Raw genomic sequence first — 215,692 nt, forward strand, 5'->3', positions numbered from 1 at the left:
ATCACCAGTTCGTAGAAGTAACTGTCCAGAGTTTGTTGTACCTCTTTCAGGTCCTCTTCTGGGACTTTGAAACGATATTTGTCCCTACTGTAGTACTTTTTGAGCTGGTTGAAGAGCTGTTCTTCGTCGAAGTACGCTGTGAACAAGTATGTGTTCCCGAAGTCGAATGCTGTTATCTCCTCCGTGTCGACGTTGAAGCTGGGCATTGGTTTTTCCCTCCTTCCAGCGTGGGGGGCTCTCCTTTCTAGTTTAAACTCTACTGTCTAATACCTCCGCCAAGGGGAGTGAAAGTGGAACCGCGGGACGGCTGCCGTCTGATCATTAGGGAGGGGTTCGGGGGGAGAACCTTCTGAGTTACTCACGGTTTTTCTTGAATTGGAAGTAGCTTCCTGAGAGGACTACGCTTAGGATGGATGCTGAGGTGATGATGTAGCTTAGAGTAGAAACTATTCTATCTATCCCGGTTGTTGGCGGGTTGAATTGGTAGTATGCCCAGAAAATGATGAAAGGTGCGCCGGTGAAGAAGAATTTGTGCGCGGATTGCTTGACAAACTTGAGGTGACTTGGGTCGATGCTTCTGTAAACCGGTATTAGTCCGATTTGTAGGGGCCAGTATGCTGCGACGGGTACCGGGTTTCTCAGGATCCAGGTGTTGGTGTAGTTGAATCCGTTGAGTAGGCCGGATATGGTGTATGTGAGAAGGAAGATGATTGTTCCTGCGCTGAATGCTCCGAGTTGGAGTTTCTGCGGTAGGGAGAGGTTCAGGAATCCATCTTCGTCGTCCGCCATAGGGTGTATTGGCTGTCCTGTGCTTTTAAAAATGACACTTCACCTATATTTCTTAGGCGGATATCTTGAGAGATGACTTTCCAGAAAGGTTCATAGACGGGTCTGAAGAGAAGTCGTTCGGTAACGAACTGGACGAGGGATTGACGCAGGCTTTCAGATCCGGAGTAGGTAACTGCGAGTACAGTCAGAAGACAATTCTCTCCGCGATTATCGAGCCGTACCTGGAGGTCGTCGACGAAGAGGAACTGATTTTCAAAATCGACACAGAGGAGTTGAACCTGGAGAAGTGGAGTGATCGCTATTCGTAAAGGACTGATACCGGTTTTAGCAGTAATTCTGTTTTCGTCTATCTCACTGGCACAGGTTCCAGAGTTCAACGTCGTTCCAGATGGAGTCGACCGTGATCTCTCGGCTTACAACGATCATGAGATCGAGTTCTCCTTCACGAATCTGGACTCGTCGCGAGAGATCCACAACGTGACCCTGGAGAATACGTCGTACCTGTCCTGGAACGAGAACCGGTTCAATTTGAATGCGTCTCAGACACGGACGGTGAACGCTTCGTTCTACACGGAGAACATTACCTCGATCAACGACTCGCTGAGTTCGAGTTACAAGTACAGCGGTTCTGACAACGATTTCTCCGGGCCGAACATTTCGATAGACGTCTCCACGTTCTACCGGAATACCTCGGTAGATCTCTCTACGTTTGGAAGTAATTTCGAGTTACAGTTCGGGGAGAGTGATACCTCGGTGTTCAGGGTCCGGAATACAGGGAATGAGACGGCTTTCAACGTGTCTTTGGAAGCGGAGGATATCACGTTTGACCGGAGTTCCGGGTTCGATGTTCCTGCAGGTGAGGATACTCTTGTTCAGTATGAAGTGAGTATTCCGAAGCCGGAGGAGAATGCGACAGCTGCCACGAACCAGACTTACCAGCGGACGGTCAGTGTTTCCGGTGAGAATTTCAACGAGACTGAGTTCTCTGCCAGTGTTTTTGTCCCGTTCAAGCAGTATGATACTGATGAGGCGGAGCGTGAGGCTGTAGAGACGTTGGTTCAGTTCTGTAGTGATAACCCTGAGTCGAATATCTGCAGTGGGGAGCAGATCGTGAGGTACAAGAATAATACGGAGACTGTCTACCGGACTCCTGAGGCGAATGTCAGTTTGACTGAGGAGGAGCTTACGTCGCTCAAGGTTTTGGCGAATACTCGTTCGGAGGATTACCGGGATATACTGCAGCGGGTTCGTCTTCAGCAGAATACGTTCCGCAGTGAGTTGAACAAGACTCGCAGCAATTTCTCTGAGAATTTGAATCAGGTTGAGGCTGAGTCTGAGGAGAATACCGAGATGATCCGGAGCTTGAACCAGACGATTGTAGAGAATAATGAAAGAGAGCTTCAGGAGGCTCGTAACAGGACGTTTTGGATGCAGCTTGGAGTCCTGATCTTGGTTTTAGCGGTTATCGTGAAGCTGGGCTGGTTTGTCTACGAAAATCTTGATGACTGGACTGATGATTCGAGGTGGACTTGAGTCGTGGAATCGAGTTGGAATACAGCTCAGAAGTATGCCGGGTTATTCCTGTTCGAGATCGTGTTCTGGGCCTTGGTTCTGGCTCTCGGTTTCTGGCTAGGGTTCCCTGGGAACGGTTTGTTCGTCGGCGTGATCGCTGTCCTGAACATCATCATCGGGATGGCTGGATACTTCGTCACCCGTGACAGCAGCGAGTTCAGCAGCTTTCAGACCGCTACTAAGCGGCAGTTATCCGAGGAGGAGGCCTATAATCTGGCTCGGTATATGCTGCCGTACAGGAGAGGATATCGTGTTGAGAGGGTAGTGGATAGAGGTATTGATCCGGCAGTCTCTGCTTCGGATGACAAGGAAGACGCTGTCCGCCTGTTTAAACTGGAGTTTGAGCCGTTGAATGTCTCTGGGAGGGCCACTCTCTATATGGATTTGGAGCAGGAGCTGTCGGTTGATCTTGATGATTTAGACTCTTTTGAGAATGCTATTGACAACGTTCAGAATGTCCGTATAGTGAAATCGTGGACGTCGACGAATTATGAGGAGAAGGTTCAGGAGGTGAAGGAGTCACTGGATTTTGACGTAGAGCTACCGTTTAGTTCGACGGTGGAGATCCTAGATTCTCGAGGAGCTTCTGACAGTATCTCGGTGAATGTCTCTGAGTCTGATTCAGGTCTTCGAGAGCATAGTTACAGACATTCCTTGGACTTGCAGAGGGTGAACCGGACAGTTTCAGTGTTCAACGACGGTTCCTCAAGGATTGATTCTGGGCTTTCTCTGGATCTTCCAGGGAGTATTGTTGGGGTACAGTCTTGGGAAGACGCTGTCTCCCCGGATAGTTCGGTTACCAAGACGGGTATCTCAGAAGGGGACTGGATCCGTAATGAGAGTGAGAGAACGTTCAGTAAATACGAAGATGAAGAGTTCAGACATGGAGAGGATGCTCAAAGGCTCGTGAACCGCACTGAACTTGTTGTCAATAACATACTGGGTATCCGATTCGACACCGTCAATATCTCCACGGAATGTAGTAGAGGGTCGACATCGTCAGTTCCGGCCGGAGAGGATACCATAGTTACGACAGACTGTAATCAGCCAACATTTGTGGTCGACACGATTAACGAGAAGATCACTGAAACCGGGGCTGATACAGGGTTTAGCCATAATTTGACTACTCAAGGAGTATACCAAGAGAAGAGGTTGAATGAGACCGGAGGAATTTCCTGGACTAGCGTGAATGTTTCCAGCCCATCAGTATCGTGGAGCTGTGAGAACTGTGCTCAGCGTAGTGTAGATCTTCCTGCATCGGAGACCCGCTCCTTGCTGTTCAATAGTTCCAGTGACTGGGTTGTTAATGAGTCGGAACCAAGTACGAAAATCGGGGAGGTGAATCCGTCAGAAGCAGATATCAACCAGCAGTTCCTGTACAATCAGAGCGGGTTACGGGTGGATAATACGCAGAGTTTCGGATTTGACGATGTCGATATTTCCAGCAAATGTTCCTTGACAAGTTCCGCGGATATACCTTCTGGAGAGTCTATTGTAACGGAAGCGTGTAACAACAACAGTTTCTCCGGGGATTGGATCAAGAACGAGGAAAGTGGGTCAACAAAGTATGCTTCTGGACCAATTTTCATCGGGAAAGGATTCAACAGGTCCTTCACTGCTACGCAAGGAGTAGAGGCCACGAACGTCCGAACCAGTACAGATCTTCAGGTCAACGTCGATTCCCTAGTTTCGGAAACCCCTGGTTGCTCCGTCGTAAACTCGTCTCAGCAGACGTTCTCCGCGGATAGTGTCTCCAGCTTCACCTTCCACAAATCCTGCAGTTCAGGAAGTCATTTGAACCGGACTCCGGTTGTGAAGACGGAGGCTGATAGCTTCTACAAGTACGGTATTGAGTTCGGGTTCAGGGTAAATTCGAACTTGACTGAGGAGCAGGACGTGGAGTATGTTGTGAAGAAGTCCTGGTTGGATAACTGGAATCGCCGTGATCCGACTGAGACCGAGGCTTTCGTTGACGGTAGCAGTAAGGACATCTCAATCCAGGAGCGAGTGATCAGCGGTACCGAGTACGTCATTTTCGTTATCGGCGACGAGCATGGGAACTCCTCTTTGCACCAGGGGATACACAGTGCTTCTCTAAGCTACTTCGAGTCGAAAAGCCCTGGATCTACCAGTGGAGGATCTGAAAGTGGTTCTGGAGGAAACAGTGGTGGAGGGCTGATCAGCGGTGGAAGTGGCAGTGAGACTCCGGTTGAAGAGGTGACGAGTGACAAGTACAATTGGAGTGTTTCAGCGATTACTTCGGAGGATTCCAGGAGTTTCCAGATCTCCGGTTATCCTGGAGCCACGTTCGAGAAGTACATCGTGGTCCGGAACACGGGAGACAACAACGTCACCTTGGATGTTGACTGTGTCAGCCTTGAGGATCAGTGTAGCTGGGTGGACGTCGAGGTTGACCGAGTGGTTTTGAATCGGAACTCGTTCAGTGAGAAAACGATTGCAGTCAGTGGGACAGTACCTGAGTCGTTCCGTGAGAGGGATTCACCGGTACAGTTCAGTATCCAGGTTTCTGATCCAGAGTTTAACGGTAGTCAGTCGGGGCCTCACGTTGGCTACGTTGATTTCACGGTGACGGATGATCCGTTCCTCGGTAGGGCGTTGGATGTGGCATTGAAGATACTTGAGGGCCGGGAGCTTGAGTCGCCGGTGTCCTGGGGCAATTCGATCACTATTCCTTTCTTCCTGATCCCGGTTTTCTGGGCTTCGCTGGTAATGGTTCTGTGGAGCATGGTTGAATGGTTGAATCCGCTTAGAAAGGATATCGCAGGCAGTGACTGGTCGACGAACTTGAAGTGGGTTTCGACGGTAGGAGTATTCCTCTTTACCTACATCGTCCTCTGAAACTCGAGGTCACCAGTACTGTTTACCTATTAGAGACAAGGAACGTGGATAATGCGTTTTAGATACGATCCTGTCAAGATCGGTGCCGGGATTTTCCTTTTAATTCTGGTATCGGTTATCGCAGTGCTGGCCGGGTTCTGGGAAGTATTGACGATGAGGGAAAGAGCGACTGTAACTATCGGGAGTGTTGGTGCACTTGGTACGGCGGCTTTGGCGTTGGCTACGTTCTGGACGATTAAGCAGAACGAGGAGACACTTGAGGACTTGGAGAAAGAGAGAAGGAAGCCTGTAGTCCTTGATTTCTTGGCTGAGGTTGTTGACCCGATCATCGAGAGAGCCGAGGATAGCAAGGAACCGTTGAGGAGTGGTCAACGGGTTTGGGGAGGTAACAGCAGGAACTCCAGTGTTGATGATGTCCGTCTTTCCAGGCCCCCAAGCTACCGTGATATCGAGGTCTCGATTTGGCATAAGTTCGAGGAAGAGTATCCGGATCTGTATGAGAAGTGTATCACCTGGTGGGAACTGGTGGATGAGGTCAAAGATGCTGCTGGGGAGCTTGCTGAGGCCTTGCTTGATGCAGATGAGTACGATGGCGAGATATCGGATCGGGACAAGGCAGTGAGGACGATTATGAACACGGTACGGTACTCTGAAGGAACTGATCGGCCGGTTGATGATGTCGAGGAGTACCGACGAACGATGTACCGGAATTATCCGGAGCTGCATCATCAGTATTGGCGGTCTCAGTGGGAGTTGCTTCAGTTGGTGGAGGATCTGCGTTCTGAAACTATTGAAATGAAGCGGGATCTGCAGGCTGAGTATGGGATATCGAATCGGGAGATCACGGAGTATCAGAATGTGTCTTGAGGCCAGCTTTTCCACCCCTTCGTTTTAAAAAGGATTTTAGGTAATTCTGGAGTATGGTTTTTCCGGATTTCGTAAAGGAACATCCAGTTGCATCCTTCGTTTCAGTTCTCGCCTTTCTCGGTGGTCTCGGCTTGTTAGCTGTTGTATTCAGTCAGGGTTCAGTGGTCGGCCAGGGTGGCTGCGGATCCTGGAGTGCCGAAGTCAACCCGAATACTGGTGAACTGTTTCAGTCTAAGGAAGAGGTTCGGCAGTTCTACGATTCACAGAATGAGGAGATTCCGGAAGGGTTTGAGATGAGGCAGCGGTTCTTCGGGGAGCTGCAGATTAAGACGCCCTGCGGAAGTGTTGGAGGTGGTTCGAACTGAGACGTGCAATTATCCTGTTTTTGTCCCTGTTCTTGTTCGCAGGTCTTGGTTCTGCTACTGTGACCAGTGCCGACTCGATCACGTACAACTCGAATAATGAGTTCTTCGACGGCACAGTCTTCGCCATTTCTGTCGCTGCAGATCAGTCGACGGATAAGATCGATATCTTCCTCGGTAAAGAGGAGTTGAGTGAGAAGACGAGTGGCGAGGTTCAGCAGGATCTACAGATTGATTTCACAGATCAGTCAACCAGCCTGCAGTACAGTACGTCGCCGTCCTCCGAATTGGTGAATATCTATACTTTTACGCCGTACAATCAGGAAGGGTTCTCTTCTGCGGATGATGCGATTGCGGCGATCAAGTCGAACTGTTTCGATTTGAATGGGAACGGTGAGGGAAGCGGTGTCTACAATTACGAGACCTCTTCCACGAGTTACGAGATCTACTGTTACACTCAGGACAAGTACCTGGGTACCCCAGCTTTCCTCGATAACCCTGAAGAGATCTTCTCGACGAAAGCCGAATTGAAGGCGTCAGGCAAGGTGAAGCAGACAGCTACGTTGTCGAACGGCGATGCAGGAAGCGGTGTAATCACTGACCTCGGTAGTCACGCGAAGATCCGGTGGAACGGGAATCTAGATACCGGCGCTTCAACACCGGATAATTCTCGTGTCTATGCTTTACACGGGAATCGGTACAGCGGTTCCTGGAGGATTATCGGTGAGACCGCGTACGACGACTACAGTACATACTTGGAAGGAGGTCAGGCTTTCCAGGCTTTACAGGACTGGGCGGATGGATACAATACTCGCTGGCAGATTGTGGAGCGGTTGAATAACCGTGCCTGGGATGCTGCGGAAGTCGATACGACCAGTGACCTGGCGTACACGACGGTAACTGATTCTTCGTACAGTAGCGGCCAGTTCAGCTACGATACAGAGGATCTCCTGGTCTATCCGATGTTCACGGTGTACGTTGATTCCGGGGAGAACGGTTACATCGAGACTTCGAAGCCGACCGGTGAACCGGATATAGTGTCGACGTCGTCGACGACGATCCCGGAGAGCGGTACTGGGACGATTTCTGCCACCGTTGAGAATGCCGGTGAGGCTCAGGGAAGTTTCTCTGGCCGATTAACCGGTTGTGATGATGGTTTTGTGTTCAGTGATACGCAGACGACGAAGACGGTGTATCCGGGTCAGAGTATTTCGTTTGACTTTGACGTGAGTTTCCAGTCTACGAGCCGTGAGCAGGGAGAAATAACCGGTAGCTGTGAGGTAGAGGTTCAGGATACTGGTAGTGCTGTCTCTGATTCGACGAGCATCTCCGTAACTGGGGAGCAGGTTTCAGAGTGTACTGCTGGTCACGAGAAACGGTTCTTGAATACTAATGACCGGTGGGAGATCCACGTCTGTAAGGATAATGAGCAGGGCTGGGAGAAGAGAAAGACCTGTGCTGAGGGTAAGAAGGCTGTTGCCCGGAGTGGCAACACGTTTGCCTGTGAAGAGGAGAACGAGGGATCTGGTGGAAATGACGGCGGGGGATCTGGAGACGGAGGCGGTGGAGAGTTACCGTCTTGGATCAGCGATTTCCTGGATCAGCTTCATCTCGGGTTCTCTGTCCTGGCCGGGATTTCACTCGGTGTAGTAGGGTACAGAGGGACTAGATGGGTTGATGGAGAGTACCAGGTCAACGGCAGTTTCGAACCGTTCAAGAGTAGAAGCCTGGACCGTGTAAGCCGCGGTAGATTCATCATCGGTTCTGCAGGGGCAGTTCTTGGATTGGCCCTCGGTACGTTGCTGGCGTTGCAGGTTCCACTCGGTATCCAGGTGGTTGTCGTGCTTGGTGCTGGAGTCCTGATCTGGAAGAAACCTTGGTGATGAAGAGTTGAAGAAGCTGATCTCAATTCTATCTCTGCTCGCTTTCCAGGTATCTTCTGTCGCTGGGCAAGGGTATCGGGAAGCGGTTAACCGTACTTTGAATCCGGAGAGTGTGGAGCAGGTCCGGGTGTTGTATGAGACGCTTGGGTGGCGTGTCGCTGCTGTTCTGGCGGTGCCTTTACTGGGTATGTTCGTTTACGGAGGACTGCTCAGTGAATGGGAGCGGGAGAATTACTGGCTTGTCCTGGTCCTCGGATTTGTTCTTGCAGTAGTCATCGTGATTGCGTTCCCGTTCGGCTTGAAAATGCTATAGAGAAATCTTCCTAGTAGAAGTACCGTGAAGTGCGGTAGTTTGAATAATCAAATCTGCTTACAACCTGTTAATGCCGCGAGTAGAATCGGAGTCTCTGGATTCCATCGACCCCGATCAAACGATTTTCCGGTATATGAGCTTCTCAAAGTTTGTTAATCTCCTCAAGACGAGGGATCTTCATTTTCATCAGGCCGCAGATTTCGGTGACCGGTTTGAGGGGTCAGTCCCGGAGATCATAGAGGAGGCTCGTGAACTCGAGTACCAGCGGGCTGCAGAGAGAGGTGATTTACGACCGGAAGGACACGAGATCCACGCTGAGATCAATAAGTGTCTTCGCCGGTTCACATACCTCAGCTGTTGGCATATGACAGACGAGGAGTCTGTGGCGATGTGGGAGCATTACGGAGGCTCTGAAGGAGCTGTTGCGATCAAAACTACGGTAGGGGAATTTAGCTCTGCGCTGAATACACGGGACAGCCCCGATATCTACTTCGGGGAAGTGGATTATCAGCCGTACAGTAGTGAACATGAGTCAACACCAGATGTCGATGACATCGATATTGAGGAGGAGCTGGATGACCGGTTCTTCCTCACTCGGGAGGCTCACTCGTTAGTTCCATTCGTCCACAAACGGCAAGGGTACGAGTACGAGCAGGAGATGCGGGGGATTATCCAGAATCCTCCAATCGATGAGGACCTGGACCAGACGAAGGTTGAGATCGACGGTGAGGTCATCGACGTGGACTTCAAGATCCACACTGAGCATGGGCCACGGTACCTGGATGCCACGAAAGAAAACGATCAGAAGGGTATCGATGTCCCGGTGTATCTGGACGGGTTAATTCAGAAGGTTCACACCGCGCCCGACGCCTCCAGCTGGTTCAAGGAAACTGTCGAGAAGGTTGTGGAAGATTGTGATCGGTTGATGCGGGATCACGATCCAGAGGAAATCTTAGAAGATTCGATTCTGGACGACGATCCCTCGTTCTAATCTCCAGTCTGTATACGGCCGTCGTCTTCGCGGGTAGGGATCTGAGTGAGATCATCAGAGATATCTTCTATTTTTTCCTGCCAGAAGTCCTCCATCTGGTCGAAATACCTCTCCAAGTCTAACTGGGTCTGGCTATCCCACTGCTCTTTGATGATCTCCACTCCTTCGTCAGCATGTGCGACAACGAGGTTCCAGACATTCTCAGGAATCTCCTCGTTTTCGTTATCGGAGTGTGAGGCGAGTTCGATTGCGATAATCCGGTCTATCAGTTCGATAGTGTAGGCGTGGTCTTCGTTATTATCCAAGACTTGGTTGATGTCGGTGAAGCGGTGATAGGGGTCATCTTCTCCTGCTGGTACAGAATCATCCGGCGATCCTGATGTCTCAGACTCTTCATCGCTATTGTACCTTCTGTCAGCCTCTTCTTCTATGAGTTCTCCATCGTCCTCGATGTACCCGATGACTAAGGAAGCAGAGAAGAGTCCGAAACCGGTGCTGAATGGGTATGTTTCGCCTTCTTCTGCCCCACCGATTTGCGGGCTCAGTTCTGCGTAGACGTCTTTCTTCCTGGTTTTCAAGTCTCGGGTGAGGTTTCGTACATTAGTCATCTGCAGTCACCTCTTCTTCGCTTCCTGCGGTCACTCCCCTATCGAAGTGATCCGGGTCGTGGTCAACTATCTCGGATGTTTCGTCTCCTGTCTGAATGATATCGTGGTGGTCAGCGATTGCATCCTGTTCTCTGAGAAGTTCGATATCTTCTTCTCTCAGTTCGTTGGGCTGGTAGAACACAACCACTTGATCGACGAACTCCGGGAGGTTTTCTATCAGGTTCTCTTTGTGGTCCCCATCTAACCGGGCGATCGGAGTGTCGATCAGGATAGGTGCATCACGGGAGGAGAACTGGGCCAGTCCAGCGATGAAGGCGTATGCAATGATCTGTCGTGCGCCCCTACTCGGATCTTGATCGGGGATGGTGAATGTCCCGTCGTCAGTTTTGATCCTGAGTTGGTAGTTCTCATGGATGCTAAGGCCCTCATAGACCTCATTGTTCGTCATTTTCATGAACAGCGTGGAGGTCTTATCTTGGACGGAATCACGTCTCTCGTCTACGTACTCATCCTTTGCATCCACGAACGCCGATTTGGCTTGTTTAGCGACTTCGATTAATTCTTGGTACCGTTCTTCTTCCTCGCTCGCACCTTCCATCTCCTCCAGTTGGCTTTCCAGATCGCTAACCTTCTCTTCCTGATCGGAGATGTCGTCCTTCAAGGACTCAAGTTCAACTTTCAGGCGCTCTATCTCCCGGTTGACTTCTTCGAGCTCCTCTCTGATTTCGTCGACTTCGTCGGTTTCGAGTTCGGCGTTTTCTATAGTCTCTTCCAGACGCTCTATGCGCCGCATCCGTTTTGTCCGGTCCTGTTCAAGCCCGTCAATTTGAGAGGTGAGGAACTCGAATTGAGCTTTCTCGTGGCCCAGGTCGTACTCTTCCTCATCAGTTTGTGCTTGCAGACCGTCGACTAGCTGGTCGATGTATTCGGCTTCGTCAGTGGATTCATTTCTTGCTTCGTCCAGTCTGTCTCGGAAGTCAGCAAGGGGTATATCTTCGATATTTTGACCGCAGACGTAACAGTCCTCAGGCACCTCATCTATCGTGTCTTGGAGGACTTCGATTATTCCACCAGGAGAGTCTAATGCGACAGTAGATCCGACTTGTTCTGCGGCGACTGCACCTGCTATCGGCCCGAATCGGTCGTAAATTGCCTGCCGTTTCTTTCTGTTCTCCTCTAACTGGGATTCGATGCAGGGAGTTAGGTCGTCTATCTTGTCTTGTGAGAGATATTCGCGGGCTTTGTCGACGTTGTGAGCGCCGTATAGCTCAACTCGGGTTTCAATCAGCTGGTGATACTTTTCCCGGATGTCTCCTGCTTCAGCAAGCCGTTCTTCTACGTCGCTTTTCTCGTCGCGTTTGTCCTCCAGCTTGGACTGCTTCTCCTCTTGTTCTTTTTTGTACTCTTCGAGGAGGGTACGTTCTTCTTCAAGCTCATCTTTGGTCTCCCGGTATTCTTCGGCTTCTGAGTGGGCTTCCTGGAACTTTTCCTGATAGTGTTTGATTCCACGTTTTTCCAGGTCCGTCTCGGCTTTACGGAGTTCTTCGATGCCGAGGACCAGTTCGATTGCTTCTCGGACATCGGCGTCTTGCTGGCCGAATCTTTCGGCGTATTCGTCGATTTGTTCTCCGTCGAAAATGAAGAAGTGAGATGCGTCTTCTGGAAGAATACCGTCTCGGAACTCTCGGTAGTCGGTGATATCGTCGTCGCCTCTGGTATCGATGATTATGCCGTCTTCTTCGTCCTCATCATCTACCTCTTTCTCTACGACGACATAGTGTTCGTCGACCTCCCTCTCTGATTTGGTATCGGCCTGGGAAAATTCGAGGACTCGTTTGATCTCGTAGTCCCGGCCGTTATGTGCGAAGGAGATGGTGACTGCGGTTTCTCCGTCACCTTCTATAGCTGCTCTCCGGTTAATACAGTAGTCTTGTTTCTTCTCTCTGTTTGGTCCGCCATTACTGTCGAAGTCGTAGAGGCAGAAGCGAATAGATTCGAGTAATGCGGTTTTCCCTCGGTCGTTTTTTGCTCCGAAGAGGGTGACGCCACTTTCGTCGCTGAAATGAATGGTGTCCTCTCCGTAGAACGGCTTGAAATTCTGGAGGGTTACTGATTCAAGCTCCATTTTCCTCGTCTACGTGGTTTTCTAGAGCTGATTGAATCCCATCAGTGATTCCGTGACGTAGTTCCATAGTAGAAAGATCGTCCTCGAGATCGTAGATTTCGAGCAGAAGCTCCTCTGTGATGGCTTCTCGGTTCTCTGCTTCCTGCCGAAGAAGCCGCTTGATTTGATCTTCCTCTTCTTCTGCTGCTCCCATGTGATCGTGGTGCCACCAGCAGTAGAAAATGATTGTGGTGACAGGGATCGCACGGTTAATTGCGTGCCTGCTTGGGGTAACAAAGGATAGAGGTGCTGTATGAATGTTTTATAGGTGGTTGTCCAAGTTCTATTCACTGAGATGTGTGAGGTGATGCCCGTATCGACGAAGGATTTGATGATTATTCGGTGGACAAGTTCCTGGAGAAAGTCGAGGAAAGAGAGAAGGAGCATTTGGAGGAGCAGTTAGAAACTGTAGAGGATATTCTTGAGGAGAGGGATTCGGTTCACCAGAGTCTGATCGATGAGTTGGATGATGAGATTGAAGTCCAGTCTGATTTGTTGAGTAGTTCTGCTAAGAGCGATAAGCCGCGTATCAGGGACCGTCTTGAGGAGCTGTATCGTGAGAGACGTGAGGAAAGACGTGGGAACTGGCGTGACCGTGAGTCTTTGCGGGAGAGAAAGCTTGATTTGGAGGATGAGTTGGCTTCGCTGGGTGGGTTGGAGAACCTCGGTTCTTGAGACTCCAGTCCCAGGGTTACTGGTTTAAGATTAGGCGTCGAAACCCTTACTAAGCGGACGTGCGTGTTGCTTTCCGCCTATGCTTGGCACCAAAGGTGTGGCCTCGGCACTCATAGGGCTCGTCGTTCCGCGGGTGCCAGCCCGGGTCGGAGCGGTGGTATCGTCATCGGCCGGTCGAAGGTAGCGCGTTCTCGGTTTTAGGGGTTTCCTAGATGCCCGTCGGTGCGTCCAGGACGGTCGTTTCGACGCCCCAGTCGTCGGCGAGGTCGGCGAGCGCGTTCACGCCGAACGTCTCGGTCGCGTAGTGGCCGGCGAGGTAGACGTGGACGCCGGCTTCCTTCGCCTGATGGTAGAGTTTCTGCTTGCCTTCACCGGTGACGAACGCGTCCGCGCCGCGCTCGACGGCGGCGTCGAACCAGTCCGCGCCGCTCCCAGTCACCACCGCTACGTCCTTGATGGCGTCCGGGCCGAAGTCGAGGTGGCGGACGCCGCCCGCGCCGTGGTCGAGGTCGGTTTCGAGCGTCTCCCGCACGCCCGCCGGGTCGAGGGCGTCGGCGGTGCCGGCGAGGCCGATGTACTCCGACCCCATCGCGCCGAAGCGCTCGCGGCCCGCGAGCCCGAGGCGGTCGGCGAGGCCAGCGGCGTTCCCGAGGCTGGTGTGGCCGTCGAGCGGGAGGTGGGAGACGTAGAGCGCCACGTCCTCCCGAATCAGGGGCGCGACCCGGTCGAAGTCGCGGCCGGTCACGCGCTCGATACCGCCCCAGGAGAGGCCGTGATGGGTGACGAGCGCGTCCGCCCCCGCGGAAACCGCGGCCTCGATGGTTTCGACGGCGGCGTCCACCGCGAACGCGACGTGCTCGACCGTCCAGTCCCCGCTCCCTACCTGGAGGCCGTTCGCGCTCGCGTCTACGTCCGCGTAGTCGCTCGTCCGCAACTCCTCGTCGTACCGCGCCGCGAGTTCGGAAACGTCCATACCCGATAACGAACCGCCCCCGGCATAGGTGCGGCGAACCTTCAAATACGAAGCCGAACCCAGACGGGGCGTGCGATAACAGTCAGTCCGGGGCGTTCAGCGGGTGCGCGTCACGCCGCCCCGGAATCGCGAGTGACGCCTGCCAGCCCCTACGCCGAATCCGCGTGCGCGAACACGAACTCTCGGAGGAGCTTCGCACCCAACACCGCGGCCTGGCCGTCGTCGCGGTCGTTCACCTCCACAATATCGAACGCCGACGCCGCGGGCGCGATGTCGCGGACGAGCCGCCGCATCGCTCGACTGGAGAGCCCGCCCGGTTCCGGCGTCCCCGTCCCCGGCGCGAACGCCGGGTCGGCCGCGTCCACGTCCACCGAGAGGTAGACCTCGCCGTCGAACGACGGCGACCACGACCCGACCTCGTCCGGTTCCACCACGGTCACGTCGGCCTCGCGGGCGCGCTCCCACTCCGCTTCGCTCCCCGAGCGCGCGCCGACGACGTACGCCTCCTCGGCGGTGTCGAGCGCGTGCCGCGTCACGGTCGAGTGACTCAACGGGTTGCCGTCGTACTCCTCGCGGAGGTCGAGGTGGGCGTCCAGCGCCACGAACACGTCCGGCTCCACCGCCCGCACGCCCGCCACCGAGACCGTGTGCTCGCCCCCCACCAGGAGCGGTACCGCGTCGTCCCACACCACGTCCGTGACCGTCCCCCGGAGGTAGTCGAGGTACTCCGCGGTGTCGTCCCACGCGTGCACGTCGCCCGCGTCGTGCACGCCGAGCGCCGAGAACGACTCATCCGTTCGGTGGTCGTAGTCCTCGAACGTCCGCGCGAACTGACGGACGCGATCCGGGCCGAACCGCGTCCCCGGCTGAAAAGACGTCGACACGTCGAGCGGTGCGCCGACGACCACGTACGCCGCGTCCTCGCGGTCGGCGGTCGCACCGGGAAGCATCTATTCGAGAACCTTCCGCTTGCCCTCCCACTCCAGGTACTCGATCTCGTCGTCGGGACTGACAGACACGTCGTCGGGGAGTTCGATGGTGATGGTCTCGTACGTGTCGAGGTCCATCACTTGCACGACGTTGTCGGACTCCTTCGCGACGACCTGACCGCCCTTTCGGTTGACGATGGGCACCCAGACCTTCGCGTCGACAGGCTGACTGAAACTACGCTTCTTCTCGTCGAAGACGCCGCGAGCCTCGACGCGCGCCTTCGCGCTCCCGTGTTTCCCGGGCTTTGCGGTGGAGTACGCGTCGATCTTGCACGCCGCGTCGTCGATGATGACGTAGTTTCCTTCCTGGAGTTCGCGAACCTGCTTCTGCTCTTTCGCCATGCACGCGGATTCTCGACGTGCGAGTATAAACCGTTTGGAACGCGACGACCGCCCTACGCGCGGAGGGCGGCGCTCACGCGCTCCAGCCCGTCTTCCAGTTCGTCGGTCGGCAGGCCGAACCCGATTCGGAAGTAGTCGTCGTACCCGAAGCAGTCCCCGGGCGCGAGCACGACCCCGGCGTCCTCCACGACCGTCCGGCAGAACTCACGCGACCCCGCGTACCCGTCGGGGACGGTGACGAAGCCGTTCACGCCCGTCGGGTCGTGCCAGTCGAGGCCGTGATTGTCGAGCCAGTCCGCGACGATATCGTGGTTTCTGGCCGCTATCTCACGGTTCTCCGCGAGAATCTCGTCCTCCTGCTCGCCGAGCGCCTGCCGGGCGACGTGCTGGCCGAACGCGCCTGGGGAGATAGTGGTGTAGTCCTTCCACTCGACGGCCGCCGATACGACCTCCCTGGGGCCGCAGAGCCAGCCGAACCGCAGGCCCGCCAGCCCGTACGACTTCGAGAGGCTAGACGTGCTTATTCCGTAGTCGCCCAGGCTCGCCACGGGCGGCGTCGGACTCTCGGCCAGCAGGCGGTACACCTCGTCGCCGAGCAGGTAGGCGTCGTGGGTGGCCGCCACGTCGTAGAGTTCCTTGACGGTCTCCGCGTCGTGGTGCTTTCCGGCGGGATTGTTCGGATTCACGAACGCCACCACGTCCGTTTCCTCTCGAACCGCGTCCCGAACCGCCCCCACGTCCAGTTCCCACTCCGGCGGGTCGAGCGGGACTTCGGTGACCTCCCCGATGGCGTCGGGGACGGCCGTGAGCGCCTGGTAGGTCGGCGTGACGACGACGGCGTGTCCGCCCTCGTCCATCAGCGCGTGGTACGCGAGGAAGTTCGCCTCCTGCGCGCCGCACGTGAACGCGAGTTCGTCTCTCGTCCGATTGTGCCGGCCCGCTACTTCTTCTCGGAGCTCCGGGTCGCCGTCCGTCGGGATGACGTACCCGAGTTCGCCCGGGTCGGTGTCGAAGCGCTCGCTGTCGAGACTCCTGATACCCGACTCCGCGAGCATGATGTCCGCGTCGTGCTCGTGCTCGTCGAACCACCGTTCCAGGTCGAACGTCGCGATGTCCATACCCGATACAGGAACAGAACCGGGAAAAATAGGCGGGAGTCACCGACCCTGCGTTACCTGTCGCGTATCATCAACCCGAGTGAAGCGAGGAACGTGATGACGCTGGCGAGTAGGACGACCGGAACGACAGTCCACCGCTCGTTTACGGTGTAGAGAAGTCCCGCGAGCAGCACGAGATAAATCGAGACGAGAAGCCAATTCGTCGGCGACCTGTCTTTTTCCATCGGTCTCTCAAGTGGTTGTTCAAGTGGTATTTTATTTGTTTCTGCGCTCGCGGAGGTTCTGCCGCGTGAACTGCGGGGTCGCCTGCAGGCGCTTGCGCTTCCGGAACGACCGGTAGAGGTAGAACGCGCTGACGGCCGCGAGGCCGGCGGTCACGGCGGCCGCGCGGAGGTGGGCGTCCGCGTACAGGTAGGACGTTGAGAGCACGGACACCGCGAGCAGGAGGCCGAGCACGATGCGTTTGCCGAGGCGGTCGATGACGTCGTTCGAGTCCTCGATGTCGGCGCGGACGTAGAGGTCGTCGCGGTCGATGCGGTCGAGCGCGCGTTCGAGTTTCGGGGGGACGCGGACGGCGGACTGCGCGGCGCGCGCGAACTCCTCGCCCGTCTCCTCGACGAACTGGCGCGCGCCCTCCTCGCGGTAGCCGGTCTCCCCGAGGTAGTCGGTCGCGACCGAGACGAAGTCGAAGTCGGGGTCGAGCGTCACGCACACGCCCTCGACGACGGTGGCGACGCGGAGGACGAGCGCGAGGTTCGCGGGCAGGCGGAGCGGGAAGTCGTAGATGGTGTCCTCGACCTTCCCCACGATCTGCTGGACGCGATAGGTCTCGATGGACTCGCCGCGGGCGTCCCGTATCGCGAGTTCCATCACCTCGGCCATCGTCGCGCGGTCGGCGTCCGGGCTGAGCGTCCCCAGTTCGATGAGGGTGTCGAGGATGGCTTCGATGTCCTGGTTCGCGACCGCGATGTAGAAGTCCACTATCTTCCGCTGGACGAACTCGTCCGCGCGCCCGCTCATCCCGAAGTCGTAGAACACGATGGTGCCGTCGTCCTGCACCGCGAGGTTCCCGGGGTGGGGGTCGGCGTGGAACACGCCGTCCTCGATTATCATCTGGAGGTACGCGCGCTCTAAGGTCTCCGCGACGGCGTGCCGGTCTACGCCCCGGCGGTCGAGTTCCTCGACGTTCGAAATCTTCGTCCCCGGGACGTACGCCATCGTGAGCACGCGCTCCGTCGAGTAGTCGTCGTACACGCGGGGGATGGCGATGCGGTCGTTCTCCGCGAAGTTCCCGCGTATCTCCGCGAGCATCTCCGCCTCCCGCCCGTAGTCCATCTCCTCCCGGATGGTCTTCGCGAACTCGTCCGCGAGGTTGTCGAGGCTGAACGCGCGCGCCTGCCCGACGAACCGCTCGACGAGCGGGAGCGCCCACCGAATCACGCGCAGGTCGGCCTCCACGAGGGCTTCGATGCCGGGCCGCCGCACCTTCACCGCGACCGGGTCGCCGTCGATTTCGGCCGTGTACACCTGGCCGAGGCTCGCGCCGCTGATGGCGTCCGCGTCGAACTCGTCGAACGCCTCGTTCACGTCCCCGACGTCCGCTTCCAGCACCTCGCGCGCCGCCTCCCAGTCCGCCGGCGGCACCTGGTCTTGGAGGCCTTCCAGCACGTCCACGTACTCCGGCGGGAGGATGTCGGGTCGGGTGGAGAGCAGTTGGCCGAGTTTGATGAACGTCGGGCCGAGCGTGAGCAGGCTGTCGAGCAACCGCTGGGCGCGCCGCACCCGCATCTCGCTCGACACCCGCCGCCGCCCCCCGAACAGGAGGTACTTCCGGCGGTCGCGGAGGTACGCGACGATGAGCGGGAGGAACTGCCAGAGCACGACGGCGAACCGACGGTACGCGCGCAGCACCGCCACCGTCAGCCCTCTATCTCTATCTCGCGGCCCCGCCCGGCCTTCGGGAGCGTCACGGTCAACACGCCGCCGTCCAGCGCCGCGGTCGCGTCCGCGTCGGTCGCGTCCGGCGGGAGCGGGAGTTCCGCGTCGAGGAAGAGCGCGCGGTCTTCGCGCTGGTAGGAGAAGCCCTCGGGAACGTCCTTCTCGCGGCGCGCCTCCACGCGGAGCACGCCGTCCTCGACGCGCACGTCGGTCGTGTCGCCGGTCGCGCCCGGCACGTCGATGACGACCCGGTAGGCGTCCTCGGATTCGAGGAGGTCCACGGAGACGGCGTCGGGCAGGTCGCGGAGCGCGTCGCGGAAACCAGTCATACGCACGTGTTCGCGCGCCGGGTCGAAAAAACCGACGGGCATTCCCGGGTTCCGCGACCCGCTGGCTTTAGACGGCCGACGACCCAATCCGGGGGTATGAACGCAGACCGCCACGAGGCCGGGTTCAAGAACCGAACCCGGCTCTCGGACGCCCTCGACGCCCTCCGCGAGGTTGTCGGGCCGCACGGCCGCACGGAGTCCGTTCCGCTCGCGGCCGCGGACGGTCGCGCGCTCGCCGAGTCCGTGACTGCGGCGCGCGATGTGCCCCACTACGACCGTGCCGCGATGGACGGGTACGCCGTTCGGGCGCGCGACACGTTCGGCGCGGGCGACCGCTCGCCCGCCGTCCTCCGACAGACCGAGGGCGACGTGGGGACGGGGGAGGCCGCGCGCGTCCACACCGGGAGCGCGATGCCCGACGGCGCTGACGCCGTCGTGATGATAGAACACCTCACCGCCGTCGGCGACGAAATCGAGGTGTTCGACCCGGTCGCGACGGGGGAGAACGTCGGACCCGCCGGCGAGGACGTCGAGGCCGGAACCCGGTTGTTCGACGCGGGCCACCGCCTCCGCCCGAGCGACCTGGGCCTCCTCCGCGGCACGGGCGTCGAGTCGGTGTCCGTGTTCGAGCGGCCGTCCGTCGCGGTGATTCCGACGGGCGAGGAGCTCGTGGACGCCGACCCGGGGCCGGGCGAGATGGTGGAGACGAACGGCCTCACCGTCTCCCGGCTCGTCGAGCGCTGGGGCGGAGCGAGTCGATACCGGGACGTGGTGACGGACGACGCGGACGAGCTCCGGGACGCCATCGAGCGCGACCGCGACGCCGACGTGGTGGTGACCACGGGCGGGTCGTCGGTGGGCGAACGCGACCTCGTCCCCGACGTGGTCGCCGACCTCGGCGAGGTGCTTGTGCACGGCGTCGCGCTCAAACCCGGCCACCCGGTCGCGTTCGGCCGCGTCGCGGGGACGCTCGTCGTGATGCTCCCGGGGTATCCGGTCGCGTGCATCGTCAACGCCGTCCAGTTCCTCCGCCCCGCAATCGCCCGCCTCGGCGGGTTCGACCCCGCGCCCCACCCCAGTCGGGAGGTGACGCTCGACGGGAAACTCGCGAGCGAACCCGGCACGCGGACGTTCGCGCGCGTCACGGTCGAGGACGGGGTCGCGACGCCCGTCCGCACCTCCGGGTCGGGAATCCTCTCGTCGGTCGCGCTCTCCGACGGCTGGGTCGCCGTCCCCGAGGACGTGGAGGGCTACCCCGCGGGCGAGACGGTCACCGTCGAATTCTGGGAGGGCGAGCGATGACCCGCAAAGAGTTCCGCGACCTCTCCTCGCTCGCCGAGGCCCAGGAGGTCGTTTCCGGCCTCGACGTCTCGCCCGGCACCGAACTCGTCGCGCTGGAGGACGCCCGCGGCCGCGTGCTCACGGAGCGCGTGGACGCCGACCTCGACGTGCCCGGGTTCGACCGCGCGTCGATGGACGGGTACGCCGTTCGGGCGCGCGACACGTTCGGCGCGACCGAAGCCGACCCCGTCGTCCTCGACCGCGCGGGCACCGTTCACGCCGGCGAAACCCCCGACGTATCCGTCTCGCCCGGCGAGTGCGTCGAGGTGTCCACGGGCGCGGTCGTCCCGGACGGCGCGGACGCCGTCGTGATGGTCGAACGCACCGTCGAACGCGAGTCCGGCGACCGCATCGAGGTTCGCACGGCGGTCGCGCCCGGCGAGGACGTGATGGTCGCGGGCGCGGACGTGGCGGCGGGCGAGCGCGCGCTCGGCCCCGGAACCCGCCTCACGTCACGCGAAATCGGCCTCCTGTCCGCGCTCGGCGTCGCGGACGTTCCCGTCCGGGCGAAACCCCGCGTCGGCATCGTCTCCACGGGCGACGAACTCGTCCGGCCCGGCGAACCCCTCGACTCCTCGCGCGGCGAAATCCACGACGTGAACACGTACACCATCGCCGCCGGCGTCGAGGAGGCGGGCGGCGACCCCGTGCTCTACCCGCACGCCGGCGACAGCGAGGCCGAGATGGAGCGCCAGCTCCGCACCGCGGCCGACGAGTGCGACCTCGTCCTCTCCTCGGGTTCCACGAGCGCGAGCGCCGTCGACGTGGTCTATCGAGTCGTCGAGGACCGCGGCGAACTCCTCCTGCACGGCGTCGCCGTCAAACCCGGGAAGCCGATGCTCGTCGGGGAACTCGGCGGGAGCGCGTACGTCGGCCTCCCCGGCTACCCCGTGAGCGCGCTCACCATCTTCCGGACGTTCGTCGCCCCCAAAATCCGGGACGCCGCCGGCCAACCCACCCCGCCCTCCGCGACCGTCACCGGCCGGATGAGCGCGCGCGAGCGCTACGGCGAGGGCCGCACCCGCCTCATGCCGGTCGGCCTCGTCGCGGACGGCGACGGCGACACGCTCGTCTACCCCGTGGACAAGGGGAGCGGCGCGACCACCAGCCTCGTCGAGGCAGACGGCGTCGTCACCGTGGACGCGGACACCGACTACCTCGATGCGGGCGAGCGCGTCGAGGTGCAGTTGTTCTCGCCGGACGTGCGCCCGCCCGCCCTGCTCGGCGTCGGCGAGGACGACCCCGCGCTCTCCCGCGTCCTCGACGGCGTTCGGGGGCCGCGCTACCTCTCCTTCGGCACCCGCGAGGGACTGCGACGGCTCCGCGACGGCCTCCCCGACGTCGCCGTCGCCAGCGGCCCGCTCGACCGCGACGTGCCTGGCGACGAACTCGCGTCCTGGACGCGCGAGTGGGGGCTCGTCACCGCACCGGACGGCCCGGACAGCCTCGCCGCCCTCGTGGACGGCGACTACCGGTTCGTCAATCGAACGACGGCCTCCGGCCTCCGCACCTCCCTCGACGCCGCGCTCTCCGACCTCGCCGCCGACCGCGACACCGACTCCCTCACGGAGCGAATCGACGGCTACGACTTCACCGTGAAGGCCCACGCCAGCCCCCCGCGAAAAGTCCTGGCGGGCCGCGCGGACGCCGGCCTCGGCCTGCGCGCGACCGCCGACGACCTCGGCCTCGACTTCGTCCCCCTCGGCCACGAACCCGTGCGCGTCTTCGTGAACCCCGAGCGCCGCGAGAAACCCGGCGTCGCCGCGCTCACGTCCGCGCTCGCCGACCTCGACGCCGTGCTCGCCGACCTCCCGGGGTACGACCGATGACGATAGACGGCCACACCGACGTGCTCCTGCAGTGCGTGGACGCCGACGACCCCGTCGCCGCGCTCCGCGCCCGCGAGAGCGGCCACCTCGACCTCGAACGCGCCCGCCACGCCGGCCTCGACGCCGCGTTCTTCGCGGCGTTCCCGCCGAGCCCCGAGATGCCCGACCCCGTCGTGGACGACGACTCGTATCGGTACCCGTTCGCGCCGACCCCCGACTTCGAGACCGCGCGCGACAGCGTCCACCGGATGCTCTCCCTCCTCCACCGCGCCGCCCACGAACTCGACGGCCTCCACCTCGTCACCGCCCCGGGCGACCTCGACCGGAACGGACTCGGCGCGATTCCTCATCTGGAGGGCGCGGAAGCGGTTCGGCCCGACCGCTCGAACCTCGACTTCCTCTACGCCGCCGGCCTCCGGTCGCTCGGCCCCGTCTGGAGCCGCCCGAACGAGTTCGGGCACGGCGTCCCCTTCCAGTACCCGAGCACCACCGACACCGGCGACGGTCTCACCGACGCGGGCCGCCGCCTCGTCCGCGCGTGCGACGACCGCGGCATCCTCGTGGACGGCGCGCACATGAACGCCGCGACCCTCGCGGACACCCTCGCCGAACTCGACGCGCCGATGGCGGTCACGCACACCGCCGCGCACGCCGTCAGCCCCCACTCGCGGAACCTCACGGACGACCAGCTCCGCGCCGTCGCCGACGAGGGCGGCGTTATCGGCTTGACGTTCGGCGCGAGCAGCTACGCCGACCAGCCCGACCCCGACGCGGGCGCGAGCGTCCACGACATCGCCGCGCACGCCGCCCACATCGCGGACGCCGTCGGCGTCGAACACGTCGCGCTCGGCTCCGACTTCGACGGCGCGCGCCTCGTGGACGAACTCGACGACGTGACAGACCTCCCGGTGCTCGCCGACGCGCTCCGCGACGCCGGCTTCAGCGAGACGGATCTGGAGAAGATACTGGGCGGGAACTGGGAGCGGTTACTCCGCCGCGTCCTGTAGGAGGGCGTCCACGCGCTCGATGCGCCGGTCGCCGAGCACGCACCGCCCCCGAACGCCGGGGTCGTGGCGCTCGACGTGCACGCCGTCCAGGCCAGCGTTCGCCGCGGCCTCGACGTCGCTCTGCCCGTCCCCGACGTAGACGCCGCGCGCGTCCGACTCCACGCCCAGCTCCGCCATCGCGAGTTCGAGCGGCCGCGCGCTGGGCTTGTACCCCGTCTCCGGCGAACAGCAGAGCCGGGTGTCGAACCAGTCCGCGATGTCGAGATGGTCCAGCACCGGCTCCGCGAGGAACTCCGCGCAGTGCGTCACCAGCCCGGTCGGTCGGTTGAGGTCGGCGAGCGCCGCCGCGTCCTCGTGCAAGTACGTCGCCTCCGCGCGCGCCACCGGGTCTTCCACGGCGTCGAGCGCCGTCCAGAACGCGTCCGCGTCGTACCCCCACGCCGCCAACTGGGCGTCCCGACTCCCGCCGAGGCCGTGCCAGAGGACTTCCATCTCGCGCTCCGAGAACTCGACGCCGAGCCGACTCCCCACGTCGTCGAAGACCTCTCGCGCGTACGACCACTCCACGTCCACCAGCGTCCCGTCGAGGTCGAACAACCAGAACTCGTACCCGTCCGCCATCACCTCCGGCTAGGGCGCGAACGCGTAAGTACTCGACTACTGCTTTTCCACGCTGCTCCCGAAGTACTTGTTCACGACCTCCGACACCGACGCCGCGTTGAACGCGTCGAGGTCGGCCTCGATTTCGTCCGTGAACGCCTCGTAGTACTCGTCGTCCGTCTCGAACCCCCGGTACTCGACGGCGAGCACGGGCACGTCAAGCGCGTCCTCCGTGAGCTCCCGGAAGTGCTTCCTATCGCTGAGCTCGCCCCGCCAGAGGTTGTCCCGGAAGAACAGCCATCCCGACTCGCCGGGATCGTCCGCGGGCCGGTACAGCCGCGTCTCGAACTCGTCCGGCTCCACGGACACGTCTTTCGCCGGGTCAAGGCGGAATCGCACGTGGAAGACGTAGCGGGCGTCCATCTATCGGAGCGCGTTCACGGCCTCCGCCAGTTCGATGTCCTTGCCCGTGATACCGCCCTCCTCGTGGCTCGTAAAGCGCACTTCGACCTCCTTGTACCGAATCACGAGTTCGGGGTGGTGGAACTCCTCCTCCGCGAGCTCCCCGACCTCAGAGGCGAACGCGACGCCCGCGAGGTAGTCGTCGAACTCGAACACGCGCACGATTTCGCTCTCGTCGCGCGTCCAGCCCGCCGGCAGACGGTTCTCCACCTCGTCGTCGTCCAGTAGCTCGGCCATACGTCGAGCGTTCTCCGCCAGCCCCAAAACAGTACTCGCTAGTCGTCCTCGGTCTCCGCGGCCGCCCACGCGCTCGGGTCTGCGTCCGCGAGCGGACTGCTGCCGTCGAGGTCGGGGTCGAACAGTTCGAGCGCGGTCGCGATGGTCTGCCAGTCGTCGTCCTCCGCCGCGTCCCGCAGACTCCGCGTGGGTGCGGCGAGAATCTGGGAGACGAGGGAGTCCGCGAGCGCCTCCACAGTCTCGCGCTGGGCGTCGTTCAGCTCGCCCTCCGCGTCGAGCTTCGAGAACGCGGTGTCGAGTTCGCGCGCCTTCAGGCGCTCCGCGCTCTCGTACATCGTCGCGATGACCTCGTCCGCGCGCTTTCGCTTGTACTGCGCGAGCAACCGCTCGAACTCCTCGGTGACGATGCGTTCGACCTCGCGCGCCGCGTCAGCGCGCTTGTCGCGCGTCGCCTCCGTCATCGCCTCGATGTCGTCGAGGTCGCGCACCGACACGTCCGCGACCTCCGAGACGGCGGGCGCGACGTCCCGCGGCTGTCCGAGGTCGACGAGGAACGTCTCGCCCGCGCCCTGCACGGTTCGCTTCGTCACCACGGGGTCGTCGCTCCCCGTCGCGGTGACGACCACGTCCGCGGACGCGACGTGCTCCGAGAGCGCGTCCAGGCTCACCGCCGCGCTCGCCGTCTCCAGCTCTTCGAGCACCCACTCCGCGTGCGTGACGGTGCGGTTCGCGACGACGAGGTTCGCCGCGGCGCTCGCGTCGAACGCCTTCGCGGCGAGCGCGCCCATCTCGCCAGCGCCGACGACGAGCGCGCTCGCGCCCGCCAGCCCGGCCTCGCGGTCGGCGAGCCGTGTCGCCGCGCTCCCGAGGCTCACGACGCCCTCGTTGATGGTGGTCTCGTTTCGCGCGCGCTCCCCGACGTGCAACGCCTTCGTCACGGCCTCCCGGAGGACGGGGCCGACGCCGCCCGCGTCCCGCGCCGCCTCGAACGCGTCCCGGAGCTGGCCCATGATTTGGTCTTCGCCGAGCACCACGGATTCGAGGCCCGCCGCGACCCGGAGGAGGTGGCGGAGGCTCGCCTCGTGGTTCATCCCGACGACGGGCGCGTCACCGAACACCGCGTCGAGCGCGCGGTCGCCCGTGGACTCGTCGTCCGCCACCACGTACGCCTCCACGCGGTGACAGGTCTGCACGGCGAACGCCTCCCGGACGCCCGGCTCGTCGAGCAACGACGCGACCACGTCCGCGTCGCTCCCCAGCCGTGCGGCCTCGATGTCGTCCAGCGTCGCGTGGTCGTGCGAGACGCGAACGCCCGCGATGACGCCCAAGTTCTCGTTCACGGTGAGTACTGCTCCCCGAGTTCGTCCGCGAGGACGACCTCGGCTTGTTGGCGAGGATTCGCCCCACGCGTACGTAAAGCCTTCCAAACCGACGGCGCTCGCACCAGCCGACGCACCGCCCTCCGTCGGTCAGCCGGCGGGACGCCAGCGGCCTTCAGCTCCGCTCGCACCTCGCCCGAGAGGTCGGCCATCCCGCCCGCGCCCGCGAGCTCGTCCCCGATGCGCTCCCGGAGGTGTTTCGCGAGCGCGGGACTCGCCCCGCCCGTCGAAACCGCCACCGTCACCGGGTCGTCCTCGACGGTCGCGGGCACGGTCACGCTCCCCGCGCGCCGCCCCCCCGACTCGTCCGCGCGGTTCACGAGCGCGCCGTGGTCGCGCGCCGCCGCCGCGGCCGCGTCGTTCACGGTCTCGGAATCGGTCGCCGCCACGACGAGCACGGGGTCGGCGCGCGCCACCCACTCCCGAACGTCGTCCGGGCCGGGGGCCGCGCGAACGAGGGCCGCGTCGCCGAACGCGGCGTCCGCGAACTCGGGACTCACCACGACCACCGCGGCCTCCTCGGCGAACCCGCGGGCCTTCCGCGCGCCCACCCGCCCGCCGCCGAACACCAGCACGGTCTCGCCCGTGAAGTCGTGCGCCAGTAGCGCCATCTACGCCTCCGATTCCGACTCCGTGTTCGCGTCCGCGCGCTCCGCCATCCGAAGCCCCGTCTTCTTCAGAATCCGCGTCGAAAAGAGCGTGTCCCAGTCGTCCTCGCTCACGTCCCAGTACTCGCTCATCACCTCTCGCACCTGCTCGATGCGCTCCTCGCTCTCCGCCTCGCTGCGGCCGTGCGTCATCGCGAAGAAGTTGTACGGCCACACGCCCTCGTGGCGCGGGCGCTCGTAACAGTGCGTCACGAAATCGAGGCCCGCGACCGCCGGCCCGACCTCGTCGACCACGTCGTCCGGCACGTCCCAGACCGTCATCCCGTTCTCCGTGTACCCGAGCGCGTAGTGGTTCGGAATCACGCCCACGCGCCTGACCTTCCCCTCCTCGTTGAACCGCCGGAGCGTCTCCACCACCCACTCCGCGTCCTGCCCGATATCTTCGGCGACGTCCGCGTACGGCGTCTCGGTGACGGGCAGGCCGTCCTGAATCGCGAGCACGAGGTCGCGCTCCGCCGGCGTCAACGCGTCCCGGTCGGTTCGCGCCGGACTCGGCCCGAGGTGCGAGAGGTCGATGTCGCCCTCCGGAATCGGGCCGTCCACGAGGAACTTCGCCTCCACCCGGAACTCCCGCTGTTTCGGCAGATTGTACGTCTCCTGGCCGGTCTCCGCCTCGATGTCCGCAAGTACTTCCGCGACGCGGTCTTCGTCCGCGACGGACAGCACGAACCACATGTTCAGGTAGGGGTGTTCGCGCTCGTAGTTGTGCGCGACCTCCCGGTGGTCGTTCACCAACTCCGCGACGGCCTCGTACTCGTCCTCGGGCGCGTGCATCGCGACCAGCGTCGCCTGCCCGCCGATCTCCTCCGCGTTGATGAGCGCGCCGAACCGCGTCAGAACGCCCTCGTCGTCCAACTCTCGAACTACCTCCACGAGCTCCGCGGCGTCCACGTCGATACCCCGCCCGCGGAGCGCTTCCGCGGCCGGTTCGAACGGATGCCGGACGACCGGGAACCCACCCTGGAACGCGTTGATGACCGCGCGCTCCCGGTCGCCGAGGTCCGTCTCAGTCATACACTCGTGTGGGGGCCGGGCACAGATAAGACCACCCGTTACGGCTCCGCGAAGTACTCCTCCTCCGTCACGCCCACGACCTCGTCCGCGTTCGCAACCCCGCGCAGGTCGTCGAGGATGGCGTCGTGGTCGTCCGTCGCCTCCCAGTACAACACCACGTCGTACGTTCCCTCCCGCATCAACTGCTGGCACTCCCAGACGAACTCGTCGCCGTCGATGGTGCGGCCGTGATGCTGGTTCACGCCGAACTCGTCGCTGTCGTTCCCCGAGTACACGTACGTGTCCTCGTCCGTGACGTGCGCGGAGATGACGTCGCCCGCGTCGAGCGTGAGCTGGTGCATCATGCTCTCCTCCTCGCCGTCCAGGCTCGTGTGCACGACCGCGCCGTGCAACTCGATGTCGCCGGGCTTGAGGAGTTCGACCGCGCGCCGGTAGAGATCCGCGTTCAGCGTCTCCGTCATACCCCGTACTCGGGCGGAGCGCGCCATACGTCTCACGATCCCGTCCGCGACTCCAGAAGGCTGATACCCCTCCGCGACCCACCCTCGGGTGATGCGAGACTGGCTTCGCCGCCGACTCCGCGCGGGCTACGAGCGACTGCTCTCCCGCGAGGTGGACGGCGCGCCCGAACACGTCGCCGTCATCCAGGACGGCAACCGCCGGTACGCCCGCGAACGCGGCGGCGAAGCCACCGACGGCTACCAGGCCGGCGCGCGCACCACCGAGGAGATGCTGGACTGGTGCGCCGACCTCGGCGTCGAAGAACTCACCCTCTACGCGTTCTCCACGGAGAACTTCGAACGCCCCGAAGAACAACAGGAACACCTCTTCGACCTCCTCACCGAGAAACTCCACGAGTTCGCGGACGCCGACCGCGTCCACGACCGCCGCGTCCGCGTGCGCGCCATCGGCGAAACCGACCGCCTCCCCCCGCGCGTCCAGCACGCCATCGCGTACGCCGACCGCCGCACCCGCGGATACGACGGCTTCACGCTCAACGTCGCGCTCGCGTACGGCGGCCGCGCGGAACTCCTCGGTGCCGCCCGCGACATCGCCCACGCCGTCCAGTCCGACGACCTCACCCCCGACGACGTGACCGTGGACGAAATCCAGGCACGCCTCCACCCCGCCCGCGTCCGCGACGTCGACCTCATCATCCGCACCGGCGGCGACGAACGCACCTCCAACTTCCTCCCCTGGCACGCCAACGGCAGTGAAGCCGCCGTCTACTTCTGCGCGCCCTACTGGCCCGAATTCTCCAAAATCGACTTCCTCCGCGGCATCCGCACCTACCAGGCCCGCGAGAAATCCTGGCAACGCGCCCGCCTCGAACGCGCCCTCGCCCTCGTCCGCGCGTTCGGCAGCGCCGAACTCGACGACGCCCGCGCCATCATCGACCGCCTCCGCACCCACACCACCATCGACCTCCCCGACGAAGAACCCGCGGACTAACCCCCCTTCCTTCGCCCGACTTTGCCCAAGCCCTCCGGCCTTGCTGAGTTTGGACGGGTCGCTGACGCTCACCGTCCAAACTACTGTGAATCGGAGATTCACTGAATTCGGTCTAGCGACCGAATCTCCGCTGGCGGTTCTGGTAATCCCTGATGGCGCGGAGGTAGTCGCGCTTCCGGAAGTCCCGCCAGTTCACGTCGGTGAAGTAGAGTTCGGCGTAGACGGACTGCCATATCATGAAGTCGCTGAGGCGTTCCGCGCCGGTTTTGACGACGAGGTCGGGTTCGTCGGGGAAGACGAGGCGGGATTCGATTTCGGATTCGTCCACGTCGTCCGGGCTGAGGTCGCCGGATTCGACGGATTCGGCGATGGACTGGACGGCGTCCGCGAACTCGTGCTTCCCGCCGAGGCCGACGGAAATCTGGATGGGTGTGTCGGCGCGTTCGGTGTCGCCGGGGCCGCGGACGGCGACCTCGCGGGGTGCGTCGATGGCGGCGAGTTCGCGTTCGAGCGTCGGGACGGCGGCCTCGTCGAGCACGCTCACGTACACGGTGACGCGCTGTGCGCCGTAGTCGAACGCCCAGTCGAAGGCGTCGCTGAGCGTGTCGTACGCGCCCTGTTCGAGGAGGTCGCGTTCGGTGATGACGAGCGCGACGTGGTCGGGAGTCGGCGCGTCGTCGCGGCGCACGCGGAGCGCGAGGTAGTGGTCGTAGACGCCCACACCGGGTTTCTGCGGCGTGCGGCCTAAACCCCTCCGCTGTTCGGGAGCCTTAAGTGCGGCGCAGGTGAAGCAACGGCGATACCGTGACTCTCCCGCTCCGGCGGGCGGCGGCGTACGCGCTCTGTAGTCTCCTCGCGCTCACCGCCCCCTTCCTCGGCCGGTTCGCCGCCGCGCCGTTCGTCGTGGTGGCGGCCGCGGCCTACGTCGTCCGGGACGGCCCCGTCTTCCGACTGTTCGCGTTCCCGTGGGACGAACACGCGGAACGCTTGCGGACGCTCGTCGGGTTCGCGAGCGCGAGCGCCGGCCTCGCCGTCCTCCTGCCCGCCGTCGACCTGCCGGTCGTCGTGTACGTCGCGACCGTGCTCGCGCTGGCGTTCGGCGACCTCGGCTACCGCGCCGTCCTCGACTACCGGGAGTCCCGCGTGTACGCGACCGCGGGGTTCGCGGTGCTCGGCACGCTCGCCGCCTTCCTCGGCCAGCTCGCCGTCGTCGAGGCGGGCGCGACCGCCGCCGCACCGCCGACGTATGCCTTCTTCGCCACCACCGCCGCGTTGCTCGCCGCGCTCCTCCGCGCCGTCTTCACCGAACGCGACTCCCCGCTCCTCCTCGCCGTCATCGCCCTCCTCCTCTGGCTGTTCTGGGCGGTCGCCGACCCCGTCTCGTGGACGCGCATCGCCGTCGCGCTCGCGCTCACCGTCGGGTTCGGCGCGCTCTCCTACGTCGTCGGCTCCACGTCCATCCCCGGCCTCCTCACCGGCGTCTTCCTCGGATTGCTCGCCGTCGTCCTCGGCGGCTACGGCTGGTTCGCCGTCCTCATCACGTTCTTCGGCGTCGGCAGTCTCGCCACCAAGTACCGCTACGACGAGAAGAAGAACCGGGGGGTCGCCGAGGAGAACGAGGGCGCGCGCGGGAGCGGGAACGTCCTCGGGAACTCCGCCGCCGCGCTCGTCGCGCTCCTCCTGTTCGCGTCCGCCGACCACCTCCCCTGGGGCGCGCACGTCTTCCTCTACGCCTACCTCGGTAGCGTCGCCACCGCGCTCGCCGACACGCTGTCGAGCGAAATCGGCGGTCTCTACGGGCCGCCCCGCCTCCTCACCACGCTCGAACCCGTCGAACCCGGAACCGACGGCGGCGTCACCTGGCAGGGCGAACTCGCCGGCGTCGCGGGCGCACTCCTCATCGCGCTCATCGCGCTCGCCGCCTTCTCCCTTCCCGCGCTCGGCGTCGCGCTCGTCGTCGCCGGCGGCCTCGTCGGCATGACCGTGGACAGCCTCGTCGGCGCGACCCTCGAAGGCGGCCTGTTCGGAAACCAGTCCGTGAACTTCACCGCCACGGCGTCCGGCGGCGTCGCCGCCGCCCTCCTCGCCGTCGCACTCCTCTAACTCACTCCAGTTCAGAAATCGTGTGCACGCGCACGGCCGCCGGCTGTTTCACGTAGTCGCCGTGGTCCGTCCCGACGACCCGGCCGACGCCGCGTTGGGCCGCCACGTCCAGCACGCGCTGGGTCACCGCGCCGTCCAACACGACCAATGCCGGCACCGGGTCGGCGTCCACGAGCGCGTCGAACGCCTCGTCCGCCGCGACCGCCGCGAGTTCCGCGCGCTCGCCGTCGAAGAAGTACGCCTCCCCCGACCCCGCGACCTCGCTCGCGAGCTCCGCGAGCGACGCCGGCTCGACCGACCCCGACTCCGCCGAGTCGTCGTCCGCATCGTCGCCCGCCACCGATTCGCCGTCTCTCTCTGTGGGTTCCTCGACGACGCTGGCCGCGTCCGCGACGTTCGCGTCCGCTTCCGCCGCGTCGCGCGCGCCCGCGACGGCGTCTATCGCGGGTTCGGCGGGCGCGTCGGTCTGCGGTTCGTCTGGCGCGGGGACGGTTTCGGTGCTGCCGTCGGTCACCGCGGTGGGGGCGTCGGCGCTCGCGTACGGCGTCTTGTTCCGGAGCGCGGCGTCCACCTGCTCGCGCGCGAGGTCCTCGACGGACTCGCCGTCGGGCGCGCGGGCGACGTAGTCGATGTCCCCGACTTGTTCGAGTTCGCGGCGGATGAGGTCGCCGCCGCGGTCGCCGTCCAGGAAGACGGTCGTCGTGCGCTCCCGGGTGAGGTCGGCCACCGCGTCCGGGACGTTCGTGCCCTCGACCGCGATAGCGTTCTTCACGCCGTACCGGAGGAGGCGCTTCACGTCCGCGCGCCCCTCCACGACGACGACCGCGTCCGAGGACGCGACGTGCGGGCCCGCCGGCAAGCCCTCGTACTCCGTGATGTCGGCTTCCTTTGCGGACTCCCGAACCTCGTTCAGGAGTTCGTCGCTGTCGAGCACGCCGTCGTCGAACGCGGTCGCGAGCAGTTCCTTCGCGCGTTCTTTCACCTCTCGGCGTTTCGCCGCGCGCACGTCCTCGATGTCGCTCACGCGCACGCTCGCCCGGCAGGGCCCAATGCGTTCGACCGCCTCCAGCGCGGCGGCGAGCACGGCGGTCTCGACGCGATCCATGCTGGACGCGATGGTGATTGTGCCGGTGGAGCGACCCTCGGTGTGCTCGACGTTCACGTCGATGCGGCCGAGTTTCGACGAATTTTGGAGGTCGGGGATGTCGAGGCCGTCCCCCAGCAGGCCCTCGGTCTGTCCGAAGGCCGCGCCGACCACGTCGCTACGTTCGATGACGCCGTCGGCGGTGAACTCGGCGTGGATGAGGTATTTCGAGGTGTCTTCCATCGGCGGTGTCGGGGAAAAATTCGTGTCGGCGATGGAAATACCTGTCGTCGCCGCTAGGTCAGGGGTTCGCCCTTCGTCTCACGGCCGAACGCGAGGACGACGAGGCCGCCGAGCGCGAACGCGACGGCGAGCGGCGTGAGCGCGACGAGATACCCGATGTCCACGAGCGCGCCCGCGAGAATCGGGCCGATGACGGCCGCTATCTTCCCGACGCCGCCCGCGAATCCGTTCCCGGTCGCCCGGGCTTCCGTGGGGAAGAGTTCGGGCGTGTACGCGTAAATCGCGCCCCACGCGCCGAGCGTGAAGAAGGAGGACGCGAGGAGCGCGAGGAAAAAGGGCCAGAACCCGCTGATTCCGAGGCCGAATCCCGCGCCCGGCATCGCGCTCGCGAACACGAACGTGAACGCGCCGGACGCGAGCAGGTAGGTGCCGAGCGTGAGCTTCCGGCCGATTTTCTCGACGAGGTAGGCGGCGCTCGCGTACCCGGGGAACTGGACGAGCGCGATGAGGAGGAAGTAGACGTAGACGCCGCCGAACGTCAGGCCCGCGACTTCGAGCGCGGGGACGGTGCCGCTCGCGCCGAACGTCTGCGGGAGCCAGATGAACACGCCGTAGTACCCGAAGTTGATGGCGAACCAGGCCGCGGAAATCATCACGGTCTGCAGGCGGATGTCGGCCTCGAACAGCCGGCCGAACCCGGGGGAGTCCATCGGCGTCACGTCGTCCGCGTCGATGAGCTGGACGTCCTCGCCGTTCTCCTCGGCGATGGCGCGCAGGCGGTCGTTCGCGGCTTCCACGTCGCCCGTGCGTGCGAGGTAGTACGGCGTCTCCGCGAGCTGGGTGCGGATGACGAACACGAGGAGGCCGGGCACCGCGGACGCGACGAACAGGAGCCGCCAGCCCTCCACCGCGCCGAACACGGGGACGGAGACGGTGCCGCCCGAGGGGAGGAAGGCGAGGAAGAACCACGCGAGGCCGACGGCGAGGCCGTAGCCGAGCGGCCAGAACGCGTCGAGGTACACCAGGTACCTGCCGCGGCGGTTCGTGGGGAGGTGTTCGGAGAGGTAGGAGGTGTCCACGGCGAGCGCGCCGCCCAGGCCGACGCCGGTCAGGAAGCGGAGGGCGAACCCGCTGTAGAAGCCGACGGCGAGCGCGGTGAGACCGGCGAACACCGCGTAGGTGAGGACGGTCCACTGGAACGCCGGCTTCCGGCCGTACTGGTCGGCGAAGTACCCCCAGCCCCAGTTCCCGACGACCATACCCATGAGGCTCGCGGAGCCGAGGAAGCCCGCGGTGAGGCCGCTGAGGCTCCACGCGTCGAGGAGGACGGGGAGGGTGAAGCTGATGAGGATGACTTCCATGCCGTCGAACGCCCACGCCGTCCCGCAGATGGCGAGGAGCCGACGATGGAACGTGCCGACGGGAATCCTGTCTAACACCGTCGATACCGGAACGCTTCGTTGTTCGGACATTCGTGTACTCGGCACCGACGATTCAATACACCAAAAAGATTGCGCCTATTCGTTCGATTCCGAGTGTCGGAGACTATTTTTCTTCAATCGGCGAGCGTGTCGGTCATCCACTCGAACTGTTCGCGGAGCGCCGACTTCCCCGTCTCCGTGAGCGACACGCGCTCGTGCGCGCCGTCCGCCGACCGTTCCACCAACCCCTGCGATTCCAGGCCGTCGATAGCGCCGTGGAACGTCTTCGGCCGCACCCGGCTCTCGTACTGTTTCTCCAGCGCGCGCTTCACGCCGCTCACGGTCGGGTCGTCAAGACCGGCGATAGTGATGCAGACGTCCCGCCGCAACCCGGACTGCAACCATCGAGACATACCCGGGCGGTCGAGCGCCGACGAGTAGTCTTTTGCCGTTCACGACCCCACGACCGGGTATGCAGACGCACGTCATCCCGGTCGGGTTCGACTACGACCGGCTCATCGCGCCGCTCGTCCGCGACCGACTCGACGTCGATAGGGTGGTGCTCCTGGAGGGCGCGGTGGGGAGCGAGGCGAACGTCGAGTACTCCCAGCACCTCGCGGAGAAACTCGAACAGGACTTCGAGAACCTCCTCGGCGCGGAGACCGACCGAGTGTCGGTGAGCGACGTGTACGACTACGACGCCGCGTTCGCGCAGGCGTTCGACCTCATCGCCGAAGAACTCGACGCCGGCGGCGAGGTCTGGGTGAACATCGCCTCGATGCCGCGCACCGTCTCGTTCGCGTTCGCGACCGCCGCGCACTCGCTCGCCGTCGAACGCGAGGAAGACCGCTCGCGCATCCACACCTACTACACCGCACCCGAGAAGTACCTCGAAACCGAACTCGCGGAGGAACTCCGCAAGGAAATCGAGTTGCTCTCCGACCTCGCGGACGACGCCGACGACGACCGCATCACCGAGCGCGTGGAGAGCGCTCGCGCCCTCCTCGACGAGTTCGACGAACGCGGCACCACCATCGGCGCGAAGGAAATCGACGGCCGGCACGTCGTCGAAATCCCCGTCGCCTCGTTCTCGAACGTCAAGCCCTTCGAGGAACTCGTGCTGTTCACGCTCGGCGAGCACGGCGAGTTCGCGAGCGTCAGCGACCTCGCCGAAACCCTCGCGAGCGACTTGGGTGAGGAGTACACGGACTCCTTCCGCTCGAAAGTCATCTACAACGTCGATAGGCTCGGGCCGGGCGGGAAGGGCTACATCGAACAGGAACGCGAGGGGAAATCCCACCGCACCCGCTTATCGCGCATCGGCGAACTCTGGGTGCGCGCCCACGAGAACGACTAAGCCTTCAGTTTCTCCACTCGCGTCGCGAGCGCGAGGAACGTCGCGAGCAGGGTGAGGGTGACGGCGGCGACGGCGGCGAGGTCGTGCGCGCGGAGCGCGTGGTCGATACCGCCGGACACGTACTCCGCGCGGAGGGTCGTGTGGTGGAAGTCGCCGACGAGGGGGGCGAAGTAGTCCACCACGTCGTTGAACCAGTACCAGCCCGCGGCGACTGCGATTGCGGGCACCGAGAAGGACGCGTAGCGGTGGATGACGAAGGCTTCGACGGCCATCGCGGCGTGGCTGAGGACGAGGAACCAGTACATCGCCCACCAGAGGCCGCCCTGGCCGTTCACGACGAGCTGGACGAACGGCGTCCACAGCCCGAGTTTGATGCAGCCGAAGAAGGCGAGCGCGTGCAGCCACTCCGCGCCCCAGTCGAGGCGGTAGGCGGCGAGCGAGAGACCGATGAAGAGCGTCGCCACGGGGCTGTCGGGGACGACCGCCCACGCGACCACTGGCGTGGTTTCGAGCTGGAAGCGGTAGTACCAGAACCCGAACAGGGTGCCGACGAGGTTCACGAGCACGATGACCGGGAGCAGGCGGAACGCCAGGTCTTCGAGCCGGGCGGGGAGGGGCGCGACGTACCGGGGGAGGTCGTCGCGCGCCGGAATCGTCATACCGGGAAATTGACGGACTGCGTCAAAGCGTCTGCGGTCCCGGCGGCTCGACGCCGGCCGACCCCTCGTGGTCGCGGTAGTTCGTTCGGGCAACCAGACGCGTTAAGGTACTCCCGGCGGAACCCTCATACATGAGCGAGGAGACCGACATCGAGGAGTTGAAGCGCGGAACCGACCTGGTGAAGCGCGGGTTCGCGCGGATGCAGAAGGGCGGCGTCATCATGGACGTGGTGAACCGCGAGCAGGCGCGCATCGCGGAGGACGCCGGCGCGGTCGCGGTGATGCACCTCGAAGCCGTCCCCGCCGACATCCGAAAGCGCGGCGGCGTCGCGCGGATGGCCGACCCGAGCGGGATTCAGGAGGTCATCGACGAGGTCTCCATCCCCGTGATGGGGAAGGTACGCATCGGCCACCGGAAGGAAGCCGAAATCATGGAGGTCGCGGGCGCGGACATGATTGACGAGTCCGAGGTCTTGACGCCCGCGGACGACACGTACCACATCGACAAACGCGACTTCACCGCGCCGTTCGTCTGCGGCGCGCGAAACCTCGGCGAAGCCCTGCGACGCATCCACGAGGGCGCGGCGATGATTCGGACGAAGGGCGAAGCCGGTACCGGAGACGTGAACCAGGCCGTCCACCACCAGCGCACCATCAAGAGCGCGATTCGGAAGCTGGAGGGCATGAACTACGAGGAGCGCGAGATGTGGGCGCGCGAGCACGAAGCCCCGAACGACCTCGTGCACGAGACCGCCGAGATGGGGCGGCTCCCCGTCGTGAACTTCGCCGCGGGCGGCATCGCCACGCCCGCGGACGCCGCCTTGATGATGCACCACGAGTGCGACGGCATCTTCGTCGGCTCGGGTATCTTCGGCGCGGAAGACCCCGAGAAGATGGGGCGCGCCATCGTCGACGCCGTCAACAACTACGACGACCCCGAACGCCTCATGGAAATCGCCTCCGACATCGGGAGCGGCATGAAGGGCGAGGCGAACGTCGACCTCCCCGAGGAGGAGAAGCTGCAGGGCCGCGGGAACTAACTACAGTATTTCTGCGCCGGTGCCGACGCCGGACTGGTAGGCGCGGGCGTCCACGCCTTCCTCGTTGAAGCCGTCGATGAGCGCGGACGCGACCTCGCGCTGGCGGCCGGGGTAGCAGACGGCGAGGACGCTCGGGCCGGATCCGGAGATGGTCGCGCCGGTCGCGCCGGCTTTCTTGGCGTAATCGACGGCGCGCGCGTAGCCGTCGATGAGCGCGGCGCGCGCGGGGGTGACGACGTGTTCGCGCATCCCGCGGCCGACGAGCACGGGGTCGTCCTGCTGGAAGCCCGCGGTGAGCGTCGCGGCGCTCCCCACCGTATCGACGAGGTCTTCGATGGCGACGGAGTCGGGGACGACGCGGCGGGCGTCCCGGGTGGACACGACGATTTCGGGGAGGCAGGCGACGAGCGACACGTCCGTGGGGATGGACGTGACGCCGTCGTCGCGGACGATGGTGAACCCGCCGAGGATGGCGGGCGCGACGTTGTCCGCGTGCGCTTCTCCCGACACCGCGGCTTCGCCTTTCGCGGCGACGCGGACGAGTTCTTCCTTCGTGAGTCCGCAGTCGTGGAGTTCGTTCAGCGCGACGGCGGCGGCGGCGGCGCTCGCGGCGGACGACCCGAGCCCCGACGACGGCCGGACGCCCTTCTCGATGGTGATGTGGGCGGGGGCGTCGAGTTCGCGCGCGACCACGCCCGCCGTGTTCTTCGCGGGGTCGGTCGGAATGTACTCGCTCCCGTACCCCTCGATTTCGAGGGTCGTCGTCTCCGCGCGCTCGACGGTGACGTAGTCCGCGGGTCGGTCGAGCGCCACCCCGAACACGTCGAAGCCGCTCCCCAGATTCGCGCTCGTCGCGGGCGCCCGTACCGTAATCATGGCACGGAGTAGCGAGGGCGGGGGGAAAAGACTAGCGGGTATCGCGGCTCCGTCCGGCGTAACCGTAACCGTAAACCGCGGCGCTCGCGGAGCATGGGACATGATTGGCATCGTCGGCGGTGGTATCGCGGGGCTCGCGGCCGCCCGACGGCTCCAGGCGCACGGCGAGGACGTGCGCGTGTTCGAAGCCTCTGACGCGCTCGGCGGGCTCGCGGCGACCTACGACACCGCCGGCGACCCCATCGAGAAGTACTACCACCATCTCTCCGCGAGCGAGGAGACCATCGTCGACCTCATCGACGACCTCGGACTGAGCGAGAACCTCAACTGGCCCATCGGGAAGAACGCCTACTACATGGATGGCACCGTCCACCCGCTCGATAAGCCCTGGGAGATTCTCGCCTACCCCCACCTCAGCGTCTACGACACGTTCCGCCTCGCGATGCTCACGCTCGAAATCGACGTGCGCGGCGGCGTTCCCTCGTTCGACACCTACGAGAACCTGGAGGACTTCGAGGACGTCCCAATCAAGGAGTTCCTGCTCGAACACACGACGCGCGGCGTGTACGAGAACTTCTTCGAACCGCTCCTGAACGCGAAGTTCGGGAGTCGGAAGGAGGACGTGTCCGCGGCGTGGCTGCTCGGCCGAATCAAGTTCCGGGGCGAGCGCGACCTCCTGCGCGGGGAGCCGCTCGGCTACCTCGACGGCGGGTTCGGACAGTTGCTCGACCGCCTCGTCGCCGATGTCGGCCGGGAGAACATCGCGACGAACGCGCGCGTCACCGAGGTCTCGTTCGCGGACGGCGCGGTCGAATCCCTCTCCGTCGAGACCGACGGCGGGACGGAGACGCACGACGTGGACGACGTGGTGGTCGCGGCGATGCCGAACGTGCTCGAAGCCCTCACCGGCTACGAGTGCGACATCGAGTTCCAGGGTACCGTCTGCTCCGTGATTTCGATGGACGAGTCCCTGACGGACACGTACTGGCTGAACATCGGGGACGACGCGCCGTTCGGCGCGCTCATCGAGCACACGAACTTCATCCCGCAGTCGAACTACGGCGGCGAACACCTCCTCTACGTCCCGAAGTACATCCAGAGCCCCGAGGAGGCGGTCTGGCAGATGGACGACGACGAGGTCGAAGAGTTGTGGCTCTCCGGCATCGAAGACCTGTTCCCGTCCTTCGACCGCGAGTCCGTGAACTGGATTCGCACGAGCCGGAACCCGCGCACTGCGCCGGTGTACGAGCGCGGCTACCTCGACATGGTCGTCCCCTACGACCTCGCGGACGAGGTGGCCGACGGCGTCTACTACGCGGGCATGGCGAGTCGCGCCCAGTACCCGGAGCGAAGCCTCAACGGCGGTATCGTCGCCGGCTACGAGTGCGCGGAGCGAATCGCGGAGTCGCGGTAGCCGGATAATCGGTGGACTTTTCCCGCTCGCTGACTAACTGGTCAGTCAATGAGCGAGACGAAGGAGGAGATACTGCGGGCAACCTACCACGCGCTCTGCGAGCACGGCTTCGCCGACCTCACGATGCAGGCAATCGCCGACGAGGCCGGCGTCAGCAAGTCCCTCCTCCACTACCACTACGACACCAAACAAGACCTCATCACGTCCTTCCTCGGCGCGTTCACCGAGCGATTCGAGGACGAACTCGACTCCCTCGACGCCGACGACCCCGCCGAGCGCCTCGACATCATCCTCGACCGCCTCCTCTTCGGTCAGGACGACAGCGACCAGACCGACTTCGGGCGCGCGTTCCTCGAACTCCGCGCGCAAGCCCCCCACGAACCCGCGTACCGCGACCAGCTCGCGGCGAACGAGGAGTTCCTCCGCGGCGTCCTCGCCGACACCATCGCAGAGGGCATCGACCAGGGCGTCTTCCACGACGTCGACCCCGAACGCACCGCCCGCCTCATCCGCGCCACCGTGGACGGCGCGCGCTCCCAGCACGTCACGCTCGGCGACGACACCCGCGAAGTCGTCCGAGACGCCCTCGACGACCACGTCATCAGCGACCTCCGCGTCGAGTAGCGGCGCGAACACTCTTTTCGCTCGCGCCCCCACCACCGGTATGGTGCGCGAACTCGCGGACGGCGTCTGGCACATCGACCTCTCCGGCACGAACGCCTACCTCGTCGCCGACGACGCGCTCACGCTCGTCGATACGGGGATGCCGTGGCACGCCGACACTATCGCGACCGCCGTCGCGGACGCCGGATACGCCGTGAGCGATATCGACCGCGTCCTCCTCACGCACTACGACCTCGACCACGTCGGCGGCCTCCCACGACTCAAGGGCCTCGACGCCACCGTCTACGCGGGCGAACGCGACGCAGACCTCGTCACGGGCCGCGAGAAACCGAGCGTGTTCGACCAGAAGGGCGCGTTCCAGCGGCTCACCGGCCTCCTCACCGCGCCGCCGTCCGCGCGCGTCGAACCCGTCCGGGACGGCGACACTGTCGGGAGTTTCACCGCCTACCACACGCCCGGCCACACACCCGGACACGTCGCGTACGTCAGCGAACAACTGGGCGTCGCGTTCCTCGGCGACCTCGTCCGCGAATCCGGCGGCGACCTCGAACCCAGCCCGTGGTACCTCAGTCACGACACCGACGACGTGCGCGCGTCCATCCGCGACCTCGCAGACCGCGCCCCCGACTTCGACATCGCCTGCATCGGCCACGGCACGCCCCTCCTGGAGGGCGGCCGGGACGCGCTCCGCAGGCTCGCCTAAGCGTCGATTTCGTCCGTCCGGTCGCCCTTCTTCACGTCCCCGTCCGCCGTCTTCACGTACACGTCGTCGGCGTACCCCGCCTCCGCGTTCGCGAACTCGCCGTCGTCCAGTTTCTCCGGGGTCGCGGGCGCGTCCGGCAGGCCGTCCGCGGGCGCGAACTCTCCGAGCGGGTTCTCGACCGAGATGTCGTGCGCGTCGAAGAACTCGCGGTAGCGCTCGTAGTGCGCTTCGACCTCGTCCGCGGGGAACTCCATCATCTCCGTCCAGCCATGGGTGTAGAAGTCGAACGACCCGACGACGTGCGTGATTTCGCGGGCCTCGGCCTCCGCGTACCCCTCCTGGAGCGCGACCAGGTACATGTCGATGGTCGCGTCGAAGAACGCCTCCAGGCGCGCGCGGCGCTCTTCCGTGTGGTCGTCGTCCGCCTTCTCCAGGAACACGTCCACGTGGAGGTCGACGAGCCAGTCGTGCATCCGCTCCGAGACGACGGGGAGCGTGAGCGCTTGCTTCGTCGCGAAGTGCCGGACGTTCTGCGCAATCTTCATGTTCTCATAGTGGGGTCACGCCCACCTAAATCGCGGGGTTCCGGGCCGCGCACGCTCGTCTCCGGCAACCCGTGCCGGCACCGTAGGCGGATAGCAACCCACTTTAACCCCGAATACGACACTCTCGGTATGACCGAGTCGTACGTGATAATCGGGGACGGGATTTCGGGGAGTTCCGCCGCCGAGACACTCCGCGAGGAGGCTCCGGACGCCGACATCACCGTCGTCACGGACGAGGGAGAACCCCTCTACAATCGCATTCTCATCAAGGAGTTCGCGAAAGGGAAACTCCCGGAAGCACCGATTTCCATCCACGACGAGGACTGGTACGACGAGCGCGACATCGACCTGAAGCTGAACACGCTCGTCACGGGTCTCGACACGGACGCCCACGAGGTGTACACGCACGAGAGAGAGACCCTGGAGTACGACAAGCTCCTCGTCGCGACCGGCGGCACGCCCGCGCAGCTCCCCGTACCGGGGAGTGACGCGGATGGCGTCCACCACTTCTGGACGTTCCAGGACGCCCGCCGCATCCGCGAGGACGCCGAGGACGCCGACACCGGCGTGCTCGTCGGTGCAGGCCTCCTCGGTATCGACTTCGCCGCGATTTGCGCCGCGCAGGGCGTGGACGCCCACTACCTGATGCGCGGCGACCGCTGGTGGCGGTACGCGCTCAGCGAGGACGGCGCGGATATCATCCACGAGGCGCTCGACGAGAAGGGCGTGACGCCCGTCTTCGACTCCGGCGCGAGCGAGTTCATCACGGACGACGACGGGAACGTCGTCGAGACCGTGGACTCGAACGGCGAGCACTACGACTCCGAGTTCGCGGGCGTCGCCATCGGCCTCGATTTCAACGTGGAGTTCATCCAGGACGCCGGGTTCGACATCGAGACCGGCATCATCGTGGACGAGTACATGCGCACCGGCGTCGAGGACGTGTTCGCCGCGGGCGACATCACGGAGTTCTACGACGTGGTGCTCGAAGACCACGCGCAGAACGGCTCGTGGGGCTCCGCGAAACAGCAGGGGTCGGTCGCCGCGCAGGCGATGGTGGCCGACGACGTGGAGGACGACGTCGAGGAGTTCCGCTGGGTGTCCTCGTACTCCATCACGCACTTCGACTTCCCGTTCCTCTCCTTCGGCTTCCCCACGAGGGGTGACGACGAGTGCGAGCGCACGTACGACGACCAGGAGTGGCGGCGGCTCACGTTCAAGGACGGGAAGCTCATCGGCGGCGTCCTCATCGGCAACCTCGCGCCCCAGTCGAAGTACAAACAGCTCATCCGGGAGGAAGCCCAGGTCGCAGACCAGAAAGAGGTGCTCCTGGAGGAGAACTTCGACCTCGACGACCTCGACTTCTAGCGTACTTCCGTTTTCGCGGTCGCTCCGCCGGATTCCTTCGACTCTCTAGCCGTATCTTGCGACTACAGTAATCCTTATACGCTTGTGTGGTATACACTAGCACAGCCCGTGGTGGCTGGTGTATCAACATGAACCCGACAGTGCGACTCGAACGCGCGGACGCCGTCCCGCAGGACGCCCGCGTCCGCGACTTCGACGAACTCGACTCCGACGCACAGCACGCCCTCCCCGGTGCGGTCGACGGCGACCCCGTAACACTCGACGCCCCGACCGCGCTGGAGGACGGCGAAATCGTGAAGTACACCGGCTACTACCGCATCTCCGTCGCGGAGTGAAACGAAGGCGTTTTCCCCGCTCTCCCCCCACTTCTTCCCCATGAGCATGAGCGGCGGCAGCGGGGACATGACGCTCGCGTTCGAACTGTCCGCGCTCCAGGCACTCGCGAAGCCCGGAACGGCGTTCGCGGACGCCCGGCAGTGGACGGAGTACGTCGGCGTCGTGAGCGACGAACCGACGTACGTCGTCACGAACTTCACGCGCAAGCGCCGCATCCGCCAGGACTTCTTCAGCGGCCCGAAGGGCAAGGAGGAGAGCCTCGACTCCGTGAAAGACCAGTTCGACACCGAACGCCACGTGTTCGTCGGGACGAGCGACGAGGACGAGGCGCTCGCGTCCGAGGTCGGCTGGGAGTTCCTGCACGTCGAGGACGCCGCTGAGGCCGCGGGCTGGGAGCTCGCGGATGAGGACGACGAGGACGACGTGTTCGAGAGCGACGAACAGCGCGACGACTGGCCCTAGACGTCGCGCCGACGGAAGTACAGGACGCTCGCCGCCACGAGGACGAGAGTGGCGGCGAGCAGGATGGCGGCGGCGGGGAGGTCGTACGTGTTCTCGACGAGTATCGCGGTCGGGTCGAAGTACCGCATCGGCGCGAGCGCGCCGAGCCACGCGTAGTCGGTCGTCGTGACGACGGTTTCGAACAGGAACAACCCGAACACGGTCGCCATCGCGCCGCGCTGGGCGACGCTCGCCCGGCTCGCGGCGGCGCTGAACGCGAGGCCGACGGCGGCACAGCAGAGCAGGTAGGGGAGGGAGAGCAGGTGGACGGCGAGCAGGTCGGTGGCGGCGACCGGGTAGCCGATGGCGTGCGTCGCGAGCCACGTGACGGCGGCGACGACGGCGTTCACGAGCAGGATGCCCGGCACGAGCGCGAGGTAGTTCTCGGCGACGACGCGACCCCGGGAGACGGGGAGGGAGAGCAGGATGTCCATGCGTTCCGACTCCACGTCGCCCGCGAGGAGGCCGGCGGCGGCGTACGCGAGGTAGACGCCGAGCAGTATCACCCACGCGAAGTGGTAGAGTTCGGTCGCGAGGAAGCCCTCGATGGTGCCGAACGCGCGCAGGCCGAACGCCTCCACGAACACGGGCGGGAGCGCGTCCACGTACTCCGACACGTCGAACCCGCTCGCGATGGAGGGGTAGAACGCCGCGTACAGCACGCTGAACGCGGACATCCCGACGGAGAGCGCGAGCGCGCCCCGGACGCGCTTTCGCGCGCCGTACCGCGCGAGTTCAAGCATCGGTATCACCGTAGAACGTCAGGAACACGTCCTCCAGTGGCGCTTCCTCCACGTCGAGTTCGCGCAGGTCGTAGGCGTCGAACGCGTCCACGAGGGCGTTCACGTCGCCCGCGAACGTGAACGAGAACGCGGTCTCGTCGCCGTCCCGCCACCGCGACACGTCCGAGACGCCCGCCACGTCGAACGCGCCCGCGGGCGGGTCGCCCGCCACCCGCACCCGGACGTGCTTCCCGCTCCGGTCGAGCAGGTCGCGCACGTCCTCCACGGTGACGAGTTCGCCCTCGCGGAGCACGCCCACGCGGTCGCACACCCGCCTGACCTCGCTGAGGACGTGACTCGAAAACAGCATCGTCGTCCCGCGCTCGCGCTCGTCCCTGACGAACTCGTTGAACCGCTCCTGGAGCAGGGGGTCGAGACCCGCGGTGGGTTCGTCCATCACGACCACGTCCGGGTCGTGCATGAACGCCTGCACGAGCCCGAGCTTCTGGACGTTCCCCGTCGAGTACTCCCTGACTTCGCGCTCTACGGGCGGCGTGAACAGGTCGAGCAGTTCCGCCCTGCGCTCTCCGCCCTTGACGGACTCGTGGAGGTCGAGCACCTCCCGGCCCGTCGCCTGTTCGTCGAACCGCGGGTTCGACGGCAGGTAGCCGATTCGCTCCAGGGCGTCGAGGCGCTGGGACTCGACGGCCATGTCCCGGCCGAGCACGGACACCGTGCCCGCCGTCGGGGACTGCAGACCGAGGAGGGTGCGAATCGTCGTCGTCTTCCCCGCGCCGTTCGGCCCGAGGTACCCGAACACCTCCCCGGACTCGATGGCGAGAGAGAGGTCGGAGACGGCGGCGAGGTCGCCGTACCGCTTCGTCAGTCCGTCTATCTCGATGGCGGCCATACCCGGAACGACTCCGCACGCCCGGATGAAGGTTGTTCCGCGACGCCATGCGGAGGGCTTACCCGCGTTCGCGCGTCACACTCCTGTATGGCTGAACCCCGCGTACCGGACGACGACGGCGGCGATGGGGGCGGTGGCGGTGCGAGCGACGGCGTGGTCGAACTCCCCTGCGGGGAGCGCGTGGAGACGACGGCGTTCGACCTCGGGATGCGCGAGTACGACTGCCCGTGCGGCGAGTCGCACGCGGTCGTGATGGACATGCACCCGCCCGGGCGCTTCCTCCCGGAGTCCATCGTGGACATCCTCGAATCCGCGGTCGAACCCGCCGAGGACGACGCGTTCGAGGAGTTCGGCACCCCCCACCTGATGGGCGCGGTGATGGAGGACGTGCCCGAGGAGGTGGCGACGTACGACGCGAGCGGCGAGGGCGAGGTCGGGTACGCGCTCCTCTGGGTGTTCGACTTCGACTCCCGCACGCTCCACGAGTACGTCGTCGAACTCGTCGTCGAACTGATGGACCACGCCGTGAGCCACGCCGAGAACCCGGGCGCGCAGGGCGAGTTCGAGGACGCGATGACCGAGTTCGACGTGGGCGCGTTCGTCGAGGAGTACCGGGACGAACGGAACTGGGAGGCCTGACACGCGGACTTTTTTGGCGTCGGTAGCGGTCGCGTAGCGGTGCGTTCGCGACGCTCCCGGCGGCCTGGCCGCGCCCACCACGATTTTCGATTTTCGTAATTCAGTTTCGAGCCGCGTAGTTTTTCGTCGGACTTATTACGATGACCGAACTGGATTCGGGTAGTATGAGTGACGACCGGACCGTGCTCCTCATCGGGAGCGGCCCGATTCAGATCGGACAGGCGGCTGAGTTCGACTACTCCGGCGCGCAGGCGTGCCGCGCCCTCCAGGAGGAGGGAGCCCGAGTCGTCCTCGTGAACTCGAACCCCGCGACCATCATGACCGACCCCGAGATGGCGGACGCCGTCTACATCGAACCCATCACGACGGACGCCATCGCAGAGGTCATCGCGAAGGAGAACCCCGACGGCGTCATCGCCGGACTGGGCGGACAGACCGGCCTGAACGTCACGGCGGAACTCGCGGAGGAGGGCGTGCTCGACGAACACGACGTCGAAATCATGGGCACGCCGCTCGACACCATCTACGCGACGGAAGACCGCGACCTCTTCCGCCAGCGCATGCACGACCTCGGCCAGCCCGTGCCGAAGTCCACGACCATCAGCCTCGACGAGGGCGAATCCCTCCAGGCGCTGAGCGAGGACGACATCGCCGACCGCGTCGAGGACGCCGTCGAGCAGGTCGGCGGCCTCCCCGTCATCTCCCGCACCACGTACACGCTCGGCGGGAGCGGGTCCGGCGTCGTCCACGAGATGGAGGAACTCAAGCAGCGCGTGCGCAGCGGCCTCCGGCTCTCCCGGAACTCCGAGGTGCTCATCACGGAGTCCATCTCGGGCTGGGTGGAACTGGAGTACGAGGTGATGCGGGACGCCGGCGACTCCTGCATCATCATCTGCAACATGGAGAACATCGACCCGATGGGCATCCACACGGGCGAGAGCACCGTGGTGACGCCCAGTCAGGTCATCCCGGACGAGGGCCACCAGGAGATGCGGGACGCCGCCCTGGAGGTCATCCGCGACCTCGGCATCGAGGGCGGGTGTAACATCCAGTTCGCGTGGCACGACGACGGCACGCCCGGCGGCGAGTACAGGGTCGTCGAGGTGAACCCGCGCGTCTCCCGCTCCAGCGCGCTCGCGTCGAAGGCGACCGGGTATCCGATTGCGCGCGTCACCGCGAAGGTCGCGCTCGGCAAGCGCCTCCACGAGATTTCGAACGAAATCACGGGCCAGACCACGGCCGCGTTCGAACCCGCAATCGACTACGTGGTCACGAAGGTGCCGCGGTGGCCCAAGGACAAGTTCCCCGAGGTGGACTTCGAACTCGGCACCGCGATGAAGAGTACGGGCGAGGCGATGTCCATCGGTCGGACGTTCGAGGAGAGCCTCCTGAAGGCGTTGCGGAGTTCGGAGTACGACCCCGCCGTGGACTGGCCGGAGGTCTCGGACGACGAACTCGAAGTGGACTACCTGGAGCGCCCGACGCCCGACCGCCCGTACGCGATGTTCGAGGCGTTCGACCGCGGGTACACCGTCTCCGAGGTCGTGGAACTGACTGACATCGCGGAGTGGTACGTGGAGCGGTACGCGAACGTCGCGGACGCCGCCGCGGACGCGCAGAACGGCGACTTCACGAGCGCCGCGACCGCGGGCTTCACGAACCACGAAATCGAGGCGCTCGCGGGCGGCGAGTTCGCGGACGCGAACGAGTCCTGGCTCCCCGCCGAGGACGAGGACGCCGTGACGGACGGCGCGGGCGCGAGCATCGACAGCATCGAGGCGGACGTGCCCGGACGCACCTACAAGCAGGTGGATACGTGCGCGGGCGAGTTCGCCGCGCAGACGCCCTACTACTACTCCTCGCGCAAGCCCGAGTGGTTCAGCGGGCCGTTCGAGGGTGACGCGGCCGCGGGCGAACTCGTCGTGGACGACGACGAACGCAGCGTCGTCGTCGTGGGCGGCGGCCCCATCCGCATCGGCCAGGGCGTCGAGTTCGACTACTGCTCGGTGCACGCGGTGCGCGCGCTCCGCGAGGAGGGCATCGACGCGCACGTCGTGAACAACAACCCCGAAACCGTCTCCACCGACTACGACACCTCCGACGGATTGTTCTTCGAACCCATCACCGCCGAGGAGGTCGCGGACGTGGTGGAGGCGACGAACGCCGACGGCGTGATGGTGCAGTTCGGCGGCCAGACCTCCGTCAACATCGCCGACCCGCTCCAGGACGAAATCGACCGCCGCGGCCTGGACGCCGAAATCGTCGGAACGAGCGTGGACGCGATGGACCTCGCGGAGGACAGAGACCGGTTCAACGCGCTGATGGACGAGTACGGAATCAGCCAGCCGACCGGCGGGAGCGCCACCTCGAAAGCGGAGGCGCTCGATTTGGCGCACGACATCGGCTACCCGGTGCTCGTCCGGCCGTCCTACGTGCTCGGCGGGCGCGCGATGGACGTGGTGTACGACGACGACGACCTCATCGAGTACATCGAGGAAGCCGTCCGCGTCAGCCCCGAGAAACCGATTCTCGTGGACGAGTTCCTCGCGGACGCCGTCGAACTCGACGTGGACGCGGTCTCCGACGGCGACGACGTGCTCATCGGCGGCGTGATGGAGCACGTCGAGGAAGCCGGCGTGCACTCCGGCGACTCCTCCTGCGTGATTCCGCCCCGCAGTCTCGACGACGACACGCTCGCTCGCGTCCGCGAAGTCACCGAGGACATCGCGGACGCCCTCGACACCGTTGGCCTGCTGAACGTCCAGCTCGCCGTTCAGCACGGCGAAGTGTACGTCCTGGAGGCGAACCCGCGCTCCTCGCGCACCGTCCCGTTCGTCTCGAAGGCGACGGGCGTCCCCATCGCGAAACTCGCGGCGAAGGTGATGGCCGGCCAGACCCTCGACGACCTCGGCGTCGCGGAGGGCGTGCCCGAGCAGTACAGCGTGAAGGAGGTCGTCCTCCCCTTCGACCGCCTCGAAGGAAGCGACCCCCGCCTCGGCCCCGAGATGAAGAGTACGGGCGAAGTGATGGGCACCGCGCGCTCCTTCGGGAAGGCCTACGAGAAAGCGCAGTCCGCGGCCGGGAACACGCTCCCCGCCCCCGGCGCGACCGCCGTCGTTGACCTCGACCTCGACGGGTTCGAGGAGTACTACGAGGTCGCCGCGTTCGAGGACGTGACGGACGCGCTCCGCACGGGCGAAATCGACCTGCTCGTCACGGACGACCCCGACCACCTCCGCACCGCCGTCCGCGAGGACGTCCCCTACTTCTCCACCGTCGCGTCCGCCGCGGCCGCGCTGGAGGCGCTCGCGCACCGCGACGACGACCTCGACGTCCTCCCCGTCAGCGACCGCCCCATCACCCACACCGACTGGGGCGCGAACTGACACACCGGCTTCCGTCCACGTCGCCGGTTAGACTACCGCGAGCGTGAGCGCTCCGGCGAACACGAACCCGCCGAGTCCGTACCATGGTTCGCGGCGGAGCGTGCGCGCGCCCGCGGCCGTTCGGCCGCCGATATCGACGCCGAGCGCCAGCCCCACGAACAGGGCGGCGAGCGCGACGCCGACGCCCGGGAAGCCGTGTTGTTCGACGTACGCGGCGATAGCGCCGACGGCGACGCCGACGATTGCGGCGTGGACTTCCGTGTACGTGAGTCGGTTCCCCGACCCGACGGGTGTCGAACCCATACGTCCGATACGGGGACGCGTGAAAAGAAACCTCGGTCAGTCGGCGCTGACGGGCGTGCGGGACTCCGCGAGGTCGAGCACGTCGTCGAAGAAGCCGAGGGAGTCGTGGGGGCCGGGGTGGGCTTCGGGATGGTACTGGCGCGTGATGACGTCGAGTTCGTCGGATTCGAGGCCCTCGGGCGTGTCGTCGTTGACGTTCACCTGGGTCACGTCGAGGTCGCCGGGTTCCGCGACGGTGTAGCCGTGGTTCTGCGTGGTCATCACGACCTTGTCCGTCCGCAGGTCGCGCACGGGCTGGTTCACGCCCCGGTGGCCGAACGCCATCTTCTCAGTGCTCCCGCCGAGCGCGTTCGCGACGACCTGCTGGCCGAGACAGATACCCGCGAACGGGTACTCGCCGACGAGTTCCGCGACGAGGTGTTCGGCGGCCTCGAAGTTCTCCGGGTCGCCGGGGCCGTTCGAGACGAACACGATGTCCGGGTCGAGGTCGCGAACCTCCGCGGGCGTCGTGTCGTAGGGGAGGACGTGCACCTCGGCGTTCCGCGCGGTGAGCGAGTCCACGATAGAGCCCTTCGCGCCGCAGTCCACGAGCGCGACGGACGGCCCGCTTCCGGGGTGGTGTTCGGGGTCGGTGACGCTGACCTGCGCGCCGATGTCCGTGATGTCGGACATCCCCGGGCAGTCGGCGAGTTCCTCCTTCGCGGCCTCGGGTGTGGCGTCGGGGCCGGCGGCGATACCGACCTTCATCGCGCCGCCCTCGCGGATGTCGAGCACGAGGTCGCGGGTGTCCACGTGGTCGACGGCTGGCACGCCCTCGGCGGCGAGCCAGTCGGCCACGTCGTCGGTGAGTTCGCGCGCGACGACGGAACTCGGGTGGACGCGGTCGGACTCGAATCGCTCGGTTCGGACGCCGTAGTTCCCGATGAGCGGGTAGGCGAACGTGAGCACCTGTTCCTCGTAGGAGGGGTCGGTCAGGGACTCCTCGTAGCCCGTGTACGCGGTGGTGAACACGAGTTCACCCTGCGCGCGGCCCGGTGAGCGGGCGCGAGCTTCGACGACGTCCCCCGTTTCGAGCGCGAGGTATGCGTCCGGCATTACGAGATTCAAACGAACTAACCGCACTTAGTCCTTACCTTCGTAACTGAGTTACGAAATTCGTAACGCTATTGGGTTCGGGGGTGGTTCCACGCGTATGGACGACCTCGACCGGAAGATACTCGACATCCTCCGACGGGACGCCCGCACGCCCTACACGGAGATAGCGAGCACGCTCGACGTGAGCGAGGGAACGGTCAGGAACCGCGTCGACCGCCTCCGCGACGACGGCGTCATCGAACGCTTCACGGTCGCCACCCGAACCGGGAACGTCAAGGCGATGATAGAGGTGTCGGTCGCGATGGACGTGGACACGCACTCCGTCGGCGACCGCATGACCGACTGGGACGAGGTGGACTTCGTCTGGCAGGTCTCCGGCGAACTCGACATCGTGCTCGTCGTGGACGCCGCCGACACCACGCGCGTGAACGAACTCATCACGAAAGCCCGCGAACAGGAGGAGGTCGTGGAGACGAAGACGCGCCTGATACTGGACGAGAAACTCGGCTGAACATCCGAAGTTCTATTCCCGTTCCTCTCTCTCCTATGGGTATGAGCGACACGGAGACGGGAGCGGACGTACGCACGCCCGAGGAAGTCGAGAACGCAGAACAGGACGTCGTCACCGTCACGCCCGACGACGAACGAACCGGCCTCGCGAACCGCCTCGACGCCCACACCGGCGACGGCATCCGCCACCGCGCCTTCACCTGCCTCCTCTTCGACGAACAGGGACGAATCCTCCTCGCGCAGCGCGCCGCCCGCAAACGCCTCTGGGACACGTGCTGGGACGGCACCGTCGCCTCCCATCCCGTCGAGGGACAGTCCCAGAAGGAAGCCACGCGCGAACGCCTCGAAGAGGAACTCGGGATTTCGCCCGACCAGTACGACGACCTCGAAGTCACGGACAGGTTCGAGTACAAGCGCTACTACATGAACGACGGCGTCGAGTGGGAGGTCTGCGCCGTCCTCCAGGCGACGCTCACCGACACCAGCATCGACCCCGACCCCGACGAGGTCGGCGGCGTCCTCTGGGCTGACTACGAAGACCTCCACGAGAACCCCCGGCACTACCGCCAGCTCGACCTCTGCCCCTGGTTCGAAATCGCGATGCGCCGCGACTTCGAGTAGGCTTTTCCCGATAGCGACCCTATCGAACCCATGCTCGCCCTCGCCGGCGGCGTCTACGACGACGTGCTCGCGCACGCCCGCGAGGACGCCCCACGCGAGGCCTGCGGTATTCTCGTCGGCACGACCGAGGCGGAGACGGCGACCGCGACGGTCGCGCACCGCGTGCGGAACGTCGCCGACGCCCCCCGGGTCGCGTACGAGATGGACGCCACCGAACAGCTCCGGGTGTTCGAGACGGCGGCCGACCACGGCCGCGAAGTCGTCGGGTTCTACCACTCGCATCCCGCGGGCCCCGCCGCGATGAGCGACCGCGACCGCGAGACGGCCGCGTGGCCCGGGTATCGCTACCTCCTCGTGTCGCTCGCCGGCCGCCCGCCGTTCGTCGGCGCGTGGACGTGGACGGGCGACGACTTCGAGCGCGAGACCGTCACAGTCCAAAACTGAGTAGTGTCCGCCCCTCCCTCCTCCCGTATGGTCGATACGTACGACGACCTCTCGGGACAGGTCGCGCTCGTCACCGGCGCGAACCGCGGACTCGGCGCGGAAATCGCACGCCGGCTCGCGGAGAACGGCGCGACCGTCTACGCCGGCTCCCGGAGCTCGCAGAACGAGACGCCGGAAAACACCGAACGCGTCCTCCTCGACGTGACCCAGGAGGGCGACATCGAGGCCGCCGTGGACGGCATCTTCTCCGAGGTCGGTCGCCTCGACATCCTCGTGAACAACGCGGGCGTCGGCGAGTTCGGGAACGACATCGTCGCGGAACCGACGACCGAAATCGACCGCACGCTCGCGGTGAACCTCCGCGGGCCGATGGTGCTCTGCAAGCACGCCGTCCCGCTCCTCATCCAGAACGACGGCGGGCGCGTCGTCAACATCTCCTCCGGCATGGCCGGCCTGCACAACATGGACGGCTCCAGTCCCGCCTACCGAATCTCCAAAACTGGCCTGAACGGCCTCACCACGTACCTGCACGGCGAGTACAACGAGAACGGCCTGCTCGCGAACTCCGTCTGTCCCGGCTACGTCAAGACGGACATGGGCGGCGAGGACGCCGACCGCTCCGTCGAGAAGGGCGCGGAGACGCCGGTGTGGCTCGCGTCGCTCGAACCCGACGGCCCCTCGGGCGCGTTCTGGCGGGACAAGGAACGCATCGACTGGTAGGCCGCGCTAGCGCCGCACCGCCGTCCAGACGCCCACGAGGGCGAACAGCACCGCGGGAATCATCGGGAGCGCGACGAGCGTGTCCATCCAAGTCAGTCCGAGCGGGCTGAGCGTCCCGCCGAGCAGTATCAGCGCCGGTATGACGAGCAGGGAGACGACGAGCACCGCGATTATCGCCCACGACTGCCGATCCGTGAGCGGTTGTTCGGCCTGCGCCTCCTGTGGTTCGTGCGCCATCAGTATTCGCTATCGGGTTTTACCACCACCTTCCCAAAGCCTTCGCGGTTCTCCAGCAGTTCGTGCGCGCGCGCCGTCTCGCTCATCGGCAGTACCTCGCGGATGCGCGGCTCGAACGTCCCGTCCCAGACGTGCTGGAGCGCGTCGTCCGCCTCGCCGAGCGTCGCCATCGTCGAGCCGATGACCTTCAGTTGGTTCCAGAAGATGCGGTTGATGTCCGTCTCCGGCCGTCCGCCGGTCGTCGCGCCGCAGGTGACGACGCGGCCGCCCTTCGCGAGCGACTTCAGGCTGTCCTGCCACGTCGCCGCCCCGATGTGGTCTACGACGACGTCCACGCCGCGCTTGCCCGTCAGCTCTCGAATCCGGCTCGCGAAGTCGTTCGCCTCGTAGTCGATGGTGTAGTCCGCGCCGAGTTCCTCCGCGTAGTCGAGTTTCTCCTCGGACGAAGCGGTGGCGTACACCTCCGCACCCGCGTGCTTCGCCACCTGCACGGCCGCGTGCCCGACGCCGCCGCTCGCGCCGAGCACGAGCACTTTCTCGCCCGGACTGACCTCGCCGCGCGTGAGCAGCATCCGCCACGCCGTCTGGAACACGAGCGGCGCGGCCGCCGCCGTCTCCCAGTCCACGTGCTCCGGCACGGGAACGAGGTTCTCCTCGGGAACGACGGTCTGCTCGGAGTGGACGCCGCGGACGTGCTCGCCGATGATGTGGAACGACGAACACAGCGAGTGCTCGCCGTTCCGACAGAACTCGCACTCCCCGCAACTCACGCCCGAGAGCAGGGCGACCCGGTCGCCCTCCGAAAACCGGGACACGTCCTCGCCGACTTCGGCGACGACGCCCGCGCAGTCGCTTCCCGGGATGTGGGGCATCTCCAGGTCGAGCCCCGGCATCCCCTTTCGCGTCCAGATGTCGAGATGGTTCAGCGCGCCCGCCTTCACGTCCACCACGACCTCGCCCCGGCCGGCCTCCGGGTCGGGGAACTCGCCGTACTCGATGACGTCCCTGCCGCCGTGCTCCGCGAACTGAACTGCCTTCATGCGTCGGGATTTCACGTCCTCGCATCAAAACTCTATGGCACGTATTATGCCGCGCCCGCCCTCACGGCCCGTATGGTCGACTTCCAGTCCCGCGACACCCGCCGCGACACCGACGACGACGCCGACCCGGCGGACGCGGCGGACGACGACGGCGAACAGGCCGACCACGGACACACGCCCGACGACCACCACACTCACGAGAACGAGCACGACGACCACGACGACCACAGCCACCACGACGCCGACGTCGCCTCGCTCGGCGTCGGCGTGGTGACGGTGTCCTCCTCTCGGAGTCTGGACGACGACCCGAGCGGGGACGCCATCGCGGCGGCGTTCGAGCGCGAAGGCCACGCGGTCGCCACCCGCGAACTGGTGCGGGACGACTACGACCGCGTGCAGGCGGTCGTGAACCGGCTCGTCGGCCGGGACGACGTGAACACGGTCGTCACGACGGGCGGGACGGGCGTCACGCCGGACGACCAGACCGTCGAGGCGGTGCGGCCGCTCCTCGAAAAACGCCTCCCCGGGTTCGGCGAACTGTTCCGCCGGCTCTCCTACGACGACATCGGCACGCGCGTCGTCGGGACGCGCGCGCTCGCCGGCATCGCGGACGGCGTCCCCGTCTTCTGTCTCCCTGGGAGCGAGAACGCCGCGACGCTCGGCGCGGAGGACATCATCGTCCCCGAAGCTCCCCACCTCGCCGGGCTCTCCCAGTACGCGGAGGACGAGGCGTGACGGACAAGGAGACGATTCGGGAGCGCGTCTGGGACGCGCTCGACGAGTCGGGCGTGGCGCGCTTCCCGTTCCCGCCGCACGGCCGCATCCCGAACTTCGCGGGCGCGGCGACCGCCGCCGACCGCCTCGCCGACACGGACGCCTGGCAGTCGGCGGACGTGGTGAAGGCGAACCCGGACGCGCCCCAGCTTCCGGTTCGGCGGCGCGCGCTCCGCGACGGCAAAACCGTCTACATGGCCGTTCCCCGGCTCAGGGACGAGGAGTGCTTCCTCGAACTCGACCCCGACGCCATCGACCCCGAGAACTACGACAGCGCGCCCGCGCTCTCGAATGTGGACGAGTACGCTACTCAGGTCGGGCCGGACGCCGTCCCGCGAATCGACCTCGTCGTGTCCGGGAGCGTCGCGGTCACCGAGGACGGCGCGCGCATCGGGAAGGGCGAGGGGTACAGCGACCTCGAATACGCGATACTCCGCGACCTCGGACTGGTGGCGGCCCGCGGGAGCGACCGAACGGCGAACGGTGAGACCGCGGGCACGACGGTCGCGACGACGGTGCACGAACGCCAGATAGTCGAGGACGCGACGCCGGACGACCACGACGTGCCGATGGATCTGGTGGTCACACCCGAACGAACCATCGAGACGGAGACGCCGTACGAGCGTCCCGAGGGCGTGGACTGGAGCGCGCTGAGCGAGGAGCGAATCGCGGAAATACCGGTGTTGGAGCGCCTGCGGCCGGACGAGACTTTATAGGTCGAGGCGGCGAACGTCCGGGTATGCCGCGGGAGGCCGAGTCCGTGCTCGCCGGAATCCTGGAGGAGCGCGAGACGACGCCGACCTGCGCGGTGTGTTCGAGCGACGCCGACTTCTTCCTCTACGAACCCGGCCGCGTCCGGAAGTTCGTCTGCTGGGAGCACGTCAGCCCGTACGCCGCCGCGGTGGACGAACCCGGGGACGACCGGCCGACGGCGCTCAGAATCTAGTCCATCGGCGTCAGCGTCGCCGTGAACACCGCGGGGTCGTCGCTCTCGTTTCGCGCGCCGTGCGGGACGCCGGGGTCGTGGACGACGACGCCCGGCGCGTCCACCTCCCGCTCGCTGTCGCCCTGCACGACGACGACCGTTCCCTCGACGACGTGGAACGCGTTCGTCTGGCCGGGATGCTCGTGCGGGCTGAGTTCGCCGCCCGGCCCGAGCGCGAACGCCTTCACGAGCACGTCCTCGGAGTAGTACAGTTCGCGGGTCTCCACGTCGCCCGCGTCGGGCGCGAAGTCGAGGTCGTGGACGTCCATACCGGCGCGTGGGCGCGGAGGTACTTAGGCTTCGACGCCCGTGAGTTCCTCCGCGACGAGGTCGGCGTCGAGGAGTTCGGTGTCGAGCGCGAGGTCGAGTTGGCCGCGGACGAACTCGGGAATCGTGTCCGGCGAGTAGACGACGGTCTTCAGGCGGTCGTTCAACTCCAGGGCGACCGACACCGCGGTGGATTCGCCCACGTCGGTCAGCACGAGGAGGTCGGTGTCCGCGACGCCCGCGTCCTCCAGTTCGGTGGCGCTCCCGAGGTCGATGCGTTCGACCGACACGCCGTGTTCGGCGAGCGCGTCACCGAGTCCGCGGTCGGGGCCGACGAGGATTGCGTTCATGCCGGAGACTCGGCGCTCGGCGGATAAGAAGGTGACGTAGACTACGCGACCGCCCAGAACCGCACGCTCCGCGGAACCTTCCAGAGGGCGTCGGGGAGGTCGCGCGCGCCCGGGTCGTTCTCCGCGACGTGCGGGTGCTGGTGTTCGACGAGTCGGTGCACGTCGAACCCGGCCTCCGCGAGCGCGTTGTACCGGGCGTCTATCGGGCGGTCGAAGACGGTGAGCGTCTCCCCGTACTCCTCGCTGATGGTGATGTCGCGCGGCCCGGGGTCGAGGTAGTCGCGCGTGAGTTCGCTGGTTTCGGCGTCGAACGCCTCGTAGAGGGGGTGTGGGACGCTGAGCACGAACACGCCGCCGGGGCGGAGGACGCGGTGGGCTTCCGCGAGCGCGCGGTCGAGGTCGGCGACCATCTGGAACGCCGCCTCGGAGGACGCGAGGTCGAAGCGGTCGTCGGGGAACGGGAGGCTGGTCACGTCGCCCTGCGCGAACCGGGCGTCCGCGCCGTAGAAGTCGCGGAGGCGGCGCGCGTGCGCGAGTTGCTCCTCGGAGAAGTCGAGGCCGACGGCGTCCGCGCCGAGTTCGGCGGTGCCGACGGTTCCCTGGCCGCCGCCGCAGCCGAGTTCGACGTAGTCCGCGCCCTCGACGTCACTCGCGTCGAGGAGCGATTGTTCCGCGAACCCGGGGGCGTCCGCGTCGAACGGCGACGGGGCGGGCGGCAGGTCGTCGTCCGTGTCCGCGTTCCACGCGGCCTGGAAGGCGTCGCTCCACTCGTTCCACAGTCGCCGGTTCGACTGCGCGTGGTCGTCCATACGCGCCCTCGAACGCCCCGCGAGAAGAAGGTTCGGCCGCTATTCGTACTCGATGGTCGCGGGCGGCTTGTGCGTCACGTCGTACACGACGCGACTCACGTCCTCGACCGTGCCCGTGATTCGGCTCTGGAGGCGCTGGAGCGTCTCCCAGTCGAGTTCCTGGGCGCGCGCGGTCATCCCGTCACGGCTCTCGACGGAGCGCACGGCGACGACGTGGCCGTGCACGCGGTTGTCGCCCTTCACGCCCGTCGCGCGGCCGAGCACGGCCGCGAACGCCTGCCAGGGCTCGTACTCCTCCAGTTCGTCCTCCACGATGTGCGTCGCCTCGCGGGCGACCCGCACCTTCTCCGCGGTGACCTCGCCGACGACGCGCACGGCGAGCCCGGGGCCGGGGAACGGCATCCGCTCCGAGATGACCTCTTCGAGGCCGAGTTCGCGCGCGACCGACCGCACCTCGTCCTTGTAGAGGTCGCGCAGCGGTTCGACGATACCCTCGAAGTCCACGGCGTCGGGGAGGCCGCCGACGTTGTGGTGGCTCTTGATGTTCCCCTCGCTCTCGATGCGGTCGGGGTAGATGGTGCCCTGCACGAGGTAGTCCGCGTCCGTCTCGCCCGCGACGGTCTCGAACTCCCGGATGAACTGCTCGCCGATGACCTTCCGCTTCTCCTCGGGGTCGGTCACACCCTCCAGCGCGCCGAGGAAGCGGTCTGCGGCGTCCACGACGCGCAGGCTGTCCATGTACCCGAACACCTCCTCGATCTCCTCCGTCTCGCCCTTCCGCATCAATCCGGTGTCCACGTACACGGGGACGAGCTGTTCGCCGACGGCCTCGTACGCGAGCGCCGCCGCCGTCGAGGAGTCCACGCCGCCGGAGAGCGCGATGATGGCCGTGCTGTCCCCGAGCTCCTCGCTGATTTCGGCTTTCGCCTCGCCGATGAACTCGTCCACGTCCACCATCAGGCGGTCACCTCCGTCTCCGCGAGCACCGCCTGCAGTAGCCCGACGAACGGCGGGCTCGCGCGCCCGGGGCGACTGCGGAACTCGGGGTGGAACTGCGTCCCGAGGAAGTACGGGTGGTCGTCGAGTTCGACTATCTCCATGCGGTTACCCGCGTGCCCGCTGAACGTCAAGCCGTCGCTCGTGAGGTCGTCGATGTACTCCGGGTTCACCTCGTAGCGGTGGCGGTGGCGTTCCGTGCACGTGTCCGCGTCGTACACGTCGTGGGCGAGCGTCCCCGGTTCGATTTCGGTCTCGTGCGCGCCGAGCCGCATCGTCCCGCCGAGGTCTTCCATGTCGTACTGCTCGGGGAGCAAGTCGATGACCGGGTACGGCGTGTCCTCGTCGATTTCCGCGGAGTGCGCGCCCGCCAGTCCGAGGACGTTCCGCGCGTACTCCACGACCGCGAGCTGGAAGCCCAGGCAGAGGCCGAGGAAGGGCACGCCGTGTTCGCGGGCGTACCGCACGGCTTCGAGTTTTCCTTCGATTCCGCGGCTCCCGAACCCGCCGGGGACGACGATGCCGTCCGCGGATTCGAGGCGGTCGCGGTGCTCGTCGTTCATCTTCTCCGAGTCCACCCAGGTGACGTTCACGCTCACGCGCTCGTGCAGGCCGGCGTGCTTGAGGGACTCGTGAATCGAGATGTAGGCGTCCTCCAATGCGTACTTCCCGACGAGCGCGATGTCCACGTCGCCCTCGGTGTCCCGGGTGACGAGGTCGCGCCACTCGGTCGAGCGCTCGCCCGCGGGGAGCGCGTCGTCGGCGATGGCGAGTTCGCTCATCACGTACTCGTCCAGGCCTTCCTCTTCGAGCATCAGGGGGACGTGATAGATGTCCTCCACGTCCGGGTTCGAGAACACGGCGTCGGTCGGCACGTCGCAGAACAGCGCTATCTTCTCCTTCACGCTCTCCTCCAGTTTCTCGGGGTTCCGTCCGACCAGAATGTCGGGCTGGAGGCCGATGGAGCGCAGTTCCTTCACGGAGTGCTGGGTCGGTTTCGTCTTCTGCTCGCCGTTCTTCGAATCGGGGACGAGCGTGACGTGCGCGAACAGGAGGTCGTCGTCGTCCTGCTCGTGGCTGAACTGCCGGAGCGCTTCGAGGTACGGCATCCCCTCGATGTCCCCGACGGTACCGCCGATTTCGACGATGCACACGTCGCTCCCCTCAGCGGCCTCCCGAATGCGGCGCTTGATGTCGTCGGTGACGTGCGGAATCACCTGCACGGTCTTCCCGAGGTAGTCGCCGGCGCGCTCGCGCTCGATGACCTCCTGGTAGACCTTCCCCGTGGTGACGTTGTGGTCGGAGGTCATGTCGGCGTCGAGGAAGCGCTCGTAGTTCCCCAAGTCGAGGTCGACCTCGCCGCCGTCCTTGAGCACGTACACCTCGCCGTGCTGGTAGGGGTTCATGGTTCCGGCGTCCACGTTCAGGTAGGGGTCTACCTTCACGGCGGTCACGTCGAACCCCGCGTTCGAGAGAAGTCGTCCGAGGCTCGCGGCCGTGATACCCTTCCCCAGGCCGGACATCACGCCCCCGGTAACGAACACGAATTTGTCGCCCAGTGATGGGTCGTATCCGGTCTCCGTCGGCATACTGTCTGTCCGCAATCCCAGTTCTAAACCGTTTCGGAGACCGCTCGCGTGCGGTTTGCTGACAGCCTACTCGGCGTCCCGCGGAATCCCCTGGAGGGTGTCGGAGCGGTCGTAGATGACGAACTGGCCCGCGGACTCGGTGCGCTTCGCGATGGCGACCACGCGCAGGATGTACGTGCCGAGCAGGACGATGGGCGCGAGCGACACGACGTGCACGCCGACGACCAGCCAGTGCGACTGCGGGAGCTGGTCGATGTGCAGGAGCACGAACGACATCGCGACGATGGCGGGGAACGCGACCAGGAAGAGGTCGCGAGAGAGGTTCGCGAACTCCCGCCGGAAGTAGAGCGTCTTGAAGTACTCGCGGGTGGTCGCGAGGTACTGGAGGAGGTCGAGCATGTCGTCGATGGTCTCGTCCACGGACTCCGGGAGGTCGCCGTCGCCCTCCGCGCGAAGCCGCTGGAGGTCGTTCACCTGGCGCTCGTAGTCGTACGCGAGCGTCGCCAACACCACGTCGAGCGGGCCCGCGGCCTCGTCGAGTTTCGCGTTCAGGTCGGCGGTCGCCGCCCCGAGGTCGTCGAGGTAGGCGTCGAAGTCCTCCCGGAATTCGAGGTCGGTCGCGGGGATGCGTTCTTCGAGGTACTGCGCGCGCTCCACGATGTCGCCCGTGAGCACGCGCAGGAACGCGGACGGCCTCCCGGGCACGTGGTCGAACTCCGTCACCTCCTCCAGGCGGTGGCGGAACTGGGAGACGGAGTGGATGCGGCCGAACTGCTCGCCGAGCGGGTTCTGCTCGCCGGAGACGAACAGGCTGTTCACGGAGACGACGATGGAGACGAGGAGGAAGTTCCCGCTCAACAGCGTCGTCACCAGCGGTACGACCGTCTGGTGCCGGGAGAGTGTCTGTCCGAGGCCGCCCGTGAGGAGGTGGCCGACGGGACCGAACAGCACGAACAGCAGGACGACCGCGATGGTCGTGACTGTCAGGCGGTTCGCCCGATACACCAGCCACTCCGTCGCGCGCGATACCGGCGATGCCATCACTCGGGGGTTGGGAGCGCCCCCGGATTAGTGGTTCGGGCCGACGCGCCCCCAGCGGGTCACGCCCTGAGCGCGTCCGCGAGGAAGCCGCCCGCGGCGTCCGCGACCTGGTCGGTCTTCCCGACGAAGAAGTGGTCGGCGGAGAGTTCCACCACCGTCATCCCGTGTTCGCGGGCGCGCTCGACGACGGGCCGCCAGTCCGCGGTCATGTCGCGCGCGCCGTACACGACCTGCGTCGGGCTCGCGATGTCGTCGAGGGCGTCCGCCGCGTTCAACCCGGCTTCGACTTCTGCGGTGGGCGCGAGCAGGCTCACGCCCGCGAGGTCGATTTCCGTACTGGCGGCGGCGAGCGCGGCTATCGCGCCGCCGAAACTGAACCCGAACACGCCGACGGCGTCGTACGCGTCGGCGGCCCAGCGGAGGGCGTTCCGGGCGTCCTCGCGCTCGCCGCGTCCCTCGTCCCAGGAACCGTAGTCGAACCGAAGACACGCGATTTCGGGCGTGAGGTGGTCGCTGACGGCGGTGAGGCGGGCGTCGCCGCGGTGCCCTCGGTGCTGTGGGTGGGGCGGGCACGCGACCACGCAGGCGTCCGCGTCGCGGGGGCCGTCGAGCGTCGCTTCGACGCGGCGCGCGCCCGGCACGAACACGGTTTCTCCCATACGCACGCTCCACGACTCCGGGAGGTTTAGCGGTGGTGTTCGCCGGCGAGAATTTTAAGCATGGAGGACGAACCGACTGGTATGGGACTGCTCTCGCGACTCTCGTACGCCATCCGGTCGAAACTGAACGCGCTCGTCGGGCGGACGGAGAACCCCCAGGAGGCGCTCGACTACTCCTACGAGCGGATGCAGGACGAACGACAGAACGTCCGCGAGAGCCTCGCGGACCTCACGGCGCAGAAGAAACGACTCGAAGCCCAGCGCTCGCGGCTGAACGAGAACGTGGAGAAGCACGCCCGGCAGGCGGAGGAGGCGATGCGTCAAGACCGCGAGGACTTGGCGCGCCGCGCGCTGGAGAAGAAGCAGGCGAAGGTACAGCAGATGAAGGAGTTGGACGAGCAGATAGCGGAACTGGAGCGCACGCAGGCGGACGTGGAGGAGAAGAAGGAGCAACTCGACCAGCGCATCGAGGAGTTCCGGACGAAGAAGGAGACGATGAAGGCGCGCCACGAGGCCGCGGAAGCCCAGAGCCGCGTGAACGAGGCGTTGACGGGCGTCGGCGGCGAGATGGGTGAGGTGAACCGGGCGGTCGAGCGCGCGACCGAACGCACGGAGGAGATGGAGGCGCGCGCCGCCGCGCTCGACGAACTCGAAGACAGAGGCGCGCTCGAATCCACGACGGGCGAGGACGAGATAACGACCGAACTCCGCGCGGAGCGAAACGAGAGCGAGGTGGACGCGGAACTGGAGACGCTCCGCGAGGAGGTTCAGGGCGACCGGGACGTGAGCGAGGCAGAGAAGTCCGCGGAGGCGGAGGTCTCGGAGGCGTCCGTCGAGGAGGAACTCGAATCGCTGCGCGAGGAGGAGTCCTGAGCGAGCGCCCGAACCGCCGACTCGTTCGTCCCCGACACCACCGTCACCCGGTCGCCCGCCCTGTCGATGGCGGCGTAGAACCGGGGCGTCGTGTCCGTCGCGGGCACGGCGAGCAGTCCGTCGGTCGTGGTGGCGTTCCGCGAATCGAGCATCCCGCGCCACGCGGCCGCGAACGCCGCCGCCTCCGTCTCGTTCTGCCACGCCGTCCGCCAGTGCACGGCGTTCGCGCCGTAGTACGTCATGCGGTCGTTCCGCCAGCCGAACGCCGCGCCCGCCGCCGCGTCCTTCGAGTAGTCGTTCGCGCGTAACGCGAGCCGAATCCCGAGTTCGCCCACGGTGTCGTACCGAACCGGCGTCAGACTGTCCGTGCGCGGCGGGTCGGCGAGCGCGGGTTTCGTGTCGTTCACGCCGGGGTGGAGGAGCGCGCGCGTCGTGTTCGGCGGCGACCGCAGGACGGCGTTCCGCTCGTCCGGCGTCTCCGCTCGTTCGCGCACGTACTCGTAGCCGTAGTGGTAGTAGGCGGACGAGAACGCGGCCTGCCAGCGCTCGCGCTCGACCGACGACAGCGACACCACGGGCCGGGACGCGTTCGGCAGGTAGCGGTTCCGGTACGCGAGCGCGGTCGATTGCGCGTCGCCCTCGACGACGCCGCGCACGGCGAGCGCGCGGTCGGTGTCGAGCAACCCGGACGTCCCCATCCGCACCGCCGCGAAGTCGTGCTGGTACTGGAGGGCGTGCACGAGTTCGTGCGCGAACACCAGTTCCTGCGGGTACGCGTCCACGTCCTCCCGGAGGACGATGCGCGGCCCCGCGTACGTCACGCCGAGCGTGGTGCCGGCGGGCGCGCTCGCGTTCGTCTTGAGGCCGAGCGCCACCGCGCCGGCGGGCCGGATGCCGAGCGCGCGGTCGGGGAGGTCGCGCGCGCCGAGCGCGGTCATCGCCGCCTCGCTCACGCGAATCACGCCCGTGGCGTTCAAGCCGCGGAGGCGTTCGACGCGGTCGAGCACGCGCTGTCCGTCGTAGTCGAGCGCGGCGTCCTCGTACGCGAGCGGGCCGTCCGGCGACGCGTCGGTCGTCGTCGGGCCGTCGGTCGTCGTCGGCGCGCTCGTGGTCGGTGCCGTGTCCGCGGTCGGAGCCGAACAGCCGGCGAGGACGAGCAGGAGGACGGCGAGGAGGGCGCGTGCCTGCATGGGGGAAGCGTCCGCGCGCCGTCACATAAGGCCGTCGTCCCTTTCACGGTGGCCGCCGAACCCCCGGTATGAGCGACTCGGGCGACGACGGCGCGGGCGAGGAGCGGCCGAGCGACACGATGCGCGAGCGCGTCCCCGAGAGCAGTCGGAAGTTCTGGGTGCTCCTCGACGCCCCGCGGTGGGCGCTCGCCGCCGGCATCGCGGGCGTCGTCTTCCTCGCGCTCGTCGTCCTCGGCCACCTCCACCCGCTCGGCACCCCGAAACTGTTCGCGACCGCCGACCCCGTGGAGACGCTGTTTCAGGGTCTCCTTGGCTCCATCATCACGGGCGTCACGCTCGTGCTCACGCTCAGCCAGCTCGTGCTCAGCCAGGAACTCGGCGCGGTCGGCGACCAGCGCGACCGCATGGAGGGCGCGACCGCCTTCCGCGAGGACGTGGCCGACCTGCTCGACGAACCCGTCAGCCCCGCGATGCCCTCCGCGTTCCTCCGCGCGCTCGTCTCCCTCACCGAAGACCGCGTGAACGCCCTCGAAACCGCCGTCGAGGACATCGAGAACGACGACCTCCGGGACGCGGTCGCCGAGTACGCGGAGAACCTCCGCGGGAACGCCGACGCCGTCGAAGACCAGCTCGACGGCGCGCAGTTCGGCGAGTTCGACGTGGTGTGGGCGGCGCTGAACTACAACTACTCGTGGAAGATTTACGCCGCGAAGAAACTCCGCGCCGAGCACCGAGAGAGCCTCACCGAGGACGCCGAAACCGCGTTCGACGACCTCGTGGAGTCACTCGAACTGTTCGGCCCCGCCCGCGAGCACTTCAAGACGCTCTACTTCCAGTGGGAACTCGTCAACCTCTCCCGAACCCTCATCTACGCCGCCGTCCCCGCGCTCACCACCGCCATCGCCACCCTCGTCTACCTCGAACCCAGGCTGTTCCCCGGGGCGGTCTGGGGCGTCGAACCGCTCGTCGTGGTCGTCGCCGCGGCCGCCACCGTCTCAGTCGTGCCGTTCGCCATCCTCCTCGCGTACATCCTCCGCATCATCACCGTCACGAAGCGCACGCTCTCCATCGGGTCGTTCATCCTCCGAGAAACGGAGCGCTCCCGCGACCTCGACTAGCTCGCCGCCAGTCGCGCGCCGAGCACCGTCGCGACGACGGCGAACGCGGCGAGCGCGAGAAACAGCGCGAACGGCGTGGCGTACGCGAGGAGACCACCCGCGACGGTCGCGCCGAGCGCGCCGACGCCGAACACGCCCAGATAGGTGAAGCCGTACGAGATACCTCTGGTCTCGGGCGGCGAGTACTCCGCGACGAGCGCCTGGTACATCGGCTGGACGACGAACAGGAAGAACCCGAGCACCGCGCTCACCGCGAGCAGGGGTACCGCGCCGATGCCGGCGAGCGGCATGAACGCGACGGCGAGCACCGCGAGCACGCCGAACGCGATGGCGATACCGCGCTCGGGCGGCATCATGTCGGTGAGCCGGCCGCCCGCGTACTGGCCGAGCACGCCGACGGCGAGCAGGCCGGAGTAGACGTAGCGCGCGGGGTCGCTGATGCCCGAATCGGTTGCGAACGCCTGCACGAAGTCGAGGTCGGAGAGCAGTTCGGGGAGGAACGTGAGGACGCCCCGGTAGTAGAGACCGCTCATCATCACGATGCCGAACACGAGGACGAACGCGCCCGCGAACAGCGTCTTCGAGGTGTCGAGGAACGCGCTCCACGACGCGGGCGGGCCGCTCGCCTTCCCGCCGGCCTCGTGCGCGGACTCGTCCACGGACACGAGGAGCACGAGGCCCGCGGCGACGATGGCGGGGACGCCGAGCACGACGACGACGGTGCGCCAGTCGAACGCGAGGAGGAGGAGGCTGGTCGCGAGCGGGCCGGCGGCGATGCCGACGTTCCCGGCGATGCCGTGGAAGGCGAGGCCGCGGCCGCGCTCGGTGACGCCCGTGCTGATGAGGGAGAGGCCGGCGGGGTGGTAGACGCTCGCCGCGACGCCCCAGCAGACGAGCGCGAGCGCGATGACGAGCACGGACGGTGCGACGCTCAACAGGAGGAAGGACGCGCCCATCCCCGCGACGCACGCGGCGATGAGCGGCTTCGACCCGACGTGGTCGGCGAGCACGCCCGCGGGGAGCGCGCCCAACCCGAACAACCCCATCCCGACCGTCACCACGAGGCCGAGTTCCGCCGTCGTCGTGGAGAACTCGGTGAGCCAGATGGTGACGAGGATGGGGATGGAGAGTTCGTACGTGTGGACCAGGGCGTGCGCGAGCATCGCGACGCCGACGATGGCCCGGTCGTTCCGGTTCACGCACGGGAGAACACGGAGAACCGGGTTAAGTCTCGGGTTTCCGGTAGACGCTCGCGAGTTCGTGCGCGCCCAGGAGGACGGCGACGCTCGCGACGATGATGGCGACCTCCAGCGGGGTGGCGAGGAGGCCGAGGGAGACGATGAGCGTCGTCGCACAGGCGGGCGGGTGGACGGCGTCCAGCGCGAGCATCCCCCACGCCGTGAGCGCGACCGACAGCGTCCCGCTCGCCGCGAGGCGCGCGCCCTCGATGGTCGCGGGCGCGAACCCCGCGGTGAGCATCGCATCCCCGGCGAGCAGCGTGTACGCGAGGAAGCCCGCGACCGCGCCGACTGCGTGTCCGCCGACGACGCGCCGGCGCGCCCGCTCGACGCCGCCGAACGCCAGCACGAACGCCGTCGGCCCGAGACTCGGGAACACGAACGGCTCCCCGGACAGCCACGCCAGCGCGCCGAGCACGCAGAACAAGCCCGCGGCGCGCACACCCGTCACGAACGCCCTGTTCACGCTCCCAGTCCGCCCGCCGCCCCCAAAAGCCCTCCCCACTCGCGGCCACCACGAACTACTTCCCCCCGTCCGATTCCGGTCGTATGCGGCTCTACCAGACGCCGAAGAACTATGTCGCGCAGGTCGTGCTTGAACGCGACATCCCGCTCCTCACGGACGCGATGCGGTCGTGGCTCGTCTCGCTCCACGCGGACTTCTTCGTCGAAGCCTCCGAGACCGACGGCGAGGCGCGGCGCGCGCACCTCGACGCGCTGTTCGACGCGACCATCGACGCCTACCTCCGCGCGCTCGACGAGGGCTACCCGGAGGCCGAGGCCCGGGAAATCACGCACGTGATGGCCGCCTGGGACTTCCAGAACCAGGGCTGGGGCGAACTCCTCGAATTCCCGCCCGACGAACGCCGAGAATACTACGAGAAGTACAGCGAGTTCTTCGACGCGCACGACGCGAACCCCGAAAACCCGCTCGGCGAGTTCGCGCCGCCCACTGGATTACCGTACGCGCCGACGACGCCCGAGCGACTCGACGGCGAGTTCCCGTTCGCCGAACCCGGACTGGTGGACGACATCTACGTCCACGCGCCCGACGACGAAGTCCACCTCGGCTGCGGCCGCTAGACGAGGAACGTGACCGCGCGGCGCTTCTGCTCCTCTTCGAGTTCGAGGTGTTCGCGGAACGAATCGAGCGCCACGTCGCCCTCCTGGCGCTCCTGGCGGTCGCGGACGGAGACGGTTCCGGTCTCCTCCTCGTCGCCGCCGACGATGAGCATGTAGGGGACGTTGTCGTCGTGCGCCTGCTGAATCTTCCGCCCGACCGTCCACGAGCGGTCTTCGACCTCGACGCGGAAGTCGTCGAGTTCGCTCGCGACCTCGCGGGCGTACGGGATGTTGTCGTCCGTGACGGGGAGGACGCGCACCTGCTCGGGCGCGAGCCAGAGCGGGAACTGGCCCTTGAAGTGCTCGATGAGCACGCCCATGAACCGCTCGAAGCTCCCGAGGAGCGCGCGGTGAATCATCACGGGGTGGTGTTCCTCGTTGTCCTCGCCGATGTACGTGAGGTCGAGGTTCCGCGGGATGTTGAAGTCCACCTGCACCGTCCCGATGGTCCACTCGCGCCCCAGGGCGTCACGGGCGTTGATGCCGATCTTCGGTCCGTAGAACGCCGCCTCACCCTCTTCGACGTCGTAGTCGAGGTCTTCTTCCTGGAGCGCGTCAATGAGCGCGTCCGTCGCCTGCTCCCAGATGTCCGCCGACCCCATCGCGTCCTCGCCCCGGGTTTCGAGCTTGTAGAGGACTTCGAGGCCGAAGTGGCCGTAAATCTCCTCGATGGCCTGGAGGATGTCGAGGATTTCTCCCTGAATCTGGTCTGGGCGGACGAACGCGTGTCCGTCGTCCTGCGTGAACCCGCGCACCCGCAGGAGCCCGGAGAGTTCGCCCGACTGCTCGTTCCGGTAGTCGTTCCCGAACTCCGAAAACCGCACGGGGAGGTCGCGGTAGGAGTGCGTGGACTCCGAGTAAATGTGGGCGTGGTTCGCGCAGTTCATCGGCTTCAGGCCGTACTCGGTGTCGTCCTGCTCCCACGCGAACATCTCGCCGTTCTCCGTGAACGTCTCGTAGTGCCCGGTCGGCTTCCAGAGCTCCGCCTTGTTCAACTCCGGCGTCCGAACCTCGTCGAACCCGAGGTCGTCGTTCTTCTCCCGCACGTAGTCCTCCAGCTGGCGGCGAATCGCCATCCCGTTCGGGTGGTAGTGCGGACAGCCCGGACTGTGCTCGGGCACCGAAAAGAGGTCCATCTCCTGGCCGATCTTCCGGTGGTCGCGCTCCTTCGCCTCCTCGCGCATCTCCAGGAAGTCCTCCAGTTCGGACTCGGTGGGGAACGCGGTGCCGTGGACGCGCGTCAGCGTCTCCTTCTCCTCGTCGCCCCGCCAGTACGCGGCGGAGACGGAGAGGAGTTTGAAGCCGCCGACTTCCCCCGTCGAATCGACGTGCGGGCCTTGGCAGAGGTCGCGCCAGTCGCCCTGCTCGTAGAACGACACGGGGTCTTCGTCCGCGGCCTCCGTCTCCAGAATCTCGCGCTTGAACTCGTTGTCCTCGAAGAACTCGAACGCGTCCTCCCGCGGGACTTCGACGCGCTCGATGGGGTAGTCGGCCTCGACGATGTCCGCCATCTCCGCTTCGATGTCGTCGAGGTCGGCCTCCTCCAACTCGACGTTCGCCACGTCGTAGTAGAACCCCTCGTCGGTGGAGGGGCCGATGGTGAGTTTCGCCTCCGGGTACACCCGCTGGAGCGCCTGTGCGAACACGTGCGCGGCGGAGTGGCGGAGCACGTCGAGGTACTCCTCGCTGCTGTCCGTGACGATTTCGATGCGGCAGTCCTCGTAGAGTGGTTCTTCCTTCGCGACGAGGTCGCCGTCCACGACGCCGGCGACGGTGTCCCGGCCGAGGCCTTCGCCGATTCGGTACGCGATGTCCTCGACCGTCTCCCCGGCGTCCGCGGAGAGCGTGGAGCCGTCGGGGAGCGTGACCGTGAGTTCGCTCATGGGGCGAATACGGCCAACAGCCCACATAAGCGTGACGTGATACCGCTTACTCGACGGGGCGCGCGCACGTCCCCGACCGCTCGACGGCGTCGAGGTCTATGTAGCCGCCGGGGAGCGGCACGCCCTCGTAGGGGTCGTCCGCGAGGAGGAGGGAGCCGTCGAGGTCGGCGTAGTCGAGCAGGGGCGCGAGGTGGCAGGCCGCGGCGATGGCGGCGTTCGTCTCCACCATACAGCCGAGCATGACTTCGAGGCCCTGGGCGCGGGCGGCGTGAATCATCCGCGTCGCCTCCCGCAGACCGCCGCACTTCATGAGTTTGATGTTCGCGATGTCCGCGCGGCCCGCGAGGGCGGGCACGTCCGCGAGCGTGACGCAGGACTCGTCCGCCGCAATCGGGAGCGCGCTTCGCTCGTAGACGAACTCCAACCCGTCGGCGTTCTCCGCGGGCACCGGCTGTTCGACGAACTCCACGCCGTACTCCGCCAGCCACTCGGTGTTCGCGACGGCCTCGCGGGGCGTCCACGCCTCGTTCGCGTCCACGCGGATTGTCGCGTCCGGCGCGGCCTCCCGCACGGTTCGGACGATCTCTTCGTCCCGCGGCGTCCCGAGTTTCACCTTCAGCGTCCCGTACCCCGCCGCCACGGCCTCCCGGGTCTTCTCCCGCATCGTCTCGGTGTCGTCCAATCCGATGGTGAACGACGAGGTCACCGATTGCTCGGGGTCGAGTCCCCAGTACCGATACAGGGGGAGGCCCGCGCGCTTCGCCGCGAGGTCGTGGAGCGCGATACTCACCGCGCACCGCGCCGCCGGATTCCCCGACACCGCCTCCCGCATCCCCGTCTCGATTCGGTCGAGGGCGTGCGGGTCACCGACTTCCTCGACCACGGACAGGAGGTCGGGGAGGACGGCTTCCACGGTACTCGCGGTCTCGCCGTAGTGCGTCGAGGGCGCGGCCGCTCCCACGCCCGTGTTCCCCTCGTCGTCTTCGATGCGAACGACGACGTTCTCCGCGGTCGCCGTGGTGCCGCGCGCGATGGTGAACGCGTGTTCGAGCGGGAGGCTCACCCGGTCGAACTCGGCTTCCAGGGTCATAGGATGTCGTCGAGCACCTCGTCCATGCCGAAGCGCACCGGGTCGGTCGCGGGCACGTCGATGGTGTCGGCGTACGACTCGACGGCCTCGCGCGCCGCGTCGTCGCCGTCCACGCCACGCGTGTTCAGCGCGCCGGCGACGACCTCCGTCTCGTGGACGGGCGCGGCGAGCGACTCGTAGAGCGACACGTACTCGGGGAGCGGCGGCAACTCCTGGTCGTAGCCGTGCACGGAGTCGCGGTCGTGCTCGTGGCAGAGCACGAGTTTGTCCGCCATCGACCCGTGGAGGATGCCGCAGGTCACCGCGGAGTACGCGGGGTGGACGATGCTCCCCTGGCCCTCGACGAACACCACGTCGTGGTCGTCGCCGACCTCCAGAATCATCTCCTCCACCGCGCCCGCCGTGAAGTCGGACACCACGCGGTCGATCGGGTTCCCCCAGCCGGCGATCATGATGCCGGTCTGGCCGGTCGGGACGAACGCCGCGTCGTACCCCGCGTCCTCCGCGGCCGCGACGAGTTCGAGCGTCGTCGTCATCTTCCCCACCGAGCAGTCCGTGCCGACGGTGAGCACGACCTCCGCGCTCACCTCGTCCGCGACGCCGTCCGCGACGGTGAGGTCGGGCGACGGCTTCCGCACGTCCCAGAGTTCGCCGCCGTGCTCGGCCGCGAGGCGCGCGAACTCGTCGTCCTCGGCGAGGAAGTAGTGGAGGCCCGAAACCACTTCGAGGCCGCGTTCGAGCGCGTTCCGCACGTCCGGCCGCCAGGACTCGTCGAACCCGCCGCCGATGGGTGCGATGCCGATGAGCAACCCATCGACCTCGTCCTCGACCTCGCTCATCGACGCGACGACCGGGGCGTCCGGAACGTCGTCGATGAGGTCGTTCACGCGCTTGCCGGCGTTGTCGCGGTCGACCACGGCGACGACCTCGTGGTCGCCGTACCGCATGACGCCGACCGCGGTCTTCGCGCGGTCGGGGAACTTCTCGTGTGCGAGCAGTGCGATACGCATACCCGCCACATGGACACCGCCCGTCCTAAATCAACCGGAGGCGAACGGTCCAGAAGTCCCGGAACGCCTCCGCGAGCGCGTCCTCGGGGTCGCCGGTCGCGTCCGACGGCGCGGTCTCGGCCGCTCGCTCCGCGAACTCCGGGAGGAGCGTGCGCTCCCCGACGACGTACACGGTCTCGGTGTCCAGCGCGTCCAGCGCGTCCTCGCACCGTTCGATGTGTTCCGCGACCTGCTCGTCGCGCCGGCGCTCGAACCGGCCCTGACTGAACCCGCCCTTCGAGTGCTTCGACTTCACGTCGCTCTCGAACCCTTCGAACCCGGTGCGCTCGCGGCCGTCGTACGTGCCGAGCGCGAACAGGTCGGCGCGCACGACCGCCAGCGCGAACTCGCCCGTCGGCTCGAACCACTCCCGTTCGACCTCGAAGCCGTCGCTCCACGCGTCGAACGGCTCCGGCGCAATCGGCGGGCGGAGCGTCGCGCTCACGACGCCGTCGGCGTCCCGAACCGCGAGACAGGGGCTCGCGCGCTCCACGAGCGCCGCGCGCTCACCGAACGCGTCGCGCACGCTCCCCGGAATCCGGTCGTCCACCATCGCGGTCAGCGCGCCGTCGCCGGGCGCGTCCACGGTTTCGAGCCGCGCGAGCAATCGGTCGAGGCGCTCACCGAACACGTCGGCGGTTCCGCGGAAGTCGAGTTCCTCCTCGACGGTCTCCGCGCGCTCCACGCGGTCGCGGAGCTCCTCGACGCGGTCTTCCAGCCGATTGACCTCCTCTTCGGCCTCCTGTTTCGCCGCGACCGCGTCCCGGCGGCGCTCGCCCTCGGCGTCGAGTTGCGCCCGCAGGCTCTCGACCTCGTCTTCGAGTTCCTCGACGCGGTCTTTCAGGTGCGCGCGCCCGAGGAGTCTGTCCAGCATCGACCGGACGACCGCCCGCTGGCCGGAAAAACGTAGCGAATGGGCTGACGGACAGTCCTCGCTGGCGGGCGCGCGGCGGACTGCCGTGTTCGCGGGACGCGCGCCCCCTGGGTCACGTCACGCCGCCCGCTGGCGTCGGCTTCCTATTTAAACTGCGCCCGTGCGGACGAGGCGTTCGGCGTGGTCAGCCTTCGCGAGCAGGACTTCGCGGAGCGCGGGCGGGTTGTCCACGGAGACGCGTTCGAGGAGGTCGCGGGGGACGGCGAGCGTGTCCGCGGGCACGTCGGCGCTCCCGTGGACGCGGAGGTGGGCGGTGTCGAGTTTCATCACGAGCGGGTAGTCGGTTCGCTCCACGCCCTCGCCGGACGCGTAGAGCTGTTCGTTCACGCGCTCGTGCTGGCGGCGCTGCATCGCCGCGCGGTCGCCGTCGTGCGGCTCCACCACGAGCCGACCGAGGTAGTAGCCGTTCGAAAACACCTCGAACATACATGTTACCGTTTACCACGGTAGTAGTTAAGCGCGTCGGCGAAGGCTTTTATCGAACGGCTGCGCGACCGTTCACGCCCCGAAAACGGTTCGAACGAACGACCGGGTTTTTACCCTGCAGGTCGTACGGTCGGGTGATGAATCGCGCCGCCCTCGTCGCCGCGGTCGCGCTCGCCGCCGCGACCCTCACCGCCGTCGTCGCCGCTGGAGCGACGGCCGGAGTCGCGCCCGCCGTGGCGGACGCCGCTGCGAACAACACCACCGCGAACGACACGGCCGAGAACGCGAGCTTCGGCGCGAGCCTCTCCTCGTTCATGGCGTCGAACGCCGCGGACGCGAACGGCACCGTCGACCAGGGACTCTGGGAGGCGTCCGTGAACCGCTCCGAGAACGCGACCGACGACGTGACGCGGCGCGTCGCCACCCTCCAGGAACGCCTCAGCGAACTCCAGGAGCGCCGGCAGGCGCTCGTTGACGCCCGCCAGAACGGCTCGCTCTCCCCGCTCGCGTTCCGCGCGCAGATGGCGGAACTGTCCGCGCGCTACCAGCAACTCGCGGCGTCCGCGAACGACACCGCGTCCGTCGCCCGCGCGCACAACGCCACGCCGCCCGGCCTCCAGACGCTCGTGGAGAACGCGTCCGCCGCCGCGGCCGCCACGCGCGGCCCGCCCGGCGACATCCCGGGACGCGGCACCGACGCGCCCCGCGGGCCGCCCGAGAACACCACCCGGGGCCCGTCCGAGAACCGCACCACTGGCCCGCCGGAGAACACCACCCCGGGCCCTCCTGAGAACACGACGCGCGGGCCGCCTGAGAACACGACCCAGGGGCCGCCTGACGGCACGACGACACGCGGTGGCGAGAACGCCGGGAACGCCGGCGGGGCGGACACGACGACGCGCGACGCCGGGAACGCGAGCGACGGCGCGACGACCACGCGGCGCGGAACCCGCGGCGGGAACGCCGGCGGGAGCGGCGACGGGAACGGCCGGCCCGCCGCGTTCGACCCCGCGGTTCGCGGGGAGTCACCCTTTTGAACGCGAGTCCCTAACCGTCGCGCGGTAATGGATTCCGGGGCGCTCCTCGACCTGCTCGGTAACGCCAATCGGCGTCGCATCCTGCGACTGCTCGCGCAGAAGCCGTGCTACGTCACCGAGATAAGCGAGTACATCGGCGTCAGCCCGAAGGCCGTCATCGACCACTTGCGCCGCCTCGAAGACGCCGGGCTCGTGGAGAGCCACACGGACGACCGCCGCCGGAAGTACTTCCACATCGCGCGCAACCTCCGCCTTGAAGTGAGCGTCAGCCCCTACGAGTTCGGCGCGAAGAGCGCGTACCCCGCGAGCACCACGCTCGATTTGGGCCGGTGTACGCACCTCAGCATCGACCTCGAAATCGCCGACGAACCGGAAGTCAGCGGGCTGGCCGCGGAGCTCCGCGACCTCCGCGAACTGGAGCGCGAACTCTCGATGGCCCAGCGCTGGGTGCAGGGCCGGCTCGCGGATGTGCAGTCCGACATCGCGGACGCCGCCACGGAGGACGACGACCACCTCGTCCCGGACGTGCTCGCGGAAATCGTCGACCGCCCGCTGGACACGCGGGCGCTCGCCGACCGCGTGAACGCGCCGCCGTCCGTCGTGGAGAGCACGCTCGTCCGCCTCCGCGAGCGCGGTATCGTGGAGGAGGACGGCGACGGCTGGCGCATCGCGGAGTAGAATCCTTTTAGTCCGCGCCACCGCTGGGTTCGGGTATGAACACTGGGGATCGCGTTCGCGTCAGCCGCGCGGGCGAGGAGACGGAGGGCGTCGTCCTCCCGTCCTCGTCGCCGGAGACGCTCGTCCTGAAACTCGACAGCGGCTACAACGTCGGTATCAGCCGCGAGGACGCCGACGTGACCGTCGTCGAGTCCGACGTGTACGAACTGGAGCGCGAGGAGAGCGACACCGGCAGCGTCTCCGAGGTCGATTTCGACGACGACCTACCCACCATCTCGCTCATCAGCACGGGCGGCACCATCGCCTCCACGGTGGACTATCGGACGGGCGCGGTGACCGCGCAGTTCGACGCCGAGGACGTGCTCCGCGCCGTCCCCGACCTCGCGGGTCGCGCGAACTACCGCGGGCGCGTCGTGGCGAACATCCTCTCCGAGAACATGGAGCCGTCCATCTGGCAGGACCTCGCCCGCGCGGTCCACGACGAAATCGAGGCCGGCGCGGACGGCGTCGTCGTGATGCACGGCACGGACACGATGCAGTACTCGGCGTCCGCGCTCGCGTTCATGCTCGACACGCCGGTTCCCGTGGTGTTCACGGGAAGCCAGCGCTCCGCCGACCGCCCCTCCTCGGACAACGTGATGAACGCCGTCTGTTCGGTGGAGGCCGCGAAGTCGGACGCCGCCGAGGTGATGGTGTGCATGCACGCCTCGGAGAGCGACGACCGGTGCGCGCTCCACCGCGGCACGCGCGTGCGGAAGAACCACACGAGCCGCCGGGACGCGTTCGAGACGGTCGGCGCGGACCCGCTCGGGTACGTCGAGTACGAGACCGAGACCGTCGAGTTCACCCGGGAGACCGCGGAGCGCGGCGGCGTCGAACTCGACATCGCGCCCGCCATCGAGGAGGACGTGGCGCTCGTGAAGTTCACGCCGAACATGGATCCGGGCTTTCTCGACCTCTGCGAGGGGAAGGCGGGCGTCGTCATCGAGGGCACGGGCCTCGGACACGTCCACTCCGACCTCGTCGGCCGCATCGACGACCTGACGAGCGACGGGACGGCGGTCGTGATGACGAGTCAGTGCCTCGAAGGCCGCGTCTGTGACCGCGTGTACGATACGGGCCGCGACCTCCTGGACGCCGGTATCATCGAGGGCGAGGACACGCTCCCCGGCACGGCGAAAGTCAAACTGATGTGGGTGCTGGCGAACGCGAGCGAGGAGAGCGTGGACGAGGCGTTCCGCACGCCCGTCGCCGGCGAACTCACCGACCGCTCGACGCCATGGCAGTAACGATTCGGCAGGCCCGCCTGGACGATTCCGAGGCGGTCGCGGCGTTCACGCAGGACACGTGGAGCGACCGGCGGGAGAACGGCGACTACATCCCGCGCGTCTTCGAGGACTGGGTCGAGTCCGACGACGACACCCAGCGCACGTTCGTCGCGGACGTGGACGGCACCGCGGCCGGCGTCTTCCAAATCGTCCGCCTGAGCGACCACGAGGCGTGGGCGCAGGGGATGCGGGTCGACCCCGACCACCGCGGGAAGTCGCTCGGCACCCGGATGACGCACGCGGGCTTCGACTGGGCGCGCGAGACGGGCGCGACCGTCGCCCGGAACATGGTGTTCTCGTGGAACGTCATGGGCTTGGGGCTCTCCCGCGCCGCCGGCTTCGAACCCGAGACCGAGTTCCGCTGGGTGCACCCCGACCCCGACCCCGACGCCGCCCACGACTATACCGAGACCGAGGACGTGCACGCGGCGTGGCGCGCCATCCAGTCCAGCCGCGCGTTCGACGAACTCGCCGGTCTCGGCCTCGACCTGAACGAGGCCTGGGCGCTCAGCGAAATCACGAAGGAGACGCTCCGGGACGCGCCGCGAACCATCGCGCTCACGAACGACCGGGGCGCGCGAGCGGCGGCCTACCGCGTCCGCGACTACGACCGCGAGAACGAGGACGGCGAGTCGGTGACGTGGGCGGATTACGGCGTCGGCGTCTGGCACGACACCCGGGCCTGCGAGGCGCTCCTCGCCGCCGTCAGCCGGGACGCCGCAGAACGCGACATCGATCGGGTGCGCGTCCTCATTCCCGAGGACGCCGAGTTCGTCAGCGACGTGGCCGCCGCCCGCGTCGATATCGGCGACGAACCCGACTTCGTCACCGCCGCCGACCTCACCGCCGACTACTGACTTCTACCCGCCGCTCACGGGCGGGAACAGCGCGAGTTCGTCGCCGTCCTCGACGGTCGCGTCGAGGTCGTCCACGGGCGCGCCGTTCCGGAGGACGTTGATGTGGTCGTGGAGTCTGCCGTCGTCGTCCAGCACTCTGTCTTCGAGCGCGGGACGGTCGGCGAGAAGGGCGTCGAGGGCGGCCCCGACGGTCGGGGTTTCCACTGTCACGGCGACGTGGCCGTCGCCCGCGACTTCCGCGAGGTCCGCGAATAACTTCCACTCGGCGTTCATGTCGAGTGGGTCGGACTGCGAGCCCTAAGAGCCTCCCGACTCCCCGGGCGCGCCGCCGGCGTCCGCTTCGATGCGGCGGAGGGTTTCGGGGCGCGCGACGACGTACAGCCAGTCGTTCCCCGCGAGCCGGCGGTCGCGGGACGGAATCGGCTCCACGGGGCCGTCCTGGGGGCGGACGGCGACGACGGTCGCTTCGACGTCCCGGAGGCGGGTGCCGGCGAGCGGGCCGTCGGGCGCGACGCGGATGGCGGCCATCGTCTCGTCCGCGGCGCGGAGGAGCGCGGCGAACTCGCGGTCGGCGCTCGGCGTCGAGGGAAGGGTGAGGAGGCGGTACCGGCCGCCCGCGACCCGCTCGGCGTCGGCTTCGTCGAGCGCGAGCGTGACGGTGTCCCCGGCGGTCGCGCGGAGTTCCGCGGTCGCGACGCGCTCGGGGGTTTCGCCGGTCGTCCACACCTGCACCACGTCGCCCGCGCTCGCGGAGTTCGGGGGGTCTGCGGTGACGGCGACCGCGGCGGTACCGGGGCCGAGCGTCGGGCCGATACCGGCGAGGCGGCGGCCGACCGCGAGGTAGGTGACGGTGCCGTCGGGTTCCATCTCCACGTCCACGTACCCCACGTCGTGGTCGTCCTTCAGCCGGTTCACGACGCGCTCGCGGAGTTCCTCGACGGTGAGCCGGCGCGGGAAGATGAGGGTCTTCCCCGCGATGTCGTCCTTCACGGACGCCTCGGCGGGTTCGTACTCCTCGATGTCGCCCACGTCCTCGGGGAGCGTGACGGCGACGACCCGCCCGACGGCCTGCACGAGCTGGCTCACCTCGCCCGTCACCTCTCGCGCGCCCGCGGCGGCGAACGCGGAGACGGCGATTCGGTCGCCGGTTCGCTGGCCGACCGGCCCGACCGCGGTGGCGAGCGCGAACGCGGCGCTGTTGAAGAGGACGACGTTCATTTCGAACAGCTCGGACTGGCCGGCGAGCACTTGCGTCACGGCGGATTTCGTGTTCAGGTAGAGCGCGACCGACGCGACGGCGGCGAGCACCGCGAGACCGGTCGGGACGCGGTCGCGGAAGTACCACCGGTAGCCGAGCGCGACGACGCCCGCGGTGACGCCCGCGAGCACCGTGAGGCCGAACAGGCGGGCGGCGGCGAGCGCCGACACCCCGAACAGCGTCTGGGCTATCACGCGACCACCCCGTCGAAGGCGTCGAGGGCGTCCCGCGACCCGACGACGAACGCGTCGTCGCCCGCCTCCAGGCGCGTGCTCCCCCGGGGAGCCATCGTCCACGCGCCGTCGTGCCGAACCGCGAGCACGACGACGCCGTGCTCGTCGCGGGGGTCGCTCTCCGCGAGCGTGCGGCCGGCGAGCGCGCTGTCCGCGCCGACGGTGACGCGGCGGAGGCGGTGGCCGGCGCGCCGCAGGAGGCTCACGAGTTCGAACTCGCGCCGGGTGCCCCGCGACCGCACCACCACCGTCCCGCCATCGGCCGCGAGCACCGCCGTCGCGTCCGCGCGGTCGAGCGCGACCGTCACCCGGCCGTTCCCGCCGGTCGTCGTCCCCACGGCCGCCGCGCCGCCCGCGTCCGTCCCGCCGTCGGTCGACGCGTCCGCGTCCGCCGGGTTCGACTCCGCCTTCTTCTCGCCCGACTTCGCGCTCACGACCGTGCCGGTGGCGGTCGTCCCGCCCGCGAACACCGTCACCGCGTCCCCGCGCGCGACCCCGGTCGGCACGAGCGCCTCCACGGACACCGCGCGCTTCCCCGACGGCACGCGCTTCGACACGCCCGACACCGGCGGCGCGGCGACGACGGTGGCGCGCGCCTGTTCGTCGAGCGTCGCGTCCGCGGCCGCGAGGTCGAACTCGCTCTGCAACCGGTCTTCGAACCGCGTCTCTATCTCGCCCACCGGGAGGTCGGCGGGGAACGTCCACTCGGTCTCCCGAATCTCCGCGCGGAGCGGCTCGGGGAGCGGCGGGTAGCCCTCCATGTCCGCGACGTCCCCCACGACCTCCACTCGCACCTGGCCGCGCGTGCCGACGAGTTCCACCACGTCGCGGTTGAACGTGCGCTCCCGGATGCGCGCGAGGCTGATTCGCTTCGGGAGCGTGCCGCCGAGGCGGTCGCCCTGGGCGTGCGCGTAGAAACTCATCATCAGGATGACCATGAGCGCGGTGAGAACGGTCGTGCTGTTCGCGGACTGGAGGATGGTCTGGTCGTTGAACGCGAGGAGCCCGCCGTTGATGCCGGCGACCGCGACCGCGAGCACGACGACACCGAGCGCGGGAATCGTGAGTCCGGTGACGTACTTGAACACGAACCCGAACCCGAACGACACCAGCACCGGCACCACGCCGGCCAGCAGGCCGAGGTAGATGCCGCGGAGCACCTGCACCGCCAATCCTGACTCCACTGCCATACGTCGTGTGGAGGCGGGGACGCCTTACCAGTACCGCCCGCCAGAACCGCCTCGCTTATACTCGCGCGGCCATCCTATGCGGGTATGGTCGTCTCGCGCGAGTCCCTGGCGACCGGCCGCATCGCGGTCGGTCTGACGATGCTCGTCGCCGTGCTTTCCGTCGTCACGGGCGTCGTCGAAATCAGCCAGCCCGGACACTTCGGTCCGGTCGCGCCCTACCTCCCGGAGAGCGTGAAGCAAGCCGCGGGGTTCACGGGCGCGCTCACCGGGTTCCTGATGGTGTTCAGCGCGCTCGGGATGCGCCGCGGCCTCCGCGCCGCCTGGTACTCCACCGCCGTCCTCCTCCCCTTCACGGCCGTGCAGGGCGTCGTCCAGACGAGCATCTACTCCACGCCCCTCATCGCGCTCTCACTCGTCTCCCTCCCGGTCGTCCTCCTCACCAAGGATCGCTTCGACCGCTCGGTCTCCCTCTCCACCACCCAGCTCTCCGCGGCTATCGCGCTCACCGGCATCCAGATTTACGGCACCGTCGGCGCGTACGCGCTCCGCGAGCACTTCCCCGCCATCGACACCGTCCTCGACGCGTTCTGGTTCACGCTCGTCACCTCCTCCACCGTCGGGTACGGCGACATCACGCCCACCACCCAGACCGGCCGCCTGTTCGGGCTGAGCGTGCTGGTTCTCGGGACCGCGAGTTTCGCCATCGCGCTCGGCGCGCTCCTCGGTCCCGCCATCGAAGCCCGGTTCGCGAACGCACTCGGACGCATGACTCAATCACAACTCGAAGCCCTCGACAATCACGTCATCGTCGCGGGCTACGGCGACCTCACAGAACCGCTCATCGTCGAACTCCGCGAGAACGACACGCCGTTCGTCGTCGTCACGCCGGACGCGTCGGTGCCGGACAAACTCCCCGAGGAGACCGTGCTCGTCGCGGACCCGAGCGACGAAGCCGTCCTCGACCGCGCGGGCATCGACCACGCGCGCGCCGTCGTCGCCGCCACAAACAACGACGGCGAGGACGCGCTCGTCGTCCTCACCGCCCGCCAGATGAACGCGGACGTCCGCATCGTCGCCGCCGCCACCGACAAGGAGAACGAACCGAAGCTCCGCCGCGCGGGCGCGGACGCCGTCATCAGTCCCGCGGTCATCGGCGGCCACCTCCTCATGCGGTCTGCGTTCGGCGACGAGAACTCGGAGCGCGTCGCCGAGGAACTCCTCGAAGACGACTAGCCGCCGCGAAACAGTTATCTGAACAGCTGTTCAGGTAGTTGCATGGGTTCGATTGACGACCGCCGCGAGCGCCCGGACTCGCTGGACGCAGACCGCCAACGCCGCGCAGTCCGCGAGCGCTACGCCGCCATCGCGGACGACACCGACGCTTGCTGTGGAACCGACGAGGCCGCGGTCGAACGCGCCCGACAGGCGGGCTACGACGACGCGGACGCGACGGGCGACGCGAGCGACGCCAACCTCGGCCTCGGCTGTGGGAACCCCGACGCCATCGCCGCGCTCTCCTCCGGCGAGACCGTTCTCGACCTCGGGTCGGGCGCGGGGTTCGACTGCTTCCTCGCCGCCGACCGCGTCGGCCCCGCCGGCCGCGTCGTCGGCGTGGACATGACGCCCGAAATGGTCGAACGCGCCCGCGAGAAAGCCGCCAGCGACGACTACGAGAACGTCGAGTTCCGCCTCGGCGAAATCGAACACCTCCCCGTCGCCGACGCCACCATCGACGCCGTCATCTCGAACTGCGTCATCAACCTCTCGCCCGACAAACCCCGCGTGTTCGCGGAGGCGTACCGCGCGCTCCGTCCCGGCGGCCGCCTCGCCGTCTCCGACGTGGTGCTCACCGCCGACGTGCCGCCGGAACTCCGCGCCGACCCGGACGCCGTCGCCGCGTGCGTCGCCGGCGCGTCCACCATCGACCGCCTTCGCGCGCTCCTCGCGGACGCCGGGTTCGCTGACGTCGAAATAACGCCCGTGGACGACGGCGCGGAGATGCTCTCCGAGTGGGCGGCCGACCACGACCCGAGCGACTTCCTCGTCTCCGCGAGCATCGCCGCGCGCAAGCCCGCCTGAGTCAGGTTCGGTGGACGACCGCCACGTCCGTCTCCACGTCGTCGATGCGGCTGAACGTCGGCGGCGACACCACCCGGGAGGCCGCGGAGCGGTTCGAACTCGCGCCGAGCACGACGAGGTCGTAGTGGGCGTCGTTGCGCTCGATGAACGACTCGATGCTGGAGCGCGACACCCGCGTCTCGGAGCGGCACTCGATTGTCTCCACGAGGTTCGCGAGCATCGACTCCGCGCTCCGGCGCTCGCGCTCGTGGTCGATGCAGGTGCAGACGCTCACCGTGCCCGCGTGCCCGGCGAGGCGGGCGGCGTAGTCTATCATCGCGTGCGCGAGGTCGCTCGCGGTTCGCACCGGCACCATCACGCGCTTCCACGTCGTGCTCCCCGTTGCGGAGCGGAACGCGATGGCGTCCACCGGCCCCCGTAGGATCGTGCGGACGAACGGCGACGTGGCGTCGTCCTCCTCCTCGTACGGCGTGACGACGAGGTCGCAGTTCGTGCGCTCCGCGGTATCGAAGACGGTCTCCGCGGGGGCCTGGCGGTCGACCGCGACCACGACCTCGACGGGGACGCCGACCCGGGTCTCGATGTGGGCGGCGTGGCGTTCGAGTTCGCGCGCCGCCTCCGCCGCCACCTCCTCCTGCGCGCACTCCTCCGGGTTCTCCACGCCCTCGTCCAACCGGGCGCGGGTCGCCTGCGCCACCGTGCGCTCGTCCATCACGTCCAACAGGACGACTTTCGCGGCGTCGTGCGCGGCGGCGACGCGCGCGCCGAACATCGCCGTCTCCGTGACGTGCTCGCCGCGCATCGGCACGAGCACGTGGTCGTCGCCCTGCGTCGTCTGGTAGAGGTAGCGCGCGCGCTGTTCGTAGAACTGGCGTCGCCACGCGACGAACACGCCCGCGACGACGAGCGAGGACACGAGCACGCCCGCCAGGTAGGCGAGCTGGGCGTTCCCCGTCAGGAGAACGAGGAGCGCGGTCGAGAACGCGGTGGGGAGTTCGAGGTCGAGGAGCCACGTGGAGACGCCCGTGAAGAGGATGGCGAGCGCCGCGCCGCTCGCGTGCACGTCCATCGTCGTCGGGGACACGCCGTACGCGATGGCGGTCGCTTCGAGCGCGAGCCAGCCACAAAATGCGCCGAGCGTCAGCCCGCCGACGAACCGCCGGGGGTCGGCGTACCGGCCCTCGGGGTCGGCGAACAGCGTGTACGTGCTGGACGCGAGCGGCGGGAAGAGCAGGAAGGAGATGTTCGGCACGAGCTGGGAGAGCAGGGTGACGAACCCCATGAGGAGGGGGACGAACAGGAGGACGGAGACCCGGGTGAGGTTGCTCGTCGTTTCGAGCCACCGCCGGAACTCGTTCACCTCGCGGCGTTCGATACGGCCGGCTCGGCGGCGCGCGGCACGGATGCGCTCACGGAGCCGGTCGAGCATACCCCTCACATTCCGTTCGGGGTTTTTGCGTCTTTCGCGTTACGCGAGGTTCGTGACCGCGTTCAGGCTGAGCGTGATGGCGCGCTCGACGTTGTTCTTCGCCTTCTCGGGGAGTTCCTCGTCCTCGGTCGCGCCCTTCTGCGTGCCCTCAACGAGGTTGCCGTCCACGGTGCAGATCGCGCCGGCGCGCATGCCCTTCCGGCGCGCGAGCGAGAACACGGCCGCGGCCTCCATCTCGACGGAGAGGATGTTCGCGTCCTCCCACGCCGACACGTACTCGTCGGTCTCCGCGTAGAACGCGTCGTCGGACGCGATGGGGCCGACGTGCACGTCCTCGTCGTTCGCCTCCGCGGAATCCACGAGCGCGGACAGCACCGTGTAGTCCGGAACCGCGGGCAGGGTCTCGGACTCGTAGCGCTTCGACGTGCCCTCGTCCTTCGCCGCGCCCGTCGCCACGATCATGTCGCCGATTTCGATGCCCTCCTGGAGCGCGCCCGTCGTCCCGACGCGAATCACGGTGTCGACGCCGACCGCGTGCAGTTCCTCGACCGCGATAGCGGCGGACGGACAGCCGATGCCGGTCGAACAGATAGTGAGGGGCGTCCCCTCGTAGGTCGCGTTCACGACCTTGTACTCGCGGTTCTCCGAGACGACCTCCACGTCCTCGCACTGCTTCGCGATACGGTCGACGCGGCCGGGGTCGCCCGGAATCAGCGCGATGTCGTTCACGTCGCCCGGTGCCACGAGCAAGTGGGGCTGCTTCGCCATACTCGGAGTTCAGGAGGGGGAGAGAAAAGTACCGCGTTCTCACCGGACGAGGCCGTTCGGGCGCTGTCGGGGCGCGTCCCACTCCCGAACCGCCCGCCAGCGCTCCCCGCGCGACGCGGCGGCGTAGAGCGCGCCGTCGGTGAGCGCGTACCACTCGTCCGGGGTCGCGAGGAGCGACGGCGCGAGCAGGCGGTCGGGGAGGCCCGCCGTCCACTCGTGCCAGCCGTCGTCCCAGAACGAGACGGTCGCGTCCGCGGTCTCCGGGGTGTGCGCGCGCCGCGGACCGGTCGCGGACGAGACGGCGAGCGCGTCTTGGTCGTCGTCGCGGACGGCGACGCTCCAGCAGTACGTCTCCGAGAGCCCGGACTCCCGCCGCATCCAGGACTCGCCGCCGTCCGCGGTCACGTAGAACCCGTCGCCGGCGGCGGCGTACGCCCGCTCGGGATTGCTCGCGGGCACGGCCATCGTGTGCGTGTCGAACGCCTCCCGCGCGACGCGGTCAGTCCACGTCTCGCCCGCGTCCGGACTGCGGACGAGCGCGCCCGCCTCGATGGCGACGTACAGTCGCTCCGCGCCGGGGACGGACTGAATCCAGCGGACGTGGTGGGTGTCGGGCCGCGGCGGGAACGACCACTCGCCGCTCGATTCGAGTGCGTCGAGTCCCTCGCACTCCGTCCACGTCTCGCCGTCGCGCGACCGATAGACCCGGCTCGGTTCGGTGCCCGCGAACACGAACCGGGGCGTCACGCAGAGCGCCGTCACGAACTCGACGTCCGGCTCGAAGACGCGTTCCGCGCCGCCGTCCCGGAGCCGGTAGACGGCGTCGTCGGTTCCGGCGAACGTCCCGCGGTCGCCGGCGGCGACGCACCGCACGTCCTCGCCGACGAGGAACTCCGTCACGCCGTCCGAGAGCGACAGCACGCGGTCCGAGAGCGCGGCGAACATACGGGGGAGACGGACTCGTGCACCAAAACGGTTCGCCGCCCGTCAGTACTGGTCGTCGAGAAAGGCCTCGACCTCGGGCCGGTCGGGGGCGGTGCGCGCGCCCTCGCTGGTGGCGGCGAGCGCGCCGCAGGCGTTCGCGTACTCCAGCGCGCGCTCGATGCGGTCGGCGTCGATGCCGTCCGCGCCGAGGACGACGGCGAGGAACCCGGCGGCGAACGCGTCGCCCGCGCCCGTCGTGTCCACCGCGTCCACGTCGAATCCGGGGTGGTCGTAGCTCCCGGTCGCGGTGTGGACGGTCGCGCCGCGCGCGCCGTGCTTCACCACCACGAGACCGCCGCGGGTCGGCGGCGCGTTCGCGTACTCGGAACCGAGCACGGACGCGGCTTCCCGGCCGTTCAGGAACAGCACGTCCGCGCGCTCGATGGTCGCGGAGAAGTCTCGGGCGTCGAGCCGACGCCCGGGGTCGAAACTCACCGTCGCACCCGCGTCGGCGGCCAGTCGCGCGAGCCGGGTCGCGGTTTCGGGGCGCTGGCTCGTCAGGTGGACGTGGTCGGCGTCAGCCACCGTCTCCGCGTCCACGTCGTCCGGGCCGACGGCCTCGTTCGCGCCGTCGTTCCCGAGCACCATCACCTGGCCGCTCGCCGCGACGACGAGGTACTTCACGCTCGTCTCGCCGTCGTCCACGACGCGCAGGCGGTCGGTGTCCACGCCCGCCTCCGCGAGTTCGCGCTCGACGAGCAGGCCGTTCTCGTCGTCCCCGACGCTCCCGAGGATGCTCGCGTCCACGCCGTGCCCGGCGAGCGACACGGCGGCGTTCGCCGCGCTCCCGCCGCCCGCGGCGTGCTGGCTCTCGATGCGCGCCTCGCCGTCCGGGTCGGGGAGCGCGTCCACGCGCAACGTCACGTCCCAGTTCACGTGACCGGCCGCGAGCACGCGCCGGGTCACGGCGCGGTCACCACGAACAACAGGAAGTTGTGCATTCCCGGCCCCAGTCCCACGGCGGCGACGAGCCCGAGGAGGAGCGACCCCTCCGCTTCCTCCTCGCGCACGTACTCCGCGAGCAGGACGGTGATGGCGGCGGCGAGCGCGAGCTTCACGAGCACGAACAGCCACCCGCTCCCGAGCGCGTCCGCCGTCGGCAGGCTCGCCGCGAACTCCATGATGAGGCGGGAGAGCGGCGTGCGCTCCCCGAACCCGAGCACGTCCACGCCCACCGCGGTCGTCGCGCCGTCGAGCGCGTGCCCGAGCACCACGAGCGCGCCCGCCGGCCACGTCACCCGCGCCGCGTTCGGCCGCACCCGCCGCAGCACCGTCCACACGACCGCCGCCGCGACCACGCCGACCGTCAACCCCGCCAGCGGCCACGTGAGCGTGAGACCGCCGTGGTTCGACCCGTACTGGAGCGCCACGCCCACCGGGGCCGCGAGCGCGAGAAACCCCGTGCCTGCGAGCACGCGGAGCGGCGCGTCCGTCCGACTCGCCCCGAGCCAGCACAGGCCCGCGAGCACGAACGTGGACGCGTACACTATCGGCGAACTCGCAAAGGGCGCGACCGGCTCTGGCAGTACGTCCAACTGGTAGGTGACGTACAGCGTCGACCCGACAGCCATCCACGGCGCGAGCGCCACGATGCTCCGCGGCGTCACGCGAACGCGGGCCGCCCGAAGCCCGTACGCCACCACCGCCACGCCCACCAGCACCGCGAGCAAGTGGGGGAGCGGCGGAACCTCGACTCCTGCGGGCAACACCATACCGGACGCCCGCGGCCCGACCGGAAAACGTTGCCGCTCCGCGCCCGCCCCGGACGCATACTACATAACCACGCTACAGGAGGCTGGAACTCACCAGACGGCAGCCCGCGTTCGCTGTGTATGGGATTCCGCGCGTCGTCACTGGAAAACAAATTTCTCCCGACAATACCGTTACTGAAAACTGGCGCTATCCATAACCACCCGGACGTACCTACGATGGCTCCCTCCGAACAAAACGACGCAATTCCCTGGTGTTCGCGTCGTCGGTTCCTCGCAACGGTCGGTGTCGGCCTGACCGGGAGCGTCGCCGGCTGTACGTCCGGCGACGACGACTATCCCGCCGGGACGCTCCGGTTCGCGAACAACCACGACCTCCCCCACTCGCTTTCGCTCCGCGTTACCGACGTTGGCGCTCGACCGACCGACATGAACCGTTCTGTCGATGGCTATGCGTCCGTGCCGCCCTCTCAACGGAACATAACGACGGCCACCACGCTCCAGCCCGGTGACGAACAGACGTATCGAAGCGTCTTCACCGAACCGGCCTGGTACGCCATCGAGTTCTCCCTCGACGGGCGCGTGCTGGACGGGTCTCGCGGCCATCTCGCGTTCAATCCGATTCCGAACGAGGCGAGCGAGGAAACCCGCTACCTGACTGCGAGCGTCACCAACGCCGGGGAGTTCTCGTGGGGGATTCCCCACCTCTGACAGCTACTCGGAGAACACGTCGTCAGGGCGGTCCCCGTACCGGTCGCGCATCAGCGTGACGAGGCTCTCGGGGGCGTACTGGCCGCGTTCGGTGACGACGGCGTCGATGTACCGCGCCGGGGTCACGTCGAACGCGGGGTTCGCGACGGCCACGTCGAGGCCGTCGTCGGGGTCGAGAACCTCGCCGGGGTCGCGTTCCTCGATTTCGATGGGGTGGCCGGCGAGCGTCCGCGGCGCGAGCTTGAGGGTCTGGGCGGCGACGGTGACGGGAACGTCGCGCTCGCTCGCGCTCGCGGCGAGGCCGGCGGTGCCGATTTTGTTCACGACCGCGCCGTCCGCGCGCACCGCGTCCGCGCCGACGAGCACGTGGTCGGTCTCCGGGAGGAAGTGGTGGGCGGCCGAATCCACGATGATAGTGGTCTCGACGCCGAGTTCCCGCAACCGCTCGGCGGTGATGTGGCCCTGCTTCCGGGGACGCGTCTCCTTCACGTACGCGGAGAGCGACTTCCCCGACTCGACTGCGTGTTCGACGCACGCGAGCGCGTCCGTCGAGTGACAGTGCGTCATCACGGTGTCGCCGTCCGCGAACCGCCGACCGCCCACCCTGCCGAGGTCGTCCTGGGCGGCGTCCAGCTCCGCGCGGAAGTCCTCGACCGCCGTAATCACGCTCTCCCGGAGTTCGGGCACGCTCTCGCCGCGCATCCCGCCGAGCACGAGCCGGAGCGCGTTCGGCAGGGAGACCGCGGTCGGCCGGGTCTCCCGGAGGCGGTCGGCCGCCGCCGTCACGTCCGCGCGGAACGCCCCGGGGGTGTCCGCGTCGCTCTCCCGGGCTTCGACGGCGAGCGCGTCCGCCGCGGCGCGCGCGATGGTCGCCGCCCCCCGCACGTCCATCGACGCGATGCGCTCCGCAGTGTCCGCGACCGCGTCGCTAACCATACCGTGCCTTCGCGGGGTGTCGGGAAAAAGAGCGGGGGCGCTCGCGTCCCGGTCGGCGCGCGTCGCCGTAAACACCCGCCGTTTATGCGGTGAGGCCGCGACGTCCACCCATGAATCGGGACGACCTCGCCGCCGCCATCGACCACACCGTCCTCGGCCCCGAGACCACCATCGACGACGTGGAGCGCGTGCTCGACGACGCCGCGGAGTACGGCATGAACGCCTGCATCCCGCCCTGTTACGTCGCGGAGGCCGCGGACTACGCGCCGGACGTGACGCTCGCGACCGTCGTCGGATTCCCGCACGGCCAGCACCACCCCGCGGTGAAGCGCGCCGAAGCCGAGCAGGCGTGGGAGGACGGCGCGGACGAACTCGATATGGTACTCAACGTCGGCCGCCTGAAGAACGGCGAACACGACGCCGTCCGCGACGACATCGAGGGCGTCGTCGCCGCAACCCCCCTCCCCGTGAAGGTCATCGTGGAGACCGCGCTCCTCACCGACGCCGAGAAACACGCCGCCGGCAAGCTCACGAACGAGGCGGGCGCGGACTACCTCAAGACCTCCACCGGGTTCGCGGGCGGCGGCGCGACCGTCGCGGACGTGGAACTCCTCGCCGAGTACCTGCCCGTGAAAGCCAGCGGCGGCGTCGGCACCGCCGACGAGGCGCTCGCGATGCTCGACGCCGGCGCGGAACGCATCGGCGCGAGCTCCGGCGTCGAAATCGTCGAGGACTACGACTGAACCACGAACGTCGTCCGACTCCCCTCGTCGTTCTGCCCGGTCGCGACGACGAGTCCGTCGGTCGCGGTGACTGACGGCCCCAGGTAGCCGCCGAGCGGGAGCGTCCACTTCTCGTCGCCCGACTCGCGGTCGAGCGCCGCGAGCACGCCGTCGTCCCGCCCGACGAACACCGTGTCCCCGGCGACCGCGGGCGCGCACCGGACGTTCGCGTCCTCCGGCCCGTACGACCACACGACCTCCCCCGTCTCGACGCTGTGCGCGTCGAGCGCGCCCGTCCCGCTGTACAGGCGGGGGCCGTCGAACGCGAGCGCCCGCCACCCCGCGCCCTCGTCGCGCTCCCAGACGACTTCGCCCGTGCGGCGGGAGAGCGCCGCGAGCGTCCCGTAGTGGCCGTTGACGTAGACGCGCTCGTCCCCGACGACCGGCGACTGGAGGTCGCGCGCGCCGAGGTTCGTCCGCCACACGGGCGTCCCGTCCGTCCGGAACACGTACACCTCGCCCGTCGCGGTCGCCACGGCGGTCACGGAGCGGTGCACCGACGGCATCGACACGATATTCCCCCAGACCGACCGCGTCCACACATCACCGTCGTACCGCCCCACGCCGGCGACTCGCCCGTCCGCGAGCGCGACGACGAACCGCTGGCTATCCACCGAGACCGCGGGCGGCGTCACCACCTGAGCCGGGAACTCGACCTGCGCGACCAGGTCGCCCGAGTCCACGTCGAACCCGCGGAGTTCGGAGCCAGCGGCCGTGTAGGCCACGCCGTCGATCACGGTCGGCGGGAACCGCGTCCTCGTCTCCGCGCGCCACACGCGCTCGCGGGACGCGGTGTCGAACGCGTGCACCCATTCGTCGTCCGAGACGAACACGCGGTCGTCGGTGCTCGTCGTCCCCGTCCACGACGGCGGCCGCTCGACGACGCTCGCCGTCTCCGGGTCGGAGAGCGGGGTGGCGTCGCGCGCGAACCGCGTGTTCGCGTGGTCGTGGCCGAACGACCGCCAGCCGTCCTCGAAGGCGACGCCCGGATAGTCGCTTCTGAGTTCGTTCCTGTCGTCTAGCAGCGAACACCCGGCCGTCGCGGCGAGCGCGCTCGCACCGGCCGCGCCGAGGAACTGTCTGCGGGAGGGCATACGCCGAACCTGTCCGCCGCCCGACTAAACGGTTCGGGTGGGTTCGGCCACCTGCTTTTTTCTCGCCGGCTCCCGACCGACTCGGTATGCACGGGTGGCTGTGGTGAGTTCGCGCGAGTGGATTCCGTCCCGGGGCGAGCGCGTGCCGCTCTGGGGTGTCGTGCTCGTGCTCGCCGCAATCGTCGGGTTCGCCGTCTACTCCTTCATCGGAACGTTCGTTCTCGGCGTCTTCATCTACTACGGCGTCCGCCCCGTCTTCCGTCGGCTCGACCGCGTCCTCCCCGAGACCGCCGCCGCCGCCCTCACCCTCCTCCTCACCGCGCTCCCGTTCTTCCTCGTCGCGGGCTACTTCGCCCTCATGGGCTTTCACGAACTCCTCCCGCGCCTCCGGAGCTACCAGGAACTCCTCCAGCCGTACGTGAACGTGGACGCCCTCCTCCAACAGCCGGTCGACCGCCTCGTCGCCTACCTCCAGAACCCCCAGCAGTACTCGGTGAGCAGCATCCTCGAACAGGCCCAGTACTACTTCGGCGTGTTCTCAAGCATCCTGATGAACCTCGTGCTCGCCACCCTGTTCGCGTTCTACCTCCTCAAGGACGGCAAACGCCTCCGCGGGTGGTTCGCGGGGTTCGCGGGCGACGACTCCGCGACGTACGCGTACGCCACCGCCGTCGACCGCGACCTCGAAACGATGTACTTCAGCACCGTCCTGATGGTGTTCGTCATCGCAGTCGCCGCCGAAGTCGTCTACCACGGCTACAACATGCTCGCGCCGCACGCACTCGGCATCCCCTTCCCGACCGTGCTCGCCGTCGCCACCGGACTCGCCGCCCTCATCCCGCTCGTCGTCGGGAAAGTCGTCTACCTCCCGCTCGTCGGCTACCTCGGGTACAGCGCCGCGACCACGCCCGAGGTCAGCCTGCTCTTCCCCGTCGGCCTGCTCGTCGTCTGCTTCCTCTTCCTCGACTTCATCCCGATGACGTTCGTCCTCCCCGAAATCGCCGGCCGCGGCATGCACGTCGGCATCGTGATGTTCGGCTACATCGTCGGCTCGATGGTGTTCGGCTGGTACGGCCTCTTCCTCGGCCCGCTCGTCCTCGTGCTCTCCGTGCAGGCCGTCCGCATCCTCCTGAAACCGCTCGTGTTCGGAGAGGAAGTGACCGGCGAGGTGAACACCGCCGAGGACATGGGCGCAGACCCGCCCTGACCCGGACTCGCTACCCGACGCGCTCGCGGCGTTGCTGAATCGTCTGCCGAGCCAACACCACAGTTACGATAGCCGAAACCGCCGCCAGAATCCAGTTCTGCTGCAGGACGGCGTACACCACGAGAACGCCAAAACTGGCCGGAATGAGTACACCGGAAAGGTTCGGATAGCGGTTCTGGAGCGGAATCAGAACCGCTCCGGCGACGAACACGACCGTGAGCCACCCGTATCCGCCCGCTCTCGTTTCCGTCCATCCCCAGAACGTGACTGCCGCGAGACCCAGAGAAATCCCGCTGAGTAACCCCGTCATCACGATTCGAGACGCTCCCCGGCGTTGTGCGACGGCCAGGACAGCACCGCCGAGAATCAACACGACGCCCACGAGCAAGACGGTGGGTCCGAGGTTGAACACGATGCCCGCGACCGAACTGGCCAGTCCGAGAGCGGAGAACGATAGCCAGTATCGCGTGGTTGGAGGGGGACTCATGACTGTATGTTTCGGTGTGCTGTTATGATTTTACGGGTGGGCGGCTCGTGTGCTCGTTCCGGTGGAGGCGTTCTTTCGGACGGAAAAAACGCATCGGACGCTACTCGGCGCGCTCGCGTCGCTGTTGGATTGTCTGTCGAGCCAGTACGACGGTCACGATAGCTGAAACCGCCGCCAGAAGCCAGGCCTGCTGGAGGACGCCGTACACCACGAGGACGCCGAAACTGGCCGAGATGAGGCTCTCGGCGAGGGTTCGATTCCGGATTCGTAGCGGGAGCAAGACCGCTATCGCGACCAACACGCCAGTGAGCAATCCGAGTGGTTCACTCCCGGTTTCGACCCATCGCCAGAATGTGACTGCCGCGACACCGAGAAAAAGCCCGCTCCGTAACGCGACTATTATGAGCGGAGACGCCCCCTGTCGCTGCGCCACGGCCAGCAGGATGCCGCCGAGAACCAACACGACGCCCATGAGGAAGACGGTGACACCGAGATTGAACACGACACTCGCGACGGAACCGACGACTCCGAGGGCGGCGAACGACCACGACCGCGTGATGGGAGGGCTCATGACTGGATATTTCGGTGTTCTGTTATGAATATATGGGTGGCTGTGTCGGGTGCTCGTCGGGGCGGACCCGCCCTGAAGCGCGGGGCTTTTGACGACTCCGACAGTACACGGTTGTGATGGCCCGGTACCACATCGAGACCTACGGGTGCACGTCGAACCGGGGTGAGAGCCGGGAGATAGAGAAGCGGCTTCGGGACGCCGGCCACCACAAAGTAGACGGGCCGAAAGCCGCGGACGTCTCCATCCTCAACACCTGTACGGTCGTCGAGAAGACGGAGCGCAACATGCTCCGCCGGGCGGAAGAACTCTCGGAGGAGACCGCGGATCTGTTCGTCACGGGCTGTATGGCGCTCGCGCAGGGCGAGCAGTTCCAGGAGGCGGACGTGGACGCCCAGGTCTTGCACTGGGACGAGGTGCCGGAGGCGGTGACGAACGGCGAGTGCCCGACGACGACGCCGGACGCCGAACCCATTCTGGACGGCGTCATCGGCATCCTCCCCATCGCTCGCGGCTGTATGAGCAACTGCTCGTACTGCATCACGAAGCAGGCGACCGGCCGCGTCGATTCCCCGCCCGTGGAGGAGAACGTGGAGAAGGCGCGCGCGCTCGTCCACGCCGGCGCGAAGGAGATTCGCATCACCGGCCAGGACACGGGCGTCTACGGCTGGGACAACGGCGAGCGCAAGCTCCCAGAACTCCTCGACCGCATCTGCACCGAAATCGAGGGCGACTTCCGGGTTCGCGTGGGGATGGCGAACCCCGGCGGCGTGCACGGCATCCGCGAGGAACTCGCGGGCGTGTTCGCCGAACACGACGAGATATATAACTTCCTCCACGCGCCCGTCCAGTCGGGGTCGGACGACGTGCTCGAAGACATGCGCCGCCAGCACCGCGTCGAGCAGTACCTCGACATCGTGGAGACGTTCGACGACTACTTGGGTGAGTGGACGCTCTCCACGGACTTCATCGTCGGCTTCCCCACGGAAGAACCGGCGGATCACGAGATGTCGATGGCTCTCCTCCGGGAGACGCGCCCCGAGAAAATCAACGTCACGCGGTTCTCGAAGCGCCCCGGGACGGACGCCGCGGACATGAAGGGTCTCGGCGGCCAGGTGAAGAAAGACCGCTCCTCGGAGATGACGGACGCGAAGATGGAGGTCGTCGGGGAGGCGTACGAGTCGATGGTCGGCACGGAACGCGACGTGCTCGTCACCGAGCACGGCACCGGCGACTCCGTGAAGTGCTACGACGGCGCGTACCGCCAGATTATCGTGCAGAACGCGTCCGAACACGACCTCGAACCCGGCGACTTCGCGACGGTCGAAGTGACGGGGCATTCGACGGTGTACGCGTTCGCCGACCCCGTGTAGGCCGGACACCACGCCTTTACTGTCGGCCGCTGTTTCTCCGCGTATGGCTCAGACGAGCGAGACCGAGGGCGAGTGGAACCGACTCTACGTCGACGGCGAGTGGCGCGCGTCCGCGAGCGGCGACACCATCCCGGTCGAGAACCCGGCGACCCGCGAGCAGTTCGCGGAAGTCCCCGCGGGCACGGTCGAGGACGTGGACGCCGCGTACGAGGCCGCGGACGCCGCCCAGGACGAGTGGGCGGCGCTGTCGCGCGCGGAACGCCTGGAGTACGTCGAGGCGATGCGGGACGAACTCCAGGAGCGCTACGAGGAGATTGCCGGATTGCTCGCGCGCGAGAGCGGGAGCGCGATGGGGAAGGCGACCGGCGAGGTCGGTATCAGCCTCGCGGACTTCGGCACCGCGCTCTCCGTCGAACCCGAGGGCGAGGACGTCCGGGACTCCCAGTTCGTCTCGGGGAAAGACCACCACATCGTCCGGGAGCCCGTGGGCGTCGTCGGCATCATCAGCCCCTGGAACTACCCCCTGCACCTGACGACGCGCGCGCTCGCGCCGGCGCTCGCGCTCGGGAACACCGTCGTCGTGAAACCCGCGAGCGACACGCCCGTCACGGGCGGCCTCCTGCTCGCGGAAGTCGCGGACGAAGTCGGCGTCCCGGACGGCGTCGTGAACGTCGTCACGGGCCACGGGAGCGACATCGGCGACCGCGTCGCCGGGCATCCGACGCCGCGCGTCCTCTCCTTCACGGGGAGCACCGCGGTCGGACGGTCGGTCGGGAAGCACGCGGGCGAGAACCTCGCGATGCCCGCGCTCGAACTCGGCGGGAACGGCCCGTTCGTCGTCACCGAATCCGCGGACGTGGAGCAGGCCGCCGCGGCGGGCGCGGTCGGTTCGTTCACCCACCAGGGCCAGGTCTGCATCAGTATCAACCGCCACGTCGTCCACGAGTCCGTCTACGACGAGTACGTCGAGCGCCTCGTCGAACACGCCGAGTCGCTCACGGTGGGCGACCCGACTGACCCCGAGACGGACTTCGGCCCCATCGTGAACGAGAGCCAGCGCGACGACCTCGCCGAGTTCGTCGCGGACTCCGTCGAGGAGGGCGCGACCCTGGAGACCGGCGGCGACTACGACGAACTGTTCTTCGAGCCGACCGTGCTCTCCGGCGCGACGAACGACATCGCCGCCGCCTGCAACGAACACTTCGGCCCCATCGCGCCCGCCATCCCCGTCGAGAGCGACGACGAAGCCGTCGCGGTCGCGAACGACACCGAGTACGGCCTCTCCGCGGGCGTGTTCGCCGACGACACCGAGTACGGCCGCGAACTCGCGGACCGCATCGACGCCGGGATGGTGCACGTGAACGACCACCCGATTCAGGACGAACCGAACGCGCCCTTCGGCGGCATGAAGGCGTCCGGCCTCGGCCGGTACAACGGCGAGTGGATAATCGACGAACTCACCGAGCCGAAGTGGATTTCGGTGCAGAACGAACCCCGCGACTACGACCTCCTAGAATGAGAGCGTGACCGCGCCCGACCCGCTCACGCCCGTCGCCGCGTCGAGGTCGCGGAAGGCGTCGTGGAGCGCGTCGTAGGTGTCGGAGATGGCTTCGACGACGACCTTCGTGTCGCTGACGACCGGCATGAAGTTCGTGTCGCCCTCCCAGCGCGGAACGACGTGCGTGTGCAGGTGGTCTTCGATGGACCCGCCCGCCGGCCCGCCGCCGAGGTTGAGGCCGGCGTTGTAGGCGTCCGGCCCCATCGCGTCCTCGATGGCGTCGAACGTCGCCTGCTTCAGTCGCGCGTGGTCGAGTAACTCGGCGTCCGAGAGCGCGCCGTAGTCGCCGCCGTGGTCGTACGGAATCACCATCGCGTGCCCCGGATTGTAGGGCGCGTTGTTCAGCAGACAGAACGCGTGCTCGGAGCGCGCGACGATGCGGTGCTCGCGGTCCGTTCCGTGCTCGGGGAGTTCGCAGAACACGCACTCCGCCACGTCCGGGTTCTTGTCCTCTCGCTCCACCCACTCGATGCGCCACGGCGCGAACACGCGATCCATACCGGGGTGTGCGACCCCGCCGGCAAGAACCGTTCGGCTTCCCGTCGCGTCACGACGGATACACGTCGCGGTTCGAAACTAAGGGTGTGTTTTTAAGTTACTCGGGAGGTTCGTAACAAGTTGAGGGTGGTTCCGATGGCGAGTAAAACACCTCATTCCGACGGCATGACGGAAGTGTGCGAGAGCTGTGGGCAGGAGACCCCTCACGAGGTCTCCATCGAACTTCGAACCGAGAGTTCGAAGTCCGAGAACTCCGAGTTCTCGCGCGAACCCTACCGGGTGACCGAATGCCGTTCGTGCGGCGAAACGAGTAGCCAGCGAATGAACAACGCCTAACGGCGTCCGAAGACTCCCAGCAGCCCCCTCATTTATTATTCATCGGTATCACCGCCGCGCAGTCCCGACTCCGCCCCGCGTTATTCGGTCGTGCGCTCGCAGCCGTCCTCGGTGACGATGACGGTGTGTTCGGCCTGACTCACGAGCTCGCCCTCCTGTTCCTTCAGGACGGGATAGCTCCGAATCACGTCGTTCATCTCCAGGCGACGCAGTCCCATCTCCGCGCGCGGCGTGTCCAGCCAGCGCGCCGCGAACGGGAGGCCGTCGAACGCCGCGGCGGCGTCCAAGACCTGGCGGGCCTGCCGGTTCCGCACCGACTTCTCCGCCGTGACCTCGTAGATTTCGGTCGCCTGGCCCTCCGAGACCTTCCCGTTCCCCGTCGTCGCGAACGGCTCGATGGCGAGCACGTCTCCCTCCTGGAGTTCCACGCCCGTATCGACCCCGCGGTTCGGGACGTTCGGCCCCGTGTGCGCGTCGTACACCTCCAGGCCGTGCCCGGTGAGGTTCACGATGGGCTTGAAGCCGTACGCCTCGATGACGTCCTCGACCTCCGCGCCGACCTCGCCCGTGTGCACGCCCGGCTCCACCGCGTCCAGCGCCGCGTCCAGCGCCTCCTCCGCGGCCTCCACGAGCTCGCGGTTGTCCCCCAAATCCACGGTCGTCGCCGCGTCCGCGATGTGGCCGTCCACGTGCACGCCCACGTCCAGACACACCACGTCACCCTCCGCGAACTCCGTTTCATCACCTGCGCCCGGACTCGCGTGACTCGCCTCCTCGTTCACGCTGATGTTCACCGGGAACGCCGGCTTCGCGCCGCGCTCTCGGATCTCCGACTCCGCGAACTCCGCCACCTCCAGATGCGTCGCCCCCGGCTCCACCAACGCCGCCGCCTCCGTCATCACGTCCGACAGAATGTCGCCCGCTTCCTGATACTTCTCGTACGCCTCCGACCCAACGTCCACAGAGTCAGTCATACCCCGCGCTTAGAGTGACACGGGAAAAGAGGTTGCGCCTCCCACCCCACCTTTTTCCGGGACTCGCTACGCTCGTCCCGCAAAAACCTGGAGGGAAAAACCGCGACCGCGCCGCTATCGCGTGCTCGTCTGCATCGCCTCCGAGTTGTACGCTCGTCCGGCGTTGCCGTCGGTGTCGAGGACGATGACGCCCGCGCTGGAGCCGGTGAGCTCTGCGAACTCGTCGATTGCGCGGTCGGCGGCCGCCTGCGCGCCCAGCCCGGATTCGAGGTGGCGGACCGCGCGCCGGGTGAGCGTGGTCTTCGCGATGTCCTCGCCCGCGCCCGTCGCGGACGCCGCGCCCGCGGGGGCGGCGTAGAACCCCGACCCGATTTGGGGGACGTCGCCCACCCGGCCCGCGAGCGCGAGCCACCGCCCCCCAGTGGAGGTCGCCGTCGCGAACCCATCGCCATCGAACGCGACCGCGCCCACCGTGTCGTGGTCGTGCTCGTCGACCGCCTCGCGGGTCACTGCGTTCCCCGCTCGCTCGTTCGGCGACCCCCCGCCTTGCTCACGTTCGCCCGCCTCGTCGGGACTCCCGCCAAATCGGTCGTCGAGCCACGCGACGTGCTCCAGGGGACTGCCCTCGGGGTGGCTGTCGAGGTCGTTCCACTGCTCGCGCGAGCGCTCCGTCCACAGGTCTTGTTCAGTACCGATTCCGATGTCCTCGGCGAAGTCCACGGCGTGCACGCCGTTCAGGAAGACGTGCGGGGTCTCCTCCATCACGCCGCGCGCGACCGACACCGCGTGCTCGACGCCCGGCATCCCCGCCGCCGCGCCCGCGTCTCTCCGGCTCACGGGTTCCCCGTTCGCTCGTTCGGCGGGACTGTCGCCCCGCCCGCTATCCATCACGCCCGCGTCGGTGCGAATGATGCCGTCCGACTGCACCGCGCCGCCGACGCCCGCGTTGAACCGCTCGTCGGATTCGAGGACGCGAACCGCCGCCTCCACCGCGTCCACGGGGTCGTCCTCGTCCGCGCCCGTGGCCGCCGCGTCGTCCAAGACCGCCTGTCGAGGCTCCGGCTCGTCGGGCGCGCCGCCCGCGCCGCCGTGCACGATGACCTTCATGCGGGGTGGTTTCCCGGCGACCCCGATAAACCGTCGGCTTCCGGAAGACCGCCGCGTCGCGCGGAAACAGCAGTCCTTTTACGCGCTCCCCGGCAGATTTCAGGCGAGATGAGCTACGACCAGATCGACGCTCCCGCGGAGGGAGAGAAGATCACGTACGACGAGGAGTCCGGTCTCGAAGTCCCCGACAACCCCATCATCCCCATCATCTACGGGGACGGCATCGGGAAGGACGTCGCGCCCGTCGCGCAGGACGTACTGAGCGCCGCCGCCGAAGCGACCGGCCGCGACATCAACTGGTTCCGACTGTACGCCGGCGAGTCCGCCCGCGAGAAGTACGACGAGAACCTCCCCGAGGACACCGTCCAGGCCCTCAAGGACTACCGCGTCTCCATCAAGGGCCCGCTCACGACGCCCGTCGGCGCGGGCTTCCGCTCGCTGAACGTCGCGCTCCGCAAGAAGCTCGACCTCTACACGAACATGCGGCCGACCTACTACCTCGACGGCGTCCCCTCCCCCGTCTCCGACCCCGAGGAGATGGACATGGTGAACTTCCGCGAGAACACGGAGGACGTCTACGCCGGCATCGAGTGGGAAGCCGGCACCGACGAGGTCGAACAGGTACGCGACTTCGTCGAGGACGAGATGGGCTTCGACTCCACCATCCACGACGGTTCTGTGGGTATCGGCGTGAAGCCCATCAGCGAGTTCGGCACCAAGCGCCTCGTCCGGCAGGCCATCGAGTACGCCATCGAGAACGACCGTGACTCCGTCACGCTCGTCCACAAGGGCAACATCATGAAGTTCACCGAGGGCGCGTTCCGCGACTGGGGCTACGAACTCGCCGAAGAAGAGTTCCCCGAGCAGACCATCGACGAGGACACCCTCTGGGAGGAGTACGACGGCGAGGCCCCCGAGGACAAGGTCGTCGTCAAAGACCGCATCGCGGACAACATGCTCCAGCAGCTCCTCACGCGCACGTCGAACTACGACGTGCTCGCGATGCCGAACCTCAACGGCGACTACCTCAGCGACGCCGCGGGCGCTCAGATCGGCGGCCTCGGCATCGCGCCCGGCGCGAACATCGGCGACGGCCGCTTCCTCGCGGAGCCCGTCCACGGCAGCGCGCCGAAGCACGCCGGCAAGGACAAGGCGAACCCGAGCGCCCTCATCCTCTCCGGCAAAATCCTCCTCGAACACATCGGCTGGCAGGACGCCGCAGACCTCGTCCACGACGCCGTCGAACAGCAGATCTCCTCGAAGCGCGTCACCTACGACCTCGAACGCCAGGTCGAGGGCGGCGAGAAGCTCGCGGCCAGCGAGTACGCCGAGGAAATCATCGACCGGATTCACGAGCTGGCGTAAGCGAGTCGTGGGTTAGCTGGAACTCGTTTCCAGCGCAATCCACGAGCTGGCGTAAGTCACTCGTGAATTAGTCAGGCCACAGGTCTGACGCAATCCACGGTCTCGCGTACGCGAGTTGTGGGGTAGCGGCGTCGAACGTACCTGCCCTGTTTTTCTTGAGTGTCGGTCGCGTAGTCGTGGGTGTGAGTGAGGACGACATCTTCGAGAACGTTCCCGGTATCGAGGAGGATTTGGCGCGCGCCGAACAGCGGTTGTCGGTGCGCGTGGAGCGCCGGACGTACGACAAGCCGGTGACGATAGTGGAGGGGTTCGAGGACGAGTCCGTGAACCTCTCCGACCTCGCCTCCGAGTTGAAGTCGAGTCTGGGCGCTGGCGGGACGGTGGACGACGGCGCTATCGAGGTACAGGGCGACCACGCGGAGCGGGTGCGGGCGTTGCTGGAAGACCGCGGGTTCGCCGTCGAGGACTAGACGAGCTGGACGCCGGTGATTTCGAAGCGCGCGCCGCCGGTGTCGCTCTCGCTGACGGTGATACCCCAGTCGTGGGCGGTGGCGATTTCGCGGACGATTTTCAGGCCGAGACCGGTGCCCTCGGAGGACGTGGTGTAGCCGGAGTCGAAGACGCGGCTGCGTTCGGATTCGGGGATGCCGGGGCCGTCGTCGGCGACGTAGAACGCGTTGTCGGAGAACACGCCGACTTCGATGTGGGCGTCGTCGCCGGCGTGCTCGCGGGCGTTCCGGAAGAGGTTCTCGAACAGCTGGAGGACGCGCTGGCGGTCGGCGAGTATCTCCACGTCCCCGTCGGTTCCGACGCTGAGGGTGGCGTCCGCGGTTTCGACGCTCTCCCAGGCGTCCCGCGCGACGCCGGCGAGGCTCACCGGCGTCGTGTCGTCCACGCCGGTCTCCCGGACGAGCGTTCGCACGCCCTCGATGAGGTCGTTCATGCGGTCGAGGGACTGGTCGATGACGTCGAGGTGTTCGTCCACGTCCGCGCCCTCGGGGAGGCGGTCTTTCACGATTGGGAGGCGGGCTGACGCGACGCTCAATGGGTTGCGGAGGTCGTGCGTGACGATGCTCGCGAAGTCCTCCAGTTGCTGGTTCTTCTTCGCGAGGTCGGTGACGTCCTGCATCACGACGATGGTGCGCGTCGCGTCGTCCACGCTCTGCTCGCGCCGCCGGAGTTCCGCGTACCGCTCGCTCCCGCCCGCGTCCTCGAACGCGAACCGCGTCTCCGCGTCCTCCCGCCCCTCGATGGCGGCGGCGAGCGCGTCCGTGTCCGTCGCGGCGAACACGGCGAGGTCGAGCGGGTTCGTCCCCACGACGTCCGCCCGGTCTTCCGGGGTGAGTCCGCAGAACTCCTCGTTCGCCTCCGCGATGACGCCGTCGTCGTCCACGACGAACGCGGGGTCGGGAATCGCCTGGAACAGGCCGCGGAACTCCGCTTCGGTCTGCCGGTAGCGTTGCGCGAGCGAGAGCGACTGCTCGCGGCGCACGAGCAGGTTCGACAGGCGCTGGAACAGCACGGCGGAGTCCACGGGCGCGGAGACGATGTCGTCCACGACGGTGGTGTCGCCGCTCGACTGCGGGTCGGGGAGTTCGATGGTGATGTGGGTGTCCTCGCGTTGCAGGAGGACGACGGGGACGAACGCAGGGTCGGCCGCGTCCTTGTACGCGACGATGTCCTCGCGGTGAGCGGGGAGCGAGCGGTCGTCCACGATGACGGCGTCCGCGTCCTCGACGACGCCGTCGGGGTCGTCCCCGCCGACGACGGTGTAGCGTTGGCTGAGCAGTGACGCCAGCGCGTTCCGATTCCCGTCGTCGTCGATGAGCGGTTGGATTCGTATCATGGACTCGTGGGTCGGCGCGCTACCTGCTCGACGCGTACTCGTCGCGGTCGACCCACGTCGGCGACCCGTTCAGGACGCCCTGCAGGCCGTGGAGCGGTTCTCCGAGTTCGATGCCGCGCTCGGAGATGCTGAACTCGCGGAGCGTGTGCTCGAAGTCGCCGACGCGCTTCTTCAGCACGCCCATCACGCGCCTGAGTTCGCCGCCCATCTCGACGTAACTCAGGAACATGATGTTGTCCGCGACGTAACTCACGTTCGCGCTCGTCGGCCGCGGAACGCCGGTCACTTCCTTGATTTCGTCCACGAGCAGGACGGTGACGCCCAGGTTCGTGAGGTAGCGCACGAGCGCGTGGAGTTTCGCGCCGAGCGCGCCCTCGTTCCCCTGGAGCGACATCTTGTAGCCCTCGACGCCGTCGATGAGGACGACGTTCGAGTCGCGCTCCTCGACGTGGCGCTGTACGTCCCGCGCGAACTCCTCGGGCGAGAGGTCGAGCGGTTCGATGGGTTCGAGGTAGAGGTCGCCGGACTCCCGGAGGTCGCTCACCGGGATGTCGAACGCCTCCGAGCGGTACGTGAACGTCTCCGGGGACTCCTCGAAGAGGTACGCGATGGGGTTGTCGCCGTTCTCCGCGGCCTCCCGGAGGAACTGCGTGCACGTCGTCGTCTTCCCGACGCCGGTCGGGCCGCTGACGAACGTCGAGGTGCCGCGCTCGATACCGCCGCCGAGCAGGGCGTCGAGTTCGTCCACGCCCGAGGAGACGAGCTCCACCTCGAACTCGCGCTGGTGGTTCTCCGGAATGATGCTCGGGTAGACCTCGATGCCGTCGTCGCGGATTTCGAGGCCGTGCGTGCCGTCCTTCTGGCCGATACCGCGGTGTTTCGGTACGCGGATGCGGCGGCCCGCGTCCCCGCGCTGGAGTTCGATGATGCCGTCGCTCAGCGACGCGATGTCGTCGTCGGTCGCGTTGTTCTCGTACTCGGTTCGGGTCGCGATGACCGTGCTCCCGCGGTCTTTCAGGAAGCGGGCGAGCGCGATGATGCGCTTGCGGAACTGATAGTCCGAGGACTCGACGTACCGCAACTGGGTGATGGGGTCGATGCAGACCCGGTCGGGGTCGAGATCCTCGATGGCGTCCCGGATGTCGTCGATGAACTGGGTCGCCTCCACGTCCTGGGGGTTCACGAGGTCGTAGGACTGGTCGCCCGTGAAGAAGTCCGACTCGGGGCCGAGGTCGAGGAACGCGGCGTCCGAGAGGTCGATGCCGAGCTCGGCGGCGTTCGCGGTGATGTCCGCCTGTGACTCCTCGCCGTGGATGAACAGCACCGTTTCGCCGTCGTTCAGGCCGGCGCTCAGAAACTCCATCCCGAGGAGGGTCTTCCCGGTGCCGGGAGACCCGCGAACGAGGTAGAGTCGGCCAGGGACGAGACCGCCGTCGAGAAGCTCGTCCAATCCGGGGACGCCGGACGGGACGAGCTGCAGGTCCGACATTAGGCCGAATAACTACTGAGTATCGGTTAAGGCTATCGGCCTCTACTCTCGCCAGTCCGGGTTCTCCCGGGGCGGACTGAACACGTCGATTCCGTCCACGGGCGTGTCTCCGACGGCCCGCGCGGCGTGCGGTTCGTCGGCCGGAATCACGTAGGACTCGCCGGTCGTCACCACGTGCTCCTCGCCCCCGACCTCGAACGCGAGCGCGCCGTCGTACACGAACCCCACCTGCTCGTGGGGGTGGCTGTGTTCGGGGACGCTCGCGCCCGGCTGGATGTGGAAGTGCTGGACGCTCATGTTCTCGCCCGCGGAGAGCTCCGCGAGGTAGACGCCATCGACGGCTTCGACGATGCGTTCCGCGGACAGGTCGTGCGTCTCCATACGTCCACCACGGCCGCCCGTCGCCCTAAACAGTTCGACTAAGTGCGTGCCGACGCGCGCTGGCGTATGGACGCAGTCCACTACGTCGTGAACGCCGAAGCGGCCGTTCACCGCGACGGCGAGTACCTGCTCGTCGAGCGCGCGGCCGACGAGGAGCACGCGGCGGGCGCGCTCGCGCTCGTCGGCGGGAAAGTCGAGGTCACCGAGGGCCGCGAGGTGCTCGAAGCCACGGTTCGCCGCGAAGTCAAGGAGGAGGTCGGCGTCACCGTCGCCGACGTGGCGTACGTGACGAGCAGCGCGTTCGAGACGCCGGATGACCGCGTCGTCAACACCGTGTTCCTCGCGGAGTACGACGCCGGAACGGCGCGCGTCCGCGACCCCGACGAGGTCGCGGCGGTGCACTGGCTCACGCCCGAAGACGTCCGCGACCACCCCGACGCACCCCAGTTCACCGCCGACTACGTGGAGGCCGTGGACGCGCACCGCGTCGAGCGACAGTCCTAACGTTCAAACTCCGTGGGGGCGGAGTTCGGTGCGTGTACGCCGTCGTCGGCTGCAGCGAGTGCAGCGCGCTCTGGATAGTCGAGGGTCGCCCCGAGACCACGGAGTGCCCGCGCTGTGGCTCCACGCGCCAGTTCTCGAAGCGCCGGAAGTTCGTCACGACGGAGGACGAAGACCACGCCCGCGAGGTGCGGTCGTCGATGCTCGCGAACCGCTCCGGGTACGGCGACGCGTTCGCGGACCTCGACTCGTTCAGCGAGATGGACGCCGCGACGGACGAGGCCGTGGTGTCCGACGACGAGTACCTCGAAGCCGCCGGCATCGACCCCGACGAGGTCGCGGCGGCCGGCGAGCGCGCCGACGCCGCCGGGGGCGGGTCGGTGAGCAAGAAAGAGCGCGTCCGCGAGGCCGTCCGCGAACTCGACCGGCCGACAGAGGACGACATCGTCGCGTATTGCGCCGAGCACGGCGTGAGCGACGAGTACGCGCGTCGGACGCTCGAAAAGCTCGCGCGCTCGGGCGAGGTCTCCGAGTCGCGGGGCGTCTATCGACTGCTCTGACTACGTGACGAACGGGAACGTCGCCGCGCCCCAGGCGACGAGGCCCGCGAAGTAGACGGCGAACACGACGCGGCTGGCGAGCGGGAGCGCGTCCGGCCGGTACTGCGCCGCGTTCCCGCCGCCGAACCCCGTTTCAGCGGCGGTGCTCGCGGTGTCGACGCCCACGTCCGTCCGGCCGAGCGAGAACGCCACGAGGACGCCGCCGCCGAGCACGAGTCCGATGGACACCCAGGGGAGCGCGACGCTCGCGACCGACGCCACCGCGAACAGGACGGCGGCGGTCGCGCCGGCCGCCAGCACGCCGTAGACGCCGACGACCTTCGCGAACAGGCTCCAGTTCATGCGGTATCGCGTCCCCGTGTGCCGATAAATCCTTGGGCAGTTGGGGTTACAGGAGCGCGCCCGTGAGCGCCTGGTAGAGCGTCACGGCGAGCAGGAGCACGGTGAGGAGGAGTTTGAGCACGCGGAGGTAGCGGACGCTCGGCGTGTCCGGGAGCGGGGTGCCGCCGCTGTCGGTGGGTGGCTTCTCGGGCATACCGTCCACTACCGGCGCCGGGGAAATAAAGTCGCGCCGGACGCGCGGTGAAAGTGAAACTTATCGCCCGAGCTCCTCGTGCGCCGAGGAGAGGTTCCGCGAGGCGAGCGCGGACACGAGGGAGAGTTCGCCGGCGAGCACGCCGGTCGCGATGAGTTCGGCGAGCGCGTCCGCGTTCGATCCGGCGGGGTCGCCGCCGCCCCGCACCCCGAGTACGTCCAGGCCCTCGGCCTGCGTCGGGAGTTTCGTCCCGCCGCCGACGGTACCGACTTCGAGGCTCGCGAGGTTGACGCTCGCGTACAGTTCGTCCTCGCGGGCTTCGACGGTCGTGATGGTATTGCTTCCCTCCACGACCTGCGCGGCGTCCTGGCCGGTCGCGAGGAACATCGCGGCGACGACGTTCGCGGCGTGCGCGTTGAACCCGAGCGCGCCCGCCTTCGCCGACCCGACGAGGTTCTTCCGCGTGTTCGCCTCCTCGATGGCCTCCGGCGTCGTGTTGAACCGCTCTTTCACGACCTCGCGCGGGATGCGCACGTCCGCGGAGACGGTGCGCCCGCGGCCCTCGACGGCGTTGATGGCCGCGGGCTTCTTGTCCGAGCAGAGGTTGCCGGAGAGCGCGACCAGTTCCGCGGGCGTCTCGGCCTCCACCACGTCCGCGGCCTCGCCGGTGGCGATGGTGGCCATGTTCATCCCCATCGCGTCCTTCGTGTCGTAGCTGAATCGGAGGAAGACGGAGTCGCCGACGACGTAGGGCGTGACGGACTGGAGTTCGCCGTGGCTCGTCGTGGACTCCGCGGCCTCGGCGAGCGCGTCCTCGTTCTCGCGCACCCACTCCGCGACCGTCTTCGCCTCCGCCACGTCCGCGACGCGGAAGACGGGCGCGCGCGTCATCCCGTTCTTCAGGACGCGAGCGGTCGCGCCGCCGCCCGCCCGAATCGCGGAACACCCGCGGTTGACGGACGCGACGAGCGCGCCCTCCGTGGTCGCGAGCGGCAGGTAGTACTCGCCGTCGGCGGCCTCGCCGTTCACCGCCACCGGTCCTGCGACGCCCAGGGGTACCTGGACGCCGCCGACGAGGTTCTCGATGTTCGACCCGTGCACGTCCCCGGCGTCGAACGAGAACCCGCCCACGGCGTCGGGGTCGCTCTCGGTCTCCCGGCGGAGGAGTTCGCGCCGGGCGGCCGCCGCGGTCGCCTCGTCCGCGTGGTCTTCGAGTTCGTACAGCCGGAGCTCGCCGGACTGCACGCGGTCCGCGAGGTCGGAAACGTCACTCATACCCCGGGATTTTCCGGGGGCGACCCTAACGGTTGTCCTTCGCCCGCTCGGACGAACAACTATATGACTCGGTAGTAGGATTGTGTGGTATGACCGTGACCGCGATGCTGTCGGTGTCGCCCGTGGACAGCCCCGACGTGGAGTTCGACGCGGAAATCGCGAAGGCCGTGGACGCCCTCGACGACTTCGACGTGCGCTACGAGACCCACCCGATGGAGACCACCATCGAGGCAGAGTCGCTCGGCGAGGTGTTCGCCGCCGCGCAGGCCGCCCACGAGGCCGTGGACGCGAGCCGCGTCGGCACCACCCTGAAAATCGACCACTACCGCGAGGAGACGCTGGACGCCGCGGAGAAGGTCGACCGCGTCGAACACCACCTCGGCCGCGACGCCCGCGGCGGCGAGTAACCCGGTTCCCGAACGTCTTTGCCCGCGGCCGCCCCACGCTCGGGTATGACAGCGGCCGCCGACCTCGTCCTCACCAACGGCGAGGTGCACACGCTCACCGACCCCGACGAGACCTACGAGGCCGTCGCCGTCCGCGACGGTCGCATCGTCCGCGTCGACTCCGACTACGAAATCGACTTCCTGAACGGCGTCGAGACCCGCGAAATCGACCTCGACGGCCGCGTCCTCCTCCCCGGCTTCGTGGACGCGCACGTCCACATGGAGACCGTCGGCCGCCACCGCCTCCGCGCCGACCTCCGCGACGCCACCTCGCCCGAGGACGCCGTCGACATCCTCCGGGACTCGGACACCGGCGACGACTGGATTCTCGGCTTCGGGTTCGACGAGTCCACCTGGGAGGCGTCGCGCTACCTCACCCGGGACGACCTCGACCGCGTGAGCACCGAGAAACCGGTGGTCGCGTTCCGCGAAGACCTCCACACCGCCGCGCTCAACGGCGTCGCGCTCGACCGCCTCCGCGACCCCCTCCCCGACGGCGATGTGCAGACCGAGGGCGGCGACCCGACCGGCGTCGTCGTCGAGGACGCGGCCGAGGCCGTCCGGGAGGCCGTCGAACCCGGCCCCGCGGAGACCGCAGACCTCCTCCTCGCCGCGCAGCGGGACGCCCACGAGACGGGCGTGACGAGCGTCCACGACATGGTGCGGCGCTCGCACGCCCCCCGCGTCTACCGCGACCTCGAAGCCGCGGGCGACCTCCGACTGCGCGTCCGCCTGAACTACTGGAGCGACCACCTCGACGCCGCCCGCGAACTCGGATTGCGCACCAACCACGGCAGCGAGTTCGTCCAGACCGGCGCAATCAAGACCTTCACGGACGGCAGTCTCGGCGGCCGCACGGCGAAGCTCTCCGCCGAGTACGCGGACGGCGACGGCTCCGGTCAGTGGGTCGTCCCGCCCGCGGAACTCCGCGAGGTCGTCCGCCTCGCGGACGACGCGGGCTTCCAACTCGCCGTGCACGCCATCGGCGACGAAGCAATCGAGGAGACCATCGACGCCCTCGCGGACACCGACGACCCGGCGGGCGCGCGCCACCGCATCGAACACCTCGAACTCGCGACCGACGACCACATCGAGCGCATGGCCGACCTCGGCCTCGTCGCCTCGATGCAGCCGAACTTCCTCAAGTGGTCGCGCGAGGGCGGCCTCTACGACTCCCGGCTCGGCCCCGAACGCAGAAGCGAGAACAACCGCTTTCCCGCCTACCTCGCGGCCGGCGTGCCGCTCGCGTTCTCCTCGGACTCGATGCCCATCGACCCCCTGTTCGGCGTCCACCAGACCGTCAACCCCCCCGAGGACACCCAGGAACTCTCCGTCACCGAGGCGCTCCGCGCGTACACGAGCGGCGCGGCCTACGCCGGATTCGACGAACACCGACTCGGAACCGTCGAGGCCGGAAAGGAAGCCGACTTCGTCGTCCTGGAGGCGTCGCCCTGGGAGCATCCCGACTCCATCGCGGACATCGACGTGGCGTACACCATCGTGGACGGCGAGGTCGTCTACGAGGCCGGCGCGTAGAAAGGAATTTCGTGGTGGGTGGGCCAGTAGCGGGTATGCGCGCCCCGCTCCTCCTCGTGGCCGCCATCGCCGCAGAAGTCGTCGGAACCACCGCTCTCAAACTCTCGAACGGGTTCACCGACCCCGCGCCGTCGCTCGTCGTCGTCGCCGGCTACGGCGCGTCCTTCTACCTGCTCTCCCTCGTCCTCACCGACCTCCCGGTCGGCGTCGTGTACGCGACGTGGGCCGCGCTCGGCATCGTCGCAACCGCGACCGTCGGCGTCCTCGTGTTCGACGAGACGCTCGACCTCGCGGGCGTCGCCGGAATGGCGCTCGTCGTCGCCGGCGTCGTCGTGCTCGCCCTGTTCTCGGACGCCTACACGCCCGCGCACTGACTACTCCAGCAACGACTCGCCCGTCATCTCCGCCGGTCGCTCGACACCGAGCAGGGAGAGCAGAGTGGGTGCGATATCTTTGAGCGCGCCGCCGTCGCGCACGTCGCGGCCGGCGTCGTCGCCGTCGGGGGAGATGTAGACGAAGGGCACGGGATTGAACGTGTGCGCGGTGTGCGGGTCGCCCGGGGTGCCCATGTCGTCGGCGTTCCCGTGGTCGGCGGTCACCAGCACGGCCGCGTCCGCGGACTCCAGTTCGGCCGCGAGCCGCCCTAACTCCGTATCGACGGCTTCCACGGCGGCGACGGCGGCGTCGAAGTCGCCCGTGTGCCCGACCATGTCCGCGTTCGCGTAGTTCACGACGAGCGCGTCCGCGTCCAGTCGGTCGAGCGCGGCGTCCGTCACGCCCGCGGCGCTCATCTCCGGCTTGTGGTCGTACGTCGGTACGTCCGGGCTCGGGACGATTTCCCGGCTCTCGCCCTCGAACGCGACCTCGCGGCCGCCGTTCAGGAAGTACGTCACGTGCGGGTACTTCTCGGACTCCGCGACCCGGTGCTGGGTCAGGCCCTCGCGGGCGACGACCTCCCCGAGCGTGTCGTGAGGCTCGCGTGCCTCGAACGCCACCGGGAAGTCGAACGTCTCGTCGTACTCGGTCATCGTCACAATCGGCACCGCGGGCGGATTCGTCTCGAACGCCCACTCGGGATTCACAGAGCCGAGCATTCGCACGAGCTGGCGCGCTCGGTCCGCGCGGAAGTTGAAGAACACCACCGCGTCCCGCTCGCTCAGCGCGTCCCCGCCCCGGACGATGGTGGGCTCGACGAACTCGTCGGTGTCGCCGCGCTCGTAGGACTCCCGAACCGCCGCGACCGCGGAGTCCGCGCGGTGCAGTCCCTCGCGCTCGACGATGGCGTCGTACGCCGCTTTCGTGCGCTCCCAGTTCTGGTCTCTGTCCATCGCGTAGTACCGCCCCGAGACCGTCGCCACGTCCCCGGTGCCGTACTCATCGACCACTTCTTCGAGCGTTCGCAGGACGGATTCGCCCGACTTCGGTTTCGTGTCCCGGCCGTCCGTGAACGCGTGCGTCGTCGCCTCGATACCGCGACTCGCGGCGGCCTCGATGAGCGCGTGGAGGTGTTCGTGGTCTGCGTGCACGCCGCCGTCCGAGACGAGTCCCATGAAGTGCACGCGACCGCCCGTCTCCGCCACATGGTCGAACGCGGCCTCGATGGCGTCGTTCTCCCCGAGTTCGCCGGCCTCGATGGCGTCGTTGATGCGGGTGTACTCCTGGAGGACGACGCGGCCCGCGCCGATGGTGAGGTGGCCGACTTCCGAGTTCCCCATCTGACCGCCGGGGAGGCCGACGTTCCGACCGTGCGTCTCCAGCGTGCCGTACGCCCCCGCGTCGGCGAGCCGGTCGAAGTTCGGCGTGTCCGCCGCTTTCACGGCGTCAAGCCGGTCGTGGTCGCCGAGCCCCCAGCCGTCCAGAATGACGAGCGCCGCCTTCATACAGGAGCGTGCGCGCCCCCCGGGCACGTGTCTTTCGCCATCGCGCTCGCACCGGCGGGGTTTTTGGCGTCGAGGGACGGAACGCGAGTATGACCCTCGACCCCGTCCACTTCGACGGGATTACCGACCTCGTCCGGCGCGTCAGCCACGACATCGACGAGGACGAACACCGCGACCAGGCCGTCCGCGCGTGGGACGCCTACTTCGACCCGCTCTACCGCGACGGCGAGGAAGTGCTCGCGCCCCTCGGGGACGTCCAGCGGTACGCGGTCGATATCGCGGACGCCGGCGGCCAGCCCGACCAGTTCGACACCGTCCACGGCCTCGACTCGGGAACCGTGAACCCCCGGACGTTCAAGAACGGCCTCGTGCTCGACATCGCGCAGGCCGCGATGGGCGTCAGCCCGAGCGACACCGACACCCACCGCGCGCGCACCGTCATCACCACCGTCCACCCGACCGACGACACCGTCACCATCAGCGCGACCGACGACTGGCAGAAACAGGACGCGGGCTACTGGCGCGGCCAGATATTCGAAGCCCCCCGCGTCGAACGCGACGAGACCGCCGTCGTCCACGGACTCGCGCTCTACCTCGCGGAATCCGAGCACGCCCTCGAACACGCCGACCGCGTGAGCGACCTCCTCGTGCTCGACGGCCCGCTCTACCCGAAGATTATCGCGAACTGGCTCGACCAGGCCCGCCCGCTCTCCGACCTCCCCCTCGAAGACCCGCTCGTCCAGTCCGTCGTCGGGAACTACGTCGACCTCGTGGAGCGGTTCGTCGAGCGCGGCGTCCCGCTCGCCGGGTTCGTGAAGAACGTCCAATCCAGGGGTATCGTCAACACGCTCGCGGAGAAGACGAACGCGCCCTGGACGGACGACGCCGCCTTCTTCACGCAGTTGCTCGAACGCCGCGACGGCCGCGACCGCGACACGGACGACCTCACGTACACGAACTGGTTCGTCTCCCGGACCGGCTACGACCGCGAGTTCTCCACGCTCGGCGACCGCCTCAGCCTCGACCTCGACCTCGACCCCGAAGCCTACGAGGTCGCGTTCTTCGTCGTCTACGACCCCCGGACGGACGTGCTGTTCAAGGTAGAGCTCCCGCGCGCGTTCGCCGAGGACGAGACGTGCCGCGACCGCCTGACGAACCACGTGCTCGCCGAAGTCGCGCACGAGGCCGGGCCGCCCGAAGCCATCGGGAAGGCCGACGAACTCGCGCGCATCGGCATCCAGGAGAAGACGGAACTCGTCGGCGCGCTCGAAGACACCCTCGACACCGAGTGCCGCTCCACGTACGACGACGAACGCTGGGGTTAGGCCTCGTACTCCCGCACGACCGAAATCTCGACCGTCTCCGGGTCGACGCCGACGCGCGCGAACTGCGTCCGGACGTGCTCGCGCGCCGCCTCCAGCGCGCGCTCTCGGGTGTCGAACCCGCGCGGCATCGGCGACTCGAACGCCACCTGCACCTCCTCGCCGCCGATTTCCTGGGTGACGCCGCCGCTCTCCACCGTGTAGAACTCGTCGCACACCCAGACGTAGGCGGCGTCCTCGTCCGGCGCGCCCTCGAACGACGGCGCGTCCTCGCCGCGCTCGTAGAGCGTTCCCGTCAGCGTCGTCCCACCCGCGGAGCCTTCGACGAGCAACATACCCGAACACAGGCGGGGGAGCGATAAAAACCGCGTGGCAGGGAAGGTTTTAGCCCGTGGCCGCCCACCGCCGAGACATGAGCGACCAAGACCTCGGGGACTTCTCGCCGTCCGGCACCGCGAGCGACCGACCCGCGGACGCGGGCGACGGTGTGGACGACGAGGCGGACGACGAGGACGGGTTCGAGCGCCCCGACCTCGACACCGCGGGCGGCGGCGACGGCATCGGGATGCTCGCCGTCTCCCAGGGCCTCCGCATCAGCGAGGAAGAGGGAGAGACCACGATTCGGGCGTACGTCACCGCCGAGAACCGCTCCGACATCCGCATCGGGAAGTACGTGCTCGCGGACTACCCCGGCCCAGAGTCGCTGTTCTGCCGCATCAAGGGCCTGGAGTACGCCCAGCGCTTCCACGGCGACGACGCGAACGAGATTCACGCCCGCCGCGCGATGCGCTCCGACGGCATCGAGGAGGACGACTATCGGTTCCTCGCAGACCTCGACCCGCTCGCCGTCCTCTACCCCGACGACGGCGACCTGAAACGCCGGATGCCCGACCGCGTTCCGAAACCCGAGACAGTCGTGGAGGAGGCGACCGAGACCGAGCAGATCAAGACCGGTCTGAAGATTCCCGAGGACGGCGTCTTCCTCGGTCACCTCTCCGTCGGCGGGGAGAAAGTGCGGACGGCCGCGAGTCCGCCGACCATCGACTACCGCGTGAAGGACGACTACCGCGACGGCGACCCGCTCGCGTTCCGGCATACGTTGATTGCCGGCGGAACCGGGTCGGGGAAGACGCACACGTCGAAGAACGTCCTCCGGCAGTACCTCCACGAGGAACGACGGTACGAGATGGCTGACGGCGCGGAGCGCCGGATGGCGGTCGTGCAGTTCGACCCCCAGGACGAGTACGCGCAGATGCACGACGACAACCCCGACGCCACCCGCGAGCACGCGCGGCGCTGGGAGGCGGAAGGCCTCGCGCACGGCGGACACGACGACACCGTCGCGTTCGTCCCGAAAGTCGGGGACGCCACGTACGCCGCGAGCCACCACCACGCCGAACAGCGCGCGTTCACCGTGCCGTTCTCGATGGTGCGCTCGCGGCCGTGGCTCGTCGCGTCCAGCGACCTGAACGACAACCAGTACAGCGCGCTCACCCTCCTCCTGAAGCGGTTCTTCCGGCAGTACGGGAACGAGGGAACGTACGAGGAGTTCACGTCCTTCCTCGACGACCCCGCGCTCAAGGAGGAACTCGACGAGTCCGGGCGCGTCCACGAAGCCACCTACGAGGCCGTGATGCGGCGCGTGCTCGGGATGCCGAGCGGCGTGTTCGACCAGGACGCACCCCCCATCACCGACCTCGTCCACGAGTTCGTTCGGCCCGGCGGCCTCTCCGTCGTCCCGACCTACCACGTGAACGACACCCGGGCGACCGAGACCGTCGTGCTCGCGCTCGCGAGCCTGCTCGTCGATCAGAAACTCTCGAACGACCCCGACTTCGACCGCATCAAGGAGACGCCGCTCCTCGTCGGGATGGACGAGGCGCACAACTTCCTCGCGGACGCGGACAGCGTGCAAGCCAGAAACGTCATCGGGAAGTTCACCGACGCCGCGAAACAGGGACGGAAGGAACGCCTCGGGTTGTTCCTCATCACCCAGGATCCGCAGGACATCGCCGACCCCGTGTTCAAGCAGGTGAACACGACCGTCGTCCTCAACCTCGGGGACGAGGACGCCATCAAGAGCGTGAACATCCCGAGCACCCTCGAAGGCAAAGTCCCCTACATGGAGAAGGGACAGATGGTCGTCTACTCGCCCGACAACTCCGAGCCCGTCGAAATCGTCGGCCTCCCGACGTGCCTCACGCGACACGGCCGCGACTGACCCCCGGCCCCTATCTTTTTCGGGGAGCGTGACGAATCGCCGGACATGTCGAAGATACTCGTCCCCATCGACAGTTCCCAGCAGTCCACCGACGCGCTCGAATACGCGCTGGAGGAGTTCCAGAGCGACGACATCACGCTCATCCACGTCATCGACCCAATCGAAGCCGGATACACGGCGCAAGCGACCGTCCCCGGCTACTCGGAGGAGTGGTACGAGCAGGCCCAGGAGGACGCCGAGACGCTCTTCGAGCAGGCCCAGGAGACCGCCGACGAGTACGGCGTCAGCCTCGACACCGTCACCGAAGTCGGCCGCCCCTCCCGAACCGTCGTTGACTACGCCGAAGAGAACGGCTTCGACCACATCGTGATGGGAAGCCACGGCCGAAGCGGCGTCAGTCGCATCCTCCTCGGGAGCGTCGCGGAGTCCGTCGTCCGCCGCTCGCCCATCCCCGTCACTATCGTCCGATAGTCCCTCGTATCGCGCTCGGCGGCCTCTCGCTATTGCACTGCTTCCAACCGTCGGGCGTTCGCGAACGAGTGAAGTCGATTAGAAGATGTTCGCCTGCCGGTACACCGAGATTCCCTGGCTGGTGATTTCGTAGGGTTTGGTTTCGCGGGAGTGGTTCGCGTCCCGAATCTTCTGGATTTCGACGGCCAGCCGGGTTTCGCGGAAGTCCTCCGGGCGGATGTAGCGGAGGAGGAAGACGGCGTCGGTGAGGTATTCGATGATGCCGTGGCGGGACGCGTAGGGGTTGTCCTCGGCGGCCTCGCTGGTGAGCATCGTGGTGACGCCGGCGTTCTTGAGGGCTTTCGTGAAGTCGTAGATTTCGGTGCGGCGGGTGGCCTGGTCGTCGTACATCATTTCGAGGAGGCTGACGGAGTCCAGGACGAGCCGGGTCGCGCCGAAGTCCTCGACGAGCCGGGGGAGTTCGTTCCGGATGCTCGTGAGCGAGTTCGCCATCTCGATGGGGTCGAGGTCGATGACGGCGAGGTCGCCGTTCGCGATGTGCTCGCCGAAGTTCCAGCCCTTCTCGTTCGCGCTGTCCACGATGCGCTCTTCGGTCTCTTCGAGCGTGATGAAGACGGCGCGCTCGTCGTTCTCGAGGGCGTGGTTGAGGAACTGGAGGCCGAACGTGGTCTTCCCGGTTCCGGCGCTCCCGATGGCGACGATGAGGCTTCGCTCGGGGACGCCGCCCTGCACCATGTTGTCGAGGCCTTCGATACCGAGTTTGACGCGGGGGATGTCGGACTCGAACTCCTCGTCGAAGTCCGTGTCCTCCCCGCCGGCGTCGAGGTCGAACCCGAACTCGCCGCCGCCGTCACCGTCGCCGCCCCCACCGCCGCCGAACGCGGCTTCGAAGTCGTCCGCGCCGCCACCCCCGGTGCCGCCGAACGCCGCCTCGAAATCGTCACTCGACCCGCCGCCTCCGCCGCCGGTGCCGCTGAATGCGGCTTCGAAGTCGTCGGCGTCGTCGCTCGCGTCCGCGTCGCCGCCGTCGCTTCCGCCGCCGGTGCCGCCGAACGCGGCTTCGAAGTCGTCCGCGCTCGTCTCCTCCGCCTGGCCGGACTCGGGGCGCGCGTCCTCGTCGCCGCCGAACGCGTCCTCGAACCCCCCGGACTCCTCGTCGTCGTCCTCGCTCGCGTCCGCGTCGGGTTCGGACGGCTCCGTCGAGTCCGCGGGTTCGGCCGACTCCTCGTCGTCGTCGTCCGCGAACGCTCGCTCGAACCAGTCGTCGTCCTCGTCAGCCACCCGTCTCACCCCCGTGATTGCGCGCGCCGTCCGTCATACCGGAAGGAGACGGCCAGAACGCAAAGTAGTTTTGCCCTCGTGGAAGAACGCTTTTGCCGACGCCACCGAGACTACCGGTGATGGGTTTCTTCGACGACCTCGCCGCCCGCATCGACGCGACCGACAGCGTCGTCTGCGTCGGCCTCGACCCCGACCCCGACCGCCTCCCCGACGACGTGCGGGAGAAGGAACTGCCGCGCTGGGCGTTCAACCGCCGCATCATCGACGCGACGCACGAACACGCGGCGTGCTACAAGCCGAACGCGGCGTTCTACGAGGATTCGGAGGGCTGGCGGAGCCTCCGCGAGACCGTCGCGTACGCGCACGGAAAGGGCGTGCCCGTCATCGTGGACGCGAAACGCGGCGACATCGGGAACACCGCCCGCCAGTACGCGGACATCCTCGACTACGCGGACGCCATCACGGTCAACCCTTACCTCGGCCGGGACAGCCTCCAGCCGTTCCTCTCCCGGACGGACGCGGGCGTGTTCGTGCTCTGCCGAACCTCGAACTCGGGTGGAAAAGACTTCCAGAACCTCGAACTCGCGGGGTTCGACGAGTACCTCTACGAGCACGTCGCGCGCCGCGCGAGCGAGTGGAACGAGAACGACAACGTCGGGTTGGTCGTCGGCGCGACCAGCACGGACGAACTCGAACGCGTCCGCGACACCGTTCCCGACCTCCCCTTCCTCGTGCCCGGGGTCGGCGCGCAGGGCGGGGACGCCGAGGCCGCGGTCGAGTTCGGTCTGAACGAGAACGGCGTCGGCCTCGTGAACTCCACGCGCGGCATCATCTTCGCCGGCGAGGACAGCGAGGAGTGGGCGGCCGCCGCCGGCCAGGCCGCGAAGCGCCTCAAAGACCGCCTGAACCAGTACCGCTAGCGGGGTTCGCCCCAGTCGTCCGGCGACTCGCCGCGCTCGTCGCGTCCGACGCGCTCGCCGCTCTCGTCGGTTTCTCGGTCACCGTACTGTCGCGCGCACTCCGTGCAGAACCCGGTGTCGCGGTCGTAGTGGTCGCGGCAGACGACGCGGCCGCACTGGTCGCAGGCGTGGCGCGCGTCCGCGCTCTCACATATCTGACAGACGCCGGTGACGCTCATACGCCGTCCTACGCGAATCCGCGGTTTCAATCCTCGGGGCGGGCGGTTCGTGTGACAAACTGTATCCACCGCATATATCGGCGGAAGGAGCTCTCTACCTCCGAAGAAAGTTTATAAGCCGTTGTCCCCAATCCGTTCTCATGGGTCTCGACCAGCCCCTCCTCGACCGTGCAATCGAGCACGGCGAGGAGGAGGGCGGCAACGTCGAGTTCAAGGAACGCCTCGCGCGCGACGTGCACCTCGCCGACGGCCGGATGGAGAGCCTCGCCGCGCAACTCCGCCATCGCGTCCTCTCCGGCGACGGGGAAGCCCTCTACGTCGTCGGCGTCACGGACGACGGCGGCATCGCCGGCATCTCCCCAGACGACTTCTCCGAGTCGCTCGACGTGCTCAGCCTCCTCGCCGAGGAGGCGAACGCCCACATCGACGACGTGGTGACGCGCGGCACCGACGACGGCGGCCTCGTCGGCGTCGCAACCGTCCGGGACGGCGGCCAGCTCGACGGCGGCGACGACCACATCATCGTCGGCACCGCCGGCCACGTCGACCACGGGAAGTCCACGCTCGTCGGCAGTCTCGTCACGGGCCGTTCCGACGACGGCGACGGCGACACCCGGAGTTTCCTCGACGTGCAACCCCACGAGATAGAGCGCGGGCTGTCCGCCGACCTCTCCTACGCGGTCTACGGGTTCGACGCCGAGGGCCCGCTTCGCGTGGACAACCCGAACCGGAAGTCCGACCGCGCGGCCGTCGTCGAATCGGCCGACCGCGTCGTCTCCTTCGTGGACACCGTCGGCCACGAGCCGTGGCTCCGCACGACGATTCGCGGACTGGTCGGGCAGAAGATAGACTACGGCCTCCTCACGGTCGCGGCGGACGACGGCCCGACGAAGACCACCCGCGAACACCTCGGCGTCCTGCTCGCCACCGACCTCCCGACCATCGTCGCCATCACGAAGACCGACCTCGTGAGCGACGACCGCGTCCTCGAAGTGGAGCGCGAGGTCGAGAAACTCCTCCGGAACGCCGGCCGCAGCCCCCTCCTCGTCTCGCGCCACGGCGTCGCCGCCGCCGTGGACGAAATCGGGGACACGGTCGTCCCGCTCGTCCGCACGAGCGCGGTGACGATGGACGGTCTCGACACCCTCGACCGCCTGTTCGAACACCTCCCGAAGACCGGGGTGGAGGGCGACGACTTCCGGATGTACGTCGACCGCACGTACAGCGTCACCGGCGTCGGCGCGGTCGCCTCCGGCACGGTGAAGTCGGGCACCGTCGAGGCCGGAGACGAACTCCTCCTCGGCCCCCTCTCCGACGGTTCCTTCACCGAGGTGGAGGTGCGGAGCATCGAGATGCACTACCACCGCGTCGACCGCGCGGAGGCCGGCCGCATCGTCGGCATCGCGCTGAAGGGCGTGCGCGAAGCCGACATCGAGCGCGGGATGGTGCTCCTGCCGCGGGACGCCGACCCCGCGCCCGTACGGGAGTTCGACGCGGACGTGATGGTGCTCAACCACCCGACCCGCATCGACGCCGGCTACGAGCCGGTCGTCCACCTCGAAACCGTCAGCGAAGCCGTCCGGGTCGAACCGACGGACGGCCAACTCCTCCCCGGCGACTCCGGGAGCGCGCGCATCCGGTTCAAGTTCCGGCCGTACCTCGTGGAGGAGGGCCAGCGGTTCGTCTTCCGCGAGGGGTCGAGTAAGGGCGTCGGCACCGTCACGAGCGTCCGCTGATGGAGTTCACGTTCGACGTCGCCGAACTCGTCGCCGGTCTCGCGCTCACCGCCGCCGTGGCCGCGGGCGTCTCCGTCGTCGCGCCCTCGTCGTTCGCGCTCGCCGGCGGTCTCGCGCTCGGCCTGCCCTTTCTCGCCGCCGGCGCGGAACTCACCGAGCCGTCCCCGCGCGACCGACTGGAAACCGCGAGCACCGCGCTCGTCGTCGGCGTCCTCGCCGCGCTCGCCGCGCCCGTCCTCCCCCAGCCGGCGCGCATCCCCGCGGTCGTCGGCGCGACCTACCTCGCGGGGTCGCTCGTCGCCGTCACCCGATAACCCCCGGTCGTCTTCTCCGCGAGGCCGAGCAGTACGGCCCACTCCAGGAGTCGGTGGACGCGTTCGCGCCACTCGGCCTCCCAGCCGTCGGTCTCGCGCTCCCACCGCGGCACCGCGTCGAACGTAGCGAACACCGCGTCCGCGCTCCGCGGCGTCTCACAGAGCAGGTCGAGGACTTCTCGCGCGCCGTACACGCGCTCGCGGAACCGCGCCGCGAGCGCGCCCGTGTCGGGGTGGTCGTCCACGCGCTCGAACCCCTCACTGGTCTCGCGTGCGAGCGCGAGCGCGCGGAGGAAGGTGAGCCAGTCGGAGGCGTCACCGCGTTCCTCCACGCCGGTTCGGGCGACGACGCGCGCGCAGCAGTCGCTCTCCGTCCGCGGGTCGTCGGGAACCGCCGCGTGGACCGCCCACAGGCCGTCGAGGGAGTCGGACGCGGGCGGAACGGGCTTGCGTCGCACTACAGGAAGCTCTCCGCGAGCACGTCCTCGCGGGTGTCGCCGAGCGCGTACGTCGGCCCGCCGACGACGTTCACCGTCACCTGAGCGGGCGCGAAGTAGCCCTCCGCGACCTCGCTCATCTCCCAGTCCGCGTCCGCGAACACCGCGGACGAGGGCGCGTCGTACTCGCTCGCCGTCGAGGGGAGGGCGTCGAAGGCGTCGCTGTCCTCGCGCACCGTGAAGTGCGCCTGGCCGCCGTGGACGACGCTGTCGGTCGTGCGCGCGATGGCGTCCTCCTCGTCGCCCGCGACGGGTGCGACCGGCGCGCTCCCCGTCGCAGACAGCACGTCCTGGGGGTCGTAGCCCGCCTCGAACAGCCGGAACAGCGCCATCTCGGCCGGGCGTGCGGCCGCGGAGACGCTCCCCGAGAGGCTCGCCGTCGCGTACACGGGCAGGTAGACGCCGTCCGTGTTCACGCCCGCCTCCTCCGCGATGCGCTCCGCCACCGCCTCCGTCGGGAGGCTGTCGGACTCGATGGCGAGGACGGTGAGGTCGAACGCGTCCGTGTACCCGAGGGCGCGGAACTCGGCCTCGTCAGCCACCAGCGCGCGCGCCGGCCCCGACCCCAGCCCCTCGAAGCCGTCGAGGGAGAGCTGCCAGCCCGCCTTCTGCGAGCACAGCAGTCCCAGTCCGGGCCGGTCGCACGTGAGTTCGACGTGCGGGAACGCCGCGCCCGCGACCTCGTCCATCCGCGTCTGTACGGTCGCCAGGCCCGCGGTCTGGAGTTCCGCGAGCAACAGGCCGGCCTCCATCCCGCCCTCGAAGTCCACGCCGAAGTCGAGGACGGTCGCGCCGTTCTCCAGGTCGAACGCTCCGATGTCGAGTTCGTCCGCGAAGTCCAGGGCCTCGTCCGCCAGTTCGATGGCCATCCGATTGACGCTCTCCATACCCGGCGCGTTCGCCCGTCTCGCGTAAAGGGTTTCTCAGTCCCGCTCCCCGCGCGCCTCCCGCCCCAGCGCGTCCTCCACGGACTCGACCTTCTCGCGTGCGCGCTGGTCGCGACCCCGCTTGTCGTCTATCTTCAGGAACGTGCTCACGCGGTCGCCCGGCACCGCCTTGTGCGCCGCCCCGACCGCGTCCAGCAGCGCGTCGATATCGTCCGCCTCGATGACCGTCCCCATCGGGTTCGTCTCGTACGACACGTCGTAGTCGTCGAGCGCCGCCACCGCCTTCGCCACGTCCTCGCCCATGCTACCCTCCCGAACCGGTGCGACGCTCAACAGCGCGATAACTGTCATACCCGAATGGTCGTCGCCGCGCTACTTAGCGTCTGGCCGCACGCCCTCGACCGAACACTCCACCAGCGGAACGACGTGAGAGCCACAGAGGTCTCTCGGGGCCGTTGGTCGCAGTAGAAATGCGCTGGCTGGGATTTGAACTTCAGTCACGCCGCTTGCGTTCGCTCGCTTCGTTCCTTAGTTCAGAATCCCCGTGAGCGATTTCACTGCTCACTTCGTTCGCAGTAGAAATGCGCTGGCTGGGATTTGAACCCAGGTTGTGACCATGGCAAGGTCACGTGATACCACTACACTACCAGCGCGCGTTCTTCGCACTCGAATCGAGGAGGGCGCTACAAATAAGACTTGCGAACCGGGGACGGCGCGGCCCTCGACCGTGTCCCGCGTTGGCTCACGAAACGGGCGCACGGGGCCGTGTGAAGCCGTCTCAGTCCGTCGGGGATAACGCCATCCTTTTAAGCATCCCGTCGGTAGTCGGGGTACAGTCTCGTGTCGAGACGAAGAAGCGATACGGCATGACAGTCAGCGTACTCGTGCCGTCGTCCCTCGTCCGGGAAGCCGAAGACAAACGCGAGGCAACTCGCAAACTCGGCTACGTGGCCCGCGCGGCCGCGGTCTTCCGGGCTGACCGCCTCGTGGTCTTCGACGACCCCGAGGGGGAGAAGAAGTGGGGCGGCGGGTTCGTCGAAACCGTCCTCCGGTACGCCGCGACCCCGCCATACCTCCGAAAGGAGGCGTTCGGGACGCGGAGCGAACTGGAGTACGCTGGCATCCTGCCGCCGCTCCTCGTGTCGGCATGGACCGGCTCCGAATCGAGCGGTTCGGGGTCGAAACGACAGGGAATCGTGACCCAGGTCGGACCTGAAGGGCGCGTCCGGGTCAATTGCGGCATGCAACACCCGATCTCCCTCCACGCTCCTCCCGGTATGGAGGTGCGGGAGGGAGAGCGCGTGACCATCAGGGTCTCTTCGCGACGACCGGTCCGAGCGAAACTCCTCGACGAAACCCCGCCAGGGTTTCAGGTGGTTCGCTCGAACCTCGGCGACGAACTCGACCGTCCCGACGCGGGCTACCGCGTGGCGACATCACGGCACGGCACGCCGCTCTCGGCGTCGTCGCTGCCGGACGTCACGCGCCGCGTCCACCAGGACGGACTGACCGTCGCGTTCGGCGCGCCAGCTCGGGGCCTCCCCCCGATGCTCGGCGTGTCCGAATCGGCGGTCGAGGAGGCGTCCGCCGACTCAGCCACCCACGCCCCCGGTGGGTTCGACACCTGGCTCAACGTCATCCCGCGTCAGGGCAGCGAGGTCGTGCGAACGGAAGAAGCTCTGTTCGCCGCCCTCAGCTGTCTCACGCTCACGGAGTGATACGATGCCACAACCAAGTCGACCACGAAAAGGCTCGATGGGCTACGGCCCCCGTAAGCGGGCAGCAAGTGAAGTGCCGCGCTTCAACAGCTGGCCGAGCGACGACGGGCAGCCGGCCCTGCAGGGCTTCGCCGGATACAAGGCAGGCATGACTCACGTCGTGACGGTTGACGACAAAGCCAACTCTCCCACGGAGGGTATGGAGCAGTCCGTCCCCGTCACGCTCGTTGAAACACCCCCGATGTACGCGGCCGCGGTGCGCCTCTACGAGGACACGCCGTACGGCCAGAAACCGCTCACAGAAGTGTGGGCGGACGACCTCCACGAGGACCTCGACCGCGTGCTCTCGACGCCGGACGAACCCGGCGACGAGGACGAACTCACGCAGGCGCTCGAAGCCAACGACGTGGCGGACGTGCGTGTCATCACGCACACCGTCCCGTCCGACGTTGCGAGCGTCCCGAAGAAAGACCCCGACGTGATGGAGACGCGCGTCGGCGGCGGCTCCATCCAGGATCGCGCCGACTTCGCGCTCTCCCTGCTCGACGACGGCAGTCACGAACTCGGCGACGTGTTCCGCGCCGGCGAGTTCATGGACGTCGCGGGCGTCACGAAGGGCAAGGGCACCCAGGGCCCCGTCAAGCGCTGGGGCGTCCAGAAGCGCAAGGGCAAGCACGCCCGCCAGGGATGGCGGCGTCGCATCGGTAATTTGGGCCCGTGGAACCCGAGCCGCGTTCGCTCGACGGTTCCCCAGCAGGGTCAGACCGGCTACCACCAGCGCACGGAACTCAACAAGCGCCTGCTCGACTTCGGCGACGACGCCGCGGCGGACGACATCAACGCCGACGGCGGATTCGTCAACTACGGCGAAGTCAGCGGGCCGTACGCCCTCGTGAAGGGGTCGCTCCCGGGCCCGGACAAGCGCGTGCTGCGCTTCCGTCCGGCCGTCCGGCCGAACGAATCACCGCGCCTCGACCCCGAGGTTCGGTACGTTTCCAATAGCTCGAACCAAGGATGACACAGGCAACAGTACGCGGCCTGGACGGCGAGGACGCCGGCACGCTCGACCTCCCCGAGGTCTTCGAGACGCCGTACCGGCCGGACCTCATCAAGCGTGCGGTGCTCGCCGCCCAAGCCAACCGAAAGCAGTCGTATGGAGCGGACGAGTTCGCTGGACTGCGAACGTCCGCGGAGTCGCCCGGTAGCGGTCGCGGGATGGCGCACGTCCCCCAGACGAACGGACGCGCCGCCCGCGTCCCGTTCGCGGTCGGTGGGCGACGCGCACACCCGCCGAAGGCGGAGAAAGACCACTCGCTCGCGGTGAACGACAAGGAGCGGAAGGCGGCCGTCCGGAGCGCCATCGCGGCGACCACGGACGCCGAGACCGTCGCCGAGCGCGGCCACGCGTTCGACGACGACCTCGAACTCCCGCTCGTCGTCTCCGACGACTTCGAGGACCTCGTGAAGACCAAGGAGGTCGTGAGCTTCCTCGAAGCGGTCGGTGCCTACGAGGACGTCGAACGCGCGGACGACGGGAAGACGGTGCGGGCCGGCCAGGGGAAACTCCGCGGCCGCAAGTACCGCGAACCCACGTCCGTCCTGTTCGTCACGTCCAGCGAGACCGGGCCGTCGAAGGCGGCGCGGAACCTCGCGGGCGTTGACGTCGCGACCGCGCGCGAAGTGAACGCGGAAGACCTCGCGCCCGGCACGGAACCCGGACGGCTGACCGTCTGGACCGAGAGCGCGGTCGAGGAGGTGGCCGACCGATGAGCGGCATCATCGACTACCCCCTCGTCACGGAGAAGGCGATGAACGACATGGACTTCGACAACAAGCTCCAGTTCGTCGTGGACGTCGATGCGACCAAGCCCGACGTTCGCGAGGAAGTCGAGGAGCAGTACGACGTGACCGTCGAGTCCGTCAACACGCAGGTGACGATGGACGGCACGAAGAAAGCCATCGTCCGGCTCTCCGAGGAGGACGACGCGCAGGACGTCGCCTCCCGCATCGGGGTGTTCTAACAATGGGACGAAGGATTCAGGGTCAGCGACGCGGGCGCGGCGGTTCGACCTTCCGCGCGCCGTCGCACCGATACAAGGCTGAACTGTCGCACAAGAAACCCGAGAGCGACGTGCTGTCCGGCGAGGTCGTCGACGTCGAGCACGACCCCGCGCGCAGCGCGCCGGTCGCCCGCGTCGAGTTCGACGACGGCGACCAGCGACTCGTCCTCGCCAGCGAGGGCGTGGGCGTCGGTGACACCCTCGAAGTCGGTGTCTCCGCGGCCGTCGAACCCGGGAACACGCTCCCGCTCGCCGAAATCCCCGAAGGGGTTCCGGTGTGCAACGTCGAGCGTCAGCCCGGCGACGGCGGGAAGTTCGCGCGTTCCAGCGGCGTGAACGCCGACCTCATCACGCACGAGCGTGACGCTGCGGTCGTCCAGCTTCCGAGCGGCGAAATCAAGCGGCTCTCCCCCGACTGCCGCGCCACCATCGGCGTGGTCGCCGGCGGCGGCCGCACCGAGAAGCCGTTCGTGAAAGCGGGGAACAAGCACCACAAGATGAAGTCGCGCGGCACGAAGTGGCCGCGCGTCCGCGGTGTCGCGATGAACGCCGTCGACCACCCGTTCGGTGGCGGTGGCCGCCAGCACCCCGGTCGTCCGAAGTCCGTCTCGCGGGACGCCCCGCCGGGCCGGAAGGTCGGGGACATCGCGTCGAAACGCACCGGCCGAGGAGGCAACTAACATGAGTACGGAATACCGCACCGGCCGCGAGGGTGAGTTCACCTACCGCGGCTACGACCTCGACGAACTCCAGGACATGAGCCTGGACGAAGTCGCGGAACTGCTGCCCGCGCGTACGCGGCGAAGTATCACCCGTGGCCTGACCGACGAGCAGGAGAAGGTCGTCGAGAAGGCGCGCGAGAAGTCGCCGGAGGAGACCGCGAACAATCCGATTCGCACGCACCTCCGCGACCTCCCCGTCCTCCCGGAGTTCGTCGGCCTGACGTTCTCCGTCTACGACGGACACGAGTTCGAGCGCGTCGAAGTGGAGCCCGAGATGATCGGGCACTACCTCGGCGAGTTCCAGCTCACGCGCTCCTCGGTCGAGCACGGGCAGGCGGGTATCGGCGCGACCCGCTCCTCGAAGTTCGTGCCGCTCAAATAACAATGGGTATCAACTACAGCGTCGACACGGACCCGGAAACCACCGCGAAAGCGATGCTCCGCGAGGAGCCGATCAGCCTGAAGCACTCGAAGGCCATCTCGAAGGCTATCAAGGGCAAGACGGCGAGCGAGGCCGAAGACTTCCTCGACGCCGTCATCGCGGAAGAACAGTCCGTGCCGTTCAAGCAGCACAACAGCGGCGTCGGTCACCGAAGCGACATCGACGGCTGGGACGCCGGTCGCTACCCGGAGAAGGCGTCGAAGGCGTTCCTCCGCCTCATCGGGAACGCGAAGAACAACGCCGACCAGCAGGGGTTCGACGCGGACACGATGGTCGTCTCCCACGTCGCCCCGCACAAGGTCGGGGAGACGCAGGGCCGCAAGCCCCGCGCGATGGGGCGTGCGACCGCGTGGAACACGCCCGAGGTCGACGTCGAACTCGTCCTCGAAGAGGTGAGTGAATAACATGGCAGACGAAGTCGAATTCATCGAACAGGGCATCCAGCGCTCCCAGATCGACGAGTTCTTCGGCGAAGAACTCGCGCGCGCTGGCTACGGTGGTATGGAACTCGCGCCCACCCCGATGGGAATCCAGATCGTCCTCAAGGCCGAGAAGCCCGGGATGGTCATCGGGAAGGGCGGGAAGAACATCCGGAAGATCACGACGGAACTCGAGGAGCGATTCGACCTCGAAGACCCGCAGATCGACGTGCAGGAGGTCGACGAACCCGACCTGAACGCGCAGATCGTCGCGGACCGTCTCGCCAACGCGCTCGAACGCGGCTGGTACTTCCGGAAGGCCGGTCACACGACCATCGACCGCATCATGGAGTCCGGCGCGCTCGGCGCCGAAATCGTCCTGAGCGGGAAGGTCACGGGTGCCCGGAGCCGCGTCGAGAAGTTCAACCGCGGCTACATCAAGCACAACGGCGAACCCGCAGAGGAAATCGTCGACCACGGCCAGGGTGTCGCGGTCATGAAGCTCGGCACCATCGGCGTGAACGTGAAGATCATTCCGCCGAACGCCGAACTCCCCGACGACTTCGAAATCGCGGAGGACGCCGACATCGAAGACCTCGTCGTGGACGAAGAAGACCTCGACGGCGAGAGCGTCGAGGAACTCCTCGAAGGCGAACCCGAGGACGACGAACTCGGCGGCCCCGAGGGCGAAGCGCCCGGCGAGGACGCCGTCACCGACGCCCTCGACGACGTCGCGGAAGAAGAGATCGTCGAGGAAGAGTTCGAGGCCGAGGAGGGCGCGAGCCCGACCTCCCCGCCGGACTCCGAGGAGTCCATCGAGGAGGAACTCGACGAACTCGCGGCTGATGTCGAAGCCGACGCCGAGGACGTCGACGAGGAAGACTTCGACGACCTCGAAGCCGGCGTCGAGGAGGAAGCGGAAGAACTCCTCGAAGAGATGGACGAAGAAGACGAGGAGGGTGAGGAATAATGGCTATCCTCCACGTCGAAGAAATCCGTGACATGACGCCCGCGGAGCGCGAGGCCGAACTCGACGAGCTCGAAACCGAGCTCCTCAACGCGAAGGCCGTGCAGGCCGCGGGTGGCGCGCCGGAGAACCCGGGGCGCATCAGCGAACTGAAGAAGACGATCGCGCGGATCAAAACGATCCAGAACGAAGACGAATAGCGGGATGCTCACGCCGGAGACCCTCCCGCGGCACGAACTCGTCGGCCTCCACGCGGAGGTCGTCGATTCGACCGACCCCTCGCGGGTCGGTATCGCGGGCCGCATCGTCGACGAGACGATGCGAACCCTCCTCATACGCGAGGGGGAACCCGAAGGTTCTTCAGGCGTGAAGCGCGTTCCAAAGGTAGGAACGACGTTAGAGGTCAGACTCACAGATGAACCCGCAGCCGCCCCGAAGGCGGCTGGGACCGCGTCGAAACCCGCCAGTGGCGATCCACATTCGGAGACCCAAACTACGGGCAACGGCGCGGCCTACGTTACGGTGGATGGAGTCGTTCTGCTCTCACGACCCGCGCTGCGAACAGAGAAAGGAGTCAATTCACAATGGCGATAGGACTGAACGTATCCGAGCCCGACGGCACCTGCGCTGACGAGAGCTGTCCGTTCCACGGAAACCTTTCCGTGCGCGGTCAGGTCATCGAAGGCGAGGTCGCTAGTACGGCCATGGACAAGACCGTCGTCGTCGAGCGCGAATACGACGTATTCGTGCCGAAGTACGACCGGTACATGAAGCGACGCTCCCGCGTCAGTGTTCACGCACCGGACTGCTTCGACCTCACGGAAGGCGACACGGTTCGTATAGCTGAAACCCGACCGCTCTCGAAGACCAAATCTCACGTGGTCGTCGAACTCGTGGAGGGTGAAGAATAATGGAAGCCATCAAGGCAGACGTCACGCAGGGTCTGGAGAAAGGCTCGCTCGTCACGTGCGCGGACAACACGGGCGCGCGAGAACTCAAGATCACGAGCGTCGCCGGCTACCAGGGGACGAAGAACCGTCACCCGAAAGCCGGCGTCGGTGACAAGGTCACCGTCTCCGTCACGAAGGGGACGCCCGAGATGCGCCGTCAGGTTCTCGAAGCCGTCATCGTGCGGCAGCGCAAGTCCATCCGTCGTCCGGACGGACAGCGCGTGAAGTTCGAGGACAACGCGGCCGTCATCATCGACGACATGGAAGAACCCCGCGGAACCGAAATCAAGGGTCCGATTACGCGCGAGGTCGCGGAGCGCTGGGGAAGCATCGCAAGCACCGCGACGATGATCGTATAGATATGTCTGAGCAACCACGCAAACAGCGAACTCGATCGGAGCGCGCGAGCCTCCACGAGCGACAGAAGCAGGTTCGCGCTCACCTCGCGGAAGACCTCCGAGAGGAGTACGGTCAGCGTCACGTTCGCGTGAACGTCGGCGACACCGTCGAGGTGCAGCGCGGCGACTTCGCCGGTACGGAAGGCGAAGTCACGAACGTCGACCTTCGCGAGGCCTCCGTCTACGTGGAGGACGTGACGGTTGACGCCGCGGACGGCGAGGACGTGCCGCGTCCCCTGGACGCGAGCAACCTCGTCGTCACCGAGCTCGACCTGGAGGACGACGTGCGCGCAGAACGCATCGAAGGTGACAACGAATGACGAAACACCAGAAACGACTCTCCGTTCCGAAGTCGTGGCCCGTCGAGCGGAAGACGGACACGTTCACGGCGAAGGCGACCGCCGGCCCCCACGGGGAATCCGGCGTGCCGCTCGTCGTCGTGCTTCGTGACGTCCTGGAGTACGTGAACACGAAGAAGGAAGCGAAGTACGCCATCAACAACGCGGGCGTGCTCGTCAACGGCGGAACCGTGAACGATGTCAACCGTCCCATCGGGATGTTCGACATCCTCGCGTTCCCCGACCGCGACGAGTACTACCGCGTGTTCCCCGACGAGGGCGGCCGCCTCGGCCTCACGGCCATCGACGAGGACGCCGCCGGTTCGAAACTCGGGAAAATCGAGGGCAAGACGCTCGTCAGCGGTGGCGACGTCCAGCTGAACCTCCACGACGGCCAGAACATCCTGGTCGAAGAAGACGAGTACAGCGGCACGGACTCGGTCGTCATCGACAACGAGACGAACGAGGTCGTCGCGCACTTCGTCTTCGAGGAGGGCGCGCTCGTCACCGCCGTCGCCGGCCAGCACGCCGGCGAAATCGGCGAAATCGACGAGATTCAGGTCGCCCCGGGTAGCGCGGACAACACCATCGTCGTCGACACCGACGACGGCATGTTCGAGACCGTGCAGAACTACGTCGTCGTCATCGACGAGAACTTCGTGGGTGGCGAGGACGCCGACGAGGCGTCCGAGGAACGTCAGACCGCGTCTGAAGGTGATGACGAATGAGTGAAGCCGAGTTCGACAACGAGATGCGCGAACCGCGCATCGAGAAGGTCGTCGTCCACATGGGCGTCGGCCAGGGTGGCCGCGACCTCCAGAACGCCGAGGAGATTCTGGAGGAGATCGCCGGCCAGGAGTCCGTTCGCACCACCGCGAAGCGCACCGAGCCCGAGTTCGGGATTCGCGAGGGCGACCCGATCGGCGCGAAGGTCACGCTCCGCGGCGAGGACGCAGAAGACTTCCTCTCTCGTGCGCTCCCCGTCGCCGACCTCACCGAGTCCAAGTTCGACAAGACTGGGAACGTGAGCTTCGGCGTCGAGGAACACACGGACTTCCCGAGCCAGGAGTACGACCCGAACGTCGGGATTTACGGGCTTGACGTCACCGTCAACCTCGTCCGCGGCGGGTATCGCGTGTCGAAGCGCGATACGCGCACGCGACAGATCCCGTCGAACCACCGACTGACGCCCGAGGACGCAATCGCGTTCCTCGAAGCGAACTTCGACGTCGAGGTGGACGCATGAGCGACGAACACGAAGAAACCGGCCAGTCCCACGAGTGCCGCCGCTGCGGCCGCAATCAGGGTCTCGTCGGGAAGTACGACATCTGGCTGTGCCGACAGTGCTTCCGCGAGATCGCTCGGACGATGGGATTCAAGAAGTACAGCTAACAATGACAGGAAAAGACCCACTCGCCGACGCCCTCTCGGGACTCGATAACTCCGAGAGCGTCGGCCACCTCACGTACACGGTATCGACCGCCTCGAACATGGTCGGCTCCGTCCTCGAGGTCCTCTACGACCGCGGGTACATCGACGGCTTCGAATACGTCGAAGACGGCAAGGGCGGCACGTTCGAGGTCGAACTGAAGGGTGCCATCAACGAGTGCGGCCCGGTCAAGCCCCGTTACTCTGCGGGCGTCGACGACTTCGAGAAGTGGGAGAAGCGGTTCCTCCCCGCCCGTGACTACGGGACGCTCGTCGTGACGACCAGCCGCGGCATCATGAGCCACTACGAGGCCCGCGAACAGGGCGTCGGTGGCCAAGTAATCGCATACGTCTACTAATGGCACGAATAGAACTCGAAATTCCGGACGACGTGACGGTCGAGGTCGACCACCTCGACGTGACGGTCGACGGCCCGGAGGGGTCCGTGACGCGACGCCTCTGGTACCCCGACGTGAGCGTGTCCGTCGATGACGAGTCGGTCGTCATCGAGAGCGACACCGAGAACCGCAAGACGACCGCGACGATGGGGACGTTCGAGAGCCACCTCTCGAACATGTTCCACGGCGTGAGCGAGGGCTGGGAGTACCGGATGGAAGTCCACTACTCTCACTTCCCGATGCAGGTGAACGTCGAGGGCGACGAAGTGGTCATCGAGAACTTCCTCGGTGAGCGCGCGCCCCGCCGCACGCCCGTTCGCGGCGACACCGACGTCCAGGTGGACGGCGAGGAACTCACCCTCTCCGGCCCCAGCAAGGAGGACGTCGGGCAGACCGCCGCCGACATCGAACAGCTCACCCGGGTGACGGACAAGGACACGCGCGTCTTCCAGGACGGCGTGTACATCGTCGAGAAACCCACGGGAGGTGCCTAACGCATGGCTGACGAACCACAAGAACTCGAAGACATCTCCGGCGTTGGACCGTCCAAGGCCGAAGCGCTCCGCGAGGCCGGCTACGAGACCATCGACGACGTGAAGGCGGCGAGCCAGAGCGAACTGGCCGACGTCGACGGCGTCGGGAACGCGCTCGCGGCCCGTATCAAGGCCGACGTCGGCGGACTCGAAGTCGAGTCCGAGACGGAGGGCGAGGTCGAGGAGGCCGAGCCCGCGGAGGAAGAAGAAGAGACTGAGGAAGAAGTCGAGACGGAACTCGTCCCGCGCGGGCACGCGGAGAAGACGCCCGACCTGGACGAGGAGACGAAGCGCCTGCTCTCGCAGCGCGACCGCATCGGCACGCCCCAGTTCAACCGACAGGATCACCACAAGAAAAAGCGCGTCTCCACGTCGTGGCGACGCCCCCGCGGCACGCTCTCGAAGCAGCGCCGCGGTATCAAGGGGAAGGGCGACACCGTGCAGGCGGGCTTCCGCTCGCCGACGGCCGTTCGGGGCAAGCACCCGAGCGGGTTCGAGGACGTTCTCGTGCACAACGCGAACGACCTCGACGACATCGACCCCGACACGGAAGCCGCCCGCATCGCCTCGAAGGTCGGCGACCGGAAGCGCGAGACCATCGAGGACAAGGCGGAAGACCTCGGGATTCGCGTTCTCAACCCCACCTACATCGAAGTCGAAGTGGAGGGAGACAATGAGTGACCTGAGCGCACAGAAGCGGCTCGCCGCCGACGTCCTCGACGTCGGTGAGAACCGCGTCTGGTTCGACCCCGAAGCACAGGGCGAAATCGTCGACGCCATCACGCGCGAGGACATCCGCGAACTCGTCGACGAGGGAATCATTCAGTCGAAGGACGCCCGCGGGAACTCCCGTGGCCGCGCACGCGAGCGCAACGAGAAGCGCGCGTACGGCCACCGGAAGGGCCCCGGTACCCGGAAGGGGAAGGCGGGCGCTCGACAGAACGAGAAAGAACAGTGGGAGGCGACGATTCGCGCGCAGCGACGGACGCTCCGCGAACTCCGCGACGACGGCGAACTCACGCCCAGCCAGTACCGCGAACTCTACAACATGGCGAACGGTGGCGAGTTCGACAGCGTCGCGCGTCTCGAAACGTACATCGACGAACACTACGGTGAAAACTAATGGCAACTGGACCACGCTATAAGGTGCCGATGCGGCGACGCCGCGAGGTCCGGACCGACTACCATCAGAGGTTGCGCCTCCTCAAGTCGGGGAAACCCCGGCTTGTCGCTCGCAAGAGCAACAACCACGTCACGGCGCAGCTGGTCGTTACCGGACCCAACGGCGACGAAACCGTCGCGAGCGCGACGTCCGAAGACCTCTCCGAGTACGGCTGGGACGCCCCGACGGGCAACCTCCCGAGCGCGTACCTCACCGGCCTCCTGGCCGGACAGCGAGCCGTCGACGCCGGTGTCGAGGAAGCCGTCCTCGACATCGGCCTGAACACGGCGACGCAGGGGTCGAAGGTCTTCGCGATTCAGGAAGGCGCTATCGACGCCGGCCTCGACATCCCGCACAACGAGGACGTCTTCGCGGACTGGCAGCGTACTCGCGGTTCGCACATCGCGGAGTACGCGGAGTCCCTGGAGGACGGCCTGTACAGCGGCGATTTCGACGCCACGGAACTGCCCGAGCACTTCGACGACGTGCTCGAAACGATTACGGAGGACTAACATGAGCTACGACAGCTGGCAACCCAAGACACGCCTCGGTCGTCTCGTCCAGGACGGCGAGATCGACACGATGTCGGACGCGCTCAACACCGGCCTCCCGCTCAAGGAGCCCGAAATCGTCGACACTCTCCTTCCGGGGATGGACGACGAAGTGCTGGACATCAACATGGTTCAGCGCATGACGGACTCCGGCCGCCGCGTGAAGTTCCGATGCTCGGTTGTCGTCGGGAACCGCGACGGCTTCGTCGGGTACGCCGAGGGGCGTGACGACCAGGTCGGCGGCGCCATCGAGAAGGCGATCGGTATCGCGAAACTGAACATCATCGACGTTTCCCGCGGCTGTGGGTCGTGGGAGTGTGGCTGTGGGCGTCCGCACACGGTCGCGCTCAAGACGACCGGCAAGGCCGGGAGCGTCGAAGTCGAACTCCGTCCCGCCCCGCGCGGCCTCGGTCTCGCGGGCGGTGAGACGGTTCGGCACGTGCTCGACCTCGCCGGTATCGAGGACATCTGGACGCGCTCGTCCGGGAAGACCCGGACGACGGTGAACTTCGCGAAGGCGACGTTCAACGCGCTCCGCAACACCGCGGAAGCCCGCGTTCCCGAGCGCACGCGCGAGAAGCGCGAGGTGATCGAGTGATGCAGGCAGTCGTTCAACTCCGCGGCGACGTGAACATGCGTGAGACCGTGGAGGACACGCTCGACATGCTGAACATTCACAGCGTGAACCACTGCGCGCTCGTCCCCGAGACGGAGACGTACCGCGGGATGGTCGCGAAGGTCAACGACTACGTCGCGTACGGCGAACCGAGCGAGGACGTGCTCGTGACGCTGCTCGAAAAGCGCGCGGAGCCCGCGGAGGGCGACGCCGACGTGGACGACGAGTGGCTCGCGGAGAACACGGAGTACGACTCGGTCGAGGACTTCGCGTCCGCCCTCCTCGCGGAGGAGACGACGCTTCGCGAACAGGGTCTCTCGCCCGTCCTCCGCCTCCACCCGCCCCGCGGCGGTCACAAGGGCATCAAGCAGCCGCAGGCCGACGGCGGCCAGCTCGGCAAGCACACGACCGAGGAGATAGACAGCCTCCTCAAGGAGATGCGATAACGATGACTGATAAGAAACGACGCCAGCGCGGCACGCGCACGCACGGCGGCGGCAGTCACAAGAACCGGCGCGGCGCCGGTCACCGTGGTGGCCGCGGCAACGCGGGCCGCGACAAACACGAGTTCCACAACTACGAACCGCTCGGCAAACACGGCTTCACGCGCCCCGAGAAGGTCAAGGAGACCGTGCTCGAAGTCTCCGTCCGCGAACTCGACGAGGACGCCGCGTTGCTCGCGGCGGACGGTCTCGCGGAGGAGACGGACTTCGGCTACCGAATCGACGCTCGCGACGTGGTCGAGGACGGCCACGAGGCCGACGCCGTGAAGGTGCTCGGCGGCGGGCAGGTTCGGAACCAGCTCGAAGTCACGGCGGACGCGTTCACGGCGTCCGCGGTCGAACTCATCGAGGAAGAGGGCGGCGACGCCGTCCTCTCCGAGCGCGCGGAAGAAGAGAACGAGGACTAACCGATGGGCTGGAAGGAGGCTGCTGAACCGGTTCTCACGCGGATGCCCGCGGTCCAGCGACCGGAAGGACACGTCCCGTTCCGTCGGAAGCTCGCGTGGACGGCCGGTATCCTCGTCCTCTACTTCTTCCTGACGAACATCCCGGTCTGGGGCGCGGGCGGTCTCGCGGGGAACGACGTCTTCGGGCGGTTCCGGAGCCTGCTCGCGGGCTCGCAGGGCTCGGTGCTCCAGCTCGGTATCGGACCGATCGTCACGGCGAGCATCGTCCTCCAACTCCTCGGCGGTGCGAACCTCCTCGGGTTGGACACGAGCGACCCCCGAGACCAGGCGCTCTATCAGGGTCTCCAGAAAGTCCTCGTGATAGCGATGATCGTCATCACCGGACTGCCGATGGTGTTCCTCGGGAACTACCTTCCGCCGCAGCAAGCCGTCTACGGCGCGCTCGGCATCGGTTCGTTCGGGATGCAGGTGTTGATATTCGCCCAGATCGCCGCCGGTGGCGTCCTCATCCTCTTCATGGACGAGGTCGTCTCCAAGTGGGGCGTCGGGTCCGGTATCGGCCTGTTCATCGTCGCGGGCGTCTCGCAGAGCCTCGTGACGGGTATCATCGACCCGTCCGCGGGCATCCTCGCGACGTGGTTCAGCATTATCACCGGGTCGCTCTCGGTGCCGCCGCTGCTCACGTCGCAGGGCCTCGGGTTCCTGCTCATCGACGCCGCGTTGCTCTCCATCTTCACGACCGCGCTCATCTACGGCGTCGTCGTGTACGCGGAGAGCGTTCGCGTCGAGATTCCGCTCAGTCACGCTCGCGTGAAGGGCGCACGGGGCCGGTTCCCGGTGAAGCTCATCTACGCGAGCGTCCTGCCGATGATTCTCGTTCGCGCGGTTCAGATGAACATCAGCTTCGTCGGCCGCCTCCTCAACAACCAACTCGGGTCGGGGATGCCGGGCTGGCTCGGCGTCTACTCGGACGGGCAGGCCGTCGGCGGTCTGTTCTACTTCTTCAGCCCGATTCAGAGTCGGGGCGAGTGGATGCCGTGGCTCGGGCAGTCCGCGGCCACCCACGAGGCGTGGGAGATAGCGCTCCGCGTCGGCGTGGACTTGACGTTCATGCTCGTCGGCGGCGCTATCTTCGCCATCTTCTGGGTGGAGACCGCCGACATGGGTCCGGAGGCGACCGCGAAACAGATCCAGAACTCGGGCATGCAGATTCCCGGGTTCCGGCAGAACGTCGGCGTCATCGAGAAAGTCATGGAGCGCTACATCCCCCAGGTGACCGTCATCGGGGGTGCGCTCGTCGGCCTGCTCGCCGTCCTGGCGAACATGCTCGGCACCATCGGCCAGGTCACCGGGACCGGCCTCCTGCTCACAATCTCCATCACGTACAAGCTGTACGAGGAGATAGCCGAAGAGCAGATGATGGACATGCACCCGATGATGCGCCAGATGTTCGGGAACGAGTAACTCCTTCTTATACCTTCTTCCTGCGTCCGTAGTCCGCGGCTCGAAACTGTCTTTTGTGCGGGATTCGAGACGACGTGTATGTACGACGCTCGGGGTGTTCGCTGAGTGCGAATCCTCGTCATCGGCGCGGGCGAAGTCGGGTCGAGTATCGCGGGAAGCCTCGCGGACGCGCACGAAATCGTCGTGTTGGACGTGGACGGCGACCGCGTCGATTCGTTGACGTTCGAGCACGACGTGCTCGCGATTCAGGGCGACGGCACGTCCCTGGACGACCTCGAAGCGGCGGAGGCCGCGTCCGCGGACGTGGTCATCGCGAGCACCGACGAGGACGAGACGAACCTCGCGGCGTGCGCGACGGTGAAGACGGTGACGGACGCGTTCACCATCGCGCGCGTCGAACAGCCGTCCTTCCTGCGGACGTGGCAGCGCTCCCGGGGCGTGTTCGGCGTGGACTTCATGGTGTGCACCGACCTCCTGACCGCGCAGGCCATCGTGCGCATCGTCGGACTGCCGACGGCGCGGGACGTAGACCCGTTCGCGAACGGACTCGTGCAGATGGCGGAGTTCGAGGTCAGCGCGGAGAGCCCGCTCGCCGGGCAGACCGTCGCGGAGGCGGACACGTTCGACGCGTTGACGTTCGCGGCCCTGGTGCGCGACGAGGAGGTCGTGTTGCCGCGCGGCGACACCGTCATCGAGCCGAACGACCAAATCATCGTCATCGGGCGACCCGACAGCGTGGAGGCGTTCGCGGGCGCGGTGTCGCCGGAGGCGGAGACGGACGTCGAGGACGTGGTCGTGGTCGGCGGGAGCACGACGGCCTATCAGGTGACGCGCCTCCTCGAAGAGCGCGGGTTGTCGCCGACGCTCATCGAGCAGGACGAGGCGCGGGCGCGCGAACTCGCGGAAGCCCTCCCGGACACGACCGTCCTCCAGCACGACGCGACCGACCGCGACTTCCTGGAGCGCGAGCACATCGGGGACGCGGATTTCGTCGTGTCGATGCTGGACTCGGACGAGAAGAACCTGCTCGTCGCGCTGCTGGCGAAGCGCGTGGGCGCGGCGCGCACGGTCGCGGTCGTGGACAACCCCCAGTACGTCCCGCTGTTCCAGACGGTCGGCGTGGACGTGGCCGTGAACCCGCGCGAGGTGACTGCAGAGGACATCACGCGGTTCACCCGAGAGCGCCAGGCCGAGAACGTCGCCATCATCGAACCGGAGAAGGCGGAGGTGCTTGAAGTCGAGGTCGGCCCGGAGAGCGTGCTCGTCGGCCGGCCGATTCGGGAGGCGGTCGCCGACCTCCCCGCGGGGTTCGTCATCGGCGCTATCACGCGGGACGGCCAGTTCGTCACCCCGCGCGGTGACACGGTCGTGGAGCCGAACGACCACGTCGTCGCGCTCGTGACGAACGAGGCGCACGACGAGGTCGCAGACCAGCTATGAGGCTGTGGGTGGCGTGGCGGGCGAGCCTGAGCCTGGTCGGCACGGTCGTGAAGTGGCTGTCCGTCCCCCTGTTGTTCCCGCTCGCGCTCGCCGCCTACTACGGTGACGGCGTCGCCGTGTTCGCCGCGACTATCGGCGTCGCGTTCGCCGCGGGCTGGCTGCTCGAACGACTCGACGACGACCCCGACCTGGGGTCGCGGGAGGCCTTCCTGATGGTCGGCGTGACGTGGCTCGCGGTGAGCGTCGTCGGCGCGCTCCCCTACCTCCTCGAAGCCCACGGCATCCCGGGCGTCGTCGCGGGGAGTCCGGATTCGACGCTCGCAGACCCCGTGAACGCGCTGTTCGAGTCGATGAGCGGGTTCACGACCACGGGCGCGACCGTGATGGGACACATCTCCTTCGACCACCACTCGCGGGCGCTGATGATGTGGCGGCAGGTGACGCAGTGGCTCGGCGGCATGGGAATCGTCGTGCTCGCGCTCGCCATCCTTCCCCAGCTGTCGGTCGGCGGCGCGCAGTTGATGGAGGCCGAAGCCCCCGGCCCGGGCCTGGAGAAACTCACGCCCCGCATCGCGCAGACCGCGCGGCGGCTCTGGGGGCTCTACCTCGGTCTCACGGCGCTCGAAGTCGTCGTGCTCGCGCTCGCCCACGAGGTCGAACTCGCCCCGAACATGGGGCTGTACAACGCTGTCGCGCACGGATTCACGACGATGCCGACCGGCGGGTTCAGCCCGGCGGCGCGGTCTATCGAGGCGTTCTCCGCGGTCGCGCAGTGGATCATCATCCCGTTCATGGTCGCGGCGGGGACGAACTTCGCGCTGTTCTGGCACGCTACGGTCGGCGACCGCCGCTTCCTCGACGACACGGAGTTCCGGTGGTACGTCGGCGTGCTCGGCGTGCTCACCGCGGTTCTCGCCGGACTCCTGTTCACGGGTCAGTTGACGGACGCGGAGAACGTCGGGCGCGTCGCGGGCGCGGTCGAACCCGCGCTCCGGCACGCCGCGTTCCAGGTCGCCGCCATCGTCACGACCACCGGGTACGCGTCGATGGACTTCACGCTCTGGGGGGAGCCCGCGAAGTACCTCCTGTTCGCCATGCTGTTCGTCGGCGGGAGCGCGGGTAGCACCGGCGGCGGTATCAAGATAATCCGCTGGATAGTCGTTGCGAAGTCCGTCAAGCGCGAGCTGTTCACGACCGTCCACCCGGACGCGGTGAAGCCCGTGCGTCTCGGGGGGCGCGCGCTCGACGAGAAGTCCGTGCGCGGCATCCACGCGTTCACCCTCCTCTACCTCGGTATCGTGCTCGTCGGCACGTTCCTCGTCGCTCTCTTCGGCACGCACGGCGGCGAACCGCTCACGGTGTTCGAGTCGCTCGCCGCCACCGCTTCGACCGTCGGGAACGTCGGGCCGGCGTTCGGGTTCGCCGGGCCGATGGGGAACTACCTCTCGTTCTCCGCGCCCGCGAAACTCCTGATGGTCGCGTTCATGTGGATCGGCCGCCTCGAAATCTTCCCCGTGCTCGTCCTCCTCACCCGCTCCTACTGGGCGAGTTAACGACAACGCAATATACGGGGATTCTGTTGGCGTTTCCCGAATCGTGCTAGTGTTTTATGGTGGATGCGGAACGAAGGGTGGTATGGCACGAATTGGCACGGAACGTGGTCGGCGGGTGCTCGCGCAGCGAATCGCGGACACCACCGAGACCTGCGGGGACTGCGGGTTCACGGGGACGCTCCTCGGGAGCGCGTGGCGGACGTCCGTCGGCCGGCACGCCCGCCGCGACACGACGGTCTACCGGCTCCGCTGTCCCGACTGCGGCGAGCGAACCGCCGTCGAACTCACGCTCTGAACGCGTCGAGCGTGTCCGTCGGCACGCTCGTCGATGAGTACACCTTCACGAGGTCGTCCGCGCGGAGCGTCGTGTCACCCTTCGGCGTGATGGTCGCGCCGCCCCGCTCGACCGCGACGACGAGCACGTCCTCCCCGACCAGCCCCGCCTCGTTCGCCTCCTGGAGCGTCTTCCCGTCCAGGGGCGCGTCCGCCTCCACCGTCACCGCGATGACCTCGTCGTCGGCCCCCCGTCCGAACGGCTCCCGGGACGCGTCGTCGGCCGCGCCCGGCCCGAACGGTCCGTACGGCCGGTAGTGTTCGTCCTGCAGGAGCGCCTCGTCCTCGATGTCGAGGCCGACGTTCGTCAGCTTCCGCGCGAGCCGCGAGAGGTCGTCCGTGTCCGTCCCCACCACCTTCACCGCGAGGTTCCCGCGGCCGCTCATCACCTCCCGCACCTGCACGACGCCCGGCACGTCGAGCGCCTGCTGGGCGAGGTGCGCGCGCTCCGACGCCGACGCCGTCGCCGTGATGACGTTCGTGAGCCGGCCCTCCACGCGCTCGTAGTCCACGTCCGCGTGGTAGCCGCGGATGACGCCCGCGTCCTCCAGTTTCGCGATGCGGTTGCGCACCGTCCCGGGGGACACGTCCATCTCCTCCGCGATGTCCGGCGCGCTCGTGTTCCGGGCGTCACGTTCGAGCGCGTGGATGACTCGCCGGTCGAGTTCGTCGAAATCGTACTCCATACTTATACCTCGTTGCGGATTGCGGAATAGTTGTCGGGGTCGTTGCGCCGCGCAGTCAGCACGCTTTTTACGGGCACGGTCGTCGTGTGGCCTATGTCTGACTCCGCGGAGGCCTCCGACGGATCGCACGACGTCGAGGCCGAACTCTCCCGAGACATGGGTCTCTGGGGGATCACGTTCATCGGTATCGGCGCGATGATCGGCGCGGGCGTGTTCGCGCTCACCGGCTTCGCGGCCGGCCTCGCCGGCCCCGCGCTCCTGCTCGCGTTCCTCCTGAACGGCGTCATCGCCTCCTTCACCGCGATGAGCTACGCCGAACTCGGCGCGGCGTTCCCGCGCTCCGGCGGCGCGTACAACTGGGTCACCGAAGCCATCCCCCGCCCCTGGGGCTTCTTCACCGGCTGGACGAACTGGTTCGCGCAGGCCGTCGCATGCGCACTCTACGCCGTCACGTTCGGCTCCTTCTTCGTCGAATTCCTCGTCATCCTCGGCCCGCTCCACCACGACTTCTCGCTGTTCGGCGTCATCACGCACTCCGTCCTGGCGAAGGCGCTCGCCGCGCTCGTCGTCGCGTTCTTCGCGTACATCAACTACCGGGGCGCGGAGGAAACCGGGAAAATCGGTATCGTCGTCACCACCGTGAAGGTCGTCATCCTCGGTCTCTTCGTCGTGTTCGGCGCGCTCGCCACCGTCAAAGACCCGAACTGGACGACGAAGTTCCTCGGCGACCGCGGGTTCTTCGCGAACGGCGTCACGGGCGTGCTCGCCGCGATGGGCTTCACGTACGTCGCGTTCGAGGGCTACGACATCATCGTGCAGTCCGGCGAGGAGGTCAAAAACCCCGGGACGAACATCCCGAAAGCCATCTTCTACTCCATCGTCGTCGTCATCCCCATCTACGTCCTCGTCGCGTTCGCCGCCATCGGCGGCATCGACATCACCGCCGACATCCTCGAAATCGCCGGCGTCTCCGGCACGCCCGCGGACTGGACGACCTGGCAGTTGCTCGGTGAGATGGGCGAACTCGGCATCATTCAGGCCGCCGGCCAGTTCGTCCCCTACGGCCTCCCCCTGCTCCTCGTCGCCGGGCTGACCGCGACGATGAGCGCGCTGAACGCGACGCTCTACGCGTCCTCCCGCATCGCGTTCTCGATGAGTCGGGATAAACTCCTCCCCGACCCCCTCTCCCGCATCCACGACACCACCCGCGCGCCCTACTACTCCATCTTCGTCTCCGGCGGCATCATCGGCCTCATGGCCATCACGCTCCCCATCGAGTCCGTCGCCGCGTCCTCGTCCGTGATGTTCCTCCTGCTGTTCTCCATGGTGAACGTCGCGGTCATCGCGATGCGGAAGAACCGCCCCGACCTCGAACGCCCCTTCGAGGTTCCGTTCATGCCCGTCCTCCCGATTCTCGGCATCTTCTTCCAGCTCCTGCTCGCGCCGTTCCTCCTCACCTCGCTCGGCCTCCAGCCCGGCCTCGGCCCCGAGTCCGAGGGGTTCGTCGCGCTCGTCACGATGCTCATCTGGTTCGCGCTCGGCGTCGGCGTCTACTACAGCTACTCCCAGGAGCGCGAACTCGAACGCATGGAAGAACAGACCCCGGCGGTCGTCACGGAACGCGCGCCGGAAGACCGCGAGTACCAGATCGTCGTCCCGGTGTCGAACCCGGAGAACGTCGAGCAGTTCATGCGGACCGCCATCGACCTCGCGCAGGAGAACGACGGCGAAATCCTCGTGATGAGCGTCGTCACCGTCCCCCAGCAGACGCCCATCGCGGAGGGCCGGGCGTTCGCGGACGAGAAACGCGAGGTCATCGACGAGGCGATGTCGTTCGCGGAGGACGAGAACGTCCCCGTCTCCGGCACCGTCCGCATCGGCCACGACGTCTCGACGGCCATCCTGAACACGCTCGAACAGCAGTCCTCGGACGCCGTCCTGCTCGGCTGGCGGGGCCGCGGCCGCCGTCGCGACGCCGTCCTCGGGAGTAACGTAGACGCCGTCGTCACCGGCGCGCCCTGCGACGTGTTCGTGGAGAAAATCGGGACGGACGCGGACGGGAGCGTGGACTCCATCCTCGTCCCCGCGGCCGGCGGCCCGCACGGCGAACTCGCGGCGGAGGCCGCGCGCGCCGTCGCGCACTCCGAGGACGCGCCCGTCACCGTGTTCCGCGTTCGCTCCGGCGGCGAGGACGCCGGCGAGAACGTGCTGGACAACGTCACGGCCGCGCTCGGCGACGTCGAAGTGTCCGTGAAGGAAGTCGAGGCCGACGACGTGGCGGACGCCATCGTCGCGGAGACGGCGAACCACGACCTCACGCTCATCGGCGCGACCCGCGAGGGCATGCTCCAGCAACTCGTGTTCGGCGCGATTCCCGAGGAGGTCGGGCGGCGCGCCGAGTCCACGGTCTTGATGGCGAAACGCAACCTCGGCATCACGTCCCGCCTCCGCCGCTGGCTGCGCTGGGAATAGTTCCGCAATCGACCGCTTTATGCCCGTGCCGCGGGCACTGAAACGTATGACTGACGCCGACCCACGCATCCTCATCCTCGGCGCGCCCGGCGCCGGGAAGGGGACGCAGAGTCGCCGACTCGCGGAAAACTACGGTATCGAGCACGTCACCACGGGCGACGCGCTCCGCGCGAACAAACACATGGAGACCGAGTACGGCACGCCCGCGGAGTTCATGGACGCCGGCGAACTCGTCCCCGACCCCGTCGTGAACGAAATCGTGAAGGCGGCCATCGAGGACGCCGAGGGCTTCGTGCTCGACGGCTACCCCCGGAACGAGTCCCAGACGGAGTACCTCGACGAAATCACCGACCTCGACGTGGTGCTCTACCTCGACGTGGCCGACGACGAACTCGTCCGCCGACTCACCGGCCGCCGCGTCTGCGAGGAGTGCGGCGCGACCTACCACGTGGACTTCAACCCGCCCGAGGAATCCGGAACCTGCGACGAGTGCGGCGGCGACCTCTACCAGCGCGACGACGACACCGAGGAGACCGCGCGCGAACGCATCACCGTCTACGAGGAGAACACCCAGCCCGTCATCGACTACTTCCGCGACGCCGGCCTGCTCGTCGAAATCGACGGCGAGCAGACGCCGGACGAGGTCTGGGCGGACGTGGAGGACGCGGTGGACGTGCACCTCGACGCGTAGCGCCCGCGACGCGACGGACGAGTAGGGACAGGTTGATGAACGCCCGCTCCCGACCCCCTAGGTAGATGGCTCGAACCGAACAGACAGTCCGGTCGCTCGTCCGCGAAGACCCCGAGCTGGCGGACGCCCTCGAACGCCTCCTCGCCCAGCAGGAAGACGGCGACGAGGACGCCCTGAAGTGGCGGAACGTGAAAGAGGACGTGACGACCGGTCAGTGGGGTCGCCTCATCGAGAAAGGCGTGCTGGAGGACGCCGACGACGGCTTCCGGCTCGCGGACACGGACGAAATCCGGGAGGCGCTCTCCGAGGACGTCGAGGTGGAGGACGACGACGACGATTCGAGTTGGTCGCAGTGGGATAAGATGGCGGCCGTCGGCGCGCTCGCGATGATGGCCGGGTACTCCATCAACAGCGTCCGGAACACCGTCGGCGGCGCGCTCGACATGCTCCTCGGGCCGCTCGACGCGATGCTCCCCTTCTACCTCGTCATCCTCGTGCTCGCGACCCTCACCGGTCTCTACTCCACCATCCTCCAGGACAACCTCATGGACATGTCCGGGATGGGCGAACACCAGGAGCGCATGCAGGAGATTCAGGACGCCCAGAAGGAAGCGCGCGCGAACGACAACGACGAGCGCCTCGAACAGCTCCGCGAGGAACAGATGGAGCTGATGGGCGACCAGCTCGGCATGTTCAAACAGCAGTTCCGGCCGATGGTGTGGATCATGCTCATCACCATCCCCGTCTTCCTCTGGATGTACTGGATGCTGCTCGCGGGCCACGTCGATTCCGGCGAGGGCAGTATCGTCCTCCCGATGTTCGGCCAGCTCGAACTCCTGGACGGCGTCGCCGGGTTCTTCCCCGCGTGGATCATCTGGTACTTCTTCTGCACGATGAGCATCGGCCAGATCCTCCGGAAAGCCCTCAACGTCCAGACCGGTCCGGACACGGCCTGACGCGGTTCACAACCTCTTTACTTCGCGCGGGCCGAGGACTGATATGTTGATTACTATCTCGGGCCCGCCGGGGTGCGGGAAGTCCACGAACGCCGCCGCGCTGGCGGACGCACTGGACTACGAGCACGTCTCCGGGGGCGACATCTTCCGGGCGCTCGCGGACGAGCGCGGGCTCTCCCTCGCGGAGTTCAACGAACTCGCGGAGACGGACGACCAGATAGACCGCGACCTCGACCAGCAATTGCGGGAGACGGCGCGCACGCACGACGACCTCGTCCTGGAGTCCCGACTGGCCGGGTGGATGGCGGGCGAGTACGCCGACCTCAAGATTTGGTTGGACGCGTCGCTCGAAGTCCGCGCGGAGCGCATCGCGGAGCGCGAGGACAAATCCGTTGCGGACGCGCTCGCGGAGACGGAGGAGCGCGAGGAGTCGGAGACGGCGCGCTACCGCGAGTACTACGGTATCGACTTCGACGACCGCTCCATCTACGACCTCGCGGTGAACACGGCGCGCTGGGGGGAGGACGCGACGCTCGACCTCCTGCTCGCGGCCGTGGAGCGCTACGACCCGAGCGCGGACGAGGGCGCGACCCCCGTCGAGGGCGTCACGTACGAGTTCTGATGCGCGCACCACCGACGGAGCGGTCTGTCGAGAGCCTCCTGGAGTTCGGGGTCGTGAACCTCGACAAGCCGCCGGGCCCGTCCGCGCACGAGGTGTCCGCGTGGGTGCGGGACTTCGCCGGCGTGGAGAAGGCCGCGCACGCGGGCACGCTCGACCCGAAGGTCACGGGCTGTCTCCCCGTGCTCACCGGGACTGCGCCCCGGCTCGCGCCCGCCCTGCTGGAGGGGTCGAAGGAGTACGTCGCCGTGCTCGAACTCCACGACGACGCTCCCGGCGATCTCCGCGACGTGGTGGCCGAGTTCGAAGGCCCGCTCTACCAGAAGCCGCCGCGGAAGTCCGCGGTCTCCCGCCGCCTCCGCGTCCGCGAAATCCACGCGCTCGACGTGCTCGAAGTCCGTGAACGCCAGGCCCTCCTCCGCATCGACTGCGAGAGCGGCACCTACGTCCGGAAGCTCTGTCACGACCTCGGACTGGCGCTCGGCACCGGCGCACACATGGGCCACCTCCGCCGCACCGCGACCGGGCCGTTCACGGACGCTGACCTCGTGTCGATGCACGACTACGTGGACGCGCTCGCCGAGTGGCGAGACCGCGGCACCGAGGACTGGATTCGCGGCGTCGTCCAGCCCGCGGAGAACGCGCTCGTCCACCTCCCGCACGTCACCATCGCGCCCTCGGCCGCCCGCGAAGTCGCGAACGGCGCGCCCGTCTACGCGCCCGGCGTCATCGACCACGACGACCCCGCCCCCGGCGCGCTCGTCGCCTGCATCACCCCCAACGAGTCCGCCGTCTGCCTCGGTCGGGCCACCGACGTCATCGACGCCGACGCGGGCGAAGCCGTCACCCTCGAACGCGTCCTCGTGTAGCCCGCGAAACGAAGCCCTTAACCCCGGGCCACTCCTCGAAACACGTGTGGGGCCGTGGGGTAGCGGTATCCTCGGCGCATGGGGTGCGTCGGACCCGAGTTCGAATCTCGGCGGGCCCACTCAAACTTCTACTGACCACCGAGCGACAGCCCCCGGTACGCGGTTCTCGCGTCTCCCGGGGTCGTTTTAGGATGTTTGGTAGAAGGCTTTTATCCGTCACCCGGGAACGTTCGGGCGATTCGTGTCCCAACATACCGTCGCCGTGGTCGAGGACGAGCAGTCAGTCCGCGACCTCTACACGGCCTGGCTCGCCGACGCGTACGACGTTCGGACGGCGGGAACGCTCGCGGACGCTCGCGGCGTGCTCGACGCGTCGGTGGACGTCGTGTTGCTCGACCGCCGGCTTCCGGACGGGTCGGGCGACGACCTGCTCGCGACCATCGACGACCGGCGTCTGGACTGTCGGGTGGCGATGGTCACCGGGGTCGAACCGGACTTCGACGTGGTGTCGCTCGGGTTCGACGACTACCTCGTGAAGCCCGTGGAGCGCGAGCGGGTGGTCGAGACGGTCGAACGCCTCCTCGACCTCCGGAACTATCCCGCGGCCGTTCGCGCGTTCTACCAGACGGCGGCCGCGAAGGCGTCGCTGGAGGCCGCGAAATCGCCGGACGCGCTCGCGAGCGACGACCGGTACGCCGCGCTCTGCGAGGAGTTCGAGAACCTTCGAGAACGCGTGCAGGCGACCGCGGCGACGACCGACCCCGTGCTGGTGCGCGCGCTGTTCCGCGACCTCGCCTAGGTGTGGCCGAAGCACTTCAGGACGAGCGCGAGGAAGCAGACCGCGCCGATAGTGGGAACGATGAGCATCAGCATCGGGTGGTTCGCGATGTGCGCGGCTTCCAGCAGGCCGACGGCGAGGTAGGCGGCGACGAACACCATCGCCGGGCCGAGCAGGAACCACGCGGTCAGCGGGGAGCGCTTGGTAGTCGCGGTTTCCCCGTCGTCGGGTTTGACGAACGCGATGTCCGTAACGCCGAGTCCGTGGGGCGTGCAGCGCCGCTTCACCATCCACCACGCGTCCCGGCAGTCGCTCGGGAGTTCGTGCACGAACACGACGAGGTAGTCGCAGTCCCGGCCGACGGTTTCGAGGTGGCGGTGGATGCCGGCGTGGCCGTACGCTGACAGGCCGTCCACGAGTTCGACGCCGACGGTGTCCTCGACGAGCAGGTCGCACTCGCGGCTCCCGTTCTGCACGTCCACGTCGACGTTCCCGAGCGCGGTTCGGAGTTCGCTCCGCACCCACTGCGCGAGGTGGCGGCCCTCGGGCGGCGACGCGAACCCGTCCTCGCAGAGCGCCTGCTGCACCTCCTCGAAGAGAACTGCGTCGTCGTCGCTCGGCCGCGGCTCGGTCGTCGTGGCGCGTGCGTTCCGCGCGGACTGGTTCAGGGACATCGTCGCTCGCGTGAACGTTCCTCACACAGGACCCAATCCTTACTGCCGAACCGTATCGAACGCCCGCGCCCGCGACCCTAATCGTTTAGGTCGGCGTGGTCGCCGAACGCCGCCGCGAACACCGTGCCGAGCGCCTTCCGGAGGTGCTGGTGGAACGTCGGCGCGCTCACGCCCATCGCCTCCGCGACCTCCTCGCCCGTGTGCTCGCGCGGCCACGAGAAGAACCCGTGCTCGTACGCCGTCCTGAGCGCCGTGCGCTGTTTCTCCGTCAACCCCTCCACGAGCACCGCCGGCTGGGACGCCCGCTGGGAGCGCCGCACCAACTCGATACCCGGCAGTCGCTCCTCGCACGCCGCGACGAACTCGCGCACGGAGCGCGTCCGCGGCACCGTCACCGACACCTCGACCTCCCGCGGCGTCGCCGTCAACGACTGCACGGACGCGCCGTGCGCCGCCAACACGTCCACCGCCGGGAACTCGGACACCACGAGCCCGACGAGCGAGCGGTCGGCGTCCGAGTCGAACACGTCCACGGACTCCACGGACACGAGCGCGTCCGCCGCCGCCGACACCGCCGCCGGGTCGGCGTCCGCGACCGCGACGTACACCAGCCACGACCCGTCGTCCTTCGACACCACCTCCTCCAGGTCGAACGTCGCGCCCGTCCGCCGCGCCATCGCCGACACCGGCCCCGTCGCGTCCGGCACCCGGAACGTCACCTCCACGTCCCCGCCCGTCACGAGAGCCTCCTTGCGTTCCGCCGCGTTCACCGCGCTCGCCACCGTCGCCGCGAGCTCGCTCAGTATCTCGCGCTCCTCCCGGCCGAACTGGTTCGCGCGCCGGCCGTACACGACGAGCACGCCGTACGACCCGCCGTCGAAGGACAATGGGAACGCCGCCGCCGACCCCGCGCCCGCCGCGAGCGCGCGCCGCCGCCACCCGCCGCCCGCCGCCGACACCAGGTCGGACACGACCACGGGTTCGTCGCGCTCTACCGCCCGCCACGCCGGCGACGCCGTCGCGTCCTCCACCGCCAGCGCGTCCAGAATCGACTCGCCAGCGCCCGCCCACGCCCGCGGCGACACCTCGCCGTCATCCAGCGTCCCCGTCCACGCGAACACGTACTCGTCGTCCGCCGCGAGCGACTCGCACACCGACCGCTCAACGTCCTCCCGGCTCGACGCCCCCAGCAGTCCCGCCTGCGTCCGCCGCACCAGCGTGTTCGTCCGATTCACCTCCTCTAAGCGCTCCGTCTTCGCCGCCAGCTCGCGCTCCTGCTCCCGCAGTGCGGCCTCCCGGTCGTGCCGGTCGAGCGCCGCCGCCGTGTTCGCCGCCAACACCTCCACCACCGTCACGTCCACGTCGTCGAACCCGCCCGACTCCGACCCCGCGACGAGCACGCCGTGCGACCCCACGGACACCACCAGCGCCGCCAGCTCCCCGAACACGGCCGCCGACTCCACCGTCCGCGTCTCCTCCGCGACGAACGCATCCCACACCGCCGACCCGTCCCCCAGCACGGGCAACTCCCCCGGCGTCCCGTTCGCCGTCGCCGCCGCGACCAGCGCGCGCTCGTCCGCGTCCCACCGGTAGAACGCCGTCCGCGCCAACCCCAGCAGGCCGTCCGCCGCACCGACCGCGTACTCGAACACGTCCTCGGGCGTCTCCGCCGTCACCAACGCCCGCGTCGTCTCGTGTAGCGTCGTCACCGCGCGCTCGCGCGCCACCCGCTCGCTCACGTCCCGCCCCACACCCGCGACGTGCGTCACCCGGCCGTCGTCGTCCGTAATCCGGGAGAACGTGAACTCGAACGGCACCGCGTCCTCGCCCACCGCCGCGTCCACGCGCGCACTCCCCTCCGCGACCGCCGCCTCGAACGCCGCCGCCACCGCCTCCCGGTCGTCCGACGCGACGACCGACTCCGGCTCCACCTCGCTCGGGTCTCTCCCCCCCATCACGTCCTCCGCCCGCGAGTTCCAGTGCGTCACCTCCCCCGACACGTCCGCCACGAAGAACACGTCCCGCACCGCCTCCACCGCGTCCTCCACGAACGCCCGACTCGCCGCCAACTCGCGCTCCGTCTCGTACGCCTCCGCCGCGTTCACCACCGTATTCACGAGGATATCGAACTGCCCCCGCCCCGGGCGCTTCTGCACGTACTCCGTCGCCCCCAGACTGATCGCCTCGCTCGCCACGTCCTCACTCCCCGCCCCCGTCAACAACACGAACGGCAACTCCGGACGCTCCGCCCGCACCGCCTTCAGGAGTTCGAGGCCGTCCATCGCTGGCATCTCGTAATCGCTCACCACGCACGAAAACCCCTCCCCCAGCCGGTCGAGCGCAGCGCTCGCGCTCGTCTCCGCCACCACGTCCACGCCGCGCCGCTCCAGGAACTCCACGGTCACCGACAGGAACGCCTCGTCGTCGTCCACGACGAGCACCCGCAAACCGTCGCTCATACCGCTCAGTACCTACCCGCCACGTAAACCATTAATCTTCTCGATGTGACACACACTCAGCGAAACCAACCCACCGGACGGCGTCGCCACTACGCCGAGTGAAAACAAAGAAGAAATGCTGCGGGTGTGACCGCTATCGGTACTCAACACGGACCTATTTCGACCTATCCATCGCTACGCGTACGGATTGTCCGCAGTCGATAGCCGTGTAATCGTGTCGAACCGGTCGAAATCGTCGTCGAAACTGTAGACGTACTCGATTCCGACTCGGTTCATGTACGCCGCCGTTACAGCGTCCGCGAGTTCGAGATTTCGCTCTCGAATGAATATCACCTGTCCGTCCGCCTGATCCGATTCGGTCGGATGAACGAGTTCGATGTTCTTGCTGTCTTCGAGGTACTGGAACGTTTCAACCGCTCTCCCCCAGGTCGTGTTCTTCTGAATCGACGCCAGTGCCTCCATCAGATTCTGTGAAAGCACGTGAACGAGCGGGAGGTCTCCCTGGTCGACTGCGTCCATACTCTCGCTCGCTCGGTCGTGGAACGCGTCACGGCGGCTTCGGTCCGCGAAAAGAACGTTCGCGTCGACGACAGCCCGAACCATTCAGTTCCGCGTGTGCGATGCTTCCGTCTCTTCGAGCGCGTTCGTCTCCCCCATGTCGATAGGGTCGGGGCGCTCGGCGTCCCCACGCGGCACCCACCAGAGCACGATACCGCTCGTCTTCCGCCGCCGCACCAGCCCACGCTCGTGAAGCGCGTTCAGGCGCGCCCGGGCGTCGTCCGTCGAGCAGCCGAGCACGTTCGAGATATCGCTCGTCGTCACCACCGGCGGCTCCATCGTCTCAACGACTTCGAGCACGTCCTCAGCGCTCACCGTCGTCGTCGGTTCCGAGTCGGTTCCACTCATACCCGAGCGTACACCGGTATCGCGTAAAAGCATTCGCCCACCGACGGCGTCGCCACTACGCCGAGTGAAAACAAAGGGAAAGAATGCTGCGAGTGTGACCGCTACCGGCGGTCAGTCGTTATTTTAGTTGTCGCGGCGGAGCGCGAGGAGCGCAGCGCCGAGGACCGCGACGAGCGCGAGACCGACGCCGAAGCCGGGCGTGCTACCGGACGAGCCTTCCTCCGTCGTCGTCGTGGAGGCAGCCGTCGTCGTGGTAGTCGTCGACGTGGTGGACGTCGTGGACGTCGTGGTAGTCGTCGACGTGGTGGACGTCGTGGACGTCGTGGACGTCGTCGACGTGCCCGTGGACTCGACGACGTTACCGTCAGCCGTCGTGTCCGTTTCGGTGTTCGAGACAGTGAACATGTCGCCGGCACCGATTCCCTCGGGCGACGTCATGTCGAACGTGCCGGACCAGCTACCGTCAGCCTGGACCGTCACCTTCGTGCTCTTCACGAATGCGGGCTGGGTGTCCTCCGTGGACTGAAGGCGCACGGTGAATTCCGTACCGGGCGCGTAGGTCGACATACCGGAGATGGTCTGCCCCGTCGCGGCGGTCACGTTGACCGGGTCGGACGAGTAGGAGACCTCACCAGCGACGGTGTCGAAGGACGCCGTCACGGACTGGTGGTCTTCGTCGCTCGTGCTGCCGAGAAGACGGTCGTCAGCGACGGTGAACGTCGCGTTGAACGAGTCGTCAGAGTCGACAGATGCGGAGTCACCGCCGAGGCCGCGCTCCCAGTCAGCCGAGCTCGGCTGGTAGGCGACGTAGTAGGTGTCGTTAGCGGCGTCGGAGATGATGCGGAAGTCCGTGCTGCTCGTGTTGAGGACCTTCGCTTCACGGTTGGACTCGGGGTTCGTCTGCTCAACGCTGAGCGTGACGTTCCCGTTGTCGAGAGCGTCGGCGAGGTTGTCGTTAGCTGCAACGAGACCCTCGAGGCCGGTCGCATCAACCTGGTGGACGACGTAGTCGCCCGTGGCGATGCTGTCATCCTGCGTGAGGGAACCTTCCTCGATGAGGCTCGCAACGTCACTGTAGTCCGCGTCTGCCGGGATGGTAGGCGCGGTCCACAGGTTCATGCCGTTCGTGGCGCGCTCCGTAATGAAGAGCGTGCCAATCGAGTCGGCGGAGTCGACAGTCGTGCTGTAGTCGTCGCTGTTGTCACCAACCGTCGCGTACAGGCTGTAGTCGCCCGTGTCGAGGAGGTTGGAGAGGTCGCTCTGCGTACCGTAATCGATGTCGTCGCCTTCACTCACGGACACCGGGGCACCGAATGCCGATTCGTTACCCGCGGTGTACGTGTTGAACTTGATCGTGACCTGATCGTCACCGTTGCCGTCAGTCACGGTCATGTTCGCCTGGTAGCCGGACTGCGCGTCGTTACCGATAACGACGGTCGCAGTGTCCTGCGCACCAGTGATGTCAACGGTGATTTCGCCGACGTTGCCCTGAATCACGTCGTAGCTACCGGAGCCAGCGAAGGCGACTTCGCCAGCTGCGGCTTCCGTGACGGTGATGGAGTCGGACGCGGTCGCGTCGGTGTCAGCCACGTCGAACGTGAAGTTGTACGTGGCGGCCGTCGCGTCAGTGAAGTTCAGTTCCGTGGTGCTGTCAGCGGGAAGACCGGAGAGGACGACGGTGTCGTTCGTATCGTCGTCGTCCATGTCTTCAACGCTGACATCCTCGTAGTTGTCGTTGAAGATCTCCTGAACCGTGCTGGCTGCGACGTCACCGTCCCACTGGACGTAGACATCGTAGCCGCCACGGTTGGAGTCGAATTCGAGGTCAGCAGTTCCAGCAGCGTTCGACACGGAGTCCGCGGAGAGGGTTGCGTCGAACGTCTGGACTGCTATCTCGAAGGACGCGTTATCGGTGCTCGATGCTGCACCGTTGGAGACGCCGTCGTCACCGATGGTGAGCTTGGTCTTCGAGTCGTCGACGATGTAGTAGTCACCGTCGTAGCCAGACGTGCTGAGAACCGCGGAGCCGTTCTCATCGAGACTGAACTCGGTGACAAGGCCGCCGTCCTCAGCGAACCGAATCTGGTACGTGTCTCCCTCACTGTCGCTACCGTCCTGGGCCTGGAAGAACAGGTCCTGGCCCTGCCAGAACGTGCCGTTCGTGCTCACGTTCGCGTCAGAGCCGGAACGGTCAGAAGCGCCAGCTCCGATAGTGAGGTCAGCCGAAACCTGGGAACCCGAGGACTGTGGGTTAATGTCGACTGTACCCGTGTATACCCCGTCCGAGGACGGATTTGTGAAGTCAGTTAGGACGACTTTGAACTGCTCGCCGTCCTGAACCTGGGTACTGTCAAATTCGACTTTAATAGTTTCTCCATTGTTTGTCGGGGACTGCGCAGTCGCATTACTGACTTGGGTACCGTTGTAATAGACGGTAGCCGAGGTGGTGCCTGCGAAGGTCCCATCAAAGTTGTTCGTGTTGGAGAAGTCGATTGTAATTGCCTGTGCGCTGCTGTTGTCAAGAGTAGAACCAACCGTAACGGTTGAGTTCAGCGTAGTTGTCGCACCGGGCGTTTCATCCTGCACACTGAAGGTCCCTCCGCTCGCTGCGGCAGCGCCACCGGCGAAGGCGACGGTGCCCGCGAAGACGGACATGACCATCAGCGCGCTGAGGAGCACGCCGCGAATCTTATTGTTTCCTGTCATAGTTTGTTACTGGGGTCGCACGTCGGCTTTCGGCTCGCTGCGTACTCGCTGACGCACATGGGTAGGGGTACACTCACTCTTTACGTAGCCTGCATTAAATGCTTTGTGTGTTTCACCATCGTTGCCGTGGCCCAGACGGGCGTCTCAGGCCGCGTAAATGCTTTGTGCAGAATCGGAGAAAATTCGTTTAAGTATGGTATTCGTTGGCGTGGGGCAGTGGGTGGGCGGGGAACACTTATTCCCGCCGTCCGAGTATCACTCTGTATGAGCGCGACGACCGATGACGCGACCGATACGGGCGTCGAATTCACCTACGAGAACGGCCTCGTGACCGCACGAGACCTGGAAACCGGCGTCGCCGCGAGCGGTGACTCCAAAGCCGCCGCGCTTGCGATGCTCGCGGACGCCCTCCTCCTCCACGAAGGCGGTGGTGAACCCATCGAAGACCCAGACGCGTTCCTCCGCGAACTCGACATCGAACCCAGCGAACTCGACGAGGACGAGACGCCACCGCCCTGGCTCTGAATGACGTACGCCGACTTCTCCGGCCGCGAAATCGTGAAAGCGCTGCGCTCGAAACGATACCGGCCTATCGGGCGAACCGGGAGTCACGTCAAACTTCGATACGAGCATCCGGAGACGGACGAAGTCCGCATCGTCACCGTTCCGCTCACCGACGCGAACCACATCTCCCAGGATACCTATCGATCCATTGCCGCGCAGTGCGGCGCGGACGACTTCGACGCGTGGTGTACGTGGATCGCGGACAACTGCTAACCTCCCGTTTCGGAACCGCCAGACGCGTGAGGTCGGTGGCTGTCCTCCTCCCTGTCGAGCTCGGTGTCCACGAGACGAATCGTGTGTTCCAGAAACGGCCTCGACAAGTACAGCGACGTGTCCCGCTCCAGCGCGCGGATACGCGACTTCGGCTATCCCTCGTTACTCAGGCCCCACGAAACGTCGTCCTCGATGGCACTCGCGGCAGTATCGACATCCCGAACGATATCCGCTCCGAGTTCGTCGACGGCCTCCTCGCGGGAAATCTCACCGGTGAGGTACTTGCTAATCACAACATCCCGCCAGAGGTCGTCGACTCCTTTTTCGACCGCTTGCTGAATCACCGCCGATTCGTTCTCCTCGTTGTATCGTGCGATTTCGCGCACACGCTCGGAGACATCCGTGGACATATTTGGGGATACGTGCGCGGCCACAATAAGCAATGGCACCGTCCAGCGACAAAAACGAGTACGTCCCGCGCAGGGATACACCTCCGCCACGCCGAACGCTCGTCACGACAACTCCCGACGACGGCCGCCGAAACACCGAAGTATACGAATATGATATGAATACGTATCAGTGAGACGCGTCGCGTCGGCCAGCGCGGACAGGTGACGATACCGAAGGAACTCCGAGAACGACTGAACATCACGGGCGGCGACGACGTGGTCGTACGCGAGGAGGACGGCCGCATCGTCATCGAACGCCCCGTCACGCGCGACGACCTCGCCGCCGGCTATCGCGAGCGCGCCGAACGCGACCGCCGACTCGCCGACGAACTCGACGGCATCTCCAGTGAGGCCGACCGCGGACTCGGCGACGCCCCCGGGTGGGAGTAGATGCGCGTCCACCGCGGCGACATCGCCATCGTCGAACTCGACCCCACGAAGGACTCCGAACAACGCGGACCACGTCCGTGTCTCGTCCTCCAGAACGACATCGGAAACGAGAACGCCCCGACGACTATCGTCGCACCGTTCACGACCTCGTTCGGCGACCGACGCTACCCCTTCGAGGTCCTCGTGCGCGCGAGCGAGTGCGCGCTCCGCGAGGACGCCGTCGTGCTCTGCAGCCAGCTCCGAACCGTCTCAATCGACCACCGAATCACCGAGGTCGTCGGTTCCGTCCCCGACGACACGATGCGCGAGGTCGACACTGCGCTCGAATACAGTCTCGGCCTCACCGCCCTCTGACCCGCCACGACCCGACTTCCTCCTGTATCGCGTCCCGCTTCAGGAGGCAGAAACCGAGGAAGATGACGGCGAACCCGGCGGCCGTGGTGGCGTCCAGCGCTTCGCCGAGCACGAGGAAGCCGGAGACGGCGGCGAACACGGGCGCGACGTAGGAGACGAGGTTGATTTCGATGGGGCCGAGGCGGTCGAGGAGGTCGAAGTAGATGAGGAAGCCGAGCGCCGACGCGACCAGGGAGAGGTAGGCGAGCGCCGCGACGGCCTCCCACGTCCACTCCACCGCCAGCGGCTCCCCGATACCCAGGCTCACGGCGTGCATGAGGAGCGCGCCGAGCAGCATCGACCAGCCCTCCATCGTCTCGATGGGGAGGTCGGCGTCGAGGTACTTCGTGAGCACGCTCCCGAGCGCGAAGCACGCCGCCGCGCCGAACACCAGCGCCTCCCCCAGCAGACCGGACTCGAACGCCGCGCTCCCGGGGTTCGCCAGAATCACCACGCCCACCAGACCGAGCAGTAATCCGAGCAGGCCCGCGGGCGCGAGGCGCTCCTCCGGCAGGAACACTCGACTGAACCCCGTGGTGAGCACGGGACTCAGGCTCACGACGACGGCGGCGGACGCGCTCGTCACGTCCGGACTCGTCTCCCCGACGAACAACAGCGCGTGGTAGCCCGCGATGAGGAACACCGCCCCCACCCAGACGAGCAGCCACTCGCGGCGACCCGTCGGACGCGGATGGTCGGTCGCGTACCACGCGTACGCGAGCATCAACACGCCCGCCACGTCGTACCGGAGCGCCGCGAACAACACCGGCGGGAAGTACGACAACCCCGCTTTGATGGCCATGAACGCCGCACCCCACGCCGCGGCGAGCACGAGGAACAGCGAGAGGTTCCGATACCGGGACACACGGAGAGTCGAACCGACAGAAGGGTTAGGGTTTCGATGCGCGCTCGTCCCGGAACGCCCGCACAACGTCCTCGCGCGTGATGATACCCACGAGGTCGCCGCCGTCCAGCACGGGCACGCGATTCACGTTCGGGTCGTCCGTCGCGAGGATGTCGAGCACGTCGTCGATGGACGCGTCCGGCGCGACGGTCTCCACGTCCCGCGTCATCACGTCCCGCACGGGCTTCCCCGCGGCCGCCGCCAGGTCGAGTTCCGCGTCGAGCTCGTCCCACGACAGGTCTATCGCGTACTCAACCGTCTCCAAGAACGGCGGGAGGCCGATGGGAATCCAGAGCGTGCGGTCGCTCGGCTCGAACAAGTCCACGAAGTCCCGCTGGGTCACCACGCCCACGAGTTCGCCGTCCTCCAGGACGGGAAACCCGTTGAACTTCCGCCGGGAGAGCTTTCCGAGGACGTCCGCGACCTCGTCGTCCGCATCGACGGTCTCTACGTCCGCCGTCATCACGTCGCGCGCGAGCAGCGTCATACCCGGAGAGACGAGACCCCGCTACGTAGTGGTTGCGGGGTCGTCCAGGTGGCAGGCCGCGGGCTGACTGCCGTCGTCGAGCTCGGGAGAAGCGGTCTCGCAGACGGACTGGAACGTGTCCCGCAACCGCCCGCGGGCCGCCTCGTCGTCGCCCGCCGCGAGCGACTCGAACGCGTCCTCCATCGCCTCGCGAGCGCGCCCCGACAACTCGGCCGACACGTGCTCCGTCCACTCGTCCGCGGACGACACGTCGCCCGAGCCGAAGTCCCCGCGCTCCAGTCGGTCGCGCACGTCCATCACCGCCCGGAACGCCGCCTGGTCGATATCCAGGTCGTTCGGGGGAATGACGTGCGGACACCGCGTGCGGAACCGACACCCGCTCGGCGGATTCCTGGGCGACGGCACGTCCCCGCTCAGCGTCCGCACCTCCCGCTCGGACTCCATCGTGTCCGCGCGCGGCACGCTCTCCAGCAGTGCCTGCGTGTACGGATGCCGGGGGTTCTCGAAGATGTCGTCTACCTCCCCTGTCTCCACGATCTCCCCGAGGTACATCACCGCCACGCGGTCGCTGATGTGCCGCACCACGGAGAGGTCGTGCGCGATGAACAGGTACGTCAGCCCGAGGTCGTCCTGGAGGTCGTCGAGGAGGTTCAATATCTGCGCCTGCACGCTCACGTCGAGCGCCGACACCGGCTCGTCCAGCACGAGGAAGTCGGGTTCGAGCGCGAGCGCGCGAGCGATACCGACGCGCTGGCGCTGTCCGCCCGAGAACTCGTGCGGATACCGGTCGAACTGGTCGGCCGACAACCCCACGCGCTCCAGCAACTCCCGCACGCGCTCGTCCGCGTTCGCGACGCCGTGCACGCTGAGCGGCTCCCGGACGATCTGCCCGATAGTCATCCGGGGGTCGAGGCTCGCGAACGGATCCTGGAAGACGATGCCGGCGCGCCGCCGGAACTCCGTCAACTCCTCGCCCGACAGGTCGCCGACGTTCGCGCCGTCGAACTCCACGGTGCCGCCCGTCGGCTCCCTGAGCCGGAGCACGGTCTCGCCCGTCGTGGACTTCCCACAGCCCGACTCGCCCACGAGGCCGAGCGTCTCGCCCTCCTTCACGTCGAACGACACGCCGTCCACGGCCTTCACCGCGTCCGGCTCCCGCCGGAACACGGTGTCGAGGAGGCTGTCCCGCTCGTAGTAGTACTTCTCCAAGCCGTCGACCGAGAGTAACGTCTCACTCATCGCTATCACCCGTGAAGTAGTCGTCCGGGAGCGCAGTCGCCTCGTCGTACTCGTGATCCGCGAGGTAGCACTTCGCCGCGTGCTCGTCGCTCCCGTCCTCGCACGCGAATTCCGGCGGTTTCTCCAGGCACTCCTCCATCGCCTTCGGACACCGGTCGGCGAAGTAACACCCGCCGCCCATCTCCGAGTCGAGGAGGCTGGGAACGTTCCCCTCGATGGGGTTCAGTCGCGGCGCGGGGTCGTCCAGGTCGGGGATGCTCCCGAGAAGCCCCTTCGTGTAGGGGTGGACGTTCTCCTCGAACACGTCCGCGAGCGTCCCGCGCTCCGCAATCTCGCCCGCGTACATCACGCCGACCCGGTCGGCCATCCGCGCGATGACGCCGAGGTTGTGCGTGATGAGCATCACGCTCATCCCGCGCTCCTCCTGCAACTCCGACAGCAAGTCGAGAATCTGCGCCTGAATCGTCACGTCGAGCGCCGTCGTCGGCTCGTCCGCGATGAGCACGTCCGGTTCGCCCGCGAGCGCCTGCGCGACCATCGCCCGCTGCAGCATTCCGCCGCTGAACTGATGGGGGTACTCGTCGTAGCGCTCCTCGGGGTCGGGAATCCCGACGAGGTCGAGGAGTTCGATGGCGCGCGAGCGCGACTCCTCGGAGACGTAGCTCTTCGTCGGCAACAACGCGTCAGTGAACAGCGACCCGAGGCCGTAGCCCTGCGTGCGAGACCGGGTGGCGCGCGGGTTCGCCTCCGCGCGCCGCTGGACCTCCACCGCCTCCGCTATCTGCTCGCCGACCGACACGGAGGGGTTGAGACTGCTCATCGGATCCTGGAATATCATCCCGAAGTCCGGGCCGCGGAGCGCGCGGCGCTCCCGCTCCGGCAACTGGAGGAGGTCGACGTACTCGCCGTCCACCGCCTCCTCGTCGTACGCCTCGCGAGCGCGCTCAGCGAGCTCCGGATGCCGATACCAGATTTCGCCGTCCGTCACCTTCCCGGGGTTCTCGACGAGGTCGACGATGGAGAGCGCGGTGACGGACTTCCCGCTCCCGGACTCCCCGACGACCCCGAACACTTCCCCGCTCTCGATGGTGAAACTCACGTCCTCGACGGCGTTCACCTGGCCCTGCTCCGTGAAAAAGCGCGTCGAGAGTCCCTCGACGCGAAGCACGTCCGTCATCTCAGACACCTCCCTCCCCCTCGATACCGGGGTCGAGGGCGTCCCGGAGCCAGTCCCCGATGAGGTTGATGCCGATGACGGAGAGGACGATGGCGAGACCCGGCACGGTCGAAATCCACCACGAGGTCGCGAGGTACTGCCGTCCCTGCGAGATGTCGAAGCCCCACGAGAGCGTGGTGCCCGAGAACCCGAGGAAGGACAGCGAGGATTCGAGGAGGATGATGGCCGCCACCTGAATCGTCGCCAGCACGAGAATGGGCGTGATGGCGTTCGGGAGGACGTGCGAGCGCAGGATGCGGAAGTTGCTCGCGCCGACGCTCCGCGCCGCCTTCACGTACTCCTGATCGACGAGCGTGAGCGCCTCGCCGCGCGCCACCCGCGCGAACCACACCCAGTTCACGAGCGCGACCACGAGGATGACGGTGCCCGGTATCTTGAACGACTCCGGCATCGACGGCGCGAACCCGACCGCGACGAACGGGTCGGGTATCGCGATCCCCTGCTTCCCGAACAGGCCGACGAGCGCGACGGCGAGCACGAGCGACGGGAACGCGAGCATCACGTCCGCGCCCCGCATCAATGCGTCGTCCACCTTCCCGCCGTAGTAGCCCGCAGACAGCCCGACGGCCACGCCGACCAACGCCGCGATACCGGAGCCGAGCAGGCCGACGAGCAGGCTCACGCGCGCCCCGTACAGCATCCGGGAGAACATGTCCTGCCCGAGCGAGTTCGTGCCGAGCGGATGCGTCGCCTTCGCGTCCACGTACACGGTCTCCTCGACGACCGTCACGGACCCGTTCACGACCTCGGAGCTCGTCTGCGTCTGCTCCGCGCTGAACCCGAGCGGCGGCAAGTGCGTCTGGTTCAAGTTCTGTGCCTGCGGGTTGTGCGGCGCGATGAACGGCGCGAATACCGCCGCGAACACGATAACGACGAGCAACGCCACGCCGAGTTTCGCGAGCAAACTCCGCGACAGCTCCGACTTGAGGTTGCGAATCGTCCGCGGGGACGCCGCCTTCCCGAGCACCGCGGCGATACCGCCGAACAGCCAGTTGAAGAAATCATCGAGAATCATCAGTCGTTCACCACCTGGGGGTTGACGTACGCGTACAGCGCGTCCACGAGGATGTTGATGAGAACGAAACCACAGCCGATGACGATGAGCGACCCCTGGATGACCGTCCAGTCACGCCGATTGATGGCGTCGATGAGGAGGGTGCCGAGGCCCGGCCAGTCGAACACGCTCTCCGTGATGACCGCGCCGCCGATGAGCGTCCCCAACTGGAGACCGAGCACCGTGATGATGGGGATGAGCGTGTTCTTGAGCACGTGCCGGTAGCGCGTCCGCGTCTCCGGCAGGCCTTTCGCCCGCAGCGCCTGCACGTACGACTGCCCGAGTTCGTCCAGCATCCCGCTCCGCGTCAACCGCGTGATGAGCGCCGTGAAGTACGTGCCCAGGGTTATCGCCGGGAGCGCCATGTGCTGGAACCACCGAACCATCGGCTGCAGGTTCCCGGACAGGAGGTATCTGAGGCCGTCGTAGAACAGGACGGGACTCCCCTGGTAGCGCGCCATCCCGCTCGTCGGCGGGCTGAGCATTCCGACCATCGAAACCGGCCACGGCAACCCGCTCGCGAACTGTTCGAGCTGGATCGCCATCACGAGCACGAGCATGATGCCGAGCCAGAAGTTCGGCGTGCTGATGCCGACGAGGGAGAACGTCGTCGCGAAGTAGTCGCTCGGCTCGTGGCGGTTCGTCGCGCTGATGACGCCGAGCGGAATCGACAGCACGATGGCGACGACGGACGCCGCGACCGCCATCTCGACGGTCGCCGGCAACCGCCCGAACACGACCTCCGAGACGGGTAGGCCCTTCGCGACGATGTAGGACTGCCCGAAGTCGCCCTGCACGACGCCCGTGAGGTAGTTCCAGTACTGGACGTAGATAGGTTGGTTCAGCCCGAGCTCCGCGGCGATGCGCGCCCGGAGTTCCGGCCCCGCGTCGAGCGGCGCGATGAACGACACCGGGTTCCCCGGCGTCAGGTACCGCAGCAGGAACACCACCGTCACCACGCCCCAGATGACGAGGATACCCTGCAGTATCCGTTTCGAGAGGAAGCGAGCGAAAGACATGACGGAGGAGTTACGTCTGGCTCATCGCGTACGCGTCGATGCGCTCGTCACGCCGCGCCCGCCAGGACACCCGCTGGGAGACGCCGTACACGCTGTACTGGCGGTTCAGGAAAATCCAGGGGGCTTGCTCGTTCGCGTGCGCGTTCGCCTGTTCGAGGTACTCGCGGCGCTGTTCCGTGTCGGACTCGCTCTGCGCCTGCTCGATAAGCGAGTCGAACTCGTCGTTCTCGTACGAGGTCAGCGCGCCGTCGCTCGTCAGGAGCGGAATCAGCGTCTGGCTCGCGTCGAACGTCGCGTTCCCCCAGCCGATGAGGTACCAGTGCGGGCTCGTCGTGATGTCGCCGTCCGTCAGTTCGCCGGCGAGCGACGCGAACTCGCGCTGGTTCAGGCTCGCGGAGACGTTCGGCAGTTCGTTGATCTGGTTCACGACCGCCTGCGCGATCTCCACGTCCTTCAGGTAGCGACCGACCGGGCTGTGCAGTTCGATCTCCGCGCCCGCGTACCCGCTGTCCTCCACGAGCTGCTCGGCCTGGTCGGGGTCGTAGGGGTACGGGCTGAGCTCCTCGTTGAACCCGACGAACCCTTCGAGCGTGGGCTGGCTCGTCGCGTCCCCGAACGTGTCGAGCACGCTCTCGATGATGGACTGCATGTCCACGGCGTAGTTCATCGCCTGCCGGAACTCCACGGAGTCGAACGGCTCCACGTCGTACCGCATTCCGTTGTAGATGACGCGCGAACTCGACACCGCGTCGACGCGCGTGTTCTCGCCGTTCTGGACGCGCGAGATGTCCTGCGGCGGCACGTTCACGATCACGTCCGTCTCGCCCGCGAGGAGCTGGTTCACGCGCGTGCTGGACTCGCTCGCCGCGTTGAACGTGAGCTCGGACACGTCCGCGGGGTCCTGCCAGTAGTCGTCGAAGCGTTCGAGGACGACCTGCACGCCCTGCTCGTAGTCACTGAACTCGAACGGCCCGGTGCCGTTCATGTGCGTGGAGACGTAGTCCGCGCTGTTCTCCTCCACCCACGCCTGCTCCATCACGTCGCCGTACGTCGCGAACAGCGAGAACACGATGGGGTTCAGGCCGTCCGAGAGCACGTCAACGGCGCGCTCGCCGTCCACGACCTCCGCGCCCGTCACGCCCGCGAGCTGGTCGGACTGCGGGCTGTTGATGCCCACGTCGGGGTCGACGATGCGGTTGATGGAGTACGCCACGTCCGCGGGCGTGAGGTCGTTCCCGCTGTGGAACGTCGGCCCGTCCCGAATCTGGAAGCGGACGCGACCGTCCTCCACGCGCTCCCAGTCCGTCGCCAACTGCGCCTGCATCTGGCCCGTCCGCGTGCGGGAGAGCAAGCCCTCGTACGTGTGCAGGACGACGTTGTCCGTCGGCGTCGACCGGTGGTCCTGGGGGTCGAGCGTCGTCGGCATCTGGCCCTGCGTGATGGTGACGGGGAACTCCTGACTCCCGCTCGTCGTCTCCTGCGTCGTCCCGGACGTGGTGCCGGAGGTCGTCGTGTCGGTCGTCGTGTCGCCGCTACTCGAACACCCGGCGAGCGCGGCGGTCACGGCCGCGCCACCGACGCCGGTCAGGAACGTCCGCCGGCTGGTCGAACTATGTTCGTCACTACCTGTCATACCCAATCCTCACACGGCCGATGCATATATACGCTGTGCTCCCGCGAAACCGGCGCACGGTTTAAGTTCCACCACGCCAATCACGAGATATGGCGCACGCCGGGCGCTCAAGCCTCAGAACACTCTTCGACGACGCGCCGACCCCCCACATCGCCCACCCCCCGCACACCCACCACCGAGACTTCTACGTCGCCACCGACGGCTCGTACGCGGAGGGCGCGGGCGGCCTCGGCGTCATCATCGAAGCGCGGAGCGGCGAGCGCGTCGCCCGCCTCGCCGTCCCCGACGCCGTCCCGGACAACAACGTCGCGGAGTACCGCGCGCTCCACCTCGGCCTCGACGTGCTCGCCGCGCGCGCACCCCGCGACGCCCGCGTCGGCGTGCTCGTCGACCACGACGAGGTCGCCGCGAACGTCAACCTCGCCGCGCTCGCCGCGAAAGGCCCCGACTACCGGCCGCTCCGCGACGTCTCCGTCCCGTCGAGCGTCCGCCACCACTGGCGCGGCATCCGCGCGCGCGTCGCCTCCTTCACCGAACTCCGCGCCGCCGCCCTCCCGAGCGGCCGGAACCCCGCGCACGTCCTCGCGAACGCCCCCGACCAGTACGCGCACGTCAACGACGAACCCCCGAAGTGCCTCCTCCCCGGCCTCGACGAACCCGAACCGCAGATTCCGCCGCCGAGCCGCGCGAACCGCTAGAACTCCGTGAACAGCGCCCGCACCCGGGACGCGATGTCGTCCCGAATCCGCGCGACCTCCTCGGGGGACTTTCCGTCCGGGTCGTCGAGGTTCCAGTCCCGGTTCTCCCCGCTCCAGTTCGCCGGACACACGTCCGCCGCGCTACACCCCATCGTAATCACCACGTCCGCGTCCTGAATCTCCGCGAACGACACCTCGCGCGGCACGCGCTCCGAGATGTCGATTCCCACCGCCCGCATCGCCTCCACTACCTCGGGATGGACGTGGTCGGCCGGCCGCGTCCCGCCCGTCACGAATGCGAGGTCGTCGCGGCCGCGCTCGCGCCGCTCGCGCTCCGCGAACGCGTACGCCATCTGACTCCGTCCGGCGTTCTGCACGCAGACGAACGCGATGGTGGTCGTCACTGGACGACCTCCGAGCGGGCGTGCAGAGTTAGCCGCGGAGTTTCCGTGGCGCAATTCTGTACGCAGACGAACGCGATGGTGGTCTCAGTCGGTGTAGGCAACGCCGGTCACCTCCGTGTCGGGGAACAGCGAGTCCTTGGTGGCGAGCGCGACGCGGACGAGCGCGAGCATCACGGGCACTTCGATGAGGGGGCCGACGACGGTGGCGAGCGCCACGTCGCTCGCGATGCCGAAAACGGCGACGGCGACGGCGATGGCGAGTTCGAAGTTGTTGGAGGACGCAGTGAACGCGACGCTGATGGATTCGGTGTAGTCGAACCCGAGGAGGGCGCTGGTTCCGTACGCGAGCGCCCAGAGGCCGACGAAGAAGATGAGGAGGGGGGCGGCGATGAGCGCGATTTCGCCGGGGTTGGAGACGATGTAGTCGCCCTTCAATGCGAACATCACCACGACGGTGAACAGGAGGCCGAGCAGTCCGAACGGACTGATTCGGGGGATGACGCGCTCGTAGTACGCGCGCCGGCCGACCGTGCGGAAGGCGGTGCGCTGGACGGCGAATCCGAGGAGGAGCGGGAGGCCGAGGAAGACGCCGACCATCGTCGCGACGAGCGAGATGGACACGTCCACGCTCGTCCCGCGGAGCACGGTGAGAAAGAGGAACGCGTACGGGACGAACAGCGCGATCTGGAGGAGGCTGTTCACGCCGACGCAGACCGCGCAGAGCTCCTGGTTCCCGGACGCGAGTTCGTTCCACACGAGCACCATCGCGATGCAGGGCGCGATACCCACCAGGACGAGCCCCGTGATGTAGCCGGGGTAGCCGCCGAGGAAGAGCGTCGCGAGGCCGTACATCACGAACGGCGCGACGAGCCAGTTGAACGCGAGCGTCAACCCGATTTCGCGACGTGCGGTGCGGGTGACGCGCGGGATGCGGTCGTACTCGATTTCGGCCATGATTGGGAAGATCATCACGAACAGCCCGACGGCGATGGGGATGCTGGTGCCGTGGAACTGCACGGCGTTCAGCACGTCCACGAACCCCGGCGCGAACCGCCCGAGGCCGACGCCGAGCAACATCGCGAGCGCAATCCAGAGCGTGAGGTATCGGTCTAAGACGCCGAGGCTGTCGCTCACGCGTCGGCCTCCGCGGCGGCGAGCAGGCGCTCCGCGCGCTCCGTCGTCTCGTAGTACCGCCAGTTCCCCTCCTTCTCCCGCGTGACGAGGCCGGCGTCCGCGAGGTCGGAGAGCGCGTGGCTCAGCGCGCTCTCGCTCACCGAGAAGAGCGGTTCGAGTTCGCAGACGCAGAGCCGGTCGTCGCTCGCCGCGAGCACGCGCGCGAGCCGGTTCCGCGTCTCGTCTCCGAGTACCGCGAACACCGACCGCGTCCCCGCGTGTTTGTCTGCGTCGTCCGCGAGCGCGCGTAGCTCGTTCAGTCGATTCTCCACGTCCGCGTCGCAGCACCCGCCGAGGTCGGCGTCGAGCTTCCGGCGGAGCCGCTCGCTTTCACTCATCACCCACTGCTTGAACTACGATTCAGATAGGTGTTACTGTCTGAACGCTAATTCAGATACGTCGGTGGTCAGTCGTCCTCACCGTCCCCTAACTGACCGATATCACCGAGTTTCGGCTGCTTCCCCTCGAAGTGGGCCTGAAGCATGACTTTCGCCGCGACGTACGCGAGCACGACGGCGAACGGCACCGCGACCGGCCCCCAGGACGAGACGAACTCCGACGGTGTCATACCGACCCTGTCGAACCACTATCCCATAACAGCTGTCCCGTGCACACCGAACGACTCCTCGAAAATCGGAGAACGCGCTATTCTTCCTGTGCGTCCACGACTGCGACGCCCGCCAGGTTCACGACCACCTTTTTCCAGTTCGGGGTCGCCTCCGGCGACGCCCTCACTGCAAAAACCTGGTGGGAAAAACCGCGGTTACTCTTCCTGTGCGTCCACGACCGCGACACCCGCCAGGTTCACGATGTCCTTGACTTCGTCGCCGCGCTGGAGGACGTGGACGGGTTCGTCCATGCCGACGAGCATCGGGCCGATGGCGTCCGCGCCGCCGAGGCGCTGGAGGAGTTTGTACCCGATGTTTCCGGCTTCGAGGTTCGGGAAGATGAGGACGTTCGCGGCCTCGTCGAGGTCGGCGAAGTCGTACGTGCCGGAGAGGATGTCCTCGACGACGGCGGTGTCCGCCTGCATCTCGCCGTCCACCGGGAAGTCGATATCGGGGTTCTGGCGGAGGGACTTCGCGGCGTCACGCACCTTCCGCGTGCCCTCGGTGTCGACGCTGCCGAAGTTCGAGTAGGAGAGCATCGCGACGCGCGGGTCGACGTTGAAGCGGCGCGCGAGGTTCGCGGTGTGCTCCGCGACCTCCGCCAGCACCTCCTTCGAGGGGTCTTGGTTCACGGTGGTGTCCGCGGCGAACACGACGCGGTTCTTGAACGTCAGCATGTAGACGCCCGCGACGTAGTCCGCGTCCGGCGCGGTGCCGATGACCTGGAGCGGCGGCTTGAGCGCGCTCGGGTAGTGGTGGGTGAGGCCGGTGAGGAGCGCGTCCGCGTCGCCCTCCTCGACCATCACGCTCCCGAGGTAGTTTGAGTCCTTCGCGACGAGTTCGCCCGCCTCGCTCCGCGTCACGCCCTTGCGCTTGCGGAGTTCGTGGAGGCGGTCGGCGTACGCGTCGTGGTCGCCCTCGTCCGGGTCGACGATGTCGGGGTCGAAGTCCAATCCGAGGCCGCCGACCGTCCCCTCGATGGTGCCGCGGTCGCCCAGGAGCACGGGCTCCGCGATGCCCTCCTCCTGGAGCTGGTAGGCCGCGCGAATCATCTTCTCGTTGTCGCCCTCCGCGAGCGCGACGCGCTTCGGGTCGCTCTTCGCCTTGTTCAATACGACGCGCATCATCTCCCGGCTCTTGCCGAGGCGGGCTTCGAGGCGTTCGCGGTACGCTTCGAGGTCGACGGACTGCCGGGCGACTCCGGTCTCCATCGCGGCGTCCGCGACCGCGGGCGCGACCTCGAACAGCACGCGGGGGTCGAGCGGCTTCGGGATGATGTACTCGGGGCCGAACTGCAGGGGCTGGTCGCCGTACGCCTTCACGACCGCGTCCGGCACGTCCTGGCGCGCGAGGTCGGCGAGCGCCTCCGCGGCCGCGACCTTCATGTCCTCGTTGATGTCCGTCGCGCGCACGTCGAGCGCGCCCCGGAAGATGAACGGGAACCCGAGGACGTTGTTCACCATGTTCGGGTAGTCCGAGCGCCCGGTCGCCATGATGACCGTGTCGTCGCGCGCGGACTTCGCGTCGTCGTACCCGATTTCGGGGTCGGGGTTCGCCATCGCGAAGATGATGGGGTCGTCCGCCATCGACTGCACCATCTCCTCGCTCACGATGCCGCCGACGCTGAGGCCGACGAACACGTCCGCGCCCGCCATCGCGTCCGCGAGGTCGTCGGCGTCGGTCTCCCGCGCGAACTCCTGCTTGTACTCGTTCACGTCGTCGCGGTCGGGCGTGATGGGGCCGGAGGAGTCGCACATCGTGATGTTCTCCTTCTTCACGCCCAGAGAGACGTAGAACCGCGCGCTCGCGATGGCCGACGCGCCCGCGCCCGAGAACACGACCTCCACGTCTTCGAGGGCTTTCCCGGAGATGTCGGCGGCGTTCAGGAGCGCCGCGCCCGAGATGATGGCCGTCCCGTGCTGGTCGTCGTGGAACACCGGGATATCCATCTCCTCGCGCAATCTGTTCTCGATGACGAAGCACTCGGGGGCCTTGATGTCCTCCAGGTTGATGCCGCCGAACGTCGGCTCCATCGCGGAGACGGACGTGACGATGTCCTCCGCGTCCTCCTGGTCGAGTTCGATGTCGAACACGTCGATGTCAGCGAACCGCTTGAACAGCACGCCCTTCCCCTCCATCACGGGCTTCGACGCCTGCGCGCCGATGTCCCCGAGGCCGAGGACGGCCGACCCGTTCGACACGACGCCGACGAGGTTCCCCTTCGCCGTGTACTGGTAGGCGTCGTCGGGATTGGTCGCGATGCGCTCGCAGGGCGCGGCGACCCCGGGCGAGTACGCGAGCGACAGGTCGCGCTGCGTGTTCGTCGGTTTCGTCGTCGATATCTCCAGTTTCCCCGGCGGGTCTTCGCGGTGGTAGTCCAAGGCGTCCTCGTCGAGTCCCATACCGACTCCCCGACACCGAACGCCAAAAAACTACCCGAACCCGTCGAACGATACTTCGACAGACGACGAAGACGCGACCTGTGTTCCTAAGTAGGACGCCGGCAAACGCAGGAATATGGCTTCCCTTCGACGGGTCGTCGCGTGGCTGGACGACCACGCCCCCGAAATCGCGCTCGCCACCACCGGCGTGACGTTCTTCCTCCTCCTGCTCGGCCTCTACACGGCCGCCGTCGGCGCGGGCGCGACCTGCAACGAAACGTACCCCGGCTGCGCCGGCCAGCTCTCCCCGGTCGGCCTCACGCTCCCCCAGTTCGTCGAGTGGTTCCACCGGTTCGTCGCGATGGCGGTCGGATTCGTCATCCTCGGGAACGCGCTCGTCCTCCAGCACCGCTTCGGCGGCACGAACGCGAGCCGCGCCGGCTGGATAGCGCTCCTCGTCCTCCCGCTCCAGGTCGTGCTCGGCGGCACCACCGTCACGTTCGCCGGCCTCGTCGAGGGCGGGTACGCGCCGCCCGTGCAGTCCCTGCACTTCTTCGCCGCGTTCGCCATCTTCACCGCGCTCGTCGCCGCGACCGCGTGGGCGTACCAGCGCGACGGCCGCATCGGCCCGAACGCGCCGCGAACCGCGCTCACCGCCGGCGCGGGCCTCTTTCTCGCACACCTCCTGCTCGCGCGCGACCTCCTCCTCACCTACACCGCGTCCGTCCAGACGCTCTACCACTTCGCCGGCCTCCTCGGGTTCGCCGCGCTGTTCGCCGCGCTCTGCTGGAACCGCGGCCTCTCGACGCGCGCCCGCACCGCCGCCGGTGCCGCAATCGGCTTCTACCTCGGCGAAACCGTCCTCACCGTCGGCATGGTGCTCGTCACGACTCCGGTCGAACTCGCCGCATACGCCGCCGCCGCGCTCGCGCTCGTCGCGGCCGCCGTCGCCGCGCGCGCCGACCCCGGCCGCGACAACGCCCGTCCGGCCGCCGAGTGAACCTTGCGTGATGGGTAAACAGTTTATACGGGATGCCGTTTAATAGGGGTCGTATGGACGGAACTAGCAGGCGTACGTACCTCAAAGGAACCGCCGCCGGAGCCGCCACGCTCGGCCTCGCCGGCTGTCTCGGATTCGGCGGGAGCGGCGAAGACACCATCCAGATCGGGAGCGACATCCCCTACCCGCCGTTCGAGTACCGGGAGACCGACGGCACGCTCGTCGGGTTCGACGTGGACATCGCGGAAGCCGTGTTCGGCGAACAGCTCGGGATGACGCCCGAGTTCAACCAGACCGCGTTCGACGGCATCATCAGCGCGCTGAACAACGGGAACTTCCGCGTCATCATGTCCGCGATGACCATCAACGACACGCGCGCGGAGAAAGTGGACTTCTCCGACCCCTACTTCACCGCGTACCAGACCATCGTCGTCCCGCAGGACAGCGACGTGACCACGAAGGAAGACCTCCGTGGGGCCACCGTCGGCGTCCAGAAGGGCACGACCGGCGCGACCGCCGCCACCGAACTCCAGGAGGAGTTCGGCGGCGACCTCGACATCAAGCAGTACGACCTCATTGCGGACGCGTTCAACGCCATCCTGAACAACCAGGTGGACGCCATCATCAACGACAACACCGTCAACGCCCAGTACATCTCGGAGAACGAGGGCGAACTCCGGTTCGTCGAGGGCGACGGTGCCGCCGCCGAACAGGGGAAGAACGCGCCGCCCTACCTGACGCTCACCGTCGAGGAGTACGGTATCGCGTTCCGGCAGGACGACGACGACCTCCGCGAGGACGTCAACGACGCGCTCGCCACCATCCGCGAGAACGGAACGTACGACGAGATATACAACGAGTACTTCGAAGGGTAGCCCTTCGATGTCCGACGCCCTCTCCGAGACCGAACCCACGACGAACACGGGCCTCCTGACCGACCGGAACGTCCGCGTCGCGGGGCAAGCAATCGCGCTGGTGTTCGCGACGGCCGTCCTCTACCTCCTCTACCGAATCGGCTCGCTCGTCGACACCGGCCTCCTCGAAACCATCTTCCCGCGGTTCGTGGACGCCTACCTCCTCGTGCTCTTCATCTTCGTGGTCGGCGGCATCCTCTCCGTGATTCTCGGCGTGTTCGTCGGACTCGGCCGCATCTCGCGCTCCACGCTCACCCGGAGCGTCACCATCGGGTACGTCGAGTTCTTCCGCGGCACCCCCCTGTTGTTCCAGCTCATCGTCATCTACTACGGCATCCCGACATTGTTCGGCGGACAGAACTTCCCCATCCAGAACTGGGAGATTCCGGCCGCCATCATCGGGCTGACGCTGAACCACGGCGCGTACATCGGGGAGGCGATTCGCGGCGGCATCAACTCCGTGCCGGACGGCCAGATGGAGGCCGCGCGCTCGCTCGGCATGTCCTACATCGGGGCGATGCGCGAGGTCGTCCTCCCGCAGGCGTGGCGGAACGCCCTCCCCGCAATGGGGAACGACCAGGTCATCCTCATCAAGGACACCTCCCTCCTCACCGTCATCGCCGTCCCCGAACTCCTCAGTCAGTTCCGGGACGTGTACTCCACGACGTTCGACCCGTGGACGCCCATCGTCCTCGTCGCCGTCGCCTACCTCTGTCTCACGCTCCCGCTGAGCTACGTCGTGACGTACTTCGAGCGTCGCGCCAGCCCCGGAGGTGAGGGCGAATGACCGACTCCCAACTCGTCTTCGACGGCGTGAACAAGTACTTCGGGGAGAACCACGTCCTCAAGGACATCGACCTCGACGTCGAGGACGGCGAAGTCGTCGTCGTCGTCGGCCCCTCGGGGAGCGGGAAGTCCACGCTCCTCCGGTGTACGAACCGCCTGGAGGAGATTCAGTCGGGCGAGATTCGACTGGAGGGCGTCTCGCTCACCGACCCCGAGACGGACATCAACCTGCTCCGTCAGCGCATCGGGATGGTGTTCCAGTCGTTCAACCTCTTCCCGCACAAGACCGCCCTGCAGAACGTCACGCTCGCCCCACGGAAGGTGAAGGGCATCCCCGAGAGCGAGGCCGAGCGGACGGCGCGCGACCTCCTGGAGCGCGTCGGTCTCGACGGGAAAGCCGACTCCTATCCCCACCAGCTAAGCGGCGGCCAGCAACAGCGCGTCGCCATCGCTCGCGCGCTCGCGATGCGGCCGCACGTGATGCTGTTCGACGAGGTGACGAGCGCGCTCGACCCCGAACTCGTCGGGGAAGTCCTCTCCGTGATGCGCGGCCTCGCGGACGAGGGGATGACGATGCTCGTCGTCACCCACGAGATGGGGTTCGCGCGCGAGGTCGGTGACCGCATCGTCCTCATGGCGGACGGCGAGAAGGTCGAGGAAGCGCCGCCGGAGGAGTTCTTCGAGAACCCGGAGACGGAGCGCGCGAAGCAGTTCCTCTCGAAGTTCCTCGAAGTCTAGAACTCCGTCACCACTTCTACGCCGCTCGTCCCGTAGTCGTCCATCGCCGCCAGTCGCTCCGGAACCTCGTCGAGCGAGAGTTCGCGCGTGACGAGCGCGCCCGGATCTACCTCGCCGGCGTCGATGAGCGCGAACAGTTCGTCGTAGCTCGTCGGCGACATCCCCCGCGACCCGAGGAAGGAGAGTTCGTGTCGGGTCATGTAGTCCGTCGGCAGACGCACCTCACCCGCTTCCGCGTCCGTGGTGAGGCCGAGTTGGACGTGCGTCCCGCCCGACCGCAGGCTCTCGACGGACGCCCGGCACGTCTCCGCGCTCCCCAGCGCGTCCAGCGACACGTGCGCGCCACCGACCCGTTTCTGAACCTCCGCGGCCGCGTCCGTCTCACTCGCGTTCACGGTTTCGGCCGCGCCCATCCGGGCCGCGGCGTCGAGCGCGTCGTCCCGGATGTCCACCGCGACGACGCGCGCGCCGAGCGCCGACGCCACCTGCACCGCGGACAGCCCGACGCCGCCGCAGCCGTGGACGGCGACCCAGTCGCCCGCGCCGAGCGGCGCGCGGTGCGCGAGCGCGTGGAACGCCGTCATGAACCGACACCCCAGCGCCGCGGCCGCGCGCGCCGACACGGATTCGGGACGGTGCGTGACGTTGTAATCGGCGTGCGGCACCGCGACGCACTCCGCGAACGCGCCCGGAACCGCGGGCTCGAACCCGAGCGCGTACCCGTTCTCACAGCGGTTCCCGTGCCCGGACAGACACCGCGGACACGACCCGTCGCCGAGACAGAACGGCACCGCCACGTCGTCCCCGACCGCGAACTCCGTCACTCGGTCGCCGACCTCGACGACGCGTCCCGCGGGTTCGTGGCCGAGTACCTGTCCCAGCGGCACGTCGTCGTCCGCCCACTCGCCGTGCCCCCTCCACGCGTGCCAGTCGCTCCGACACACGCCGCAGGCCTCCACCTCGACCACGACCCCGTGCGGGGCCGCCGTCGGCCTGTCGCGCTCCTCGATACGAAGCGGTTCGCCGTACTCCCGCAAGACTGCCGCGCGCATACACCCCGTGCGTGCTCCACCGAGTTAGGGTCCTAGAAGAAGTCCTCCAACCCCGACTGCGCGTCGTCCGCCTCCTCCTCGCTCGCCTCCGCGTCGTCGTCTTCGTCCACGAACACGTCCGTCGCGTCCTCCTCGTCGCCGGGCTCCGCGTCGGAGAGGTCGGCCTGCCCCTCGAACGCGCCCCCCGAGTGCTCGACCGCGCGCTCCTCCCGGAGCTCCTCGGCGTCAGCGACGATGGACTCGACCTTGTTCGTGGTCTTCCCGCTCCCCGTGACGAACGCGACGTGCTCCTCGCTCATCTCGTAGGCGGCGGCCATCGCCACCGTGAGTTCGCGGTTCTTGCAGTGGTGCGTCATCGCCGCGAGGAACGGAATCAGTTCGCGGCGCGCGCTCGCCATGCTCACGCCCGCGGACTCCGCGATGTGGCGCGCGACGTAATCCCGCTTCTCCCGCGTGCCGCGCGAACTCCCGAGCTTCGACCAGTACGACGGCGGGCCGTACCGCGTCCAGCCCCCGTGGTCGCCCTGCCGCGCGGCCGCGACGCCCGCCGCGACGTTGTCGGTCGCGTACCGCCAGTACGAGTAGTTCTGGGTCGCGCGCACCCGCCCCAGCCACTTGTCCGCGTTCGACAGGAAGCCGTACGCGTCCGCCAACTCGGCTCCGGAATAGTCCTTCGGGACGTTGTCCTCCACCCAGTTCAGGAGGTCGTCCGGCGTCTCGTCCACGTCGTACGCCGCCTGCAGTGACTCCTGCGCGCCCTTGTTCTTGATGACGTCGTCGAGGAAGTCGAAGATGCCCTCCGTCGTGTCCCGGTCGCCCGTCACCACGTCCTCCGCTTCGAGCACCTCGTCCGTCTCCGCGAGCGCCTGCAGGTCGTTCACCGCAGACCGCAGGTCGCCCGCGTTCTTCCGCGCGAGCGCGTCCAGCGCGGCGTCCTTGTACTCCACGCCCTCCCGCCGACAGATGTCGCGCAGGACGGGAACGATGCTCCGCCGGGAGACGTCCCGGAACTCGATTTCGCGACAGGCGTTCCGGAGGCCGTTCGACATGTCGTAGTACTCGTTCGCGATGAGCACCATCGGCTGGCTCGCGTCCTTCACCAGCCGCGTCACCGCGCGCGCGCCGCCGCGGTCGGCGTTCCCGTGGATGTTGTCCGCCTCGTCCATGATGACGAGCTTCCGCCCGCCGGAGCCGCCGGTGAGCGTCCCCGACTTCGCCGCCTCGCCCGCGACGCGCTCGATGACGTCCTTCGTCCGGCTGTCGCTCGCGTTCAACTCGATGGTGTCCCAGCCCATGTCGCTCGCGAGCGCGTGCGCCGCCGACGTCTTCCCCACGCCCGGCGACCCGTGGACGATGACCGCCTCCCGGTGTTCCTCCCACGTCTCCGCCCACTGCTTCAGGGCGTCCCGGGCCTTGTCGTTGCCCCGAACCTCCGAGAGCGACGACGGGCGGTACTTCTCCATCCAATCAGACATTACCCGACGTAGGGGCGAACGGCGTTTAGTGGTTGCGAACACACCACCGACACCGATTTCATATCGCGAAATAGGATGTATCGGTCGTAACGGCTACGGTCGTTCCCCGCCAGTCCAGACTGTGACTCGAACCCCTCTCCGCGGAGCAGTCGCTGGCGCGCTGACGTACGCCCTCGGGTACGCGCTGGCGTACGCGACATCGAGCGGCGACATCGAGGACGAACTCGCCGCCCTGAACTTCCTCCTCGGCGTGTTCGGCCAGGACGCGGTGCCGACGTGGACGGCGGTCGGCTGGCTCGCCTACAACGCGATGTACGTCCCGCTCACCTACTGGAACACCACGCAGAACCTCCTCGCCAACGCCAGCCCCCTCGTCCACCTCGTTCCGGGCGTCCTGCTCGCGCTCGCGGGCGCCGGCGTCGCACTCTCCGGGACGGCACGAACGCCGACCGCGGGTGCGCGCGCCGGCGTCACGGTCACGCTCGGCTTCCTCCCCCTCGTCGCGCTCGGCGTCTTCGCGTTCACCGTCACGCGCGGCGACCTCACCGTCCGCCCCGACCCCGCGCTCGCCGTCGTCGCGGGCGCGCTCTACCCGCTCGCGTCCGGCGCGCTCGGCGGCGCGCTCGCCGGCTGGCTCAGAGGTCGCGCGCCACCAACTCGCCCCACGAACTGAACCCGTACCGGTCGTAGAACGCCCGCGCCCGCTCGTTCGCCGGATCCACGTCCAGCACAATCCGGTCGAGCGGGAGGCTCATGTCGCGCGCGGCGTCCAGCGCGGCCTCCAGCAGGTCGTCCGCGACGCCCGTTCCCCGATACGACTCCTTGACGAACACCTCGTTCAACACGGCCGAATCCCAGATGTACGCGAGCGACTCGGGGAGCACGAACACGTATCCGACGAGGCGACCGTCCTCGACGGCGACCTGCACGCTCCGCGGGTTCTCGGCGACGCAGTCCGCGACCCAGGACAGGTACTCCTCGCGGTACTCGTCGGTGAGTTTCGCCTCGTACGCCGCCTCCTTCGCGTCGTCGCCCGTTCCCTCTCCCAGTCCCGTCTCGAACGCGCGCTTCAAGCGCCAGAGTCCCTCGGTGTCGCCGTCGTACTCGCGTACCGTGCTCATACGTCTCGTCCGACTGGCCCCGAGTTAGCGCTGGCGCTCCCGGAACCGCGCCGCGAGCAGGAACCCGCTCAGGACGACCACGAGCAACCGGAACCCCGACGTGACCACGGGGAACACGCGCTCCACGTCCGCCGATTCCGCGCCCGCGCTCGGATCGACGCCCGTGTAGTAGTGCGTGTTCGCGGTCGTCCCGCCGACTGTGTCGCCCGCCGGGGAGAGGTCGACGAACGTCTGCACGAGGCCGCGCTGGTTCGAGAGGAGGAGTTCGCCGTTCACGGTGTAAAACCGGTCGTGCACGGGATAGAATGCGTTCACGCCGTTCACGACGAGGTCGGGAAGGACGCCGCCGAACACGAACGCCGCGAGCGCGACGAACGCCACCCGCACCCCGCGGTCGCCGTACCGCCGGCGGAGCCGCGAGATCGGCCGCCGGGTATCGACCGCGAGCGCGCCGAGCGCGACCGCCGGGAGCACGAGGTTGTGGAGGACGGCGCGGTGGCCGCCCGCTATCCAGAACCCGAGGAAGGTGTCGAAGTCGGGGAGCGCCGCCGCGGCGAGCACGACGAGTACGCTCCGCCGGTCGAACGCCGCCCCGAGCAGGGCGACGGCGACGATACCGCCGATGGCGACGTGAACGAGGGTCGAGGGCATACCGCGTGGTTCGCGCTCACCCGACATGGTTTCGTCGCCCGTCGATACGCTTTTTCACCGTCAAACGAAGAAGGGGTATGGACAGGGACGCGCGCGCGCACCTCGCGGAACGCATCGCCGGTGAAGTCACGTTGAGCGACGACCCCGGCGCGACCCTCCGGAAGTGGCGGACGGACTTCGGCGTCTCCCAGACCTCGCTGGCGGACGAACTCGACATCTCCTCGTCCGTCATTTCGGACTACGAGAGCGGACGGCGTGACTCGCCCGGAATCGGCCTCGTCAGCCGCCTCGTCACCGGACTTCTCGACATCGACGAATCGCGGGGCGGCGACCGCATCCGCCAGTACGGCCGCGTGCTCTCCGCGGGCTTCGAGAGCGACGTGGTGCTCGACCTCCGCGAGTACTCGACGACCGTTCCGCTCGCCGACCTCTACGACGCCGTCGGCGCGACCGAAGTCGCCGCCGGCGACCGCGACCGCGTGAGCGGCCACACGGTCATCAACAGCATCGAGGCCATCACGCGGCTCTCCGCCGAGGACTTCTACCGGCTCTACGGACAGAGCACGAACCGCGTGCTCGTGTTCACACAGGTCTCCCGGGGGGAGTCGCCGCTGGTCGCGCTCCGCGTCGTCAATCCCACGCCGAACGCCGTGCTCCTCCACGGCATCGACGAGGACGACCTCTGGGAGCACGCGCCCCGCCTCGCCCAGCGCGACGGCTTCTCGCTCGCCGTCACGAACCAGGACACCGATGACATGCTGGACGAACTCCGCGAGTTCCCGTAGGGCTTGCACGCCGACACCGCTCTGCCACGGGCGCTGTCGGCGGATTTCGCTCGCGCCCGTGACGCACTCGCTACGTCACGCCGCCCGCTGGCGTCGCCTCCCCTCATAAACGTTCGCCCGAGAGTTTTTCGCGATTCGCGCCGAGAAGGACGTGTGTCGCCCCGCCGTCCGGTTCTCGCGTTCGCCGCCGCCGTCTCCGTGTTCGCCGCCGTCGCGCTCGCGGTCACCGCCGCGCTCGACCCCTACGTCTGGCCGTCCGCGATAGTCGGCCTCCTCGCGGGGTCGGTCGCCGGCGTCGTCGCCCTCCTGTTCGTCCGCGCTCGCGCCAACACCGCGCTCGGGGTCGCGCTCGGCGTCTTCGGCATCGCCTTCCTCCCCGCGCTGGGCGCGCTCGTGCTTCTCCACGTGCAACTGTCGGTCGCGACTCCGGTCGCGGGCGTGATTGCGGCGCTCGCCGCCGGTGCGAGCGCGCTCAGAGAAAGATAGTGGGTTACTCGACGAACGTGTACTTCCGTTCGTTCATCGGCCCCCAGCCGTCGAACACGAACTCGCCTTCGGGCTGCGTGAACGGCTCCAGTTCCACGCGCTTCTCGTGGTTGTGGCGGTCGTGCACCTGCTCGTACTCGCTGAAGGAGATGTCGTAGCGGTCTTCGATTTGGTCGTAGATGTCACAGGCCTCGATTTCGTCCTTCCAGCCGTCGGCGACGGTCTCGGCGTGAATTTCGGCCTGTGCGCCCGAGCCGTACGAACCCACGAGAAGCGTCTCGCCCGCCATCTCGGTGCCCTCCTCGGCGGCTTCGAGGAGCGCGCTCATCCGCGCGATGTGGACGGAGCCGGTGTACCAGTTCCCGACCTCGCGGCTGATGGAGAGCGTCGGGTCGATGACCTCGGCGTACCAGTCCTGGTACTGCTCAGTGTCCCCGAGCGCGTCCATGTACTCCCGAATCGCCTCCTGGTAGGCGTCGTCGTCCTCGAACTCGCCGGGACGCGGCTGGCGGCCGATTTCGTCCGCGAGCGCGTCCTCGTGTTCCGTGTCCCGGACGACGTGCCGGTACGCGAGCAACGCGGCCTTCCGCACCATCCCCGGGAACGGCGTGTGGAACGGCGCGTACTCGAACCCGTCCAGTTCCACGTCGCCCGCGACGGACTCGTAGTCCTCCAGGGCCTCGCGCATCCGCGAGAGGTACACCTGCACCGAGCGCTTCCCGTCCACGCTCGGGAACTGCTGGTTCGGCTTCAGGAAGTCCGTCTCGTCCGCCGACCCGTACCCCTGCGCGTGGCTGAGTTCCACGAGACTCGGGTCTTCCGTGATGTACATCGCCACCGCGCCAGCGCCCTGCGTCGCCTCACCCGCGTCGCCGCGCGCGTACAGCGCCGTGTCCGTCGCGATGACCAGCGCGCCGCGACCGCGGTTCCGCCCAGCCTTGATCCAGTTGTACGCGTCGTCGATGCTCTGGGTGCCCGCGATGCACGCGAACTTCCGCTCGCCCTTGTTCGCGTGATGGAAGTCCTCGTCGTACACCTCTTCGAGGCAACCAGCGACGTACGTCGAAACCGGCTTCGAGTTGTCGAACGCGGACTCCGTCGCCACGTCGATACGCCCGATGTCGTCGGGTTCGAGGCCCTTCCGCTCCATCAGCTTGTACGCCGCGTTCGACGCCATCGTCACGATGTCCTCGTACGCGTCCGGGAAGCTCGACGCCCGCAGTCCGAGTCCCTTCGTGTACTTCGCCGGGTCGTCGCCCTTCTGCGGCGCGAACGTCTCCGGCAGGTCGAGCTTCAGTTTCCCCGTCCAGATTTCGACCGCGTCGATACCGACTGCTGTCATACTCGCGTCTATCAACACTGGCTATATGGGTTTGTCGATAGGGTGTTCGACGAACGTCGAATTACTGGTCGCTCGACTCGACCTGGATGTAGTCGATACGGATGCCCGAGTACGCGTTCGTCTGCGCCTCCACGCGGAGGTAGAGCGTTCCACCGCTGTTGATGTAGTCCACGACGGACTGCGAGAGCTGAATCGTCCGCGTCGTCGTGCTCCCGCTCTGCAACGAGTACGTCTGCCCGAGCGCCGTTCCGTCGGCCGTCACGGGCGTCACGTCGAAGCCCTGCCCCGAACTCATGCGGTAATCCCCGATGACGAGCGTGTGCTGGGAGCGCGACGGCAGACTCTCCACCGCGATACCGACTCGCGTCTGGAACCCGCCGATGGTGCCGTTGTAGTCCGTCGAACTGATGGTCACCACCTGGTTGTCGTTCGAGTCCACGTCCACGTTCCCGAACCCGGAGAGGTCGCCGTACGCGTTCTGCGGCGGAATGCTCGGATCCTCGTTCGTCTCCGTCGAGCCGTCGCCGTCCTTGAACGCGCTCGGATACGTCGTCACCGCCGCCGTCGTCCCGCCGGAGTACGACCGGACGGCCGCGTCCTGTCCGTTCGGCCCGACGACCACCACGCGCGCGTTCGCGGGCCGACTGTTCGGCTGGTGCTGGGTCGTCGTCGTCGGACTCGTCGTCGTCTCGTCGATGGTGCCGTCGTTGTCGAAGTCCCAGCGGTACTCCGTGATGTCGCCCGTGGAACCGCTCGCGTCCAACTCGTACGTGTCCGCGGAGTTCCCCGGGCCGTCGTCCGTCATCGTGATGGAGAGCGCCGCGGACGGCCCGCCGGACGCCGCCGCCGGCACCCGCGGCGTCAGCACGCTCTCCGGAATCTCCGCCTCCGCGAACCCGGGGCCGGCCCACGTGACCTCCAGCGTGTCCTGACTAGGCTCGCTGTTCCCCTCCTCGTCGTACGTGTTGTCGTAGTACGTGACCGTGATGTCGTGCTGGCCGGCGGTGAGGTACACGTCGCCGCTCGCCTTCTGGACGCTGTGGTCGCCCGCGTTGTCCACGACGAGCTGGCCGTCGATGTACAGCCGACTCCCGTCGTCGGACGTGGTGGCGAACGTGTACGTGCCGTCCTCGGGAACCGCGATGGACGCCGTGAAGTTGTACCCGTAGCCGTTCGTCCGCCGACCGCCGTACGCGTCGATGTCGAACGTGGACGCGTTCCCGTCAGCGACCGCCGTCTGCGCCTCGAAGTTCGGCATGTACGACCCGCTCCCGGTGTAGTCGCCCTCGTAGTACCGGAAGTACGTCCCGCCCGGCTGGGGCGTCGCCGGCCGCGTCACCTTCACCGCGAGTTCGTCACCGCCGACGGACGCCGTCGCGTGCACCCGCGTCTCCCCCGGGTTGACGTACATCTGGACGATAGACCGGCTGTCGCTCGTGCGGTTCTCCGAATCCGGGAAGTCCGCGACGCTCGTGTTCTCCGTCGCGTAATCGACGAGCACGCCGCTCAGACTCCCGCCGCTCGACGTGGACACCGTCGTCGAGGCGTTGATGTACGTGTTCGACGTGTTCACCACGAGCGTGTTGTTCTCCGAGTAGTACGCCACTCCCAGTCCCGGGTTGTTCGCCTCCATCCACTCCGTGTCCCACCGGAGGTTGTACGTTCCGCCGACCGTACCGTTCCCCGCCGTGGACTGCGCCACGTCGAACTCCACGCGGTCTGCGTCGTCGCTGTCGTCCCCGATGGTCGCGCGAGCGCTCGAACTCACCGCGCTGAACTCGTAGGTGACGCGGCCGTCGCTCCCCGTGGACTTGTCTCGCGAGCCGACAACGTCCCCGCCCGACACCGAAACGTCCGCGTTCGGCACGGGGTTGTTGTACTCGTCTCTGACCTCGAACGTCACCGGGTCGCCCACTCGCACCGTGTCGTTCCCGACGCGCGTGATGTACGCGGCCTCGGTGTCCACGGTCTGCGACCCGACGCCGATTTTCGCCGCGCGAAGCGTGTACTCCACGCCGCCCTCCAGGACGACCTGCACCTCGTTCTCGCCAGCCTGCGTGACGCTCACGACGTGCTCCTGGGTTCCGAGCGACGTGCGGTTACGCCACTCCGCGGCCGGCATCCGCGAACTGAACGTTATCGTGACGTTCCCGGTAGTGTTCGTCACGTCCACGGGGTTGTAGGGGCCGCTCAGCACGCTCGGGTCGACGGCGGACGCGGTCACGCCGTTCTGGAAGTAACTCCCGTTCAGCGCGACCAGCGTGATGGTCTCCCCGTCGACGAGCACCTGGTTGGACGCCGCCGGCACCGTGTGCACGTCCGCGAAGTCGTTGTACAGGAGGCCGTTCTCCAGCACGCGCGAGGGCGCGCCACCGTAGACGTTGTACTGGGCGTCGTACACGAGCGACTTCGTCGGATACGACAGGCTGTTGTTCTGCCTGGTGAAGAACTGCGCCGTCTCCTCGTCGTCGGTCACGGTGACGTTCGCGACGGAGAGCGTCGCGTTCCCGACCGTCTCAGTCTGTAACGTCCCCGTCGCGGACGGCGGGTTCACGAAGAACGTCCGCACCGGATACTGCGTCCCGAGCGCCACCGACTCCGGGCGTCCGCCGCCCGACCCCGCGGCGCTGAGAACCGAATTCCGCACCGCCACGAGGTCGGACTCGACCGCCTGGCTGTGCTGGAACTCGATGGCTTCGTTCTCCTGGGGGACGACGTACGCCTGGTAGGTGGAGAGGAGGATGACGAGGATGGCGAACATCAGGATGGCACCGATCTGCACGGTCACCCCGCGCTCGTCCTCCAGGAGTCGCATTACCTCTGCTTCCCGTCCGAGCGGGATAAATCCTTACTCGTCCTCTTCGACGACTTCGGGCTGTGCGAGCGCGCTCTGGAGGCTGTCGAGGCCGTTCACCCACTCGACGACCAACCCGTATTCGAGGTCGTCCGCGAGCTCCATCGGCAGGTCTTCGCCGTCGATGATGCGGGTGCCCGCGCAGGCGGCGAGGCCGAGCGCGCGGTCGAAGTCCTCCTCGTCCTCCGCGCCCGCCGCGGCCTGCACGTACTCCGTCACGTCGGCCTCGTCCGCGACGCCGTCCGCGACGTACTGCTCGGCCGAGTAGAACACGGCGACGAGGCTCGTCTGCACGCCGTCCACGAGCATCAGCGTGTCCTCGTCCGCGATGTCGGGTTCGGCGAGCACGGTGTCCCGAATCTTCGCGAGTTCGTCCAGCGTCTCCTCCTCGTCCAGGTCGCCGTCCTGGTAGTCGGTGACGATTTTCGCGACCGCGATGGCCACGTCGTCCTGGAGGTTCAGAAGGAGGCGGGCGGAGTCCTCCTCCTCGGGGTCGAGGTCTTCGTCCCGCAACCGGTCGAGCCAGTTCTGCCAGCGTTCGTCCGCGTAGTACTCTTCTTCGTTCTCACTCATACCCACAACGCCGGCCGCCCGGGTGAAAGTCCTTTCTTTTAGGCCAGGGAGGCCTGGGTGTCGATACCGTAGACCGCCCGCGGCGTCTCCACGTGCGCGTTCCTGACGGCGTCCTCGAACCCGTGTTCGAGCAGCCAGTTCACCCGACGCGGAACGGTCTTCGGCCCCATCACCATCCCCGGCCGGTCGGGGTCGTCCACGAAATCCGTCTCCATCAGGAAGGGCGTCCCGTTGGTCGCGGCGCGCTCCAGTCGGTCTTTCTCGCTCATCACGCTCGGCGTCACGCCCGCGAGTTCGCCCGCCGCGTAGTGCTTCACGACGCGGGACGGGTCGAGGCCCGCGTCGGCCGCCCACTCCCCGACTTCGGTGAGGTCTTCGGTCGCTTCGGTGTGGAGTTGTACCGCGAGGTCGCGGTCGGCCGCGAGCGCGAACGCGTGCCGCATCGTCTCGTTCGACGCCGCCCATACCTCATCAGATACGTCGTAGTGCGGCCGCCCCGACTTCAACGCCACCGCGTCGCTCGACGCGGCGTACTCCGCGGCCACCTCCAGTCCCGCCCGCATCAGGTCGCCCGCGTCTGCGGGACTGTGGCCGTCCTCGACCAACTGCGACACCAGGCCGGGGTGGACGCCGAGCACGGGCCACGCCCGCCCCCGGAGTTCTTCGGTCGCCCGTTCCGCGATTTCGATGGTCGTCTCGAACACGTGCTCGAAATCCTCCCGCGACTCGGGGAGGGGGCCGAGGTGCCACGAGGGCTTGTTCACCACGAGCAAGTGGGTGCCGCCGCTCCGCGCGAAGTCCTTCACGGCCTCGATGCCCCGCGCGTGCTCGGGGTCGAGGTGCATGTGGTCGTCGAGAACCGGCGTGCCGAGGTCGCGCATACCCACGGATAGCGGGCGGCCGCCTGAAGAAGCTACTCTTCGAGGAGGACGGCGTCCGTCGCCGCGTTCCGCAGGGCGTCCGAACTCCCGTGCTCGCCGGGCGTGACCGCGAGCGTGTCCACGCCCTCCCGCGCCGCCTTCTCCAGCACGGGCTTGAAGTCGATGTCGCGAGACGCGATGGCGAGCACGTCGATACCGCCGGACACCGCGAGCTCCGTGGCGTCCACCGCGAGTTTCACGTCCACGTCCCCGCTCGTCACCCGCACGTCGTACCCCCGGGCTTCGCCCGCCTGAATCAACCCCGGCGTCGCGTGCTGGTCGAGGTAGAGGCGGGTGACCGCGAGCGTCCCCGCGTCCTCGGCAGCCTCCCGCACGTCGTCTAAGTCCACATCGAACTCCTCGCGCAACACGTTCGGCCCGTCCACGAACAGGCCCACGCGCCGCCCGCCGTCAACGAGGTCGCGAAGTCCCATACCACGCGAAGGGCGCTCACTCCGCCTAACGGTTCCGGTCTCCTGTCCGACGTACCCTGATTCGAGTGCGAGAGTTGAAACAGGAAGCCGCCTCAGTCGGGCGTGCCAGCCACGAACCACACCAGCTGGCACACCATGCACTGCACCAACTGCGACAACACCACCGGTTTCTCGCTCACGCTCGCCTGCACACTCCCCGTTGACACACCCGCCGCGAACGGCCGGCCCGCGGTCTCGCTCACGCTCCAGTGCCGCCGCTGCGACAGCCTCGCGGTCGACGGTAACCCTATCGAGACGCTCCGCGATTACCTGTAGGCGGCCTCACGGAGGCGACGCGTCACGTCCGCCACCCGATCCGAAGACCAAAACCGACTGAAGTACTCGCGGTTCCGCACGGTCGCGAGACCGCCGTTTTCGAGCTCCTCGATCGCGGCGTCCGTCGCCTCGGATAGGCTCGTCCCCCGATAGACGCGTTCTCGACCGTTTCCGGTTTCTACGTCGACGCGAACGGTCGCGTTCACCCTCGACCCGTCGTGGACGACCGATGGGCCCGCGCGCAAGACTACGACACGCTCCGTGCTGGGTACTTCATCCGACCCTCGAAAGTGAACGTACTTGGACACGTTTGTGACTATTTCGTCTAAATAGCTACAAGGCCATAAGACTGCCGACCGGCCTAATCGGGGTATGGACGAGCGGATTCTCGGAACGACGAAAGTGACGGATCGGTGGCGGATGAGTCTCATCAAAGCCGTCCGGGAGGAGTTCGAGGCACAGGGCGAGAGCGTCGAGGTCGGCGACCAGGTCGTGTTCAAGAAGGTCGGGGAGAAGATCGTCATCGAACCCGCGTAGTTTTCACCCCCGCGTGAGACACCTCCGCTATGTCACTGCGGACTCCACCGCTCCGCGACGTACACGACGACGCCGGCGCGACGTTCACCGACTTCGGCGGTTGGGAGATGCCCGTCGAGTTCGACTCCATCCGCGAGGAACACGCCGCCGTCCGCGAGGACGCCGGCATCTTCGACGTCTCCCACATGGGCCAAATCGAGGTGTCCGGCCCCGACGCCGAACAGTTGATGCAGCGCCTCACCACGAACGACGTGAACGCGCTCGACCCCGGCGACGCCCACTACTCCAGCATCGTCACCGCCGACGGCCACCTCCTCGACGACACCGTCGTCTACGACCTCCCCGACCGCGACGGCTTCCTGTTCGTCCCGAACGCCGGCCACGACGAACAGATGGCCGACCGCTGGACGACCCACCGAGACGACTGGGGGCTGGACGCGACCGTCGAGAACCGAACCACCGAGTACGGGATGGTCGCCGTGCAGGGGCCGAACGCGCCCGACCTCGTCGCGGACGCGAGCGCAGGCGACGTGCTCGACCTCTCGATGTTCGAGACGACGCGCACCGAGGTCGCCGGGGTCTCCTGTCTCGTCTCCCGGTCGGGGTACACGGGCGAGGACGGCTTCGAACTCGTCTACGACAACGACCACGCGGAAACCGTCTGGGGCGCGTTCGACTGCCAGCCCTGCGGCCTCGGCGCGCGCGACACCCTCCGCATGGAGGCCGGCCTCCTGCTCTCCGGGCAGGACTTCGACGCCGAGTCGAACCCCCGCACGCCCTACGAGGCCGGCATCGGCTGGACGGTCAAACTCGACACGGAGTTCGTCGGCCGGGACGCGCTCGAACGCGCGAAGGAGGAGGGCGTTGACGAGACGTTCCGCGGGGTCGTCCTCCTGGAGCGCGGCGTCCCCCGACACGGCTACGACGTGACTGACGGCGACGGGACGGTCGTCGGCGAACTCACGAGCGGCACGATGAGTCCGACGCTCGACGAACCCATCGGCCTGGGCTACGTCTCCGCCGACTTCGAACCCGGCGACCGAGTCGGCGTCGTCATCCGCGGTGACGAGAAGAAGGCAGAACTTAGGACACCCCGCTTCCTCGACTGAACCATGAGCTTCGACGTACCCAGCGACCTGTACTACCTCGAATCGCACGAATGGTACGACCCCGACACCGGACGGGTCGGAATCAGCGACTTCGCGCAGGACGAACTCGGCGACGTGGTGTTCGTCGAACTCCCCGACGAGGGCGACGCCCTCGAACAGGACAACCAGTTCGGCGTCGTGGAGTCCATCAAGGCCGTCAGCGACCTCTACAGTCCCGTCTCCGGCGAGGTCTCTGACACGAACACCGACCTCGAAGACGCGCCCGAACTCGTGAACGACGAACCGTTCGGCGACGGCTGGATGCTCGAAGTCGAGGGCGTCGAGGAGTCCGAGCTGGACGACCTCCTCACCGCCGAGGAGTACCGCGAGCAAATCGAATAATTCTGCGGCGTCCGTGCGTACTCCGCGCCGAGATGTCGGCGTGGTAATGCACGGTCGTGTATTCTTCCGGGGTGTGTGGCGTTCCGGAACCGGGAGTATGATATCCGCGGGTTCGCATGAGACACGTATGCGAACGCACCGTGGTGAGACGCGATGAGCGGAGCGGGAGGGAGTCCGTACGCGCCCCACACGCCGGACGAGACGGCGGAGATGCTCGCGGCCGTCGACGCCGACTCCGTCGAAGACCTCTTCGACATCCCCGAGTCGGTTCGGTTCACGGACGAGTACGGCCTCGACGCCCGGACGGAACAGGAGACGCGACGCGAGGTCGCCGGCCTGCTCGCCGAGAACGACGACGTGACGGAGTTCCTCGGGCGCGGCCACTACGACCACTACGTCCCCTCGCTGGTCGACACCATCAGCCAGCGCTCCGAGTTCATCACCTCGTACACGCAGTACCAGCCCGAAATCACGCAGGGGTTCCTGCAGGTGCTGTTCGAGTACCAGAGCCTCCTCGTCGAACTCACGGGCCTCGAAATCGCGAACTGCTCGATGTACGACGCGGCGACCGCGCTCGCCGAGGCCGCGCTGCTCGCGAAGCGCGTCCGGCAGGCCGACGGCACGCGCGTCCTCCTCCCCGAGAACACCCGCGAGGAGCGCGTGAGCGTCGTCGAGAACTACGTCTCCGGCAACGACCTCACCGTCGAGACCTACCCCACGGAGAACGGCACCGTGAACCTCGACGCGCTCCGCGAGGCCGTGGACGACGACACACTGTTCGTGTACGCGGAGAACCCCAGCACCGAGGGCGTCATCGAGGAGTCCTTGCACGAAATCGGCGCGCTCGCGGACGACCACGACGCCCTGTTCTGCCTCGGCAGCGACCCGGTCGCGCTCAGCCTCCTCCAGCGCCCCGTGGACGTGGGCGCGGACGTGGTCGTCGGGGACGCCGCCGTCCTCGGGATGCCCACGAGCTACGGCATGGGACTCGGCCTGTTCGCCTGCCGGGAAGACTTCCTCCGGCAGGTTCCCGGCCGATTGGTCGGCGCGAGCGAGGACGCGGCGGGCAAGCGCGCGTACACGCTGACGCTCCAGACGCGCGAGCAACACATCCGCCGCGAGCGCGCCACCTCCAACATCTGCACGAACCAGGCGTGGGTCGCGCTCCGCACCGCGATTCACGCCGCCCAACTCGGCCCCGGGGGGCTCGTTGACCTCGCAGAACAGATGGTCGAACTCCCCCGCGAGCTGGCCGCCGAACTCGACGACGTGAGGGGCGTCCGCGCGCCCGTCAACGACGGCCACCACTTCCGCGAGTTCGTCGCGCACACCGACCAGCCCGCGCCCGCGGTCGCAGCTGACCTCGAAGCCGAGGGGTTCGCCGTGCACGCGGTCGGCGACCACGAACTCCAGGTCTGCGTGACCGACGCGAACGAGCCCGCGATTCCTGACCTCGTCGCGGCGTTCGAGGAGGTGGCCTGAAATGGAGCGCTACGACCAGGCGCGCTTCAGCCAGGCGGACGACGCCGAGTACGAACCCCTGCTCTCCGAGAAGAGCACCGAGGAAGTCGAGGTCGAGTCCTCGCTCCCGGACGACCTCACGCGGGACTCGCTCGAACTCCCCGACCTCTCCGAACCCGAACTCGTCCGGCACTACGTCCGGCTGAGCCAGCAGAACTACGGCGTCGACACCGGCCCCTACCCGCTCGGGTCGTGCACGATGAAGTACAACCCGAAGTTCACCGAAGACCTCGCGGCCCGTCCCGAGGCGGCCGTCCACCCCGACCGCTCCGAGGAGAGCGTGCAGGGCACGCTCGGCCTCCTCCACGGCCTCCAGGAGCAGTTGAAGAAGATCGGCGGAATGGACGCGGTGACGCTCCAGCCGCCCGCGGGCGCGGCCGGCGAGTTCGCCGGCATCCTCCTCGCGAAGGCCTACCACGAGTCCCGGGGGGAGGGCGCACAACGCGACGAAATCGTCATCCCCGACTCGGCGCACGGCACGAACTTCGCGTCCGCCGCGCTCGGCGGCTACGACGTGGTTGAACTCCCGTCCGCCGACGACGGCCGCGTCGACCTCGACGCCCTGGAGGCCGCGGTCGGCGAGAACACCGCCGCCCTGATGCTCACGAACCCGAACACGCTCGGCCTCTTCGAGCGCGACATCGAGGAAATCGCGGACGTCGTCCACGACGCCGGGGGACTGCTCTACTACGACGGCGCGAACCTGAACGCGCTCCTCGGGCGCGCCCGCCCCGGCGACATGGGCTTCGACATCATGCACTTCAACGTCCACAAGACGTTCGCCACCCCGCACGGGGGCGGCGGCCCCGGAGCCGGCCCGGTCGGCGTCACCGACGACCTCGCGGAGTTCCTCCCGAACCCCCAGGTCAGGGAGACCGACGCCGGCTTCGAGTTCTTCGAACCCGACTCCAGCATCGGGAAGGTGCACGGGTTCTACGGGAACTGGCTCGTGCTCGTGAAGGCGTACGCGTACATCGCCCGCCTCGGCGACGACGGCCTCGGTGACGCCGCCGCGAAGGCCGTGCTGAACGCGAACTACCTCGCCGAACAGGTCGAGTACGACGTGCCGTTCGAGCCGTTCCACCACGAGTTCGTCGCGTCCGCGGGCGACCAGGACGCCGCGGACGTAGCGAAGCGCATGCTCGACTACGCCGTCCACCCGCCGACGACGAAGTGGCCGGAAATCGTCAGCGAGGCCTTGATGACCGAACCGACCGAGGTGGAGAGCAAGCGCACGCTCGACCAGCTCGCCGCCGCGTTCAACGCCGTCGCCGACGAATCCACCGAGACCATCGAGAGCGCGCCGGAGCGGACGACAGCGCGCCGCATCGACCAGACCGAGGCCGCGCGCAACCCCCGGCTCTCCTGGCACGCCCTCGATAACTAAGGATTAATAATCTCCCCCGGTTCTCTTAGCATATGGCCGTCGTCAGCGTCTCCATGCCGGACGAACTCCTCGAACGAATCGACGACTTCGCGGACTCACACGGCTACACCGGCCGGAGCGAAGTGTTCCGGGAAGCCGCGCGCAACCTCCTCGGCGAGTTCGAGGACAAACGCCTCGAAGACCGCGAACTCCTCGGCGTCGTCACCGTCCTCTTCGACTACCAGAGCACGACCGTCGAGGAACGCATGATTCGACTCCGCCACGAGTACGAGGGCCTCGTCTCCTCGAACGTCCACAACCACGTCGGCGACCACTACTGCATGGAACTGTTCATCCTCGACGGCACGCTCGAAGACATCTCGGAGTTCGTCGGGCGCGTCCGCGCGACCCAGGACACGCTCACCGTCGACTACTCCGTTATTCCCGTCGACGGCTTCGCCGGACTCTGAGGCGCGTACAGTTTCTTCCGCGCGTCGAGCGGATACACGCGCTCGTCCACCAGGTCGGCGTCCGCGAGCAACCCGATAGCGTGCCTGGTGGTGCGCTTCGACAACCGACTGCGCTCCCTGATGTCCGCCTGCGTCAGCGGCGACTCCGTCTCCAGCACCTTGTACACGAGCTTCGCGCTCGGCGGCAGGGACTCAATACGTGATTCGGCAAAAACGACCACTGGACTGCTGTGCCATACTCGACCACTCGCACCCCGGGAGGGTATCGGTTTCCCTCGCGACAGACCTGGCCGGTACCTACCGGGGCGCGCCACAGCGCGGACACGTCGGCGGGCCGCCCGACGCCGGGAGTGCGAGCCCGCAGTGCTGGCACTCGCCGTCGGGCGCGGTCATCTCCGCCACCGCCGCCCGCGTGGTGCGCCGCACGCCCGCCAGCGTCCCCACGTCCGCGGGCGCGTCGCCGTCCTCGGCGGCGGGGAGCGCGAACCGCGCGCGCTCGGCGACGAACGCCTCGTCGTCCATCGCGTCCGCCAATCCGTCCACGGGGAGCGCCGCGTCCGTGTCGGCGCGTGCGAGCAGGCCGAGCGCCTCCGCGGCGCGGCCGCGAACGTGCACGCGGTCGTCGCTCAGTCGGTCTGCGAGCGCGTCCGCCGCGTCCGCGAGCCGCTCCGGGTGTTCCGTCGCGACCGCGACCAGCGCCGACGCGAGGTGGTAGCGAACGCGCTCGCTCCCGTCGTCGAGGTGGCCGGCGAGCGCCCCCGCGTGGTTGCGGAGTCGGTTCGGGTCGCCGAGCGCGACGCATTCGAGCGCCTGCGCCAGCCGCTCGCGCACCTCCGGCTCGTCGAATTCGAGGCCGACGCGGAGGTCGGCGAGCACGGCCGGCGACGCGACGTCCGGGTGGTCGAGCGCGACGTACCCGAGCGCCTCGGCGCACCGCGCGCGAACGAAGTAGAACTCGTCGTCGTCCCGCAACCGGTCTGCGAGCGCGTCCGCCACCGGGCGAACCGCGTCCGGGTCGGCGTCCGCGAGCGCCGCGAACAGCTTCGCCGCGCCCAGCCGGAACGACCGCTCGTCGTCCGTCAGGAACGGAACGACCGCGGCCGCGACCCCGGCGACCGCGCCCGGCCGGTCGTCCGCGAGGTCGCGGAGCGCGTTCAACGCCCGTCGTCGCACCGCCGCGTCGGCGTCCATCACCCGCGCGAGGCCGTCGCTCGCGGCGTCGTACTCGCCGTCCCGGAGAAGCGCTCGCAGTCGGTCGGTCGCTGGCGGGTCGTCCATCGGCCGGTGACTCGTTCGTTCGCGTCCGCCGCCTTCAACGCTCGGGTTCCCGCGTCACGTCTGACTCTGATAGAGGCGCACGACGATGGCGACCCCGACGAACAGGTCGGGCAGGAAGCCGAACACCCCGATGTCCGGCCGCGGACTGAACCCAACTCAGGAATTCTATATCCCGAAATACGATTTATCGGATGGCGCGCGAGCCGGCGGCTCACCGGTGGAGAACGAGAGAATTCGACGTTCTAGACCGCGGTGGAGTCGATTCCGTTGATGCGCACGAACCCGAATCCGCACTCGGGGCAGTACCACTTCGTCTTCAGTCCGAGGTGGAGGTGCGTCGCGGCGGCGCGGTAGAACTCGCGCTCCTCGTCGCACTCCGGACACTCGTGGTCGAGTTCACGGGCCATACTCGGCGTCTCGAACCGTGTCGTGTTGAATCGTTCGGTCCGTCCGACCATTCAATACTCGGGCGTCCGAGGACTCGCGTGATGGCCGACTCCCCGGACTCCCTGGACGCGTTCCGCCAGTTCGCGGCGCTCGAACGCGGCGTGCTCGTCGTCTCCGTGGCGATGTTCGCGTTCAGCCTCGCGTTCCAGATGACCAGCCGGTACGTCCCCGAGTACCTCACCGTGCTCGGCGCGAGCGCCGGCGTCGTCGGCCTCTACGGGAGCGTCGGCAACCTCGTGAGCGCCGTCTACCCCTACCCCGGCGGCCGGCTCTCCGACCGCATCGGGTCGCGGCGCGCGCTCACGCTGTTCGGCGCGCTCTCCACGCTCGGCTTCCTCGTCTGGTGGGCCGCCCCCCGCCTCGCCACTCCGACCGTCCCCGCGTGGCTCTGGATATTCCTGGGGTTGTTCCTCACGCAGGCGTGGAAGTCGCTCGGCCTGGGCGCGACGTTCGCTATCGTGAAGCAGAGCGTCGCGCCCGACCGCCTCGCCACGGGGTTCGCGAGCACGGAGACGTTCCGCCGCACCGGCTTCCTCCTCGGGCCGCTGCTCGCCGCCGCCGTGCTCGCCGTCGTCGCGGACTTCACCGCGGGGTTCCGGTGGGTGCTCCTCGTCGGCGTCGCGTTCGCCCTGCTCGCCACCCTCGGCCAGCACTGGCTGTACGACGCCAGCCGGGACTCCCTCGGGAAGTCCTTCTCGGGCGTGTCGAGCGTGCTCGACGACCTCCGCGGCCTCCCGCGCGAACTCCGCCCGCTCCTCGTCGCGGACACGCTCGTCCGCTTCGGGAACGGCATGGTGTACGTGTTCTTCGTGCTCGTCGTCACCGACCTCCGCGCCGTCTCCTTCAGGGCGTTCGGCGTCACCCTCGCCCCGGCGGCGTTCTTCGGCGTCCTGCTCGCCGTCGAGATGGCCGTCGCGCTCCTCAGCATGCTCCCCGTCGCCCGGCTCGCCGACCGTGTCGGCCTCAAACCTGTCGTCGCGCTCGGGTTCGCGGTGTACGCCGTCTTCCCCGTCCTCCTCGTGTTCGCGCCCGCCAGCCAGTGGGTGTTCGTCGCGCTGTTCGCGTTCTCCGGCCTCCGGTTCGCCGGCCTGCCCGCGCACAAGGCGCTCATCGTCGGCCCCGCCGCCCGCGACGAGGGCGGGAGCACCACCGGCGCGTACTACCTCGTGCGGAACGTCGTCGTGGTTCCGAGCGCGCTCCTCGGCGGCCTGCTCTACGACCACGACCCCGTTCTCGCGTTCACCGTCGCGTCCGTCGTCGGGTCGTTCGGCGTGCTCTACTTCCTCGCCCGCGGCGAACGCTTCCACCCAGAATAAACCACATTCGACTATACAGAAAAGCCGGGCGCGGGCGCAGACAGTAACGCCTTTAATTCTTTAGGCCACCCTAAACCGTATGGCTCCGAACCCGGACGACCAGACCGACACGACGCGCAGGAGATACCTCGCATCCGCCGGTGCGCTCGCCGGCAGCGCCCTGCTCGCCGGCTGTCAGAGCGGGAGCGACACGACGACCTCCAGCACGGACGCCACGACCGAGGCGACGACGGACGCCACCACGCAGGCGACCACCGACGAGAGCGGGCCGTACTCGGTGTCGATGGCTCCCGTCGGCGACGTCGAGTTCGAGGAACCGCCGTCGAACGTGATGGTGTACAGCCTCCTCTACGCGGACATGGCGGTCGCGTACGGCTACGGCGACGCCGTGAACTCCCTCGGATTCAGCACGAACGCCGCCGGCTCCCTCCACGCCTACTACGATCAGCTCGACGGCGTCTCCTTCGACCAGTCCGGCCTCACCCAGCTGAATCAGGGCGGCTCCGGCATCACCGTGGACAAGGAGGTGTTCTACGACCTCAACAGCGACCTCCACCTCATCGACCCCGCGCTCGTCGTCTCCTTCGACGGCTGGGACATCGGCGACGTGGAGGAGATTCGGGACAACGTCGCGCCCTGGTTCGGGAACGTCCTCAGCCGCCGGAACACCGAACCCCCGGAGGCGTACGCGGACTCCTACGAGTACTACACGCTCTGGGAGATAGCGGAGACGGTCTCCCAGGTGTTCCAGGCGCAGGAGCGCTACGACGCGCTCGCCGCGATTCACGACGACATGCTCGCGACGATTCAGTCCGGCCTCCCGCCGGAGTCCGAGCGCCCGACCGTCGCGTCCGTCATCTTCATCGACGGCACCTTCTACCCCTCCAAGTTCAACGCCGACGGGTTCGCGCACGCCCACACTCGGCCGATGCAGGCCCCGGGCGCGTTCACGGAGAGCGACGTGTCCTACCAGTCCGCGTACGACTACGAGACGATGCTCGAAGTCGACCCCGACGTCATCATCAACCGCTACAGCTACTCCTACTACGACATCGCGAGCGTCCGCCAGAGCCTCGAAGAGAACGAGGTCGGAAGTCGGCTCACCGCGGTGCAGAACGACCGCGTGTACGCGGGCGGCAACCCCCTCCAGGGGCCCGTGATGAACCTCTTCCAGCTGGAGATGACTGCCAAGCAACTGTACCCCGAGCAGTTCGGCGAGTGGCCGGGCTACGACGGCGGCCCCTACCCCGAGATTCCCGAAGACGAGCAGTTGTTCGACCGCGACGAGGTCGCGGCCATCATGACCGGCGAGTTCTAGTAGCCGACGCCGACGTTCTCGTGGACGAACGCCTCGTTTTCGAGTTCGTCCACGAACGCGACCGCGAAGTCCTCCATCGTGATGTAACTGTCTCCCTCGTCGTCCGCGACGAGTTCGTCCACGTTCGTTCTGTATTCGCCGGTGCGCTCGCCGGGTTCGATCATCGCCGCGGGCGCGACGTACGTCCACGCGATGTCGTCGGCGTCCCGGAGGCGCTCCAGGGCGTCGATAGCGGAGCGCGCGAGGCCCTCCCAGTCGTCCGGGAACTCCTCGGTGTCAACGAGCAGGGTGTCGGGCGCGACGCGCAGGCCGCCCGCGCCGCCCGTCCACACGAGGCGCTCCACGTCCGCGCGCCGCATCCCCGCGAGCACGGCGTCCATCATCTCGGGGAGCACGTCCGGCGTCTCGCTTCCGGCGGGGCCGAGCGCGGACGCGACGGCGTCGTGGCCGGCGGCGAGCCGCGCTACCTCGTCGGGGTCGGTGGCGTCACCGACGACGCTCGTGAAGTCCTCGTCCTCGATATCGTCTACGCCGCTCCGGGAGACGCCGGTGACCGCGTGGCCGCGGTCGAGGAGTTCGTTCGTGATTCGGTGGCCGATGCGTCCGCTCGCGCCGAGCAGTAGTACGCGCATACCCGAGGATTCGTCGCGCGGGTGAAAGGAGTTCGCGAGTGAGCGCGCGCTGCCGGCTTCAGGGCGCGAGCCGGTTCGGGTCGCGCGGGAACAGGATCGCTTCCTTGATGTTGTCGAGGTCGCAGACCTGCTGGACGAGCCGGTCGATTCCGAGGCCGTACCCGCCGTGGGGCGGCGTGCCGTAGCTCAGCGCGTCGAGGTAGAACTCGAAGTTCGACTCGTCCACGCCTTCCGCCTGCATCATCTCACGCATCGCATCGACGTCGTGCTGGCGCTGGCCGCCCGAGGAGAGCTCCTGGCCCTTGTAGATGAGGTCGAACTTCCGGGACGCGATGTCGTCGCCCTCGACGTTCTGCATGTAGTAGAACTTCTCGTCGGGGTAGCCGACGACGAAGAACGCGGGATGGCCCTGTTCTTCGAAGTACTCGCCGAGCAGTTTCTCGCCCTTCGTGTCGAGGTCGGTCGGGTCGTCCGGGAAGTGCCCGAACTCGTCTTCGAGGATGTCGAGCGCCTCGTCGAACGTGATGCGCGGGAAGTCCTCGTCGGGAACCGTGAGGTCGACGCCGAGTTCGTCGAGTTCGTGTTCGGCGTGCTCCGCGACCTGTTCCAGGGCGTACCGGAGGCTCTCCTCCTGCACGTCCATCACGTCGTCGTGGTCTTCGATGTACGCGAGTTCGACGTCGAACATCGCGATTTCGGAGACGTGGCGGCTCGTCGCGAAGTCCTCCGCGCGGAACGCCGTGCCCGTCTCGTATATCTTGTCGAAGCCCGACGCCATCAGAATCTGCTTGTAGAGCTGAGGGCTCTGAGAGAGGAAGGCTTCCTCCTCGTAGTAGACGACGGGGAACAGTTCCGCGCCGCCCTCCGCGCCGCCCTTCGAGATGAGGGGCGTGTCCACGTCCACGAATCCCTCGCGCTCGAACCAGTCCTCCATCGCGTCCATCAGCACGGACTTCAGGGTGAAGATGGCCTTCACTTCCGGCTGGCGGAGGTCGATGCCGCGGTTGTCGAGGCGGGTGGAGAGGTCGGCCTCGACGTCCTTCGAGATTTCGAGCGGGAGCGGCGCGTCCGCCTCGTCGATGAGTTCGAGCGATTCGGGGACGAGTTCGACGCCGCCCGGCGCTTGCCCGGACTCCGTGACTTCGCCCTCGATGCGAACCACGTCCTCCGCGCCGAGGTCTTCCGCGTCCTCGAACAGGGCGGGTTCGCGGTCTTCCTTGAACACGGCCTGCAGGAGGCCTTCGCGGTCGCGGACGATGACGAAGACGAGGCCGCCGAGGTCGCGGAGTTCGTGGACGTGCCCCGCGATGGCGACGGTCTCGCCGTCCATCTCCGGCGTCACGTCGCCGGTGTAGGTGCGGTCTATCATCTACAGTCGCGTAGTCTACTCGTCCACTTGACTACTGCTATCTCGCCCGGAAACTTCTATGTGGCCGGCCACCCCAGAACGAGGTATGAGTGACCTCGTGCTGTACTCGCTCGACGGCTGTCCGTACTGCGAGAGGGTGCACGACGCCCTCGACGAGCACGACATCGACTACGAGACGAAGTGGGTGGAGGGCCTGCACTCGAAGCGTAACGAGGTCAAGCGCGTGAGCGGCCAGCGCGCCGTGCCCGTCATCGTGGACGACGACCGGGGCGTGACGATGGCCGAGAGCAGTAACATCGTGGAGTACGTCGAGCGGACGCTCGCGCCGCGGGCGGAGGCCTAGGATGAAGATTTACACGAAGCGGGGGGACGAGGGGAAGACCGACCTCCGGGACATGTCGCGGGTGTCGAAGACGAGCCACCGAATCGAGGCGTACGGCACCGTGGACGAGGTGAACTCGCTGGTCGGGACGGTGCGGCCGACGGGCTACGAGGACGTGGACGACTGGCTGGAGACGATTCAGAACCACCTGCACGTGGTGCAGGCCGACCTCGCGAACCCCGAACCCGAGGAGGACGACCCCGTCGTCGAGGACGACCACACCGCGCAGGTGGAGGCGTTCATCGACACCGCGGAGGAGGAACTGGAGCCCTTACAGCGCTTCATCCTCCCCGGGGGGAGCGAGCCGGGGGCGAAACTCCATCACGCGCGGTCGGTGTGTCGGCGCGCGGAGCGCCGCGTCGTCGCGCTCGCGGGCGAGGAGGAGATAAACGAGGAGGCGGTCGCGTACCTGAACCGGCTCTCGGACGCCCTGTTCGAGTTCGCGAGGCTCGTGAACGCCCGCGAGGGCGTGCCCGAGGAGTCGCCTACGTACTGAGGCCCACGGTCTCTCGGTTCTTCACGTCGGCGTAGCCGTCGGCGGTGAGTTTGAGCGCGGGCACGCCGACGAACGTGAGCGTCTGGAGCGCGAGGAACGGCCGGTCGGCGGTGACGCCGAGGTTCCGGAGGGCTTCCTCGACCGCGCCGATGTGTTGTTCGGTCTCCGTCACGTCCCGCGTGGTGCAGAAGCCGTAGAGCGGCGCGGGGAGTTCCGTGACGACTTCGCCCTCCTCGACGACGACCCAGCCGCCGCCGAGTTCCGCGAGCCGGTCGGCCGCGGTTCGCATATCGGCGTCGTTCGCGCCGACGGCGAGCACGCCCGCGGTCTCCCACGTGATGGTGGTCGCGACCGCGCCCGCGTCCATTCCGACGCCGGTGAGGAAGCCGACGAACCCGCCTCGATTCGCGGGACTCCGGTCGTAGAGCGCGGCTTTCAACACGTCGTTGTCGGGGTCTGCGTGGAGTTCGTCGTCGCGCACGCTCGGGGAGACGGTGGTTTCTGCGGTGAGGAGGCCGCCCTCGTGTTCGATGGCGCGAACGGCCGCCGGGTCGTCGGGGGCCGGGACGGCGAGGAAGTCGTCGGGCAGGCGTGGCGTGGTGTCGTACGCGTGCTCGGGGTAGTCGTGGGGCCGCGGGCCGACCTGGAGGTCGTGGGTGTCCACGACGACCTCGCCGCCGGCGACGACAGTCGAAACGTCCACGTCGTCGAGGGAGTCGAGGACGAGAATGTCGGCGTCCGCGCCGGGCGCGAGCGTCCCCTTCCCGTCGAGTCCGAAGTGTTTCGCGGGCGTGAGGGTCGCCATTCGGAGGGCGTCCACGGGTTCGACGCCTTCCTCGATGGCGCGCTCGACGGCGGCGTCCATCGCGCCGTCCACGAGGTCGCGCGGCCACGTCCCATCGGTGGACAGCGAGAAGTCCGCGTCCCCGACTTCGGCGTAGGCGTCGCCGAGCGCGGCGGCGTCGTCGCGGATGGTGCCGACGCGCGCGATGCTGTGGATGCCGTTCTCGACGCGGGCGACGTGGTCGCGGCCGCTGATGGACTCGTGGTCGTCGTCCACGAGCGTGGCGAGTTCCGCGAGCGCGTCGCCGCGGCAGCCGGCGGCGTGGGAGCCGACGGTCTTCCCGCGGTCGTGCGCGGCGTCGTAGAGGTCGTGGACGGGGCTTTCGTGGTTGACGGCGTGAATCCACGCGGCTTCCCCGACGCCGACGACGCGGTCGCGGTCGAGCGCGGCGGCGAGGTCGTCCGGACTGCAGAGCGGACTGGTGAACGTGTCGAGACACGGCCCGGGCGGGACGGTCGCGTAGACGGAGACGGGGAGGTCGCGGGTGGCGTCGAGCATCGCGTCCACGGCGTCCGCGCCCGCGAGTTCGCCCCAGGACGCGAGTTCGGTGACGAGCGTGGTGGTGCCGCCGCGGAGCGCGTACTGGTAGGCGTAGTCGAACGCCTGGTGGAGGTCGAGGTGGGTGTGGGCGTCCACGAACCCGGGGACGACGGCTTTCTCGCTCGCTTCGACGACGGTGGTGCCGGGGCCGGTGACGCGGTCGGGGTCGTCGGTGAGCGCGGCGACGGTGTCGTTCACGACGGCGACGGCGACGGCGTCGAACTGGCGGGTTTCGGGGCGGTAGACGCGGCCGCCGCGGACGACGAGGTCGGCGTGCTGGTCGCCGCGTGCGACGCGCTGGACGGCGCTCGCGGAGCCCTCCGTGTCGGACATGAGAAGTGGGTGTCCCGGCGGCGTGAAAGCGGTTGTGATAGCCGCCGGGGTGGGACAGACAACGCCGGAGTGATGCCAACCGACGCTAGTTTTAGGCACGCCTAACAACGACTAAAGCGTTCCGATTTAGGCTGGCCTAAAATACGCCACAAGGGTTTTCTCCGAGAGAAGCCTCCCTACAACTATGAACGAACGCTTCCAGGACGCCCGCCACCACGTCGAACGCGCCGTCACGAACGCCCGCGAAGGCCTCGAAGACGAGTTCGAGGACATCGAGAACCGCGTCCGCGAACTCGTCGGCAAGGAGACAGAACCCGAACCCAGTCGCGTCGAAAACCTCAAGCGAGACCTCAAGGGTCTCGAACAACGAGCCGAAGGCGACGCACGCGCCGCCCTCAAGAAAGCCCGCGACCGCCTCGACAACACTCGCTCCGAATAAGCAGTCTTAAGTTTTCCACCCGACTACGAGTGAGTGCGGGTCGGTGGTCTAGTTCGGTTATGACGGCTCCTTCACACGGAGCAGGCCGGCGGTTCAAATCCGCCCCGACCCACTTCTGCCGCGAACGAACCGTGAGCGACGAATTCGTGCGGGGCGGACGCTTCGAACTCAGCGAGTCGTAGCGCGAACAGCGTGAGCGACCGTCTCGCGCTGGTTCCGGAATCCGCCTCGCCCCACTTCTGGCGAGGTGGATGCGGCGTTCTGATTGTCGAGTGCAGGTGTTTGAGTGCGTGCGTTCGCGTCTATTAGTCTGTGGCGTCCGGCGGTGTGTTCATTCGCTCCAGTAGGCTGCGAGCGCGAGTGCGAGTGCGACGCCGGTGGCGAACGCGATGGCGAGCGTTGTGGCGTTGATGGCGTCCCGGTACTGCCAGCAGAGGACGCCCGCGGCGGCGAAGTTGGCGCTTCCCCAGAGGACGTTCACGACGGGGCTGGAGTCCGGGCCGGCGGGCGTCATGTGTCTCGTTCCGGTGACGCCTTGTACGAAGTGTGGGATGCTGTTCGTTCCGAGGAGTCCGACACCTGCGAACGCTGCGAGCGCGGCGAGCGTCGTCATGGTGTCTCATCGGGAGTCTGCGGTATAGGTGTTTGTTCGATTGGGTGTCTCGCGGACGCGATGGTTTCCGACAATTTTTGTCGGTGGAGCGCGGTTGGTGTGGTATGCCTAGTCGTGGTTCTGCTGGTGGGTCGCGTGCGCGGTTGCCCGAGGTGGTGCCGTTCGAGGTGTCTCGGGTGTCGCGCGAGAACTGGGAGAACGGGTCGCGCGTCGCCGACGCGGACGCGTCGTCGCTCCGCGGACGGTGGGGCACCGTGGGGGCGTCGTGGGAGGTGTCGGTGTTCGTGGCGACCCGGGAGACGGTGTTGTTGCGGGTGCGGACGCCGGTGGGACGGGAGCGGTTCTACGAGACGACGCAGCGGGACGTGCAGGGCGTGGTGACGGCGCTCGACGCGTCGTCGCGCTGGCGGCGGTTGGATTAGGTTTCGTCGGTGAGGCCGCGGCGGATGGCGCGGACGAGGTCTTCGATTTCGTCGGGTTCGGCGTCGAGGCTGAGGTCGAGGCTGAGCGCGAGCGCGTCGCTTCCGGGGCGGGTGCCTGGGTCGGTGTTCACGTCGAGCGCGTCGCTCGCGAGGAGCGAGGTCACCAGGCTGTCGAGCGATTCGTCCGTGTCGGCGTCGGGGAGGCGGTAGGTGTCGTCGTCGCGTTCGAGAACGCCAGTCCAGACGTAGAGGTCGAGGAGGGTGTGGAGGCCGGTGTCGGCGCGGCCCTCGGGTTCGTGGTCGGTGAGTGCGGCGAGGAGGGCGTGCAGGCGCTCCTCGCCGAGCGAGTTGTCGCGGAGGAGGCCGCGCACGTCCGCGGTGGGCGGCCAGTCGTCGAGGAGGCGGCGGGCGTGCTCGCGCGCGGCGTCGGTGTCGCCGTCCCGGAGCGCGGTCGCGAGGCGCTCGCCGGCGTCGGTGAGTTCGTGTTGCTGGCCGTCGGGGTCGAGGACGCCGAGTTCTTCGAGGAACGGCGTCTGTCGGCCGACGGCGTCGCTCACGTCGAGTTCGTCCGCCACGTCCTTCGTGTACACCGGGTCGTCGGCCGCGCCGGCCTCGGCCCAGCCGGCGATAACGTCCAGGAGCGTGTCGCGGTCGACGCCCTTCGGAATCGCGTGCTCACCCATGGCAGGGGGTTCCGGCGCGCGCGACAAAAAGCGGGCGGCCGCCCGCGCCCTAGACGGGGGTGTGGGTGGCGCGGTAGCCGCGTTCGTCCGCGTCGAGCGCGTCGATGTCGCTGACGGCGTAGAGCTGGATGTCGCGTTCGCGCTTGGTGCGGACGGGGAAGTCGTAGTTCGCGGCGGCGTACGCGAGGTCGTCGTCGGTTCGCTCGACGTACGCGCGGTGGGCGTCGAGGCGTTCCCGGGCGACGGTGCGGGACTGCGCGGGAACCTCGGTGACGGCGTCCGCGTATCGCTCGACGAGACTGGTGTCGAGTTCGTAGCCGACGGAGTTCCGGGCGGCGCACATCGCCGCGGTCGTGGTGGTGCCGGTTCCCCAGAACGGGTCGAGCACGAGGTCGTTCCGGGTCGAGTACATGTTCACGAGGCGGTAGGGGAGTTCGAGCGGGAACGCGGCGGAGCGCTCGCGCGCGGCGTCCTCGATGGGCTGGAGTTCGCCCGTCACGTCCGTCCAGAGGTCGCTGAACCACTCGTTGCGTTCCTCCCAGAAGTACGCGGACGCGTACCGGTCGTCGTCCATCGGCTCGAACTCGCGTTTCTCGCCCTTCCGGAAGACGAGGACGTACTCGTGTTCGAGCGTGACGTACGCGTTCGGCGGGAGCATCCCACTTCCCATGAACTTCGCGGCGCTGTTCGTCGGTTTCCGCCAGACGATTTCGGGGAGCGGGCTGAGGCCGCGGGCCGCGAGCGCGCTCGTGACCCGGGAGTGGTTCGGGTAGACGCGGAACTCGCCGAGGGTGCGCGTGGCGTCCCCGACGTTCACGCACGCGATACCGCCGTCGGTGAGGACGCGCGCGACCTCGTCCCAGACGCCGTCCAGTTGGGCGTGCATCGACTCGAACGCGCGCTGGCCGTCGCCGGCGTCGAGCGCGTCACCCACCGCGGGGTCGCGCTCCCGGAAGAGTTCGTCCCACATCTCTATCATCGGGTACGGCGGCGACGTGACGACGAGATCCACCGAGCCGTCGGGGAGACGGGCCATGTCGCGGGCGTCCGCGGCGAGCGTGCGGTGGGTGGTCTGCATTCGTTCGTAGTCGTCGCGCCCGCCCTATGGTGTTTTCCTCTCCGCCAGCCCCGCGACCTGGAGGAGGCGGAGGACGCCGAGGTAGAGCGTGCAGGCGGCGATGACGAGGATGCCGAGGAGCGAGACGAGCGCGGACAGCGGGACGAACCGCGCCTCGAACCGATAGTACCCGAGGTTTCCCGCGGCGACCGCGACGATGGCCGCGACCGCGGCGACGGTGATGAGGGAGAGCCCGGAGAGCACGATGGCGGCGATCCACGGGTGGACGAACCGGTCGAGGAACGCGCGAACCGAGCCGAGCACGGACATGGTAGCGGGTACGCGGGCCGGGGAGAAGTGTGATGTGGTTTCGCTGGCGGGACAACGCGCCTAAGTGTCGGCGCGACGCAGTCTCGGTATGGACTCGCGGCTCTCCCGGGAGAACGCGCTCCTCCACCGCGTGTGCGACCGCCTCGTAGAGGCGTCCGACCGAACCGGCCTCGAAGACGGCGTCTGCGAGGCGGTCGCGGGCGTCGAGGGCGTGTCGTACGCGTGGCTCGGGACGCGGCGGATGACCGAGGCCGTCGAACCGCGGGCGGCCGCGCCGCCCGACGACGACTTCGAGCGCGCGCTGGAACCGACCGCCGGCGGGGACGACGGCCCGGTCGGGCGCGCGCTCGCCGACCGCGAACCCGTGGTCTCCGACGCGACCGCCCTCCCCGACGCCGAACGCCGTGACGCCGCGACCGCTCGCGGAACCGAACGCGTCGCGGCCGTCCCGCTCCTGTGGAGCGACGCGCTCTACGGCGTCCTCGTCGCGCACGCACCCCGGAAGGGCGCGTTCACGGGCGAGTTCGTGGGCGTGCTGGCCGAGGTCGGGACGCTCGTCGGCGCGGCGCTCGCCGCGTCGGAACGCCGCCGCCGCCTCCACGCGGGCCGCCTCGTCGAACTCGACCTCCGCGTCACCGACCGCGGGCGCTTCCCCTACGACGCGACCCGCGACCTCGACTGTCGCGCGACGATGCTCGGGTACACGGACGACGACGGCGCGTTCACGGTGACGTTCGGCGTCACCGGGCCGGACGCGACCGCGGGGCGCGTCCGCGCCGCCACGGACGACGCGACCGTGACCGTCTCGGAACCCGCGTCCGGCGGCGTGGTCGCGGAGACCACGCGCTCCGCGGACTCCGTGCTCGGCGCGCTCGCGGACGTGGGCGCGACACTCTCCGACGGCGCGGTGGAGAACGGCACCGCCCGAATCACGGTTCGCCTCGCGCCCGGCGCGACCATCCCCGCGGTCATCGACCGCGTGGACGCCATCGCCGCCACCGTCTCCGTCGCGTCGAAACGCGAAATCGACCGCGGAGACGCCACCTACACGGGCGCGCTCGACGCGCTCACCGACCGCCAGCGAACCGTCCTCACCGCCGCCTACGAGAACGGCTACTTCGAGTGGCCGCGCGACGCGAGCGGCGACGACCTCGCCGCCGCCCTCGACATCGCGCCCGCGACCTTCCACCAGCACCTCCGCGCCGCCCACCGCAACCTCCTCGACGAACTCCTCGCCGACTGACGCGACCGCTCCCAGCGTTCTCGACCGTTCGACGCTCCGCAAAAGCAAAGAGCGGCGTCCACACTGCTCGTACACGACTCACCGAAGAACGCAAATTGGGATTCCCGCCACCCACCGTGCGGTCGGGTGGGGATCTGCAACGGGTAAACGGTCGCCGGAGGCGACCGTTTAGGGTCCTCGAAAATCGGAGATTTTCGGGATCCAGAGAGACCTTCGGTCTCTCGACGAGTTGCTTAGAGGAAGTCCTCGATGTGGTCGACGACTTCCGCGGGAGTGTCGCCGACGGGGACGCCGGCGTCGTTGAGGGCGTCGATTTTGGACTCCGCGGTGCCGGTGCCGGAGCCGGAGACGATTGCGCCGGCGTGACCCATGCGCTTGCCCGGGGGCGCGGTGCGGCCGGCGATGAAGCCGGCGACGGGCGTGTCCATGTTCTCGGCGATGTAGGCGGCGGCTTCCTCCTCGTCCTCGCCGCCGATTTCGCCGCACATCACGACGGCCTCGGTGTCGGGGTCGTTCTCGAACGCTTCGAGGGCGTCGATGAAGTCCGTGCCGATGATGGGGTCGCCGCCGATGCCGATGGCGGTGGTCTGGCCGATACCGCGGCTCGTGAGCGTGTCGACGACCTGGTAGGTGAGGGTGCCGGAGCGGGAGACGAGGCCGACGTTCCCGGACTCGAAGATGTTGCCGGGGAGGATGCCGAGCTTGCTCTCGCCGGGCGTGATGATACCGGGGCAGTTCGGGCCCTGGAGGCGGGTGTCGACCTCGCTCAGGCGCTTGTTCACTTTCGCCATGTCCTGCGTCGGGATGCCTTCCGTGATGGCGACGACGAGGTCGAGGCTCGTGTCGAGCGCCTCGAAGATGGCGTCCGCGGCGAACGCGGGCGGGACGAAGACGACGGACGCGTCGGCGTCCTCCTCCTCGACGGCTTCGTTGACCGTGTCGTAGACGGGGACGCCGGCGACTTCCTGCCCGCCCTTGCCGGGCGAGGTGCCGGCGACGACGTTCGTCCCGTATTCGAGCATCTGTTCGGTGTGGAACTTGCCTTCGCCGCCCGTGATACCCTGTACCACGACGCGGGTGTCTTCGTCAACTAGGATACTCATTGGTCTTCCTCCGCGTATTCGACGGCGCGCTGCACTGCGCCTTCGAGGGTTTCTTCGACGGTGACGAGTTCGTCGTTCAGGATTTCGCGGCCCTCCGCGGCGTTCGTGCCGGCGAGCCGGACGACGACGCGCTTCGGAATCTCGTCGAACTGTTCGAGGGCTTCGTTGATACCCTTCGCGACTTCGTCACCGCGCGTGATACCACCGAAGATGTTGAACACGACGGAATCGACGTTCTCGTCGCTGAACACCATGTCGAGGGCGTTCGCGACGCGTTCGGCTTTCGCGCCGCCGCCGATGTCGAGGAAGTTCGCGGGCTTCCCGCCGTAGTAGTCCACGAGGTCGAGCGTGGTCATGACGAGACCCGCGCCGTTCCCGATGATGCCGACGTTGCCGTCGAGGCGGACGTAGTCGAAGCCGTACTCGTTCGCCTTGGCTTCGAGTTCGTCCTCCGCGGCCTCGTCCTCCATCTCCGCGAGGTCGGGGTGGCGGAAGAGCGCGTCCTCGTCGATGTTGAGGACGGCGTCCGCGGCGACGACTTCGTCGTCGCTCGTGACCATCAGCGGGTTGATTTCGGCGTCCGACGCGTCCTTGGATTCCCAGAGGTCGTAGAGGGTCGTCAGGACGCTCGCCACGTCGCGCGCGACGGCCTTGTCGACGCCGGCGTCGTAGACGACCTTCCGCGCCTGGTAGGGATGCATGCCGAACGCGGGGTCGATGTGTTCGCGGGCGATGGCGTCGGGGTCTTCCTCGGCGACCTCCTCGATGTTGACGCCGCCCTTCGTGGACACCATCGCGACGGGTTTGCCCTCGCCGCGGTCCATCGTCACACCGACGTAGAGTTCGTTCGTGAAGTCGACTGCTTCCTCGACGAGAACCTTCTCGACGGTGTAGCCCTTGAGGTCCATCCCGAGGATGTCCTCAGCCGCGTCGCGGGCTTCGTCACTGTCCTCGGCGAGCTTGATACCGCCGGCTTTCCCCCGGCCGCCGACGTGGACCTGCGCCTTCACTGCGACAGGATACCCGAGTCGCTCCGCGATGGAGACGACGTCGTCGACGGTGGACGCGACCTCCGAGCCGGGCGTCGGGATGCCGGCGTCGGCGAACACGCCCTTCGCCTGATATTCGTGAAGCCTCATGTGCGTTCGTTACTCCCGCCGGGCGTCGCTTAAAGCCGTCCATTTGTGCAAGCGTACCACTCCGCGAACGACGAACACTTATCGGGGTTCGCGGCGACGCTTCCGCGTATGCGCGCAGTCAGATTCCACGAGACGGGCGGGTCGGACGTGCTCCGCGTGGAGGACGTGCCGACGCCGACGCCCGACCCGGACGAGGTGCTGGTGCGGGTGGAGGCCGCGGGCGTGAACCCCGTGGACACGTACAGCCGCCGCGGGAAGCGCGAGCCGCCGGCGTTCCCGATGACGCCGGGCGCGGATCTCGCGGGCGTCGTCGAGTCGGTCGGCGCAAACGTCACCGGCTTCGCGGCGGGCGACCGCGTGTTCGGAACGGGACTGGGGCGCACCCAGCAGGGGACGTACGCGGAGTACGCGGTCGCGCGCCCCGACCAGCTCGCGCGCCTCCCGGACGGCGTCTCCTATCCTGAGGGCGCGGCGGTCGCGCTCGTCGGCGTGACGGCGTGGCGCGCGCTCGTGGATCACGCGGGCCTCGACCCGGCGGAGACCTGTCTGATTCACGGCGGGAGCGGAGGCGTCGGCCACGTCGCGGTGCAGATCGCGGACGCCGCGGGCGCGACAGTCGTCACCACCGCGAACGAGGAGTACGGGCGGTCGCTCCCCGACCTCGGCGCGGACGTGGTGCTCGACTACGCGCGCGACGACCTCGAAGCGGCGCTCGTGGAGGCGGGGCGGCCGGACGTGATTCTCGACCACCGGCTCGACGAGTACCTCGACCTGGACGCGGCGGTCGCGGCGCAGGGCGCGCGCGTCGTCGGTATCGGGAACACCACGCCCGAGGCGGGGTTCTCGGACATCACGGCGGCGCGTCGCGCGGAACTCACCGTGTCGCTGATGAGCATGTTCAACACGCCTGACCTCTCCAGGGTGCTCGCACGCCTCGCGCGCCTGCTGTCGGCCGGTCGGCTCGCCCCCGAGGTCTCGCGAACCTACGACCTCGACGAGGCCGGGGCCGCCCAGGACGCCGTGCTCAACGACTCCGTGTTCGGGAAACTCGTCATCACGGTATAAGGACAAAACTGTCTGATTCGGAAGTAATCTGCGGGCACTCCCGCGGTTTTCTCGAAGACTCTTCTGTGGGTTTAAGTAGTCGGGTTGTCGATTGTCGTGGTACGCTATGACAGAACGAGAGACTTGGGCGACCCGTCTCGGGTTCATCCTCGCGGCGGTCGGTAGCGCAGTCGGTCTCGGGAACATCTGGCAGTTCCCGTTCAAGACAGCGACCAACGGCGGGGCGGCGTTCCTCGTCGTCTACCTCCTTGCGGCGTTCCTCATCGGGTTCCCGATCATCCTCGGCGAGTTCGCTATCGGGCGACGCGCGAAGATAAACGCCGTCGAAGCGTTCCAGCGCCTCAAACACCCGGCGTGGACTATCGTCGGCGCACTCGGGCTGTTCACGGGGCTGTGGATACTTTCCTACTACAGCGTTGTCGGTGGCTGGGTTCTCCGATACATCGGCGGGAGCATCACCGCCGGCTACTTCGGTGACCCCGCGATGTACTTCGACAGCGTCTCGATGGGCTGGGACGCCATCGCGCTCCACGCCGTGTTCATGGCTCTCACCGCCGGTATCGTCGCGTTCGGCGTCGAGGACGGCATCGAAAAGGCGACGAAGCTCATGGTTCCGAGCATCGTCGTCATCCTCGTCGGTCTCGCCGTCTACGCGTTCACCCTCGACGGCGCGGCGGACGCGTACAGCTTCTATCTCACTCCCGACTTCACGTATCTCGCCAACAACCTCGGCGACGTCGTCCCGTACGCGGTCGGGCAGGCGTTCTTCTCGCTCTCGCTCGGAATGGGCGCGATGATAACGTACGCGTCCTACGTCGGACGCGACGACAGCCTCCCCGCCGACGGCGGACTCATCACCGTTCTCAACACCGCGGTCGGCGTTCTCGCAGGGTTCGTCGTGCTCCCGCTCCTGTTCGCGCAGTTCGGCCAGCTCCCCGAAACGGCCGCGGGCGGCGGGCCGGGTGCGCTCTTCATCTCGGTCGCGTCCGCGTTCGCCGACCTCGGCCTGCTCGGCCGCGCCGCGGGTGCGGTGTTCTTCTTCGTCGTGCTCATCGCCGCGCTCTCTTCCGCCATCAGCCTCCTCGAAGTCGTCACCTCGTACTGCGTCGACCGGTACGGTCTCAGCCGGCCTGGCGTCGCGTTCGGCGTCGCCGGCGTCCTGTTCCTCCTCGGGACGCTCTCAGCGTGGAACACCGCCTGGCTCGGCTGGTTCGACACGCTCGCGTACAAGGTTCTGCTCCCCGCGTCGGTTCTGCTCGGCGTCGTCTTCGTCGGCTGGGTGTACGCGCCGCAGGCCGTCGACGAAATCGAAGCGGGGTCGAACCTCGAATGGTTCGGATCCGTCTGGATCTGGTCGATTCGGACGTTCGTCCTGCTCGGCGTCGTCGCCACGCTCCTCCTCGGCGTGAATTCCATCTACGGGATGCCGCCCCTCCCGTTCTGAGACCACGCGGTCTCGAACGGTCGTTTATGCGGAACGCCTTTTTGACTGCTGGTCGTTGGCCCGCGTAATGACAGGGTGTTCGAGTCGATGACGATGGACGACCGCATCGAGGAGCTCCGCGAGAAGAAGGCCGAGGCCGCGAAGGGCGGCGGCGAAGACCGCATCGAGTCCCAGCACGAGAAGGGGAAGATGACGGCGCGCGAGCGCATCGACTACTTCCTCGACGACGACACCTTCCAGGAGTTCGACCAGCTCCGCACCCACCGCAGCCACAACTTCGGGATGGAAGAAGACCAGATTCCCGGGGACGGCGTGGTGACGGGCTACGGCGAAGTAAATGGTAGAAAGGTGTTCGTGTTCGCGCACGACTTCACCGTCTTCGGCGGGAGTCTCGGCGAGGTGTTCGCGGAGAAGGTGACGAAGGTGATGGACAAGGCGATGGAGGTCGGTGCGCCCGTCATCGGCCTGAACGACTCCGCGGGCGCGCGCATCCAGGAGGGCGTGGACGCGCTCGCGGGCTACGCCGACATCTTCCACCGGAACCAGCAGGCCTCTGGGGTCGTTCCCCAGATTTCGGCAATCATGGGGCCGTGCGCGGGCGGTGCCGTCTACTCGCCCGCCATCACGGACTTCGTGTTCATGGTGAATGACACGAGCCACATGTTCATCACCGGCCCGGACGTCATCGAGACGGTCACGGGCGAGGAGGTCGGGTTCGAGGAACTCGGCGGCGCGACCACGCACTCCAGCACGTCGGGGGTCGCGCACTTCGCCGAGGACTCCGAAGAGGACGCGCTGGACAACATCCGACGCTTGCTCTCCTACCTCCCGCAGAACAACGTCGAAGACCCGCCGCGGGTCGAACCCTGGGACGACCCCGAGCGCCGCGACGAGGAACTGCAGAGCATCGTCCCCGACCAGCCCCGCAAACCGTACGACGTGACGAACGTCGTCGATTCGGTGGTGGACGAGGGGTCATTTTTCGAGGTGCAGGAGAACTTCGCGAAGAACCTCGTCGTCGGATTCGCTCGCCTCGACGGCCGCAGCGTCGCCATCGTCGCGAACCAGCCCCGCGTGAACGCGGGGACGCTCGACATCGAGGCGTCCGAGAAGGGCAGTCGGTTCGTCCGCTTCTGCGACTCCTTCAACATCCCCATCCTCACGTTCGTGGACGTACCCGGGTTCCTCCCCGGCACCGACCAGGAGCATAATGGGATTATCCGGCACGGCGCGAAACTCCTCTACGCGTTCAGCGAGGCCTCCGTGCCCCTGATGACGGTTATCACGCGGAAGGCGTACGGCGGCGCGTACGACGTGATGGCGTCGAAGCACATCGGCGCGGACGTGAACTACGCGTGGCCGACCGCGGAAATCGCCGTGATGGGGCCGAAGGGCGCGGTGAACGTCCTCTACCGCGAGGAACTCGCGGAGGCGGACGACCCCGACGAGAAGCGCGAGGAACTCATCGACGAGTACCGCGAGAAGTTCGCGAACCCCTACACTGCGGCCGACCGCGGGTACGTGGACGACGTTATCGAACCGCAGGAAACGCGGCCGCGGCTCATCGACGACCTCGAAATGCTCACCGGAAAGCGGGTCGACCAGCCCGAGAAGAAACATGGAAACATCCCGCTATAGCGTCTCCCTGCCGGAGGACGCGAGCGAGGACGAGGCGGCCGCCATCGCGGCGGCGGTGAGCGCGCACCTCCGCGACCGGGAGGCCGCGGCGGCCGCCGCGGCGGCGGAAGCGGACGGCGAGTCCTGGGACGGCGAGCGCTGGGGGTTCGCGGGCCGCGTGAACGCCCTCCAGTCCCGCGACGTGCGGGTGCCGGACGGCGCGCCGACCGACCCGTGGAGCGCGGCGGGACGAACCGAGCGCTTCTAGCGGTACCGGCCCGCTACCGCGCCCGCGGCGAACACGAGCAGGCTGGCGGCGGTCGCGGCGGCGAGCGGGTACGCGTCCAGGGACGGCGTCGGTATCAGGGCCGCCCACGCGAGCACGGCGAACGCGACGACCGAGACGAAGATTCCCGTCGAATCGAGCATACCCGTCCTTCGACTTCCGGGGTCTTAGAGGGTGGCGAGAACGCCGCTCGTGCGGACGAAGAAGTAGACGACGAAGGCGGCGGCGAGCACCCACTGACCGACGCGCACGTCCTCGTACTCGCCGGCGGCGGCCTTCATCAGGGGATAGGAGACGATGCCGGCGGCGATGCCGTACGCGATAGAGTAGGTGAACGGCATCACGATGATGGTGAGACCGGCGGGCACGGCGTGCGTCGGGTCGTTCCAGTCCACCTCGCTGACGTTCCCGAGCATGATGATGGCGACGACGACGAGCGCGATGTGGCTCGCGTAGAGGGGGACGGCGGCGGCGAGCGGGACGAACGCGAGCGCGAGCAAAAAGAGGAGGCCGACGACGAGCGCGGTCAGGCCCGTCCGACCGCCGGCTTCGACGCCGGTCGCGGATTCGATGTAGGCGGTGACGGTGGACGTGCCGAGCATCCCGCCGACGGTCGTGCCGACCGCGTCGGCCATCAGGGGTTTCTCCATCTCGGGGAGGTTGCCGTCCTCGTCGAGGAACCCGCCGACCTGACTGACGCCGGTGAGCGTCCCCGCGGTCTCGAAGAAGTCGATGAAGAAGAACGTGAACACGACGAGCGCGAACCCGAACGCCTCGACGTGCTGGAACCCCTCGACGAACGCGCCGGCGAGCGGCGTGATGTCGTACTGGGGGTCGGGAACGGACGGCGCGAGCTGGGGGGCGACGCCGAGCGACGCGACGGCCCAGCCGACGGCGGTGGTCGCGAGCACGCCGAGAATTATCGCGCCCCGCACGTCCCGGGTGTGGAGGGCGAGCGTGGCGAAGAGGCCGAGGACGGCGAGCAGCGCGACCGGGTTCTGGGCGATGTTTCCGAGCGTGACGATGGTGTCCGGGTGGCTGACGACGACGCCCATGCCTTCGAGGCCGATGATGGCGAGGAACAGTCCGAGCGCGCTCCCGATGGCGAACTTCACCGGCTGTGGGAAGAGTTTCACGACGTACTCGCGCGCGCCGACGGCGGTGAGGACGATGAAGAGCACGCCCTCGGTGACGATGGCGGCGAGCGCGGTCTGCCACGGAACCCCCATCACGCCGACGACCGTGTACGCGAAGAAGGCGTTCAGGCCGAGGCCGGGCGCGAGCGCGAACGGGCGGTTGGCGTAGAACGCCATCACGAGTATCGCCGCGGCGGACGCGAGGATGGTGACGACGGCGAGCATCTGTTGGACTTCGGAGACGGTGTATCCGGGAACCGCGATGCCGGGTTTGTCCTCCGTCGCGGCGAGTATCGCGGGGTTGACGACGACGATGTAGCTCATCGTGAGGAACGTCGTCAGTCCCGCGAGCGCTTCGGTTCTGAAGTCGGTGTCGTGGTCGTCGAGGCTGAAGGTGGCGGCGAGCCAGTCGCGTGCGGTCATCCTTCACCCACTGGTGGGGGTGGGCCGGTTAGTGGTGTCGGTTCCCGCCTCGACCCGTGCTGAACCGACACAATGAGTAGGCCGGTGGGTGAACCCCCATCTATGTTCGAGAAGGTTCTGGTGGCGAACCGCGGGGAAATCGCCGTGCGCGTGATGCGTGCGTGCGAGGAACTCGGCATCGACACCGTCGCCGTGTACAGCGAGGCGGACAAGCACTCGGGTCACGTCCGGTACGCGGACGAGGCGTACAACATCGGGCCCGCGCGTGCGGCGGACTCCTACCTCGACCACGAGGCCGTCATCGACGCGGCCCAGCAGGCGGGCGCGGACGCCATCCACCCCGGGTACGGCTTCCTCGCGGAGAACGCGGAGTTCGCGGGGAAGGTCGAGGACGCGGAGGGCGTGACGTGGGTCGGCCCGCGCAGCGACTCGATGCGCCGACTCGGCGAGAAGACGCAAGCCCGGAAGTCGATGGACGCCGCGGACGTGCCCATCGTCCCCGGAACCACCGACCCCGTCACCGACCCCGAGGAGGTTCGAGAGTTCGGGGAGGAACACGGCTACCCCGTCGCTATCAAGGCCGAAGGCGGCGGTGGCGGCCGCGGGATGAAGGTCGTGCACGGCCCGGACGAGGTCGCGGACAAACTCGAATCCGCCCAGCGCGAGGGCGAGGCGTACTTCGACAACTCGACGGTGTACCTCGAACGCTACCTCGAAAACCCGCGGCACATCGAGGTGCAGATCGTTGCCGACCACCACGGGAACGTCCGCCACCTCGGTGAGCGCGACTGCAGTCTCCAGCGCCGCCACCAGAAGGTCATCGAGGAGGGGCCGAGTCCCGCCCTGACGGACGACCTCCGGGAGAAAATCGGGGAGGCCGCGCGCCGGGGCGCGGACGCGGCGGACTACTACAACGCGGGGACGTTCGAGTTCCTCGTCGAGGACACCCGCGAGCAGGGCGCGGGCGAAGTACTGGACGCGGACGCGGACTTCTACTTCCTCGAAGTGAACACGCGAATCCAGGTCGAGCACACCGTCACGGAGGAACTGACGGGCATCGACATCGTGAAGTGGCAGCTCAAAATCGCCGCCGGCGAGGAACTCGACTTCTCGCAGGACGAGGTCGAACTCGACGGGCACGCGATGGAGTTCCGCATCAACGCGGAGAACGCCGCGGAGGAGTTCGCGCCCGCGACCGGCGGCACGCTCGAAACCTACGACACGCCGGGCGGTATCGGCGTGCGGATGGACGACGCCCTCCGGCAGGGCGACGACCTCGTGACGGACTACGACTCGATGATCGCGAAGCTCGTGGTCTGGGGGAACACGCGCGAGGAGTGCATCGAGCGCTCGCAGCGCGCGCTCGCCGAGTACGAAATCGAGGGCATCCCGACCATCATCCCCTTCCACCGCCTGATGCTCACCGACGACGCGTTCGTCGCGGGCGAGCACACGACGAAGTACCTCGACGAGGAACTCGACGAGGACGCCGTCACCGACGCCCAGGAGAAGTGGGGGACGGAGACCACGAGCGAGTCCGGCGAGGAGGACGTGGTGGAGCGCGAGTTCACCGTCGAGGTCAACGGCAAGCGCTTCGACGTGGACCTCGAAGAGCGCGGCGCGGCCCCCATCGAGGTGTCCGCGGGCGGCGAGAGCACGTCCCAGCGCCCCGAACCCGCGGGCGGCGCGGACGACGACAGTGACGACGTGGTCGTCGAAGGCGACGGCGAGCGCGTCGAAGCGGAGATGCAGGGCACCATCCTCTCCGTGGACGTGGCGGAGGGCGACGAGGTCGCGCCCGGCGACGTGCTCCTCGTTCTGGAGGCGATGAAGATGGAGAACGACGTGGTCGCGTCCAGCGGCGGGACGGTGACGCAGGTCGTCGTGGAGGAGGGCGAGTCCGTCGACATGGGCGACGTGCTCGTCGTCATCGAGTAGGCGTCCCAATCTTTATTTTCGGCCGCGCGAATCGCTCGCGTGCCATGTCAACAGTGAGCGTTCGAGAGGGGGTTCGGTACGGGTTTTCGTTGCTCTGGTATCTCGTCGGCGTGTGGCTGGTCGGCGGCCTCGTCGCGTTCGCGGGCGTCGCCATCACCGGTGGGACGATGGGGCTGGCGATGGACGGGATGTCGCGGGGGTACGCGTCCGAACCGAACACGGCTACGCTGTTCCTCGGCGGCGCGCTCGTGCTCGTCGGCGGCGCTATCGTCTACGCGGGGTCGCTCGGCATCCTCTACAAGATAATCGCGGACGCCGTGAAACGCGGGAACGAAGTCGCCTAACGGGGGCTTCTTACCGCCGCGGTCGTACACTCGGGTATGACCGACACCCGGCAGGCCGTCCTCGCGGCGCTCGCGGACGGCCCCGCGACGGGGCCGGCGCTCGCCGACCGACTCGGCGTCTCCCGCGCGGCCGTCTGGAAGCACGTCGAGGCGCTCCGCGACGAGGGGTTCGGCGTCGAGAGCACGGACGACGGCTACGAACTCACCGAGGTTCCCGAGTACGGCGCGGACGCGGTGGCGTTCGGCCTCGACGCGCCGTTCGCGGTCGAGTACCACGACACCGTGGCGAGCACGAACGACCGCGCCCGCGAGCTCGCCACCGACGGCCGCGAGAACGTCGTCGTGCTCGCGGACCGCCAGGTGGGCGGACGCGGCCGCCGCGACCGCGCGTGGGAGTCGCCCTCCGGCGGTGTCTGGATGAGCGTCGTCCTCCGCCCCGACATCCCGCCCGCCCGCGCGCCCCTCCTCACGCTCGCGATGGCCGTCGCCGTCACCGACGCCGCCCGCGCACACGGCGTGGACGCGACCATCAAGTGGCCGAACGACGTCCTCGTGAGCGACGGGAAGCTCGCCGGGATTCTGACCGAGATGGAGGGCGAGTCCGGCCGTGTGTCGTGGGTGGTCGTGGGCGCGGGCGTGAACGCGAACGTCGACCCCACCGACCTCTCCGAGGGCGCGACCAGCCTCCGGAACGAGGCGGGGCCGGTGGAACGCCGGGTGTTCGTGCAGCGCGTCCTGGAACGGTTCGACGCCCTCCGCGGCGACCTCGACGGCGTGCTGGCGGCGTGGCGCGAGCGCACGAGCACGCTCGGCCGCCGGGTTCGCGTCCACCTCCCGGACGGCGACCTCGTCGGCGAGGCGGTGGACGTGACCGAGACGGGCGCGCTCGTCGTCGAGTCCGAGGGCGAGCGGCGGGTGGTGCACGCGGGCGACTGCGAGCACCTCCGGCCCGTTTAGTCCTCGACGCGAACGGTGAGAACGGGGACGTGACTGGAGCGCACGACCTTCTCCGCGACGCTCCCGAGGAGGAGGCGGTCGATGCCGCCGCGGCCGTGCGTCCCCATCACGATGAGGTCGATGTCGTTGTCCTCGGCGTACCGGACGATTTCGCGGCTCGGCGTGCCGTTGAGGAGCACGCGCTCGACGGGCACGCCGGAGTCGGCGGCGACCTCGGCGACGGCGTCGATGGCCTCCTCGCCCTCCTCCGCGAGCAGGTCTGAGACGCCCTCCGTGGTGGTTTCGGCCCCCAGGGACGCGAAACTCGCGGTGTTGACGACGTAGACGGCGTGCAGGGTCGCGTCGTGTTCCGCCGCGAGCGAGACCGCGTGTTCGACCGCGCGACGCGTCTCCGCGGAGCCGTCGGTCGGCACGAGAACCCGGTCGTAGAGCCCCATTTATGTGTGAATGAGTCGCACGCGGCTTAACTCTTGAGGAGGACGCGCTTCACGTCGCTCTCGCCCGCGCGCCGCACGACCGCGCGCACGGCGTCCTGGTAGCCCGCGAGGTTGTCCGAGTCGCCGTCTAACACGAGCAGGCGCGCGTCCCGGCCCTCCTCGATGGTGCCGTAGTTCCGGTCGAGTATCTCCGCGCCGTTCCGCGTCGCCATCCCCAGTATCTCGGGCGCGGTGCAGTCGCTGAGTTTCGCCGCGAACTCCATCTCGCGGAACATCGAGGGGCTGTTGAGGAAGACGTTGTCCGTCCCGAGCGCCACCGTCGTGAAGTCGCTCAGCTCCGCGATATCGGGGAGGCCGACGCCCGTCGTGAGGTTCGAGCGCGGACACACCGCGATGGGGATGTCTTCGTCCGTTACTCGCGTGAGGTGTTCCGGTTCGGCGTGCACCATGTGGACGAGCAGGTCGGGGTCGAGGTCGATGGCGGGATGGATGTCGGTGGCGTCCGCCTCGCCCGCGTGAATCGCGAACGGCTTCCCGGCGTCCCGCGCGGCGTCGCGCTCCGCGCCGAACTGGTCGTCGTTCGCGCCCGTCGCGCCGTACCCGTCCGCCACCGGCAACACCTCGTCGGCGTCGCCGCGCCCCATCACGAACGGCCGGAGCGCGCGGCCCTCCGCGGCCTCGTGGAGCATCTCGACGCCGCGCCGGCCGCCCTCCCGGAACTCGATGAAGTCGGAGGTTCCCGTCGCCTCCATGAACGACATCGAGCGCGCCATCGCCGCCACCAGCTCCGAGCGGGACGCCTCCCGGAGGAGTCGGTGCTTGAGGCCGCCCGGCGGCGCGACCAGTTCCTCAAGCGTCAGCCCGCGCCCGGCCTCCTTCGCGATGGAGTCCCCGATGTGGGTGTGCGCGTTCACGAACGCCGGCAGCACGATGTCCTCGGAGTCCGTCTCGCACGCTTCGACCGCCGCGATTTCACCGTCCTCGACGACGACGCGACCCTCGACTGCGTCGAACGTCGGGCCGGCGAGGATGGTGCCTTCGAGTTCCATACGCGGTGTCGGGCCGCCGTCGCCTTATTCGTTGTAGTCGTCGAGGCTCGCGTACTCGCCCGTCGTGGTCTCGCTCACGAGCGCGCCGTCCACGTCGAGGCCGAGCACGCGCTCCGCCGCCCGCCCGACGGGTTCGGTGAGGTCGTCCGGCGCGTACACGCCGAGCCGCCACTGTTCGCGCTGAGCCATCTGGAGCGCGCGAACGAGCGTGGACTGCTCGTCCAGCCGCCGGATTTCGCCGTTCACGAGCACGCCCGTGGTGGACTCCCGCATCGACGGCTGGCCCTGCACGTCCAGAACCACGTGCTCGCTCTCCACGCCGGCGTCCGCGGCGATGTCGTCCTCGAACGCGCGCACGGTCTCGTGGTCGGGGTCGAACAGCGGTTCCTCGGGGTCGAACACGTCCTCGGCCACGTCGTCCAGTTCCGCCCAGACGGCGCGCTTGTAGAGGTCGCGGTCGGCGAGCCGGTCGGCGAGCGCGCGCGACGCGTCGTGTCCGCGGAGGCGGACGAGGAGTTCGTAGTCGTCCATCCGCCGCAGCTGTTCGCCGGTCACGTCGCCCGTTTCGAGGAGGCGTTCGCTCGCCCGGCGCAGCATCGCCTTGGAGATGCGGGCGACGTGGTGGCTGTACACGGTCGGATTCATCAGCGCGCGGGCGAGCAGGAGGGACTCCGCGGTCTGGACGTTCCCCTCCTTGAGGACGAGGCGGCCGTCGATGAACGTGAGCTCCCGGACGAGCCGGCCGGTGTCGATGGTGCCGTAGGGGACGCCGGTGTGGTGGGCGTCCCGGACGAGGTAGTCCATCCTGTCCACGTCGAGTTCGCCCGCGACGAGCTGGCCGAGTTCGTCCTCGCCGGTGACGAGCGCGGTCACCCGCGCGGGGTCGAGGCCGTGGTCGTCGAGCACGCCCGCGATAGGCTCAGTTTCGACGAGGCCGGCCACGTCGTCGTGGTACTTGCCGGTGCGTCGGTGGATGAGGTCTTCGACGTTGTGGCTGTAGGGGCCGTGGCCGATGTCGTGGAGGATGGCGGCGGCGCGCACGCGCTCGGCGCGCGGGCCGTCGATTCCCAGGTGGGCGAGCGCCTGCGACGCGAGGTGGTAGACGCCGAGGCTGTGTTCGAAGCGCGTGTGGTTCGCGGAGGGGTAGACGAGGGAGACCGTGCCGAGTTGCTTGATGCGGCGCAGTCGCTGGACGGCCGGCGTGTCGAGGAGGGCGGCGGCGACGCCCTCGACCTCGATGTGGTCGTGGACGCTGTCCTTCACCGTGTGCATACGTCCGGGTTCGCCGGCATCACGTAAAAACGACCGGACAGGACGGCCGGCGGCGCAAGCGTTTAGCGCGCGGCGGCCGCACTCCCGGGTATGGTGACGTTTCTCGCCGGCGGCACGGGGACGCCGAAACTCCTCGCCGGCGCGCGAAGGGTGTTCGACGGCCCGCACGCGGTGGTGGGGAACACGGGCGACGACGTGGAACTCGGCGGCCTCCTCGTCTCGCCGGACATCGACACCGTGCTGTTCGACGGCGGCGGCGTGCTCGACCGCGAGACCTGGTGGGGAATCGAAGGCGACACGACGGAGACCCACGACGAACTGACGCGCCTCGCCGCGGAGGCCGGTATCGACGCCGAACCCCGTTATCTTCCGCCCGAAAAGCAGACCACGGGTCGAGACATCGCGCGCTGGCGGCGGTTTTCGGGCGCGTGGGAGTTCATGGAACTCGGCGACCGGGACAGGGCGGTGCACGTGTTCCGGACGAGCCTCCTCGACGAGGGGCGCTCGCTGACCGAGGTGACGCGGACGCTCGCGGACGCGTTCGACGTTCCGGAGGACGTGGTGCCGATGAGCGACGACCCGGTGGCGAGCATCGTCCACACGCCCGAGCGCGAACTCCACTTCCAGGAGTACTGGGTCGCGGAGCGCGCCGAACCCCCGGTGGAGCGCGTGGAGTTCCGGGGCGCGGCGGACGCCGAGGCGAGCGATGCGGCGCTCGCGGCGGTGCGGGAGGGGCCGGTGGTGGTCGGGCCGTCGAACCCGATTACGAGCATCGGGCCGATGGTCGCCCTGGACGGCCTGCGGGACGCGCTCCGCGACGCGACGGTGGTGGCGGTGTCGCCGTTCGTGGCGGACGAGGTGTTCAGCGGCCCCGCGGCGGAACTCATGGAGGCCAAGGGGTACGAGGCGAGCACGCGCGGCGTCGCGGA

The 215,692-nt window shown here is 67.4% G+C and carries 247 protein-coding genes and 3 tRNA genes (2 of these 250 only partly in view); 129 read left to right on the forward strand and 121 right to left on the reverse strand.

What is annotated here, in order from left to right; genetic code table 11:
- Together LI334_RS03060 and LI334_RS03065 are read right to left on the reverse strand one after the other, a co-directional pair.
- Positions 1-206 carry the start of a hypothetical protein gene (locus tag LI334_RS03060; RefSeq protein WP_227261704.1) on the reverse strand. Its footprint begins 220 nt before the window's first position, so the window shows 206 of its 426 coding nt (coding positions 1-206); the start codon lies at positions 204-206; its stop codon lies beyond the left edge, outside the window.
- A 148-nt stretch (positions 207-354) separates the two neighbouring features.
- Positions 355-789, reverse strand: a complete 435-nt coding sequence (locus tag LI334_RS03065) for a hypothetical protein (RefSeq protein WP_227261705.1) — start codon at positions 787-789, stop codon at positions 355-357.
- A 65-nt stretch (positions 790-854) separates the two neighbouring features.
- Between LI334_RS03065 and LI334_RS03070 the strand changes: the two genes are divergently transcribed.
- The 8 genes from LI334_RS03070 (at position 855) to LI334_RS03105 (ending at position 9,636) form a co-directional block, all read left to right on the forward strand.
- Positions 855-1,097, forward strand: a complete 243-nt coding sequence (locus tag LI334_RS03070; protein ID WP_227261706.1) for a hypothetical protein — start codon at positions 855-857, stop codon at positions 1,095-1,097.
- Complete coding sequence (locus tag LI334_RS03075; protein ID WP_227261707.1) at positions 1,081-2,322, forward strand: COG1470 family protein; 1,242 nt, start codon at positions 1,081-1,083, stop codon at positions 2,320-2,322. Before LI334_RS03070 ends, LI334_RS03075 begins: the two co-directional genes overlap by 17 nt.
- A gap of 3 nt (positions 2,323-2,325) precedes the next feature.
- On the forward strand, positions 2,326-5,220 hold the full coding sequence (locus LI334_RS03080; protein WP_227261708.1) for a hypothetical protein: 2,895 nt from the start codon (positions 2,326-2,328) through the stop codon (positions 5,218-5,220).
- Between the two features lie 51 nt (positions 5,221-5,271).
- A complete protein-coding gene (locus LI334_RS03085; RefSeq protein ID WP_227261709.1) occupies positions 5,272-6,087 on the forward strand; it encodes a hypothetical protein in 816 nt (271 codons plus the stop codon).
- Positions 6,088-6,140: 53 nt separating this feature from the next.
- Complete coding sequence (locus tag LI334_RS03090; RefSeq protein WP_227261710.1) at positions 6,141-6,452, forward strand: hypothetical protein; 312 nt, start codon at positions 6,141-6,143, stop codon at positions 6,450-6,452.
- 59 nt (positions 6,453-6,511) lie between these two features.
- Positions 6,512-8,332, forward strand: a complete 1,821-nt coding sequence (locus LI334_RS03095; protein WP_227261711.1) for a COG1361 family protein — start codon at positions 6,512-6,514, stop codon at positions 8,330-8,332.
- Between the two features lie 7 nt (positions 8,333-8,339).
- Complete coding sequence (locus LI334_RS03100) at positions 8,340-8,645, forward strand: hypothetical protein (RefSeq protein ID WP_227261712.1); 306 nt, start codon at positions 8,340-8,342, stop codon at positions 8,643-8,645.
- Between the two features lie 70 nt (positions 8,646-8,715).
- On the forward strand, positions 8,716-9,636 hold the full coding sequence (locus LI334_RS03105; RefSeq protein ID WP_227261713.1) for a DUF2971 domain-containing protein: 921 nt from the start codon (positions 8,716-8,718) through the stop codon (positions 9,634-9,636).
- On the opposite strand, the gene LI334_RS03110 is transcribed toward LI334_RS03105, so the two are convergent.
- From LI334_RS03110 to LI334_RS03120, 3 genes are read right to left on the reverse strand one after another with little or no spacing between them, the layout of a single operon-like run.
- A complete protein-coding gene (locus LI334_RS03110; protein WP_227261714.1) occupies positions 9,633-10,244 on the reverse strand; it encodes a hypothetical protein in 612 nt (203 codons plus the stop codon). The genes LI334_RS03105 and LI334_RS03110 overlap by 4 nt on opposite strands.
- On the reverse strand, positions 10,237-12,369 hold the full coding sequence (locus tag LI334_RS03115) for an AAA family ATPase (protein WP_227261715.1): 2,133 nt from the start codon (positions 12,367-12,369) through the stop codon (positions 10,237-10,239). The genes LI334_RS03110 and LI334_RS03115 overlap by 8 nt, the downstream gene beginning before the upstream one ends.
- Positions 12,359-12,562, reverse strand: coding sequence for a hypothetical protein (locus LI334_RS03120; RefSeq protein ID WP_227261716.1), 204 nt, complete (start codon positions 12,560-12,562; stop codon positions 12,359-12,361). Before LI334_RS03120 ends, LI334_RS03115 begins: the two co-directional genes overlap by 11 nt.
- 188 nt (positions 12,563-12,750) lie before the next feature.
- Between LI334_RS03120 and LI334_RS03125 the strand changes: the two genes are divergently transcribed.
- A complete protein-coding gene (locus LI334_RS03125) occupies positions 12,751-13,083 on the forward strand; it encodes a hypothetical protein (RefSeq protein WP_227261717.1) in 333 nt (110 codons plus the stop codon).
- Positions 13,084-13,291: 208 nt separating this feature from the next.
- On the opposite strand, the gene LI334_RS03130 is transcribed toward LI334_RS03125, so the two are convergent.
- The 6 genes from LI334_RS03130 to LI334_RS03155 all read right to left on the reverse strand — a co-directional run bounded on the left by LI334_RS03130 (position 13,292) and on the right by LI334_RS03155 (position 18,772).
- Positions 13,292-14,056, reverse strand: a complete 765-nt coding sequence (locus tag LI334_RS03130) for a Nif3-like dinuclear metal center hexameric protein (protein ID WP_227261718.1) — start codon at positions 14,054-14,056, stop codon at positions 13,292-13,294.
- Between the two features lie 149 nt (positions 14,057-14,205).
- Positions 14,206-15,006 (reverse strand): agmatinase, encoded by an 801-nt coding sequence (gene speB / locus LI334_RS03135; protein ID WP_227261719.1) that lies wholly within the window; start codon positions 15,004-15,006, stop codon positions 14,206-14,208.
- Complete coding sequence (locus tag LI334_RS03140) at positions 15,007-15,387, reverse strand: translation initiation factor IF-5A (protein ID WP_227261720.1); 381 nt, start codon at positions 15,385-15,387, stop codon at positions 15,007-15,009.
- A 53-nt stretch (positions 15,388-15,440) separates the two neighbouring features.
- Positions 15,441-16,505 carry an aminotransferase class I/II-fold pyridoxal phosphate-dependent enzyme gene (locus tag LI334_RS03145; protein WP_227261721.1) on the reverse strand — a complete coding sequence of 355 codons (1,065 nt, stop codon included), beginning with the start codon at positions 16,503-16,505 and terminating at the stop codon, positions 15,441-15,443.
- A 255-nt stretch (positions 16,506-16,760) separates the two neighbouring features.
- A complete protein-coding gene (locus LI334_RS03150) occupies positions 16,761-18,422 on the reverse strand; it encodes an ABC1 kinase family protein (protein WP_227261722.1) in 1,662 nt (553 codons plus the stop codon).
- 2 nt (positions 18,423-18,424) lie between these two features.
- Positions 18,425-18,772 carry an Hsp20/alpha crystallin family protein gene (locus tag LI334_RS03155; protein ID WP_227261723.1) on the reverse strand — a complete coding sequence of 116 codons (348 nt, stop codon included), beginning with the start codon at positions 18,770-18,772 and terminating at the stop codon, positions 18,425-18,427.
- Between the two features lie 96 nt (positions 18,773-18,868).
- Here LI334_RS03155 and LI334_RS03160 point away from each other — a divergent pair, with 96 nt between their 5' ends.
- From LI334_RS03160 to LI334_RS03170, 3 genes are read left to right on the forward strand one after another with little or no spacing between them, the layout of a single operon-like run.
- Entirely contained in the window at positions 18,869-20,074 is a 1,206-nt protein-coding gene (locus LI334_RS03160) for a molybdopterin molybdotransferase MoeA (protein WP_227261724.1), read from the forward strand.
- A complete protein-coding gene (locus LI334_RS03165; RefSeq protein ID WP_227261725.1) occupies positions 20,071-21,942 on the forward strand; it encodes a molybdopterin biosynthesis protein in 1,872 nt (623 codons plus the stop codon). Before LI334_RS03160 ends, LI334_RS03165 begins: the two co-directional genes overlap by 4 nt.
- A complete protein-coding gene (locus LI334_RS03170) occupies positions 21,939-22,949 on the forward strand; it encodes a dipeptidase (protein WP_227261726.1) in 1,011 nt (336 codons plus the stop codon). The genes LI334_RS03165 and LI334_RS03170 overlap by 4 nt, the downstream gene beginning before the upstream one ends.
- Here LI334_RS03170 and LI334_RS03175 read toward each other — a convergent pair.
- From LI334_RS03175 to LI334_RS03205, 7 genes are read right to left on the reverse strand one after another with little or no spacing between them, the layout of a single operon-like run.
- Positions 22,929-23,570, reverse strand: coding sequence for an HAD family hydrolase (locus LI334_RS03175; RefSeq protein WP_227261727.1), 642 nt, complete (start codon positions 23,568-23,570; stop codon positions 22,929-22,931). The genes LI334_RS03170 and LI334_RS03175 overlap by 21 nt on opposite strands.
- A 36-nt stretch (positions 23,571-23,606) precedes the next feature.
- On the reverse strand, positions 23,607-23,972 hold the full coding sequence (gene lwrS, locus LI334_RS03180) for an LWR-salt protein (protein ID WP_227261728.1): 366 nt from the start codon (positions 23,970-23,972) through the stop codon (positions 23,607-23,609).
- Entirely contained in the window at positions 23,973-24,248 is a 276-nt protein-coding gene (locus tag LI334_RS03185; protein ID WP_227261729.1) for a 4a-hydroxytetrahydrobiopterin dehydratase, read from the reverse strand. It lies immediately after the preceding gene.
- Between the two features lie 38 nt (positions 24,249-24,286).
- Positions 24,287-25,588, reverse strand: coding sequence for a glutamyl-tRNA reductase (gene hemA, locus LI334_RS03190; protein ID WP_319799821.1), 1,302 nt, complete (start codon positions 25,586-25,588; stop codon positions 24,287-24,289).
- The gene (locus LI334_RS03195; protein WP_227261730.1) at positions 25,585-26,238 is read right to left on the reverse strand and encodes a precorrin-2 dehydrogenase/sirohydrochlorin ferrochelatase family protein; all 654 of its coding nucleotides are present in this window, start codon (positions 26,236-26,238) and stop codon (positions 25,585-25,587) included. Before LI334_RS03195 ends, hemA begins: the two co-directional genes overlap by 4 nt.
- The gene (gene ahbB / locus LI334_RS03200) at positions 26,239-27,309 is read right to left on the reverse strand and encodes a siroheme decarboxylase subunit beta (protein ID WP_227261731.1); all 1,071 of its coding nucleotides are present in this window, start codon (positions 27,307-27,309) and stop codon (positions 26,239-26,241) included.
- 38 nt (positions 27,310-27,347) lie between these two features.
- A complete protein-coding gene (locus tag LI334_RS03205) occupies positions 27,348-27,770 on the reverse strand; it encodes a DUF5778 family protein (RefSeq protein ID WP_227261732.1) in 423 nt (140 codons plus the stop codon).
- Positions 27,771-27,861: 91 nt separating this feature from the next.
- Between LI334_RS03205 and uppS the strand changes: the two genes are divergently transcribed.
- Positions 27,862-28,761, forward strand: a complete 900-nt coding sequence (gene uppS / locus LI334_RS03210) for a polyprenyl diphosphate synthase (RefSeq protein ID WP_227261733.1) — start codon at positions 27,862-27,864, stop codon at positions 28,759-28,761.
- A 112-nt stretch (positions 28,762-28,873) separates the two neighbouring features.
- Here uppS and LI334_RS03215 read toward each other — a convergent pair whose 3' ends face one another.
- Positions 28,874-29,482 (reverse strand): undecaprenyl diphosphate synthase family protein, encoded by a 609-nt coding sequence (locus LI334_RS03215; protein WP_227261734.1) that lies wholly within the window; start codon positions 29,480-29,482, stop codon positions 28,874-28,876.
- A gap of 83 nt (positions 29,483-29,565) precedes the next feature.
- Here LI334_RS03215 and LI334_RS03220 point away from each other — a divergent pair, with 83 nt between their 5' ends.
- On the forward strand, positions 29,566-30,864 hold the full coding sequence (locus tag LI334_RS03220) for a DUF92 domain-containing protein (RefSeq protein WP_227261735.1): 1,299 nt from the start codon (positions 29,566-29,568) through the stop codon (positions 30,862-30,864).
- Position 30,865: 1 nt separating this feature from the next.
- Here LI334_RS03220 and dnaG read toward each other — a convergent pair whose 3' ends face one another.
- The 3 genes from dnaG to LI334_RS03235 form a co-directional block, all read right to left on the reverse strand.
- Complete coding sequence (dnaG, locus tag LI334_RS03225) at positions 30,866-32,191, reverse strand: DNA primase DnaG (RefSeq protein WP_227261736.1); 1,326 nt, start codon at positions 32,189-32,191, stop codon at positions 30,866-30,868.
- 53 nt (positions 32,192-32,244) lie between these two features.
- Entirely contained in the window at positions 32,245-33,663 is a 1,419-nt protein-coding gene (locus tag LI334_RS03230) for an MFS transporter (protein ID WP_227261737.1), read from the reverse strand.
- Between the two features lie 83 nt (positions 33,664-33,746).
- Positions 33,747-34,025, reverse strand: a complete 279-nt coding sequence (locus LI334_RS03235; protein ID WP_227261738.1) for a MarR family winged helix-turn-helix transcriptional regulator — start codon at positions 34,023-34,025, stop codon at positions 33,747-33,749.
- A 59-nt stretch (positions 34,026-34,084) separates the two neighbouring features.
- Between LI334_RS03235 and LI334_RS03240 the strand changes: the two genes are divergently transcribed.
- The gene (locus tag LI334_RS03240; RefSeq protein WP_227261739.1) at positions 34,085-34,969 is read left to right on the forward strand and encodes an HFX_2341 family transcriptional regulator; all 885 of its coding nucleotides are present in this window, start codon (positions 34,085-34,087) and stop codon (positions 34,967-34,969) included.
- Here the strand turns inward: LI334_RS03240 and LI334_RS03245 are convergent.
- Positions 34,966-35,628 carry a DUF1405 domain-containing protein gene (locus LI334_RS03245; RefSeq protein WP_227261740.1) on the reverse strand — a complete coding sequence of 221 codons (663 nt, stop codon included), beginning with the start codon at positions 35,626-35,628 and terminating at the stop codon, positions 34,966-34,968. The genes LI334_RS03240 and LI334_RS03245 overlap by 4 nt on opposite strands.
- A 131-nt stretch (positions 35,629-35,759) precedes the next feature.
- On the opposite strand from LI334_RS03245, the gene pdxS reads away from it, so the two are divergent.
- A complete protein-coding gene (gene pdxS / locus LI334_RS03250) occupies positions 35,760-36,668 on the forward strand; it encodes a pyridoxal 5'-phosphate synthase lyase subunit PdxS (protein WP_227261741.1) in 909 nt (302 codons plus the stop codon).
- Here the strand turns inward: pdxS and LI334_RS03255 are convergent, their stop codons facing one another.
- Positions 36,669-37,544, reverse strand: coding sequence for a homoserine kinase (locus tag LI334_RS03255; RefSeq protein ID WP_227261742.1), 876 nt, complete (start codon positions 37,542-37,544; stop codon positions 36,669-36,671).
- 100 nt (positions 37,545-37,644) lie between these two features.
- Between LI334_RS03255 and LI334_RS03260 the strand changes: the two genes are divergently transcribed.
- The 3 genes from LI334_RS03260 to LI334_RS03270 are packed head-to-tail and all read left to right on the forward strand — an operon-like array spanning position 37,645 to position 40,285.
- Positions 37,645-38,958, forward strand: coding sequence for an NAD(P)/FAD-dependent oxidoreductase (locus tag LI334_RS03260; RefSeq protein ID WP_227261743.1), 1,314 nt, complete (start codon positions 37,645-37,647; stop codon positions 38,956-38,958).
- Positions 38,959-39,006: 48 nt separating this feature from the next.
- Entirely contained in the window at positions 39,007-39,582 is a 576-nt protein-coding gene (locus LI334_RS03265) for a TetR/AcrR family transcriptional regulator (RefSeq protein ID WP_227261744.1), read from the forward strand.
- Positions 39,583-39,622: 40 nt separating this feature from the next.
- A complete protein-coding gene (locus LI334_RS03270; protein ID WP_227261745.1) occupies positions 39,623-40,285 on the forward strand; it encodes an MBL fold metallo-hydrolase in 663 nt (220 codons plus the stop codon).
- Here LI334_RS03270 and LI334_RS03275 read toward each other — a convergent pair.
- On the reverse strand, positions 40,282-40,830 hold the full coding sequence (locus LI334_RS03275; RefSeq protein ID WP_227261746.1) for a DUF6149 family protein: 549 nt from the start codon (positions 40,828-40,830) through the stop codon (positions 40,282-40,284). The genes LI334_RS03270 and LI334_RS03275 overlap by 4 nt on opposite strands.
- 129 nt (positions 40,831-40,959) lie before the next feature.
- Here LI334_RS03275 and LI334_RS03280 point away from each other — a divergent pair, with 129 nt between their 5' ends.
- The 3 genes from LI334_RS03280 to LI334_RS03290 all read left to right on the forward strand — a co-directional run bounded on the left by LI334_RS03280 (position 40,960) and on the right by LI334_RS03290 (position 42,996).
- Positions 40,960-42,198: an NAD(P)/FAD-dependent oxidoreductase gene (locus LI334_RS03280; protein ID WP_227261747.1), complete on the forward strand. Its 1,239-nt coding sequence runs from the start codon at positions 40,960-40,962 to the stop codon at positions 42,196-42,198.
- A 128-nt stretch (positions 42,199-42,326) separates the two neighbouring features.
- A complete protein-coding gene (locus LI334_RS03285; RefSeq protein WP_227261748.1) occupies positions 42,327-42,533 on the forward strand; it encodes a hypothetical protein in 207 nt (68 codons plus the stop codon).
- 46 nt (positions 42,534-42,579) lie between these two features.
- Positions 42,580-42,996, forward strand: a complete 417-nt coding sequence (locus tag LI334_RS03290) for a DUF7124 domain-containing protein (protein WP_227262346.1) — start codon at positions 42,580-42,582, stop codon at positions 42,994-42,996.
- Here the strand turns inward: LI334_RS03290 and LI334_RS03295 are convergent.
- Positions 42,993-43,778, reverse strand: coding sequence for an ABC transporter permease subunit (locus LI334_RS03295; RefSeq protein ID WP_227261749.1), 786 nt, complete (start codon positions 43,776-43,778; stop codon positions 42,993-42,995). The two genes, LI334_RS03290 and LI334_RS03295, sit on opposite strands and share 4 nt — an antisense overlap.
- The gene (locus LI334_RS03300) at positions 43,771-44,667 is read right to left on the reverse strand and encodes an ABC transporter ATP-binding protein (RefSeq protein ID WP_227261750.1); all 897 of its coding nucleotides are present in this window, start codon (positions 44,665-44,667) and stop codon (positions 43,771-43,773) included. Before LI334_RS03300 ends, LI334_RS03295 begins: the two co-directional genes overlap by 8 nt.
- A gap of 87 nt (positions 44,668-44,754) precedes the next feature.
- Here LI334_RS03300 and LI334_RS03305 point away from each other — a divergent pair, with 87 nt between their 5' ends.
- The gene (locus LI334_RS03305; RefSeq protein WP_227261751.1) at positions 44,755-45,306 is read left to right on the forward strand and encodes a DUF5815 family protein; all 552 of its coding nucleotides are present in this window, start codon (positions 44,755-44,757) and stop codon (positions 45,304-45,306) included.
- 140 nt (positions 45,307-45,446) lie between these two features.
- Positions 45,447-48,692, forward strand: coding sequence for a carbamoyl-phosphate synthase large subunit (carB, locus tag LI334_RS03310; protein WP_343749976.1), 3,246 nt, complete (start codon positions 45,447-45,449; stop codon positions 48,690-48,692).
- A 27-nt stretch (positions 48,693-48,719) separates the two neighbouring features.
- Here carB and LI334_RS03315 read toward each other — a convergent pair whose 3' ends face one another.
- On the reverse strand, positions 48,720-48,995 hold the full coding sequence (locus LI334_RS03315; protein WP_227261753.1) for a hypothetical protein: 276 nt from the start codon (positions 48,993-48,995) through the stop codon (positions 48,720-48,722).
- A gap of 36 nt (positions 48,996-49,031) precedes the next feature.
- A complete protein-coding gene (carA, locus tag LI334_RS03320) occupies positions 49,032-50,090 on the reverse strand; it encodes a glutamine-hydrolyzing carbamoyl-phosphate synthase small subunit (protein ID WP_227261754.1) in 1,059 nt (352 codons plus the stop codon).
- Between the two features lie 97 nt (positions 50,091-50,187).
- Between carA and LI334_RS03325 the strand changes: the two genes are divergently transcribed.
- From LI334_RS03325 to LI334_RS03340, 4 genes are read left to right on the forward strand one after another with little or no spacing between them, the layout of a single operon-like run.
- Positions 50,188-50,601, forward strand: coding sequence for an Lrp/AsnC family transcriptional regulator (locus LI334_RS03325; protein ID WP_227261755.1), 414 nt, complete (start codon positions 50,188-50,190; stop codon positions 50,599-50,601).
- A 41-nt stretch (positions 50,602-50,642) separates the two neighbouring features.
- Positions 50,643-51,221, forward strand: a complete 579-nt coding sequence (idi, locus tag LI334_RS03330; protein ID WP_227261756.1) for an isopentenyl-diphosphate Delta-isomerase — start codon at positions 50,643-50,645, stop codon at positions 51,219-51,221.
- A gap of 30 nt (positions 51,222-51,251) precedes the next feature.
- Entirely contained in the window at positions 51,252-51,665 is a 414-nt protein-coding gene (locus LI334_RS03335) for a desampylase (protein ID WP_227261757.1), read from the forward strand.
- A gap of 27 nt (positions 51,666-51,692) precedes the next feature.
- Positions 51,693-52,385, forward strand: coding sequence for an SDR family NAD(P)-dependent oxidoreductase (locus LI334_RS03340; protein WP_227261758.1), 693 nt, complete (start codon positions 51,693-51,695; stop codon positions 52,383-52,385).
- Between the two features lie 6 nt (positions 52,386-52,391).
- Here LI334_RS03340 and LI334_RS03345 read toward each other — a convergent pair whose 3' ends face one another.
- Both LI334_RS03345 and LI334_RS03350 read right to left on the reverse strand, forming a co-directional pair.
- A complete protein-coding gene (locus tag LI334_RS03345; protein ID WP_227261759.1) occupies positions 52,392-52,622 on the reverse strand; it encodes a hypothetical protein in 231 nt (76 codons plus the stop codon).
- Positions 52,622-53,662 (reverse strand): zinc-binding dehydrogenase, encoded by a 1,041-nt coding sequence (locus LI334_RS03350; protein ID WP_227261760.1) that lies wholly within the window; start codon positions 53,660-53,662, stop codon positions 52,622-52,624. The genes LI334_RS03345 and LI334_RS03350 overlap by 1 nt, the downstream gene beginning before the upstream one ends.
- A gap of 72 nt (positions 53,663-53,734) precedes the next feature.
- On the opposite strand from LI334_RS03350, the gene LI334_RS03355 reads away from it, so the two are divergent.
- The 3 genes from LI334_RS03355 to LI334_RS03365 are packed head-to-tail and all read left to right on the forward strand — an operon-like array spanning position 53,735 to position 55,382.
- Entirely contained in the window at positions 53,735-54,397 is a 663-nt protein-coding gene (locus LI334_RS03355; protein ID WP_227261761.1) for a MogA/MoaB family molybdenum cofactor biosynthesis protein, read from the forward strand.
- The gene (locus tag LI334_RS03360) at positions 54,394-55,152 is read left to right on the forward strand and encodes a 5-formyltetrahydrofolate cyclo-ligase (RefSeq protein WP_227261762.1); all 759 of its coding nucleotides are present in this window, start codon (positions 54,394-54,396) and stop codon (positions 55,150-55,152) included. The genes LI334_RS03355 and LI334_RS03360 overlap by 4 nt, the downstream gene beginning before the upstream one ends.
- A gap of 23 nt (positions 55,153-55,175) precedes the next feature.
- Positions 55,176-55,382 carry a hypothetical protein gene (locus tag LI334_RS03365; protein ID WP_227261763.1) on the forward strand — a complete coding sequence of 69 codons (207 nt, stop codon included), beginning with the start codon at positions 55,176-55,178 and terminating at the stop codon, positions 55,380-55,382.
- Here the strand turns inward: LI334_RS03365 and LI334_RS03370 are convergent.
- From LI334_RS03370 to LI334_RS03400, 7 genes are all read right to left on the reverse strand, one after another.
- The gene (locus LI334_RS03370) at positions 55,379-55,690 is read right to left on the reverse strand and encodes a cupin domain-containing protein (protein WP_227261764.1); all 312 of its coding nucleotides are present in this window, start codon (positions 55,688-55,690) and stop codon (positions 55,379-55,381) included. The genes LI334_RS03365 and LI334_RS03370 overlap by 4 nt on opposite strands.
- 24 nt (positions 55,691-55,714) lie before the next feature.
- On the reverse strand, positions 55,715-56,038 hold the full coding sequence (locus LI334_RS03375; RefSeq protein ID WP_227261765.1) for a DUF7126 family protein: 324 nt from the start codon (positions 56,036-56,038) through the stop codon (positions 55,715-55,717).
- Positions 56,039-56,079: 41 nt separating this feature from the next.
- Positions 56,080-56,847: a class I SAM-dependent methyltransferase gene (locus LI334_RS03380; RefSeq protein WP_227261766.1), complete on the reverse strand. Its 768-nt coding sequence runs from the start codon at positions 56,845-56,847 to the stop codon at positions 56,080-56,082.
- A 39-nt stretch (positions 56,848-56,886) separates the two neighbouring features.
- Entirely contained in the window at positions 56,887-57,804 is a 918-nt protein-coding gene (guaA, locus tag LI334_RS03385) for a glutamine-hydrolyzing GMP synthase (protein ID WP_227261767.1), read from the reverse strand.
- On the reverse strand, positions 57,804-59,432 hold the full coding sequence (locus LI334_RS03390; RefSeq protein WP_227261768.1) for a CTP synthase: 1,629 nt from the start codon (positions 59,430-59,432) through the stop codon (positions 57,804-57,806). Before LI334_RS03390 ends, guaA begins: the two co-directional genes overlap by 1 nt.
- A 66-nt stretch (positions 59,433-59,498) precedes the next feature.
- Complete coding sequence (locus LI334_RS03395; RefSeq protein ID WP_227261769.1) at positions 59,499-60,473, reverse strand: hypothetical protein; 975 nt, start codon at positions 60,471-60,473, stop codon at positions 59,499-59,501.
- A gap of 59 nt (positions 60,474-60,532) precedes the next feature.
- Positions 60,533-61,132 carry an alpha/beta hydrolase gene (locus LI334_RS03400; protein ID WP_227261770.1) on the reverse strand — a complete coding sequence of 200 codons (600 nt, stop codon included), beginning with the start codon at positions 61,130-61,132 and terminating at the stop codon, positions 60,533-60,535.
- A gap of 81 nt (positions 61,133-61,213) precedes the next feature.
- On the opposite strand from LI334_RS03400, the gene LI334_RS03405 reads away from it, so the two are divergent.
- Positions 61,214-62,005, forward strand: coding sequence for a PspA/IM30 family protein (locus tag LI334_RS03405; protein WP_227261771.1), 792 nt, complete (start codon positions 61,214-61,216; stop codon positions 62,003-62,005).
- Here the strand turns inward: LI334_RS03405 and LI334_RS03410 are convergent.
- On the reverse strand, positions 61,900-63,195 hold the full coding sequence (locus LI334_RS03410) for a hypothetical protein (protein WP_227261772.1): 1,296 nt from the start codon (positions 63,193-63,195) through the stop codon (positions 61,900-61,902). The genes LI334_RS03405 and LI334_RS03410 overlap by 106 nt on opposite strands.
- A 68-nt stretch (positions 63,196-63,263) precedes the next feature.
- On the opposite strand from LI334_RS03410, the gene LI334_RS03415 reads away from it, so the two are divergent.
- Positions 63,264-64,313: a hypothetical protein gene (locus LI334_RS03415; RefSeq protein WP_227261773.1), complete on the forward strand. Its 1,050-nt coding sequence runs from the start codon at positions 63,264-63,266 to the stop codon at positions 64,311-64,313.
- On the opposite strand, the gene LI334_RS03420 is transcribed toward LI334_RS03415, so the two are convergent.
- Together LI334_RS03420 and LI334_RS03425 are read right to left on the reverse strand one after the other, a co-directional pair.
- The gene (locus LI334_RS03420; protein ID WP_227261774.1) at positions 64,310-65,512 is read right to left on the reverse strand and encodes an MFS transporter; all 1,203 of its coding nucleotides are present in this window, start codon (positions 65,510-65,512) and stop codon (positions 64,310-64,312) included. The genes LI334_RS03415 and LI334_RS03420 overlap by 4 nt on opposite strands.
- A 25-nt stretch (positions 65,513-65,537) precedes the next feature.
- Entirely contained in the window at positions 65,538-66,017 is a 480-nt protein-coding gene (locus LI334_RS03425) for an HPP family protein (protein WP_227261775.1), read from the reverse strand.
- 83 nt (positions 66,018-66,100) lie between these two features.
- Between LI334_RS03425 and LI334_RS03430 the strand changes: the two genes are divergently transcribed.
- Positions 66,101-66,634 carry a DUF6149 family protein gene (locus LI334_RS03430; protein WP_227261776.1) on the forward strand — a complete coding sequence of 178 codons (534 nt, stop codon included), beginning with the start codon at positions 66,101-66,103 and terminating at the stop codon, positions 66,632-66,634.
- Here the strand turns inward: LI334_RS03430 and thrS are convergent.
- The 5 genes from thrS to LI334_RS03455 all read right to left on the reverse strand — a co-directional run bounded on the left by thrS (position 66,631) and on the right by LI334_RS03455 (position 72,055).
- Entirely contained in the window at positions 66,631-68,556 is a 1,926-nt protein-coding gene (gene thrS, locus LI334_RS03435; RefSeq protein WP_227261777.1) for a threonine--tRNA ligase, read from the reverse strand. The genes LI334_RS03430 and thrS overlap by 4 nt on opposite strands.
- 46 nt (positions 68,557-68,602) lie before the next feature.
- A complete protein-coding gene (locus LI334_RS03440) occupies positions 68,603-69,646 on the reverse strand; it encodes a dipeptide epimerase (RefSeq protein ID WP_227261778.1) in 1,044 nt (347 codons plus the stop codon).
- A complete protein-coding gene (locus LI334_RS03445; protein ID WP_227261779.1) occupies positions 69,643-70,656 on the reverse strand; it encodes a DUF1611 domain-containing protein in 1,014 nt (337 codons plus the stop codon). The genes LI334_RS03440 and LI334_RS03445 overlap by 4 nt, the downstream gene beginning before the upstream one ends.
- A 25-nt stretch (positions 70,657-70,681) precedes the next feature.
- A complete protein-coding gene (locus tag LI334_RS03450; protein ID WP_227261780.1) occupies positions 70,682-71,569 on the reverse strand; it encodes a Vms1/Ankzf1 family peptidyl-tRNA hydrolase in 888 nt (295 codons plus the stop codon).
- A gap of 147 nt (positions 71,570-71,716) precedes the next feature.
- Complete coding sequence (locus LI334_RS03455; RefSeq protein WP_227261781.1) at positions 71,717-72,055, reverse strand: DUF5802 family protein; 339 nt, start codon at positions 72,053-72,055, stop codon at positions 71,717-71,719.
- A 137-nt stretch (positions 72,056-72,192) separates the two neighbouring features.
- On the opposite strand from LI334_RS03455, the gene LI334_RS03460 reads away from it, so the two are divergent.
- From LI334_RS03460 to LI334_RS03475, 4 genes are read left to right on the forward strand one after another with little or no spacing between them, the layout of a single operon-like run.
- Positions 72,193-73,092 carry a hypothetical protein gene (locus LI334_RS03460; RefSeq protein WP_227261782.1) on the forward strand — a complete coding sequence of 300 codons (900 nt, stop codon included), beginning with the start codon at positions 72,193-72,195 and terminating at the stop codon, positions 73,090-73,092.
- A 27-nt stretch (positions 73,093-73,119) separates the two neighbouring features.
- Positions 73,120-73,770, forward strand: a complete 651-nt coding sequence (locus LI334_RS03465; protein WP_227261783.1) for an ArsR/SmtB family transcription factor — start codon at positions 73,120-73,122, stop codon at positions 73,768-73,770.
- Positions 73,771-73,805: 35 nt separating this feature from the next.
- Positions 73,806-75,059 (forward strand): Glu-tRNA(Gln) amidotransferase subunit GatD, encoded by a 1,254-nt coding sequence (gene gatD / locus LI334_RS03470; protein WP_227261784.1) that lies wholly within the window; start codon positions 73,806-73,808, stop codon positions 75,057-75,059.
- Positions 75,050-75,955, forward strand: a complete 906-nt coding sequence (locus LI334_RS03475; protein ID WP_227261785.1) for a GNAT family N-acetyltransferase — start codon at positions 75,050-75,052, stop codon at positions 75,953-75,955. The genes gatD and LI334_RS03475 overlap by 10 nt, the downstream gene beginning before the upstream one ends.
- 3 nt (positions 75,956-75,958) lie before the next feature.
- Here LI334_RS03475 and LI334_RS03480 read toward each other — a convergent pair whose 3' ends face one another.
- Genes LI334_RS03480 through LI334_RS03490 form a run of 3 tightly spaced genes read right to left on the reverse strand, consistent with a single transcriptional unit; the run spans position 75,959 to position 78,636 of the window.
- Positions 75,959-76,228, reverse strand: coding sequence for a ubiquitin-like small modifier protein 1 (locus LI334_RS03480; RefSeq protein ID WP_227261786.1), 270 nt, complete (start codon positions 76,226-76,228; stop codon positions 75,959-75,961).
- A gap of 24 nt (positions 76,229-76,252) precedes the next feature.
- Complete coding sequence (locus tag LI334_RS03485; RefSeq protein ID WP_227261787.1) at positions 76,253-77,407, reverse strand: potassium transporter TrkA; 1,155 nt, start codon at positions 77,405-77,407, stop codon at positions 76,253-76,255.
- Entirely contained in the window at positions 77,404-78,636 is a 1,233-nt protein-coding gene (locus tag LI334_RS03490; protein ID WP_227261788.1) for a potassium channel family protein, read from the reverse strand. The genes LI334_RS03485 and LI334_RS03490 overlap by 4 nt, the downstream gene beginning before the upstream one ends.
- Before the next feature lie 84 nt (positions 78,637-78,720).
- On the opposite strand from LI334_RS03490, the gene LI334_RS03495 reads away from it, so the two are divergent.
- Together LI334_RS03495 and arsM are read left to right on the forward strand one after the other, a co-directional pair.
- Positions 78,721-79,869, forward strand: a complete 1,149-nt coding sequence (locus tag LI334_RS03495) for an NAD-binding protein (RefSeq protein ID WP_227261789.1) — start codon at positions 78,721-78,723, stop codon at positions 79,867-79,869.
- 42 nt (positions 79,870-79,911) lie between these two features.
- Positions 79,912-80,715, forward strand: coding sequence for an arsenite methyltransferase (arsM, locus tag LI334_RS03500; RefSeq protein WP_227261790.1), 804 nt, complete (start codon positions 79,912-79,914; stop codon positions 80,713-80,715).
- Between the two features lies 1 nt (position 80,716).
- On the opposite strand, the gene LI334_RS03505 is transcribed toward arsM, so the two are convergent.
- The 5 genes from LI334_RS03505 to LI334_RS03525 are packed head-to-tail and all read right to left on the reverse strand — an operon-like array spanning position 80,717 to position 85,608.
- Positions 80,717-82,144 carry an HPP family protein gene (locus LI334_RS03505; RefSeq protein ID WP_227261791.1) on the reverse strand — a complete coding sequence of 476 codons (1,428 nt, stop codon included), beginning with the start codon at positions 82,142-82,144 and terminating at the stop codon, positions 80,717-80,719.
- A gap of 39 nt (positions 82,145-82,183) precedes the next feature.
- Positions 82,184-82,912, reverse strand: coding sequence for a nucleoside phosphorylase (locus tag LI334_RS03510; protein ID WP_227261792.1), 729 nt, complete (start codon positions 82,910-82,912; stop codon positions 82,184-82,186).
- Positions 82,913-82,951: 39 nt separating this feature from the next.
- Entirely contained in the window at positions 82,952-83,857 is a 906-nt protein-coding gene (locus LI334_RS03515; protein WP_227261793.1) for a beta propeller repeat protein, read from the reverse strand.
- A 42-nt stretch (positions 83,858-83,899) separates the two neighbouring features.
- Positions 83,900-84,802, reverse strand: coding sequence for a carbohydrate kinase family protein (locus LI334_RS03520; protein ID WP_227261794.1), 903 nt, complete (start codon positions 84,800-84,802; stop codon positions 83,900-83,902).
- Entirely contained in the window at positions 84,799-85,608 is an 810-nt protein-coding gene (locus LI334_RS03525; RefSeq protein ID WP_227261795.1) for a DUF63 family protein, read from the reverse strand. The genes LI334_RS03520 and LI334_RS03525 overlap by 4 nt, the downstream gene beginning before the upstream one ends.
- A gap of 216 nt (positions 85,609-85,824) precedes the next feature.
- Here LI334_RS03525 and LI334_RS03530 point away from each other — a divergent pair, with 216 nt between their 5' ends.
- Positions 85,825-86,316, forward strand: coding sequence for a hypothetical protein (locus tag LI334_RS03530; RefSeq protein ID WP_227261796.1), 492 nt, complete (start codon positions 85,825-85,827; stop codon positions 86,314-86,316).
- A 3-nt stretch (positions 86,317-86,319) separates the two neighbouring features.
- Here the strand turns inward: LI334_RS03530 and LI334_RS03535 are convergent, their stop codons facing one another.
- A complete protein-coding gene (locus LI334_RS03535; RefSeq protein ID WP_227261797.1) occupies positions 86,320-87,252 on the reverse strand; it encodes a ribose 1,5-bisphosphate isomerase in 933 nt (310 codons plus the stop codon).
- 110 nt (positions 87,253-87,362) lie between these two features.
- Between LI334_RS03535 and deoC the strand changes: the two genes are divergently transcribed.
- Entirely contained in the window at positions 87,363-87,995 is a 633-nt protein-coding gene (gene deoC, locus LI334_RS03540) for a deoxyribose-phosphate aldolase (RefSeq protein ID WP_227261798.1), read from the forward strand.
- Here deoC and LI334_RS03545 read toward each other — a convergent pair.
- Positions 87,986-89,128: an outer membrane protein assembly factor BamB family protein gene (locus LI334_RS03545; RefSeq protein ID WP_227261799.1), complete on the reverse strand. Its 1,143-nt coding sequence runs from the start codon at positions 89,126-89,128 to the stop codon at positions 87,986-87,988. The two genes, deoC and LI334_RS03545, sit on opposite strands and share 10 nt — an antisense overlap.
- A 103-nt stretch (positions 89,129-89,231) precedes the next feature.
- On the opposite strand from LI334_RS03545, the gene LI334_RS03550 reads away from it, so the two are divergent.
- Positions 89,232-90,335 carry an AI-2E family transporter gene (locus LI334_RS03550; protein ID WP_227261800.1) on the forward strand — a complete coding sequence of 368 codons (1,104 nt, stop codon included), beginning with the start codon at positions 89,232-89,234 and terminating at the stop codon, positions 90,333-90,335.
- A gap of 10 nt (positions 90,336-90,345) precedes the next feature.
- Here the strand turns inward: LI334_RS03550 and LI334_RS03555 are convergent, their stop codons facing one another.
- Both LI334_RS03555 and LI334_RS03560 read right to left on the reverse strand, forming a co-directional pair.
- On the reverse strand, positions 90,346-90,822 hold the full coding sequence (locus LI334_RS03555; protein WP_227261801.1) for a hypothetical protein: 477 nt from the start codon (positions 90,820-90,822) through the stop codon (positions 90,346-90,348).
- 100 nt (positions 90,823-90,922) lie between these two features.
- The gene (locus tag LI334_RS03560; RefSeq protein WP_227261802.1) at positions 90,923-91,393 is read right to left on the reverse strand and encodes a hypothetical protein; all 471 of its coding nucleotides are present in this window, start codon (positions 91,391-91,393) and stop codon (positions 90,923-90,925) included.
- Between the two features lie 116 nt (positions 91,394-91,509).
- Here LI334_RS03560 and LI334_RS03565 point away from each other — a divergent pair, with 116 nt between their 5' ends.
- Positions 91,510-92,763 carry a tRNA (N(6)-L-threonylcarbamoyladenosine(37)-C(2))-methylthiotransferase gene (locus LI334_RS03565; protein WP_227261803.1) on the forward strand — a complete coding sequence of 418 codons (1,254 nt, stop codon included), beginning with the start codon at positions 91,510-91,512 and terminating at the stop codon, positions 92,761-92,763.
- Between the two features lie 43 nt (positions 92,764-92,806).
- Complete coding sequence (locus LI334_RS03570; protein ID WP_227261804.1) at positions 92,807-94,282, forward strand: aldehyde dehydrogenase family protein; 1,476 nt, start codon at positions 92,807-92,809, stop codon at positions 94,280-94,282.
- Here the strand turns inward: LI334_RS03570 and LI334_RS03575 are convergent.
- A complete protein-coding gene (locus LI334_RS03575) occupies positions 94,274-94,819 on the reverse strand; it encodes an HIT family protein (protein WP_227261805.1) in 546 nt (181 codons plus the stop codon). The genes LI334_RS03570 and LI334_RS03575 overlap by 9 nt on opposite strands.
- Before the next feature lie 135 nt (positions 94,820-94,954).
- Between LI334_RS03575 and LI334_RS03580 the strand changes: the two genes are divergently transcribed.
- Positions 94,955-95,155 carry a DUF7835 family putative zinc beta-ribbon protein gene (locus LI334_RS03580; protein ID WP_227262348.1) on the forward strand — a complete coding sequence of 67 codons (201 nt, stop codon included), beginning with the start codon at positions 94,955-94,957 and terminating at the stop codon, positions 95,153-95,155.
- An 80-nt stretch (positions 95,156-95,235) separates the two neighbouring features.
- Here the strand turns inward: LI334_RS03580 and map are convergent, their stop codons facing one another.
- On the reverse strand, positions 95,236-96,129 hold the full coding sequence (gene map / locus LI334_RS03585; RefSeq protein WP_227261806.1) for a type II methionyl aminopeptidase: 894 nt from the start codon (positions 96,127-96,129) through the stop codon (positions 95,236-95,238).
- 114 nt (positions 96,130-96,243) lie between these two features.
- Entirely contained in the window at positions 96,244-97,236 is a 993-nt protein-coding gene (locus LI334_RS03590; protein WP_227261807.1) for an isoaspartyl peptidase/L-asparaginase, read from the reverse strand.
- A 108-nt stretch (positions 97,237-97,344) separates the two neighbouring features.
- On the opposite strand from LI334_RS03590, the gene icd reads away from it, so the two are divergent.
- Together icd and LI334_RS03600 are read left to right on the forward strand one after the other, a co-directional pair.
- Entirely contained in the window at positions 97,345-98,601 is a 1,257-nt protein-coding gene (icd, locus tag LI334_RS03595) for an isocitrate dehydrogenase (NADP(+)) (protein WP_227261808.1), read from the forward strand.
- 182 nt (positions 98,602-98,783) lie between these two features.
- Entirely contained in the window at positions 98,784-99,071 is a 288-nt protein-coding gene (locus LI334_RS03600; RefSeq protein WP_227261809.1) for an SUI1 family translation initiation factor, read from the forward strand.
- Here LI334_RS03600 and LI334_RS03605 read toward each other — a convergent pair.
- Genes LI334_RS03605 through LI334_RS03615 form a run of 3 tightly spaced genes read right to left on the reverse strand, consistent with a single transcriptional unit; the run spans position 99,068 to position 102,317 of the window.
- Positions 99,068-100,447, reverse strand: a complete 1,380-nt coding sequence (locus LI334_RS03605; RefSeq protein ID WP_227261810.1) for a PAS domain-containing sensor histidine kinase — start codon at positions 100,445-100,447, stop codon at positions 99,068-99,070. The two genes, LI334_RS03600 and LI334_RS03605, sit on opposite strands and share 4 nt — an antisense overlap.
- Before the next feature lie 19 nt (positions 100,448-100,466).
- Positions 100,467-101,936, reverse strand: coding sequence for an ATPase domain-containing protein (locus tag LI334_RS03610; protein WP_227261811.1), 1,470 nt, complete (start codon positions 101,934-101,936; stop codon positions 100,467-100,469).
- A gap of 42 nt (positions 101,937-101,978) precedes the next feature.
- Positions 101,979-102,317 carry a cupin domain-containing protein gene (locus tag LI334_RS03615; protein ID WP_227261812.1) on the reverse strand — a complete coding sequence of 113 codons (339 nt, stop codon included), beginning with the start codon at positions 102,315-102,317 and terminating at the stop codon, positions 101,979-101,981.
- 66 nt (positions 102,318-102,383) lie between these two features.
- Here LI334_RS03615 and LI334_RS03620 point away from each other — a divergent pair, with 66 nt between their 5' ends.
- Together LI334_RS03620 and LI334_RS03625 are read left to right on the forward strand one after the other, a co-directional pair.
- Positions 102,384-102,821: an NUDIX domain-containing protein gene (locus LI334_RS03620; RefSeq protein WP_227261813.1), complete on the forward strand. Its 438-nt coding sequence runs from the start codon at positions 102,384-102,386 to the stop codon at positions 102,819-102,821.
- 32 nt (positions 102,822-102,853) lie between these two features.
- Complete coding sequence (locus tag LI334_RS03625; RefSeq protein ID WP_227261814.1) at positions 102,854-103,378, forward strand: DUF5817 domain-containing protein; 525 nt, start codon at positions 102,854-102,856, stop codon at positions 103,376-103,378.
- On the opposite strand, the gene LI334_RS03630 is transcribed toward LI334_RS03625, so the two are convergent.
- From LI334_RS03630 to hmgA, 3 genes are read right to left on the reverse strand one after another with little or no spacing between them, the layout of a single operon-like run.
- Positions 103,379-103,720 carry a hypothetical protein gene (locus tag LI334_RS03630; RefSeq protein ID WP_227261815.1) on the reverse strand — a complete coding sequence of 114 codons (342 nt, stop codon included), beginning with the start codon at positions 103,718-103,720 and terminating at the stop codon, positions 103,379-103,381. It lies immediately after the preceding gene.
- A 46-nt stretch (positions 103,721-103,766) separates the two neighbouring features.
- Complete coding sequence (locus LI334_RS03635) at positions 103,767-103,913, reverse strand: hypothetical protein (RefSeq protein WP_227261816.1); 147 nt, start codon at positions 103,911-103,913, stop codon at positions 103,767-103,769.
- A 60-nt stretch (positions 103,914-103,973) separates the two neighbouring features.
- On the reverse strand, positions 103,974-105,188 hold the full coding sequence (hmgA, locus tag LI334_RS03640) for a hydroxymethylglutaryl-CoA reductase (NADPH) (protein WP_227261817.1): 1,215 nt from the start codon (positions 105,186-105,188) through the stop codon (positions 103,974-103,976).
- An 89-nt stretch (positions 105,189-105,277) separates the two neighbouring features.
- Here hmgA and LI334_RS03645 point away from each other — a divergent pair, with 89 nt between their 5' ends.
- The 3 genes from LI334_RS03645 to LI334_RS03655 are packed head-to-tail and all read left to right on the forward strand — an operon-like array spanning position 105,278 to position 107,544.
- The gene (locus tag LI334_RS03645) at positions 105,278-105,595 is read left to right on the forward strand and encodes a thiamine-binding protein (RefSeq protein ID WP_227261818.1); all 318 of its coding nucleotides are present in this window, start codon (positions 105,278-105,280) and stop codon (positions 105,593-105,595) included.
- 45 nt (positions 105,596-105,640) lie between these two features.
- A complete protein-coding gene (locus tag LI334_RS03650) occupies positions 105,641-107,170 on the forward strand; it encodes an amidohydrolase (protein ID WP_227261819.1) in 1,530 nt (509 codons plus the stop codon).
- Positions 107,171-107,205: 35 nt separating this feature from the next.
- Positions 107,206-107,544 (forward strand): DMT family transporter, encoded by a 339-nt coding sequence (locus LI334_RS03655; RefSeq protein WP_227261820.1) that lies wholly within the window; start codon positions 107,206-107,208, stop codon positions 107,542-107,544.
- On the opposite strand, the gene gpmI is transcribed toward LI334_RS03655, so the two are convergent.
- A complete protein-coding gene (gene gpmI, locus LI334_RS03660; protein WP_227261821.1) occupies positions 107,545-109,050 on the reverse strand; it encodes a 2,3-bisphosphoglycerate-independent phosphoglycerate mutase in 1,506 nt (501 codons plus the stop codon).
- 89 nt (positions 109,051-109,139) lie between these two features.
- Here gpmI and LI334_RS03665 point away from each other — a divergent pair, with 89 nt between their 5' ends.
- Positions 109,140-110,375 (forward strand): DNA double-strand break repair nuclease NurA, encoded by a 1,236-nt coding sequence (locus LI334_RS03665; protein WP_227261822.1) that lies wholly within the window; start codon positions 109,140-109,142, stop codon positions 110,373-110,375.
- Here the strand turns inward: LI334_RS03665 and LI334_RS03670 are convergent.
- Positions 110,372-110,707: a DUF7113 family protein gene (locus LI334_RS03670; protein ID WP_227261823.1), complete on the reverse strand. Its 336-nt coding sequence runs from the start codon at positions 110,705-110,707 to the stop codon at positions 110,372-110,374. The two genes, LI334_RS03665 and LI334_RS03670, sit on opposite strands and share 4 nt — an antisense overlap.
- Positions 110,708-110,784: 77 nt before the next feature.
- On the opposite strand from LI334_RS03670, the gene LI334_RS03675 reads away from it, so the two are divergent.
- The gene (locus tag LI334_RS03675; protein ID WP_227261824.1) at positions 110,785-112,593 is read left to right on the forward strand and encodes an ATP-binding protein; all 1,809 of its coding nucleotides are present in this window, start codon (positions 110,785-110,787) and stop codon (positions 112,591-112,593) included.
- 45 nt (positions 112,594-112,638) lie between these two features.
- Positions 112,639-113,064, forward strand: a complete 426-nt coding sequence (locus LI334_RS03680) for a universal stress protein (RefSeq protein ID WP_227261825.1) — start codon at positions 112,639-112,641, stop codon at positions 113,062-113,064.
- Positions 113,065-113,142: 78 nt separating this feature from the next.
- On the opposite strand, the gene LI334_RS03685 is transcribed toward LI334_RS03680, so the two are convergent.
- Positions 113,143-114,345, reverse strand: a complete 1,203-nt coding sequence (locus LI334_RS03685) for a KaiC domain-containing protein (RefSeq protein ID WP_227261826.1) — start codon at positions 114,343-114,345, stop codon at positions 113,143-113,145.
- A gap of 119 nt (positions 114,346-114,464) precedes the next feature.
- Here LI334_RS03685 and pyrF point away from each other — a divergent pair, with 119 nt between their 5' ends.
- Complete coding sequence (gene pyrF / locus LI334_RS03690) at positions 114,465-115,265, forward strand: orotidine-5'-phosphate decarboxylase (protein ID WP_227261827.1); 801 nt, start codon at positions 114,465-114,467, stop codon at positions 115,263-115,265.
- Here pyrF and LI334_RS03695 read toward each other — a convergent pair.
- Positions 115,262-115,483, reverse strand: a complete 222-nt coding sequence (locus tag LI334_RS03695; RefSeq protein ID WP_227261828.1) for a hypothetical protein — start codon at positions 115,481-115,483, stop codon at positions 115,262-115,264. The genes pyrF and LI334_RS03695 overlap by 4 nt on opposite strands.
- Before the next feature lie 140 nt (positions 115,484-115,623).
- Here LI334_RS03695 and LI334_RS03700 point away from each other — a divergent pair, with 140 nt between their 5' ends.
- Together LI334_RS03700 and LI334_RS03705 are read left to right on the forward strand one after the other, a co-directional pair.
- The gene (locus LI334_RS03700) at positions 115,624-117,219 is read left to right on the forward strand and encodes a GTPBP1 family GTP-binding protein (protein WP_227261829.1); all 1,596 of its coding nucleotides are present in this window, start codon (positions 115,624-115,626) and stop codon (positions 117,217-117,219) included.
- Complete coding sequence (locus LI334_RS03705) at positions 117,219-117,533, forward strand: hypothetical protein (RefSeq protein WP_227261830.1); 315 nt, start codon at positions 117,219-117,221, stop codon at positions 117,531-117,533. Before LI334_RS03700 ends, LI334_RS03705 begins: the two co-directional genes overlap by 1 nt.
- On the opposite strand, the gene LI334_RS03710 is transcribed toward LI334_RS03705, so the two are convergent.
- The 4 genes from LI334_RS03710 to LI334_RS03725 form a co-directional block, all read right to left on the reverse strand.
- On the reverse strand, positions 117,497-117,991 hold the full coding sequence (locus LI334_RS03710; protein ID WP_227261831.1) for a hypothetical protein: 495 nt from the start codon (positions 117,989-117,991) through the stop codon (positions 117,497-117,499). The genes LI334_RS03705 and LI334_RS03710 overlap by 37 nt on opposite strands.
- Entirely contained in the window at positions 117,991-118,917 is a 927-nt protein-coding gene (gene mch / locus LI334_RS03715) for a methenyltetrahydromethanopterin cyclohydrolase (RefSeq protein WP_227261832.1), read from the reverse strand. Before mch ends, LI334_RS03710 begins: the two co-directional genes overlap by 1 nt.
- A gap of 36 nt (positions 118,918-118,953) precedes the next feature.
- A complete protein-coding gene (locus LI334_RS03720) occupies positions 118,954-119,268 on the reverse strand; it encodes an MTH1187 family thiamine-binding protein (RefSeq protein WP_227261833.1) in 315 nt (104 codons plus the stop codon).
- 231 nt (positions 119,269-119,499) lie between these two features.
- Positions 119,500-119,570, reverse strand: a tRNA-Gly gene (locus LI334_RS03725).
- Between the two features lie 213 nt (positions 119,571-119,783).
- Here LI334_RS03725 and LI334_RS03730 point away from each other — a divergent pair.
- From LI334_RS03730 to LI334_RS03865, 28 genes are all read left to right on the forward strand, one after another.
- Positions 119,784-120,635: a putative RNA uridine N3 methyltransferase gene (locus tag LI334_RS03730; protein ID WP_227261834.1), complete on the forward strand. Its 852-nt coding sequence runs from the start codon at positions 119,784-119,786 to the stop codon at positions 120,633-120,635.
- Positions 120,636-120,639: 4 nt separating this feature from the next.
- Positions 120,640-121,653 carry a 50S ribosomal protein L3 gene (locus LI334_RS03735; RefSeq protein ID WP_227261835.1) on the forward strand — a complete coding sequence of 338 codons (1,014 nt, stop codon included), beginning with the start codon at positions 120,640-120,642 and terminating at the stop codon, positions 121,651-121,653.
- The gene (gene rpl4p / locus LI334_RS03740) at positions 121,650-122,405 is read left to right on the forward strand and encodes a 50S ribosomal protein L4 (RefSeq protein WP_227261836.1); all 756 of its coding nucleotides are present in this window, start codon (positions 121,650-121,652) and stop codon (positions 122,403-122,405) included. The genes LI334_RS03735 and rpl4p overlap by 4 nt, the downstream gene beginning before the upstream one ends.
- Complete coding sequence (locus LI334_RS03745) at positions 122,402-122,656, forward strand: 50S ribosomal protein L23 (protein WP_227261837.1); 255 nt, start codon at positions 122,402-122,404, stop codon at positions 122,654-122,656. The genes rpl4p and LI334_RS03745 overlap by 4 nt, the downstream gene beginning before the upstream one ends.
- Positions 122,657-122,658: 2 nt before the next feature.
- A complete protein-coding gene (locus tag LI334_RS03750; protein WP_227261838.1) occupies positions 122,659-123,375 on the forward strand; it encodes a 50S ribosomal protein L2 in 717 nt (238 codons plus the stop codon).
- A 1-nt stretch (position 123,376) separates the two neighbouring features.
- The gene (locus LI334_RS03755; RefSeq protein WP_227261839.1) at positions 123,377-123,799 is read left to right on the forward strand and encodes a 30S ribosomal protein S19; all 423 of its coding nucleotides are present in this window, start codon (positions 123,377-123,379) and stop codon (positions 123,797-123,799) included.
- A 2-nt stretch (positions 123,800-123,801) separates the two neighbouring features.
- Entirely contained in the window at positions 123,802-124,263 is a 462-nt protein-coding gene (locus tag LI334_RS03760; protein WP_227261840.1) for a 50S ribosomal protein L22, read from the forward strand.
- A 1-nt stretch (position 124,264) separates the two neighbouring features.
- Positions 124,265-125,248, forward strand: coding sequence for a 30S ribosomal protein S3 (locus LI334_RS03765; RefSeq protein ID WP_227261841.1), 984 nt, complete (start codon positions 124,265-124,267; stop codon positions 125,246-125,248).
- Complete coding sequence (gene rpmC / locus LI334_RS03770; RefSeq protein ID WP_227261842.1) at positions 125,248-125,445, forward strand: 50S ribosomal protein L29; 198 nt, start codon at positions 125,248-125,250, stop codon at positions 125,443-125,445. The genes LI334_RS03765 and rpmC overlap by 1 nt, the downstream gene beginning before the upstream one ends.
- Positions 125,446-125,449: 4 nt before the next feature.
- Positions 125,450-125,839 (forward strand): ribonuclease P protein component 1, encoded by a 390-nt coding sequence (locus LI334_RS03775; RefSeq protein ID WP_227261843.1) that lies wholly within the window; start codon positions 125,450-125,452, stop codon positions 125,837-125,839.
- Complete coding sequence (locus tag LI334_RS03780; RefSeq protein ID WP_227261844.1) at positions 125,830-126,156, forward strand: 30S ribosomal protein S17; 327 nt, start codon at positions 125,830-125,832, stop codon at positions 126,154-126,156. Before LI334_RS03775 ends, LI334_RS03780 begins: the two co-directional genes overlap by 10 nt.
- The gene (locus LI334_RS03785) at positions 126,156-126,554 is read left to right on the forward strand and encodes a 50S ribosomal protein L14 (RefSeq protein ID WP_227261845.1); all 399 of its coding nucleotides are present in this window, start codon (positions 126,156-126,158) and stop codon (positions 126,552-126,554) included. The genes LI334_RS03780 and LI334_RS03785 overlap by 1 nt, the downstream gene beginning before the upstream one ends.
- Before the next feature lie 2 nt (positions 126,555-126,556).
- On the forward strand, positions 126,557-126,913 hold the full coding sequence (gene rplX / locus LI334_RS03790; protein ID WP_227261846.1) for a 50S ribosomal protein L24: 357 nt from the start codon (positions 126,557-126,559) through the stop codon (positions 126,911-126,913).
- Positions 126,910-127,659: a 30S ribosomal protein S4e gene (locus LI334_RS03795; protein ID WP_227261847.1), complete on the forward strand. Its 750-nt coding sequence runs from the start codon at positions 126,910-126,912 to the stop codon at positions 127,657-127,659. The genes rplX and LI334_RS03795 overlap by 4 nt, the downstream gene beginning before the upstream one ends.
- Entirely contained in the window at positions 127,656-128,177 is a 522-nt protein-coding gene (locus tag LI334_RS03800; protein ID WP_227261848.1) for a 50S ribosomal protein L5, read from the forward strand. Before LI334_RS03795 ends, LI334_RS03800 begins: the two co-directional genes overlap by 4 nt.
- Positions 128,174-128,323 (forward strand): 30S ribosomal protein S14, encoded by a 150-nt coding sequence (locus LI334_RS03805; RefSeq protein ID WP_145846467.1) that lies wholly within the window; start codon positions 128,174-128,176, stop codon positions 128,321-128,323. The genes LI334_RS03800 and LI334_RS03805 overlap by 4 nt, the downstream gene beginning before the upstream one ends.
- A 2-nt stretch (positions 128,324-128,325) precedes the next feature.
- The gene (locus LI334_RS03810) at positions 128,326-128,718 is read left to right on the forward strand and encodes a 30S ribosomal protein S8 (protein ID WP_145846470.1); all 393 of its coding nucleotides are present in this window, start codon (positions 128,326-128,328) and stop codon (positions 128,716-128,718) included.
- Positions 128,718-129,251, forward strand: a complete 534-nt coding sequence (locus LI334_RS03815) for a 50S ribosomal protein L6 (RefSeq protein ID WP_227261849.1) — start codon at positions 128,718-128,720, stop codon at positions 129,249-129,251. Before LI334_RS03810 ends, LI334_RS03815 begins: the two co-directional genes overlap by 1 nt.
- Before the next feature lie 3 nt (positions 129,252-129,254).
- Positions 129,255-129,971, forward strand: a complete 717-nt coding sequence (locus LI334_RS03820) for a 50S ribosomal protein L32e (protein ID WP_227261850.1) — start codon at positions 129,255-129,257, stop codon at positions 129,969-129,971.
- The gene (locus LI334_RS03825; protein WP_227261851.1) at positions 129,964-130,413 is read left to right on the forward strand and encodes a 50S ribosomal protein L19e; all 450 of its coding nucleotides are present in this window, start codon (positions 129,964-129,966) and stop codon (positions 130,411-130,413) included. The genes LI334_RS03820 and LI334_RS03825 overlap by 8 nt, the downstream gene beginning before the upstream one ends.
- Positions 130,413-130,964, forward strand: coding sequence for a 50S ribosomal protein L18 (locus tag LI334_RS03830; RefSeq protein WP_227261852.1), 552 nt, complete (start codon positions 130,413-130,415; stop codon positions 130,962-130,964). Before LI334_RS03825 ends, LI334_RS03830 begins: the two co-directional genes overlap by 1 nt.
- 1 nt (position 130,965) lies before the next feature.
- A complete protein-coding gene (locus tag LI334_RS03835) occupies positions 130,966-131,601 on the forward strand; it encodes a 30S ribosomal protein S5 (RefSeq protein ID WP_227261853.1) in 636 nt (211 codons plus the stop codon).
- Positions 131,601-132,065 (forward strand): 50S ribosomal protein L30, encoded by a 465-nt coding sequence (gene rpmD / locus LI334_RS03840; RefSeq protein WP_227261854.1) that lies wholly within the window; start codon positions 131,601-131,603, stop codon positions 132,063-132,065. Before LI334_RS03835 ends, rpmD begins: the two co-directional genes overlap by 1 nt.
- 2 nt (positions 132,066-132,067) lie before the next feature.
- On the forward strand, positions 132,068-132,529 hold the full coding sequence (locus tag LI334_RS03845; protein WP_227261855.1) for an uL15m family ribosomal protein: 462 nt from the start codon (positions 132,068-132,070) through the stop codon (positions 132,527-132,529).
- 3 nt (positions 132,530-132,532) lie between these two features.
- Positions 132,533-133,993, forward strand: a complete 1,461-nt coding sequence (secY, locus tag LI334_RS03850) for a preprotein translocase subunit SecY (protein WP_227261856.1) — start codon at positions 132,533-132,535, stop codon at positions 133,991-133,993.
- A 105-nt stretch (positions 133,994-134,098) separates the two neighbouring features.
- Positions 134,099-135,433, forward strand: a complete 1,335-nt coding sequence (gene trkA / locus LI334_RS03855) for a Trk system potassium transporter TrkA (protein WP_227261857.1) — start codon at positions 134,099-134,101, stop codon at positions 135,431-135,433.
- Positions 135,430-136,986, forward strand: coding sequence for a TrkH family potassium uptake protein (locus tag LI334_RS03860; RefSeq protein ID WP_227261858.1), 1,557 nt, complete (start codon positions 135,430-135,432; stop codon positions 136,984-136,986). Before trkA ends, LI334_RS03860 begins: the two co-directional genes overlap by 4 nt.
- Before the next feature lie 82 nt (positions 136,987-137,068).
- Entirely contained in the window at positions 137,069-137,281 is a 213-nt protein-coding gene (locus tag LI334_RS03865; RefSeq protein WP_227261859.1) for a hypothetical protein, read from the forward strand.
- Here LI334_RS03865 and LI334_RS03870 read toward each other — a convergent pair.
- Entirely contained in the window at positions 137,271-138,005 is a 735-nt protein-coding gene (locus LI334_RS03870; protein WP_227261860.1) for an Lrp/AsnC family transcriptional regulator, read from the reverse strand. The two genes, LI334_RS03865 and LI334_RS03870, sit on opposite strands and share 11 nt — an antisense overlap.
- Before the next feature lie 93 nt (positions 138,006-138,098).
- Between LI334_RS03870 and LI334_RS03875 the strand changes: the two genes are divergently transcribed.
- The 7 genes from LI334_RS03875 to LI334_RS03905 all read left to right on the forward strand — a co-directional run bounded on the left by LI334_RS03875 (position 138,099) and on the right by LI334_RS03905 (position 144,411).
- The gene (locus LI334_RS03875) at positions 138,099-140,477 is read left to right on the forward strand and encodes an amino acid permease (protein WP_227261861.1); all 2,379 of its coding nucleotides are present in this window, start codon (positions 138,099-138,101) and stop codon (positions 140,475-140,477) included.
- 46 nt (positions 140,478-140,523) lie between these two features.
- A complete protein-coding gene (locus tag LI334_RS03880) occupies positions 140,524-141,168 on the forward strand; it encodes an adenylate kinase (protein ID WP_227261862.1) in 645 nt (214 codons plus the stop codon).
- A gap of 65 nt (positions 141,169-141,233) precedes the next feature.
- Positions 141,234-142,124 carry a DUF106 domain-containing protein gene (locus LI334_RS03885; protein WP_227261863.1) on the forward strand — a complete coding sequence of 297 codons (891 nt, stop codon included), beginning with the start codon at positions 141,234-141,236 and terminating at the stop codon, positions 142,122-142,124.
- A gap of 43 nt (positions 142,125-142,167) precedes the next feature.
- The gene (gene cmk, locus LI334_RS03890; protein WP_227261864.1) at positions 142,168-142,746 is read left to right on the forward strand and encodes a (d)CMP kinase; all 579 of its coding nucleotides are present in this window, start codon (positions 142,168-142,170) and stop codon (positions 142,744-142,746) included.
- Complete coding sequence (locus LI334_RS03895; protein WP_343750111.1) at positions 142,743-143,612, forward strand: RNA-guided pseudouridylation complex pseudouridine synthase subunit Cbf5; 870 nt, start codon at positions 142,743-142,745, stop codon at positions 143,610-143,612. The genes cmk and LI334_RS03895 overlap by 4 nt, the downstream gene beginning before the upstream one ends.
- 49 nt (positions 143,613-143,661) lie before the next feature.
- A tRNA-Pro gene (locus LI334_RS03900) sits at positions 143,662-143,731 on the forward strand.
- A gap of 122 nt (positions 143,732-143,853) precedes the next feature.
- The gene (locus LI334_RS03905; protein ID WP_227261866.1) at positions 143,854-144,411 is read left to right on the forward strand and encodes a response regulator; all 558 of its coding nucleotides are present in this window, start codon (positions 143,854-143,856) and stop codon (positions 144,409-144,411) included.
- On the opposite strand, the gene LI334_RS03910 is transcribed toward LI334_RS03905, so the two are convergent.
- The 5 genes from LI334_RS03910 to LI334_RS03930 all read right to left on the reverse strand — a co-directional run bounded on the left by LI334_RS03910 (position 144,408) and on the right by LI334_RS03930 (position 151,135).
- Positions 144,408-145,064 (reverse strand): hypothetical protein, encoded by a 657-nt coding sequence (locus LI334_RS03910; RefSeq protein WP_227261867.1) that lies wholly within the window; start codon positions 145,062-145,064, stop codon positions 144,408-144,410. The genes LI334_RS03905 and LI334_RS03910 overlap by 4 nt on opposite strands.
- A gap of 77 nt (positions 145,065-145,141) precedes the next feature.
- Positions 145,142-147,523 (reverse strand): bacterio-opsin activator domain-containing protein, encoded by a 2,382-nt coding sequence (locus LI334_RS03915; RefSeq protein ID WP_227261868.1) that lies wholly within the window; start codon positions 147,521-147,523, stop codon positions 145,142-145,144.
- Positions 147,524-147,697: 174 nt separating this feature from the next.
- A complete protein-coding gene (locus tag LI334_RS03920; RefSeq protein WP_227261869.1) occupies positions 147,698-148,126 on the reverse strand; it encodes a type II toxin-antitoxin system VapC family toxin in 429 nt (142 codons plus the stop codon).
- Positions 148,127-148,429 (reverse strand): helix-turn-helix domain-containing protein, encoded by a 303-nt coding sequence (locus tag LI334_RS03925; protein ID WP_227261870.1) that lies wholly within the window; start codon positions 148,427-148,429, stop codon positions 148,127-148,129.
- 123 nt (positions 148,430-148,552) lie between these two features.
- Positions 148,553-151,135, reverse strand: a complete 2,583-nt coding sequence (locus LI334_RS03930; RefSeq protein ID WP_227261871.1) for a DUF7827 domain-containing protein — start codon at positions 151,133-151,135, stop codon at positions 148,553-148,555.
- Positions 151,136-151,399: 264 nt separating this feature from the next.
- On the opposite strand from LI334_RS03930, the gene LI334_RS03935 reads away from it, so the two are divergent.
- Both LI334_RS03935 and LI334_RS03940 read left to right on the forward strand, forming a co-directional pair.
- Positions 151,400-151,660, forward strand: coding sequence for a type II toxin-antitoxin system HicB family antitoxin (locus tag LI334_RS03935; protein ID WP_227261872.1), 261 nt, complete (start codon positions 151,400-151,402; stop codon positions 151,658-151,660).
- The gene (locus LI334_RS03940; protein WP_227261873.1) at positions 151,661-151,912 is read left to right on the forward strand and encodes a type II toxin-antitoxin system HicA family toxin; all 252 of its coding nucleotides are present in this window, start codon (positions 151,661-151,663) and stop codon (positions 151,910-151,912) included.
- A 152-nt stretch (positions 151,913-152,064) separates the two neighbouring features.
- Here LI334_RS03940 and LI334_RS03945 read toward each other — a convergent pair whose 3' ends face one another.
- Positions 152,065-152,322 carry a hypothetical protein gene (locus tag LI334_RS03945; protein ID WP_227261874.1) on the reverse strand — a complete coding sequence of 86 codons (258 nt, stop codon included), beginning with the start codon at positions 152,320-152,322 and terminating at the stop codon, positions 152,065-152,067.
- Positions 152,323-152,481: 159 nt separating this feature from the next.
- Here LI334_RS03945 and LI334_RS03950 point away from each other — a divergent pair, with 159 nt between their 5' ends.
- Positions 152,482-152,751, forward strand: coding sequence for an AbrB/MazE/SpoVT family DNA-binding domain-containing protein (locus LI334_RS03950; protein WP_227262350.1), 270 nt, complete (start codon positions 152,482-152,484; stop codon positions 152,749-152,751).
- A complete protein-coding gene (locus tag LI334_RS03955; RefSeq protein WP_227261875.1) occupies positions 152,752-153,105 on the forward strand; it encodes a type II toxin-antitoxin system PemK/MazF family toxin in 354 nt (117 codons plus the stop codon).
- On the opposite strand, the gene LI334_RS03960 is transcribed toward LI334_RS03955, so the two are convergent.
- The 7 genes from LI334_RS03960 to LI334_RS03985 are packed head-to-tail and all read right to left on the reverse strand — an operon-like array spanning position 153,092 to position 160,717.
- Positions 153,092-154,009 (reverse strand): DMT family transporter, encoded by a 918-nt coding sequence (locus LI334_RS03960; RefSeq protein WP_227261876.1) that lies wholly within the window; start codon positions 154,007-154,009, stop codon positions 153,092-153,094. The genes LI334_RS03955 and LI334_RS03960 overlap by 14 nt on opposite strands.
- Positions 154,010-154,034: 25 nt before the next feature.
- The gene (locus LI334_RS03965) at positions 154,035-154,535 is read right to left on the reverse strand and encodes a CBS domain-containing protein (protein ID WP_227261877.1); all 501 of its coding nucleotides are present in this window, start codon (positions 154,533-154,535) and stop codon (positions 154,035-154,037) included.
- 21 nt (positions 154,536-154,556) lie between these two features.
- On the reverse strand, positions 154,557-155,774 hold the full coding sequence (locus LI334_RS13100; RefSeq protein ID WP_319799822.1) for an ABC transporter ATP-binding protein: 1,218 nt from the start codon (positions 155,772-155,774) through the stop codon (positions 154,557-154,559).
- Positions 155,767-156,951, reverse strand: coding sequence for an ABC transporter ATP-binding protein (locus LI334_RS13105; protein WP_319799823.1), 1,185 nt, complete (start codon positions 156,949-156,951; stop codon positions 155,767-155,769). Before LI334_RS13105 ends, LI334_RS13100 begins: the two co-directional genes overlap by 8 nt.
- 1 nt (position 156,952) lies before the next feature.
- Positions 156,953-158,026, reverse strand: coding sequence for an ABC transporter permease (locus LI334_RS03975; protein ID WP_227261878.1), 1,074 nt, complete (start codon positions 158,024-158,026; stop codon positions 156,953-156,955).
- The gene (locus tag LI334_RS03980; RefSeq protein WP_227261879.1) at positions 158,026-159,084 is read right to left on the reverse strand and encodes an ABC transporter permease; all 1,059 of its coding nucleotides are present in this window, start codon (positions 159,082-159,084) and stop codon (positions 158,026-158,028) included. Before LI334_RS03980 ends, LI334_RS03975 begins: the two co-directional genes overlap by 1 nt.
- Positions 159,085-159,094: 10 nt before the next feature.
- Positions 159,095-160,717: an ABC transporter substrate-binding protein gene (locus LI334_RS03985; protein WP_227261880.1), complete on the reverse strand. Its 1,623-nt coding sequence runs from the start codon at positions 160,715-160,717 to the stop codon at positions 159,095-159,097.
- An 89-nt stretch (positions 160,718-160,806) separates the two neighbouring features.
- On the opposite strand from LI334_RS03985, the gene LI334_RS03990 reads away from it, so the two are divergent.
- Positions 160,807-161,415, forward strand: a complete 609-nt coding sequence (locus tag LI334_RS03990) for a ribonuclease H (RefSeq protein WP_227261881.1) — start codon at positions 160,807-160,809, stop codon at positions 161,413-161,415.
- Here LI334_RS03990 and LI334_RS03995 read toward each other — a convergent pair.
- The 5 genes from LI334_RS03995 to LI334_RS04015 form a co-directional block, all read right to left on the reverse strand.
- Positions 161,412-161,768, reverse strand: a complete 357-nt coding sequence (locus LI334_RS03995; RefSeq protein ID WP_343750110.1) for an arsenate reductase/protein-tyrosine-phosphatase family protein — start codon at positions 161,766-161,768, stop codon at positions 161,412-161,414. The genes LI334_RS03990 and LI334_RS03995 overlap by 4 nt on opposite strands.
- A 135-nt stretch (positions 161,769-161,903) precedes the next feature.
- Positions 161,904-162,953 carry an ACR3 family arsenite efflux transporter gene (arsB, locus tag LI334_RS04000; protein ID WP_227261883.1) on the reverse strand — a complete coding sequence of 350 codons (1,050 nt, stop codon included), beginning with the start codon at positions 162,951-162,953 and terminating at the stop codon, positions 161,904-161,906.
- Positions 162,950-163,330: an ArsR/SmtB family transcription factor gene (locus tag LI334_RS04005; RefSeq protein ID WP_227261884.1), complete on the reverse strand. Its 381-nt coding sequence runs from the start codon at positions 163,328-163,330 to the stop codon at positions 162,950-162,952. Before LI334_RS04005 ends, arsB begins: the two co-directional genes overlap by 4 nt.
- A 68-nt stretch (positions 163,331-163,398) precedes the next feature.
- Positions 163,399-163,560: a hypothetical protein gene (locus LI334_RS04010; RefSeq protein WP_227261885.1), complete on the reverse strand. Its 162-nt coding sequence runs from the start codon at positions 163,558-163,560 to the stop codon at positions 163,399-163,401.
- Between the two features lie 195 nt (positions 163,561-163,755).
- Positions 163,756-166,002, reverse strand: a complete 2,247-nt coding sequence (locus tag LI334_RS04015) for an NADP-dependent malic enzyme (RefSeq protein ID WP_227261886.1) — start codon at positions 166,000-166,002, stop codon at positions 163,756-163,758.
- 115 nt (positions 166,003-166,117) lie between these two features.
- Here LI334_RS04015 and LI334_RS04020 point away from each other — a divergent pair, with 115 nt between their 5' ends.
- From LI334_RS04020 to LI334_RS04035, 4 genes are read left to right on the forward strand one after another with little or no spacing between them, the layout of a single operon-like run.
- A complete protein-coding gene (locus LI334_RS04020; protein WP_227261887.1) occupies positions 166,118-166,981 on the forward strand; it encodes a COX15/CtaA family protein in 864 nt (287 codons plus the stop codon).
- Between the two features lie 53 nt (positions 166,982-167,034).
- Positions 167,035-167,856: a basic amino acid ABC transporter substrate-binding protein gene (locus LI334_RS04025; RefSeq protein WP_227261888.1), complete on the forward strand. Its 822-nt coding sequence runs from the start codon at positions 167,035-167,037 to the stop codon at positions 167,854-167,856.
- Between the two features lie 7 nt (positions 167,857-167,863).
- Positions 167,864-168,682: an amino acid ABC transporter permease gene (locus LI334_RS04030; RefSeq protein WP_227261889.1), complete on the forward strand. Its 819-nt coding sequence runs from the start codon at positions 167,864-167,866 to the stop codon at positions 168,680-168,682.
- Complete coding sequence (locus tag LI334_RS04035; RefSeq protein WP_227261890.1) at positions 168,679-169,419, forward strand: amino acid ABC transporter ATP-binding protein; 741 nt, start codon at positions 168,679-168,681, stop codon at positions 169,417-169,419. The genes LI334_RS04030 and LI334_RS04035 overlap by 4 nt, the downstream gene beginning before the upstream one ends.
- Here the strand turns inward: LI334_RS04035 and LI334_RS04040 are convergent.
- Complete coding sequence (locus tag LI334_RS04040) at positions 169,416-170,471, reverse strand: zinc-dependent alcohol dehydrogenase family protein (protein ID WP_227261891.1); 1,056 nt, start codon at positions 170,469-170,471, stop codon at positions 169,416-169,418. The two genes, LI334_RS04035 and LI334_RS04040, sit on opposite strands and share 4 nt — an antisense overlap.
- A 32-nt stretch (positions 170,472-170,503) precedes the next feature.
- Positions 170,504-171,946, reverse strand: a complete 1,443-nt coding sequence (locus LI334_RS04045; protein WP_227261892.1) for a replication factor C large subunit — start codon at positions 171,944-171,946, stop codon at positions 170,504-170,506.
- A gap of 121 nt (positions 171,947-172,067) precedes the next feature.
- On the opposite strand from LI334_RS04045, the gene LI334_RS04050 reads away from it, so the two are divergent.
- Entirely contained in the window at positions 172,068-172,619 is a 552-nt protein-coding gene (locus tag LI334_RS04050; protein WP_227261893.1) for a transporter, read from the forward strand.
- On the opposite strand, the gene LI334_RS04055 is transcribed toward LI334_RS04050, so the two are convergent.
- Both LI334_RS04055 and LI334_RS04060 read right to left on the reverse strand, forming a co-directional pair.
- Positions 172,582-173,067, reverse strand: a complete 486-nt coding sequence (locus LI334_RS04055; RefSeq protein ID WP_227261894.1) for a GNAT family N-acetyltransferase — start codon at positions 173,065-173,067, stop codon at positions 172,582-172,584. The genes LI334_RS04050 and LI334_RS04055 overlap by 38 nt on opposite strands.
- 24 nt (positions 173,068-173,091) lie before the next feature.
- A complete protein-coding gene (locus tag LI334_RS04060; RefSeq protein WP_227261895.1) occupies positions 173,092-173,718 on the reverse strand; it encodes a metal-dependent hydrolase in 627 nt (208 codons plus the stop codon).
- A gap of 77 nt (positions 173,719-173,795) precedes the next feature.
- Here LI334_RS04060 and LI334_RS04065 point away from each other — a divergent pair, with 77 nt between their 5' ends.
- Positions 173,796-174,503 (forward strand): helix-turn-helix domain-containing protein, encoded by a 708-nt coding sequence (locus LI334_RS04065; protein ID WP_227261896.1) that lies wholly within the window; start codon positions 173,796-173,798, stop codon positions 174,501-174,503.
- A gap of 153 nt (positions 174,504-174,656) precedes the next feature.
- Positions 174,657-174,989 carry a hypothetical protein gene (locus LI334_RS04070; protein WP_227261897.1) on the forward strand — a complete coding sequence of 111 codons (333 nt, stop codon included), beginning with the start codon at positions 174,657-174,659 and terminating at the stop codon, positions 174,987-174,989.
- A 4-nt stretch (positions 174,990-174,993) separates the two neighbouring features.
- Here LI334_RS04070 and hmgB read toward each other — a convergent pair whose 3' ends face one another.
- The 5 genes from hmgB to LI334_RS04095 form a co-directional block, all read right to left on the reverse strand.
- A complete protein-coding gene (hmgB, locus tag LI334_RS04075; protein ID WP_227261898.1) occupies positions 174,994-176,331 on the reverse strand; it encodes a hydroxymethylglutaryl-CoA synthase in 1,338 nt (445 codons plus the stop codon).
- Positions 176,332-176,392: 61 nt separating this feature from the next.
- The gene (locus tag LI334_RS04080; RefSeq protein ID WP_227261899.1) at positions 176,393-179,146 is read right to left on the reverse strand and encodes a PA14 domain-containing protein; all 2,754 of its coding nucleotides are present in this window, start codon (positions 179,144-179,146) and stop codon (positions 176,393-176,395) included.
- Positions 179,147-179,179: 33 nt separating this feature from the next.
- Positions 179,180-179,758, reverse strand: a complete 579-nt coding sequence (locus LI334_RS04085; protein ID WP_227261900.1) for a DUF2150 family protein — start codon at positions 179,756-179,758, stop codon at positions 179,180-179,182.
- Between the two features lie 38 nt (positions 179,759-179,796).
- Complete coding sequence (locus LI334_RS04090; RefSeq protein WP_227261901.1) at positions 179,797-180,639, reverse strand: TatD family hydrolase; 843 nt, start codon at positions 180,637-180,639, stop codon at positions 179,797-179,799.
- Positions 180,640-180,671: 32 nt separating this feature from the next.
- Positions 180,672-181,112, reverse strand: a complete 441-nt coding sequence (locus LI334_RS04095; protein ID WP_227261902.1) for an NYN domain-containing protein — start codon at positions 181,110-181,112, stop codon at positions 180,672-180,674.
- Positions 181,113-181,247: 135 nt separating this feature from the next.
- Here LI334_RS04095 and LI334_RS04100 point away from each other — a divergent pair, with 135 nt between their 5' ends.
- Positions 181,248-181,427: a hypothetical protein gene (locus LI334_RS04100; RefSeq protein ID WP_227261903.1), complete on the forward strand. Its 180-nt coding sequence runs from the start codon at positions 181,248-181,250 to the stop codon at positions 181,425-181,427.
- Here the strand turns inward: LI334_RS04100 and LI334_RS04105 are convergent.
- Complete coding sequence (locus LI334_RS04105; protein WP_227261904.1) at positions 181,418-181,633, reverse strand: hypothetical protein; 216 nt, start codon at positions 181,631-181,633, stop codon at positions 181,418-181,420. The genes LI334_RS04100 and LI334_RS04105 overlap by 10 nt on opposite strands.
- A gap of 166 nt (positions 181,634-181,799) precedes the next feature.
- Between LI334_RS04105 and LI334_RS04110 the strand changes: the two genes are divergently transcribed.
- From LI334_RS04110 to LI334_RS04135, 6 genes are all read left to right on the forward strand, one after another.
- Positions 181,800-181,964: a hypothetical protein gene (locus tag LI334_RS04110; protein ID WP_227261905.1), complete on the forward strand. Its 165-nt coding sequence runs from the start codon at positions 181,800-181,802 to the stop codon at positions 181,962-181,964.
- A 29-nt stretch (positions 181,965-181,993) separates the two neighbouring features.
- Positions 181,994-183,073, forward strand: coding sequence for a glycine cleavage system aminomethyltransferase GcvT (gene gcvT / locus LI334_RS04115; RefSeq protein WP_227261906.1), 1,080 nt, complete (start codon positions 181,994-181,996; stop codon positions 183,071-183,073).
- Positions 183,074-183,076: 3 nt separating this feature from the next.
- Positions 183,077-183,454 carry a glycine cleavage system protein GcvH gene (gcvH, locus tag LI334_RS04120; protein WP_227261907.1) on the forward strand — a complete coding sequence of 126 codons (378 nt, stop codon included), beginning with the start codon at positions 183,077-183,079 and terminating at the stop codon, positions 183,452-183,454.
- 153 nt (positions 183,455-183,607) lie between these two features.
- On the forward strand, positions 183,608-184,936 hold the full coding sequence (gcvPA, locus tag LI334_RS04125) for an aminomethyl-transferring glycine dehydrogenase subunit GcvPA (protein ID WP_227261908.1): 1,329 nt from the start codon (positions 183,608-183,610) through the stop codon (positions 184,934-184,936).
- Between the two features lies 1 nt (position 184,937).
- The gene (gene gcvPB / locus LI334_RS04130; protein WP_227261909.1) at positions 184,938-186,362 is read left to right on the forward strand and encodes an aminomethyl-transferring glycine dehydrogenase subunit GcvPB; all 1,425 of its coding nucleotides are present in this window, start codon (positions 184,938-184,940) and stop codon (positions 186,360-186,362) included.
- A 32-nt stretch (positions 186,363-186,394) separates the two neighbouring features.
- Complete coding sequence (locus tag LI334_RS04135) at positions 186,395-186,811, forward strand: CopG family ribbon-helix-helix protein (RefSeq protein WP_227261910.1); 417 nt, start codon at positions 186,395-186,397, stop codon at positions 186,809-186,811.
- On the opposite strand, the gene LI334_RS04140 is transcribed toward LI334_RS04135, so the two are convergent.
- The 3 genes from LI334_RS04140 to LI334_RS04150 form a co-directional block, all read right to left on the reverse strand.
- Complete coding sequence (locus LI334_RS04140; protein WP_227261911.1) at positions 186,772-187,032, reverse strand: MarR family transcriptional regulator; 261 nt, start codon at positions 187,030-187,032, stop codon at positions 186,772-186,774. The two genes, LI334_RS04135 and LI334_RS04140, sit on opposite strands and share 40 nt — an antisense overlap.
- Before the next feature lie 76 nt (positions 187,033-187,108).
- On the reverse strand, positions 187,109-188,089 hold the full coding sequence (locus LI334_RS04145; RefSeq protein ID WP_227261912.1) for a HEAT repeat domain-containing protein: 981 nt from the start codon (positions 188,087-188,089) through the stop codon (positions 187,109-187,111).
- A gap of 242 nt (positions 188,090-188,331) precedes the next feature.
- On the reverse strand, positions 188,332-188,496 hold the full coding sequence (locus LI334_RS04150) for a DUF7838 family putative zinc beta-ribbon protein (protein ID WP_227261913.1): 165 nt from the start codon (positions 188,494-188,496) through the stop codon (positions 188,332-188,334).
- Between the two features lie 81 nt (positions 188,497-188,577).
- Between LI334_RS04150 and LI334_RS04155 the strand changes: the two genes are divergently transcribed.
- Positions 188,578-189,852, forward strand: a complete 1,275-nt coding sequence (locus tag LI334_RS04155; RefSeq protein ID WP_227261914.1) for an MFS transporter — start codon at positions 188,578-188,580, stop codon at positions 189,850-189,852.
- A 79-nt stretch (positions 189,853-189,931) separates the two neighbouring features.
- A complete protein-coding gene (locus tag LI334_RS04160) occupies positions 189,932-191,170 on the forward strand; it encodes an ABC transporter substrate-binding protein (protein ID WP_227261915.1) in 1,239 nt (412 codons plus the stop codon).
- Here the strand turns inward: LI334_RS04160 and LI334_RS04165 are convergent.
- Entirely contained in the window at positions 191,167-191,802 is a 636-nt protein-coding gene (locus LI334_RS04165; RefSeq protein ID WP_227261916.1) for an NAD(P)-dependent oxidoreductase, read from the reverse strand. The genes LI334_RS04160 and LI334_RS04165 overlap by 4 nt on opposite strands.
- Positions 191,803-191,860: 58 nt before the next feature.
- Positions 191,861-193,171, reverse strand: coding sequence for an aspartate--tRNA(Asn) ligase (gene aspS, locus LI334_RS04170; RefSeq protein ID WP_227261917.1), 1,311 nt, complete (start codon positions 193,169-193,171; stop codon positions 191,861-191,863).
- 85 nt (positions 193,172-193,256) lie between these two features.
- Between aspS and LI334_RS04175 the strand changes: the two genes are divergently transcribed.
- Together LI334_RS04175 and LI334_RS04180 are read left to right on the forward strand one after the other, a co-directional pair.
- Positions 193,257-193,514: a glutaredoxin family protein gene (locus LI334_RS04175; RefSeq protein WP_227261918.1), complete on the forward strand. Its 258-nt coding sequence runs from the start codon at positions 193,257-193,259 to the stop codon at positions 193,512-193,514.
- 1 nt (position 193,515) lies between these two features.
- The gene (locus LI334_RS04180) at positions 193,516-194,049 is read left to right on the forward strand and encodes a cob(I)yrinic acid a,c-diamide adenosyltransferase (RefSeq protein WP_227261919.1); all 534 of its coding nucleotides are present in this window, start codon (positions 193,516-193,518) and stop codon (positions 194,047-194,049) included.
- On the opposite strand, the gene LI334_RS04185 is transcribed toward LI334_RS04180, so the two are convergent.
- Positions 194,039-195,766, reverse strand: a complete 1,728-nt coding sequence (locus tag LI334_RS04185) for an adenine deaminase C-terminal domain-containing protein (protein WP_227261920.1) — start codon at positions 195,764-195,766, stop codon at positions 194,039-194,041. The genes LI334_RS04180 and LI334_RS04185 overlap by 11 nt on opposite strands.
- Before the next feature lie 184 nt (positions 195,767-195,950).
- Between LI334_RS04185 and LI334_RS04190 the strand changes: the two genes are divergently transcribed.
- A complete protein-coding gene (locus LI334_RS04190; RefSeq protein WP_227261921.1) occupies positions 195,951-196,205 on the forward strand; it encodes a DUF7553 family protein in 255 nt (84 codons plus the stop codon).
- Positions 196,206-196,242: 37 nt separating this feature from the next.
- Positions 196,243-196,317: transfer RNA gene (locus LI334_RS04195), tRNA-Val, on the forward strand.
- 219 nt (positions 196,318-196,536) lie between these two features.
- On the opposite strand, the gene LI334_RS04200 is transcribed toward LI334_RS04195, so the two are convergent.
- Positions 196,537-196,818: a hypothetical protein gene (locus LI334_RS04200; RefSeq protein WP_227261922.1), complete on the reverse strand. Its 282-nt coding sequence runs from the start codon at positions 196,816-196,818 to the stop codon at positions 196,537-196,539.
- 104 nt (positions 196,819-196,922) lie between these two features.
- Here LI334_RS04200 and LI334_RS04205 point away from each other — a divergent pair, with 104 nt between their 5' ends.
- Positions 196,923-197,240, forward strand: a complete 318-nt coding sequence (locus tag LI334_RS04205) for a hypothetical protein (protein ID WP_227261923.1) — start codon at positions 196,923-196,925, stop codon at positions 197,238-197,240.
- Here the strand turns inward: LI334_RS04205 and LI334_RS04210 are convergent.
- The 3 genes from LI334_RS04210 to LI334_RS04220 are packed head-to-tail and all read right to left on the reverse strand — an operon-like array spanning position 197,237 to position 199,310.
- Entirely contained in the window at positions 197,237-197,923 is a 687-nt protein-coding gene (locus LI334_RS04210; protein WP_227261924.1) for a hypothetical protein, read from the reverse strand. The two genes, LI334_RS04205 and LI334_RS04210, sit on opposite strands and share 4 nt — an antisense overlap.
- Before the next feature lie 49 nt (positions 197,924-197,972).
- A complete protein-coding gene (locus tag LI334_RS04215) occupies positions 197,973-199,001 on the reverse strand; it encodes a DNA-methyltransferase (RefSeq protein WP_227261925.1) in 1,029 nt (342 codons plus the stop codon).
- Positions 199,002-199,025: 24 nt separating this feature from the next.
- The gene (locus tag LI334_RS04220) at positions 199,026-199,310 is read right to left on the reverse strand and encodes a hypothetical protein (protein WP_227261926.1); all 285 of its coding nucleotides are present in this window, start codon (positions 199,308-199,310) and stop codon (positions 199,026-199,028) included.
- An 88-nt stretch (positions 199,311-199,398) separates the two neighbouring features.
- On the opposite strand from LI334_RS04220, the gene LI334_RS04225 reads away from it, so the two are divergent.
- Entirely contained in the window at positions 199,399-200,553 is a 1,155-nt protein-coding gene (locus tag LI334_RS04225; protein ID WP_227261927.1) for a helix-turn-helix domain-containing protein, read from the forward strand.
- Between the two features lie 233 nt (positions 200,554-200,786).
- Here LI334_RS04225 and sucD read toward each other — a convergent pair whose 3' ends face one another.
- Together sucD and sucC are read right to left on the reverse strand one after the other, a co-directional pair.
- Positions 200,787-201,656 (reverse strand): succinate--CoA ligase subunit alpha, encoded by an 870-nt coding sequence (gene sucD / locus LI334_RS04230; protein WP_227261928.1) that lies wholly within the window; start codon positions 201,654-201,656, stop codon positions 200,787-200,789.
- Positions 201,653-202,795: an ADP-forming succinate--CoA ligase subunit beta gene (gene sucC, locus LI334_RS04235; RefSeq protein WP_227261929.1), complete on the reverse strand. Its 1,143-nt coding sequence runs from the start codon at positions 202,793-202,795 to the stop codon at positions 201,653-201,655. The genes sucD and sucC overlap by 4 nt, the downstream gene beginning before the upstream one ends.
- Positions 202,796-202,903: 108 nt before the next feature.
- On the opposite strand from sucC, the gene LI334_RS04240 reads away from it, so the two are divergent.
- The 4 genes from LI334_RS04240 (at position 202,904) to LI334_RS04255 (ending at position 207,189) form a co-directional block, all read left to right on the forward strand.
- Positions 202,904-203,860 (forward strand): NADPH:quinone reductase, encoded by a 957-nt coding sequence (locus LI334_RS04240; RefSeq protein WP_227261930.1) that lies wholly within the window; start codon positions 202,904-202,906, stop codon positions 203,858-203,860.
- Positions 203,861-203,966: 106 nt separating this feature from the next.
- Positions 203,967-205,304 (forward strand): sodium-dependent transporter, encoded by a 1,338-nt coding sequence (locus LI334_RS04245; RefSeq protein WP_227261931.1) that lies wholly within the window; start codon positions 203,967-203,969, stop codon positions 205,302-205,304.
- Between the two features lie 93 nt (positions 205,305-205,397).
- Positions 205,398-206,942, forward strand: a complete 1,545-nt coding sequence (locus tag LI334_RS04250; protein WP_343750107.1) for an acyl-CoA carboxylase subunit beta — start codon at positions 205,398-205,400, stop codon at positions 206,940-206,942.
- Entirely contained in the window at positions 206,923-207,189 is a 267-nt protein-coding gene (locus tag LI334_RS04255; RefSeq protein ID WP_227261933.1) for an acc operon protein, read from the forward strand. The genes LI334_RS04250 and LI334_RS04255 overlap by 20 nt, the downstream gene beginning before the upstream one ends.
- Here the strand turns inward: LI334_RS04255 and LI334_RS04260 are convergent.
- On the reverse strand, positions 207,186-207,350 hold the full coding sequence (locus LI334_RS04260; protein WP_227261934.1) for a hypothetical protein: 165 nt from the start codon (positions 207,348-207,350) through the stop codon (positions 207,186-207,188). The genes LI334_RS04255 and LI334_RS04260 overlap by 4 nt on opposite strands.
- 24 nt (positions 207,351-207,374) lie before the next feature.
- Positions 207,375-208,766 carry an NCS2 family permease gene (locus LI334_RS04265; protein WP_227261935.1) on the reverse strand — a complete coding sequence of 464 codons (1,392 nt, stop codon included), beginning with the start codon at positions 208,764-208,766 and terminating at the stop codon, positions 207,375-207,377.
- A 102-nt stretch (positions 208,767-208,868) separates the two neighbouring features.
- Here LI334_RS04265 and LI334_RS04270 point away from each other — a divergent pair, with 102 nt between their 5' ends.
- From LI334_RS04270 to LI334_RS04280, 3 genes are read left to right on the forward strand one after another with little or no spacing between them, the layout of a single operon-like run.
- Positions 208,869-210,704, forward strand: coding sequence for an acetyl-CoA carboxylase biotin carboxylase subunit (locus tag LI334_RS04270; RefSeq protein ID WP_227261936.1), 1,836 nt, complete (start codon positions 208,869-208,871; stop codon positions 210,702-210,704).
- 44 nt (positions 210,705-210,748) lie between these two features.
- A complete protein-coding gene (locus LI334_RS04275; RefSeq protein WP_227261937.1) occupies positions 210,749-211,048 on the forward strand; it encodes a hypothetical protein in 300 nt (99 codons plus the stop codon).
- 36 nt (positions 211,049-211,084) lie between these two features.
- Complete coding sequence (locus tag LI334_RS04280) at positions 211,085-212,005, forward strand: biotin--[acetyl-CoA-carboxylase] ligase (RefSeq protein ID WP_227261938.1); 921 nt, start codon at positions 211,085-211,087, stop codon at positions 212,003-212,005.
- Here the strand turns inward: LI334_RS04280 and LI334_RS04285 are convergent.
- Genes LI334_RS04285 through LI334_RS04295 form a run of 3 tightly spaced genes read right to left on the reverse strand, consistent with a single transcriptional unit; the run spans position 212,002 to position 214,763 of the window.
- On the reverse strand, positions 212,002-212,442 hold the full coding sequence (locus LI334_RS04285) for a universal stress protein (protein ID WP_227261939.1): 441 nt from the start codon (positions 212,440-212,442) through the stop codon (positions 212,002-212,004). The genes LI334_RS04280 and LI334_RS04285 overlap by 4 nt on opposite strands.
- A 26-nt stretch (positions 212,443-212,468) precedes the next feature.
- Positions 212,469-213,491 (reverse strand): amidohydrolase family protein, encoded by a 1,023-nt coding sequence (locus tag LI334_RS04290; protein WP_227261940.1) that lies wholly within the window; start codon positions 213,489-213,491, stop codon positions 212,469-212,471.
- Between the two features lie 24 nt (positions 213,492-213,515).
- Positions 213,516-214,763 carry an HD domain-containing protein gene (locus tag LI334_RS04295; RefSeq protein WP_227261941.1) on the reverse strand — a complete coding sequence of 416 codons (1,248 nt, stop codon included), beginning with the start codon at positions 214,761-214,763 and terminating at the stop codon, positions 213,516-213,518.
- Between the two features lie 90 nt (positions 214,764-214,853).
- Between LI334_RS04295 and cofD the strand changes: the two genes are divergently transcribed.
- A protein-coding gene (gene cofD / locus LI334_RS04300; protein WP_227261942.1) for a 2-phospho-L-lactate transferase crosses the window boundary here: on the forward strand, positions 214,854-215,692 show its 5' portion. 151 nt of this gene lie beyond the right edge of the window; 839 of the gene's 990 nt are visible here — the first part of the coding sequence; it begins with the start codon at positions 214,854-214,856; its stop codon lies beyond the right edge, outside the window.

It is taken from the genome of Salarchaeum japonicum (assembly GCF_020614395.1).
Taxonomy (GTDB): Archaea; Halobacteriota; Halobacteria; order Halobacteriales; family Halobacteriaceae; genus Salarchaeum; species Salarchaeum japonicum.

What these genes read in the sequence shown, in the direction of transcription:
- gcvPB (WP_227261909.1), top strand. Translation starts at nt 184,938, where the DNA reads ATGGAGCGCTACGACCAGGCGCGCTTCAGCCAGGCGGACGACGCCGAG.
- LI334_RS04160 (WP_227261915.1), top strand. Translation starts at nt 189,932, where the DNA reads ATGGCTCCGAACCCGGACGACCAGACCGACACGACGCGCAGGAGATAC.
- LI334_RS04290 (WP_227261940.1), bottom strand. Translation starts at nt 213,491, where the DNA reads ATGGAACTCGAAGGCACCATCCTCGCCGGCCCGACGTTCGACGCAGTC.
- gcvH (WP_227261907.1), top strand. Translation starts at nt 183,077, where the DNA reads ATGAGCTTCGACGTACCCAGCGACCTGTACTACCTCGAATCGCACGAA.
- LI334_RS03110 (WP_227261714.1), bottom strand. Translation starts at nt 10,244, where the DNA reads ATGACTAATGTACGAAACCTCACCCGAGACTTGAAAACCAGGAAGAAA.
- LI334_RS03490 (WP_227261788.1), bottom strand. Translation starts at nt 78,636, where the DNA reads ATGGCAGTGGAGTCAGGATTGGCGGTGCAGGTGCTCCGCGGCATCTAC.
- arsM (WP_227261790.1), top strand. Translation starts at nt 79,912, where the DNA reads ATGGGTTCGATTGACGACCGCCGCGAGCGCCCGGACTCGCTGGACGCA.
- LI334_RS03785 (WP_227261845.1), top strand. Translation starts at nt 126,156, where the DNA reads ATGGAAGCCATCAAGGCAGACGTCACGCAGGGTCTGGAGAAAGGCTCG.
- LI334_RS03205 (WP_227261732.1), bottom strand. Translation starts at nt 27,770, where the DNA reads ATGACGGAGACGCTGAACGCGGATCTCTACCGGCGCGCGGTCGAACTC.
- LI334_RS03440 (WP_227261778.1), bottom strand. Translation starts at nt 69,646, where the DNA reads ATGACCCTGGAAGCCGAGTTCGACCGGGTGAGCCTCCCGCTCGAACAC.
- LI334_RS03155 (WP_227261723.1), bottom strand. Translation starts at nt 18,772, where the DNA reads ATGACTGGTTTCCGCGACGCGCTCCGCGACCTGCCCGACGCCGTCTCC.
- LI334_RS03170 (WP_227261726.1), top strand. Translation starts at nt 21,939, where the DNA reads ATGACGATAGACGGCCACACCGACGTGCTCCTGCAGTGCGTGGACGCC.
- LI334_RS03455 (WP_227261781.1), bottom strand. Translation starts at nt 72,055, where the DNA reads ATGTTCGAGGTGTTTTCGAACGGCTACTACCTCGGTCGGCTCGTGGTG.
- LI334_RS04040 (WP_227261891.1), bottom strand. Translation starts at nt 170,471, where the DNA reads ATGCGCGCGGCAGTCTTGCGGGAGTACGGCGAACCGCTTCGTATCGAG.
- LI334_RS03820 (WP_227261850.1), top strand. Translation starts at nt 129,255, where the DNA reads ATGGCTGACGAACCACAAGAACTCGAAGACATCTCCGGCGTTGGACCG.
- LI334_RS04025 (WP_227261888.1), top strand. Translation starts at nt 167,035, where the DNA reads ATGGACGGAACTAGCAGGCGTACGTACCTCAAAGGAACCGCCGCCGGA.
- LI334_RS03515 (WP_227261793.1), bottom strand. Translation starts at nt 83,857, where the DNA reads ATGTTCGCCGCGCTCTCGGACCGCGTGCTGTCGCTCTCGGACGGCGTG.
- LI334_RS03285 (WP_227261748.1), top strand. Translation starts at nt 42,327, where the DNA reads ATGAACCCGACAGTGCGACTCGAACGCGCGGACGCCGTCCCGCAGGAC.
- LI334_RS04265 (WP_227261935.1), bottom strand. Translation starts at nt 208,766, where the DNA reads ATGACCGCACGCGACTGGCTCGCCGCCACCTTCAGCCTCGACGACCAC.
- pyrF (WP_227261827.1), top strand. Translation starts at nt 114,465, where the DNA reads ATGGGTTTCTTCGACGACCTCGCCGCCCGCATCGACGCGACCGACAGC.
- LI334_RS04260 (WP_227261934.1), bottom strand. Translation starts at nt 207,350, where the DNA reads ATGCTCGATTCGACGGGAATCTTCGTCTCGGTCGTCGCGTTCGCCGTG.
- LI334_RS04245 (WP_227261931.1), top strand. Translation starts at nt 203,967, where the DNA reads ATGACAGAACGAGAGACTTGGGCGACCCGTCTCGGGTTCATCCTCGCG.
- uppS (WP_227261733.1), top strand. Translation starts at nt 27,862, where the DNA reads ATGCGAGACTGGCTTCGCCGCCGACTCCGCGCGGGCTACGAGCGACTG.
- LI334_RS04280 (WP_227261938.1), top strand. Translation starts at nt 211,085, where the DNA reads ATGACCGACACCCGGCAGGCCGTCCTCGCGGCGCTCGCGGACGGCCCC.
- carA (WP_227261754.1), bottom strand. Translation starts at nt 50,090, where the DNA reads ATGCCGGACGCATACCTCGCGCTCGAAACGGGGGACGTCGTCGAAGCT.
- LI334_RS03275 (WP_227261746.1), bottom strand. Translation starts at nt 40,830, where the DNA reads ATGAAGATTGCGCAGAACGTCCGGCACTTCGCGACGAAGCAAGCGCTC.
- LI334_RS04185 (WP_227261920.1), bottom strand. Translation starts at nt 195,766, where the DNA reads ATGTCCGACACGGAGGGCTCCGCGAGCGCCGTCCAGCGCGTCGCACGC.
- LI334_RS03985 (WP_227261880.1), bottom strand. Translation starts at nt 160,717, where the DNA reads ATGACAGGTAGTGACGAACATAGTTCGACCAGCCGGCGGACGTTCCTG.
- LI334_RS03615 (WP_227261812.1), bottom strand. Translation starts at nt 102,317, where the DNA reads ATGGAGACGCACGACCTGTCCGCGGAACGCATCGTCGAAGCCGTCGAT.
- LI334_RS03410 (WP_227261772.1), bottom strand. Translation starts at nt 63,195, where the DNA reads ATGCAGGCACGCGCCCTCCTCGCCGTCCTCCTGCTCGTCCTCGCCGGC.
- LI334_RS03445 (WP_227261779.1), bottom strand. Translation starts at nt 70,656, where the DNA reads ATGCGTATCGCACTGCTCGCACACGAGAAGTTCCCCGACCGCGCGAAG.
- LI334_RS03480 (WP_227261786.1), bottom strand. Translation starts at nt 76,228, where the DNA reads ATGAACGCCGAGTGGAAGTTATTCGCGGACCTCGCGGAAGTCGCGGGC.
- map (WP_227261806.1), bottom strand. Translation starts at nt 96,129, where the DNA reads ATGACTGACTCTGTGGACGTTGGGTCGGAGGCGTACGAGAAGTATCAG.
- gatD (WP_227261784.1), top strand. Translation starts at nt 73,806, where the DNA reads ATGAACACTGGGGATCGCGTTCGCGTCAGCCGCGCGGGCGAGGAGACG.
- LI334_RS03365 (WP_227261763.1), top strand. Translation starts at nt 55,176, where the DNA reads ATGCCGCGGGAGGCCGAGTCCGTGCTCGCCGGAATCCTGGAGGAGCGC.
- LI334_RS04035 (WP_227261890.1), top strand. Translation starts at nt 168,679, where the DNA reads ATGACCGACTCCCAACTCGTCTTCGACGGCGTGAACAAGTACTTCGGG.
- sucD (WP_227261928.1), bottom strand. Translation starts at nt 201,656, where the DNA reads ATGAGTATCCTAGTTGACGAAGACACCCGCGTCGTGGTACAGGGTATC.
- LI334_RS04045 (WP_227261892.1), bottom strand. Translation starts at nt 171,946, where the DNA reads ATGTCTGATTGGATGGAGAAGTACCGCCCGTCGTCGCTCTCGGAGGTT.
- LI334_RS04030 (WP_227261889.1), top strand. Translation starts at nt 167,864, where the DNA reads ATGTCCGACGCCCTCTCCGAGACCGAACCCACGACGAACACGGGCCTC.
- LI334_RS03295 (WP_227261749.1), bottom strand. Translation starts at nt 43,778, where the DNA reads ATGCTTGAACTCGCGCGGTACGGCGCGCGAAAGCGCGTCCGGGGCGCG.
- LI334_RS03185 (WP_227261729.1), bottom strand. Translation starts at nt 24,248, where the DNA reads ATGGCCGAGCTACTGGACGACGACGAGGTGGAGAACCGTCTGCCGGCG.
- LI334_RS03920 (WP_227261869.1), bottom strand. Translation starts at nt 148,126, where the DNA reads ATGGTTCGGGCTGTCGTCGACGCGAACGTTCTTTTCGCGGACCGAAGC.
- LI334_RS03325 (WP_227261755.1), top strand. Translation starts at nt 50,188, where the DNA reads ATGGACGACCTCGACCGGAAGATACTCGACATCCTCCGACGGGACGCC.
- LI334_RS03630 (WP_227261815.1), bottom strand. Translation starts at nt 103,720, where the DNA reads ATGAACTGGAGCCTGTTCGCGAAGGTCGTCGGCGTCTACGGCGTGCTG.
- LI334_RS03610 (WP_227261811.1), bottom strand. Translation starts at nt 101,936, where the DNA reads ATGTCGGACCTGCAGCTCGTCCCGTCCGGCGTCCCCGGATTGGACGAG.
- gcvT (WP_227261906.1), top strand. Translation starts at nt 181,994, where the DNA reads ATGTCACTGCGGACTCCACCGCTCCGCGACGTACACGACGACGCCGGC.
- LI334_RS03140 (WP_227261720.1), bottom strand. Translation starts at nt 15,387, where the DNA reads ATGGCGAAAGAGCAGAAGCAGGTTCGCGAACTCCAGGAAGGAAACTAC.
- LI334_RS04240 (WP_227261930.1), top strand. Translation starts at nt 202,904, where the DNA reads ATGCGCGCAGTCAGATTCCACGAGACGGGCGGGTCGGACGTGCTCCGC.
- LI334_RS04135 (WP_227261910.1), top strand. Translation starts at nt 186,395, where the DNA reads ATGGCCGTCGTCAGCGTCTCCATGCCGGACGAACTCCTCGAACGAATC.
- LI334_RS04085 (WP_227261900.1), bottom strand. Translation starts at nt 179,758, where the DNA reads ATGAGTGAGAACGAAGAAGAGTACTACGCGGACGAACGCTGGCAGAAC.
- hmgA (WP_227261817.1), bottom strand. Translation starts at nt 105,188, where the DNA reads ATGAGTGACGTTTCCGACCTCGCGGACCGCGTGCAGTCCGGCGAGCTC.
- LI334_RS03090 (WP_227261710.1), top strand. Translation starts at nt 6,141, where the DNA reads ATGGTTTTTCCGGATTTCGTAAAGGAACATCCAGTTGCATCCTTCGTT.
- LI334_RS03845 (WP_227261855.1), top strand. Translation starts at nt 132,068, where the DNA reads ATGACTGATAAGAAACGACGCCAGCGCGGCACGCGCACGCACGGCGGC.
- LI334_RS03120 (WP_227261716.1), bottom strand. Translation starts at nt 12,562, where the DNA reads ATGGGAGCAGCAGAAGAAGAGGAAGATCAAATCAAGCGGCTTCTTCGG.
- LI334_RS03340 (WP_227261758.1), top strand. Translation starts at nt 51,693, where the DNA reads ATGGTCGATACGTACGACGACCTCTCGGGACAGGTCGCGCTCGTCACC.
- LI334_RS03580 (WP_227262348.1), top strand. Translation starts at nt 94,955, where the DNA reads ATGGCGAGTAAAACACCTCATTCCGACGGCATGACGGAAGTGTGCGAG.
- LI334_RS03935 (WP_227261872.1), top strand. Translation starts at nt 151,400, where the DNA reads ATGAGCGCGACGACCGATGACGCGACCGATACGGGCGTCGAATTCACC.
- guaA (WP_227261767.1), bottom strand. Translation starts at nt 57,804, where the DNA reads ATGGTGGACGTGGACGAGTTCATCGGCGAGGCGAAAGCCGAAATCAGC.
- LI334_RS03965 (WP_227261877.1), bottom strand. Translation starts at nt 154,535, where the DNA reads ATGACGCTGCTCGCGCGCGACGTGATGACGGCGGACGTAGAGACCGTC.
- thrS (WP_227261777.1), bottom strand. Translation starts at nt 68,556, where the DNA reads ATGAGCGAACTCACGGTCACGCTCCCCGACGGCTCCACGCTCTCCGCG.
- LI334_RS04250 (WP_343750107.1), top strand. Translation starts at nt 205,398, where the DNA reads ATGGACGACCGCATCGAGGAGCTCCGCGAGAAGAAGGCCGAGGCCGCG.
- LI334_RS04220 (WP_227261926.1), bottom strand. Translation starts at nt 199,310, where the DNA reads ATGTCCGTGCTCGGCTCGGTTCGCGCGTTCCTCGACCGGTTCGTCCAC.
- LI334_RS03815 (WP_227261849.1), top strand. Translation starts at nt 128,718, where the DNA reads ATGGCACGAATAGAACTCGAAATTCCGGACGACGTGACGGTCGAGGTC.
- LI334_RS04215 (WP_227261925.1), bottom strand. Translation starts at nt 199,001, where the DNA reads ATGCAGACCACCCACCGCACGCTCGCCGCGGACGCCCGCGACATGGCC.
- LI334_RS03810 (WP_145846470.1), top strand. Translation starts at nt 128,326, where the DNA reads ATGACAGGAAAAGACCCACTCGCCGACGCCCTCTCGGGACTCGATAAC.
- LI334_RS03735 (WP_227261835.1), top strand. Translation starts at nt 120,640, where the DNA reads ATGCCACAACCAAGTCGACCACGAAAAGGCTCGATGGGCTACGGCCCC.
- LI334_RS04110 (WP_227261905.1), top strand. Translation starts at nt 181,800, where the DNA reads ATGGACGAGCGGATTCTCGGAACGACGAAAGTGACGGATCGGTGGCGG.
- LI334_RS03590 (WP_227261807.1), bottom strand. Translation starts at nt 97,236, where the DNA reads ATGAAGGTCATCGTGCACGGCGGCGCGGGCGGCGCGCCCGACGAGCCG.
- LI334_RS03860 (WP_227261858.1), top strand. Translation starts at nt 135,430, where the DNA reads ATGAGGCTGTGGGTGGCGTGGCGGGCGAGCCTGAGCCTGGTCGGCACG.
- LI334_RS03955 (WP_227261875.1), top strand. Translation starts at nt 152,752, where the DNA reads ATGCGCGTCCACCGCGGCGACATCGCCATCGTCGAACTCGACCCCACG.
- hmgB (WP_227261898.1), bottom strand. Translation starts at nt 176,331, where the DNA reads ATGACAGCAGTCGGTATCGACGCGGTCGAAATCTGGACGGGGAAACTG.
- LI334_RS04150 (WP_227261913.1), bottom strand. Translation starts at nt 188,496, where the DNA reads ATGGCCCGTGAACTCGACCACGAGTGTCCGGAGTGCGACGAGGAGCGC.
- LI334_RS03240 (WP_227261739.1), top strand. Translation starts at nt 34,085, where the DNA reads ATGCAGACGCACGTCATCCCGGTCGGGTTCGACTACGACCGGCTCATC.
- LI334_RS03395 (WP_227261769.1), bottom strand. Translation starts at nt 60,473, where the DNA reads ATGGCATCGCCGGTATCGCGCGCGACGGAGTGGCTGGTGTATCGGGCG.
- rpmC (WP_227261842.1), top strand. Translation starts at nt 125,248, where the DNA reads ATGGCTATCCTCCACGTCGAAGAAATCCGTGACATGACGCCCGCGGAG.
- LI334_RS03635 (WP_227261816.1), bottom strand. Translation starts at nt 103,913, where the DNA reads ATGCCCGAGAAGCCACCCACCGACAGCGGCGGCACCCCGCTCCCGGAC.
- idi (WP_227261756.1), top strand. Translation starts at nt 50,643, where the DNA reads ATGAGCGACACGGAGACGGGAGCGGACGTACGCACGCCCGAGGAAGTC.
- LI334_RS03945 (WP_227261874.1), bottom strand. Translation starts at nt 152,322, where the DNA reads ATGTCCACGGATGTCTCCGAGCGTGTGCGCGAAATCGCACGATACAAC.
- LI334_RS03370 (WP_227261764.1), bottom strand. Translation starts at nt 55,690, where the DNA reads ATGGACGTCCACGACCTCGACTTCGCGCCCGACGCGGGCGACGTGGAG.
- icd (WP_227261808.1), top strand. Translation starts at nt 97,345, where the DNA reads ATGAGCTACGACCAGATCGACGCTCCCGCGGAGGGAGAGAAGATCACG.
- LI334_RS03755 (WP_227261839.1), top strand. Translation starts at nt 123,377, where the DNA reads ATGAGTACGGAATACCGCACCGGCCGCGAGGGTGAGTTCACCTACCGC.
- LI334_RS03115 (WP_227261715.1), bottom strand. Translation starts at nt 12,369, where the DNA reads ATGGAGCTTGAATCAGTAACCCTCCAGAATTTCAAGCCGTTCTACGGA.
- LI334_RS03165 (WP_227261725.1), top strand. Translation starts at nt 20,071, where the DNA reads ATGACCCGCAAAGAGTTCCGCGACCTCTCCTCGCTCGCCGAGGCCCAG.
- LI334_RS03750 (WP_227261838.1), top strand. Translation starts at nt 122,659, where the DNA reads ATGGGACGAAGGATTCAGGGTCAGCGACGCGGGCGCGGCGGTTCGACC.
- LI334_RS03460 (WP_227261782.1), top strand. Translation starts at nt 72,193, where the DNA reads ATGAATCGCGCCGCCCTCGTCGCCGCGGTCGCGCTCGCCGCCGCGACC.
- LI334_RS03570 (WP_227261804.1), top strand. Translation starts at nt 92,807, where the DNA reads ATGGCTCAGACGAGCGAGACCGAGGGCGAGTGGAACCGACTCTACGTC.
- LI334_RS03875 (WP_227261861.1), top strand. Translation starts at nt 138,099, where the DNA reads ATGTCTGACTCCGCGGAGGCCTCCGACGGATCGCACGACGTCGAGGCC.
- LI334_RS04285 (WP_227261939.1), bottom strand. Translation starts at nt 212,442, where the DNA reads ATGGGGCTCTACGACCGGGTTCTCGTGCCGACCGACGGCTCCGCGGAG.
- LI334_RS03940 (WP_227261873.1), top strand. Translation starts at nt 151,661, where the DNA reads ATGACGTACGCCGACTTCTCCGGCCGCGAAATCGTGAAAGCGCTGCGC.
- aspS (WP_227261917.1), bottom strand. Translation starts at nt 193,171, where the DNA reads ATGATAGACCGCACCTACACCGGCGACGTGACGCCGGAGATGGACGGC.
- deoC (WP_227261798.1), top strand. Translation starts at nt 87,363, where the DNA reads ATGAATCGGGACGACCTCGCCGCCGCCATCGACCACACCGTCCTCGGC.
- LI334_RS04270 (WP_227261936.1), top strand. Translation starts at nt 208,869, where the DNA reads ATGTTCGAGAAGGTTCTGGTGGCGAACCGCGGGGAAATCGCCGTGCGC.
- LI334_RS03280 (WP_227261747.1), top strand. Translation starts at nt 40,960, where the DNA reads ATGACCGAGTCGTACGTGATAATCGGGGACGGGATTTCGGGGAGTTCC.
- LI334_RS03350 (WP_227261760.1), bottom strand. Translation starts at nt 53,662, where the DNA reads ATGAAGGCAGTTCAGTTCGCGGAGCACGGCGGCAGGGACGTCATCGAG.
- LI334_RS04165 (WP_227261916.1), bottom strand. Translation starts at nt 191,802, where the DNA reads ATGCGCGTACTACTGCTCGGCGCGAGCGGACGCATCGGCCACCGAATC.
- cmk (WP_227261864.1), top strand. Translation starts at nt 142,168, where the DNA reads ATGTTGATTACTATCTCGGGCCCGCCGGGGTGCGGGAAGTCCACGAAC.
- LI334_RS03670 (WP_227261823.1), bottom strand. Translation starts at nt 110,707, where the DNA reads ATGTTGCTCGTCGAAGGCTCCGCGGGTGGGACGACGCTGACGGGAACG.
- LI334_RS04295 (WP_227261941.1), bottom strand. Translation starts at nt 214,763, where the DNA reads ATGCACACGGTGAAGGACAGCGTCCACGACCACATCGAGGTCGAGGGC.
- LI334_RS04015 (WP_227261886.1), bottom strand. Translation starts at nt 166,002, where the DNA reads ATGGGACTCGACGAGGACGCCTTGGACTACCACCGCGAAGACCCGCCG.
- LI334_RS03375 (WP_227261765.1), bottom strand. Translation starts at nt 56,038, where the DNA reads ATGAACGCAATCCTCGTCGGCCCCGACCGCGGACTCGGTGACGCGCTC.
- LI334_RS03390 (WP_227261768.1), bottom strand. Translation starts at nt 59,432, where the DNA reads ATGCCGACGGAGACCGGATACGACCCATCACTGGGCGACAAATTCGTG.
- LI334_RS04010 (WP_227261885.1), bottom strand. Translation starts at nt 163,560, where the DNA reads ATGACACCGTCGGAGTTCGTCTCGTCCTGGGGGCCGGTCGCGGTGCCG.
- LI334_RS13100 (WP_319799822.1), bottom strand. Translation starts at nt 155,774, where the DNA reads ATGAGTGAGACGTTACTCTCGGTCGACGGCTTGGAGAAGTACTACTAC.
- LI334_RS04065 (WP_227261896.1), top strand. Translation starts at nt 173,796, where the DNA reads ATGGACAGGGACGCGCGCGCGCACCTCGCGGAACGCATCGCCGGTGAA.
- rpmD (WP_227261854.1), top strand. Translation starts at nt 131,601, where the DNA reads ATGCAGGCAGTCGTTCAACTCCGCGGCGACGTGAACATGCGTGAGACC.
- LI334_RS03290 (WP_227262346.1), top strand. Translation starts at nt 42,580, where the DNA reads ATGAGCGGCGGCAGCGGGGACATGACGCTCGCGTTCGAACTGTCCGCG.
- lwrS (WP_227261728.1), bottom strand. Translation starts at nt 23,972, where the DNA reads ATGGACGCCCGCTACGTCTTCCACGTGCGATTCCGCCTTGACCCGGCG.
- LI334_RS03655 (WP_227261820.1), top strand. Translation starts at nt 107,206, where the DNA reads ATGCGCGCCCCGCTCCTCCTCGTGGCCGCCATCGCCGCAGAAGTCGTC.
- LI334_RS03065 (WP_227261705.1), bottom strand. Translation starts at nt 789, where the DNA reads ATGGCGGACGACGAAGATGGATTCCTGAACCTCTCCCTACCGCAGAAA.
- LI334_RS03825 (WP_227261851.1), top strand. Translation starts at nt 129,964, where the DNA reads ATGAGTGACCTGAGCGCACAGAAGCGGCTCGCCGCCGACGTCCTCGAC.
- ahbB (WP_227261731.1), bottom strand. Translation starts at nt 27,309, where the DNA reads ATGACTGAGACGGACCTCGGCGACCGGGAGCGCGCGGTCATCAACGCG.
- LI334_RS03525 (WP_227261795.1), bottom strand. Translation starts at nt 85,608, where the DNA reads ATGGTGTTGCCCGCAGGAGTCGAGGTTCCGCCGCTCCCCCACTTGCTC.
- LI334_RS03245 (WP_227261740.1), bottom strand. Translation starts at nt 35,628, where the DNA reads ATGACGATTCCGGCGCGCGACGACCTCCCCCGGTACGTCGCGCCCCTC.
- LI334_RS03195 (WP_227261730.1), bottom strand. Translation starts at nt 26,238, where the DNA reads ATGGCGCTACTGGCGCACGACTTCACGGGCGAGACCGTGCTGGTGTTC.
- LI334_RS03535 (WP_227261797.1), bottom strand. Translation starts at nt 87,252, where the DNA reads ATGGTTAGCGACGCGGTCGCGGACACTGCGGAGCGCATCGCGTCGATG.
- LI334_RS03475 (WP_227261785.1), top strand. Translation starts at nt 75,050, where the DNA reads ATGGCAGTAACGATTCGGCAGGCCCGCCTGGACGATTCCGAGGCGGTC.
- LI334_RS03335 (WP_227261757.1), top strand. Translation starts at nt 51,252, where the DNA reads ATGCTCGCCCTCGCCGGCGGCGTCTACGACGACGTGCTCGCGCACGCC.
- LI334_RS04175 (WP_227261918.1), top strand. Translation starts at nt 193,257, where the DNA reads ATGAGTGACCTCGTGCTGTACTCGCTCGACGGCTGTCCGTACTGCGAG.
- LI334_RS03305 (WP_227261751.1), top strand. Translation starts at nt 44,755, where the DNA reads ATGGCTGAACCCCGCGTACCGGACGACGACGGCGGCGATGGGGGCGGT.
- LI334_RS03835 (WP_227261853.1), top strand. Translation starts at nt 130,966, where the DNA reads ATGAGCTACGACAGCTGGCAACCCAAGACACGCCTCGGTCGTCTCGTC.
- rplX (WP_227261846.1), top strand. Translation starts at nt 126,557, where the DNA reads ATGTCTGAGCAACCACGCAAACAGCGAACTCGATCGGAGCGCGCGAGC.
- LI334_RS03720 (WP_227261833.1), bottom strand. Translation starts at nt 119,268, where the DNA reads ATGACAGTTATCGCGCTGTTGAGCGTCGCACCGGTTCGGGAGGGTAGC.
- LI334_RS03675 (WP_227261824.1), top strand. Translation starts at nt 110,785, where the DNA reads ATGAGCGACCAAGACCTCGGGGACTTCTCGCCGTCCGGCACCGCGAGC.
- LI334_RS03975 (WP_227261878.1), bottom strand. Translation starts at nt 158,026, where the DNA reads ATGATTCTCGATGATTTCTTCAACTGGCTGTTCGGCGGTATCGCCGCG.
- LI334_RS03380 (WP_227261766.1), bottom strand. Translation starts at nt 56,847, where the DNA reads ATGGACGACCACGCGCAGTCGAACCGGCGACTGTGGAACGAGTGGAGC.
- LI334_RS03870 (WP_227261860.1), bottom strand. Translation starts at nt 138,005, where the DNA reads ATGGAGTACGATTTCGACGAACTCGACCGGCGAGTCATCCACGCGCTC.
- LI334_RS03105 (WP_227261713.1), top strand. Translation starts at nt 8,716, where the DNA reads ATGCCGCGAGTAGAATCGGAGTCTCTGGATTCCATCGACCCCGATCAA.
- LI334_RS03865 (WP_227261859.1), top strand. Translation starts at nt 137,069, where the DNA reads ATGGCACGAATTGGCACGGAACGTGGTCGGCGGGTGCTCGCGCAGCGA.
- gpmI (WP_227261821.1), bottom strand. Translation starts at nt 109,050, where the DNA reads ATGAAGGCGGCGCTCGTCATTCTGGACGGCTGGGGGCTCGGCGACCAC.
- LI334_RS03145 (WP_227261721.1), bottom strand. Translation starts at nt 16,505, where the DNA reads ATGGACATCGCGACGTTCGACCTGGAACGGTGGTTCGACGAGCACGAG.
- pdxS (WP_227261741.1), top strand. Translation starts at nt 35,760, where the DNA reads ATGAGCGAGGAGACCGACATCGAGGAGTTGAAGCGCGGAACCGACCTG.
- LI334_RS04275 (WP_227261937.1), top strand. Translation starts at nt 210,749, where the DNA reads ATGTCAACAGTGAGCGTTCGAGAGGGGGTTCGGTACGGGTTTTCGTTG.
- LI334_RS03930 (WP_227261871.1), bottom strand. Translation starts at nt 151,135, where the DNA reads ATGACAGGAAACAATAAGATTCGCGGCGTGCTCCTCAGCGCGCTGATG.
- LI334_RS03925 (WP_227261870.1), bottom strand. Translation starts at nt 148,429, where the DNA reads ATGAGTGGAACCGACTCGGAACCGACGACGACGGTGAGCGCTGAGGAC.
- LI334_RS03405 (WP_227261771.1), top strand. Translation starts at nt 61,214, where the DNA reads ATGGGACTGCTCTCGCGACTCTCGTACGCCATCCGGTCGAAACTGAAC.
- LI334_RS03775 (WP_227261843.1), top strand. Translation starts at nt 125,450, where the DNA reads ATGCTCACGCCGGAGACCCTCCCGCGGCACGAACTCGTCGGCCTCCAC.
- secY (WP_227261856.1), top strand. Translation starts at nt 132,533, where the DNA reads ATGGGCTGGAAGGAGGCTGCTGAACCGGTTCTCACGCGGATGCCCGCG.
- LI334_RS03795 (WP_227261847.1), top strand. Translation starts at nt 126,910, where the DNA reads ATGACGAAACACCAGAAACGACTCTCCGTTCCGAAGTCGTGGCCCGTC.
- LI334_RS03255 (WP_227261742.1), bottom strand. Translation starts at nt 37,544, where the DNA reads ATGATTACGGTACGGGCGCCCGCGACGAGCGCGAATCTGGGGAGCGGC.
- LI334_RS03265 (WP_227261744.1), top strand. Translation starts at nt 39,007, where the DNA reads ATGAGCGAGACGAAGGAGGAGATACTGCGGGCAACCTACCACGCGCTC.
- mch (WP_227261832.1), bottom strand. Translation starts at nt 118,917, where the DNA reads ATGGAGAGCGTCAATCGGATGGCCATCGAACTGGCGGACGAGGCCCTG.
- LI334_RS03995 (WP_343750110.1), bottom strand. Translation starts at nt 161,768, where the DNA reads ATGGCGTACGCGTTCGCGGAGCGCGAGCGGCGCGAGCGCGGCCGCGAC.
- LI334_RS03530 (WP_227261796.1), top strand. Translation starts at nt 85,825, where the DNA reads ATGGCTCCCTCCGAACAAAACGACGCAATTCCCTGGTGTTCGCGTCGT.
- LI334_RS03705 (WP_227261830.1), top strand. Translation starts at nt 117,219, where the DNA reads ATGGAGTTCACGTTCGACGTCGCCGAACTCGTCGCCGGTCTCGCGCTC.
- LI334_RS03085 (WP_227261709.1), top strand. Translation starts at nt 5,272, where the DNA reads ATGCGTTTTAGATACGATCCTGTCAAGATCGGTGCCGGGATTTTCCTT.
- LI334_RS03760 (WP_227261840.1), top strand. Translation starts at nt 123,802, where the DNA reads ATGGGTATCAACTACAGCGTCGACACGGACCCGGAAACCACCGCGAAA.
- carB (WP_343749976.1), top strand. Translation starts at nt 45,447, where the DNA reads ATGACCGAACTGGATTCGGGTAGTATGAGTGACGACCGGACCGTGCTC.
- LI334_RS03565 (WP_227261803.1), top strand. Translation starts at nt 91,510, where the DNA reads ATGGCCCGGTACCACATCGAGACCTACGGGTGCACGTCGAACCGGGGT.
- LI334_RS04255 (WP_227261933.1), top strand. Translation starts at nt 206,923, where the DNA reads ATGGAAACATCCCGCTATAGCGTCTCCCTGCCGGAGGACGCGAGCGAG.
- LI334_RS03160 (WP_227261724.1), top strand. Translation starts at nt 18,869, where the DNA reads ATGAACGCAGACCGCCACGAGGCCGGGTTCAAGAACCGAACCCGGCTC.
- LI334_RS03745 (WP_227261837.1), top strand. Translation starts at nt 122,402, where the DNA reads ATGAGCGGCATCATCGACTACCCCCTCGTCACGGAGAAGGCGATGAAC.
- LI334_RS04225 (WP_227261927.1), top strand. Translation starts at nt 199,399, where the DNA reads ATGGACTCGCGGCTCTCCCGGGAGAACGCGCTCCTCCACCGCGTGTGC.
- LI334_RS03910 (WP_227261867.1), bottom strand. Translation starts at nt 145,064, where the DNA reads ATGTCCCTGAACCAGTCCGCGCGGAACGCACGCGCCACGACGACCGAG.
- LI334_RS03620 (WP_227261813.1), top strand. Translation starts at nt 102,384, where the DNA reads ATGGACGCAGTCCACTACGTCGTGAACGCCGAAGCGGCCGTTCACCGC.
- LI334_RS04080 (WP_227261899.1), bottom strand. Translation starts at nt 179,146, where the DNA reads ATGCGACTCCTGGAGGACGAGCGCGGGGTGACCGTGCAGATCGGTGCC.
- LI334_RS03980 (WP_227261879.1), bottom strand. Translation starts at nt 159,084, where the DNA reads ATGTCTTTCGCTCGCTTCCTCTCGAAACGGATACTGCAGGGTATCCTC.
- LI334_RS03450 (WP_227261780.1), bottom strand. Translation starts at nt 71,569, where the DNA reads ATGCTGGACAGACTCCTCGGGCGCGCGCACCTGAAAGACCGCGTCGAG.
- sucC (WP_227261929.1), bottom strand. Translation starts at nt 202,795, where the DNA reads ATGAGGCTTCACGAATATCAGGCGAAGGGCGTGTTCGCCGACGCCGGC.
- LI334_RS04060 (WP_227261895.1), bottom strand. Translation starts at nt 173,718, where the DNA reads ATGCCCTCGACCCTCGTTCACGTCGCCATCGGCGGTATCGTCGCCGTC.
- LI334_RS13105 (WP_319799823.1), bottom strand. Translation starts at nt 156,951, where the DNA reads ATGACGGACGTGCTTCGCGTCGAGGGACTCTCGACGCGCTTTTTCACG.
- LI334_RS03665 (WP_227261822.1), top strand. Translation starts at nt 109,140, where the DNA reads ATGACCCTCGACCCCGTCCACTTCGACGGGATTACCGACCTCGTCCGG.
- LI334_RS04155 (WP_227261914.1), top strand. Translation starts at nt 188,578, where the DNA reads ATGGCCGACTCCCCGGACTCCCTGGACGCGTTCCGCCAGTTCGCGGCG.
- LI334_RS04100 (WP_227261903.1), top strand. Translation starts at nt 181,248, where the DNA reads ATGCACTGCACCAACTGCGACAACACCACCGGTTTCTCGCTCACGCTC.
- LI334_RS03235 (WP_227261738.1), bottom strand. Translation starts at nt 34,025, where the DNA reads ATGTCTCGATGGTTGCAGTCCGGGTTGCGGCGGGACGTCTGCATCACT.
- LI334_RS04095 (WP_227261902.1), bottom strand. Translation starts at nt 181,112, where the DNA reads ATGGGACTTCGCGACCTCGTTGACGGCGGGCGGCGCGTGGGCCTGTTC.
- LI334_RS03260 (WP_227261743.1), top strand. Translation starts at nt 37,645, where the DNA reads ATGATTGGCATCGTCGGCGGTGGTATCGCGGGGCTCGCGGCCGCCCGA.
- LI334_RS04180 (WP_227261919.1), top strand. Translation starts at nt 193,516, where the DNA reads ATGAAGATTTACACGAAGCGGGGGGACGAGGGGAAGACCGACCTCCGG.
- LI334_RS04020 (WP_227261887.1), top strand. Translation starts at nt 166,118, where the DNA reads ATGGCTTCCCTTCGACGGGTCGTCGCGTGGCTGGACGACCACGCCCCC.
- LI334_RS03645 (WP_227261818.1), top strand. Translation starts at nt 105,278, where the DNA reads ATGACCGTGACCGCGATGCTGTCGGTGTCGCCCGTGGACAGCCCCGAC.
- LI334_RS03695 (WP_227261828.1), bottom strand. Translation starts at nt 115,483, where the DNA reads ATGAGCGTCACCGGCGTCTGTCAGATATGTGAGAGCGCGGACGCGCGC.
- LI334_RS03805 (WP_145846467.1), top strand. Translation starts at nt 128,174, where the DNA reads ATGAGCGACGAACACGAAGAAACCGGCCAGTCCCACGAGTGCCGCCGC.
- LI334_RS03990 (WP_227261881.1), top strand. Translation starts at nt 160,807, where the DNA reads ATGGCGCACGCCGGGCGCTCAAGCCTCAGAACACTCTTCGACGACGCG.
- LI334_RS04145 (WP_227261912.1), bottom strand. Translation starts at nt 188,089, where the DNA reads ATGGACGACCCGCCAGCGACCGACCGACTGCGAGCGCTTCTCCGGGAC.
- LI334_RS03510 (WP_227261792.1), bottom strand. Translation starts at nt 82,912, where the DNA reads ATGGCGAAGCAGCCCCACTTGCTCGTGGCACCGGGCGACGTGAACGAC.
- LI334_RS03175 (WP_227261727.1), bottom strand. Translation starts at nt 23,570, where the DNA reads ATGGCGGACGGGTACGAGTTCTGGTTGTTCGACCTCGACGGGACGCTG.
- LI334_RS03605 (WP_227261810.1), bottom strand. Translation starts at nt 100,447, where the DNA reads ATGATACGAATCCAACCGCTCATCGACGACGACGGGAATCGGAACGCG.
- LI334_RS03505 (WP_227261791.1), bottom strand. Translation starts at nt 82,144, where the DNA reads ATGCTCGACCGGCTCCGTGAGCGCATCCGTGCCGCGCGCCGCCGAGCC.
- LI334_RS03130 (WP_227261718.1), bottom strand. Translation starts at nt 14,056, where the DNA reads ATGGACGTTTCCGAACTCGCGGCGCGGTACGACGAGGAGTTGCGGACG.
- LI334_RS03680 (WP_227261825.1), top strand. Translation starts at nt 112,639, where the DNA reads ATGTCGAAGATACTCGTCCCCATCGACAGTTCCCAGCAGTCCACCGAC.
- LI334_RS04200 (WP_227261922.1), bottom strand. Translation starts at nt 196,818, where the DNA reads ATGACGACGCTCGCCGCGCTCGCAGCGTTCGCAGGTGTCGGACTCCTC.
- rpl4p (WP_227261836.1), top strand. Translation starts at nt 121,650, where the DNA reads ATGACACAGGCAACAGTACGCGGCCTGGACGGCGAGGACGCCGGCACG.
- LI334_RS03765 (WP_227261841.1), top strand. Translation starts at nt 124,265, where the DNA reads ATGGCAGACGAAGTCGAATTCATCGAACAGGGCATCCAGCGCTCCCAG.
- LI334_RS03650 (WP_227261819.1), top strand. Translation starts at nt 105,641, where the DNA reads ATGACAGCGGCCGCCGACCTCGTCCTCACCAACGGCGAGGTGCACACG.
- LI334_RS03880 (WP_227261862.1), top strand. Translation starts at nt 140,524, where the DNA reads ATGACTGACGCCGACCCACGCATCCTCATCCTCGGCGCGCCCGGCGCC.
- LI334_RS03700 (WP_227261829.1), top strand. Translation starts at nt 115,624, where the DNA reads ATGGGTCTCGACCAGCCCCTCCTCGACCGTGCAATCGAGCACGGCGAG.
- speB (WP_227261719.1), bottom strand. Translation starts at nt 15,006, where the DNA reads ATGCTTCCCGGTGCGACCGCCGACCGCGAGGACGCGGCGTACGTGGTC.
- LI334_RS04190 (WP_227261921.1), top strand. Translation starts at nt 195,951, where the DNA reads ATGAACGAACGCTTCCAGGACGCCCGCCACCACGTCGAACGCGCCGTC.
- LI334_RS03830 (WP_227261852.1), top strand. Translation starts at nt 130,413, where the DNA reads ATGGCAACTGGACCACGCTATAAGGTGCCGATGCGGCGACGCCGCGAG.
- dnaG (WP_227261736.1), bottom strand. Translation starts at nt 32,191, where the DNA reads ATGGAAGACACCTCGAAATACCTCATCCACGCCGAGTTCACCGCCGAC.
- LI334_RS03560 (WP_227261802.1), bottom strand. Translation starts at nt 91,393, where the DNA reads ATGAGCCCTCCCATCACGCGGTCGTGGTCGTTCGCCGCCCTCGGAGTC.
- LI334_RS03555 (WP_227261801.1), bottom strand. Translation starts at nt 90,822, where the DNA reads ATGAGTCCCCCTCCAACCACGCGATACTGGCTATCGTTCTCCGCTCTC.
- LI334_RS03400 (WP_227261770.1), bottom strand. Translation starts at nt 61,132, where the DNA reads ATGGGAGAAACCGTGTTCGTGCCGGGCGCGCGCCGCGTCGAAGCGACG.
- LI334_RS03315 (WP_227261753.1), bottom strand. Translation starts at nt 48,995, where the DNA reads ATGGGTTCGACACCCGTCGGGTCGGGGAACCGACTCACGTACACGGAA.
- LI334_RS03415 (WP_227261773.1), top strand. Translation starts at nt 63,264, where the DNA reads ATGAGCGACTCGGGCGACGACGGCGCGGGCGAGGAGCGGCCGAGCGAC.
- LI334_RS03465 (WP_227261783.1), top strand. Translation starts at nt 73,120, where the DNA reads ATGGATTCCGGGGCGCTCCTCGACCTGCTCGGTAACGCCAATCGGCGT.
- LI334_RS04210 (WP_227261924.1), bottom strand. Translation starts at nt 197,923, where the DNA reads ATGGGTGAGCACGCGATTCCGAAGGGCGTCGACCGCGACACGCTCCTG.
- LI334_RS03270 (WP_227261745.1), top strand. Translation starts at nt 39,623, where the DNA reads ATGGTGCGCGAACTCGCGGACGGCGTCTGGCACATCGACCTCTCCGGC.
- LI334_RS04005 (WP_227261884.1), bottom strand. Translation starts at nt 163,330, where the DNA reads ATGAGTGAAAGCGAGCGGCTCCGCCGGAAGCTCGACGCCGACCTCGGC.
- LI334_RS03355 (WP_227261761.1), top strand. Translation starts at nt 53,735, where the DNA reads ATGGTCGACTTCCAGTCCCGCGACACCCGCCGCGACACCGACGACGAC.
- LI334_RS03915 (WP_227261868.1), bottom strand. Translation starts at nt 147,523, where the DNA reads ATGAGCGACGGTTTGCGGGTGCTCGTCGTGGACGACGACGAGGCGTTC.
- LI334_RS03300 (WP_227261750.1), bottom strand. Translation starts at nt 44,667, where the DNA reads ATGGCCGCCATCGAGATAGACGGACTGACGAAGCGGTACGGCGACCTC.
- LI334_RS04055 (WP_227261894.1), bottom strand. Translation starts at nt 173,067, where the DNA reads ATGAGCACGGTACGCGAGTACGACGGCGACACCGAGGGACTCTGGCGC.
- LI334_RS03430 (WP_227261776.1), top strand. Translation starts at nt 66,101, where the DNA reads ATGCGGCTCTACCAGACGCCGAAGAACTATGTCGCGCAGGTCGTGCTT.
- LI334_RS03800 (WP_227261848.1), top strand. Translation starts at nt 127,656, where the DNA reads ATGAGTGAAGCCGAGTTCGACAACGAGATGCGCGAACCGCGCATCGAG.
- LI334_RS03780 (WP_227261844.1), top strand. Translation starts at nt 125,830, where the DNA reads ATGGCGATAGGACTGAACGTATCCGAGCCCGACGGCACCTGCGCTGAC.
- LI334_RS03575 (WP_227261805.1), bottom strand. Translation starts at nt 94,819, where the DNA reads ATGGATCGCGTGTTCGCGCCGTGGCGCATCGAGTGGGTGGAGCGAGAG.
- LI334_RS03495 (WP_227261789.1), top strand. Translation starts at nt 78,721, where the DNA reads ATGGTCGTCTCGCGCGAGTCCCTGGCGACCGGCCGCATCGCGGTCGGT.
- LI334_RS03230 (WP_227261737.1), bottom strand. Translation starts at nt 33,663, where the DNA reads ATGTCCGAACAACGAAGCGTTCCGGTATCGACGGTGTTAGACAGGATT.
- LI334_RS03885 (WP_227261863.1), top strand. Translation starts at nt 141,234, where the DNA reads ATGGCTCGAACCGAACAGACAGTCCGGTCGCTCGTCCGCGAAGACCCC.
- LI334_RS04205 (WP_227261923.1), top strand. Translation starts at nt 196,923, where the DNA reads ATGCCTAGTCGTGGTTCTGCTGGTGGGTCGCGTGCGCGGTTGCCCGAG.
- LI334_RS04090 (WP_227261901.1), bottom strand. Translation starts at nt 180,639, where the DNA reads ATGCGCGACCTCGGCACGCCGGTTCTCGACGACCACATGCACCTCGAC.
- LI334_RS03345 (WP_227261759.1), bottom strand. Translation starts at nt 52,622, where the DNA reads ATGGCGCACGAACCACAGGAGGCGCAGGCCGAACAACCGCTCACGGAT.
- LI334_RS03545 (WP_227261799.1), bottom strand. Translation starts at nt 89,128, where the DNA reads ATGCCCTCCCGCAGACAGTTCCTCGGCGCGGCCGGTGCGAGCGCGCTC.
- LI334_RS03730 (WP_227261834.1), top strand. Translation starts at nt 119,784, where the DNA reads ATGACAGTCAGCGTACTCGTGCCGTCGTCCCTCGTCCGGGAAGCCGAA.
- gcvPA (WP_227261908.1), top strand. Translation starts at nt 183,608, where the DNA reads ATGAGCGGAGCGGGAGGGAGTCCGTACGCGCCCCACACGCCGGACGAG.